The 230,686-nt window shown below is 55.6% G+C and carries 180 protein-coding genes, 8 tRNA genes, 1 other RNA gene and 4 pseudogenes; 93 read left to right on the top strand and 100 right to left on the bottom strand.

Annotated features, from left to right (window positions below; genetic code table 11):
- Nucleotides 1-236: 236 nt before the first annotated feature.
- Complete coding sequence (gene ychF, locus HMPREF0573_RS03895; RefSeq protein WP_013188959.1) at nt 237-1,322, top strand: redox-regulated ATPase YchF; 1,086 nt, start codon at nt 237-239, stop codon at nt 1,320-1,322.
- A gap of 43 nt (nt 1,323-1,365) precedes the next feature.
- Here ychF and hypD read toward each other — a convergent pair whose 3' ends face one another.
- A complete protein-coding gene (gene hypD / locus HMPREF0573_RS03890) occupies nt 1,366-2,514 on the bottom strand; it encodes a hydrogenase formation protein HypD (RefSeq protein ID WP_004007705.1) in 1,149 nt (382 codons plus the stop codon).
- Between the two features lie 65 nt (nt 2,515-2,579).
- Nucleotides 2,580-2,849 carry a HypC/HybG/HupF family hydrogenase formation chaperone gene (locus HMPREF0573_RS03885; RefSeq protein ID WP_004007706.1) on the bottom strand — a complete coding sequence of 90 codons (270 nt, stop codon included), beginning with the start codon at nt 2,847-2,849 and terminating at the stop codon, nt 2,580-2,582.
- A 172-nt stretch (nt 2,850-3,021) separates the two neighbouring features.
- Between HMPREF0573_RS03885 and hypE the strand changes: the two genes are divergently transcribed.
- A complete protein-coding gene (gene hypE, locus HMPREF0573_RS03880; protein WP_013188958.1) occupies nt 3,022-4,080 on the top strand; it encodes a hydrogenase expression/formation protein HypE in 1,059 nt (352 codons plus the stop codon).
- 68 nt (nt 4,081-4,148) lie between these two features.
- Here the strand turns inward: hypE and hypF are convergent, their stop codons facing one another.
- A complete protein-coding gene (gene hypF, locus HMPREF0573_RS03875) occupies nt 4,149-6,473 on the bottom strand; it encodes a carbamoyltransferase HypF (RefSeq protein ID WP_013188957.1) in 2,325 nt (774 codons plus the stop codon).
- Between the two features lie 95 nt (nt 6,474-6,568).
- On the opposite strand from hypF, the gene HMPREF0573_RS03870 reads away from it, so the two are divergent.
- The 6 genes from HMPREF0573_RS03870 (at nt 6,569) to HMPREF0573_RS03845 (ending at nt 12,769) form a co-directional block, all read left to right on the top strand.
- Nucleotides 6,569-6,919, top strand: a complete 351-nt coding sequence (locus HMPREF0573_RS03870) for a hydrogenase maturation nickel metallochaperone HypA (RefSeq protein ID WP_004007709.1) — start codon at nt 6,569-6,571, stop codon at nt 6,917-6,919.
- A gap of 1 nt (nt 6,920) precedes the next feature.
- Nucleotides 6,921-7,709 (top strand): hydrogenase nickel incorporation protein HypB, encoded by a 789-nt coding sequence (gene hypB, locus HMPREF0573_RS03865; protein ID WP_013188956.1) that lies wholly within the window; start codon nt 6,921-6,923, stop codon nt 7,707-7,709.
- A gap of 126 nt (nt 7,710-7,835) precedes the next feature.
- Entirely contained in the window at nt 7,836-9,047 is a 1,212-nt protein-coding gene (locus HMPREF0573_RS03860) for a hydrogenase small subunit (protein WP_004007711.1), read from the top strand.
- Nucleotides 9,047-10,789 (top strand): nickel-dependent hydrogenase large subunit, encoded by a 1,743-nt coding sequence (locus HMPREF0573_RS03855; protein WP_004007712.1) that lies wholly within the window; start codon nt 9,047-9,049, stop codon nt 10,787-10,789. The genes HMPREF0573_RS03860 and HMPREF0573_RS03855 overlap by 1 nt, the downstream gene beginning before the upstream one ends.
- Nucleotides 10,786-12,117 carry a Ni/Fe-hydrogenase, b-type cytochrome subunit gene (gene cybH, locus HMPREF0573_RS03850; RefSeq protein WP_013188955.1) on the top strand — a complete coding sequence of 444 codons (1,332 nt, stop codon included), beginning with the start codon at nt 10,786-10,788 and terminating at the stop codon, nt 12,115-12,117. The genes HMPREF0573_RS03855 and cybH overlap by 4 nt, the downstream gene beginning before the upstream one ends.
- 10 nt (nt 12,118-12,127) lie before the next feature.
- Entirely contained in the window at nt 12,128-12,769 is a 642-nt protein-coding gene (locus tag HMPREF0573_RS03845) for a hydrogenase maturation protease (protein ID WP_236589723.1), read from the top strand.
- A gap of 23 nt (nt 12,770-12,792) precedes the next feature.
- Here the strand turns inward: HMPREF0573_RS03845 and HMPREF0573_RS03840 are convergent, their stop codons facing one another.
- Nucleotides 12,793-13,179: a hydrogenase maturation nickel metallochaperone HypA/HybF gene (locus tag HMPREF0573_RS03840; RefSeq protein WP_013188953.1), complete on the bottom strand. Its 387-nt coding sequence runs from the start codon at nt 13,177-13,179 to the stop codon at nt 12,793-12,795.
- A 23-nt stretch (nt 13,180-13,202) separates the two neighbouring features.
- On the opposite strand from HMPREF0573_RS03840, the gene HMPREF0573_RS03835 reads away from it, so the two are divergent.
- The 4 genes from HMPREF0573_RS03835 (at nt 13,203) to HMPREF0573_RS03820 (ending at nt 15,658) form a co-directional block, all read left to right on the top strand.
- Nucleotides 13,203-14,456, top strand: coding sequence for a nickel-dependent hydrogenase large subunit (locus HMPREF0573_RS03835; protein WP_013188952.1), 1,254 nt, complete (start codon nt 13,203-13,205; stop codon nt 14,454-14,456).
- 68 nt (nt 14,457-14,524) lie between these two features.
- On the top strand, nt 14,525-14,752 hold the full coding sequence (locus tag HMPREF0573_RS03830) for a HypC/HybG/HupF family hydrogenase formation chaperone (RefSeq protein ID WP_004007717.1): 228 nt from the start codon (nt 14,525-14,527) through the stop codon (nt 14,750-14,752).
- 146 nt (nt 14,753-14,898) lie between these two features.
- Nucleotides 14,899-15,285, top strand: a complete 387-nt coding sequence (locus HMPREF0573_RS03825) for a hypothetical protein (RefSeq protein ID WP_004007718.1) — start codon at nt 14,899-14,901, stop codon at nt 15,283-15,285.
- Nucleotides 15,286-15,295: 10 nt separating this feature from the next.
- Entirely contained in the window at nt 15,296-15,658 is a 363-nt protein-coding gene (locus tag HMPREF0573_RS03820) for a hypothetical protein (protein WP_013188951.1), read from the top strand.
- A gap of 133 nt (nt 15,659-15,791) precedes the next feature.
- Here the strand turns inward: HMPREF0573_RS03820 and HMPREF0573_RS03815 are convergent, their stop codons facing one another.
- From HMPREF0573_RS03815 to HMPREF0573_RS03800, 4 genes are all read right to left on the bottom strand, one after another.
- Entirely contained in the window at nt 15,792-16,214 is a 423-nt protein-coding gene (locus HMPREF0573_RS03815) for an Hsp20/alpha crystallin family protein (RefSeq protein ID WP_004007720.1), read from the bottom strand.
- Nucleotides 16,215-16,442: 228 nt separating this feature from the next.
- A complete protein-coding gene (locus HMPREF0573_RS03810; protein ID WP_004007721.1) occupies nt 16,443-17,522 on the bottom strand; it encodes a uroporphyrinogen decarboxylase family protein in 1,080 nt (359 codons plus the stop codon).
- A 210-nt stretch (nt 17,523-17,732) separates the two neighbouring features.
- Nucleotides 17,733-20,921 (bottom strand): thrombospondin type 3 repeat-containing protein, encoded by a 3,189-nt coding sequence (locus tag HMPREF0573_RS03805; RefSeq protein ID WP_013188949.1) that lies wholly within the window; start codon nt 20,919-20,921, stop codon nt 17,733-17,735.
- A 364-nt stretch (nt 20,922-21,285) separates the two neighbouring features.
- Nucleotides 21,286-22,320 (bottom strand): DUF4428 domain-containing protein, encoded by a 1,035-nt coding sequence (locus tag HMPREF0573_RS03800; RefSeq protein ID WP_236589725.1) that lies wholly within the window; start codon nt 22,318-22,320, stop codon nt 21,286-21,288.
- Nucleotides 22,321-22,605: 285 nt separating this feature from the next.
- Between HMPREF0573_RS03800 and HMPREF0573_RS03795 the strand changes: the two genes are divergently transcribed.
- On the top strand, nt 22,606-23,853 hold the full coding sequence (locus HMPREF0573_RS03795; protein ID WP_013188947.1) for an SPFH domain-containing protein: 1,248 nt from the start codon (nt 22,606-22,608) through the stop codon (nt 23,851-23,853).
- Nucleotides 23,854-24,146: 293 nt separating this feature from the next.
- On the opposite strand, the gene HMPREF0573_RS03790 is transcribed toward HMPREF0573_RS03795, so the two are convergent.
- Nucleotides 24,147-24,695, bottom strand: a complete 549-nt coding sequence (locus HMPREF0573_RS03790) for a low molecular weight protein-tyrosine-phosphatase (RefSeq protein ID WP_081458838.1) — start codon at nt 24,693-24,695, stop codon at nt 24,147-24,149.
- 215 nt (nt 24,696-24,910) lie between these two features.
- On the opposite strand from HMPREF0573_RS03790, the gene HMPREF0573_RS03785 reads away from it, so the two are divergent.
- The 8 genes from HMPREF0573_RS03785 to HMPREF0573_RS03750 all read left to right on the top strand — a co-directional run bounded on the left by HMPREF0573_RS03785 (nt 24,911) and on the right by HMPREF0573_RS03750 (nt 32,974).
- A tRNA-Pro gene (locus tag HMPREF0573_RS03785) sits at nt 24,911-24,984 on the top strand.
- Nucleotides 24,985-25,236: 252 nt separating this feature from the next.
- A complete protein-coding gene (locus HMPREF0573_RS09775) occupies nt 25,237-25,389 on the top strand; it encodes a cytochrome BD ubiquinol oxidase (protein ID WP_236585799.1) in 153 nt (50 codons plus the stop codon).
- A 45-nt stretch (nt 25,390-25,434) separates the two neighbouring features.
- Nucleotides 25,435-26,127: an IS3 family transposase gene (locus HMPREF0573_RS09510; RefSeq protein WP_169311387.1), complete on the top strand. Its 693-nt coding sequence runs from the start codon at nt 25,435-25,437 to the stop codon at nt 26,125-26,127.
- 415 nt (nt 26,128-26,542) lie between these two features.
- Nucleotides 26,543-27,109, top strand: coding sequence for an MptD family putative ECF transporter S component (locus HMPREF0573_RS03770; protein ID WP_004007728.1), 567 nt, complete (start codon nt 26,543-26,545; stop codon nt 27,107-27,109).
- Nucleotides 27,109-27,918: an energy-coupling factor transporter transmembrane component T gene (locus HMPREF0573_RS03765; RefSeq protein ID WP_004007729.1), complete on the top strand. Its 810-nt coding sequence runs from the start codon at nt 27,109-27,111 to the stop codon at nt 27,916-27,918. The genes HMPREF0573_RS03770 and HMPREF0573_RS03765 overlap by 1 nt, the downstream gene beginning before the upstream one ends.
- Nucleotides 27,915-29,378 carry an ABC transporter ATP-binding protein gene (locus HMPREF0573_RS03760; RefSeq protein ID WP_013188944.1) on the top strand — a complete coding sequence of 488 codons (1,464 nt, stop codon included), beginning with the start codon at nt 27,915-27,917 and terminating at the stop codon, nt 29,376-29,378. The genes HMPREF0573_RS03765 and HMPREF0573_RS03760 overlap by 4 nt, the downstream gene beginning before the upstream one ends.
- A gap of 13 nt (nt 29,379-29,391) precedes the next feature.
- A complete protein-coding gene (locus HMPREF0573_RS03755) occupies nt 29,392-31,206 on the top strand; it encodes an ABC transporter ATP-binding protein (protein WP_041797939.1) in 1,815 nt (604 codons plus the stop codon).
- A 1-nt stretch (nt 31,207) separates the two neighbouring features.
- Entirely contained in the window at nt 31,208-32,974 is a 1,767-nt protein-coding gene (locus tag HMPREF0573_RS03750) for an ABC transporter ATP-binding protein (protein WP_236589727.1), read from the top strand.
- Between the two features lie 228 nt (nt 32,975-33,202).
- On the opposite strand, the pseudogene HMPREF0573_RS09720 reads toward HMPREF0573_RS03750, so the two are convergent.
- A pseudogene (locus tag HMPREF0573_RS09720) lies at nt 33,203-34,424 on the bottom strand (IS3 family transposase); the annotation flags it as partial.
- Between the two features lie 123 nt (nt 34,425-34,547).
- Nucleotides 34,548-35,822, bottom strand: a complete 1,275-nt coding sequence (locus HMPREF0573_RS03740) for an ATP-binding protein (RefSeq protein ID WP_013188939.1) — start codon at nt 35,820-35,822, stop codon at nt 34,548-34,550.
- 263 nt (nt 35,823-36,085) lie between these two features.
- Between HMPREF0573_RS03740 and HMPREF0573_RS03735 the strand changes: the two genes are divergently transcribed.
- Entirely contained in the window at nt 36,086-37,924 is a 1,839-nt protein-coding gene (locus tag HMPREF0573_RS03735; protein ID WP_013188938.1) for a cell wall-binding repeat-containing protein, read from the top strand.
- Between the two features lie 191 nt (nt 37,925-38,115).
- Here the strand turns inward: HMPREF0573_RS03735 and HMPREF0573_RS03730 are convergent, their stop codons facing one another.
- The 5 genes from HMPREF0573_RS03730 to HMPREF0573_RS03700 form a co-directional block, all read right to left on the bottom strand.
- Complete coding sequence (locus HMPREF0573_RS03730) at nt 38,116-38,772, bottom strand: DUF1643 domain-containing protein (protein WP_013188937.1); 657 nt, start codon at nt 38,770-38,772, stop codon at nt 38,116-38,118.
- Between the two features lie 156 nt (nt 38,773-38,928).
- Nucleotides 38,929-40,434 (bottom strand): HipA domain-containing protein, encoded by a 1,506-nt coding sequence (locus HMPREF0573_RS03725; protein ID WP_013188936.1) that lies wholly within the window; start codon nt 40,432-40,434, stop codon nt 38,929-38,931.
- A complete protein-coding gene (locus HMPREF0573_RS03720) occupies nt 40,431-40,688 on the bottom strand; it encodes a helix-turn-helix transcriptional regulator (protein ID WP_244855377.1) in 258 nt (85 codons plus the stop codon). The genes HMPREF0573_RS03725 and HMPREF0573_RS03720 overlap by 4 nt, the downstream gene beginning before the upstream one ends.
- A 606-nt stretch (nt 40,689-41,294) precedes the next feature.
- Nucleotides 41,295-42,533, bottom strand: coding sequence for a metallophosphoesterase (locus HMPREF0573_RS03705; RefSeq protein WP_013188935.1), 1,239 nt, complete (start codon nt 42,531-42,533; stop codon nt 41,295-41,297).
- Nucleotides 42,534-42,574: 41 nt separating this feature from the next.
- Nucleotides 42,575-44,911, bottom strand: coding sequence for a transglycosylase domain-containing protein (locus HMPREF0573_RS03700; RefSeq protein WP_013188934.1), 2,337 nt, complete (start codon nt 44,909-44,911; stop codon nt 42,575-42,577).
- 241 nt (nt 44,912-45,152) lie between these two features.
- On the opposite strand from HMPREF0573_RS03700, the gene HMPREF0573_RS03695 reads away from it, so the two are divergent.
- Both HMPREF0573_RS03695 and HMPREF0573_RS09715 read left to right on the top strand, forming a co-directional pair.
- Nucleotides 45,153-45,512: a WhiB family transcriptional regulator gene (locus HMPREF0573_RS03695; RefSeq protein WP_036324376.1), complete on the top strand. Its 360-nt coding sequence runs from the start codon at nt 45,153-45,155 to the stop codon at nt 45,510-45,512.
- A gap of 72 nt (nt 45,513-45,584) precedes the next feature.
- On the top strand, nt 45,585-45,743 hold the full coding sequence (locus tag HMPREF0573_RS09715; RefSeq protein ID WP_004007743.1) for a Sp36 family protein: 159 nt from the start codon (nt 45,585-45,587) through the stop codon (nt 45,741-45,743).
- Between the two features lie 34 nt (nt 45,744-45,777).
- Here the strand turns inward: HMPREF0573_RS09715 and HMPREF0573_RS03690 are convergent, their stop codons facing one another.
- The 3 genes from HMPREF0573_RS03690 to HMPREF0573_RS03680 all read right to left on the bottom strand — a co-directional run bounded on the left by HMPREF0573_RS03690 (nt 45,778) and on the right by HMPREF0573_RS03680 (nt 49,860).
- On the bottom strand, nt 45,778-46,701 hold the full coding sequence (locus HMPREF0573_RS03690) for a Crp/Fnr family transcriptional regulator (RefSeq protein ID WP_013188933.1): 924 nt from the start codon (nt 46,699-46,701) through the stop codon (nt 45,778-45,780).
- A 42-nt stretch (nt 46,702-46,743) separates the two neighbouring features.
- Nucleotides 46,744-47,943, bottom strand: coding sequence for a Yip1 family protein (locus tag HMPREF0573_RS03685; RefSeq protein WP_013188932.1), 1,200 nt, complete (start codon nt 47,941-47,943; stop codon nt 46,744-46,746).
- A 138-nt stretch (nt 47,944-48,081) separates the two neighbouring features.
- Complete coding sequence (locus HMPREF0573_RS03680; protein ID WP_013188931.1) at nt 48,082-49,860, bottom strand: hypothetical protein; 1,779 nt, start codon at nt 49,858-49,860, stop codon at nt 48,082-48,084.
- A 186-nt stretch (nt 49,861-50,046) separates the two neighbouring features.
- Here HMPREF0573_RS03680 and HMPREF0573_RS03675 point away from each other — a divergent pair, with 186 nt between their 5' ends.
- From HMPREF0573_RS03675 to HMPREF0573_RS03650, 6 genes are all read left to right on the top strand, one after another.
- A complete protein-coding gene (locus tag HMPREF0573_RS03675) occupies nt 50,047-51,216 on the top strand; it encodes a hypothetical protein (RefSeq protein WP_013188929.1) in 1,170 nt (389 codons plus the stop codon).
- Nucleotides 51,213-52,661 (top strand): TadA family conjugal transfer-associated ATPase, encoded by a 1,449-nt coding sequence (locus HMPREF0573_RS03670; RefSeq protein ID WP_013188928.1) that lies wholly within the window; start codon nt 51,213-51,215, stop codon nt 52,659-52,661. Before HMPREF0573_RS03675 ends, HMPREF0573_RS03670 begins: the two co-directional genes overlap by 4 nt.
- Complete coding sequence (locus HMPREF0573_RS03665) at nt 52,661-53,887, top strand: type II secretion system F family protein (RefSeq protein WP_004007750.1); 1,227 nt, start codon at nt 52,661-52,663, stop codon at nt 53,885-53,887. The genes HMPREF0573_RS03670 and HMPREF0573_RS03665 overlap by 1 nt, the downstream gene beginning before the upstream one ends.
- Nucleotides 53,888-54,000: 113 nt before the next feature.
- A complete protein-coding gene (locus HMPREF0573_RS03660; RefSeq protein WP_004007751.1) occupies nt 54,001-54,204 on the top strand; it encodes a DUF4244 domain-containing protein in 204 nt (67 codons plus the stop codon).
- 8 nt (nt 54,205-54,212) lie between these two features.
- On the top strand, nt 54,213-54,641 hold the full coding sequence (locus tag HMPREF0573_RS03655) for a TadE family protein (protein WP_236589728.1): 429 nt from the start codon (nt 54,213-54,215) through the stop codon (nt 54,639-54,641).
- Complete coding sequence (locus HMPREF0573_RS03650) at nt 54,625-55,014, top strand: Rv3654c family TadE-like protein (RefSeq protein ID WP_013188926.1); 390 nt, start codon at nt 54,625-54,627, stop codon at nt 55,012-55,014. Before HMPREF0573_RS03655 ends, HMPREF0573_RS03650 begins: the two co-directional genes overlap by 17 nt.
- A gap of 141 nt (nt 55,015-55,155) precedes the next feature.
- Here HMPREF0573_RS03650 and HMPREF0573_RS03645 read toward each other — a convergent pair whose 3' ends face one another.
- From HMPREF0573_RS03645 to HMPREF0573_RS03600, 10 genes are all read right to left on the bottom strand, one after another.
- Nucleotides 55,156-56,577, bottom strand: a complete 1,422-nt coding sequence (locus HMPREF0573_RS03645) for an MFS transporter (protein WP_041798133.1) — start codon at nt 56,575-56,577, stop codon at nt 55,156-55,158.
- A 122-nt stretch (nt 56,578-56,699) separates the two neighbouring features.
- Entirely contained in the window at nt 56,700-59,183 is a 2,484-nt protein-coding gene (locus tag HMPREF0573_RS03640; protein WP_013188924.1) for a heavy metal translocating P-type ATPase, read from the bottom strand.
- A gap of 65 nt (nt 59,184-59,248) precedes the next feature.
- Nucleotides 59,249-59,524 (bottom strand): heavy-metal-associated domain-containing protein, encoded by a 276-nt coding sequence (locus tag HMPREF0573_RS03635; RefSeq protein WP_236585797.1) that lies wholly within the window; start codon nt 59,522-59,524, stop codon nt 59,249-59,251.
- Between the two features lie 84 nt (nt 59,525-59,608).
- Nucleotides 59,609-61,066 (bottom strand): adenylosuccinate lyase, encoded by a 1,458-nt coding sequence (purB, locus tag HMPREF0573_RS03630; RefSeq protein ID WP_013188923.1) that lies wholly within the window; start codon nt 61,064-61,066, stop codon nt 59,609-59,611.
- A gap of 44 nt (nt 61,067-61,110) precedes the next feature.
- On the bottom strand, nt 61,111-62,520 hold the full coding sequence (gene hemL / locus HMPREF0573_RS03625; protein WP_013188922.1) for a glutamate-1-semialdehyde 2,1-aminomutase: 1,410 nt from the start codon (nt 62,518-62,520) through the stop codon (nt 61,111-61,113).
- An 87-nt stretch (nt 62,521-62,607) separates the two neighbouring features.
- On the bottom strand, nt 62,608-63,732 hold the full coding sequence (gene hemB / locus HMPREF0573_RS03620) for a porphobilinogen synthase (protein WP_004007759.1): 1,125 nt from the start codon (nt 63,730-63,732) through the stop codon (nt 62,608-62,610).
- A gap of 9 nt (nt 63,733-63,741) precedes the next feature.
- Nucleotides 63,742-64,500 (bottom strand): uroporphyrinogen-III synthase, encoded by a 759-nt coding sequence (locus tag HMPREF0573_RS03615; protein WP_004007760.1) that lies wholly within the window; start codon nt 64,498-64,500, stop codon nt 63,742-63,744.
- Between the two features lie 6 nt (nt 64,501-64,506).
- Nucleotides 64,507-65,628 (bottom strand): hydroxymethylbilane synthase, encoded by a 1,122-nt coding sequence (gene hemC / locus HMPREF0573_RS03610; RefSeq protein WP_004007761.1) that lies wholly within the window; start codon nt 65,626-65,628, stop codon nt 64,507-64,509.
- Nucleotides 65,629-65,834: 206 nt separating this feature from the next.
- Nucleotides 65,835-67,376: a protoporphyrinogen/coproporphyrinogen oxidase gene (locus HMPREF0573_RS03605; protein WP_013188921.1), complete on the bottom strand. Its 1,542-nt coding sequence runs from the start codon at nt 67,374-67,376 to the stop codon at nt 65,835-65,837.
- Nucleotides 67,377-67,424: 48 nt separating this feature from the next.
- On the bottom strand, nt 67,425-68,555 hold the full coding sequence (locus HMPREF0573_RS03600) for a uroporphyrinogen decarboxylase family protein (RefSeq protein WP_004007764.1): 1,131 nt from the start codon (nt 68,553-68,555) through the stop codon (nt 67,425-67,427).
- 74 nt (nt 68,556-68,629) lie between these two features.
- Between HMPREF0573_RS03600 and HMPREF0573_RS03595 the strand changes: the two genes are divergently transcribed.
- From HMPREF0573_RS03595 to hemQ, 3 genes are read left to right on the top strand one after another with little or no spacing between them, the layout of a single operon-like run.
- Nucleotides 68,630-69,916, top strand: a complete 1,287-nt coding sequence (locus tag HMPREF0573_RS03595; protein WP_004007765.1) for a glutamyl-tRNA reductase — start codon at nt 68,630-68,632, stop codon at nt 69,914-69,916.
- A gap of 5 nt (nt 69,917-69,921) precedes the next feature.
- The gene (locus tag HMPREF0573_RS03590) at nt 69,922-71,229 is read left to right on the top strand and encodes a ferrochelatase (protein ID WP_013188919.1); all 1,308 of its coding nucleotides are present in this window, start codon (nt 69,922-69,924) and stop codon (nt 71,227-71,229) included.
- 21 nt (nt 71,230-71,250) lie between these two features.
- A complete protein-coding gene (gene hemQ, locus HMPREF0573_RS03585; protein ID WP_004007767.1) occupies nt 71,251-72,066 on the top strand; it encodes a hydrogen peroxide-dependent heme synthase in 816 nt (271 codons plus the stop codon).
- Between the two features lie 74 nt (nt 72,067-72,140).
- Here the strand turns inward: hemQ and HMPREF0573_RS03580 are convergent, their stop codons facing one another.
- The 8 genes from HMPREF0573_RS03580 to HMPREF0573_RS03545 form a co-directional block, all read right to left on the bottom strand.
- Entirely contained in the window at nt 72,141-72,887 is a 747-nt protein-coding gene (locus HMPREF0573_RS03580) for a M48 family metallopeptidase (RefSeq protein ID WP_013188918.1), read from the bottom strand.
- Nucleotides 72,888-73,089: 202 nt separating this feature from the next.
- A complete protein-coding gene (locus HMPREF0573_RS03575; RefSeq protein ID WP_004007769.1) occupies nt 73,090-74,727 on the bottom strand; it encodes a cell wall-binding repeat-containing protein in 1,638 nt (545 codons plus the stop codon).
- 193 nt (nt 74,728-74,920) lie between these two features.
- A complete protein-coding gene (locus HMPREF0573_RS03570; RefSeq protein ID WP_013188917.1) occupies nt 74,921-76,777 on the bottom strand; it encodes a hypothetical protein in 1,857 nt (618 codons plus the stop codon).
- A complete protein-coding gene (locus HMPREF0573_RS03565; protein ID WP_236589730.1) occupies nt 76,774-76,986 on the bottom strand; it encodes a hypothetical protein in 213 nt (70 codons plus the stop codon). The genes HMPREF0573_RS03570 and HMPREF0573_RS03565 overlap by 4 nt, the downstream gene beginning before the upstream one ends.
- Before the next feature lie 226 nt (nt 76,987-77,212).
- Nucleotides 77,213-78,862, bottom strand: coding sequence for an NAD(P)-binding protein (locus HMPREF0573_RS03560; RefSeq protein WP_041797932.1), 1,650 nt, complete (start codon nt 78,860-78,862; stop codon nt 77,213-77,215).
- 41 nt (nt 78,863-78,903) lie between these two features.
- A complete protein-coding gene (locus HMPREF0573_RS03555) occupies nt 78,904-80,055 on the bottom strand; it encodes a thiamine pyrophosphate-dependent enzyme (protein WP_013188914.1) in 1,152 nt (383 codons plus the stop codon).
- Nucleotides 80,056-80,076: 21 nt separating this feature from the next.
- A complete protein-coding gene (locus HMPREF0573_RS03550) occupies nt 80,077-81,435 on the bottom strand; it encodes a transketolase C-terminal domain-containing protein (RefSeq protein WP_013188913.1) in 1,359 nt (452 codons plus the stop codon).
- Nucleotides 81,436-81,501: 66 nt separating this feature from the next.
- Nucleotides 81,502-82,068 carry a 2-oxoacid:acceptor oxidoreductase family protein gene (locus HMPREF0573_RS03545; RefSeq protein WP_004011387.1) on the bottom strand — a complete coding sequence of 189 codons (567 nt, stop codon included), beginning with the start codon at nt 82,066-82,068 and terminating at the stop codon, nt 81,502-81,504.
- A 209-nt stretch (nt 82,069-82,277) separates the two neighbouring features.
- Here HMPREF0573_RS03545 and HMPREF0573_RS03540 point away from each other — a divergent pair, with 209 nt between their 5' ends.
- Both HMPREF0573_RS03540 and HMPREF0573_RS03535 read left to right on the top strand, forming a co-directional pair.
- Nucleotides 82,278-83,558: a diaminopimelate dehydrogenase gene (locus HMPREF0573_RS03540; protein WP_236589732.1), complete on the top strand. Its 1,281-nt coding sequence runs from the start codon at nt 82,278-82,280 to the stop codon at nt 83,556-83,558.
- A gap of 48 nt (nt 83,559-83,606) precedes the next feature.
- On the top strand, nt 83,607-84,761 hold the full coding sequence (locus HMPREF0573_RS03535) for a DUF418 domain-containing protein (RefSeq protein WP_013188911.1): 1,155 nt from the start codon (nt 83,607-83,609) through the stop codon (nt 84,759-84,761).
- Nucleotides 84,762-84,818: 57 nt separating this feature from the next.
- Here HMPREF0573_RS03535 and HMPREF0573_RS03530 read toward each other — a convergent pair whose 3' ends face one another.
- A complete protein-coding gene (locus HMPREF0573_RS03530; RefSeq protein WP_004007778.1) occupies nt 84,819-86,522 on the bottom strand; it encodes an SLC13 family permease in 1,704 nt (567 codons plus the stop codon).
- Nucleotides 86,523-87,197: 675 nt separating this feature from the next.
- Between HMPREF0573_RS03530 and dnaB the strand changes: the two genes are divergently transcribed.
- Nucleotides 87,198-88,574: a replicative DNA helicase gene (gene dnaB, locus HMPREF0573_RS03525; protein ID WP_041797930.1), complete on the top strand. Its 1,377-nt coding sequence runs from the start codon at nt 87,198-87,200 to the stop codon at nt 88,572-88,574.
- Nucleotides 88,575-88,624: 50 nt separating this feature from the next.
- Here the strand turns inward: dnaB and rplI are convergent, their stop codons facing one another.
- From rplI to HMPREF0573_RS03495, 6 genes are all read right to left on the bottom strand, one after another.
- Nucleotides 88,625-89,089, bottom strand: a complete 465-nt coding sequence (gene rplI, locus HMPREF0573_RS03520) for a 50S ribosomal protein L9 (protein WP_004007782.1) — start codon at nt 89,087-89,089, stop codon at nt 88,625-88,627.
- Nucleotides 89,090-89,110: 21 nt separating this feature from the next.
- A complete protein-coding gene (gene rpsR, locus HMPREF0573_RS03515) occupies nt 89,111-89,356 on the bottom strand; it encodes a 30S ribosomal protein S18 (RefSeq protein WP_004007783.1) in 246 nt (81 codons plus the stop codon).
- A gap of 86 nt (nt 89,357-89,442) precedes the next feature.
- A complete protein-coding gene (locus HMPREF0573_RS03510) occupies nt 89,443-89,991 on the bottom strand; it encodes a single-stranded DNA-binding protein (protein WP_004007784.1) in 549 nt (182 codons plus the stop codon).
- 131 nt (nt 89,992-90,122) lie between these two features.
- Nucleotides 90,123-90,410, bottom strand: coding sequence for a 30S ribosomal protein S6 (rpsF, locus tag HMPREF0573_RS03505; RefSeq protein ID WP_004007785.1), 288 nt, complete (start codon nt 90,408-90,410; stop codon nt 90,123-90,125).
- Nucleotides 90,411-90,650: 240 nt separating this feature from the next.
- Complete coding sequence (locus tag HMPREF0573_RS03500; RefSeq protein WP_236589733.1) at nt 90,651-92,912, bottom strand: transglycosylase domain-containing protein; 2,262 nt, start codon at nt 92,910-92,912, stop codon at nt 90,651-90,653.
- A gap of 53 nt (nt 92,913-92,965) precedes the next feature.
- Nucleotides 92,966-94,495: a CCA tRNA nucleotidyltransferase gene (locus HMPREF0573_RS03495; protein WP_004008675.1), complete on the bottom strand. Its 1,530-nt coding sequence runs from the start codon at nt 94,493-94,495 to the stop codon at nt 92,966-92,968.
- 113 nt (nt 94,496-94,608) lie between these two features.
- Between HMPREF0573_RS03495 and HMPREF0573_RS03490 the strand changes: the two genes are divergently transcribed.
- The 7 genes from HMPREF0573_RS03490 to HMPREF0573_RS03460 all read left to right on the top strand — a co-directional run bounded on the left by HMPREF0573_RS03490 (nt 94,609) and on the right by HMPREF0573_RS03460 (nt 103,283).
- A complete protein-coding gene (locus HMPREF0573_RS03490; protein WP_013188908.1) occupies nt 94,609-95,121 on the top strand; it encodes an NUDIX hydrolase in 513 nt (170 codons plus the stop codon).
- Nucleotides 95,025-97,541, top strand: coding sequence for a DUF6049 family protein (locus HMPREF0573_RS03485; RefSeq protein WP_236589735.1), 2,517 nt, complete (start codon nt 95,025-95,027; stop codon nt 97,539-97,541). Before HMPREF0573_RS03490 ends, HMPREF0573_RS03485 begins: the two co-directional genes overlap by 97 nt.
- Nucleotides 97,534-99,261 (top strand): murein biosynthesis integral membrane protein MurJ, encoded by a 1,728-nt coding sequence (gene murJ / locus HMPREF0573_RS03480; protein WP_236585968.1) that lies wholly within the window; start codon nt 97,534-97,536, stop codon nt 99,259-99,261. The genes HMPREF0573_RS03485 and murJ overlap by 8 nt, the downstream gene beginning before the upstream one ends.
- Nucleotides 99,262-99,350: 89 nt before the next feature.
- Nucleotides 99,351-100,271 carry a hypothetical protein gene (locus tag HMPREF0573_RS03475; RefSeq protein ID WP_013188906.1) on the top strand — a complete coding sequence of 307 codons (921 nt, stop codon included), beginning with the start codon at nt 99,351-99,353 and terminating at the stop codon, nt 100,269-100,271.
- Nucleotides 100,272-100,409: 138 nt separating this feature from the next.
- Nucleotides 100,410-101,342, top strand: a complete 933-nt coding sequence (gene trxB / locus HMPREF0573_RS03470; RefSeq protein WP_004007792.1) for a thioredoxin-disulfide reductase — start codon at nt 100,410-100,412, stop codon at nt 101,340-101,342.
- 76 nt (nt 101,343-101,418) lie between these two features.
- Nucleotides 101,419-101,745 carry a thioredoxin gene (gene trxA, locus HMPREF0573_RS03465; RefSeq protein WP_004007793.1) on the top strand — a complete coding sequence of 109 codons (327 nt, stop codon included), beginning with the start codon at nt 101,419-101,421 and terminating at the stop codon, nt 101,743-101,745.
- A gap of 263 nt (nt 101,746-102,008) precedes the next feature.
- A complete protein-coding gene (locus HMPREF0573_RS03460; RefSeq protein WP_041797927.1) occupies nt 102,009-103,283 on the top strand; it encodes an aminotransferase-like domain-containing protein in 1,275 nt (424 codons plus the stop codon).
- A 211-nt stretch (nt 103,284-103,494) separates the two neighbouring features.
- Here the strand turns inward: HMPREF0573_RS03460 and HMPREF0573_RS03455 are convergent, their stop codons facing one another.
- From HMPREF0573_RS03455 to rpmH, 8 genes are all read right to left on the bottom strand, one after another.
- Entirely contained in the window at nt 103,495-104,517 is a 1,023-nt protein-coding gene (locus HMPREF0573_RS03455) for a ParB/RepB/Spo0J family partition protein (RefSeq protein ID WP_004007795.1), read from the bottom strand.
- Between the two features lie 3 nt (nt 104,518-104,520).
- Nucleotides 104,521-105,492 carry a ParA family protein gene (locus tag HMPREF0573_RS03450; protein WP_004007796.1) on the bottom strand — a complete coding sequence of 324 codons (972 nt, stop codon included), beginning with the start codon at nt 105,490-105,492 and terminating at the stop codon, nt 104,521-104,523.
- A gap of 269 nt (nt 105,493-105,761) precedes the next feature.
- Complete coding sequence (rsmG, locus tag HMPREF0573_RS03445) at nt 105,762-106,442, bottom strand: 16S rRNA (guanine(527)-N(7))-methyltransferase RsmG (protein ID WP_013188902.1); 681 nt, start codon at nt 106,440-106,442, stop codon at nt 105,762-105,764.
- Nucleotides 106,443-106,469: 27 nt separating this feature from the next.
- Complete coding sequence (locus HMPREF0573_RS03440) at nt 106,470-107,159, bottom strand: Jag family protein (RefSeq protein WP_004007798.1); 690 nt, start codon at nt 107,157-107,159, stop codon at nt 106,470-106,472.
- Between the two features lie 60 nt (nt 107,160-107,219).
- A complete protein-coding gene (yidC, locus tag HMPREF0573_RS03435; protein ID WP_004007799.1) occupies nt 107,220-108,545 on the bottom strand; it encodes a membrane protein insertase YidC in 1,326 nt (441 codons plus the stop codon).
- Nucleotides 108,536-108,955: a membrane protein insertion efficiency factor YidD gene (gene yidD, locus HMPREF0573_RS09375; protein WP_236585967.1), complete on the bottom strand. Its 420-nt coding sequence runs from the start codon at nt 108,953-108,955 to the stop codon at nt 108,536-108,538. The genes yidC and yidD overlap by 10 nt, the downstream gene beginning before the upstream one ends.
- A 25-nt stretch (nt 108,956-108,980) precedes the next feature.
- Nucleotides 108,981-109,364 carry a ribonuclease P protein component gene (gene rnpA, locus HMPREF0573_RS03425; protein ID WP_013188900.1) on the bottom strand — a complete coding sequence of 128 codons (384 nt, stop codon included), beginning with the start codon at nt 109,362-109,364 and terminating at the stop codon, nt 108,981-108,983.
- A gap of 11 nt (nt 109,365-109,375) precedes the next feature.
- Nucleotides 109,376-109,513, bottom strand: coding sequence for a 50S ribosomal protein L34 (gene rpmH / locus HMPREF0573_RS09485; RefSeq protein ID WP_004007802.1), 138 nt, complete (start codon nt 109,511-109,513; stop codon nt 109,376-109,378).
- 291 nt (nt 109,514-109,804) lie between these two features.
- Here rpmH and dnaA point away from each other — a divergent pair, with 291 nt between their 5' ends.
- The 8 genes from dnaA to HMPREF0573_RS03385 all read left to right on the top strand — a co-directional run bounded on the left by dnaA (nt 109,805) and on the right by HMPREF0573_RS03385 (nt 121,980).
- Nucleotides 109,805-111,256, top strand: a complete 1,452-nt coding sequence (dnaA, locus tag HMPREF0573_RS03420) for a chromosomal replication initiator protein DnaA (protein ID WP_004007803.1) — start codon at nt 109,805-109,807, stop codon at nt 111,254-111,256.
- A 731-nt stretch (nt 111,257-111,987) separates the two neighbouring features.
- Nucleotides 111,988-113,130, top strand: a complete 1,143-nt coding sequence (gene dnaN, locus HMPREF0573_RS03415; protein ID WP_004008658.1) for a DNA polymerase III subunit beta — start codon at nt 111,988-111,990, stop codon at nt 113,128-113,130.
- Nucleotides 113,131-113,176: 46 nt separating this feature from the next.
- Complete coding sequence (gene recF, locus HMPREF0573_RS03410) at nt 113,177-114,418, top strand: DNA replication/repair protein RecF (protein ID WP_013188898.1); 1,242 nt, start codon at nt 113,177-113,179, stop codon at nt 114,416-114,418.
- 39 nt (nt 114,419-114,457) lie between these two features.
- Nucleotides 114,458-115,123 (top strand): DciA family protein, encoded by a 666-nt coding sequence (locus HMPREF0573_RS03405; protein WP_236585966.1) that lies wholly within the window; start codon nt 114,458-114,460, stop codon nt 115,121-115,123.
- Between the two features lie 149 nt (nt 115,124-115,272).
- Nucleotides 115,273-117,333 carry a DNA topoisomerase (ATP-hydrolyzing) subunit B gene (gene gyrB, locus HMPREF0573_RS03400; protein WP_004007808.1) on the top strand — a complete coding sequence of 687 codons (2,061 nt, stop codon included), beginning with the start codon at nt 115,273-115,275 and terminating at the stop codon, nt 117,331-117,333.
- A gap of 57 nt (nt 117,334-117,390) precedes the next feature.
- Nucleotides 117,391-119,934 carry a DNA gyrase subunit A gene (gene gyrA / locus HMPREF0573_RS03395; RefSeq protein WP_004007809.1) on the top strand — a complete coding sequence of 848 codons (2,544 nt, stop codon included), beginning with the start codon at nt 117,391-117,393 and terminating at the stop codon, nt 119,932-119,934.
- A 133-nt stretch (nt 119,935-120,067) separates the two neighbouring features.
- Complete coding sequence (locus HMPREF0573_RS03390) at nt 120,068-120,841, top strand: DUF3566 domain-containing protein (RefSeq protein ID WP_013188897.1); 774 nt, start codon at nt 120,068-120,070, stop codon at nt 120,839-120,841.
- A gap of 59 nt (nt 120,842-120,900) precedes the next feature.
- Nucleotides 120,901-121,980, top strand: coding sequence for a glycosyltransferase family 2 protein (locus HMPREF0573_RS03385; RefSeq protein WP_004007811.1), 1,080 nt, complete (start codon nt 120,901-120,903; stop codon nt 121,978-121,980).
- On the opposite strand, the gene HMPREF0573_RS03380 is transcribed toward HMPREF0573_RS03385, so the two are convergent.
- Nucleotides 121,977-122,969 carry a DMT family transporter gene (locus tag HMPREF0573_RS03380; protein WP_013188896.1) on the bottom strand — a complete coding sequence of 331 codons (993 nt, stop codon included), beginning with the start codon at nt 122,967-122,969 and terminating at the stop codon, nt 121,977-121,979. The genes HMPREF0573_RS03385 and HMPREF0573_RS03380 overlap by 4 nt on opposite strands.
- A 176-nt stretch (nt 122,970-123,145) precedes the next feature.
- Nucleotides 123,146-124,366: a UDP-galactopyranose mutase gene (gene glf, locus HMPREF0573_RS03375; RefSeq protein ID WP_013188895.1), complete on the bottom strand. Its 1,221-nt coding sequence runs from the start codon at nt 124,364-124,366 to the stop codon at nt 123,146-123,148.
- Nucleotides 124,367-124,489: 123 nt separating this feature from the next.
- Here glf and HMPREF0573_RS03370 point away from each other — a divergent pair.
- From HMPREF0573_RS03370 to msrA, 8 genes and pseudogenes are all read left to right on the top strand, one after another.
- A pseudogene (locus HMPREF0573_RS03370) lies at nt 124,490-125,713 on the top strand (IS3 family transposase).
- A gap of 28 nt (nt 125,714-125,741) precedes the next feature.
- Nucleotides 125,742-126,430 (top strand): annotated as a pseudogene (locus HMPREF0573_RS10085) (IS1634 family transposase); the annotation flags it as partial.
- A gap of 441 nt (nt 126,431-126,871) precedes the next feature.
- Nucleotides 126,872-127,396 carry a PadR family transcriptional regulator gene (locus tag HMPREF0573_RS03360; RefSeq protein WP_013188891.1) on the top strand — a complete coding sequence of 175 codons (525 nt, stop codon included), beginning with the start codon at nt 126,872-126,874 and terminating at the stop codon, nt 127,394-127,396.
- Complete coding sequence (locus HMPREF0573_RS03355; protein ID WP_004007818.1) at nt 127,393-128,067, top strand: ABC transporter ATP-binding protein; 675 nt, start codon at nt 127,393-127,395, stop codon at nt 128,065-128,067. The genes HMPREF0573_RS03360 and HMPREF0573_RS03355 overlap by 4 nt, the downstream gene beginning before the upstream one ends.
- 2 nt (nt 128,068-128,069) lie before the next feature.
- Nucleotides 128,070-130,289 (top strand): FtsX-like permease family protein, encoded by a 2,220-nt coding sequence (locus tag HMPREF0573_RS03350; RefSeq protein WP_236589737.1) that lies wholly within the window; start codon nt 128,070-128,072, stop codon nt 130,287-130,289.
- 30 nt (nt 130,290-130,319) lie between these two features.
- Nucleotides 130,320-131,237, top strand: a complete 918-nt coding sequence (locus tag HMPREF0573_RS03345; RefSeq protein WP_004007820.1) for a D-alanyl-D-alanine carboxypeptidase family protein — start codon at nt 130,320-130,322, stop codon at nt 131,235-131,237.
- Nucleotides 131,238-131,439: 202 nt separating this feature from the next.
- Nucleotides 131,440-132,795 carry an ATP-binding protein gene (locus HMPREF0573_RS03340; protein ID WP_211577646.1) on the top strand — a complete coding sequence of 452 codons (1,356 nt, stop codon included), beginning with the start codon at nt 131,440-131,442 and terminating at the stop codon, nt 132,793-132,795.
- Nucleotides 132,796-133,471: 676 nt separating this feature from the next.
- Nucleotides 133,472-134,077 (top strand): peptide-methionine (S)-S-oxide reductase MsrA, encoded by a 606-nt coding sequence (msrA, locus tag HMPREF0573_RS03330; protein WP_013188887.1) that lies wholly within the window; start codon nt 133,472-133,474, stop codon nt 134,075-134,077.
- Nucleotides 134,078-134,290: 213 nt separating this feature from the next.
- Here msrA and HMPREF0573_RS10080 read toward each other — a convergent pair.
- Nucleotides 134,291-134,458: pseudogene (locus HMPREF0573_RS10080) on the bottom strand (IS1634 family transposase); the annotation flags it as partial.
- Nucleotides 134,459-134,578: 120 nt separating this feature from the next.
- Here HMPREF0573_RS10080 and HMPREF0573_RS03325 point away from each other — a divergent pair.
- Both HMPREF0573_RS03325 and HMPREF0573_RS03320 read left to right on the top strand, forming a co-directional pair.
- Nucleotides 134,579-134,833 (top strand): helix-turn-helix domain-containing protein, encoded by a 255-nt coding sequence (locus HMPREF0573_RS03325; RefSeq protein WP_004007824.1) that lies wholly within the window; start codon nt 134,579-134,581, stop codon nt 134,831-134,833.
- Nucleotides 134,826-136,112, top strand: a complete 1,287-nt coding sequence (locus tag HMPREF0573_RS03320; protein WP_081458852.1) for a type II toxin-antitoxin system HipA family toxin — start codon at nt 134,826-134,828, stop codon at nt 136,110-136,112. Before HMPREF0573_RS03325 ends, HMPREF0573_RS03320 begins: the two co-directional genes overlap by 8 nt.
- A 134-nt stretch (nt 136,113-136,246) precedes the next feature.
- On the opposite strand, the gene HMPREF0573_RS03315 is transcribed toward HMPREF0573_RS03320, so the two are convergent.
- From HMPREF0573_RS03315 to HMPREF0573_RS03300, 4 genes are all read right to left on the bottom strand, one after another.
- Nucleotides 136,247-137,299: an IS3 family transposase gene (locus tag HMPREF0573_RS03315; RefSeq protein ID WP_013188885.1), complete on the bottom strand. Its 1,053-nt coding sequence runs from the start codon at nt 137,297-137,299 to the stop codon at nt 136,247-136,249.
- 585 nt (nt 137,300-137,884) lie between these two features.
- A tRNA-Ala gene (locus HMPREF0573_RS03310) sits at nt 137,885-137,960 on the bottom strand.
- Between the two features lie 33 nt (nt 137,961-137,993).
- Nucleotides 137,994-138,070, bottom strand: a tRNA-Ile gene (locus HMPREF0573_RS03305).
- 294 nt (nt 138,071-138,364) lie between these two features.
- The gene (locus HMPREF0573_RS03300) at nt 138,365-138,550 is read right to left on the bottom strand and encodes a hypothetical protein (RefSeq protein ID WP_013188883.1); all 186 of its coding nucleotides are present in this window, start codon (nt 138,548-138,550) and stop codon (nt 138,365-138,367) included.
- A 719-nt stretch (nt 138,551-139,269) separates the two neighbouring features.
- Here HMPREF0573_RS03300 and HMPREF0573_RS03295 point away from each other — a divergent pair.
- Nucleotides 139,270-154,392 carry a VaFE repeat-containing surface-anchored protein gene (locus HMPREF0573_RS03295; protein WP_013188882.1) on the top strand — a complete coding sequence of 5,041 codons (15,123 nt, stop codon included), beginning with the start codon at nt 139,270-139,272 and terminating at the stop codon, nt 154,390-154,392.
- Between the two features lie 187 nt (nt 154,393-154,579).
- Here the strand turns inward: HMPREF0573_RS03295 and HMPREF0573_RS03290 are convergent, their stop codons facing one another.
- Both HMPREF0573_RS03290 and HMPREF0573_RS03285 read right to left on the bottom strand, forming a co-directional pair.
- Entirely contained in the window at nt 154,580-155,521 is a 942-nt protein-coding gene (locus HMPREF0573_RS03290; protein WP_004007834.1) for a rhomboid family intramembrane serine protease, read from the bottom strand.
- A 49-nt stretch (nt 155,522-155,570) separates the two neighbouring features.
- A complete protein-coding gene (locus HMPREF0573_RS03285) occupies nt 155,571-156,092 on the bottom strand; it encodes a peptidylprolyl isomerase (protein WP_004007835.1) in 522 nt (173 codons plus the stop codon).
- Nucleotides 156,093-156,280: 188 nt separating this feature from the next.
- On the opposite strand from HMPREF0573_RS03285, the gene HMPREF0573_RS03280 reads away from it, so the two are divergent.
- Nucleotides 156,281-156,709 (top strand): hypothetical protein, encoded by a 429-nt coding sequence (locus HMPREF0573_RS03280; protein ID WP_004007837.1) that lies wholly within the window; start codon nt 156,281-156,283, stop codon nt 156,707-156,709.
- A gap of 54 nt (nt 156,710-156,763) precedes the next feature.
- Here HMPREF0573_RS03280 and HMPREF0573_RS03275 read toward each other — a convergent pair whose 3' ends face one another.
- A complete protein-coding gene (locus HMPREF0573_RS03275) occupies nt 156,764-157,036 on the bottom strand; it encodes a cell division protein CrgA (protein ID WP_004007838.1) in 273 nt (90 codons plus the stop codon).
- 114 nt (nt 157,037-157,150) lie between these two features.
- Between HMPREF0573_RS03275 and HMPREF0573_RS03265 the strand changes: the two genes are divergently transcribed.
- The 10 genes from HMPREF0573_RS03265 (at nt 157,151) to HMPREF0573_RS03225 (ending at nt 167,016) form a co-directional block, all read left to right on the top strand.
- Nucleotides 157,151-158,623 carry a class E sortase gene (locus tag HMPREF0573_RS03265; protein WP_236589741.1) on the top strand — a complete coding sequence of 491 codons (1,473 nt, stop codon included), beginning with the start codon at nt 157,151-157,153 and terminating at the stop codon, nt 158,621-158,623.
- An 18-nt stretch (nt 158,624-158,641) separates the two neighbouring features.
- Nucleotides 158,642-158,797, top strand: a complete 156-nt coding sequence (locus HMPREF0573_RS09770; protein ID WP_004007840.1) for a hypothetical protein — start codon at nt 158,642-158,644, stop codon at nt 158,795-158,797.
- 53 nt (nt 158,798-158,850) lie between these two features.
- Entirely contained in the window at nt 158,851-159,876 is a 1,026-nt protein-coding gene (gene galE / locus HMPREF0573_RS03255; RefSeq protein WP_004007841.1) for a UDP-glucose 4-epimerase GalE, read from the top strand.
- Between the two features lie 189 nt (nt 159,877-160,065).
- Complete coding sequence (locus HMPREF0573_RS03250) at nt 160,066-160,878, top strand: hypothetical protein (protein ID WP_013188879.1); 813 nt, start codon at nt 160,066-160,068, stop codon at nt 160,876-160,878.
- 6 nt (nt 160,879-160,884) lie between these two features.
- Nucleotides 160,885-160,978: signal recognition particle sRNA small type (gene ffs, locus HMPREF0573_RS09465), an RNA gene on the top strand.
- A gap of 52 nt (nt 160,979-161,030) precedes the next feature.
- Nucleotides 161,031-163,400 (top strand): DNA polymerase III subunit gamma and tau, encoded by a 2,370-nt coding sequence (locus tag HMPREF0573_RS03245; RefSeq protein ID WP_013188878.1) that lies wholly within the window; start codon nt 161,031-161,033, stop codon nt 163,398-163,400.
- Nucleotides 163,400-164,002, top strand: coding sequence for a recombination mediator RecR (gene recR, locus HMPREF0573_RS03240; RefSeq protein WP_004007845.1), 603 nt, complete (start codon nt 163,400-163,402; stop codon nt 164,000-164,002). Before HMPREF0573_RS03245 ends, recR begins: the two co-directional genes overlap by 1 nt.
- A gap of 193 nt (nt 164,003-164,195) precedes the next feature.
- Entirely contained in the window at nt 164,196-165,530 is a 1,335-nt protein-coding gene (locus HMPREF0573_RS03235) for an aspartate kinase (protein ID WP_004007846.1), read from the top strand.
- Entirely contained in the window at nt 165,527-166,576 is a 1,050-nt protein-coding gene (locus tag HMPREF0573_RS03230) for an aspartate-semialdehyde dehydrogenase (RefSeq protein WP_004008640.1), read from the top strand. The genes HMPREF0573_RS03235 and HMPREF0573_RS03230 overlap by 4 nt, the downstream gene beginning before the upstream one ends.
- 80 nt (nt 166,577-166,656) lie before the next feature.
- Complete coding sequence (locus HMPREF0573_RS03225) at nt 166,657-167,016, top strand: thioredoxin domain-containing protein (RefSeq protein WP_004011432.1); 360 nt, start codon at nt 166,657-166,659, stop codon at nt 167,014-167,016.
- Between the two features lie 95 nt (nt 167,017-167,111).
- Here the strand turns inward: HMPREF0573_RS03225 and HMPREF0573_RS03220 are convergent, their stop codons facing one another.
- On the bottom strand, nt 167,112-168,428 hold the full coding sequence (locus HMPREF0573_RS03220) for a variant leucine-rich repeat-containing protein (protein ID WP_013188877.1): 1,317 nt from the start codon (nt 168,426-168,428) through the stop codon (nt 167,112-167,114).
- 399 nt (nt 168,429-168,827) lie between these two features.
- Here HMPREF0573_RS03220 and HMPREF0573_RS03215 point away from each other — a divergent pair, with 399 nt between their 5' ends.
- Nucleotides 168,828-169,841, top strand: a complete 1,014-nt coding sequence (locus HMPREF0573_RS03215) for a hypothetical protein (protein ID WP_013188876.1) — start codon at nt 168,828-168,830, stop codon at nt 169,839-169,841.
- 34 nt (nt 169,842-169,875) lie between these two features.
- Here HMPREF0573_RS03215 and pknB read toward each other — a convergent pair whose 3' ends face one another.
- The 14 genes from pknB to HMPREF0573_RS03145 form a co-directional block, all read right to left on the bottom strand.
- A complete protein-coding gene (pknB, locus tag HMPREF0573_RS03210) occupies nt 169,876-171,729 on the bottom strand; it encodes a Stk1 family PASTA domain-containing Ser/Thr kinase (RefSeq protein ID WP_004008636.1) in 1,854 nt (617 codons plus the stop codon).
- The gene (locus HMPREF0573_RS03205; protein WP_013188875.1) at nt 171,716-173,227 is read right to left on the bottom strand and encodes a serine/threonine protein kinase; all 1,512 of its coding nucleotides are present in this window, start codon (nt 173,225-173,227) and stop codon (nt 171,716-171,718) included. The genes pknB and HMPREF0573_RS03205 overlap by 14 nt, the downstream gene beginning before the upstream one ends.
- On the bottom strand, nt 173,224-174,684 hold the full coding sequence (locus HMPREF0573_RS03200) for a peptidoglycan D,D-transpeptidase FtsI family protein (RefSeq protein WP_004011436.1): 1,461 nt from the start codon (nt 174,682-174,684) through the stop codon (nt 173,224-173,226). The genes HMPREF0573_RS03205 and HMPREF0573_RS03200 overlap by 4 nt, the downstream gene beginning before the upstream one ends.
- Nucleotides 174,681-176,159 (bottom strand): FtsW/RodA/SpoVE family cell cycle protein, encoded by a 1,479-nt coding sequence (locus HMPREF0573_RS03195; RefSeq protein ID WP_013188874.1) that lies wholly within the window; start codon nt 176,157-176,159, stop codon nt 174,681-174,683. The genes HMPREF0573_RS03200 and HMPREF0573_RS03195 overlap by 4 nt, the downstream gene beginning before the upstream one ends.
- Nucleotides 176,159-177,487: a PP2C family protein-serine/threonine phosphatase gene (locus HMPREF0573_RS03190; RefSeq protein ID WP_004007855.1), complete on the bottom strand. Its 1,329-nt coding sequence runs from the start codon at nt 177,485-177,487 to the stop codon at nt 176,159-176,161. The genes HMPREF0573_RS03195 and HMPREF0573_RS03190 overlap by 1 nt, the downstream gene beginning before the upstream one ends.
- Nucleotides 177,487-177,951, bottom strand: a complete 465-nt coding sequence (locus HMPREF0573_RS03185; protein WP_004007856.1) for an FHA domain-containing protein FhaB/FipA — start codon at nt 177,949-177,951, stop codon at nt 177,487-177,489. The genes HMPREF0573_RS03190 and HMPREF0573_RS03185 overlap by 1 nt, the downstream gene beginning before the upstream one ends.
- A gap of 16 nt (nt 177,952-177,967) precedes the next feature.
- Nucleotides 177,968-178,822, bottom strand: a complete 855-nt coding sequence (locus tag HMPREF0573_RS03180) for an FhaA domain-containing protein (protein ID WP_041797920.1) — start codon at nt 178,820-178,822, stop codon at nt 177,968-177,970.
- Between the two features lie 102 nt (nt 178,823-178,924).
- Nucleotides 178,925-179,698 carry a methionine ABC transporter permease gene (locus HMPREF0573_RS03175; protein WP_004007858.1) on the bottom strand — a complete coding sequence of 258 codons (774 nt, stop codon included), beginning with the start codon at nt 179,696-179,698 and terminating at the stop codon, nt 178,925-178,927.
- The gene (locus tag HMPREF0573_RS03170; protein ID WP_004007859.1) at nt 179,699-180,748 is read right to left on the bottom strand and encodes a methionine ABC transporter ATP-binding protein; all 1,050 of its coding nucleotides are present in this window, start codon (nt 180,746-180,748) and stop codon (nt 179,699-179,701) included.
- 162 nt (nt 180,749-180,910) lie between these two features.
- Nucleotides 180,911-180,983: transfer RNA gene (locus tag HMPREF0573_RS03165), tRNA-Arg, on the bottom strand.
- A gap of 81 nt (nt 180,984-181,064) precedes the next feature.
- Entirely contained in the window at nt 181,065-181,664 is a 600-nt protein-coding gene (locus HMPREF0573_RS03160) for a sugar O-acetyltransferase (protein WP_004007860.1), read from the bottom strand.
- Nucleotides 181,665-181,779: 115 nt separating this feature from the next.
- On the bottom strand, nt 181,780-182,526 hold the full coding sequence (locus tag HMPREF0573_RS03155) for a sulfite exporter TauE/SafE family protein (RefSeq protein ID WP_004007861.1): 747 nt from the start codon (nt 182,524-182,526) through the stop codon (nt 181,780-181,782).
- 142 nt (nt 182,527-182,668) lie between these two features.
- The gene (locus HMPREF0573_RS03150; protein ID WP_004007862.1) at nt 182,669-184,090 is read right to left on the bottom strand and encodes a gluconokinase; all 1,422 of its coding nucleotides are present in this window, start codon (nt 184,088-184,090) and stop codon (nt 182,669-182,671) included.
- Between the two features lie 64 nt (nt 184,091-184,154).
- On the bottom strand, nt 184,155-185,129 hold the full coding sequence (locus HMPREF0573_RS03145) for a phosphoglycerate dehydrogenase (protein WP_004007863.1): 975 nt from the start codon (nt 185,127-185,129) through the stop codon (nt 184,155-184,157).
- Between the two features lie 293 nt (nt 185,130-185,422).
- Here HMPREF0573_RS03145 and HMPREF0573_RS03140 point away from each other — a divergent pair, with 293 nt between their 5' ends.
- From HMPREF0573_RS03140 to gndA, 4 genes are read left to right on the top strand one after another with little or no spacing between them, the layout of a single operon-like run.
- Nucleotides 185,423-186,829 (top strand): GntP family permease, encoded by a 1,407-nt coding sequence (locus HMPREF0573_RS03140; protein WP_004007864.1) that lies wholly within the window; start codon nt 185,423-185,425, stop codon nt 186,827-186,829.
- Between the two features lie 20 nt (nt 186,830-186,849).
- Entirely contained in the window at nt 186,850-187,617 is a 768-nt protein-coding gene (locus HMPREF0573_RS03135) for an SDR family oxidoreductase (protein ID WP_004007865.1), read from the top strand.
- Between the two features lie 30 nt (nt 187,618-187,647).
- Nucleotides 187,648-188,688, top strand: coding sequence for a zinc-binding dehydrogenase (locus HMPREF0573_RS03130; RefSeq protein WP_013188870.1), 1,041 nt, complete (start codon nt 187,648-187,650; stop codon nt 188,686-188,688).
- Nucleotides 188,689-188,694: 6 nt separating this feature from the next.
- Nucleotides 188,695-190,134 (top strand): NADP-dependent phosphogluconate dehydrogenase, encoded by a 1,440-nt coding sequence (gndA, locus tag HMPREF0573_RS03125; RefSeq protein ID WP_004007867.1) that lies wholly within the window; start codon nt 188,695-188,697, stop codon nt 190,132-190,134.
- A 64-nt stretch (nt 190,135-190,198) separates the two neighbouring features.
- Here gndA and eda read toward each other — a convergent pair whose 3' ends face one another.
- The gene (gene eda, locus HMPREF0573_RS03120; protein ID WP_013188869.1) at nt 190,199-190,825 is read right to left on the bottom strand and encodes a bifunctional 4-hydroxy-2-oxoglutarate aldolase/2-dehydro-3-deoxy-phosphogluconate aldolase; all 627 of its coding nucleotides are present in this window, start codon (nt 190,823-190,825) and stop codon (nt 190,199-190,201) included.
- 304 nt (nt 190,826-191,129) lie between these two features.
- Nucleotides 191,130-191,214: transfer RNA gene (locus HMPREF0573_RS03115), tRNA-Ser, on the bottom strand.
- Between the two features lie 94 nt (nt 191,215-191,308).
- On the opposite strand from HMPREF0573_RS03115, the gene HMPREF0573_RS03110 reads away from it, so the two are divergent.
- Both HMPREF0573_RS03110 and pyk read left to right on the top strand, forming a co-directional pair.
- Nucleotides 191,309-191,397, top strand: a tRNA-Ser gene (locus tag HMPREF0573_RS03110).
- Between the two features lie 144 nt (nt 191,398-191,541).
- Nucleotides 191,542-192,963, top strand: coding sequence for a pyruvate kinase (pyk, locus tag HMPREF0573_RS03105; RefSeq protein ID WP_004007869.1), 1,422 nt, complete (start codon nt 191,542-191,544; stop codon nt 192,961-192,963).
- Between the two features lie 121 nt (nt 192,964-193,084).
- Here pyk and HMPREF0573_RS03100 read toward each other — a convergent pair whose 3' ends face one another.
- From HMPREF0573_RS03100 to serS, 3 genes are all read right to left on the bottom strand, one after another.
- A complete protein-coding gene (locus HMPREF0573_RS03100; protein ID WP_236589745.1) occupies nt 193,085-194,413 on the bottom strand; it encodes an AGE family epimerase/isomerase in 1,329 nt (442 codons plus the stop codon).
- Between the two features lie 177 nt (nt 194,414-194,590).
- Complete coding sequence (locus HMPREF0573_RS03095) at nt 194,591-195,460, bottom strand: HAD hydrolase family protein (RefSeq protein ID WP_004007871.1); 870 nt, start codon at nt 195,458-195,460, stop codon at nt 194,591-194,593.
- Between the two features lie 46 nt (nt 195,461-195,506).
- Complete coding sequence (gene serS / locus HMPREF0573_RS03090; RefSeq protein WP_036325075.1) at nt 195,507-196,796, bottom strand: serine--tRNA ligase; 1,290 nt, start codon at nt 196,794-196,796, stop codon at nt 195,507-195,509.
- A 351-nt stretch (nt 196,797-197,147) separates the two neighbouring features.
- Here serS and HMPREF0573_RS03080 point away from each other — a divergent pair, with 351 nt between their 5' ends.
- Both HMPREF0573_RS03080 and HMPREF0573_RS03075 read left to right on the top strand, forming a co-directional pair.
- Nucleotides 197,148-197,735 (top strand): hypothetical protein, encoded by a 588-nt coding sequence (locus tag HMPREF0573_RS03080; protein ID WP_244855371.1) that lies wholly within the window; start codon nt 197,148-197,150, stop codon nt 197,733-197,735.
- Nucleotides 197,736-197,803: 68 nt separating this feature from the next.
- Nucleotides 197,804-199,870: a hypothetical protein gene (locus HMPREF0573_RS03075; protein ID WP_236589747.1), complete on the top strand. Its 2,067-nt coding sequence runs from the start codon at nt 197,804-197,806 to the stop codon at nt 199,868-199,870.
- A gap of 16 nt (nt 199,871-199,886) precedes the next feature.
- On the opposite strand, the gene HMPREF0573_RS03070 is transcribed toward HMPREF0573_RS03075, so the two are convergent.
- Entirely contained in the window at nt 199,887-200,696 is an 810-nt protein-coding gene (locus HMPREF0573_RS03070; protein WP_004007876.1) for a glycosyltransferase family 2 protein, read from the bottom strand.
- Nucleotides 200,697-200,824: 128 nt separating this feature from the next.
- Here HMPREF0573_RS03070 and pgm point away from each other — a divergent pair, with 128 nt between their 5' ends.
- Nucleotides 200,825-202,489 (top strand): phosphoglucomutase (alpha-D-glucose-1,6-bisphosphate-dependent), encoded by a 1,665-nt coding sequence (pgm, locus tag HMPREF0573_RS03065; RefSeq protein WP_013188866.1) that lies wholly within the window; start codon nt 200,825-200,827, stop codon nt 202,487-202,489.
- 21 nt (nt 202,490-202,510) lie between these two features.
- On the opposite strand, the gene HMPREF0573_RS03060 is transcribed toward pgm, so the two are convergent.
- The 5 genes from HMPREF0573_RS03060 to HMPREF0573_RS03040 form a co-directional block, all read right to left on the bottom strand.
- The gene (locus tag HMPREF0573_RS03060; RefSeq protein ID WP_236589749.1) at nt 202,511-203,242 is read right to left on the bottom strand and encodes an HNH endonuclease family protein; all 732 of its coding nucleotides are present in this window, start codon (nt 203,240-203,242) and stop codon (nt 202,511-202,513) included.
- Nucleotides 203,239-204,060, bottom strand: a complete 822-nt coding sequence (locus tag HMPREF0573_RS03055) for a trimeric intracellular cation channel family protein (protein ID WP_004007879.1) — start codon at nt 204,058-204,060, stop codon at nt 203,239-203,241. The genes HMPREF0573_RS03060 and HMPREF0573_RS03055 overlap by 4 nt, the downstream gene beginning before the upstream one ends.
- Before the next feature lie 173 nt (nt 204,061-204,233).
- Complete coding sequence (locus HMPREF0573_RS03050) at nt 204,234-205,487, bottom strand: VIT1/CCC1 transporter family protein (protein ID WP_013188864.1); 1,254 nt, start codon at nt 205,485-205,487, stop codon at nt 204,234-204,236.
- A 30-nt stretch (nt 205,488-205,517) separates the two neighbouring features.
- Nucleotides 205,518-205,901: a hypothetical protein gene (locus HMPREF0573_RS03045; RefSeq protein WP_013188863.1), complete on the bottom strand. Its 384-nt coding sequence runs from the start codon at nt 205,899-205,901 to the stop codon at nt 205,518-205,520.
- Between the two features lie 63 nt (nt 205,902-205,964).
- Nucleotides 205,965-206,930, bottom strand: a complete 966-nt coding sequence (locus HMPREF0573_RS03040; protein WP_236589750.1) for a hypothetical protein — start codon at nt 206,928-206,930, stop codon at nt 205,965-205,967.
- A gap of 101 nt (nt 206,931-207,031) precedes the next feature.
- Between HMPREF0573_RS03040 and hrpA the strand changes: the two genes are divergently transcribed.
- Complete coding sequence (gene hrpA, locus HMPREF0573_RS03035; protein WP_013188861.1) at nt 207,032-210,859, top strand: ATP-dependent RNA helicase HrpA; 3,828 nt, start codon at nt 207,032-207,034, stop codon at nt 210,857-210,859.
- An 83-nt stretch (nt 210,860-210,942) separates the two neighbouring features.
- On the opposite strand, the gene HMPREF0573_RS03030 is transcribed toward hrpA, so the two are convergent.
- Nucleotides 210,943-211,869, bottom strand: a complete 927-nt coding sequence (locus HMPREF0573_RS03030) for a hemagglutinin (RefSeq protein ID WP_236589752.1) — start codon at nt 211,867-211,869, stop codon at nt 210,943-210,945.
- 99 nt (nt 211,870-211,968) lie between these two features.
- Here HMPREF0573_RS03030 and HMPREF0573_RS03025 point away from each other — a divergent pair, with 99 nt between their 5' ends.
- Nucleotides 211,969-212,637: a nucleoside/nucleotide kinase family protein gene (locus HMPREF0573_RS03025; protein WP_013188859.1), complete on the top strand. Its 669-nt coding sequence runs from the start codon at nt 211,969-211,971 to the stop codon at nt 212,635-212,637.
- Between the two features lie 33 nt (nt 212,638-212,670).
- Here the strand turns inward: HMPREF0573_RS03025 and HMPREF0573_RS03020 are convergent, their stop codons facing one another.
- The 3 genes from HMPREF0573_RS03020 to nrdF all read right to left on the bottom strand — a co-directional run bounded on the left by HMPREF0573_RS03020 (nt 212,671) and on the right by nrdF (nt 216,537).
- Nucleotides 212,671-214,632 carry a cell wall-binding repeat-containing protein gene (locus HMPREF0573_RS03020; RefSeq protein WP_013188858.1) on the bottom strand — a complete coding sequence of 654 codons (1,962 nt, stop codon included), beginning with the start codon at nt 214,630-214,632 and terminating at the stop codon, nt 212,671-212,673.
- Nucleotides 214,629-215,378: a hypothetical protein gene (locus HMPREF0573_RS03015; RefSeq protein ID WP_013188857.1), complete on the bottom strand. Its 750-nt coding sequence runs from the start codon at nt 215,376-215,378 to the stop codon at nt 214,629-214,631. The genes HMPREF0573_RS03020 and HMPREF0573_RS03015 overlap by 4 nt, the downstream gene beginning before the upstream one ends.
- Nucleotides 215,379-215,568: 190 nt before the next feature.
- The gene (gene nrdF / locus HMPREF0573_RS03010; RefSeq protein WP_004007888.1) at nt 215,569-216,537 is read right to left on the bottom strand and encodes a class 1b ribonucleoside-diphosphate reductase subunit beta; all 969 of its coding nucleotides are present in this window, start codon (nt 216,535-216,537) and stop codon (nt 215,569-215,571) included.
- Between the two features lie 206 nt (nt 216,538-216,743).
- Here nrdF and HMPREF0573_RS03005 point away from each other — a divergent pair, with 206 nt between their 5' ends.
- Complete coding sequence (locus HMPREF0573_RS03005; protein ID WP_013188856.1) at nt 216,744-217,649, top strand: hypothetical protein; 906 nt, start codon at nt 216,744-216,746, stop codon at nt 217,647-217,649.
- A 94-nt stretch (nt 217,650-217,743) separates the two neighbouring features.
- Here the strand turns inward: HMPREF0573_RS03005 and nrdE are convergent, their stop codons facing one another.
- The 3 genes from nrdE to nrdH all read right to left on the bottom strand — a co-directional run bounded on the left by nrdE (nt 217,744) and on the right by nrdH (nt 220,708).
- Complete coding sequence (gene nrdE / locus HMPREF0573_RS03000; RefSeq protein ID WP_013188855.1) at nt 217,744-219,888, bottom strand: class 1b ribonucleoside-diphosphate reductase subunit alpha; 2,145 nt, start codon at nt 219,886-219,888, stop codon at nt 217,744-217,746.
- The gene (gene nrdI / locus HMPREF0573_RS02995; protein ID WP_004007891.1) at nt 219,885-220,331 is read right to left on the bottom strand and encodes a class Ib ribonucleoside-diphosphate reductase assembly flavoprotein NrdI; all 447 of its coding nucleotides are present in this window, start codon (nt 220,329-220,331) and stop codon (nt 219,885-219,887) included. The genes nrdE and nrdI overlap by 4 nt, the downstream gene beginning before the upstream one ends.
- Before the next feature lie 131 nt (nt 220,332-220,462).
- On the bottom strand, nt 220,463-220,708 hold the full coding sequence (gene nrdH / locus HMPREF0573_RS02990) for a glutaredoxin-like protein NrdH (RefSeq protein WP_004007892.1): 246 nt from the start codon (nt 220,706-220,708) through the stop codon (nt 220,463-220,465).
- A gap of 367 nt (nt 220,709-221,075) precedes the next feature.
- On the opposite strand from nrdH, the gene HMPREF0573_RS02985 reads away from it, so the two are divergent.
- The gene (locus tag HMPREF0573_RS02985) at nt 221,076-221,543 is read left to right on the top strand and encodes an S-ribosylhomocysteine lyase (RefSeq protein WP_004007893.1); all 468 of its coding nucleotides are present in this window, start codon (nt 221,076-221,078) and stop codon (nt 221,541-221,543) included.
- A 34-nt stretch (nt 221,544-221,577) separates the two neighbouring features.
- On the opposite strand, the gene mtnN is transcribed toward HMPREF0573_RS02985, so the two are convergent.
- Entirely contained in the window at nt 221,578-222,342 is a 765-nt protein-coding gene (mtnN, locus tag HMPREF0573_RS02980) for a 5'-methylthioadenosine/S-adenosylhomocysteine nucleosidase (protein ID WP_004007894.1), read from the bottom strand.
- A 303-nt stretch (nt 222,343-222,645) separates the two neighbouring features.
- Here mtnN and HMPREF0573_RS02975 point away from each other — a divergent pair.
- Nucleotides 222,646-222,733 (top strand) — tRNA-Ser (locus tag HMPREF0573_RS02975).
- A gap of 85 nt (nt 222,734-222,818) precedes the next feature.
- Here the strand turns inward: HMPREF0573_RS02975 and HMPREF0573_RS02970 are convergent.
- Nucleotides 222,819-223,361 (bottom strand): nucleoside deaminase, encoded by a 543-nt coding sequence (locus tag HMPREF0573_RS02970; protein ID WP_013188852.1) that lies wholly within the window; start codon nt 223,359-223,361, stop codon nt 222,819-222,821.
- A 67-nt stretch (nt 223,362-223,428) separates the two neighbouring features.
- Between HMPREF0573_RS02970 and upp the strand changes: the two genes are divergently transcribed.
- On the top strand, nt 223,429-224,064 hold the full coding sequence (gene upp / locus HMPREF0573_RS02965) for a uracil phosphoribosyltransferase (protein ID WP_004007896.1): 636 nt from the start codon (nt 223,429-223,431) through the stop codon (nt 224,062-224,064).
- A gap of 73 nt (nt 224,065-224,137) precedes the next feature.
- On the opposite strand, the gene HMPREF0573_RS02960 is transcribed toward upp, so the two are convergent.
- Nucleotides 224,138-224,968 carry a MetQ/NlpA family ABC transporter substrate-binding protein gene (locus HMPREF0573_RS02960; RefSeq protein WP_013188851.1) on the bottom strand — a complete coding sequence of 277 codons (831 nt, stop codon included), beginning with the start codon at nt 224,966-224,968 and terminating at the stop codon, nt 224,138-224,140.
- A 125-nt stretch (nt 224,969-225,093) separates the two neighbouring features.
- Nucleotides 225,094-225,177, bottom strand: a tRNA-Leu gene (locus HMPREF0573_RS02955).
- Nucleotides 225,178-225,509: 332 nt separating this feature from the next.
- On the opposite strand from HMPREF0573_RS02955, the gene HMPREF0573_RS02950 reads away from it, so the two are divergent.
- Nucleotides 225,510-226,982 carry a hypothetical protein gene (locus tag HMPREF0573_RS02950; protein WP_013188850.1) on the top strand — a complete coding sequence of 491 codons (1,473 nt, stop codon included), beginning with the start codon at nt 225,510-225,512 and terminating at the stop codon, nt 226,980-226,982.
- A gap of 64 nt (nt 226,983-227,046) precedes the next feature.
- Here the strand turns inward: HMPREF0573_RS02950 and HMPREF0573_RS02945 are convergent, their stop codons facing one another.
- Entirely contained in the window at nt 227,047-227,403 is a 357-nt protein-coding gene (locus tag HMPREF0573_RS02945; RefSeq protein WP_013188849.1) for a hypothetical protein, read from the bottom strand.
- Nucleotides 227,404-227,498: 95 nt separating this feature from the next.
- On the opposite strand from HMPREF0573_RS02945, the gene HMPREF0573_RS02940 reads away from it, so the two are divergent.
- The 3 genes from HMPREF0573_RS02940 (at nt 227,499) to HMPREF0573_RS02930 (ending at nt 230,488) form a co-directional block, all read left to right on the top strand.
- Complete coding sequence (locus HMPREF0573_RS02940) at nt 227,499-228,923, top strand: uracil-xanthine permease family protein (RefSeq protein WP_013188848.1); 1,425 nt, start codon at nt 227,499-227,501, stop codon at nt 228,921-228,923.
- A complete protein-coding gene (locus tag HMPREF0573_RS02935) occupies nt 228,910-229,515 on the top strand; it encodes a LytR C-terminal domain-containing protein (RefSeq protein ID WP_013188847.1) in 606 nt (201 codons plus the stop codon). Before HMPREF0573_RS02940 ends, HMPREF0573_RS02935 begins: the two co-directional genes overlap by 14 nt.
- 160 nt (nt 229,516-229,675) lie before the next feature.
- Nucleotides 229,676-230,488, top strand: coding sequence for a hypothetical protein (locus HMPREF0573_RS02930; RefSeq protein WP_004007902.1), 813 nt, complete (start codon nt 229,676-229,678; stop codon nt 230,486-230,488).
- The last annotated feature ends 198 nt before the right edge of the window (nt 230,489-230,686 follow it).

Below are 230,686 nucleotides of genomic sequence, written 5' to 3'. Positions count from 1 at the left end.
GGGGGTACTCCCCCTTCCGACTCTCGCGAGCGCCCCCGAGCGACCACCCCGCAGATGTGAGCCGAGACAGGCGAGCGGGACGCAAGGAAACGCCCCCGAGCGAACGCCCCACAGAACGAAAACACGCAATAAAACCTATTTAAGTGCCAAATATGGCACACCGAGCCAAATTAATAGGATTAACGCCCGGGTTTAACCGGTTTAGGACCGGTCGGAAAACCCACTAAGATTGAAGCATGGCTTTAACTATCGGTATCGCGGGACTCCCCAATGTCGGCAAATCCACTATTTTTAATGCCCTCACCAGGGCGAACGTCCTAGCAGCGAATTACCCGTTCGCCACTATTGATCCCAACGTCGGGGTGGTGCCGCTCCCCGACCCACGGTTGCAAGTCCTGTCTGACATGTTCCAGTCGGAAAAAATTGTGCCTGCCACCGTGTCTTTCGTGGACATCGCCGGTATCGTCAAGGGCGCTTCTCAGGGTGAAGGCTTGGGTAACAAGTTCCTGGCGAACATCCGCGAAGCAGACGCGATTTGCCAGGTCACTCGCGCTTTTACCGATCCTGACGTGGTTCACGTGGAGGGAAAAATTGACCCCGCCTCCGACATTGAAACCATTTCTACCGAGCTAATTCTGGCCGACTTGCAGACTCTCGAGAACACGATTCCTCGCCTGCGCAAAGAAGTCAGCGGCAAAAAAACCCCGAAAGAAGTGCTGGCGGAGGCGGAAAAATGTGAGGAATACCTCAACGCCGGCACGGTTCTCTCCAAGGAAATCGCAGTGGGAAACCTGGACCGAGATATCGTCAAGACTTTCCAACTGATGACCTCGAAGCCTTTCATTTACGTGTTCAACATGGACGCAGCCGGTCTGGCAGACAAAGCAAAACAGGCGGAACTCGCTGCCCTGGTTTCTCCTGCCGAAGCCATTTTCCTCGACGGCGCTTTCGAAGCGGAACTGGTAGAACTCGATGCCGAGGACGCACAAGAGATGCTGGCAGACGCCGGGATTAAGGAATCCGGTCTGGACAAATTGGCGCGCGTTGGCTTTAACACGCTGGGGCTGCAAACGTTCCTGACCGCTGGAGAAAAAGAATCCCGCGCTTGGACCATTCATCAGGGCGACACCGCCCCGCAGGCTGCCGGCGTGATTCACACCGACTTTGAACGTGGCTTCATCAAGGCTGATGTCATTTCATACGACGAGTTGGTGGAAATCGGCGACATTCATAAGGCTCGCGAATTGGGCAAAGTCCGCCAGGAGGGCAAGGACTACGTGATGCAAGACGGCGACGTGGTCGAGTTCAAGTTCAACGTCTAGCCCCGGCGCGAGCTTAGCACTCTCGAGCCTAGTCCCCGCTAGCTTAATCCTCGATAACGATGGCGTGGGCAGTCTCCCGGTCAATGCGACCGAAGTTATAGAACGCGGCACAGGCTCCTTCGGGGGAAACCATGCAGGTCCCGATGGGTTTTTCCGGCGAGCAGGCAGTGCCGAATACTTTGCATTCCCACGGTTTAATCCGTCCGGTCAACACGGAACCGCATTCACAAGCCGGTGGATCGGGAATCCGCTTGCCGGGAACATCAAATAACCGCTCGGCGTCCCAGGCGGCAAATTCCTCAGAAATCCCCATACCGGAATACGGCATCCACCCCAAGCCACGCCACTCGAACGTGTCGCGGGTCGCAAACACGCGATTCAGCAATCGCAATGCCGCGGGATTACCACCATCACGCACGACCCGTGAATACTGGTTTTCCACCCGGGCCTCGCCGCGCGCTATTGCCCCACTCGTGTACTGGTCGATGAGCATCGCCACGGCCTGCAATATATCCAGCGGCTCGAAACCGGTCACGACCACGGGTTTGTTGAATTCCTCGGGCAGGAATTTGAATGCGTCGGCTCCCACTACGGTACCGACGTGACCCGGTCCGATAAACCCGTCTATCCGCGTCTCATCGGCGCCCACAATGGCACGCAGGGGTGGCTCGATTTTGACGTGGTTAGAAAACACCGAAAAGTTCCGCACCTGCTGTTTCTGTGCTGCCACCAGGGTCACAGCGGTGGAAGGCGCGGTAGTTTCAAACCCGATAGCAAAGAAAACGACCTGTTTATCCGGGTTTTCTTTGGCAATCTTGAGGGAATCCAACGGGGAATACACGAACCGCACATCGCAACCGCGAGCGCGCGCCTGCAACAGCGACTCTTGTGAACCCGGAACCCGCATCATGTCCCCAAAAGTAGTCAAAATCACGTCCGGCTGATTCGCCAGCCACAGCGCATCATCCACCCGCCCCATCGGAATAACGCACACCGGGCAGCCAGGACCGTGAATAAACTGAACGTTCTCCGGCAGCAAATGCTCCAAACCGTGCCGGTAAATCGTGTGGGTGTGACCTCCGCAAATCTCCATAAACGCCAGTGGTCGTTCAAAATGGGCGGCCTCGGCATTGATGCGCTGCACCAGTTTCCGGGCAAACTCGGGGTCGCGAAATTCGTCAACGTACTTCATTTCGTGATTGCTCTTTCCTAGACAGATTCCTCGACAAACTTCCGCGCTAACGCCAGAAGGGTGCCCTAATCCGCTGAAGTGGTCTTAAACTGTTCCAGTTCGCTCTCGAACTGACCGAGTTTCTTAATTTGATCCAGGGTGGTGGCAGCTTCCGCAGCATCAATCTTGGACATGGCGAAACCAACATGCACCAGCACCCAATCGCCAATCTTGACGTCCTCATCCATCAGCAAATCTGTGGAAATCATTCGTTCCACCCCAGACAGGGACACTTTCGCCCGTCCGCTTTCTGCCTCGTCAAAAGCCACAATCTCGGCAGGCACTCCCAAACACATCGGCTGCTCCCTTCCCCTCTACCTTTCCAGGTTACTTACATTGTCCCACTCCGTCCAAAAGATGAAAAATACGTGTCGTTTGTGCAATTATCAATGTGTGGATCCAAAGAACCGCCTAAACACAGATGAAGTACAAGTGAACTCAAATATCGCGCGGGTACGCCGCCGCGGCATGAGACTAAAAGACGACTATGTGACGCTTTCCCACGGGGCAGGAGGTAAGGCGTCAGCCGCCCTGGTCGAACAGGTTTTCGTTTCTGGTTACGGCAACGAGGTGCTCGACGAAATGACCGATGCGGGGGTGCTTCCCTTGACGGAGCTGCTCGCAGGTCTGACCGGAGAGGACACCAGCTCGGTGGGCGGCAAACTCGCGATGTCCACCGATTCCTATGTGGTCAATCCGCTGGTTTTTCCCGGTGGCTCTATCGGCGAGCTGGCAGTGAATGGGACGGTCAATGACCTGGCGGTCAGCGGGGCTATCCCGAAAGTCATCAGCGCTGGTTTCATCCTGGAAGAAGGTCTGCCTATCGCGGATTTGCGCCGCGAAGTCCAAGCTATGCACGACGCAGCCGAGGCGGCAGGAGTGCAGATTATCACCGGTGACACCAAGGTCGTCCCGAAAGGCAGCGGTGACAAGCTGTTCATCAACACTGCCGGTGTCGGTATCGTGCCTGCGGGTCGGGAACTGGGTGCCAGCAAAGTGCAGCGCGGGGATCGCGTCATTGTGTCCGGCGCGATTGCTGACCACGGCATGTCGGTCATGATGGCGCGGGGTGACCTGGCAATTCAAGCCCCTATTGAATCTGACACTAGGGCGGTCAATCACCTGGTCGAAGCCCTGATTGGGGCGGTCCCGGAGACTCGCTGGATGCGTGACGCGACCCGCGGAGGCTTGGGAACGGTGTTGAATGAGCTGGCGATGGCAACCGGCTGGGGCATCGCCATTGAGGACGAAGCCGTGCCGGTACACGAGATGACTCGCGGAGCGTGCGACATGTTGGGGATTGACCCGATTTATGTCGCTAACGAGGGCATGTTTGTAGCGGTGGTTCCGGCTGACCAGGTGGATACAGCTGTGGCAGCGCTGCGGAAACTGCCCGGTGGTGGGGAAGCAGCAAATATCGGTCGGGTCGTGTCTAAACCGGAGTCTTCAGTGGTGATGGTGACTGCGTTCTCCGGCACCCGCATGATTGACATGTTGGTCGGCGACCCGCTGCCACGTATCTGTTGAGTAAAAACCCCGCGTAAATCCCCAGATATTCACCCAGAGTGTATTTATAGAGTGGAAATAGGGCATCCTCAGCACGCTCCGAGCACTGCTGCCCACACTTGTCCCAGGCTCAAGCCCCCATCGTTGGGCGGCACGTTCTGGTGGGTCAGCACCCGGCATCCGCCCTCTCCCAAGAAACTCACAAAGTGCCTGGTGAACATCCGGTTGAGGGCAACCCCGCCGGTCAACCCCACGGTTTTGGTGTCTGCCTGTTCCGCGACTTGGCAGGCCTGTTCTCCCAGCAGCTGCGCCAAACCCACATGGAACGCCCAAGCACGCTCGCCGACGGGTCGGTCAACCTCGCCCAATTTCTCCACAAGCTCCTGATAGCTGCCGACCTGTGGCAGACTTGCCTCCGGGTGGGCGTTTGCCCAGCTGGTAGCCACGTGTTCCAGTTCCATCGCGGCTTGGGCCTCATAGGTCACCTCAGTGCGAATCCCTAAAATCGCCGCGGCCGCATCAAACAGCCGTCCGCAACTGGTGGTCGCACTCACCCCGAAACCGCTAGCCAGCTGGCTTTTCACCAGTTCCAGTTCGGTCGATTTGCCTGGCTGCGACCCGATTTCAGCGCTGATTTTCTCTGTAATCCAGTCCATGCCCCAATCGTGGGCAATCCCCAATGCGACCCGCCAGGGATAGCGCACCGCGCGGTCGCCACCGACCAGGCTGAAAGTCGGCACGTGCGCACTGCGCTGCCACTGTGCTCCGCGAATATCCAAGACTTCCCCGCCCCAAATAGTGCCGTCTGTCCCGTAGCCGGTACCGTCCACCGACACCACCACTGCCGGATCGAGACAGGAATGCTCTGCCAGCAAGGAATAGGCGTGGGCGACGTGGTGCTGCACCTGTGTCAGTTCGATGTCGTGAGAGGCAGCAAAACGTTCCGCCCAGCTGACCGTGGAATAGTTTGGGTGCAGGTCACACACGACTTTTTCGGGGCGTTGCCGCTGGAAGTTCAGCAGTTGCGTCACTGCCCGGTCAAATGCTTCCTGACTGGCGAGCGTGCCCATATCCCCGATATGCCCCGAAATATGCGCCCAGCTCCCATGTGCCAGGCAGAACGTGTTTTTCAGTTCTCCACCCACTGCCAAAATCGGCACGGTGGCTGGCTGCGACAGCGCGACCGGTAGTGGCGCGTATCCCCGAGAACGCCGTGAAGGGATGGTGACCTGTGCGTTTGCTAGGAATACGGAGTCCTCCATGGGCAGGTGAATGTCGCGGTCATGGAACACAAACGCATCGACAATTCCCGCCAGCCGCTCGGCAGCGTCCTGGTTCGTGAAGCACAAGGGTTCACCTGCCAGGTTTCCCGAAGTCGCCACCAGCGCCATCTGGGCGCATTCGCCACTCAACAACTCCAGGTGCAGTGGTGCGTAAGGCAGCAAAATTCCCACGTCCCCCAGACCGGGTGCGACCGCGGGAGCCAGGTCATATTCCTGCCCGAACGGGGCAATCACAATGGGTCGGGCGGCAGTCTGCAACGTCCGCAGCTGGTCTGCGTCAAGCCGCGCCAGCCGGGCGGCGGTCACTGCATCCGCCACCATGACGGCAAACGGCTTGTCCCCCCGATCTTTGCGTTTCCGCAGTCGTGCGACTGCGGCTTCATTGCGGGCGTCACACATGAGGTGGAAACCGCCGATGCCCTTCACTGCCAGGATTTGTCCGGCTCGTAACCGCTGCCGGGCTTCGTCCAGAGCCGCAGCAATCAACGGCCGGCGGTCCCCTTCTGGGGGCCACAAGTCCGGTGCGTCTGCCGGGCTGACCCACAGCACTGGTCCGCAGTCGTAGCAGCTGACGGGCTGGGCATGATAGCGCCGGTTGGTCGGATTGGTGTATTCCTGGTGGCAAGCGGGACACATCGGAAACTTCACCATGGTGGTGGTGTCCCGGTCATAAGGGAGGTCCACCATGATGGTGGCTCGTGGTCCACAGTTCGTGCAGGTGGTGAAGGGGTAGCGGTAGCGTCGGTTCGTCGGGTCTGCCATCTCGGCTTGACAATCGGGACAGGTGGCAGTGTCTGGGGGAATCAGAGTGCGGGCGCCGGGGCGACGGCGGGAAGGCACAATGCGAAACTCAGTTTCACCCTTCTGTTCGGGCAGGTCTGTGGACGAGCTGTGCAGCACACTAGCCAGCGGAGGCAGGGTCGCCAGCATGGTTTCCATGAAGCCGTCCACCGCCTCACGCGCGCCTTGGGCTTCGATAAACACTGACTCGTCGTCGTTTCCGACAAAACCGGTGATGGGGTACTGGGCAGCCACTTTGGCAACGTGCGGACGGAAACCGACTCCCTGCACCACCCCCCGCAGTTCGTAAGCTCGGCGCATTTCTAACCTCCTGGCCACCATGTCACGCATTTCTAAGCCTAGTAGCTCTGACGCCCCGCGGCAGAAAACGGTAGGGTGGAATGCGCCGCGAGGAACCCATACTTAGTGATTAACGAGGAGACACGATGCACGAAGTCGCCCTGTCCCAACAGCTGGCTCGGGTGGTAGCGCGCGGGGCGGCGGGACGCGAAGTACTGTCTGTCCAGGTAGAGGTCGGGCATCTGCGTCAGGTCGTGCCCGAAGCACTGCGTTTTGCCTGGAGTGCGGTCCGGAAAAATACCCTCCAAGGTCCCGCCGAACTGCACATCACCGAGATTCCAGCAGTCATCGTTTGTCAGGAGTGCCACGCACAGACACAGCTGGGAGAGTATCTGGATTTCCGTTGCGGGCAGTGTTCTTCACGCGAGGTCGAGACAATCAGTGGAGAAGAGTTTAGAGTGGTATCGATAGATGTCACGCCAGAGAGGAATCATTAGTATGGGACGTTTTCATCGCCACGACGACGGCACAGTACACGAGCATGACCACGGGGATCACTCCCACCATCACGACCACGGCGACTACGTGGCAGATCCGGAAGTCATCGGGGATCACTCGGGATACGAAACCGAACGCGAACGCATCGAGATTCTGGAAGACATTTATGCGGAAAATGACCACTTAGCCCAGCACAATCGGGAATCCTTCGCCGCGCACGGGGTGAAGGTCGTGAATCTCATGAGTTCACCAGGGTCGGGCAAAACGACTTTGCTGGAGCGTACTTTGGCGCAGCTGCAGGGCAAACTGCGGGTCGGGATTATTGAAGGCGATATTGAGACCCCGTTGGATGCTGAGCGCTTAGGTGGCTACGGTGCCCAAATTTCCCTGTTGAATACCGGTCATGGTTTCGGTGGGGAATGCCACCTGGATGCCCCGATGGTGCATCATGCCCTGGACGACTTGGATCTCAGCCAGCTGGATCTGGTCATCATCGAAAACGTAGGCAACTTGGTGTGCCCAGCTGAATTTGATGTCGGCGAAACTGCCAAGGCTATGCTGTTCTCGATTACCGAGGGCGAGGACAAACCGTTGAAGTACCCGGTCATGTTCCGTTCGGTGAAAATCGTGGTGGTGAACAAGATGGATTTGGCTCCCTACCTGAACTTTGACATGGACAAGTTCCGTGGCTACCTGGAACAGGTCAATCCGGGTGTGCAAGTCGTCGAACTCTCTGCCCAAACCGGCGATGGCGTCGAGGCTTGGATTGACTGGCTGAAAGAACTTTGAATAAGTCATCTGAGCTTTGCGAAAAGGCATGGCACTTTTTGCCCGGTTTTTAGGCTCAACTGCGAAAACCCGGTAGAATGAGAGTATGGACGTTGTTGTCCAATTCGATACTACTGGGGGGCGCATATGACTTATGAGATTAAACCTTGGCGAGCGGGGACACTCGCAGAGAACCTTGCCAGTGCTGGCGTGAGCCGACGCGACTTCGTCAAGTTCTGTGCCGGTTTGGCAGCTATCTTTGCAGTAGGGACTCCCGAGCTGGCTCATGCCTCTGCAGCGCGGACTGCCGGTGAAGAACTGGCTGACAAGCTGGGAGCCATCACGAAGCCAAATGTGGTCTGGCTCCAGCTGCAGGAATGCACCGGATGCATGGAATCTACGCTCCGCTCCGGTGGTACCACAGTGGAAGAAGTCGTCCTGAATCTGCTGTCCGTCAACTACAACGAACTGGTGATGGCAGCCTCCGGGGAAGCCGCAGAAAAAGCCTTGGATGACACGAACGCCAAGGAACACATCCTGGTCGTCAACGGTTCTATTCCGCTCAAGGACGGTGGTATCTATTGCACCATCGGCGGTAAGACCACCGAACAGATACTGCGGGAATCCGCAGAGAACGCCACCATGATTCTGGCAGTCGGAGCTTGCGCGGTCTTTGGCTCAGTGCAGGCTGCCAAGCCCAATCCCACCGGTGCAGTTGGGGTGGATGAAATCATCAAGGACAAACCGGTCATCAACGTGTCCGGCTGTCCTCCGATTGGCGAGGTCATCACGGCATCCTTGGCGTACATCTTGACCCACGGTAAAGCTCCCGAACTCGACTCCGAGGGTCGTCCTCTCTTTGCCTACGGTCAGCGAATCCATGACTCGTGCCCGCGCCGCCCGCACTTTGACGCCGGTCAATACGTGCGCAGCTTCGACGATGCCGGAGCCCGCGAAGGCTGGTGTCTCTACGATGTGGGCTGTAAGGGACCTTCTACCTTTAGCCCCTGCCCCATTTTCCAGTGGAACCTCAAGGCAGGTTGGCCTATCGGCGCCGGTCACCCCTGTATCGGCTGTACGGAACGGGATTTCTTTGACCGTTTCACGCCTTTCTACGAGAAACTCCCTCAGGTTCCTGGTTTCGGAATCGAGATCACTGCCGAAAAGGTTGGTCTGGGTCTGACCGGTCTCGTCGCTGCCGGAGTGGCTGCTCACGCTGGCGTGACCGCCGCTCGTGCTGCCGCTGACCGCAAGGCCACCCGAAACTCTCCCATGGCAGCTTTTGGTGACACTGCTGCGGAACCCACCGACGCAGCGCCGACCGAGGAAACTACCGAACAGAACAGCGAGGATAAGTAATGGCAGAGAAAGTTGTTATTGACCCATTCACACGTATCGAGGGTCACCTGCGCATCGAGATGGAAACCGAAGGGAAGCAGATTAAGAAAGCCTGGAGCGTCAGCACACAGTTCCGCGGCATCGAAACCATCGTCCAAAACCGTGATCCTCGTGATGTGTGGGCATTCGTCCAGCGGATTTGCGGGGTGTGCACCTCGGTACACGCCATTGCTTCGATTTCTGCGGTAGAGGATGCGATTGGCTCCAACCCACCGGAAAATGCGCGGTTGATTCGCTCCTTGGTCCTCGGTTCCCAAGAAATCCAAGATCACGTGATTCACTTTTATCACCTGCACGCTCTGGACTTTGTCAACGTGGTGAACGCCGCCAAAGCGGACCCTCAAAAGACTCTGGAGTTCGCTCATTCCATCGGCTCGAAGTGGCGCGGCAACAACCTGAAGCGTTTCACGGAAGTTCGAGACACGGTTAAACAGATTCTCGAGTCCGGTCAGTTGTCGATTTTCACCGGTGGTTACTGGGATCACCCGGACTACCGGCTACCTCCCGAAGCCGATCTAATGTGCGTGGCGCACTACTTGGACGCTTTGGAGTTCCAGCGGTCCATGATTCGGATTTGCACGGTGTTTGGTGGCAAGAACCCCCACCCGAACTTCCTGGTCGGCGGCATGGCTTGTTCTATCGACCCGAACTCGTCAGAGTCCATCAACCAGGTACAGATGGATCAAATCAAGACCTGGATTGACGAAATCATCGAGTTTGTCAACGACTGCTACTATCCCGATGTTTTGGCAATAGCCGGGGTCTACAAAGATTACTTCGATATTGGCGCGACCCACCCGAACTACCTGGCAGTAGGTTTGGCAGGGTCTATTTTCTCCGGCGATCCCAACAAGTCCCGCATTTCCTCTGCGCACACGGCAATTAAGCCGGGGGTCATTCTGGGCGGAGATATAACCAAGGTTCATCCTTTCGACCCGCACAAGATTGAGGAATACATCAGCTCCGCCTGGTACGAGTATTCAGTCGGGGACGATAAGCCCCTGACCCCGGACAAGGGTGAAACCACCGTCAAGTACACCGGACCCCAACCGCCTTTTGAATGGCTGGGCGACAACGATAAGTACACCTGGTCGAAAGCGCCCCGCTATGACGGCAAACCGATGCAGGTCGGTCCGATAGCGCGGATGATATTGGCGTATGCGCAGGGCTACGAGCCGGTCAAACAGATACTTGACCAGGCTATGGCAACATTGGGGATCACTCCGGCACAGCTCAACTCCACGATGGGGCGGACTTTTGCCCGCGCCGCCGAAGCTACTGTTTCTGCCCAGCTAATGTTGGATGACTACAACCAGCTGGTCGACAACATCAAGGGCGGTCAGATTGACGTCTTTGATGCTAGCAAGTGGGAACCGTCCAGTTGGCCGGCAGAATGCCAAGGTTACGGGTTCGTCGAGGTTTCCCGCGGTAACTTGTCCCACTGGGTCTCCATCAAGAACAGCAAGGTCGAGCGGTACCAGGCGGTCGTACCGACCACGTGGCTGGCCGGGGGACGTGACGCCAACGGCGTGACCGGTCCTTATGAAGAATCCTTAATGGGTACCGGCACACACCCCCTGTTGAATCCGAAAGAGCCGCTGGAACCGATGCGCACCATTCACTCCTACGATCCATGCATGTCCTGCGGGGTTCACATCCTCGACCCAGACGGTAATCTGGTTGGCGAGGCGATGACCTCATGAAGACCAAAAAGACTCCCTCCCCGGACACCCCCAAAGACGGCGCGACCTCCAAAAAGACCTCGAAAAATCCGGCTACCGCCACAGCTGCGTCGGAAAACCATCTCGAGTTCTTTGCTGAGGGTGCTCACCGGAAGGACGGTATCGAGGTCGGTGGCGGTTTCAGCTGTTCTGACCTGTCGATGCGTCGCCTCTTGGCAATGGCTGCGGTGTCCCCTGAGGGCAGCACCGACCCGGTAGATGTCGCTCTCAAGGAATCTCTGCGCTATCGTTTCCGCCACGGCGCGCCGAACGTCGATATTCCTGAAAAGGATTTCGACCCCCCGCGTGATCGCCGCTATTCCCTGGCGCGTATCTCTGACATGAAACGTACCAAGACGGGCGAATCCAAACAGACCGTGATTGTGCGCGGAGATTTGGAATCCGTCATGAACGTGGCGCAGCCCAAACGCGCCCAGCGCACCCTGTTGCGCAAGAACGCCCAGATGGCAGGCTCGCGGGGCTACCGCTGCTTGGGGGTCGCCACCGCTACGGTGGATGAAAACGGTGAGCTAACTCCATTCCAGATGGAAGGTTTCGTCAATGTCCGCCCGGTCGGCACCGGTTTGCAGGATGGTGACCTGACCCCCACCACGGAAGACTGGGTGCGTTTGAGTGTTTGGTCTGCGAGCCTGCGTTTCCTGCACTGGCTGAACGTACTGCTGATTGTGCTGCTGTCCATCACCGGTTACTACATCATGGATCCGTTCTTTGGCGACACGTTCTTCCGTGGCGTCGAAATCGGCTACCTGATGGGGATTATGCGGTTCATTCACTTCACCGCGGCTTTCACCTGGATGGCGATAGGCGCAGTTCGCGTCTTTATTGCTTTCGTGTCCAAGGATCGCTACCTGCGCTGGGAAACATTCTGGCCGTTAAAGAAAAAGCAAGACTGGAAACACTTGTACGAAACTTTGGGGTTCTACCTGTTCCTGCGCAAAGAAGGTCCGCTGTACGTGGCACACAACCCGCTGCAGCAGCTGACTTACACGTCAATTTATGTGCTGGGGGCGTTCCAGATGGTGATTGGTCTGGCGCTTTACGCCCTGCCGCACCGCAATGAGAACCTGTTCTGGCAATTAATGGCTCTCCCGAATGACTGGTTTGGCATTCCGCAAATGCGGTTGATTCACGCCGCCATTATGTTCATATTCTGGGCGTTCGTGATTGCGCATATCTATCTGGCTTTCCGGGCAGACTCCCTGGAGCGTCACGGTGGTATCTCTGCCATGATTTCTGGTGGCGTGTGGATGCGCCGCACCTCAAAGCCGGTTGATGCCCCCGAGCTTTAGAAAGGTTTTGATGGCTCACGATGCGAACCCTGCCGGGAGGACGGCAGCGGATGCTCTTTCCGCTGGAGTCTTTGATTCACCAGACGGCTCCGGCAGTCTTGATGGACAGGTCCCGCTGCCGGATGTTTCTGCCGTAGACGCGACTTGCTGGGCAGGGGCGCGCTTTACCGTCCTGGCGGTGGGGAATCCAATCATGGGTGACGACGGTATCGGGCTGCAGATTTTAGCTGGCTTGCAGCAGCTCGTACCGAGCCGTCCCGCTTGGCAGGCTGCGCAAAAGGGCGGTGAGTTGGCTTTGTTGGAGGGTGGCACTGGTGGCATGGAGCTGGTGCCGGTGGTGCAGGAATCTGAGCATTTGTTGATTCTGGATTCGGTGACTTCGGGAAACGGACGCGCTCCCGGTCAAGCCCTGCACCTGAGTGGGGATCACGTCCCGCGCCTACTTTCCATGAAAATATCGCCTCACCAGGTCGGTTTGCTCGATATTTTGACTTCGGCTCGCTTGACCGGCAAGGAACCTCGTGTGCTTGAAGTCGTCGGGGTGGTCGCCGAAAACGTGAACTTGCACCTGGGTCTGACCCCGAGTGCTCAGAGTGGCATTCCCCGCGCGGTTGAACTCGCGGCGAAAGTCCTCGATTCCTGGCTCAGTTGAAATCCCAGCGCTGACTATGCGGACTAGGATTCCGCGGCGCTGCTCGGATCCTCCGGCTCGGTGTCCCACTGCACCCAGGCAATTTTGAACTCCCGCCCATGTGTCAGGTTCCCGGTGGGCATTCCGCATTCCGGGCAGGTGAGGGCAAAGAACTCATCAATGGGGACATCCCGCGCGCACCGCGGACAGTACACGCTGGCGGGAATCATGGTGACTTCCAGTTCGGCTTGGGCACAGATGCTGTCCTGTCGGGCGATAGGCCAGGAACCGTAGAGAGCCTCTGGAATTGCCTCCGACATGGTGCCCACATCGAGCGCAACTTTTTCAACTCGAGTAACCTGGGAATCAGCCTGTGCAGCCGCCTTTTCGACCGCTGCCACCACCGAAGTTAACAGCCCAAGTTCATGCATGAACCAATTGTCTCAGGAGAATCATGAAAATCAATCTTGATGAAATCATCGACCCGATGGAGGGACGCATCGTCGTCACTCACGATTCTTCCGGGCATCCTCACGCCCGTTTTGACCTGCAGGGCTTGCCCCGAGTGGACGGCATGTTGGTGGGCAAAACCGCGCTCGAAGCTTTGAAAATGACCGAGCATCTGTGCGGGATTTGCCCGGTAGCGCATCACTTGGCAGGAACCAGGGCGCTGGATGCGTTGAGCGGTCTGCCCCCACTTACGCCTGCCGCGCAGCTCACTCGTCGGCTGCTGCATTACGGTTCTATCGTCGAAGCTCACTCGCTGCGGTTTTTAATGCAGGACCGTGACGCCGGGGTGGCACTGAAACGGATTTCGAAAAAGATGCTGGTCGCAGCGGGCTCGCCAGGTCATTTTCCGGCGACGGCAGTACCCGGCGGGGTCAGCGTGTGGCCCGCTGCCCCGACCTTGTGCGACCTCTCGGCAGACCTCGCCACCGCACGGGACGCTGCCGCAGCCCTGTGCGATGCGGCTTTAGCGTCATCTCCCGAAGCGACTGGAGCCGGCGACTTTACCGGAGCGGACGTGGCGCTCATTGATGACAACGGCGCCCCCGACGTGTTCGGCACCAGGGTCAGGGTCGCACGGAACACCAGCGCAGTGGACGAGTTCGAGTTTTCCCAGTGGAATGACCGGATTACGGAGGAAATCCCCGGTTCGCCTGCCCCGCGGCCGTACTTGCGTGTTGAGGGTCCCGAGAACGGGCGCTACCGGGTCGGTCCGGTCGCCCAGCTCTCCGTCGGGACTTTATCCACCCCGCGGGCGGCGACGGCACAAGCGCGGTGGCTGGCTGGCGGTCGGGGGGCTGCCGGGGCGCGTGCCATCATCACTTTGCATGTTTTGGAACGAACCGAAGCCCTGACCCAGCAGCTGACTCAGCTCGTGGAGGGGGCTGACCGTGGCGAACTCGTGGATCCCGCAACCGTGCGGTTCACTGCCGGCAGTGGGACCGGGCTGGTGGACGGACCGCGGGGCATCCTTGCTCACACCTATACCCTCGGGGCTGACGGGACAATCGCGCAGGCACGCATCCTCACTCCCACTGCCCAAAACGAACCTTGGCTGGCACAACTGCTGACCCAGGCTAGTGCCCTGGACCAGGCACGACAGGCTGACGCTTGGGAACAATCCATTCGTGAAGCCGACCCCTGCCTGCCCATCAGTTCCGCTCCTGCCGGTCAGATGGGACTGAAAGTCGAAAACGTCTAAAATGGGGCTGGGGAGCGTCGCGGCGAGAGAATCCCGTCTCATGATTTCCCCGTGGAAAGGATGCCGTCATGTGCGTAGGAGTGCCCTGCAAGATTTTGTCGATTGCCCCCGGTGTCATGCCGATGGGACGTATCGATGTGGCTGGTCACGTGCAAGACGCCTGCATGGCGTACGTTCCCGAAGCACAGGTGGGCGATTACGTCTTGATTCAAAATGGATTCGCGATGAACCTGCTGACGCCCGAGGAAGCTCAGGATTCCCTGGACACGTGGCGGGAACTGGGTATGATTTCCTAGCATTTGCCCGCGGACGGGCGCTGGGTGCGGAATGTAGCGGGTTCGACGATTTTCACACCGCCGCACGAAACGGTCCCTTTTCTCAAGTAAGGCGCACCTGTGTAAAATAAATGCTAGGTTTTATCCCCCTAAAGTAAGGATTCATAATGGCATGTTTTCTGGTCCCCACCGCTGAAGCTGTAGTGGTGACGGCAGTAAAGAAGCACCTCGCCCACAAAGCACAAACTGGTGAAGCCTCGGAGAAGTCCGCACGCACCCTGGTCTTAGTTCGGAAACTGAACTGGCTGACCAACCTGCTGTGGGGCGGGGCTGTTCTGTTGATGTTTGAACACTTTTGGCATGGCGAAGTCGTGCCGTATTTCCCGTTCCTGACGGCAGCTGCCGACCCTGCTGACGCGCAGCAAATGCTCCTGGAAATGGGCACTGTCGGAGTCGGTATGGCAGTGCTGGTGACATTGGTTTGGGCAGTCGGGCTTGCGGTCATTCGCGCTACCGAACGTCGCTCTGTCACCGATACTAACCCGAAAGCGTAAGGAGCCGGACATGACCCTATTGATTACACTTTTTGCCGCCATCGTCTCGACCGCCTGGTGGTATTCTCACGCTCCGCAATCTAAGATGCGGGTGGACCTGCTGTGCTGGATGTACTGGGGTGCTTCCCTAATGTGGATTGTGGATTTGATTGCTGAATACATCGAAGAGGGCGTTGCGGTATTCAATCCCGAACCTTTGGATATGCTCAACGACACCTACCTGGGCCTGTTCGTGGTGGCTCTGGGGGGCATGATTTGGGCAGTTTACCTGATTGTGAAGGATCCGCGCGGCGTGCGTCCGCCGCTGGATGCCCCGATTACCACCGCTCCGGAAACCCCCGCGGAAGTCGCGGACTCAGTTTCTGTCGGCTAGGATTCGGTAGCGAAACTTTCCATAAATTCGACAGTCTCCCCGGTCAAACGTTTGACCGGGGAGAATTTTTTATCACCAGGGCGGAGCTGCCCGTTGCAACGGACGTGGCGTGGCTCTGCCCGCGCTGTTCCTGTTAGCTTTCGATGACTTTGTCGGCGTCGCCGCCCACGGCGACCTGAATCTTGCGCGGCTTGTTTTCTTCGGCGACCGGAATGGTCACGGTCAGGACTCCGCCTTCGTAGTTGGCAGCAATCCGATCGAGTGCCAAGCCGTATCCCAGGGTCAGCTGGCGCGCGAAGGTCCCGGCGGGACGTTCGCGGTTCAGCCAGTGCAGGTCCTCGCCTTCGGTGGGTTTGCGCTGGGCAGAGATGGTCAAGGTGCGATCCTCAACGTCAATGTCAATAGTCGCGGGGTCTACGCCGGGCAGGTCCACGCAGGCGACGAATTTGTCGCCCTGACGGTAGAGATCCAGGGGCATCGCCGGGGTTGCCGGGGAGTGCAGTGCCGTGTTGAACATGCGGTCGATTTCAGTGAATGGGTCTCGATAAGTAGCCATGATTTGTATCCTCCAGATAGTTTTTCCAGTTGTGTCGTTTTTCAGTTTTCGGCTGTGGTCCCGGCTTTCCCGGTTCCATTCAGTACAACAACCAGATTAGCACTCTTATTCCCAGAGTGCTAGTTAAACTTGATACGCATGGACTCAACTTTGTTTTTTTAGACACGTATTCCCTGATGAAAGACATAATTATGCTGCGGGAGAATCTGTCGGGAATGACGTGAAATGTTAAAACCGGTAGTCGTGGATGAAATCAACCAGCCGGCGAACCTCGTCGGGGTCAGAATCGGGATCCAGTCTGCCGGCGACATTAAAGACATGGGCGGGCGCACTCAATCCAGATTCCAGCACCTGACGCGCAGCTGCTTGGGCGTCTGAGCCACCGAGCAGGATGAGGTCCGGGTCGAGGTTCCCCTGCAAGACCATCCCCGGCACAATTTGTGCTGCTTCTGCCAGGGTTAATTCATCACCCACGCCCAGCACATTTACGTAAGGGGAAATCGAAGACAGCAAATGTTCAGCGCCCAGGCTGCAGGAAATCCGGATGATGCCCTCGTCGAACTCGTTATATATTTCGCGCGCATAGGACTCCGCTAGGCACGCATATTCTCCCTCAGTCAACGTCCGCACCCACGGATCGACCATCTGGATGACTTCCGCGCCGCCCCGCACTTGTGCCATCAAAAAGTGACGCACCAGACTCGAACACCAGCTCATCAGCCGTTCCCAGTTCCGGGGCTGCGACTGCATAAAGATGCGGGTCTGGAGGTTTTGCGGGACGCTGACGGAGCCTTCCACCAGCAGCGAGGACAGCACGAAAGGCGCTCCCGCGATGGCGATGAGGACTTTTTCGGGTGCTAGCTCACTGCGCTGCGCTCGGCTGAGCGTCTCGACTCGTGACCAATCTGGCTTAGGCAGAGTCATGATTCGATCCACATCCGCGGTGGAACGCAGTGGTCGCATGGGTTCACCGTGGGGGTCGATTTTGCGCACCAGGTCGTAACCCACCAACCTCAGGGGAAACAGCACGTCAGAGTTACACAGGGCGGCATCCACACCGAATTGCCGCACCGGATCTAGCGCGGTTTTCACCCCGACTTCTGGACGCAGACAATAGTCCATCTGTTCGCGGACGCTCAAATCCTGCCAATTATCAGGGTGTTGCAGCACGGACTGACCCAGGAACCAGACCGGGGTGGAATCGGGGCGCTTGCCCCGGTATGCCTGACGGATTGGGGAGTCTGTTCGTGTAGCCGGATGTGGCGATGTGTCTGTCGTGTTCACAAGGTGTTCCTGGTCACTTTCCACGGTCTTTCCCTCTCCTTTTGATTAAGTTTATAGCTTGCCACGCAAATTTCCACGCTGCTGATTCAGAATTGTTAGCCCCAAATACCGCCGCTACTGGCGAGGGCTATCCACGCAGCTAAAAACCATTAGCGGGAGCCTCATCTGAGGTTCCCGCTAATGGTTCTACAGGAGAGAGTCAGTCTCTCGTTTTATGCAGTTATGTTCAGCTGATTATTCCTGGTCAAGTTTGCGACTCCGCAGACTGAAACAAGCACCCATTCCCAACAGCAAAGCTGCTATAGCGAGGCTGAAGGGTACCGAGTTCACGCCCGTGTGAGCCAAGGCACTGGGCATCTTTGGCTGATAGGGAGCAGCCGGAACCAAGGATGGAGTCGCGGTCACTCCGGCTACCGGGGGCTGCGGAGCTTGCTTGCCACCGTTGGCGTTCGGGGCAGGCTGCGCATGTTCCTGGACTCCTGCCACCGGAGGCAGCTCCGGGCTGGGAGTGGTGCCACCGGGCGTCGTCCCACCTGGGGTGGTTCCGCCAGGGGTACCACCAGGCGTTTTCCCGCCGGGCGTGTTCCCTCCGGGAGTATTTCCGCCACCGTTATCACCCTTGGTGATGTTGACTTTACCGGTGCTGGGCTCGGAGGTCTTAGTTTTCTCCGGGTTCTGCGGGTCAGGATAGGTCACGGATACCTTGATTTCGCCGGTCTTTGGCTGGGTCGGGGTTCCCGAGATAACGCAAGCCGTGCCATCCTGGTTCAGCTTGATGGTCAAACCGGCGGCTAGCCCCTCGGCGTGGCACTCCAGTTTGGTGATTTTTCCGGAGTTATCAACCGGGATTTCCACCGGCGTAACCGGTTTGCCGGTTTCTCCGTTCACGTCCGGGACAGTACCGACGGTTGGAGCCACGGGGCAGCCATTGGCGTCAACCTTAGCGCCGTCGGGGGTGCCGGGGCAGTGGTCCTCACCCGCTCCGGGATGATTCGGGTCTTGCGGATCAGGCACACCGTCGCCGTCACCATCTGGTTTATCAGCAATAGCTACGCTACCGTGGCTGGTGGCAGTGCCACCCTGGTAGGTCACTTCAACCTTCAGACCGTCTTGGCTCAGAGCTTTGTCGGGAGTGGTGGCAGTGCTTACCATGCACGTCCCGTTTTCCCACTTGGCGGTCAAGCCCAGGGGCAAATCCGCCGAGGTGCAGTCCGTCACGATGCGGTCCGGGTCAACGATGGTGATTTGAACCGGGTTGATGGGCTTGCCCACGGTACCGCGCACAGTGAAGTCACTAACCGTAGGAATCGCACATCCGTCTGCGGTCACCTGACCCTGGTAATCCTTTGGGGTATTCGAGCACTTGTCTTTGCTATCCGGCACGCCATCGCCGTCCCCATCGCCATCGGTAGCGATGAAGTTCGCGGTAGTATCCACGCTGGTTCCATCACTGTAGGTGACGGTGACAGACACGGGGTTGCTGCCTTCTTTCGTGGGAGTGATGGTGATAGCACCGTTCTGGGCAGCTGTACCGTCCTCAGGTTTGAACAGAGTCGCGGAACCCTTGCGGTCCTTGCCTAGCCCGTTGTACGGCAGATGTTCCACCTCAGATGTGGTCGCGTCATCAAAAGTGGGGGGCTCGGACGTTGCTTTCTGTCCGACCTTAGCCTCGGTGTCACGGTAGTTCGGCTTGTAGCGCTGCGTCAAAGTGCAGCCGTCCTGGTCTACCGTAGTCCCGTCCGGGGTTTTCTCACATTTGTCTTTATCATCGGGCACACCGTCACCGTCAGCGTCCCTTGTCTCGGGAACCGCCGCGAATGCATCCATTGCCAGTGGGGTTTCGATACGAGTTCCATCAGCGGCAAAAGCGTAAAGCTTCGCAGTATAGGTGGTCTTACGCTCCAAGTTGGCGGGAACTGTCAAAGGACAGGATTTCAAATCACCCATAGCGTTGGGACGCTGCTTCTCGCAACTACCACCGGGTACGACCTCGCCCTCCGCGCTCCACTCGATTTGGTACGTCGTGGAGTTGTTCCATGCCTTCGGCAACCCGGTGGTGGTTGTACCGGCGGTGTCTCCACGCTTAGCCAAGTTATCTGTAGTGTTGTAGGGGTTTACGTCAAAATCTACGTATTCGGGGTAAAGCGCGAAATTTACATGATTGAGATAATTCACCATGTTAGTTACTGGCCAACCCGCGGTGGTCAAAGAACCTATATAACCTTTGAAGGCGTTGTTATAGAAAGGGCTAGTTTGGGCAATGCCCGGATGGTTTTCTATAGAGATAAACATCCAATCGTCATTAATGTGCTTGGAATTCGCGTTTCCCTTGAGCCACGAGCCTGTTTTCGCATCAGCCGCGAGAGTGCCGCATAATTTCTTGTCAACAAGACCGCATTTTTCCTCATCTGCAACATGGCTACCCCAAGTTCCCTTGAATTGCAGGGCATACTCACCATTCGCATCCGTTTTCGTGGTTACGGTTTCTGCAATCCAGTTATCCACGCCTTCTTTGGCAATCTGATCTTTAATCCACGCCTGCATTGAGGCTTCATCTTTTGGCGTCCAGATAGCGATGCCACCCGCCCGAGGGGTCTTACCGGCAATCGTTTTGTACCCAGTCATGATGCGCCGGATAGCGGAGTCCTTCAGATAGGAGCCAGTCACTGTTACGCCTGCAACAGGTTTGTCCTTATTGGAGTCGAAATTAGTTACGGTTCCCCAGTTCAGACCGCCAGGCAACTCAAAAAGGTTCCAGTACACACGTCCTGCAACAAAGCCAGCATTCTGTTTCGGACCATTGTCACTAGCTTCGGAAAGATGCATCAGAGTGGCATCCACCTTTTCCGAGTATGCGAAACGTAATCCCGTCACTCGATTGGAACCAATCAGGTTGGCTGCACCGCCCGCAGTGTCCATGACAATACCTTTTGGCCCTACTTGAGAATGGTTCCAGGACCACAAAAGTTGATACTTGCTAGTGTCAGGATTGACCGTCCAGACCCGCCATTTCTCACCTTCGGGCAAGTTTGGGTCGGCATCAAATTTGGCCACCTCACCGTTGTCTTTCACAAACTGCTTCATTGCAATCGCGAAAGAACCGTCAGCCCTTGAGGTTGTCGTATAAATCGGGGAGGTGGAGCCATCCTTTTCGGTCCACTGCGCATAAACACGAACACCAGACAAGGGAACGCCGTAGCCTTTTTCAGAATTAGGAGCCTGCCAGAGATCTCCACCCTGCTGTTGGAACACAGAACCCGAAATTGAATGGTGAGCGTTAACCGAGGTCGTGGTCTCAATCGCCCCTGCAATCGCTGGACCAGTGGCAAATGCGCCGGCAGTGCCGGCAACCAGCGTCGAGAAAACCAAAGAAGCTGCCCCGACGTAGGCGAGCGCGGCTTTCGTCAAATCTGTCTTACGCACGTTTTCTTGCCTTCCTACAGAAACATGAGCTCGGAACCTTTATTCCTGTCCCAATAATATCCCAGCTTTTGCCCAGAAAAAAGACAGGATTTAATAAGGTTTACCTTATCTACCATTTCCCCATGTAGACACAGTTTTAACCCGTGCTACTATAGCTATAGTTGTACTTACAAACCTGTAAGCAAGCTGATAATTTTCCCACTTTCCTGAAATTAGCATGAGAGTTTCCCAGCCCTTCCCGCCACTACGTGAAGTGAAGGGTCTGACCCGTGATTTGCCGAGGGCAAAACAACGGGGCCTCCTTGCGGAAGCCCCCGTTGAATGCAAAATCCTCACTCCAGAGGTTCGCTTTGCATCTGGGATTTCAATAAACTTTGGTGCCACAACTGCCGCAGAATTGCCCGTCTACCAGCGCATTACAGGCGGGACAATTTGTCGGGTGCGCGCCCTGAGCTGGTGCCCCGCCCATCTGGGCACCCATGCCCTGCTGGGGAACTGCCCCCATCGAGGGCTGCTGCATTGGCATCGCACCTGGCATACCGTACTGCATCCCCGGCTGCGCCATACCCTGCTGGGGCATACCCATACCCCCGACCATCATGCCGCCCGCCATAGGAGCCATACCCGGCTGACACATTATGCCCAGCTGGTCCATCGGAGCCCCCATGCCACCAGCACCGACGCGGAGCTGGGCGAGGGCCTGAATAGTCTGTTGAGCTTCCTGCAACTTTTGCATATCGTTACCCGCCCCAAAGAACGAGCCGCGCAACCGCACTTCGGGCCAGAACCGGTTGGTGGTGCCCACCACCATGGTGATGTCCGTCACTTCGGAAGGCATTCCCGCATCGTTGATTTGATTGCCGACGGAACGGAAGTACTGGACCATTCCCGAACCGTTGACGAACATATTGGCTGATTGAGAGTTCAGTTCGCCGCCCATCGTCCCCATCATTCCCATGCCGTTGCGGTGTGAACCATGGGAATCACAATCGTACTGATCGGGGATACCGTCGCCGTCCTCATCGTCCGCGATGGAATCGTAATGAATTTCCGCATAGAAATTCCCCAGTTCGTTAAAGGCAAACACTTGGGCGTTGCCCTGCTTGTAGTCGCGCCCAATCTTAAACCGGAACCAGCCGTGGGTGTCGTCAAGTTCCAGGCAACCCCCGGTCCCAATCAAGCGAGTGACTTGGAACTGGGCGACACGTTCTTTGTTTGCTTCGCGCAACGCCAGGTGTTCGTTCACGTCCGCGACGGTGCGTTGCTTCCACCCCGAGGACAGGTCAGACAATTTCTTCTTGCAATCCCCACACAGAAAGCCGTCTTGCAGCTTTTGCTTGGTGAGCATTCCGGCCTTTTGAAAACACAGCGCGCACTGTTTCGCATCAAATAAACCCATGATTTCCTCCTTGGTATTGACTCCAACTGCGGGATTTTCCACACCTATACTTACAGCGCCGCCACCCAAAACGAACACCCAAATGGGTGAAAGCCCGGACGCACCACCCTTTTGACCGCTCACGCCTTCCTGAGAAATGCCCGTTCGGCACAAAACCAGCTGGGTTTTCACCCTTTTGGGTGTTAAATCGTCTAGGTTTTTAGTGAAAGCTGGAGACTGCCAGCCGGGTAGCCCCGCACAGGCTACCCGAGTGGTCTTTGGCGCACACTGAAATGAGGAGGAAACATGGGCTTGATTCAGGCGGCAGCAGGAGCTATCGGCGGGACTTTGGCGGATCAGTGGCTGGATGCCATCGCCGCACAAGACATGGGGGAAGGTATCGTCTTTACCAAGGGTGCCCAGATGCGCCAGGGCGGGCGCGGATCAAACAAGCGCGGTTCGCAGGACATCATTTCTGACGGTTCTAAGCTGCTGGTTTATGACCGTCAAGCCTTGCTGATCACAGATTCGGGCAAGATTGTGGACTTTTCCACCGAACCGGGCGCGTACACGTTTAATTCCGGTTCGGCGCCGTCGCTGTTTTCCGGGAGCTTTGGTGACGCGCTGAAAGAGACTTGGAATCGTTTCAAGTTCGGTGGCACTCCTTCCGGGGCACAACAGGCGTTTTACGTCAATTTGCAAGAGGTTAAAGGTATTAAGTTCGGCACTCCTAACGCGGTGCAGTACTTTGACAATTTCTATAACGCCGAGCTGTTCCTGCGCGCGCACGGCACCTATTCCATTCGCATCGTCGACCCGCTGAAGTTTTATGCCGAGGCGATTCCGCGTGATGCCACGCACGTGCATATTGATGAGATTAAGGAACAGTACCAAAACGAGTTCCTGGAGGCGTTGCAGGTTTCCATCAACCAGATGAGCGTGGACGGAATCCGCATTTCCCAGGTCACCTCCAAGATGAGTGAGCTGTCGAAGTATATGCGCGACGCTTTGGATGCCGAGTGGCTGCAACAGCGCGGTATCGAGGTTCAGGCCGTTGGTATTGCTTCGATTTCTTACGATGAACAGTCGCGCCAGATGATTGATATGCGCAATCAGGGCGCGATGCTCCAAGATCCCACGATTCGCGAGGGATTTGTGCAAGGGTCCGTGGCGCGCGGTATCGAGAACGCCGGGTCGAATCCGGCGGGCGCGGGTATGGCGATGATGGGTGTCGGCATGGGAATGCAGGCTGGCGGCGGTTTCATGGGGGCTGCTGCGGCTTCAAACCAGGCGCAGATGCAGCAGCAAGCAGCGCAGCAGGCTCAGCAGACCGGGGCGCAGCAGGTCGGTGCGGCGGGTGGCGCCGGGGCGGCTGTCGCGGCGTGGGTTTGCGATTGCGGGGCGCAAAACACCGGCAATTTCTGTTCTAACTGCGGTAAACCCCAGCCGACGGCTCCGGCTGGAGGCGCTGGAGGCTTTTGCTCGAATTGCGGGGCAAAACTCCCCGACCCGAAACCAAAGTTTTGCGCAAATTGCGGAAACGCATTGAGCTGAGGGTGAAACCCTCAACCCAAGAGAGCGTTTCCGTAACAGTGTGAGACCGGCATAAAAGCAATGTCCAGTGGACATTGCGCCGGTCGAACTCCAAACAGAAAGACGCATTGAGCTGAGGGTGAAACCCTCAACCCAAGAGAGCGTTTCCGTAACAGTGTGAGACCGGCATAAAAGCAATGTCCAGTGGACATTGCGCCGGTCGAACTCCAAACAGAAAGACGCATTGAGCTGAGGGTGAAACCCTCAACTCAAAAGAGCGTTTCCGTAACAGTGTGAGACCGGCAAGCGGGACCCTACCGGGCTTGTGCCCCTCCGCCCTTGTGCCAGCGCAGCAGGCCCTCCGCACCAGCCTCCACAACCGCTAAAGTGCGATAAAACCCGTCCTGATCCCCATACCAGGGGTCGGGCACGTCCGCGTGACCTCCGGAAGAATACTGGTCGGAATACCCTGGCGAAGATTGCAGATAATCGTCGATGGAGCCGAAAGGCACGGTACCGTCGAACTCCCTCCACAGGTGCAGTATGTCGGCGCTGACCCCAGCGGAGGCCATCATGCGCTGGAGGATGCGGGCGTGACCTGTGGTCATTGCCAGCACAAGGTCGGCACTGCATAGTTCCGCGGTGGTGGCGCGGTGGGCAAAGTGGCTGGCGGGCAGGGTATATCCGGCTTCGCGGAGGACTTTTGCCGCGCGTCGATCCAGACCACGGCCGTGCTCTTCATCAGAGGTTCCCGCCGAAGATACGCGCAGGTCAACCCCTTCTCTGGCGGCGGTTTCGCGCAGGATGATTTCAGCCATCGGGGAGCGGCAGATGTTGCCGGTACAAACAACGAGGATATTCACGTGTCGATTGTATCGAAAGCCGCAAACGGGTCGATTGAGTGGCGATTAGTCTGAAGTTATGGGCGATTTGTGAGCGATTCTGCCTGATGGGAGATGCTTGTGCCAGCAGAGTGTAGTTCCGGGCGAGTCTCATGGTCCGGCGCACGAATTATTTAGCCCGGTCACAATTTCTGATATTTCGGTTCATCTGTATAATTGAGGGGTTGCAAAACGCACGGGGTGTGGCGCAGCTTGGTAGCGTGCTTCGTTCGGGACGAAGAGGCCGCGGGTTCAAATCCCGCCACCCCGACTCCGGTCAAGGTAAGCACCTTGACCGGTTTTGTTTTGCCCGCGAAGCGGGCTAGTTGCGTGGCACAGCCGCGTCGCAAGCTTGCTTGCATAAGCGAGGTGGACCGCGCAACGTAGCCGCGGACGCAGTCCGCGGCAAAACAAAACCGGAAGGTATTTGCCGCTTCGGCTAAGGGGTATGCAATCGCGTAGCGATTGCGAATACCCCGACTGTTTGTTTTCGCAGGTGGTAGCCTGTTTGATTTTGTGTTACATGGTTGTGTTTCGTTTTTCGCGTACCCCGTGCGTACCCCCGTTTACTGCGCTGATGCTGGTGACAGGGCTGGGGCTGGTGGTGTTTTGGATGACTTTGTTGAGTGTGGCTAGGGAGGTTTGGTCGGCTTTGGTTCCTAGCCAGTGGGTGTAGCGTGATGTGGTGGTGAGGTCGGCATGTCCGGCCCAGGCTCTGACGGTGGCGAGGTCTATTCCAGCGGCTAGCCAGATACATATGGCGGCGTGTCTGCGGTCGTGGATGGTGCGACCTTGGGCGGTGTTATACCAGTCGAGGGAGTCAACGAATGGGATTAGTGGGGTTCGTCGCGGTCGTAAACCGGTCACTACCCGCCCATCGCCTACTCCTGATACTCGCCCGGACTTGGTTCAACGCCGGTTCAGCTCCAACGCGCCGAACCGGCTGCGGGTTACGGACATCACCTATGTGCCTACCTTGTCCGGGTTCGTCTATACGGTCTTTGTGACTGATGTTTATAGCAGGAAAATCGTGGGTTGGGCTACCAGGTCGACCATGCAAACCGAGGAACTTCCGCTAGAAGCCCTTGAGCAAGCAATCATGAACGCTAAAGGTTCCGCTGGTCTTGTTCACCATTCCGATCATGGTTCGCAATACACGAGCATTAAATACAGTGAGAAACTCGCTGATTACGGAATCAAGTCTTCTACCGGAACCGTGGGCGATAGTTATGATAACGCCCTGGCCGAGACAGTCAACGGCTTGTACAAGACCGAGCTTATCTATTCGCAAACCTGGGAAACCCTGTCCGAGGTCGAGTTCGCCACCATGAACTGGGTCCACTGGTGGAACAATACCCGACTCCATGAATCCCTCGGCTACGCCACCCCCCGAGGAACTCATCACAAACTATAATCAACACCGGACCAGAGAACTGACCCCCGTATAAGAAACGGAACAAAACCCAGTACACTTCAGTTTAGCGGGATAAGTGTTTCGTGAGGTAACAGGCGAATAGCTGAGGATGGGTGGCGTGCCACTGGTGCCCTGCCGGTAGTTGCGCGCTCCGCGCTTGTAGATAAAGCTAGTAGCCAGGTTCTTAGCGAACGTGCTAGCGAAAACCTATGCCTAGGTTCGCCGCTGTTTATGGGCTAGTAAATCCGCTAATAGGCAAGCTCTTTGAGGCTAGCTAGTTCCTTAGCTATTCCCTTTCTCCGACCTATGTGTCGGCTAGATTACCCGGATACTACTTGACAAAATAGGGGACACCCACGTTACTCTATTATTAGGCGAGGCTTACCTAATTAATTATTTAGAAGGGGTATATCGCATGAAGACACGCGACTTTATCAACATTGGCGTTTTCACTGCAATTTATTTTGTGCTAGTTTTCGGCACCGGAATGCTAGGCATTATTAATCCAGCAATGATGTTTGTGGGCTATGCCTTAGGGCTTATCGCTAACGGCGCCGTAGTCATGCTATTTAAGTCGCGGGTGCCAAAGATTGGGGCCCTGGCACTAATGGGACTACTAGTCGGGATTTTAATGGCAATTACCGGGCACCCCTGGGTTACTGCCCTACTTACACCCTTGCTGGGACTAGCCGCAGATTTTCTCTTCGCTAAAAAATCAGCGGTTTTTCGGGTTCTAGGATACGCCGTCATGTCCGTGTGGTACGTGGTGCCCTGGTTCCCCGTATTTATTGATGCTCAGGGCTATTACAACTATATTGCCGACTCCATGGGAACCGCCTACGCAGATTCATTACGCTGGTTCTTATCGCCATGGATGATTGTGGCATGGGGGGCGGGAGTTTTCGTTCTCGGGCTCATCGGTGGAGTCTTTGGAAATTCTCTAATGGCTCGGCACTTCCGTAAAGCTGGCATCGCAAAGTAATGACTTTTCAATGCCAAACCAGCGACCTCGGATCAGCAGCAAGCTATCGCCAGGATCAAGTCACCAGCGCTGAAATTTTAGCAGCCAACCAGCGCCACTCCCGACCAGATCCGCGCACCGTTTTACTGGTTATATTTGTATTAAATGCTCTGGTAATGTCTCGGTTACCCATAGCGATAACTTTCTTGGTGGCAGGCATTGCACTTTTGGCTTTACTATCGACGCGCTGCTATTCATGGGTGCTAGGTTTCCTTGCCGTGGAAGGAACTTGGATTGCTTGTATCTATTTTTTCCCAAAAATCTGGCCAAATGCCTTCACCGCATTTTTAATGGTTTTAGGCTACTGGATGATAAAGCTCTGCACTGTTGGCGGTCTGGCAGGTTACGCGATTAAAGCTATCGTCCCCGGAGAACTCGTAGCCGGTCTTCGCAGCTTACGCATACCGGTAGCTATAACCGTTCCCCTGGTAGTGCTATTACGATTCATACCGACAGTATTCCGAGAATACCGTGCAGTAAGAGAAGCAATGTCCCTGCGGGGATTACAAATGGGATGGCGCGCCCTCTTCCATCCCCTCCATTTTCTAGAAATGGTTTTAGTTCCCTTACTGGCATCCTGCGCCCGAACCGCTGATGAAATGACCGCCGCCGGCATGGTACGCGGTTTAGGATCCACTATTTGCCCAAGCACTTTGAAACAGCTCCGATTCAACCGACTAGACGCCCTCTGGATACTGACGCTAATCGCCCTGATTGCTCTCATCCCCTACTCAGACCATCTAGCTATACTCTCTGGCGGATTCAAATGAGCACCTTAATCGACAATGTCTCCTTCGATTACCAGTTCAACCCGGACGAAGAAACCTCATCAGCTCACGTTAGCGCAGTCAACGATATCAACCTCGATTTCCCTACAGGATCCTGTACTCTAATCACCGGTCCTTCCGGAGCAGGCAAGTCGACCCTCTTAAAACTTCTGAACGGTTTAATACCTGAACTTTATAAGGGTAATCTCAGCGGACACACTACCCTTGCCGGTCTCGATACCGTGCAAACAGATATCCAAGAATTAGGGCGTACCGCCGGGACAGTTTTTCAAAATCCCCGCTCCCAATTTTTTACGGCAAATGTACTAGAAGAGTTAGCATTCGCGAGCGAAAATGCCGGAGATACCCCCCAAACAACCGCTAACCGGATTGCGGAAGCTGTAAACACCTGGGGCATTCAGCGACTGCTAGGCAAAGAGTTACGTAAGCTCTCCGGAGGTGAATTACAGCTGGTTGCTTGCGCGGCAGCAGTAGCCGGACCACAGCAAATCCTGCTTTTAGACGAGCCCACCTCTAACCTTTCCCCGGAAGCAATCTCCGCATTCAGCAAAGTCTTACAAAGATTAAAAAGCGCGGGCTGGACCCTGGTAGTAGCAGAACACCGCGTTTACCCTCTAAAAGGTCTCGCAGATCAAGTCGCGATCATGGGTAAAGGACGAATCCAGCATTTGTATACCGCGGACGAGTTTTTTAGTTTGTCTTCTAAACGGCGTAAAGAGTTAGGGCTGCGCACCCTAGAAAAACCGGAAATGTGCGTTAACACCCCTCCTGATCAACAGGCAGACGGTATCACCGCAAAAAATTTAAGGTTCAGTTACGGCAAACATCGCGTCCTCAATATTCCTTCTCTATATTTACCGAAGGGAAAAGTAGTTGCGCTAGTCGGCCCGAACGGAGCGGGCAAAACTACTCTCGCACGCACCCTCATCGGGCTAGCTCACCCGGAAGGAGGCAGCGTTATTAGTTTTAGCGGCAAATCCTGCCGGGCGGCAGACAGACAAAAACGCAGCGTGCTAGTAATGCAAGATGTAAACCGGCAACTATTTGCCGAAACAGTAGCGGCAGAGGTCGTACTAGGAAATGACAATCTTAGTAAAGAACAGGTGCAGACGCTTCTAGGCGATCTGGGATTGCAAGGATTATCTGAACGGCACCCAATGACTCTTTCCGGGGGACAAAAACAACGTCTCGTGATTGCCAATGCCCTGGCGAGCCAGGCAGAGCTTTACGTATTCGATGAACCCACCTCAGGGGTTGACTACCAGCACCTACTATCGATTAGTTCCCAGATTCGCTCACTAGCCGCAAAGGACAAAGCAATCCTGATCATCAGTCACGACTTGGAGTTCATCAATGAAGTTGCCGATTACCAACTATTGCTTCAGCCTCTCGATAGCGAAATAAACATGCAACTTACCGCGCCCGACCAAGAGAAACATTAAAAGAGGAAGCCAAGTGAGTGATCACCAAGTTAGCGAACCAAGAAAAGATACAGCGACAAATATCAAGCTGACCAGCAAACAAGGTAAAGCCGCATTACGAGAACTTTTAGCTCCCGTCCAATTAGCGCTGCGAGTTGGTCAAGTAATGGCGGTTATATCCGCTATTTTGCGAGTTTTTCCGTTCGTTGCTTTAGTGGGGATTGGCAACGAACTCCTAACTTCATTAGGTAATGGCGCATCGCCCAACCAAAGCGTCATCATGTTTTGGGTACAGGTGTTAATCGGAACATTTTGTGGAGGTCTATTCGCCTATTTTGTGGGCTTGCTGGTTACCCATATTGCAGATAATCGCCTATCGGCAAGTATTCAGCAAAAAATTATTCATTTTCTGGGGCAAGCTCCTTTAACTTGGTTTAGCGATAACACTTCCGGGCATGTGCGTAAAGTACTGCAAGACGATGTAAAGAATCTACATATGCTAGTAGCACACCGCCCCGTAGATTCGCTGGTTGCCACCCTAATGCCCATATTTTGCGCGGGCTATACCTTCACTATTGATTTAAGGCTCGGAGTTTTAGTAATTGTTACGGTGCCGATTTACATTATTGCCTACGCGGTGATGATGCGGGGAATGAGCGATAAGTCCTTAGAACTTGATGCCAAACTTGATCAGGTTTCCTCCGCGATGGTGGAGTTCGTAAAAGGCATCCAGGTGGTTAAGACTTTTGGAATCACCGGAAAAGCACACCGCAAATATGCCCACAGCGCCAATGAAGCCTGTGACTATATGGAGGAATGGAATCGGCCAATGGTGCACGCGGCTTCCCTGACCGCTGCCCTCACCTCTACCCCATTGATAGTTCTCTTATTTGGGATTGTCGGCCCCTGCTTCGTCTCCAAGCATTGGGTTAGTCCGGTAGAAGTAGTTGCCGGTTGTTTAATTGCCATCGCGCTACCCTCCTCAATTAACCTGGTAACACAGCTTGCTTGGAATTATCAGTTAGCCGGTGCCGCAGCCAAAAGGATTCTTGATCTTCGTAGGGTACAGCCCCTCTCCTGCCCCGATCGGTCACTGCATTTACCCCAAGACGCAAGCATGGAATTTAAAAACGTATCGCTCAGCTATGGCCATACCCTAGCTTTGGATAATATCTCCTTACGTTGCGCGCCCGGAACAGTAACCGCCCTCATGGGACCATCAGGGGCCGGAAAAACTACCTTGGCCAAATTGGCCGCTCGCTTCCTGGATCCCGATACGGGCACAGTACTAATCGGTGGTGTCAACCTTAAAGACCTGAGCAGAACTGACCTCTACCGTCACCTTGGGTTCGTCCTGCAAGATGCGCAGCTCTTGCGGGCTTCCATTCGCGACAATATTTCTATCGGGCGACACGATGCAGATGAAACCGAGATTATTAACGCTGCTCGCCAGGCACAGATTCATGACGAAATCATGGCACTACCTAAAGGATATGACACCGTCGTCGGGGAAGATCTGAAGCTATCGGGAGGGCAAGCTCAGCGGATTGCTATCGCCAGAACCTTACTATTGGATGCGCCGATACTCATATTGGATGAAGCAGCAGCCATGGTAGATCCGGAATGTGAAGCACAAATCCAAAAAGCTATTAACCATCTAATGGTCGGACGTACTGTTCTGGTTATTGACCACCGTCCCGATTCAGTCAAGAACGTCGATCAAATCGTCCTCCTTAATCAAGGAGAGCTGGTGGCCTGCGGTAATCACCAGAAGCTACAAAATATAGAACTCTACCGTCGCCTGTGGTCGGCATCCAATGTTGAGCTTACGGAAGGAGGACGAAACTGAAATGGATAATTCAACGGGAGCTATCGACATAATTCGAACAAATTTCCGCCTCAGCGCCAACTCTCAAAATCACAGCAGGAGTATCAGCTGGGCAGCTCGGATTATCAGCGGCATTGCGCAGGGGGTAGGCTTACTTGCGCTGATTCAGCTCGCAAATACCTGGGCTAGCAGACAGGAAGAAACCGCCAATAACGCTAACCCCTGGATCTTAACCCTGCTCGTCACGGCGATTATCGGAGCGATTAGTATCTACATACGAGATAGATTCTCCTACGAAGGCGCTTTTTCGGTGATGCGCTCTGTCCATCGCCGCGTCGGGGATCAGCTGGCAAAACTGCCCCTGGGATGGTTCTCCACCGACACTACCGGACGTTTGTCCCGTCTAGGGGCAGCTACTGTCAATGAGCTCGGAAACCTGAGTGCCCATTTGCTCACGGAACTATCCGCCGCCACCGTCACTTTGCTGACGCTGCTTGCTGGTTTGCTCTGGTGGTACCCCATCCTGGGCTCAATTTTTGCGTTATGCCTAATCTGTTACCTGATCCTGATGTGGGCATTAACCTACCTAGACAGTGCCGCCAACGCCTACGCGGCCCCGGCGGCTACTGAACTAGCTGATCGAATCGTAGAATTTTCTACCTGCCAAGCCATGCTCCGTGCATGTGACCAGACAATTTACCCCCAAATGGCCACGGCTTTAGCAGAAAATCGCCGCAGATGCACTCGCCGACTGTGGGTAGAATGCATCGGGAATTTCCTCGGCGGCATTGCCTCGCAAACAATTTGCGTGATAATGATTATTTCCAGTGTTCATCTTGCTTTTACTGGAAGCCTTGCTCCCCTGGCAGTGGTGGCAGTTATTGGGATAAGCCTGGAAATCACTCATTACCTTTCCACGATTTCTGATTGTCGAACAGGACTACTGGCGGTTGGTCCGACAATGGCGACTATCAACGAAGTATTGGATGCGCGCCCTCTGCCCGAGCCGGAGACCTCGCTATCTCAACCCGTACCTCACCAAGTTGAGCTTCGAGAGGTTGATTTTGCGTATGGGAAAGATAAACAGGTGCTCAATAAAGTCAGCTTCACCGTCGCTCCCCACACTATGACTGCACTGGTTGGTCCTTCGGGCGCAGGTAAGACCACTATTGCCCGCTTGATTTGTCGTTTTTGGGATGTAAACTCGGGTGCGGTACTTGTTGGAAATCGCGATGTTCGAGAATTAACTACTGAAGATTTAATGAGTCAGATTTCAATGGTTTTCCAAGATGTCTATCTTTTCGATGACACTTTGGAAGCCAATATCCGTATCGGTAACTCCAATGCGAGCAAAGAGGCTCTACTAAATGCGGCAGAACTAGCAGGTGTCAACGATATTGTCAGCCGACTTCCCGATGGTTGGAATACAAACGTAGGTGAAGGTGGCTGCGCATTATCAGGAGGGGAACGCCAACGGGTTTCGATTGCTCGCGCTATTTTAAAAAATGCTCCGATTGTGCTCTTCGATGAAGCTACCAGCGCTTTGGATGCCGAGAACGAAGCAAACCTGCTGCGCTCTTTCGAAGTATTACGCCGCCAATCCACCATGTTGGTAATCGCGCATAAACTCCACACGATTACTCAAGCTGACCAGATTGTGGTTCTAGACAATCAGGGACAAGTGGCTCAGATCGGTACCCACAATGAACTTGTAAGCTGCCAGGGGATTTACCGAGAATTTTGGGATGAGCGTCAAGCGGCCTCTGGATGGCAAATAGCTGCTGAGTAGTACGGAATCAGTTGGATTAAACACGAACCTTAAAACTTAAAGACGTAGTGGCTGGAGTATATTCACTAGAATTTACCAACGATATTATTCCTGCTGGGGTTTAGTACTATTTCTGCTGGAGTTTAGCGGGATAAGTGTTTCGTGAGGTAACAGGCGAATAGCTGAGGATGGGTAGCGTGCCGCTGGTGGTCTGTGAAGCGTACTGAATTTTGTTCCGCTTCTTATACGGGGGTCAGTTCTCTGACCCGGTGTTGATTTATAGTTTGTGATTAGTTCCTCGGGGGTGGAATAGTTCAGGGATTCGTGAAGGTGGGTATTGTTCCATCAGTGAACCCAGTTCATGGTGGTGAACTCGACCTCGGACAGGGTTTCCCAGGTTTGCGAATAGATAAGTTCGGTCTTATATAAACCATTTACGGTCTCTGCCAGGGCGTTATCGTAGGAGTCTCCCACGGTTGCGGTAGAAGGTTTTATACCGTAATCAGTGAGTTTGTTGTTATAGGCAATGGAGGTGTACTGGCTACCGTGATCGCAATGATGCACCAGGCCTGCAAGATTGTCTCTTGCTAGGGCTGTTGCCTGCTCGAGTGCTTGCAGGGACAGTACCTCGGTTTTCATTGATGACCGGGTAGCCCACCCCACAATCTTGCGTGAATACACATCGGTTACGAACGCTGTATAAACAAAACCAGAAAGAGTACGAACGTAGGTAATATCTGCTACCCACAACCTGTTAGGTCTATCTGTTCTAAACTGGCGATTAACTAGATTAGGGCGTGCATCAGGGACCTTAGAAGGACGGGTAGTAACTGGTCTACGTCCCCTACGCGCCCCGCAAATCCCGTCCAGACGCATCAACCTGCCAGTCTGTTCCCGCCCGATATCCCATCCAGTCCGGCGCATAGCACGCCAGATTTTACGAATCCCATAAACACGGTAATTCTGGTCGAAAATCTTCACGATTTCCTCGATTAACAAGGCATCTCTCAATTGCCTAGCGCTCACTTTTCGGGTCTTTGCCGCCCGGTAACCACGTGGCGTGAGGAAGCCCCCCAACCGTGTGCTCGTTCATAACCCGGCAAATACGCTCGACCGAGAAACAATCACGATACTGGTCAATAAACGCAATAATTTCATCCCGGGGTGGTCGAGTTCTTTGGCGAAAAAAGCCGATGCGAGCTTCAAACTCTCGTTCGTACGTTTAAGCTCCGCGTTTTCTTTACGCAACCGCCTTATCTCGGCAGACTCCTCCCGACTAACCCCCGGGTCTTTCTCCCCGGTCTATCTCGGCTTGAACAACCCAGCGACGCAATGATTCACGACTCACACCAAGTTTCAATCCGATATCACTGATAACCGCCCATCTCGAAACCCCAGAACCGTCTCGAAGCCAGTCAAACACCAACCCAACAGCACAATCCCTAAACTCCCGCGAATACTTCCAAGGCATAAAACAACCCTCACAAAAAACCTAGGAACAAAACCCGGGACGCTTCAAACCTTTTTGCCACCAAGCTGTGTTGAACGTGTAGACACGGTTAATATCTCGTACTTATATGCAGGTATCTTAGCGTTACCCCAGCAAGGCGAGGGGGACGATGGCAATGCCGTCGGGGCGGCGGAATGCGAACTGTCCGGTGGTGATTACGATGCGCTCGACCAGACGTTTTCCGAGTTGTTTACCCAGCCAGTGCAGGTGCTTCAGGTCGTTTTCACTCACGGTGGTGGCTAGTTTGACCTCGAATGCAATGACTTTCCCATCGTAGCGCTCCAAAATCAGGTCGATTTCGTGTTCCCCAGCGCGGGTGCGCAAGTGGTAGCACTTGGCTTCAACGGCTTGTCCGGCCGCACGCACAGTTAAAGTAGCCAGTGCCTCAAAGAGCTGCCCGAAGGTCTCCATACTGCCGGGTTTGCCGCTGAGCAGTGTTTCGGGTGTGGTTCCCGTCAGAGCAGCGGCGATACCGGGGTCGAACAATTGATGCTTGGGACTGAAGGTGAGTCGTTTCAGAGACGTGCCAGTTGGTGCCCAACCAGGTACCGGATCGAGAATCCACAATTGGGTCAGCAGTTCGCGAATATTCTGGGTGGTGCTTTTCGCGGGTTTATCGGGCTCTCCGGGACTGCTGGCATCCAAAATGGCAGAGTAGCTGGCGGTGGTTGAGGACGCAGCTGCGTAGGCACTCATCCAGGCTCTAAGACTTTGGGGTTTACGCATCAACACGCCTTGTTCAGGGATATCGTGGTCGATAATGCGCTGAATATAGCCATCTATCAAAATCCGTCGGGCGCGTGGGGAGGCGCGGAAAATCTGGGGCATCCCGGTCTCACAGATAGCCTTGGCATAATCCGGGAGTCCAAAATTGGTTTCCCCAGATATTTCCGCGTCACCTGAGAACAAGCGGCTAATGGACACGCTGGGGCTGGTGCTGGGACGCTCGGCCAGGCTCAAGGGGCGCAGTCGCAGCGAAGCGATACGTCCCGCTCCGCTATGTGTGTCCACCCCGGAAACGGGCGTGGCGCTGCCGGTTAGCAGGAACCTGTTGGGTGTCTGTTGATCCACGAGGCGGCGTACCGCGTCCCACACGGGTGGGTATTTCTGCCATTCATCTATGCAGGTTGTTGCGTATTTAGTGAGCTGGTTTACGATATCGGCGGCGATGAGTTGTCCCATCTCGGGATTATCCAAGGCCAGTACATGCTCCACCCACCGCTGTGCGGTTTCGGTTTTCCCTACGCCCTTGGCGCCGTCAATCGCAATCGCGGGCAGCTGCGTGAATAATTCCCGTAGTTCTTCGTCTAAATACCGGGGTATATAGTCTTCGGGAGCGCCAGGAATTTTCGTGAGCATATCGGCATTTTATCAGTCTATCGGTCGTTTTGCCGGAAACTTATCGGTCGTTTTGCCGGAAACTTATCGGTCGTTTTGCCGGAAACTTATCGGTCGTTTTGCCGAGCTGCCACCAAGTTCTTCGCCAAGACCGCGCTCCTGTTTTATTGCCGTAACGGCCTAAATCGCTGGTATACGTGAGAGAATAGACCTGATATCGAAGGTTTCCTTGTCGGCGTAGTTGAGGCACCTTTGCGTACAATCCAAGTAGAAGGCCCACGTTCATGAATCGTAAATTTGTCGCAGCATTATCCTGTCTGGCTTTAGCAGGTACGGGTGTGGGGATAGCGCAAGCCGCCCCGAAGACGGATAGTATCGGCGGTATTGACCGTTACGATACGGCGGTACAGATAGCGGCTCGTACTTTCACGGGTCACCAGGACACGGTTTATATCGCCCGTGGCGATTTGCCTGTAGATGCCCTGGTGGCGGGTCAGCTTACCGATGGTCCGGTCTTGTTGTCCCCTCTCGGTCAGGTAAACCCCCGCACCCTTCAAGCCCTGCAGGGGTATTCCCCTAAAGAAATCATTTTCCTGGGCAAAGCCTTCCCCGCTTCTACTATCAACACTTATAAGACTTCCGGCGCCCAGGCGTGGGTTATGGGTGGGAAAGACCGTCAGGAAACTTCGGCTTTGATAGCCGGACGTGCTTTCAATGGTAAGTCGTTGTATCACTTGTATGTGGCTGCCCCTGATGGGGTAGACGCGGTTGCTTCTGGCGCTTTGACTGATGCCCCTATTGTTTTGGCTTACCCTAATGGGCGTGTCCCTAGCGTGGCAGGACTTCCCGCTGACACGGCTCGGGTTTGTATCGGTGCAGCCTGTAACTATGTGTCTGCTAAGGAACGTGTGCAGGGTAAAGACCGTTTCGAGACGGCTGAACTGTTAGCGAAGCGGGCTTTCCCTAACGGTTTCACAAGGGCGTATGTGGGGCGTTCGGATAACTTTATTGACGCCGTGGTCGGCGGTACTTTGACTGATGCCCCGATTCTTTTAGTACACCCCTCTGGGCAGGGTAATGACCGTATCAACGCTTTGAACCTCGCCCACGTGACTTTCCTAGGCGGACCCGGAGCCTTACCCGATAACGTCCTTACCTTAAAACCACAACCCAAACCTACTAGCGGTCTCGGCTTACCTTGGGCAGGCAAAATCAACCCGCTCTTCGCAGGTACTGGAGCATTCGGACCGTTTGTGTTTTCTGAGTATGTTGAGGCTTATTCCTGGACACAAATCGCTGGTTTATACGGCTGGTCTGCTAATTTATCGGCGGAGGACGCAGTCGCTAAGTTACAGACCCAGGGTATTGTGGCGTCCCGTAGCGTTACTAATGAGAATTGGACGGTACAATCAGTAATCTTCGATAAGAACTGGCGGTTTACGCCTGATAAACTTTATTCTAAAGGTTACTGTAATGGTAAAGAAGTCTTTTCGAAAGGTCCGACTGATGTAGTTACTTGTCCGGACGGTTCAAAGTCAACGCTTTATCCTTATGGGAATATTTGGAAGCCTACTCAGGCTGAGTTAGAGAAAGCGCGTCACGATTATAATACTATTTTCCGTCCGATTGCTGAGAAAGCGGCTGAGAATAGGACAGAGGAACTGTTTGCTAAAGAGAATCCAGGTGTAGATTTTAATTCTAAGACACCTTCTGGTCTCGAAGAAGGTAAGTTACGTATGCGTCGTTGGTTGAACAATCTTACCCCTAAAGATTGGGATTCTCTTCCTGGGGAAACAAGGGAAGAGATGCGTAGGCGTATTCATGCAAAGGGAGGCCCCTCCTTTAATCTGGCAATGACTAATATGAGATTATCAGATTTGTCAGATGCTGACGCAGCTACACAATTTGGGATTAAGTTAGCAGAAATGTGGTATGGTTCCAGCGGGCATTGGAGGACTATAGTTGCTGAAATGAAGTATGGCGGCGGTGTTACCGTTGCATTGCAAGACTTTGACGCGGTGTTCCCTGAAAGAGGTTTAGATAATCTTACTCCTGATGAGGGTATCTATGGTATTTCTGCGAGTCAATCAGGATTTAAACCTTTATCTGAGTGGTCTAATTGATAAGTTAGTGTATTTGTTTTGATACTATCCGTGTTGCTGTTTACTACTAAAATTTCATACCGCATTACTCCCCTATCTCCCTATTCGGGTTGATAGGGGAGTTTTATTTGCTTTTTTACTTGTTTGTCCATCACGGTCAAACGAGTAAGGAGATAACTATGAGTTATTTGAGAAGTGCAGCGTCCGTTGCACTAGGTTTCTAGTATAAAACGCACATCATCTGCAAGGGTTTTACCTTCCCACTGTTTAATCCCACCGAAACCTGGATGAAGCGGATGTCCCTTTTTACTGAGAAACGCTTGTACATTCTGATTAGTAATTGTCTCATGCAGCCATTTCTTTACGAAGGGCAGAACGTCTTTCTTCCAAGGGAATCTGCTGCTTGGACAACCCCACATAAGATGCACTGTATGTGATTCTTTAACAATAAGTTTTATTACCTCCCGCGTAACCCAGTAGGAGTCTTGAATTTCCTTTTTCCCAGCCTCATCACTCCATGTTGGAAGTTTTTTGCTGCTTGTTTTACTTTTTTCGCTCTGCCCAATCAGCGGAATCAAGTTAATGATTGTCATCTGACAATAATTACCAATTTTAAAGTCGTCGTAATTCAAAATCCTTTCGGTAGTAGGGTCTCCGCCCTCTGTCCTGGGCGCGAAATTGGCCGCAGTGGATGGGTTCATCCCAATAAAGACCAAATTTTCGTTCCTCGCAGGCGTCGCAGAGCTGACGGGTGTTCGCAAGAACCACCGTTGACCTTCTTCCTCAGGATGTTGAGGAAATACCGAGTCACCCCTTAGCCAAGCTTCCTTAAATTCCTCAACCGTACGAGAATCACATTTCTGAACCATGCATAAATTCTACATAAAAGCAGGATTATTTTGGCGATTCCTCGACATATTCCGACCTCTCAGACCAACTCCCAACCCTGCAGTTTTCACCTGGCTACAACCCCTGAGCGAGACGACGTGTTCTTCCAGGCAGTAAACCCCTTCAGAAAGCAACCGCTAGCGAGCCCGACGCTTTCGCCAATGTCCGCTAACTGTCACCCCGTCATTGCGCACATATGCGTTAACCCAAACATCGCCAGAACTGCCTGACACCCCGCTTGCTATTCCGTCACTAGAAACAGACAAGCTACCTGTAGCGCTCGGCTGTCCCGGAAATACCCCACTTGTGGCAATCTGCGATGACCAGTTTTTCCCCTCTTGCGTAGTGGCTTTCCCAAGAGTGAAAGATCGTTTTCCACCAATCCACGATTTCGCGCCTAGCTGCCTGAGCTTATCGACCATACCTTTCACATTGGAACCGGAAACAATATCTCGATGAGCCCGCAGAGAATCCGACAAAGCATCCGGCAACGACTCCACTACCCTTCTGACCTCAACAATAACTCGATCAGGATTCAAGCCAGCAGTTCTCGCGAAACGCTCCCATCTGTAAGGCGAAACATCCTCAAAACGGTTAGCGCGACCTATCGGCATCGCCAGCCTGACTGTATCTAACGGGCGAAAGTCGAGATTACCTATATAGGGAATATAGGAGGTGACATCATATGCGGGGGCAAGTTCAACCCTGCCATCTGGATATTCGAGGAGGGAAAAATTTTTTCCATGCGCATCAGGAGCCACTATAGCCACGTTAAAAGCCAACTGGCGCACAAATTCGAGTGCCTGATCCTCACCCGCTACGGCTTTGATGAGTTTCGCTGATGTTGTGGCATCGGGTCCTTTTTCTTGCGAATACTTGTAGGAGGGATCTATCCGTAATACTTGGCATAAATCTTCTTGGTGTATCCTCCTGATGCCAGTCTCTGTGTTTTCACGGTCAAAACGTTCGATTACGCTGACGCGTACACCGCCTACAGTTTCGATAGTCTCTTTCGCCGCTCTGATACCGATGCGGTTCATGGTATCCAAGCAGATAGTTTCGTTGATGTCAGAATCCGGGAAACTGTTTTTGATTTCAGGCTTGAGGATATGACTGGAAGGGAATCTTCCGAAGGGCAGGGCCCATTTACCGTCTGGCAAGCGGTGAAGGGCGGTTTTCTTTTGTGCGCCAGCCAGCGAGAATTTGCCGGGAGTGTCCAGTTTTTTGCCGCTGCGAACAGCCCAGAACCCCACCCGATGGGCTACGGCTTCCATCAGCGCTTTGAGGTCTTGTTCATCTAGCGGTACGGCCTTGCCGTCCAGGTTCGGACTTTTCCCTTCCGGCAGGAGCTGTATCGCGCCGGGGAGGTCTTGTCCTACCGCCCCCAGCAGCGATAGCGGGTCTCGAGGGTTTACGCCGTAGTCTCGCCCCCATTCCTGACGGGTGTGTTCGTTTTCTGGAAGTAGTCCCTTTAGGTAAGGCAGAGCGTTTACATTTGTGTTGTCTTTTGTGATTCCCAAGGATACTGGTTGCCCGTACCAATCGGGATCGTATTCAAATTTGGCTTGGTTTTTGTCGCGGTAGAATCTGCCAATTTTTTTCCCGTTAAGGTAGGCGTCTAGCGTGTGGTACGTGGTGCTCATTTGGGATTTCCTTCAAGGATAGTGGGCAGCGGTACCCCTACGGCTTGCGCGGCTTTCAGAGCTGTGTCCAGTCGCACGTTGGGGTTGCCGGCTTCGAGTCTCTTGATAGCCATGCGGGATACCCCGGCTTTTTCGGCAAGGTTTTCTTGGGTGTAGTCGAATATAACGCGGCGCATTCGGATGAGCTGGCCGAATTTTTCTGGCGTGTCTACAGGCGTCTCAACAATCTCCATATCCATATCTGAATGATACATTCACGATACATTTTTGTGAAGAGTTTTGTGCCGCGTCAGGATTACACCACCCACCGGTTCATGTTTTCACATGTTCACGAGGTCTTGTTTGGGGTAGATGATGGCTTTTTCGATAAATTCTGGGGTGGTGTGAATCATGTCCCAGAAGTCTTGGATGAGCGGGGTGCGCGGGTTTGCTTGCGGGCTGCTGAAACTCAGGCAAGAACCGCAGCTTACACGGGAGGACCCGCACCCCACCTTCTGAACCCACGAAAAAATATATAAAGGAAATCAATACCAATGTTGTGTAAATCCTTGATTTTACGCGGTTCTATCTGACGAACGCCTCGTAAAAGATATAAAGACCTATAAAGAAACGGCAGACCGTGAGACGCGGCAAAATCCTTCTCAGCCTCCGGCGGGGTTGAACCCGCCGTTGCTGGTGGAACGCGAGCAAGTCTTGACGGATTTCGAGCCAGGCTTGTTCAAGAGGGTGGATATTCCGTAACGTTTGAGTGGGTGACATGGTAGAAAAACCAGGAACAGTTCTGAATACCTGTTGCCTGAAGTACTCCCCGGAAAACTGGCTCCACACGGCTTTATTGAACTAAAGCGAGTGTTTGCTTCCTAGGCAACGACCAGCTCGACGATGTATGCCACTGGGGGGCAAAACACGCGCCAGGGGGTGAATGGCGAGGTCCCCAGACCGGGGCTGACGCATACACTCATACTCGCCCGGTCCAATTCCCCAATGTTGCACTCGTGTCCAGGACGCGCTTCGGCTTGCCACTTGAACAGACCAGAGGCGAAATGAGGATCCAAATCACAGTTTGTCACCAGGGCATGACCGCCCGGCAGACAGACCTGCCCCCCGTGCGTATGTCCACAAAAGACCAGGTCAGTGCCGTCCGAAAGGAACCTATTGAGCACGCGCGCATAAGGGGCGTGGGACAGTCCCAGGCGAAGGCTGCGACCGGTCGCGCGTAAGTATTCATTGGAAAAGCCGACCCGCCCGGCACTTGTGGAACCGCCCTGGTGCGGTCCGCTAGTACCCGACCCCGCGACCTTCCCCGAAACGTCACCGCTTATGACCTCACCACTCACGACCTCGCCGTCTTGACCGCTCCGACCCGCGCCACCGCTCGAACCTGACGAACTCGAACCGTCGCCGTCAAAACCCACATAACGATCCCGATGCCCATGCGGGTCGTTAACCCCACTAAACTCCAGGCGCACCCCGCGCACATCCATACTGCCGTTCGCATTGTTGAGGTTCAGCCACCCGGAATCTGCCAATAACCGAGTCAGGTGATTGCCCTGACCGGGCTGACCAATCCGCTTGACGACGGCAGGACCCGCCCCGGAGGACTCACTGGTGCTCCACAAGTATTTCAAGGGATTGCCCACGCGGCTGGCAAAGAAATCATGATCACCAAACACGTAAGCACCCGGCACTCCCGAGTCGATGAAGGGTTGCAGCGCCGGGGTGACCAAATGTGCATCCCCGTAGCTCGATGACAGCATATCTCCGGTCAAAACAACCAGGTCAAAGTCTGTTCCCGCGCGTTTCGCCAGTACGCGTAACCAGCCGACTAAATCCTCGCGACCGCGATAAAAATGCGTATCCGACAGGTGCAACACCCGCAAGCCCGGAAACTCAGGCGTCCCCGCCACCCCGAAACGCGGCACTGGCACATTCGTCCCCGGCGCGGCAATGGACCGCAACGCCCTTCCGGGCACGGGAACCGTCAAATGGCGCAGCTGATAAGCGCGGGAGGCACGCGCGGCACTCCACGCCACTGCTCCTGCCGTCACCGCACCGACTTTCAGTGCAGTCCAGGCGCGTGTCCACGAGGAGGGATTCATCGGGTCTACCTTTACTTTCCTGCCGCGTTGGGGTTGGCTGTTTACTGTGCCGGGGCCGCAGGCTGGGCTGGTGCGGGGGGCTGTGCCGGAGCTGGCGGCTGTGCGGGAGCGGGAGGCGCCGGATTGTTAGCTCCCGGATTAGCGCCGGGGTTTGCCCCACCCTCACCGGAAGAGGTCCCCGGACTGCCGGCACCGTTGTAAGACGCCCCCGGATTGGCAGAATTCCCCGGTGTGGGTGACGGACTTTCCTCAGTCTTAGACCTGTAGCCTCCGCCCACAAACACGCCGGTAGAGCCCAGATTCACATTCGGTAGGGGCTGGACCGGGACGCCGTCCAAAGCGGCGGTCATAAACGTCCCCCAGGTCGGGGCAGCAATCGAGGAACCATAGAGGGAACCGTAGTAGCGTCCCCCGATAGTTTGATGTCCCACCGGGATATTCGCGTTGGCGTGCCCGACCCACACCGCGGCCGCCAGTTGGGGAACGAAGCCCACGAACCAGGTGTTTTCGTTGTGGTCGGTGGTGCCGGTCTTGCCCGCGGCCGGTCGGGGAATAGCAGCGGATCGCCCGCCCGCGTGCAGGACTCCCTCTAAGGTCACAGCCACTTTGTCGGCTACGTCGGGGGTCAGCACTTGGTGACAGTTTGCGTCGGGTACCTCGTAAGATTTCCCGGAGGAATCCGTGACGGAAGTAATGCCGATGGGGTTGCAGTAGACTCCGTGGGCGGCAAAAGTTGCGTAGGCGTCTGCCATCTGCAGCGGGGTAGCAGAGCCGGCACCGATAACGAAAGAGGGGTTTGGCTTGAAGGGCGAACCATCAGGTTCATTCACCCCCATCTTGGCGGCAGTTTTCGCGATGTCGCACAAGTCCAGTTTGGTCGCCATATTCGCGAACACGCCGTTGATGGAGTTGGCGGTGCCGTTAGCCACTGTCATGGCACCTTTCTTGGCGCCGCCGGTTTCGGAAAAGTTCCAGGTGTTGGCCAGTTCCGGGGCGCAGGAAATCTTCCAGTCTTTGGCGGGAATGCTGTAGCGTCCCCCGGCTTGGTCATAACCGCCGTACCCGTCGATATACCACTGGGTCAGGGTAAATACCTTGAATGTAGATCCGGTCATGAAGCCGGCGGAACCGCCGTGAGCGTAGTCGGCGTTATAGGAGTTTTCGGTCACCGCATTGTTGCCGGGGTCGACACCGTAGTTGGTGTTTTGGACCATGGCCTTGATTTTGCCGGTGCCCGGTTCCACGCTGGACAGAGCAATCTTTACGTCAGAAGGGTCACCCACCGGGATGCGTCCGGTAATTGTGTTGTAGGCGTCATCTTGAGTTTTCGGGTCAAGGGTGGTTTTGATGTTGAGTCCGCCGCGCAGCAGCAACCGTTGGCGTTCCGCATAGGTAGCGCCGAATTCGGGGGAAGAGAGGATTTCGCCAACCACCCAGGAACAGAAGTACGAGGCGTTGCCTGCCAGTCCGCACCCCTGTTGCTGGTTGGATATGTTCAATAGTTCCGCGACTGGGATGGATTTGGCTTTTTGGGCTTGTTTCGAGGTGATGTATCCGTCCCGCACCATCGCGTCCAGCACCATGGCCTGACGTTTGGTGGCGGATTCAGGGTGAGCTACCGGGTCGTGTCCGTTGGGGGACTGAGGAATTCCTGCCAGCAGGGCGGCTTCGGCAAGGCTGAGGTCTTTGGCGGGTTTAGAGAAGTAGTGTTGCGCAGCTGCTTCTACTCCGTACACCGAGGGTCCGAACTGGGCGATGTTCAGGTATCCTTCTAGGATTTCAGACTTGGTCATTTTTTGTTCCAGGCTCATTGCCAGTTTGGCTTCGCGGGCTTTGCGTTCCAGGGTGGCTTCGCTGGCGGCTTCAATCATGTCCGGGTCTCCCGCCACGCGTCCCTGTTCGATGAGCAGGTTTTTCACGTATTGCTGGGTGAGGGTCGACGCGCCTTGCAAGTCATTGCCTGCCAGGTTGGACAGGATAGCCCGGCTCATGCCTTCGATGTCGACGCCTTGATGTTCCAAGAAGCGCCGATCCTCGATGGCGATAACCCCTTGTTGCAGAGTTTTCGCGACTTCTGTCAGGGGGACCACTATCCGGTTTTCCGCGTAAAACTCAGCGATGGGGCTGCCGTCAGCTGCGGTGATGATGGATTTCATCGAGGGCTGGGAAGTAGTGAAATCAGCGGGTAGGTCGTCGAAGGTTTCGGCTCCCTTGGCGCTGACGATGGCAGCGGCACCGACCACGGGCAGAGCCAAGCCGGCAGTGAATACGCCCGCGACCGCGCTTGCCGCCACGAACGCGACCAAAAGGGCGAGGACTCGCGACTTACGGGTCTTGGGCAGTGCGGAAGTTGAACTTGCGGCGTCATTTTTCCCCATGGGTTAATCCTAAAGGTCGGGCGTGATTCTTTCTAAATTAAACCCGGCGATACCACCGAAAACCTTTCCTCTGGCGGTCCGGTGCCGTGACATTTCGTAAGCCCGATATGCAAATGGAAAAAATCAGTATGCCGCGCGTAAATCTTTCTCGATTTAATTATAAAATCCCGCCCTTGAAATTCCTTTGACCGGCAGCTAAGGTGTTAAGGGCAAGCTGGCTTTCGAGAAAGAAAGATTCATCATGTCAGTCAATGGAGACCAAACTTGGGCAGCGGAAGCGCTTTGCGCAGACTGCCCGCCGGATCAACTTTTTGTCCAAGGTGCAGCGCAACGCGAAGTCCGTTCTATGTGTTACGGATGCCCTGTCCGCATTGAATGTCTGGCAGATGCGCTGGATTCCCGCGCATCTTTCGGAGTTTGGGGCGGTTTGACCGAGCGGGAGCGTCGTGCCATGCTGCGTCGTTATCCCGAAGTGCGCTCCTGGGAGACTTGGCTGCGCGAAGCCGACGACGAACTGGCGGCGGAGCTGCGCACGAAGCACGCCCCGCACGTGTTGGCTCATGTGCGTGCGTCTCGCCGCGAAGTCGCGCTCTCTAAGTAGCGTCCATTAGGGATTATTCACAAGGGCGGGTTGCCGGTGTGGGCTCAACTCGCTCACGTTTAGGTGGGTTTTATGACAAAGTGGGAATACTTGACGGCACCGGTGATGGTGCATAACACAAAAGCGATTTTGGATCAGTTTGGCGCGGACGGCTGGGAACTGGTGACGATAGTGCCCGGGCCGAGTGGCGGAGATTCCCTGGTCGCTTACTTCAAACGACCTTTGGCTTAGCGTTTGACGGTTTCGGGCGCGCCCTTAGGGCGGTTTATGACGCCCGATACCGCAACCTTTCCTGATTCACGATGATAATTGACCGGCGCTTTTGAATAATCCAGCCGCGGGCAATGAAATCTGCCAGCACCTTGTTAGCAGTCTCCCGGCTGGCTCCTGCCATCTGACCTAACTCCAGTTGGGACAGTCCATGTGGCAGCCGTATCCCGTTGGTGGGAAGACCGGACTCTCGTGAGTTTTCACCATTTAATCCCGCGACTGCCGGCGGGGTTTGTCCTGACATTTGGTCGCTCGCGGCACTCTCTCCGGTCAACTGGGACTGACTGGTAGTCTCTGCCTCTAGCGGTTGACCGAATCTTTCCATTAGTTCCAACAGTGCTGCCGCGATACGTCCCGGCACGTCGACATCCCGCAGCGCCATAGTGCGTTGATAGAGCAGCTCCGTTTGCCGATTCAAGGCTCGCAGCACCTCGAGGTGCAGCGCCTGGTGTTTCTCCAGGTAATCCCGTGCATCCGTGACTAAAACCCAGTCCAGACGTACCGGTTCCAGGGTGGTGGCGCTAGAAAACCACATCCGGGCGGGGGTTTGCCCGGCGCTACGATGGGTACTGTCCAGACCCTCTGTTCCCGATTTTTCGGGGTGTTGGGCGACCGTGGAAGTTCGTTGACCGGGGTGGGATACCCCCTGTCCACCCCCCGCCGAGAGGTCGGTGAGGGCGTTAAGACCGATGGTGTCCGTCGGCCCCAGCACTTCCAGGAGGTGATCGCGCCCCATCGAAGTGGAGCGGGTGAGCTTAACTTTTCCCGTATGCAGGTGAAAAATTCGGTCTTGCAGGGTGTCCTCAGCAGCTAGGCGAAACCGCGCCTCTAAATCGGTCTGGTGTACCTTGGCACCCATTCCCGCCAGCACTTCTGCCCAGATTACGCCCAGGCTTGCCAAATCGCTGTTTCTCACCACCGCGGACGTTCCCTCATCTAAACCTTTGGTTACTGCTGGAAACTATGCATTTTCGGCACGTGCCAAGGCTTTGTCAGCGATTTGGTCCACCCTACCTTTGCGGCGTGCGGTATGTCCCACCACGCCGATCATAATCAGCAGGATGCCGATAATCAGGAATTGTCCCGAGGCCCCGGCAGATTCGATGAGGTAACTCAGCACCTTCAGCGCCATCAGCGGGCTGTCCTGCAGTCCGTGCAGAGTGGAGCCAATCGCGTTTTTCATCACTCCGGGAACCACTACGAAAGCGCCCCCCAGCACCGTGAGCACAATTCCGGATACAAACATCCCCAGCGAGGACAATCGCACCACACTGCCGACAAAAATGACCGCTGCCAAACCCAAAATCAGGAAGATGAGTCCCTCTAAAGAGTATTTGCCTGTCTCCCATGCAGAATGGTTGGAGCCGTAAAGCAACCCCCCGGCGTGGCGTAAAAATGCCCACGCCAAAGGAACGCCAATGATGCTGATCACCAGGGACCAGACATGTGCCCCAGCTCGGCTCAACTTCGCCGGCTTGATAGAGGCGCCTGCCAATATGGTGGACTCGTTGAGTTTTTTGTCTTCATTACCCAAAAGTTCCGGTTGACGCGGTTGCCATTTTGGGTCAGATTCCGCGGTCGTCATAGCGTCAGCAGCAGCCGCGTTCGTCAGGGGGGTTGGATTGGGTTCTGTTCCCAAGAGAGACTTCCGTCGCACTACCGTGGTTTCCACGTCATCGGCGGAGGGCACAGGGGTGGCAGCCTTGTCATTAGCGTCAACCACGTCAGCACCAGAATCAGTGGCATTTGCAATGGTTTCTTCGTTGAGGAAAGAGGACCAGGCTTGCGTCGAGGTGTCACTGACCGGATCGGGTTCCGGTTCCGGCTCCGGCACAGGTGCAGAAGCGAGCGCAGAGGTGTCGCTATTCGCTACTGAAGTCTGCGAGACAACCGCAGTTTCCTCACTATCAGGACTAATGGTGGTTGACTGATCCTGGGGCTGTTTGGGTGAGTCCGCCTCGGTGTCTACGGTTTCCGGGGTGGATTCTGTCTGCGCACCGGCAGCGGCATTAGCATCGGTATCGGAGTCTCCACCGGATTGCGCAAAAGCCTGCGCCCACACTTCGGCAGCATCAACTTCTCCGTCCAACGGCTTTGCGGCGTCCTGAGACGCATCACGCAGGTAGTCGGGCAGTTCTGCCGGCTGATTTTCTTCGGTCACGGGAGTCTCCCTTCGTCAGTCACCTCGGAACTCACGTTAGCGCACGAGAGTGACCAAGCCCACTAGGCGCGCGGAGAAAAACCGAAGACCGTAACGAAAACCCGTGCTCACCCCTGGTGAACACCCGAGAAAGACCGACTACGCACCAGCCTCAAGATCTGCCTTTTGATCACGCACACCCGATTGACGGCACCACCACAACGTTAAAGCACAGGCAATCAGTACAAAGCCGAAAGTCATCAGCGGTCCGCCCGAGACATGCATGGACGCCGTGAGGTAATCAGAAAGCATCCTGACCAGGCGTTCCGCCCATCCGGAAGTTGACGCTTCACCGAAAGCCAGAATCGCTCCAGGGATGACGCCGCAGGTCACCCCGGCAAACATCAAACCCGCAGCGGAACGAGAGCCGGAATAAACCGCTATGAACAGCAACAGGATACCCAGAATCGGCAGTCCGTAAGTCGCGACCGCCGGCAGCTTGGACAGGTGACCGCTCGCTCCGGTAATTACTGCCAACCGGTCGTGTAGCGGAATCAACGACAACATGCCCGCGACCGTGCAGACAACCGAAACCACAATCGCCCGCAAGTGATACTTCAGGCGTGAAGGCGGGGCGATAGGAGTACCTGGCTCCCGGTCATTGGTTTCGCCGAGCTGGTGCTCCAGCAAAGCGAAGTCCCGCCCCTCCAGATAGGCAATCTGGGCTGCCAAAGACGCCCCGACCATGACTATTGCCATAGTGGGGAACAATCCAGACGCCGTCAAGGTCGAGACTCCGTCCAAGAAATCCCACCACAGCGAATACTGCGAAGCTCCCGTCAAAGTGTCGTTATGAGAAGCCACCAAGCCCCGAATCGGGCTAGCCAAGACCGTCAGCAGCACGGGCCAGAGCGCAGAAATCGCCCAGGATAACGACGAGTAATATCCCGTGATTACGCCGGTTATGGAGAGCAGCGCGGTTCCCGCCAGGATTTCAAAAATTCCCAAGAAGATGGCGACCGCGCCTGCGCCATAACTGGCATCCATCACGGTTTTCGTACCCCAAATCAGGAAAATCATCGCGAGGGGTGCCACCAACAGACCGGTAAGAATTCCGATGAGATTGGCGCGCAGGGTGCTGGGCGGAGGATTGGGTACCCCGGTTTTCGCTAGGGTACGAGACTGATCGCGCAGGTGTGACAAACGTTTCCAAGCGCCGGGTCGCTTGGCAGGGGGCTCTGTCGGAGCCGGTTCGGGATTCAAGCCCTCAGGAGACTCAACTTGTTCGAATTCGTTTTGAGCGGCAGCGGCGGCGAGCTCAGTCCTCCAAGCGGCGGTTTCTGTCTCGTCAATTTCTTCGTCCGGCGCGGCAGGCGGGGCGCCAGCGCCAATCGGGGTAGACGGAACGGGCTGGGGCTGACCGGAACGAGCCGGTTGAGGTGTCGGGACAGCGGGCACAACAGGAGCAGCGGGTGCAGTAGGCACGGCAGGCGTAGCTGGCGCAGCAGGGACAGCAGGGGCGGTCATAGCCGGAGGAATAGTCGCTGCCGGAGGGACGGGGACGGCAGGAGCAGCAGGAACGGTCGGCGCCATCGGTGCCATCGGCGCACGAGGGACAGTCGGGATACCCCTATTTGCCGCCGCAAAAGGTTGATTAGGAACGTTTTGTGCTGGGTTGGGGACGGGCTGCCCTTGCGGAGAGACCAATCCGCGTCTCACCGCGGAACGAGACGGCAGCACCCGAGGATGAACGGTCTGGGGACCAGGGCGCCAGGCAGGAACGGGAGGATTGCCGGATATTTGACCAGGTTGCATGGGATTAACCGGGACCTGCGGGCGGGCAGGAGGAAAGAACGGCTGCTCCTGGCGGCGCTGCTGCGGACCGCCTCCCTGCGGAGGAACCGGATTCCGAGGAGGCTGCGGAAGGTTATCTGACACCGAGCCATTGTATAACGCGGGGGCTACGCTATACTAAACTTCCCCAAAAATGAGTCAAGTTTTACAGGTTTTCCCAGGTAGTGCCACGCTTTCCACAGTTTTCCACAGGGTGGGGATTTTGGGGTTTTCCACAGGTAAAAATTTTTCCGCTTTTTCTCTGCCAGCCGGCAGCGAAAACTTGGGGGCATGGTCAATACCTTCAAGACGGTGACGCTGCTGTGCGAACCGCACGAGAAAGCCTGGCGGGAGCAGCTCGAAATGCTCGCCACGCTCGCGGCTGCGGATTTGCGGGTCATGGCGCCGCGAGACTGGTCCGGAACGTGCGCCGGTCCGGTCTTTTGCTCTGCCCAAGCCGCCGCCGCCTTTCCGGGACGATTGGCGACGGGAACCTACCTGGTACGTCTGCAGGGAGAGACTAACGGCAGGGCGGAAATGGGACCGGCGCTGGTTTTGCCAGCTGATGAACGTGAAGTGTTGGGTCTCATGCTCCCACAGTCTGGCAGTGCTTTCACCGTCATGGTTCGCGGTTTGGTGCCGGGAGTACAGACGACGGTCATCGCCGGATTGCTCGCACATGCCCTCGCGGTAGTGGCACAGACCGAACCGAGAGACGAACGCCCTGGTGAACCCCGGCGCGACTGCGAACGTTCCCGAAACAGAGGACGCGAAGCCAGATTTGCAGGTGACCGCGACGGAACTAGCGGCAGCGGGGGGCTTAGTGCGTTACCTCCGGTTTGTTGGGTGGACTGCAGTGGCTCCTATCTGCCCTTGGACGCGTGGGTCGCGCCAGTCAGCGGGGCTGATTTGGATTGGCAGGCTTGGCAGACGACCGGGCAAATTCCGGGTTTTCGTGCCGCGGCGGGACTGCCCATATGGGAGAACGTGGCGTTGCTGGGCAGTTCGGGGTCCATAGTCCGTCCCCAGACTGTTGCCGGCGTACTGCGCGACTTGGCAGGGATTTTCCCGTGCCTGGTGCTGGATTTGGGTTCCGGAGCGGGGGTACCTGCGCTATCTGAGACAGGAACTTCGCGAGGAACCACACAGGCGGATGCCGTCGTGTGGGTCGCCGATTATTCCCGCGCGGCGCTGCTGGCGTGGGAAACGCTGTCCCCGGAGTTTCCTTGTCCCGCTCACCTCATCGTAGTTCCCGGCGGAGGCTTGCCCCCGCGTCAGGCCCGCCGGGCGCTGCGCGGAATTCATCCGGAAATCGATGTTTCGGACTGGTCCTATTCGGCGCGGATTTGGGACAGTTTCGGCTGTGACGGGCTCACTGCCCCGCTGCCCCGAAAAGTGACGCACTGCACGGAAACTCTCGCGGCAAGTCTGCTGCATTTGGAACTGAGGACACGACGATGAACATTGGGGAAATGCGACGCCTGGTCGCGACCGGTTTAGATCCGGCGCAAGCAATTTTACAGACGGCTCCCGCTGCCACCACCACCGGAGAGTTGGCACAGGGCGCCCGCGGGCTGCGTCAATCTTTAGAGGGGGTCGACGAGCCGCTCGGTTCCCTGCTGACCCGACCCGGAGTCACGGATTTGCTGGTCAACAGCCCTGAAGAAGCTTGGATAGATGCCGGAGCGGGTTTGGAAAAAGTGCCGGATTTTTCCATGGGGTCAGCCGTGGCGCTGCGCCGGGCAGCGGTGCGGATGGCTGCCGCGGCCGGGCAACGGCTCGACGACGCGACCCCGATTGTCGATGCGACCTTGCCTTCGGGAGTGCGTCTGCACGCCGTTTTGCCGCCACTGTCAGGGGATTCGGCAGTGATTTCGTTGCGGGTGCCCAGTCCGGTGGCGCTACCTTTAGAGACGGTGGTGGCATCTGGCATGGTTTCGTCATGGCTGGCTAAGGTGCTGCGCAGATTGGTGCAGGTGCGGGCGTCGGGATTAATTACCGGGGCTACCGGTACAGGGAAAACAACTCTGCTGGCGTGTTTGTTGGGGTTGGCAGCCCCGGATGAACGCCTCATTTGTATCGAGGAGGTTTCGGAGCTGCGCCCCGCGCATCCCCACGTGGTTCATTTGCAGGCACGGGGGGCTAACGTGCAGGGTGCTGGGGGAGTGTCTCTGTCCGATTTGGTAAAGGCTGCGATGCGGATGCGCCCGGATCGTTTGATTTTGGGTGAGGCTAGGGGTGCCGAAGTCCGGGAAATGCTCTCGGCGTTGAATACGGGTCATCGCGGCGGTTGGGCGACGGTTCACGCCAATTCGGCACTGGAGGTGCCGGCACGTTTGGAGGCTCTGGGGGCTTTAGCGGGCATGAACCGTGAGGCTTTGTGTGCCCAATCCCTGCCGGCTTTCGATGTCATTGTGCATCTGCGCCGGTTTCGTAATCAGGACGGTCGGGTGCGTCGCGCGGTGGTGCAGTTGGCACGGTTAGTCCGTGGTGCTGATGGGGCTTTGGCAGCAAAAGCGGTGTTGGATTTCGATCCCCAGACTGGGGCGGTACAACGGTTAGAGGGCTGGCGGGATTTTGCTGTCCAGTTTGAATTGCCCGAGCCGCCGCGAGACTCAACATCGACCGTTTCCGCTGCGGTAGGTTCCCCCGCCACCGTAACTGACACTCCCAGCCGCAGCACCGCCCTTGTGACCCCGAAACTGGGACATGCGGGCCCTGGGTCGCGTTCCGACTCGGAATTGTTGCATTCCTGCCCGGAACTGGCGGAAACCAGCCGAGTTGCCACCCTCACACCGCCACCAAAATGGCAAGTTCCCCAGTTGGAATGGAACCCCGTGGGGGAACGTAATCAGGTGCCGTCCGGGTCCGTCAACGTTTTGGCAGACATTCAGGGGGTGGGCTGATGGATTCGACACAGCTGGTCACCGTGGTGGTAGCGGTGGTGTTGCTCGCGGGGGCGGGACTGTTAGCGGGGATGGGGTCACGCAGCGGGCGTGAATCACAACCGCGCGACCTATCCTCTCGCGTCGAGGCAGGGGGTGTTCGCAGCGCGAAAAGTATGGAGAGAGTGCCACTTTGGCGTGCGGTGTTTTCCCGGCGGAGCAGGCGCCCGGCACCGCGGGGGCTGAGGGATTTAGACGTGGGGCTGTTGTGTGCGGAAATTGCCACTCGTTTGGAGGCGGGTGCCAGCATTGCAAACGCCTGGGACACCACCTTGCATCGTCTGGATGCACGTCTGGATTACGCGGCAATACAAGCATTTGTGGCTCATCCGCGGCCGGGACTGTGGGAACGGTTCAATCACTGGCGGGCGGGGCGAACGACGGAAACAAACCCGCTGGCGCGGGTACGTCATCCCGAAGCCGCCGCGCAAGCCTTGCGGGGTATGTTGATTGCCACCCAGGTAGCGACCCAGGTTGGAGCCCCCTTGGCAGAGATTTTGAACCGGGTTGCGGACGGGATTGCCGCCACGCTAGAGACCGCCGCGAAACGTCACACCGCCCAGGTCGGCCCTAAAGCTACCGCGCGCCTGCTGGGAGTGCTGCCTTTGGCGGCGCTGGGGATGGCGCAGTTTATCGGGGTGGATGTCATTGATATGGCTTTTCGAGGCGGTATTAATACCTGGGTTTTCGTCATTGGTTTGGGTCTGATGGTGGCAGGAAACCTGTGGTCCGCAGCGATGATTCGCCAGGCTACCGGCAGCTCCGTGACGGGTCTTGATCCGACTTTGGCGATGGACATTATTGCGGCCTGTCAGCAAAACGGAGTGTCTTTGACGTCCACTCTGGAAGCTGTGTCAGCGGCGAGTGAGGAGGCGGATTTGGCAGTGGTGGCGCGGATGCTGCTGTTGGGGGCGGATTGGGACGAGGCGTGGGCACAAGCGGATACCAAGTGGGTTGACTTAGCCAGCGTGTTGCAGCCGGCGTGGGAGGAGGGCGCCTCTCCGGTGCCGCTGCTGGTGCGCGGGGCTTCGCGGACTCGAACCGCGGAGATTCACCGGGCTGTCGACGCGGCGGAACGTTTAGGAGTGCGGCTGATGATTCCCCTGGGGGTGTGTTTGTTGCCGGCGTTTTTTGCACTGGGGATTGTGCCGGTGGTGGTGTCCACGATTGAGGACCTCATTTCATGAGGGAAATACAGACTTCCCTTTGTCAATGCACAAGGGGGGCGCCAGTTCGTCACCGTGACGGCTGGCGGTCACGCGGAAAGTCCGCGAGACAAATTGCAAAAAGGAGAAAGAAAATGAACAAGGTAAGCGCATTGCAAACGAAGGCACTGTCTTTTTGGGCTCGTCTGAAGGGCGAGGAGGACGGCATGGCGACCGCGGAATATGCCATCGGTACCCTGGCGGCGGCAGCTTTCGCGGGATTGTTGTTGATGATTATGAAAGGCGGCGAGTTGAAAGGCGCGCTGCAGTCCATCATCGAAGCGGCTTTGCAGGTCTGAACATGTTGATGAGTGTGGGGAAAGGTTGGCGTCAGCAGCTCAGCCGGCGCTTGGTGCGTCGCTGGCTGGCTCGGGGGCGGCGTCTCAGTTCGGAACACGGGATGGTTACTACCGAGCTGGCGTTAACCTTTCCCGCAGTCATCATGATTGTGGTGGCTTTGGCGTTGACCGGGGCAGCCGGTATGGCGGGAGTCCAGGTCAACGCTGCCGCACGAGCGGCTTGCCGGTCGGTGGCGATTGGGGAGGACAGCGCGGTGGCAGTGGCAGCCGGTAATCGGTTGCTGGGGGGTGCCGGGGGCGCGGCGGGTGCGGTGAGCGTCAGTACCACTGGCAAGGACGTGCAGTGTAGCGCCACCAAGAAGATGCCCGCGATGCTCGGATTGCTCGGTATGAGCGCCAAAGCGCAGGCGGTGATTCCTCGTGAAGATTCGTGGTGAAACAACCCGTCAGGGATATTTCCGGGAGGGGCTGCGTGAGGAGCGTGGCTCGGGAACCGTGATGGCCTTGGGGTTGATTCTGTTGGGGCTGGCTTTGACCTTGGGTTTAGCTCAGGTAGGGGTGGCAGCGGTAGGTTCGACCGCCGCTCACCAGGCTAGCGATTTGGCTGCCATTGCCGGGGCTACCGCGGTGTTGACCGGTGGGGACGGGTGTGTGACCGCCGGGGAATACGCCACCAAGAACGGCTCTCACCTGGAGTCTTGCTCGGTTTCCGGATGGATGGTGACCGTTCGGGTGGCGAAGCCGTTGAAAATCGGGCTGGTGGCGGAAACCCAGTCAACGTCCCGAGCCGGACCGGAATTCCTGGGCTAGGCGGTTGGGCGCGCGGTCCTGGCAGTGACTGCACTCCTGGCAAGGTCAACGATACTCGCGAGACTTGCAGATTACCGGTTCTGCCTGACATGCCAAAAGGCGTAATCCTGGCAGCTCCAGAAGTCCTCGCCGGGCGCGCGCTCAGCTCAGGCTTTGTCGGACCCGAGCGGCAGTGCCGTGCGCCCAGCCGGTCGTGACCACCACCGCGATGACGGCTACTGTGGCGCCCAGGAAGATGGTGATGTACCAAGCCGGGTGGGCAGCCTCGTGAATGGGCAGGCCGCGCGCCACTCCCAGGTTCATGAACGCGCCGAAACCCGCGATGCCCAGGGACATGCCGATTTGGCGGGCAGTGGACGTGGTAGCAGAAGCGACCCCGGCCTGGCGTTCCGGCATGGCTGCCAGTACTCGGTTCGTCACCGGCATGTTGGTAAATGCCAATACCACCCCAGCCAGAGTTGTCGCCACGAACAGCAACGCGACCGGACCGGTGCTGTTCAAGGGCAGCAGGCAGACGCCCAACAGCAGGGTGCCGATACCGGCTACCAGGAACGCGGCACGGTAGTGGCCCGTGGCAACGATACGTCCTGCCGCCACGGCAGCGATTGTGTTGGCAAGCGCTAGGGGCAGCATCATCAGCCCGGCGTGCATCGGGGTGAAACCCAGGTCTAGCTGCAGGTAGAGGGCAAACACGAACATGAAACCGCCGTGGGTAATAAAGACGAACTCCATGACGGCCAGGGACCCGACGAAAGGAACGGAACGGAAATAACGAAAATCTAGCATCGGCCAGGGTGTGTGAGTTTCTCGCCACACAAAGCCGAGGGAGGCTGCCAGGAATATCCCTGCCATAATCCACTCACGGAGACCAAAAATGCCTTCTCCGAAGCTGATGATGTCATAGGTCAGGGCACCCATGAGGATGGCGGTCAAAATTTGACCGGGAATGTCCAGGCGGCGCCCGGTTTCATCACGGGATTCGGGGACTTCGCGGATGATGCCCACCAGGGTCAATGCCAGCAGTGGGAGCGGCGCCCAAAACACGGCGCGCCAATCGACCCAGGTCACCAACGCTCCAGCCAGCACCGGCCCGGCAGCTAAACCGACTCCGAGCAGGGCATTCCAAAACCCGATGGCTTTCGCGCGTTCCACCGGGTCGCGAAACACCTCGTTGATGACCGCGAGGCTGATAACCGGCAGCATACAGGCTCCCAGCCCTTGCAAGCCGCGACCGACAATCAACACCAGCGGCATCCACGCTACGGCAGCCAACACGGTACCGACCGTGAAAGTCGCCATGCCCACAATCATGGTGCGGCGGCGTCCGAAACGGTCACCCAAAGCTCCGGTCACCATCAGCATGGCTGCCAAAGCGAGGGCATAAATGTTCAACGACCACTGCAGTTCCCCGGTGCTGGCGTGCAAATCTGCTCGAATCGCCGGTAGAGTCACGTTCATTGCGTTTAGATACAGCTGGGTACATACGACGGTCATAGAACACACCAACAGCACTCGTTGGCGCTGCGCCGGCGTCAAAGCGTCAGCATCATCCTCAGAAGCCACTTTTACCGTCCCTTCGCTGGCCTCCCTTAGTCTAGCGTTTTTACGCCCGGCACAAATCCGCGCGAAAGGTTTGGGTTGCCCGGTTTGCGCCGCAGTGTCCCCCGCCGAAAAAACCGGCGAAGTCACAGGTGGACGCGGTTTAGTCGCAGGGAGTTCAGCACCACCAGCACCGAGCTGGATGCCATGAAAGCCCCCGCCAGCCCCGGATTTAACATCCCCGCTGCCGCTAGGGGTATGGCCACAATGTTGTACCCAAAAGCCCAGGCGAGGTTCTGTTTGATGTTTCGCAGGGTAGCTCGAGACACGTTGATAGCCTGCGTGATTGCCTCCAGACTGGGGTTCACCAGGGTGATGTCCGCGGCACCGATAGCCGCATCGGTGCCGGTGGCCAGGGCAATCCCCAGGTCGGCGGCGGCTAGGGCGGCGGCATCGTTGACACCGTCCCCGACCATTGCCACGATTTTGCCAGCGTCCTGCAGCTCCCGAATTGTGGCAACCTTGCCTTCCGGGCTGACCCCTGCCACGACTGTTTCGATTCCAGCCTGGTTGGCAGCCCGGTGAGCCGGTTCGGGCTGGTCCCCGGTCAGCAGGACGGTTTCGATACCGGCAGCTTTCAGGCTGGCAACCGTGTGGGCAGCTTCGGGTTTGACCGGGTCACTGAAGGTAAACACGGCGAGGGCTCGCGCCTGCAGCAAGTCTCCCGCTACGGCGGCGACATTGTTTTCACTGAGCCGGTCCGGCTTGTCTGCAGTTCCCGCACTGTCCAGCAGACTGGCTCCGTACCCGGCCTTTTCGACCTGTGCAATCAAGGTTTCAGCCGGGACATCCGCGGTGAGGGTCACGGTGGCGATTTCTAAGGGGAGGTTCACGACAGCCGAAACTCCGTCCAGTTTGTTGAGCCGCTTTTCCACTCGCGCCACGCAAGACGCGCAGGTCATTCCCGTGACTTTCAAGGTCATTTCCCTACCGGCCCGCTCCGCCGCCAGCTGCCCGTTACCGGCCGGCTCGCTTGACAACACCGGACAGGCGTCCCCGGAAACTTGTGAAGACCAGTCCGCACCCGTAGCCAACACCGCGACGGTCCGCCCTTGTGACTGGGCGGATCCAATCGCCGCCCCCAAGTCCGGGGGAATGTCCGCACCCATCGCCGTGAGCCACTCCGGTTTCCCAATCGCATAGGCCACGCCGTCGACGAAACCTCCGGCGCCGCGTCCGATGAACGTGGCGAACCCGGTCAGGGCACCAGACCCGCCCCCGCCGTCTCTCGCTTTTGCCGCTGCGACCAGGGCTTTTCCAATCGGGTGGGGAGATCCTGTCTCTAGTGCAGCCGCCAACGCGAGAGCCTGAGTGTTCCCCAGCGACGCCATCCCCGCGGACCTCGGAGCGGACACCGTCACGTCCTCCAGGCTCATTTCCCCGGTGGTCAGCGTGCCGGTTTTATCCATGACCAGGGTGTTGATGCGCCGGGTTTCCTCCAGAATCTGGGGACCTTTCAGCAGGATACCCGCGCGAGACGCCCGGGTGGACCCGACCAACAAAGCCATCGGGGTCGCCAACCCCAACGCGCACGGACAGGCGATGACCAGTACTGATACCCCGGCGGTGAAAGCGGTAGGGAACGGGTGTCCGCGTCCCAGCCATAGCGCGAAAGTCAGGACAGCCAGGGCAATCACCACCGGGACGAACACTGTCGACACTCGGTCCGCTAGGCGAGAAACCGGGGATTTCTCAGCTTGAGCGCGGGTTACCAGCCGGGTGATTTGCGCCAGTTTCGTTTCCGCACCGACCTTGGTGGCCTCAACAACCAGCAGGCCTTGGACGTTGATGGTGGCGCCGGTCACACTATCGCCCACGGATTTTTCCACCGGGATGGGCTCGCCGGTCAGCATGGATTCGTCAACGGTGGAATGTCCTTCGAACACGATGCCGTCGGTGGCGATTTTTTCCCCGGCTGGTACCAAAAAGTAGTCCCCCGGCTGGAGCGCGGCGACGTCGATGGTTTCAGTTTCCCACGGGGTTGCCGGGTCACGAGGGTCGCCGGGACGGGTGACGCGCACGGCCTGTTTTGCCCCCAGGGACAGCAAAGCGCGCAGCGCAGAGGTCGCCGAGGACTTCGCCCGAGCCTCCAAATACCGTCCGGTCAGCAAAAATACGGTAATCATCACGGCGGTTTCAAAAAAGATTTCGCCCCCGGAGCCTGTTTCGTGCGCTGCCGCGAGCGGGTTCAGGCTCATGTTCATGGTCATACCGATACGGCCGGCGGGAGTAAGAATCAGCGCCCCCCAGGAGTACAGCGTTGCCACGCTCACCCCCAACGCGACCAGGGTGTCCATCGTGGTGGACCCCCCTCGTGCCGCTCGCAGAGCCCCCCGGTGAAACGGCGCGGCGGACCAGCCCACTACCGGCAGACTGCACACCCCCACGACCCACTGCCACGCCGGGAACTGCAGGACTTCCAGCATGGAAATCGCCATCACCGGTAGACAAAAAATCAGCGCCACTACCAGGCGACGTCCCAGGTCTTGCCGGCGCAGCCCGGCCGGGTCCAGCGCTGAATCCACCGCCGGGTCCGCGGAGGGACTAGCTGTCGTTTCGTTGTGTGTCATCAAATCACCGGGCCGACCTCGCACCGTCCTCACACCACCACTTGAGACAGCCGAAGGAACAAAAGCTAGCGGTTGATGGACACGACGCGGTAGTTGCCGGCGTCCTGCACGGTTTCGGTGAGGACCTGGTCGGAGGGCAGGCTTTCGCCGGTGACGGTAGCGACCCCGCGGCCCTCGTCACGCACCACCTCGACGCGTTCCACGCCCGCTAGGTCGCTGAGGTCGGCGGTGATGTGTTTGACGCACATGTCACAAGTCAGTCCGTCCAGGTTCATGGTGAGGGTTGCCATTGGGGGTTCCTTTCGTTGCTGTGTCGCGAGATTAGCCACTCGTAGGGTCACTGTCTATTCCAACCACCGGTTGCGCCGGATTATTCCCACCCGGCACGTGACCGGAATCGGTCCGGTGTAGCGTGGCGAACCGGTCTATTTGAGATAGTCGACCAGTTCGGCAGCCAAGCCGGTGTAGGTTGCGGGAGTCAGCGCCTGCAAACGTGCGGTTTGTTCCGGGGGAAGTCCCAAACCGGAAATAAACTCGCGCATCCGAGCCCCGTCAACCTTGTGCCCGCGGGTCAGCTCTTTCAAGCGCTCGTAAGGGTTATCCATACCGGGAATCCCGGCAATCCCAGCCACGCGCATAGTCTGTTGGACTGCCTCGCCCAGTACTTCCCAGTTGTCATCCAAATCGGCTGCCATCACGGCGGCATCAACCTTTAGCCCCGCCAGTCCGCGTCGCAGATTATCGATTGCCAGCAGGGAGTGACCAAACGCGGTGCCGATATTGCGCTGGGTGGTGGAATCGGTGAGGTCGCGCTGCATCCGGGTGGTGACCAGGGTCTGTTCCAGTACCTCGAACAGGCCGGAGGAAATCTCGAGGTTCGCTTCGGCGTTTTCGAACCGAATCGGGTTGATTTTATGCGGCATGGTTGAGGATCCGGTCGAACCTTGCGCTGCCAAATCTTGGGCAAAATACCGCAGGGAAATATAGGTCCAAATGTCGGTAGCGAGGTTGTGGGCGATGCGGTTAAAGTGCGTGACCGTCGCGTAAAGCTCCGCTTGATAGTCGTGGGACTCAATCTGGGTAGTCAACGGGTTCCAGGTCAGACCCAGACGATCCTCGACAAAACCGCGGGACAGCGCCGACCAATCCGCTCCGGGTACCGCCACCGTGTGCGCCGCAAAATCGCCGGTCGCGCCGTTGATTTTGCCCAAGTATTCCTGGGCTTCGACGCGTTTCAGCTGGCGATTCATACGCCAGGCAAACACGGCAAGTTCATGTCCCAAGGTGGTGGGGGTGGCGGGCTGCCCGTGGGTGTGGGCCAGCATCGGCACCTGAGCGTTTTCCTGGGCAAGGTCGGTGATTTGGGTTTGCAGGGCGCGAGCGGCGGGCAGCCACACCCGTCCCACTCCCTGCTTTAGCAAAATCGCGTAGGTCAGGTTGTTGATGTCCTCGGAAGTGCAGAAAATATGCACCATTTCTTTGAGCTTCGGCAGTGCCTGACCTTCCGCACCTCCCAACACCTCCGGAGCGACCTCAAGGGCGGACTTCAACAGGTATTCCACAGCTTTCACGTCATGCTTGGTTTTTGCTTCGGTTTCGCTCAGGGTGGTGATTTCATCCGCACCGAAAGTGCCCACCAGACCACGCAGATAGGATTTTTCTGCCATGCTCAACACCGGCGCACCGTCCAGTACTTCCTGGTCTGTGAGCCAAATGAGCCACTCAATCTCTACGAACAGGCGCGCCCGGTTCACCGCCGCTTCGGAAAACCAATCCACCAGCGGAGCCACGACCCCGCGGTATCTTCCATCCAGTGAACTGAGGGCAATCGCCGGGCTCAGCGCCCCCAAATCAACGTGTGCGGTAGGAAATTCAGTAACCATTTTTCTGCTTTCAATAGTTGTGAGAGGGGGGTTGGCGGTTAGGTTTAAGCCTGCGGTGGTTCGGCAGCAGCCGCGGCCTTCGCTGCCGCCGGAATCGCATCCAGAATCTGGTTCATGGCGGCATCATCACCGAAGTGGGCCGCGGACACAAACCAAGCTTCAAACACGGAGGGCGGCAACATGACACCTTGCCGGTGAAACTCCCAGAACATCGGGGCGAATCGCCAGGTTTCCTGGGCTTTCGCGCCGGCATAATCGGTGACGGGAGTCTCGGAAAAGAACACGGAGAACAGCGACCCAGCACGCCCAATGAAGTGGGGCACGCCCTCCCGGTTCAACGCCGCGTCCAGTGCGCCCGCAATCGTGTCTGCCACGGCATCGACCTTGCCATACACATTATTGTCGGCACCTCGTAAAGTGGCCAACCCGGCCGCGCAAGACAGCGGGTTGCCGCTCAAGGTTCCAGCCTGATAGACCGGACCGAGGGGCGCGAGCTGATTCATCAGTTCAGCCCGACCCCCAAGAGCCGCCAAGGGCATTCCTCCCCCAATGACCTTGCCGAAAGTCAGCAAATCCGGGGTCCAAAACTCACCAAAGGTCACGCCATTATTTTGGGCAGCGACCCCCACGGGGAATAACCCCGCCGGTCCGGACGTGGTACCTACCGGACTTTCCAGATATTCCCGCCCGGTGGACAGTCCCCACCAGCCCGACGGCGAAACCCTAAACCCGGTCAACACCTCGTCTTGAATCATCAATGCCCCGTGCTCGCGGCACAACCGGGAAATTTCAGGTAGGAATCCGGCTCGCGGTGCCACGACACCCATATTCGCGGCGGCACCTTCCACAATGACGGCAGCGATTTCGGAACCGCGCTGCGCAAACGCTTCTTGCACAGCTTTCACATTGTTGTAGGGCAACACCAAGGTCAGGGCAGAAATTCCTGCCGGCACGCCCGCGGAAGCAGGCAAGCCGCCGGTGGCGACTCCGGAACCGGCTTCGCTGAGCAGACAGTCAGAGTGTCCGTGATAGTTACCGGCGAACTTGATAATCAAATCCCGCCCGGTCACCCCGCGCGCCAAGCGGATAGCCGTCATGGTCGCCTCGGTCCCGGTCGAAACAAACCGGACCTTTTCTGCCAGCGGCACCCGTTTCCGGATAGCCTCTGCCAACAGGGTCTCCGACTCGGTGGGCGCCCCGAAACTGAGACCTGCCTCCGCCGCGGTCCGGACTGCGTCTACCACCCGTTCATCGGCGTGACCCAGCAGCATCGGACCCCACGAACAAATCAAATCAACAAACTCGTGACCTTCCGCATCCCACACGCGCGGACCCTTCGCGCGAGCCACGAAAGACGGCACCCCCCCGACCGAACCGTAAGCGCGCACGGGGGAATCAACCCCTCCGGGGATGACGGCTTGCGCCGCCGCAAACAAATCAGCATTCGTTGTCATTTCGCCCTCCTTTGGGTGATGAAAGGACCTTGTCACAAGTTCTTTCGAGTTACGTGTTCAGTTCACTAACCGTGGCGGGGGCTCGGGTTACGCCAAGCCTTGCGCCGCTTCAATCGCATAGTAAGTCAACACAATGTCCGCTCCGGCGCGAACGATTGAAGTCAAGGACTCGTCGATGACGCGAGAACGGTCAATCCAACCGTTAGCGGCCGCAGCTTCAATCATCGCGTATTCACCGGACACCTGGTAAGCAGCCACCGGCACCGGTGCCGCCGCAGCGACATCAGACAGCACGTCCAGGTAAAACGAGGCTGGCTTGACCATTACCATGTCGGCGCCTTCCTCAATGTCCAGCAGGGTTTCCCGCATTCCTTCGCGACGGTTGGCAGGGTCTTGCTGATAGGTGCGCCGGTCGCCTTTCAGGGCGCAACCGACCGCGTCCCGGAACGGTCCGAACAGGCCGGACGCATATTTGGCAGAGTAAGCCATAATCGCCACGTCACTGTACCCGGCTTGATCCAGAGCAGCACGAATCGCTGCAACCTGACCGTCCATCATGCCACTGGGTCCGACCGCGGCCGCTCCCGCCCGCGCTTGTGACACCGCCGTGGCGGCATAACAAGACACTGCCCAATCGTTGTCTACCGCGCCATCGGGTCGGAGTGGTCCGCAGTGTCCATGCGAGGTTGTCTCATCCAGACAGGTGTCCGCCATGACCACCAACTGATCCCCGACCTCTGCGGCGAGCGCAGCGATGCCCCGGTTTTGAATCCCGTCGGGGTCCCAAGCTGCCGAACCGATTTCGTCCTTGTCAGCGTCGGTGGGGACTCCGAACACAATCATGCCCCCGATGCCGGCATCCGCCGCTTCCCGACCCAGTTTCGCCAAAGATTCCGGCGTGTGCTGGTATTGACCAGGCATGGAAGGAATCTCTACCGGTTCAGTAATCCCGTCGCGCACAAAGACGGGCAATATCAGCTGTTCGGGGCTCCAGCGGGTTTCCGTCACCAGACGGCGCATCGCCACGGAGGTACGCAACCGGCGGGGACGCACGAAAGGGGTCAGACCGTGGGGCAGTTTCCGCGCGGGCACGACCTTTTCGTTCGCCCCGGCTTTCGTTTCAGCTTCACCAGTACCGGTGTGCCGTCCTCCGGTCGCGCTCGGAGTGGTCGGTCCTACGCCCAAGTTTGCGGCGTGCGGTAATCCTGTCATAGTTATCCCCTAATCTTGTGCGGCTTTCTTTTCTTGCTCTCTAACGGCGTCCTCATAAGCCCGAACGACCCCTTCGGTGTTCGTGGTTTCGCAGACTTCGGCGGCGGACCAGCCCAGTTCCCGCAGTACGGTTGCCGAAGATTTCCCAAAAGCGATGGGCTCGGGCCATTGTTTCACGCCGGCTTTCGTCAGCAGTTGGTGGGCAGCGTGCGCCACCGAACCGGCAGTAATCAGCACGTAGGTGTGCGCCCCCGGAGCCAAGGCGGTCTCCCATTCCAGTGGCAGATCGGGCAGGCACACGGATTCATAGAGTCGCAGTTTTTCTACGTTATATCCCTTGCGGTTCAGTCCTTGCCCCAAGGTCGGTGCCGCGCCGACCGCGCCGGGCAGCAGCACTGTTCCGGTTCCTGCCGGGAACACTTCGACCAAGGACTCGGCGCACGCCGGATCCGGTCCCACCAGGTCAACGTGACCGTCGAACTGGCGGATGGCTTCGGCAGTGGCACTACCTACGGCAGCAACCTGCACTTGGGCAAACAAATCTTCCAGGTCGTAGTGAGCGTCCAGGAATGTCGCCGTCGCCACGCTGGAGAGCACGACCCAGTCATATTCCCCGCTCTGCAGCCGTTGCATCGGATCAAACCAGTCCTCGCTGGGGGTGGGCACTTTCTCAGTTACAGGCGCACACACGACCGGCAGTCCGGCCTGTTCCAATCCCGTTGCCAACACGTCACCAGGGACTCTGGGCACCAACAGTTTAGGTTTCATCAAATGCTATTCTCCCCACAATTCCTTTTCATTGCATATCGTCTGATTTGCGTCTGTCTGAGTTGACGCGGATTTGGCGGCTTTGAGGTCTGCGATTGTTGCGGCTCCGGCCTCCAAGAGTTCTCCCGCCAAATCTACCCCGAGCTGCTCGGCAGCAGCCAGGGCAAAATCACGCTGCGCGGCTTCGGCTCCCAGCAACACGGTGGTTTCCCCATTGACTTCCAGGACTTCGCCCTGATTTCCGATGACTCGGGCAGTCAGTTCCAGGCGTCCCGAAGGTGCCTCGGTATGTTTGTCCCAAGTCACGACGCCTCGTACGCCCAAGGGTGCGGCGCAGCCCGCTTCGAGGTAGCGCAGCAGGGCGCGTTCCGCGCTGACTTCTAACCGGGTGGGTTCGTCATCCACAAACTTGAGGATTTGGGCGAAGTTTCGCCCCTCATCACTGTCCAACAGCTCGGAACGGGTTTCCAGGGCTAAGGCACCCTGTCCGCCGGCAGGAATCACCGTACCTTCCAGGGAATCCGTAATTGCGTCATCCATTCCCAAGCGACGCAGCCCGGCTCGCGCCAGCACCACCCCGTCCAGGTCTTCGGCAGCTTTCCCCGACGGCAGACCAGCCTGTTCAGCTACGGCAGCCAAACCTTTCACCCGCCCGACCCGCGTGGGGACGTTGCCGCGAATGTCTACCAATTCAATATCTGGACGTGCCACCGCAATCTGGCGAGCTCGGCGAGGCGAGCCGGTACCCAGACGCGAACCGGCGGGCAAATCTGCCAAGCTGAGACTGTCCCGCGCCACCAGCACGTCTCCCGGATCTTCACGAGTCGGGGTGGCAGCCACCACCAGACCGTCTACCGGCACGGTGGGCAGGTCTTTCAGAGAGTGGACCACCAGGTCGCAGTGACCCTCCAGCAGTGCCACCCGCAGGGCTGCGGCGAACACGCCAACGCCACCCAGGCTGGCTAGTGAAGCCCGATTGATGTCGCCCTCCGTGGTAAACGTCTGTACCTGAACGTGTAACCCGCGCTGCTCCAAGTCGGAGGCGACGGCGCGGGTTTGGGTCAAAGCCAGGGCGGAGGCACGGGTGCCAATCACGAGCGGACGCTCAGTGCTGCCAATCGTTTGCATAGGTTCTAGCTTAGGACAAAGCAGGGTTAAGTTGTAACCGAAGAGACAAACCAACCTCCCACTTTTCTAGCATTAAGGCTAGAATTTCTTGATGCCGATGCTGACTATCAAAAATCCCCAAGTGTATGAAAACGTTCGCGAGCTCGCGAATCGTTAAGGCATAACCATGACCGCCGTGGTCGACCGCCCCGCCCTTGTGAACCGTCCTATTGAAACTTCAATCCGCGTGCGACCACGGCGGTAATCCCGGTTCCAGCAAACAGCGCGCCTTCCAGATCCAAGCCCTCTACGCGTTCGGCGGCAGCGGCAATCTGGTTGAGCACCGCGCGTTCCTCGACGGTAGGGTGAGCCATAGCGTCGCCCCAAAAGATGCGGCGCGAATCCAGGACCTGATCCATGGTCAGTTCCACCCCCAGCATCCGCGACGCGTCTGCCAAAGCCCGCTCCACACTCACCTGATACACGAAGCCTTCCGGGTCGCCCTCCCGACCGTAGGAAATCCGCAGGATATGCGTGTGGGGAGCAGCTCCTGCCATCGTCTCGGGCCATTTCGCGGAATAGTTCGTAATGGCTTTGGCCTGCAGGACGTTCGGGTCCTCATCAGGTCCGCAGGGCGGGGGACCGACCAACATGCCTGACCCGCGCGGCGGATTGTCCAGCTGGGGCGCATTGACCGCCAGAGTCACATTCATCACGTGAGTGCCTTTATGCAGCTGAAATCCGGTGGTCAAATCGCCGATTTCTTCCAAAGCCGCCGCGTCAAACCGTACGGTGGCGTCCCGGTGTTCACGTTCGGCGTGATACTTCAGACGCAGCATCGAGGCCGCCGCCGAGTTCAGCACTTTCAACGCACTGTTGCCCGGCAGCGCCACCACGATTCGATCGGTCGCCAAACCGAAAGCGTTACCAATTTCTTCCGGGGGACCGCCCTGGAACTTGGTGTTGGAAATCGTGTGTTTGCACCACACGACCCAACGCGGGTTGTCCGCGCCGATACCGGTTTCAACGTGCATGACGCGCACGTGGTTATCGATGCGTCCCCCCGCCGCGATAATGCGTTTCACCAGCTCATCCACCAGTCTAAACATGCCGCCTGCGGGCATCATCACCACTACCGAGTTCGGTTTGCGGGTGGCAGCCACCGCCTTGGTCAACGACCCGGTGCGCGCCAGGGTGGCACGCAATCCTGGTGCCACTCGGTCGGGATCTAATCCGTAGGGGTGTGTTGAGTGAATGCCTCCCGCGAATGGGGTCACGAACGCATCCAGCACGTCTTTGCCCAGCCGGGCTTCGACCATTTCTCCAAAACTTTTCGCGTCTGCGCCGACTTCTGCGGGCAGCGTCAAATCCTGTCGAGCGCGTTCCAGGGCCTGTGGTCCGGCGATGTGAGTCAGCCCCTCCACGAACACCGGGTCGTCAAGGTCGGCGGGAATGCCCAGCGTGCCAAACGGAATCCGCACGGCATCATTGCGACCGTGATCCCATACCCAGGAGTCGCTGTGGGGGGCAACCGGGTGCAAGCCCAGTTCCTGACACAGCTCCGTGACTTCGGGGGTGCGGGTAGCGTAGGACTCGGCTCCGATGTCCACGGTGGCTCCCCCAAAGACTCCCGAGCAGACCAGACCGCCGGGGCGCCCGCGTTCCTCCAAGATGAGGGGGCGCAGCCCGCGTTTTGTCGCCGCGTATCCAGCAGCCAGCGCGCCGAGCCCGCCGCCGAGGATAATCATGTCGAAGCCTTCGTCAGTCATGGTGTTTTCCCTTCAAAAGCGTTATCTGGTGGGTTTGTTGGGAGTCTTTCAGTTTTCGGTCGAGGACGTTGCGGTAGGTCGCCACGTGTGAATCCGCGCAGTCAGTTCGGTCAGCACCCCAGGGTCAGTCTCGGGTCGCACCCCGTGTCCCAGGTTGAAAATGTGGGCAGGGGCAGCGAGTCCGGTCTGGAGGACTTTTTCGGCTTCGCGCCAGATTTGCTCCATGTGGTCAGTTGGTTTCGCGTCAGTTGGGGTGGAGTCTGTTTGTGCCGGCTGCTCCGCAGTGACCAGCAGGTCTGGGTCGAGGTTACCCTGCAGGACTTTTCCGGGCAGCCGCCGCGCGGCGGCGTCCAAGCCCAGGTCGGAGCCGATGGAAACGACCTCTGCGATTTCGCCCATTGCCTCGATGAGGTGGGCAGTGCCGACCCCAAAATGAATGTGGGTGGCTCCCGGCGCGCCTTGGAAAGCGAGTGACGAGTAGGGCAGCGCGAATTGGCGGTACTCTGATGCGGTCAGGGACCCCGCCCAGGAATCAAACAGTTGCACCGCTTCGGCACCACCGTTGATTTGGGCTTTCATGAACTGACCGGACAATTTGGCACACCAAGTCGCCAGTTTGTTCCAGGCGGCGGGTTCAGCTTCGACAAAAGCTCGGGTTTCCAGGCATTCTCTGCGTCGCGGACCGCCGGCTTCCAACAGGTATGACGCCAGGGTAAACGGCGCTCCAGCAAATCCCAACAGGACTTTTTCATAAGGCAGTTCCCGGCGGACGTGAGCGGCGGCTTGCTCGATTACCGACCAGTCCGTGACTTCCAGCTCGGTCAATTTTTCTACCTCGGCAACACTGGTCAGAGGCTGCCTCAATACCGGTCCGCGGTCGGGCACAATGTTAATGTCCGCGCCTGCCAGATACAGTGGCACCACGATATCGGAAAAGAACACGGCGGCATCAACGTGGTGGCGGCGCACTGGCTGGAGGGTAATCTCGGCAGCAATCTCCGGGATGGTGCAGCTTTCGAGCATGGTTTTGCCCTCGCGCAGGGCACGGTATTCCGGCAGGGATCGTCCGGCTTGGCGCATGAACCACACCGGGGTGGTCAGCGGTCTGATTCCGTTCAACGCGGCGCGAATGTTCGAACCAGAAAATAGCGGGTCAAGGCCCAGAGAAGATGCAGCCAAAATCCAATCCTAACTTAGGATGCCCTTAGTAACTGTTTTGCGGGGTTAATTCTATTTAAGGTATAAAAAGGTTGATGCCTTTTCAACTCTACACCGTCAATCACCTGACCCACAGTCTGTCTGAAGTGGCTCAGGCGGCGGCTCAAGCTGCAGAAAAGGAATCCGAATGGCTCGACACTCCAGGAGTGCATTCCCTAGTCCTGGTCTCGACCTGTAATCGCGTGGAAATTTATACTTCTGCCGATCCGGAAGTGCGTTTAGTCCCTGCCTCGGAACTGCCCTCCCAGACGCAACCGTTGCAAGTTCCGTCCCATAACCAGACACATGACGGTTCTCTCGCGTGGAATTTTATTGAAGGTCGAGCGGTTGCTGAACATCTGTATCGTGTTGCCGCGGGGTTGGACTCCATGGTGGTAGGAGAAGCCGAAGTCGCCGGTCAGGTGCGTCGTAGCTTTACGCGTGCTCAAGACTTGGGGGAAGTTCACGGGTTGATGGTGCGCATGTTTGAGGGGGCGCTCTCTACCGCGCGAAAGGTCGCCAGCAAGACAGAACTGACCGGGCTGGGGCGCTCGGTTGTTTCCGTGGGTCTGGATGTGGCAGAGGCGAGCGGTCGGCTCCCCAACTGGCGACAGGCACGAGTCTTACTGGTCGGCACCGGCGCTTATGCCGGGAGTACGGTCGCTCAGCTACGCGCCCGCGGAGTGCGCGACATCGCTAACATTTCGACTTCGGACCGGGTCATTGCCTTTGCCAAGAATCACGGCACCCGCGTGGTTCCGGCTGCTGATTTGGTACCGGCATTACAGCAGGCAGATTTGGTCGTGACTGCTCGCGGGATTGGTGCCCCCGTGTTGCGTCGTGAACAGGTCCGCGACAGCTTGGTTGCCCCAGACAGCACCTTAACCATTCTTGACCTGGCATTGCATCGCGACGTGGAAGAAAGCGTGCGGGACCTACCAGGTGTCATGTTGTGGAATTTGGAAGATATTCGCCACCGGGTTCCGGCTTTGGCAGTGTCCCAAGTGCGACGAGCGCATGAAATTATTGAAGAAGGTTTGAGCGAGTACGACGCGGCAGTGGCGGCACGTCACATGGATCCGGCTATTGTGCAGCTGCGCGCGATTTTCGAGCAGGCTGCTGCCGCCGAGATAGATCGACTTCCCGCTGGTGACATGATTTCTCGCGAAGCTGCCGAAGCGGCGATTCACCACGTCATTGCGAAACTGGCGCATACGCCTACCGTTTCTGCCCACATGGCTGCCGAAGCGGGCTTGGGAGCCGAGTGGGTGGGTGCCTTAGCTACCGTGTGGGGACTGACACCCGCGGTGCTTGAAGCTGCCCTGAATGCCGAAGTTAGGTAAATCGCATGAGTAATCTGGCGCCTTATGATGCGTTGCTCTTGGTCAGCTATGGAGGTCCGAACGGTCCCGAGGACGTTTTGCCGTTCTTACGCAATGCCACCGGTGGGGCAGGAATTCCAGATTCTCGCCTGGAACAGGTCGGTGGTCACTACCGTCTGTTTGGTGGCGTATCTCCCATTAACGCCCGCAATGCAGCACTGCTGTCCAGCCTGCATCAGCGCCTTGGTGATGAACTCATTTACGCGATAGGTAACCGCAACTGGCACCCGTATTTCAGCGAAAGTCTCATTGACTTGGTTGACCGTGGGGCGCGCCGAATTCTGACTTTATTTACCACCGCTTACACCTGCTATTCAGGATGCCGTCAATATCGGGAAAACCTGGCTCAGGCTCTCGCCGACCTGCGTACTGCCCGCCCCGAGATTGCCGACCAAGTCACCCTTGACCGGGTACGCCCTTTTGCAAACACCCCCGGATTCATCAGCGCTAACGCCCGTGCTATCGCCGCAGCGGCTCGCGACTTAAACCTTACTCCGGCTTCTACACAATCCCCTGAAGCACCATCAGAGCCGGTTCACTTGGTTTACGTAACACATTCGATTCCGCTCGACATGGCACGACATTCCGGACCCTGTCACGGCGCCCACGGCGCGACCGTCGATTCTTCGACCACCCAGAAACCCGCGCTGTTTGACGACCGTCTTGACACTCCCGTCAGCCGACCCAGCGTCCCCATGCGCCAGCGCCAGACAGACTTTTCCCCCGCAGCCCTCAATGCTTTGCCCTCGGTAACCCGTGAGCAAGACGCCCTCGGGCAGGGCTGGACCTACCTGGCACAACACCTCGCGGTAGCCCAAGCCGTGCACCGGCACCTGTCCGCACAAGGGCTGGACCTGCCGTGGTCGCTGGCGTTTTGTTCCCGTTCCGGCTCCCCGCACCAGGCTTGGTTGGAACCCGATATTAATGACCACCTGCGTGATTTGGCAGCCTCCGGAGTGCGTCGCGTCATCGTCGCGCCTTTCGGTTTCATCTCAGATCACATGGAAGTCGTATTTGACCTTGACACCGAGGCTGCGGCGACCGCCCAGGAACTTGGTCTGGATTATCGTCGGGCTGCCACCGCAGATTCTGACCCAGAGTTCCTCGATGAACTGGCTAACCTGGTTTACGAACGGGCAGCTTTTGCCCGCGGTGAACACCCCTCACAATCCGTGGAACCCGATACCTACCCGCCGCTGGCAGAAACTTGCGGACCAAATTGTTGCCAATATCCGCGCCCTGCCCACCCTCATCTTCATCACCCCAATCACTAAACCACTAGCAAAGGAGACATTATGGGACATCCCGAGTCTGTTCAAACTGCTCCGGAAATCACCGGCGACCCCCGCGACTACGCGGTAGATTATCGCGAAGTCAATGCCAGAGATAACTATTCTCTGCACATGGTGTTCCGTCGGACCCGACCCCTGCCGACCGACCCGCAGCGCCTCGAACGCATTATCCGCCGTTTGGAAGAAGCCGTGCAGGGCGTCGTGGTGCGCGGCTGGTATGACGTGTCCGGATTCCGTCCGGACGCCGACCTGATGATTTGGGCGCTCGCCGATAACGCGGAAGCTCTCCAAGATGCCTTCCGCAAAGTTGGAGCCATCGGAACCTGCCACGGCAGACCCGCCCTGTTTGAGCCGGTATGGTCGGCGATGAGTCGCCACGTGCCCGCTGAGTTCAATGAATCGCACCTGCCGGCTTGTTGGGGTGGCTTTGCCCCGCGCAAGTACGCTACGGTTTACCCCTTCGTCCGCTCTTGGGACTGGTACTACCTGCCCAAAGCACGCCGCAATGCCATCCTCAAGGAACACGGTATGAACGGTCGCGACTACAACGATGTGGCAGTCTCGACCCTGGCGGCTTTCGCTTTGGGAGATTGGGAATGGACCATCACCTTGGAGGCTGACCGCCTGGATCGCGTCATGGGCGTGCTGCGTCAGCAGCGCGAGGTGGAAGCCCGCCTGTTCGTGCGTGTCGATACCCCGTTCTTTACCGGGGTGCGCGTCGAGCCTCGCGAGTGGGTGGATTTGCAGCCCAAGCGTGACGACGCGGGCAGCCAGGGTCACCAGCCCGAAGAAACGTCCTGCGGCTGCGGACACAATTAACCCGCACCTTTTAATCACCTTTCGTCGAACCCCTGCGGGCTTGTCTCAAAAGTCCGCAGGGGTTTCGTTTCAGTTCAAGTAACGTTACGCCGGTTTAAAGCGCGGTGTAACTCGCGCTCCTCGGGCAGCTTGGCAGACAGCAAGGCGTGGAATTCCGGGCCGTGATTGGCGTGAAAATAATGCGTGAATTCGTGAGCTACCACATAGTCGAGGTATTTCGGGTCTTTCGCGCTGAGTTCCAAATTAAACGTCAAGGCTCGCGTGTGTGGATTGCACGATCCCCAGCGAGACTTCATCCGCCGAATTCGCACCTCGCCGGGGGCAATATCAAAAGCTGCCGACCATTTTGCCAAGAGTGGGGCGAGACGCATCTCCAAGGAAGACTTGCGCAATTTGTCCACGGCGCGCTGACGTTTTTCCAAGGGGGCTCCCACCGGCAGGCGCAGCACAATCGCCCCGTCTCGGACTTCCGCTACCGCACAAGCGCGGGGGTGGGGGTCCTCCACGACCTTGAGGGGGACGTCTTGACCCCACCAGGCGACAGTTTCACCATCGACCAGCTGTGGTTGTGCTGCTTGCCGGCGTGTAAATCTCTGTTGCTGCCAGGAAATCCAAGCGACCTGTTCGTCTACAAATTCCCGTGCCATTGCCAGCGACGCCCGCCAGGGAATCGAAAGGTGAAACTCGCCGTGCGCATCAATACGCAGTCGCAGGTTGCGCACATTTTTGCGGGTAAAGTACACCGGGATGCCGTCAACTCGATACACGCCCTCCGCGCGGACTCGGCGGGATACCCTCTTGCTTCCGGACTGAACAGACATCGCCTTATGCTACCTGACCAGCTCACATTCTGGGTTTAAATCGCTACGAAAATGTCTCCGCGCCCGCTACCCTCGAGAATGTCGCGACCGGTCAGACAGCCCCGCCGCACCTACCCTTGTGCAAACTAAAAATGGGTATCGGTGCCAGGCTGTACCTGACACCGAAACCCAGGGAGATGAATAGGGGATTTTCCTCAAAGAATCAGTATTGACCGAAGTTCTGTACCGTGTACACCCACTGGCGACCGGTAGCCGTGCCGATGCCGGTGCGGTTGAAACGCCGATCCATCAAGTTACGGTAGTGACCGGGGGATGCCACCCAAGCCTTCGTAGAGCCTGCCGCGTAAGCAGCCGGGTCAACATTGTAGTATCCGACCATGTTCTCGCCAGCGAACTTCCACCCTGCCGGGAACAGGTCCGCGTACTTCAAAGCGCCGTTAGAGTGAACAAACACATCCGTGCGGGCGACTTGCTGTGCCCAGGCACGAGCCGCATCATCCATCACCGGGTCACGAGTCAGGGACGGGATACCCGCACCGTTGCGCGTCGCGTTGATGGCGTTGAACACGGCATTTTCACGAGCCTGGTCAGCCGGGGAAGGCTGCATCGAGTACTTGGTGTAGACCTGAGATACCCCAGCAACCGGAGCGGCATCTACTTTCTGAGCCTGTGCCGGCTGAGCGTAACCGGCTGCCACATTCATGACGTTATCCGATACCGCGCTGCCATCACCGATAGCGGTTACGGTCGGGTTACCGAAAGCAGTCACCAGGTCACGAGTGTTGTCCTGGGCGTTACCGGGAACCAAAAGCACCGGTCCATCGCTCAGCGAGCCTGAAATCAGCGGGTAGACCAAATCCGAGCCAGAAGCCAAGTAGATGTGGCTAGCGTTAGAGAACACCGTGCGGTTGATAGCCTGAGCGGTCAGATAACGATTCTCTCCGGCGATACGGCTGGTCGCCGCTCCGCCAGCCACCTGGCTGAGACGTGAGCTGGGAACCACGCCTTCACCGCCCAAAGCTACGACCTGGGAGGCGCCCAGAGCCTTCACTGTCTCGGCGGCGGTGGCAATGTCGCCCGCATTACCGCTGACGGTAACAATCGGACCGTCACGCAGCACGCCTGCCACTGCGGCATCCGGGGAACCCTGACCGTTAGACCCCATTGCGTCAGCAACGTAAACCTTGGCACTGCCACCGGGATGACCGTACTTGGCAATCGTGGCCGCGGTAGCCACGCGGTTCGGTCCAGCCAGACGGGTCACGTCGGCGACCCCGGTGTAGGTGCTGAGCTGACCAGCTACATCGGCGCTAATCGCACCCTCGCCACCAAGAACCACAATCTTGGAGGGGTGTAAACGCTTAATTTCGTTAAAGACATCGACCGGGACATTACCTGCAGAGGGAACCAGCAAGATTGGACCGTTGGGCAGCACCGAAGCCGCCAACGCATCAACCGGATTATCATTGCGAGCTACATAAACTTCCGAAGCTCCGCCAGGGAATGCGGTCCGTGAAATTGCGATCGCGGTCGCGGTAGGACCACCGCCACCAACACGATTCGGTTTCGCAGGGGCAGGTGCGCCAGGAGCCAAGGGTTCCGCTACCGAGGAATCTTTCGCATCCGCGCTTGTGGTCTGTTGAGGCTGACCCAAGACGGGGGAGCGATTCAGATCCGGGCTGCCAACCAGCATAGCTACGGCGACCATAGCGACTAGCGCAGTGCCACCGACCAGGAAACGTCCAAAGCGCACGCGCCCATGTACCATCGGTCGCATTGCCGCGCTGACTTCGGAGCTTTCGTCCGTCTTTACATCCATGTTAGGGGTCTTCGGTTTCATAATCCTTATTCACCTGTCCCAGTTTGTTTTTGGTATCTGTCAGACACCATTTCTTACTCTCAATATTAGCGTTTTATCCCCTCGAAACGAAGGACGTTTCCCCTGAATATCAATGAGAAATGCCTGAATATCGCCAATTTGTTTCCTGTGGGACTTACTTTCGAAACCAGTTAACCTGCAATTCTTCCCCGATTTAATTTCGCGTCATCTCAAAACGTTGCGAATCCGCGAATACGATTTTGTGATTAAGATTCATGTCATTGTTACGACATTTCAGGAAATAATCACCTTGTGAATAGTGCGCGTTCAGGAAATCATCCGCCATTTGGGCATATACCGAATCCCGGTTGTGCGCCTCGGGAATGTTAAACAAGCTGCCCCGGTTGCCCCATACCGTGACATGGTTCGCCGCACCTGGATTCAGCCCCGCCTCCAGCTTCGGCACCAAGTCGTTACTGTTTTCAAACGAAATCATATGGATGTTTTCGGGCACCCGGTTCATTGCTCCCGCCACCGGTGATCCGGCGGTTATCACCGAACGCACGTTATAGTGGCTGGTAAATGACGGATCCGCCGCCAGGTTCGCCGCCACAATTCCCGCTTGGGAGTGCCCCACCAATTCCACCGGGGTCGTGGCGTCCACCTTCATGCTTTCCAGCGCTGCCTGCACCGCTCGCGCTGGACCGGTCTTCATTCCCGCCACCGCTTCCGTATTTGTCAACATGTCCTGGGGCATCCCCGACCCAGCATCCCAACTCTCGGTACCCCGCAGAATGACCCGCACTCCCTTCTGACCGGCGGCATTGCGCCATCGCTGAATCTCGAACGCCCCGCTGTCACCGTAGGGGTCAATAGTATTGGAATAGCGGAACACGTCGCCCGGATTTTTGGGGAATGTTCGGGTCGCCCCCGCTCGACTCCCGTCGATGGTCCACCCCAGCCCCGCGCCTCCGCCCTGTTTACGTGGGTTGTATAGTTGAGTCGCCAATAGTTTGCGTTCCAGGCGTTGCGCCCGGTTTACTCCGATGAGCTTGCCCGTTGGGGTTTTGGCAAAGTTTGCCCTTCGAGTGTCCCGAGTCTCCTGTTGACTGGCGGCGAACTTGGCATAGGCTCTCTGGTCATATGCGCGCAGCCACAGTGCGGGCAGCTGTTTCCCGAAAGGCACAGTTTTTCGTGGAACGACGCCGGTTTTTTCCAAGATGCCCCGGTAGGTAAAGAACTGTAAAGGTCCAAAAAGCACCATCCCTGCCACGGTGAGGGGATCGTCCCACCCGGAGGCATGAATCAGGTCTGGCGGAGTGACTTTATCAAACCAGCCGTCAAAAGCGGCGTTCAGTTCCGTAGAATCCTCAAAGCCGGGCGTGTGCAAGATGGCGGTATTACCGTTGCCGCTGACCGTCAGAGAGTTCGTCGCTCCGTATCGTTGGGCACCGAGCTTCGCCTGCATCAACGAGAGGAACACCGCTGCCAGCTCGGTATCGCTCATTTGCCCCGTGTGATAGACGTGACCGTCCACCGTGAAACTGGCAGGGAAATATTCCCGCAACGCTAATTGGTGCGCGACCAGGCGCATCGTAATCGTTTCAAAATCAAAGGATGCAAATAGATTCCTGAGGTCGTCTTCGGTCAGTTTATACACTCCCAGGACCCGTTCAAGCTGCTGGCGCAGCGACTCGATTTGCTGACTCACCGCCACGGTGCCACAGCGAGCCTGACACGCCACTGCTGCCGCGTTTTCAAAACGAACCCACGCTGACTCCAGAGCTGCCAGCTGGGAACTGTACAGGGCGGCGCCTTCCGGGGTCTCGCACAGTCTGACCAACCGGGCATGAACCGTGTAATAGCGGTGTGCCAGGCGGGACTGTTCAACGGAGATGCAGTGCGTCAACGCGTCCAGGACTTGCGCGCTATGCTGCAGGCTCGCCCTCAGTTGTTCCATCTGGTCCGTGTCTACGCACAAGCCGGGTCCGCCACCTACCAAAAAATCTTGCGGATGGCCCACCACCGGACTGCGGTCGTCCCCAATAGAAACATCGTCGAGCCAGCTCACAGCAGTGCCTCCAAACTCGCTTTGGCATCCTCTAGCTCATTGATGTAGTCACCCAAAATTTCTAGGTCCCGCAGCCGCTCTCGCCACCTCTCGTTATAGACCTGTGCCGCCACCCCCAGCCACGTGAGGTTTTCTGCCTTACAAAAATGGGCTACCGCCTGAGCGTGTTGCCGGCTGAACAGTCCCCAGTAACACATCTGCGCCATCATCTTCCCCCTTTGCGCACCGTCACCAGTGAGGCTCCGGCACCACCAACCTAACCGGAGGACATCCGCCACCACACTTGTGACCGTTTTAAAAGTGGATAACCGCTTCCCGCCACACTTGTGGAAAACTCCTCGCACCCGGACTTTTGCGCGGAAAAACGCCTAAAAACTCGCCGGCTCGGTCAAGTTTTTAGAAAACCTTGACCGAGCCGGAATCCGTAAACCGGGTTCAGATATTTTCGGGAACCATCGAAATCGCCCCGCACGGGCATTCTTCGGAGCAGATGCCACAGCCCTTGCAGTAGTCGTACTTGAACACGTACTGAGTGGGTCGAATCTTGGTGATAGCGTTATCCGGGCACACCCCGAAACAGTTGTCACATCCGAAACAGTTACCGCAGCTCATGCAGCGGCGCGCCTCAAAAACGGCGGATTCTTCGTCTAAACCCTGCACGACCTCGTCAAAAGTCGAGGCGCGACGCGGACCTTCAATCTTGTCGCGAATCTGGCGGGGAGCGTCCGCATAGTACCAGGTGTTCATACGTTTGATGGCGGCGTCAGGAGCTTTGTCCCGCGCCTGATATTCCTCGCCATGTAGGTAGGCGTCAATGCAGCGAGCAGCCTTTTTACCGTGACCGATCGCGATGGTGACGGTGCGATTGGAGGGCACCATATCGCCCCCGGCAAACACGCCTTTCATCCCCGTCATCATGCGGGAATCGACCTTTACCACGCCCTTTTCAACCTCGATGCCGGGAGCTTTCTCGACGATACCCAAATCAGTTTCCTGACCCAGCGCCATAATGACTGAATCGGCGCCCAGCTCCTCATACTCGCCGGTGCCGACCGGGAAGCCTTCCTCGTTCAACACCATTTTTTCAATCTTGATAGCCCCGCCGTCCACGTGCTTAATCGTGGAGAGCCACTTCATCATGACGCCTTCTTCCTCAGCCTCCATGATTTCCGAATCATGGGCAGGTGCGCGGTCGCGAGTCCGGCGATACACGATAATCGCCTCTTCGGCGCCCAAGCGTTTCGCGGTCCGGGCCGCATCCACCGCCGTGTTCCCGCCACCGTAAATGACGACGCGGCGTCCCAGCATCGGTTTCTCGTCGGTTTCCATATCTGCCAACATATCCACCGCGTCCATCACTTTTGCAGAATCCCCGGCGGGAATGTCAGCGTGACGACCCATCTGGGCACCAATAGCCAGGAACACGGCATCGAAATCACCCGCGACTTCAGCCACGTTCTCTACCTTTGAGTTGAACTCAAAAGTGACCCCCATGTCGGCGATACGCTTCACTTCCTGATCGAGGATGCCACGCGGCAGCCGGTAGGAAGGAATCCCAAACCGCATCATGCCCCCTGCCATCGGACCGGCGTCCCGCACCGTGACGGTGTGACCCATCCGGCGCAGATGGTAGGCAGCCGACAACCCGGAGGGACCCGCTCCCACCACCAGCACTTTCTTGCCACTTTCGGGAGCGAGCAGACCGACCGTCCACCCTTCCAGCAGGGCTTTGTCCCCTACGAAGCGTTCAATCGCGTTGATACCCACCGCTTCGTCCACCATGCCGCGGTTACAGGCAGTCTGACAAGGGTGGTAGCACACGCGTCCCATCACCGCCGGCAACGGGTTGTCAGCCATCATCTGTTCCCAGGCCTGACGATACCTGCCTTCTTCGGCATAAAACAGCCACTGTTGGCAGTTTTCCCCTGCCGGACAAGCCTTGTTGCACGGCGGTAGGTTACTCACATAGACGGGTCGCTCGGTGCGCCACGAACCGGTCTCGTTCTCAAGGGAAGAACCGACCTCGAGGGTAATCGCAAAAGGAATAGTTTCCTCTTTCTTCAGTTCAAGTTTGGCTGGTGTCATTTTCGTTTCCTCTAACTTTTTCAATAGCTTCCGGGCGCCCGTTAGTCGGTTTCGGGTTCGTTGCTGACGTCCATTACCTGCCGCCCGGGCAGTGCCGCAGCAAAACGTCCCGCCGGGTCATCGGGAGCACTCAAGATACGTTCCCGCACGTCCTCGTCCAGTGAATCCATCTCAATCAAGCCGTAACGTTTAATGTTTCGGTCGGCAATGGCTTGAATCCGCGCCAACACTTCGCGCGAATCCGGACCTTTGAAGACGTGAGCGAAACGACGCTGCGGCTTCAAGTAAGCCTCGACCGGGGCAGGACGACGAATCTTGGTGACGGAAGTAATCTCTCCGTTCTCCGCTTCATACACGGGGAACAGCCCGGTCTGAATCGCCAAACGAGCCAAAGTGACCGTCAAGTTTGAGTTTGAACCCCACCCCAGCGGACAGGGCACCAAAACATGCAGGTAGCGCGCTCCGCGGTAAGTCATCGCCTTTTGCACCTTGTATTCCAAGTCACGCAAATCCGCTACGGTCGCGGTGGCGACGTAAGGAATCTCGTGTGCCATCGCAATCCGCGGCATGTCTTTACCCTGGGTAAACACGTTGCCGGGATGTTCGCCGACCGGCTGAGTCGTCGCGGTGCGTGCCGCCGCCGGGGTTGCCCCGGAACGCTGCACCCCGGTGTTCATATAGGCTTCGTTGTCGTAACAGATAAACAGGACGTCGTCGTTACGTTCAAACATGCCGGATAAGCAAGCCATCCCAATATCGACGGTGCCACCGTCTCCGCCTTGGGCGACCACACGAATGTCGTCTTTGCCCATAGCTTTCAAACCCGCGGCCGCTCCGGCTGCCACCGCAGCGGCGTTGCCAAACAGGGAGTGCATCCAGGGAATCGTCCACGCGGTTTCCGGGTACGGGGTCGAAAACACTTCCAAGCAGCCGGTCGCGTTGATTGCCACCATTTTGCCTTTGGCGGCAGTCGTAGCGGTATCAATCGCGTAGCGAGCTCCCAACGCTTCACCACAGCCCTGACAGGCGCGGTGTCCGGAAGTCAAGGAGTTTTTCCGGTTCGGGTCGGATTGCAGGGAACGCCACTGCAGGTCTGCCAACCGGTTACCGACCGCGAAGGAGCCGACTTGATAGAACTTGACCTGTTCGCGAGCCGGAATTTCGGTCTGTGTAGATTGCGTGATTTCAGTCATTTTCTTCTCCTCTGTTCCGGCTTATTCGGCCTGGTCGGGCACTACCGGGACGGCGTCTTGCTTGATGGACGGGGAAGCCACGCGCGGGTTGCCGACCTTGTCCGCCTTGGGTTTCGGACCGGCTTCGGCAATTTTTGCGTTGGCGCGCAGCACCCGTTCGCGTTGCAGGTTGGTGGCAAAAGCGCCGGAGCGCCGGGTAGCGGCTTCTCGCTCCAGTTCTCCTTGCACCAGTTCCATGTCCAAGTCCATGAAGGTCAGAGGCTCGATGGTGTCTGCCACGGCCTGATCCAGCATGGCGTGCAGGGAATTCTTGGTGATGTTGCGCCCACCCAACCCAGCAATAACTTCGTAGCAGGTGAAAGGCAGTCCGCGCATCGCCGCGCGCAGCTCGGAAGAAACAATCCCGCCAATCCCCAGCTGGAAGGCTTTTTCGAGACACACCACGCGCTTCGCGCTTTGCAACACCTCACGGATGGCCGCGAAGGGGAAGGGCCGGAAGGACACGAGAGACATAATGCCAATCTTTTCGCCATTCTCACGCCGCTGATCAACCACGTCCTTGAGCGTGCCGACCACGGAGCCCAGCGCCACAATGATGGTTTCGGCGTCCTCGCAACGGTAGGTGTGCAGCAAACCGCCGGAATCTCGCCCAAAAATACTCTTAAACTCAGACTGTACCTGCGGAATGAGGTCCAAGGCCTGCAGCATCTTGTGGTGGGCGATATAGCGCACTTCGGTAAAGGCTTCGGGACCGACCATTGCCCCGATAGAGAGCGGATCGTCCGGGTCCAGTACTTGACGGGGTTCATAAGGGGGCAGGAACTGTTTGACCTGTTCCGATTCGGGCAGGTCGACCTGTTCGACCGCGTGGGTGAGGATAAACCCGTCCATGCACACCATCACCGGTACGCTGAGTTCCTCCGCGATGCGAAACGCCTGCACGTGCAGGTCCGCGGCCTCTTGGTTGTTTTCAGCAAACAGTTGCAGCCATCCGGAATCACGCTGGCTCATCGAGTCGCTGTGGTCATTCCAGATATTGATAGGCGCACCGATGGCTCGGTTCGCCACGGTCATTACGATGGGAAAGCCCAGACCGGCAGCGTTATACACGGCCTCGACCATATAGAGCAGACCTTGTGAAGCGGTAGCGGTATAGGAACGTGCCCCCACGGCTGAAGACCCGATACAGGCACTCATGGCAGCAAACTCGCTCTCGACGTTGACGTATTCACAATGTTCGAGTTGACCGGACTTCACCAGGGCGGACAGGGCTTCGACGATGTGGGTTTGGGGACTGATGGGGTAGGCAGCGACCACGTTGGGCTGGCAAGCCGCGACGGCTCGAGCAATCGCCTGGGAGCCTTCGATTTGTTTCAGCATTTCTTCTTCTTCCTTTTAGTGCCGAGTCCGGGGCGCGCCACACTGTCCCGGTGCCGCGGGGGCATTTCAGACCATGTTTGCTTTTACATATTCATAAGCGGTCGCGGCGGCTTCTACGTTGGAGTCACCGACTTTGCCTTTAAACTTGCCACGAATGGCGTCCTCGACCGATTCCAGTTTGATGATCCCGGTCAGCGCTGCCAGTCCGCCCAGCAAAACTGCGTTCGGCAGGGGACGTCCCAGCTTTTCCAGGGCGATTTCAGAGGCGGGCATGGACATAAAATGACCCTGCGGCAGCCTGGTCTCGAGCTCTGACACCCCCAGTTCGGCAGCGGTCTTTTGGGAATTTACCAGCGCGTATCCGTTATCTTTCAGTCCCGAAAACGGATCCATAATTGCCAGCAAGGTCGGGTCTTGTACGATGACAATGTCCGGATCCAAGATAGGTTCCCGAGAGCGAATTGCCTTATCTTCAATCCGGCAATAGCTCACGACGGGAGCGCCGGTCCGTTCCGACCCGAAAGACGGGAAGGCTTGGGCGTGGTGGCCGTCAGCAAAAGCCGCGTAAGCCATTAAATCGGAAGCGGTAACCACACCCTGACCACCGCGACCGTGTACTCGAATCTCAACCATGTTTCGAGCCTATGTTTCCCACCCGGTTTTGTCCTCTATCGCGGATAAAACCGGGGTTTTGCAATGAACAGTCCCCGTAAAAAATTGGGCTTGGGCAGTCTTTAAAAGCAGCATAGACTTGCAAAAAACGTGCCCGCGCTACGATTTCCCCTTTAGGTTAAGCGTAAATGAGCTAAACTTGTGGCACGCACGAGCCAATGGGGGCAACGATGACACAGCAAGAAGACACTCGTATTCGCGTCGGGGTGGTCGGATTCGGTAACTATGGCAAAGCGGCTGCCAAAGCCGTGGGCAAGTGTCGCGATATGGAACTGGTGGCGATTTTTTCCAAACGCGACCCGCAAAAACTGCAAAACTCTTACGCCAAGGTTTACCCCACTGATACGGTGGCACAGTTCGCTGACCGTATCGACGTGGTCATTATTTGTGACACCTTGGCGACCAAGCTGCAGGAAGAAACCCCCCAGCTCGCCCAATACTTCCACACTGTTGACGCCCACCCCTTGCGCGGCAATCCACCCTCGGCCGCGGAAGTCGACGCGAAACGTCAGCTGCGCATGGAGGAACTGGAGAACATGGCGAAAGATATCGCTGCACGCCAGGCAGCTCTTGATGCCGCCGCCGGCGTGGAGCAAACTGCCGTTCCGGAAGCAACTTCACAGGCAACGGCAGATGGGAATGCGGCTCCTGGCGGAGATGGTGCGGAAGACCTCGATGAAGGCATTCATGAAGTCTCCGGTATGATGCTGCCCGCATTTATCAAAGAGCCGGTTTTTCAGCCAGTTTACAAAGCATTCCCCGATTACTTCGCAGCGGTAGACCAAGCGGGACAATCCACCAAACACGTGTCTTTGTGCGCCGTCGGTTGGGAGCCGGGTCTGATGTCGATGTTCCGGGTTATCTCTGACTCGCTGTTCCCCAAGACGAAAACTTACACATTTTGGGGGCGCGGGATTTCGATGCAGTGGTCCAATGCGATTCGCGCTTTTGACGGCGTGTTAGACGCGGTGGCTTACCAGGTACCCAAAGAGGAACCCCTTACCGCAGTGCTCAACGGGGAACCCATCTATGATGATTCTCGCAAAGCCCTGCACTACATGGAGTGCTACGTGGTGGCTGACCCAGCCTATGACAAAGAGCAGCTGCGTGAGGAAATCATGGAAATGCCGGGCTGGTTTGCCGACTACGACACCCAGGTTACCTTCCTGAGCCGCGACGAAATGCGCGAGTTTCATTCCAGACTCATCCATGCTGGACTGATTTTGTCGCGCGCCTCGACCTCCCAGGGCGTTAATGAACAGATTAAGTTGGAAATCGACATGGACGATAATCCCGAGTTCACCGCCTACGTCATGGTGGCAGCGGCTCGGGCGGCTTACCGGGCCGGGCAAGCTGGCTGGTCAGGGGCACACACCATGATGGAAATTCCTCCCATCTGGATGCATCCTGACTCGCCAGAAAAGCTTCGTTTCCAGATTTCCGAGTCGTAGCCTAATCTGGGGGCTTCTCTGAGCTCTCCGGTCAGCTAAACTGCCTCTGTGACGGATTTTGCGCAGCGGCTGCTGGGGCGACCGACCCTGACCGGTCGAGTGGTCGGTTTGGATATGGCACGTGGTCTGGCGATTTTGGGCATGTTCACGGCGCACATGTGGGTTTCGGTGCAAGGTCCCGTCTCTGGCGTGATGGCCTTGTCTCATGGTCGTTCCGCCCCGCTGTTTGCGCTGCTCGCAGGGGTTTCGATGGGTATCATGCAGCAGCGTCTGTCACGCCGTTTTGCCGGTTCCCCCGCGTTATCGAGACGCTTTTACGGTGAAAAAATCCTGGTGCGCGCTGCTTTCTTAATCCTTCTCGCTACCCTGCTGAGCCTCATCAACACCCGTATCCTGCTGATTCTCGATAACTACGGGGTGTGGATGGTTTGCGCACTGTTCTGGGCAGGTCTGTCCGTTCCCATGCAGCTGGGAGTTATCGGTTTGTTGCTGGTCGTAGGCATCCCGTTGTGGCACTACCTGAACCTGCTGTTTTTACCGTCCGAAATTGGCGTGGTCCTGGGACTCAATGATTATCAGATGCCCACGTTCCTCATCTACGTCCTCACCGGGTTGATTCTGTGGCGTTTGGGTTGGGCGGGGGTGACCCTCCAGGCGCGTCGACTGCAGAAGTACGGTGCGGTCATCGGGTTGGGAACTGCTGGCGTAATTTTCGGGGTCGGCACCGCTGTTGATTCGCTGCGTTTGGGGAGGTTTTCGGGGGTACTTTTCGAGAACGACACCCTGTCTATCGCCAATCCCACTCCGGCACAGTTTTGGTATCAAACCCTGATCTATATCGCGCCACATACGGATTCGGTAGCGGAAACCGTGGCAAACACGGCTTGGTGCGTGGGGCTGACTTCCCTGTTGCTGCTGGCAGGACCCACTTTCAACGGATTCTTTTCCCCGTTGGCGGCGTTGGGCTCGATGGCGCTGACCATTTATACCCTCCACATTATCTGGCACGCCGTCACGTTTCGCCTGTTTGGCTATGCCGGACTCATCCCCTCCCTCATCATCATGATTGTCGTTTTCCTGCTGGTCGCGAGCCTGTGGCGGTTACGATTTGGCAAAGGTCCCCTAGAAGCCTTCCTGGCGCGCTTGAGCGATCCTCCTCACCGCGCCGATTGCGCCGCGGGAAAACCCACCAAAAACGATTAAAAACGTGTCGGTCGGCAGGAAACCCACCGACCGAACACGTTTGCGTTTAGAAACCGTTTACGGCAACACCAGACCAAAGATGGGGATAGCCAGGGCAAATACCGTGATGGTAATCAGCACCAAGCCCACCAGAGCGATGATGAAACCGCCCTTGATCATGTCGGTAATCTTGAGATACCCAGAACCGTAAGCAATAGCGTTTGGCGGGGTCGCTACGGGGAGCATGAACGCACAGGTCGCAGCCAGAGCTGCCGGGATTGTCAGAATCATGACGTTAGGACCTTGCAAGCCGATACCCATGGCGACGCCACCGATAATCGGCAGGAAGGCAGCAGCGGTGGCAGTGTTGGAAGTCAACTCGGTCAGCGCCAGCACCAGGGCAGCGACAGCCAGCACAATCAGCACGATTGGGGCTCCTGCCAGTCCCTTCACCTGTTCGCCAATGTAGTAAGACAGACCGGTGTGCTCAAACTGCTTGGACAGCGACAGACCGCCACCGAACAACAGCAGGATGTCCCACGGAATTGTCTTGGCTTCGTTCCAGGTCACCAGACGTTCCCCGTTGGGCTTACCGGGGATGATGAACAGCAACACCGCCACGCTCATCGCCACGATAGCGTCAAGCTTCTTGGGACCTTCAATGCCGGTAGCCTTCAAAATCAGCGGCACGAAAATCCAGCAGAACACTGCCAGGATGAACAGCAACATAACCAGCAATTCGCCGCCACGCAATTTCCCAAGCTTGGCGTATTCTTCGTTAATCAGTTCCTTACCGCCGGGGATTTCATCAACTTCCGGCTTGAACATGACGAAAGTCAAAATCCACCAGGCGAACAGCGTAAAGACAATGACCATCGGCAGCCCCATCAGGAACCACTTGCCGAAGTTAATGTCGTAGTGCAGGGTATCGCTCATGTACGCCTTCAAAAGGGTGTTCGGGGGGGTCCCGATGGGGGTCGCCAACGAGCCGATAGAGGCGGAGTAGGCGATAGCCAGCATCAAACCGACAGCAAAGTTGGAACGCTTGATACCTTTCTTTTCCGCCATGGCCGAAGCCACATCGTCGCCTTCGTTCAACAGACCGGACATCACACCACCGTGGATAGCGCCACCGTAGGCGGCTTCCACATCCAGTCCTTTGCTGGCGGCGGAGTTCTTGTCTCGAGCTGATTCAAACAGCTGCACTACAGACAGACCGATGGGTAGCATCATCACAGCGGTAGCGGTGTTGGACACCCACATCGAAATAAAGCCGGTAGCAATCATGAAGCCCAGCACCAGACGGCGTGGCTTCACCCCGACGACGCGGACGATACCCAGAGCCACGCGCCGGTCAAAGTGCCAGCGCTGCATGGCAATAGCCAGGATGAACCCGCCCATGAACAGGTAAATCGTGTCTGAAGCGTAGGATCCGGCAGTGCCGGCGTAGTCGTTGACTTCCAGCAGGGGGAATAACACCAGCGGAACCATTGCTGTCGCAGCCAGCGAGATAGCTTCGGTCATCCACCAGATAGCCATCATGACCGAAATCCCAGCGACCAGGTACACTGCACCGACATTCATTTCTTCTTCTTTGATAACGTCAGCGCCGACAGACTTGGTAATGACGTCTACCGCGTCACGCGGAATCAAAAAATAAACGATGGCACCCAGAATGATGCCACCGAAGAGCCCGATGATACGAACTTTTGAGATTTTCTTTTCGCCTTCGGATTGCTCCACATCGTGTCTATCAACCGGAAGGACTTCCTTTACACTCATACTTTTGCGTGCCTTTCGTGATTAATCAGCTCAGCTTTGAGCTGACTTGGCACATTGTATATGACAATTTGAGAAGCAAATCTCAAACCGGCAACCATTATCGGGATTTTTTTGGTAAACGTCCAGGTTATCCCCGTGTCAGTATGTGAGATTAGCTTTTTTCGCACCTTGATAGTTCACCAGTCCGGGCACGGATCGGTCTGTGTCCGCGGTTTTCCAGGGGTGTGGATAACCTGTGGATAAAATCTCGGACGTCGAGGGAATTTTCACCTTTGGTCTGCTTGCCAAAGCCGTCGCAAGTGTGCTAAAGGGACCCGCTGCAAGCATAAATACCCAGTTCAACGGCATTTTGTCCACTTAAACCTTATTTACGTAGTGAAAGGTTTTACCTCCGCAGCGCTGCCATCCTTAATTCACAGCGACTGTGGATAACCTGTGAGTTTCTAAACCGCGACATCTCACCTAACTTTGCCAGACAAGCCGCGGTAACCGCACCCTTCCAAAACCAATTCACCCTCTTACCCACGGCTTATCCACAGCTTTATGCCGGGTTATCCACTTATTTTCCACCAAAATGGTTTGCTTAGTGAACACCGAAAGCGTAGGTTTGAGACCTGATGTTTATTCTTTTCACCCCTTTTCGTCAGGGGTGAAGTGTCGGCGAAAGGAGGACCTGTGGAAGACACCGACGCACCTCCGCTTGACCGGATTCCCCCACATAACATCCTGGCAGAACAATGTGTACTCGGTGCCATGATTTTGTCCAAGAACGCTATTGCCGACACTTATAAGCTGCTGCTGCCCAGCGATTTCTACGACTCGCGTCACGAGATTATCTTTAACACCATCCTGGACCTCTACGCTGCGGGAGCGGCATCCGATCCGGTGACGGTTCCTGCTGAACTGGAGAAACGCGGACAGCTCTCTCGCATCGGCGGTTTAGATTACATTCATACCGTTGTCCACTCGGTGCCCACCGCCGCTAACGCTGCCTACTATGCCCAGATTGTGCGCGACCAGGCGACGTTACGCGGTCTGGTCGAAGCAGGCACCCGCATCACCCAACTCGGCTACGCCATCGACACCACGGATGCGGATGAACTCATCAATACGGCTCACGCTGAGCTGGACCGTGTCAGCGAAAAGCGCACTTCTGAGGACTATCGACTGCTATCCGAACTGCTGACGCCAGTCTTGGACGAAATCCAGCAAACCGATGATGACCCGCACACCGTGCACACGGGGTTTCTCGATTTTGACCGGGTTACGAACGGCTTGCACGCCGGTCAGTTGGTCATTGTGGCAGCCCGTCCGGCAATGGGTAAATCAACTTTCGCGCTGGATATTTTGCGTCACGTGACTCTCAGAGAGAAGCGTACCGCGGCGATTTTTTCACTGGAGATGTCCGCCGCGGACATCATTAAGAGGATGCTTTCCGCGGAAGCCAGCGTGCCACTGTCTCTGCTGTTTGCGGGAATGCCCAATGACGGTCAACAGAACCAAGCTAATTGGGACAATATCGCTTCGGCATATAACCGGATGAAGTCCGCGCCTTTCTTTATTGATGATTCCCCGAACCTGACCATGCCCGATATTCGTGCCAAATGCCGGCGTTTAAAGCATTCCCACGATTTGTCACTCATCGTCGTGGATTACATCCAGTTGATGAGTTCACACAAGCGTATTGAGTCGCGTCAACAGGAAGTTTCAGAGATTTCACGGTCCTTAAAGCTGTTGGCAAAAGAGCTGGAGGTGCCGGTCATTGGGGTCGCTCAGTTGAACCGTGGACCGGAGTCTCGTACTGATAAGAAACCGATGATGAGCGACCTGCGAGAATCGGGATCTTTGGAGCAGGATGCCGACATGGTGTTGCTGTTGCATCGCCCTGAGTATTACAACACCGATGATCGACCCGGTGAAGCTGACCTCAATATCGCCAAGCACCGTAATGGTCGTACCGAAATAATTAACCTGCAGTTCCAGGGCAAGTTTTCGCGTTTTGTCTCGGGCATTCGCGCCAATCAAGAAGAACCCCCGCCTCCGGACTATTAAAAAGCCAGGTGCCGGAAACCCACAGGTTTCCGGCACCGCTTGTTTAGGCTCTACTTCTCAGCCCGCACCGTGACCTCGAGCGGTGAGGTGAGTTCTTCGAACAGACGCACTGTCAGTTGGTAAGTACCGACCGACTTAATGGGCTGCTCGATGACAATCTTGCGCTTGTCGATTTCCGCGCCCTTTTGCTCTTTCACTGCCGCCGCAATCTGAGCGGTGGTGATAGCCCCAAACAGACGCCCGTTCGCGCCAGCCTTGGCGTCAATCAACACTGGATCTCCCTCGGCAAGTTTGGCTTGCACTGCCTGCGCGACTTCCATCGAAGCAATCTGCTTCTTTGCCAAGGCGGCCTTCATCCGGTCGATTTCTACCTGGGATCCCTTGGTCCAGGGCATCGCCAAACGACGAGGCAGCAGGTAGTTGCGTGCGTAACCGGGACGTACCTCAACCACGTCACCAGCGTTACCGAGCTTGGCAACTTCGTGTGTCAAAACAACTTTCGTATTCTGAGTCATGGCTAACTTCCTCCCTCAAAATCAGCGGCCGGAACCGGAGTAGGGCAGCAATGCCATCTCGCGGGCGTTCTTAACCGCTTTCGCAATCTGACGCTGTTCCTGCACGGACACACCAGTGACGCGACGGGCGCGAATCTTGCCGCGGTCCGAAATGAACTTGCGCAGCAAAGCGGTGTCTTTGTAATCAATGTTGCCAACCTTTTGAGCCTTTAACGGGTTGGTCTTTTTCTTAATGGGCTTGGTGTTATTGCGCATCTGCTTACCCATATTGATCTCCTTTTATATTGTGTTGAAAAACTTATCTATGCTGTGTCGGAATGCCAGGGTTGAAAACCTTAACACGGCAGACCGGTTTAGAACGGCGGATTCTCGCCAAAGCTGGAATCGGCGGGAGCACCATATCCAGGCGCGGGCGAACTCCAGGCATCCCCATCGGATCCTCCAGCGGGAGCTCCGTAAGTGGGCTGCGGACCAACTCCGCCAGGAGCACTGTTGTAGCCGCCGCCGTTCGGGTTGGCACCAAAGCCACCCTCACCGCGCTGAGTCCGGTTTACCGAAGCGGTAGCAAAACGCAAGGACGGACCAATCTCGTCAACCGTCAGTTCCACAGAGGTGCGACGAGAGCCGTCTTGGGCTTCCCAAGAGCGCTGCTGCAAACGACCCTGCGCAATGACGCGCGACCCCTTGTGCAGGGATTCCGCGACATTTTCTGCCAGTTCCCGCCAAGCGGTACACCGCAAGAACAGAGCTTCGCCGTCTTTCCAGCTGTTGGAGGCGCGGTCAAAGGAACGCGGAGTTGACGCAATCGTAAACGAAGCCAGCGCCGTGCCAGATTGACCCCAGCGCAGTTCCGGGTCAGCCGTTAAGTTGCCTATTACCGTGATAATCGTGTCGCCTGCCATTGTTTCTCCTTAGTTACAATCAATCCGGGGCGTGGTGCCAAAATCCGCTCTCTGTGTACCGCCGTTTCCGGCTCTACTCAACATATCAGGGACCCTGGAGACCAAAATTCGCCTCCGTTTGAGTGGAAAAATTAGGCATCCTTGCGCATCAGTTTGGTGCGCAGAATCGACTCGTTTAGACCCAGCTGACGGTCCAATTCCTTGGCGATTTCCGGGGTGGTTTCCATATCGACAACCACATAAATCCCGTCCGTCTTTTTCAAAATGGGGTAGGCGAGCTTGCGCTTGCCCCACACATCAAGTTTCTCAACTTTGCCCCCCAGGTCTTTTACCTGACCAAACAGGGCACTCATCGAGGGTTCGACAGTGCGTTCATCGACCTCGGGGTCGATAATCACCATCATTTCATATTTCCGCATGTAACTCTCCTTTGGTCTTAACGGCCCCGGTCTCTCCGGAGCAGGAGTTGCCGTCTTGGCGCGGTGCCAAAACAGCCTTACGATTCTAACGTTTTCCGCTCACTTTAGCCAATTCACAGGTCTATGAAGCGATAGCTTGCGACCTTGCCACCAATGGAATCGAGAAACATGTCGCCGCCCACCGCCAGAGGCGTCCACGTCCACAGACCGGCGCGACCTCGCTTGTGAATTCGTCACCAGTTAGGCAGCGGGACCGCCCGACTCGGTCGTGCCGCCTTCCCCACCCGGTGCGGGATTAGCAGGAGCCGGTGAATTGCCAGGGTTAGGAACATACCCGGAAGTGCCGGGAATGGTGGGACTAGGTTCGGCTCCACCCGAACCATTCCCACTACCAGCGGGTCTATTCCCCGACTCGTTGGGGGGCAGATTTCCCGGATTGCGCGGCTGTGCCGGAGCCGGCGGCAGAGACGGGTTTGGTGGTAAAGAGCCGACAGGACCGGGATTTGTTGCAGTTTCGCTCTCCGTAGGGCTGGGTTCCTCCGAACGGGTCACTTCCACTTTCTTAAGTTTCTGAGCTTTCGCAAACTGCTCGACTTCCAGACCTTTCACGGCCCCAGACATGTAATGTTTCCACAGCCATGCCGGCCAGGTGGAACCGGTAACTTCTCGAATACCGCCAAACGGAGTAATGGATTGTTCCTCCCCGTTAGGTCCGGACTGGTACATTCCGACAATCGTCACAGCCTGGGGGATGAATCCGGCAAAAACTGCGGATTTGTTATCGGTGGACGAACCGGTCTTACCGGCAGAAGGTCTGCCGATTTGGGCTTTCGCCGCGGTGCCTCCCGCCTGGAAAGGTCCCGTCAGGGCTTGGGTGGCAGTCAGGGCAATGTTGCGATCAATAACCTGGTCCGCCGAGAAAGACGGCATATAGACAATGTCTCCGGAAGTGTCCGTAACCTGGCGAATCATGTGGACCGTCTGGCGCTTCCCCTGGTTGGCGATAGTTCCGTACGCTTCGGCAATATTTGCCGCCGTGGGTGAGGCCGACCCCAGCACGTTCGTCAAGGAATTATCCAAACCCGGCGTGTTTTCGGGATAGCCCAAACGAATCGCGACTTCCTTGGTCAAGGACGGTCCAACTTTCGCGTTCAAAGCGACATAAGCCGTGTTGATAGATTTTGCGGTGGCTTGCGCCAAGGTGACGGTTCCATAAGAGGCTCCACCGAAGTTCCTGATAGGCACCCCTTGAATGGTCTGCGGGGAGTTTCCGGGATAGGTGTCATTCAAGGACCCGCCCTGTTCCAAAGCCGCAATCATGCCGAAGGGCTTAAACGTAGACCCGGCTTGGAAATGTTCCTGGGTGACGGCGTTAATTTGGACTTTCAGATAGTCCTTTCCGGGATATTCCGCGATAATTTCCCCGGTGCTCGGATCGGTAGAAATCATCGCGACATGCAGATTATCCGAATGACCCGACGGCAGCTGCGCCACCGTTTGCTCCATCAATTTGACCTTATCTTTGTCCAAGCTGGTGATGACTTTCAGGCCCATTGTGTCGATTTGTTCCTCGGTCAAACCTGCCAGATCTTTCAGCTCTTGACGTGCTTGGAACATGAAATAGCCGCTCAGTCCCCCAAAGTCCTGCACACTCGGGGTAGGTGGAATCGTGGTCGGGAACTGTGCTGCCGCCTGCTGTTCAGGAGTGATATACCCGTCGGCAGCCATATTCTTAATGACCCGTTTCCACCGTTTTTGTGCCAGCTCAGGGCTGACTGCCGGATCGTAGGCGGACGGCGCGGGGATGATTCCGGACAGCAGCGCTGCCTCTGAGTAATCAATGTCCTTGGCGTCCTTGCCGAAATAAGCCTTCGCAGCAGCTTGAATTCCGTAGGAGCCGCGGCCGAAATAAATCGTGTTCAGGTAATTGCCCAGGATTTCGTCTTTTTCCTGCTGGCGATTGATTTTCAACGCCATAATGGCTTCTCTGGCTTTCGCCCAGTACCGTTGCACCACGTTTCCCTGGTTCGTGTTTTCCGCCATGTAGTAGCGTTCCACGTACTGTTGACTCAACGTGGAGGCACCCTGTGTTGCCCCGCCGCGGGCGTTATTGAGGAAAGCCCGCGCGATACCCCGCAAATCGACCCCGGAGTTCGTCCAAAAGGTCCGGTCCTCTGAAGCCACGACGGCGTTGCCGATTTGTTTGGGTAGGTCTTTCGTGTCGATGATTTCCCGGTTTACCTCAGCAAACTTGCCGATTTCGGTGGCTCCATCAGAATAGTACACGGAGGTGACTTGGGCGCGGGCAAACTCGGCAGGTTTGGGCACTTCGGTAGTGGCGTAGACAATCAGGAAGGTTGCCAAGGCTCCCACCAGCATCAGGATAAAGAGGAACAGCAGGGTCAGAAAAAAGTTTCGTACATAGTGGTGTTTGCGCCGTATGGGTCGCACCTGTCGCACCATTTGCCCAGTTACTGTGCGTGGTCGTGCTGCCTTTGCCATATTCCCTGTCCTCGCCACAGTTTTCCCGGCTCACCTCTGGCGGTAAAGCGGTGTTACTGCGCTTTGTCCTGCTCTTTCGTACCATTGTGCCATTTTTCCCACCAGTCACGCAGAACCGCAGTGGCATTTTCCGGTCCCACCGGACCGTGTTCCATCCGGTATGCCAGCATGAATTTATAGGCTTTCCCGACTTCGGGACCGGCGGGAATCCCCAGGATTTCCATGATTTCATCCCCGTTGAGTTCGGGGCGTACCGCGTCTAATTCTTCCTGAGCTTTCAGCTCCTTAATCCGGGCTTCGAGGTCATCATAGGCGGCAGCTAACCGCTGGGCTTTTTTCACGTTGCGAGTCGTGCAGTCGGCACGAGTCAAGCGGTGCAGGCGTTCCAACAGGGGACCGGCATCGGTGACGTAGCGGCGCACGGCGGAATCGGTCCACACCTGTTCCCCATAGCCGTGGAACCGCTGATGCAACGCGACCAAGCGGGACACATCACGAATCGTCGCCTTGTCATATTTCAAGGCTTTCAGACGAGCACGTGTAATCCGCGCCCCAACCACGTCATGCTGGTGAAATGTCACGACCCCCCCGGCCTCGAAACGTCGGGTCGCGGGCTTGCCAATATCGTGCAAAATCGCCGCCAGGCGCAGCACCAAGTCTGGGGCGGGCACGGGTCCGTCCGGTCCGGTCTCTTGCGCGATAGCCTGGTCGAGCACGGTCAAGGAGTGTTCCCACACGTCCTTGTGACGTTTGTGTTCATCTTGCATATCGAGCAAATCCATCAGCTCGGGCAGGACTTGTTCGGCCAGGCGGGTATACACCATCAGTTCCAACCCCCGGCGCGGCGCTGAGGCAATCATCAGGCGGGACAGTTCTGCCTGGACCCGTTCGGGGGAAACAATGGTCAGCCGCTCGCGCATGGTTTCCATCGCCTGCATTGTTTCGTAATCCACGTCAAACTCGAGTTGGGCAGCAAACCGGGCGGCACGCATGATTCTCAGGGGGTCATCCGAGAATGATTCTTCCGGGTCGATAGGGGTGCGCAAGATACCTGCCGCCAAATCGTTAAGCCCCCCGGTGGGGTCCACCAGTTCCAGGGTGGGCAGGCGTAGCGCGATGGAATTAACCGTGAAATCACGGCGAAACAGGTCCCCCTCCAGGGTGTCACCGAACTTGACGGTGGGTTTGCGGGAATCCCGCTGGTAGTCGTCGCTGCGATAGGTCGTGATTTCAAAGACGTCATCGCCTTTGCGTGCTCCCAAAGTGCCGTAGTTGCGTCCCACGTCCCATACTGCGTCCGCCCAAGAACGCAGCACCGCTTCGGTTTCGTCGGGACGCGCCGAGGTGGTCAGGTCTAAGTCATGCGGGGTGATTCCCAGCAGGGCGTCACGTACCGGTCCTCCGACCAGCGCAATCTCATAGCCCGCGGCGGCAAACACCTCTCCGAGAGGCACCACTTTCGCTTTCAACGCCTGACGCACCGCGTCCTGCCGGCTTGCTGTCGTGCCGGACTGTTTCCCTGCCGCGGTCGTTTCCGGGGCAGTCGGATTCGGGGGTGCGCTGTTCGCGATGGTCTGAGTCATGACCCTCCTCTCGGGGTACGTTCCTTTCCAACTAACCGCTCATTACCGGGACTTTTTACCGTATTTTCAACCGGTTAGAAAAACCTCTGCACTATTTTATATAAAATCGTCGTATGTCAGCCGCATCGGAATTGCCGCAGCCCGTCCCCGCGGGCTTTTACCGGTCCCGTTCGGGGCGGCTGCTGCCGATTGTGGAAGAGGTCAGTGCGGGGGGGCTGGCTGTGAAACGTGTCGAGGGAAAGGTGTGCGCCGCGTTGATTTTGCGTCAAGGTCGCGCCGGTCGTCTGGAGTGGCTGCTGCCCAAGGGGCATGTGGAACCGGAAGAGACGATTCCTCAGGCCGCAGCTCGTGAGGTTGCGGAAGAGACAGGTATCAAGTGTCGCCCGGTGCGTTACCTTTCCTCGATGGATTATTGGTTTTCCGGTACTGACCGTCGGGTGCACAAGGTCGTTCACCATTTTTTGCTGGAGGCTACCGGTGGTCAGATAACGGCGGAACGCGATCCTGACCGCGAGGCTTGCAGCGCCCAATGGGTGCCGTTATCCCTCCTGGACAAACGCTTGGCATTCCCTGCCGAACGTCGCATCGGTGCGTTGGCTCGAAAAATGTTGGGGGTGCGCAGTTGAAGACGCGCCGCTCAATTCCGTTCATTTCCCGCGTCCTTATCGGATTAGCGGCGTTATCTTGCGTGTCGTTAGCTGGAGGTACCCCCCACCCCGCGCAAGCTCAAACCGAAAAACCGTCCCCCACCCCTTCTGCCAGCCCCTGTGCGTCCGCCACCAACTCACACTCCGCCAGCGCCTTTTGCGGACCAGGTTTTAACCGTCAGGGCGTTCGTCTGGAGATTACCGCGATGACTCCCATCGTGACGCCAGAGACTACCGAATTGACCGTCAGTGCCCTGTTGGAAGTCAATTCGAATTATCACCAGGCTGCACAGGGGACACTGCATCTAAACGTTTCCACCCAAACCCCCCTTACCCGTGAGGAGCTGAACCAGTGGATGGATGTCCAGGGCAATGACGCGCGTTTGCAGCGAAAAGTCCAAACAGTTGCGACCCTGCCTATCGATCACCTTACCGCGGGTAAACCTCAGCCGGTGACACTGCATGTACCCGTGACTGACCTGCCCCTGGGGCGTTCGGACCAGTGGGGACCCAGACCCTTGAGTCTGACTTTTGTCCCGGATGCGGCTGCGACGGAGAAAGTCCCGTCCAGTACCGATTTGGCATCTTTCAGCGCCCAGGACCGCGCGTTTTTATTGTGGGATTCCGGCGCCGCGTTTGAGCCCAGTGAACTGTTGACTTTTGTGCCGCTCACCACCACGCACGCTGATGTTGTGGCGGCGGACCGCGAGCTACCAAACCTCGGCAGTCGCCCGAACCAGCGGCTCATGGAAGTGTGCGCGCTGGCAAATGCCACCCCACTGACCCCCGTATTCGACCCCTTTTTGATTGCCACGGAGCTGAACGGGGTGGACGAGACCTCCCGTCTGCTGAATTTGAGCAAACCTAGCCCGTCTCCCAGTACCGAGCCGCGTCCCGCTGTGACGCCTTTGCGTGACCTGGTCGCCGCCGGTAACTGCGGCCAGCAGCCGCCTGCCTATCTGCCTCCGGGGGATTTCGGGGCGGCAAACACCAGCTGGTTGGCGCCGGCTGCGCAGGATTTGTTGCGCACCACCGCGGTTGACTTGGGTACCAAAGTCACCCAAAGAATCCCGGAATATCAAGGGAATCTGTTGTTGTGGCCGGATTTTTCGGTGCACTACTCGCCGTCCGGAGATGTCGCCCAAGAAGTCTCGACCTGGGGGAATCACCCGCTGCTGCTCTCCCCCGACTCGGGTTTTAAGGAGTTGGGGAAGTCTCCCGCTTATGACACGGATAGCCGCCAGCGTATTGAGTTTTCAGCACCCGGAAACACCACTTCGGCTGCAGGGTGGACTTTGGACGGGGATTTGTCCCGCCTGTTGAACGGTCAGCCGGCATTTGATGCCAGTCAGACTCCCTCGGATTATCGGCTTTCTGCCGTGGGGGCGCGGCAGTGGGCGCTCGCGTCCACGGCGGTGCTGACCCGGCAGCGTCCTTTTGCCCCCCGCGTCTTCGCGGCGGGTGCCGACCGGGATTACAGTGCCACACCGACGCAAAAGGCCGTGATGCAGGGTCTCGGCCAAGCTCGCTGGTTGAGTTTCCCAGCCTGGAACACGGTCCTGCCCCCCGTGAGTGAAGCTGCGGGGACGCAGACCCGAACGGTCACGGTACCGGCTCCCACACCGGCTGGACAGACAGATTCTAGTTCCTTTTCTACCGGCTCGAAAGCTGCTATTCCAGGAGGAAAACCATTGACGTGGTTCACCAACCCGACATTTGCGGCAGCGGATAATCTTCGTGTTGGTGCCGCCCTGAACGCTGCCATGTCTGAACCGGCACGATTTAACACCATGTTTTCGGCTCTCCAAATCTCCAGCGCCTGTGCCACCTGTACCGCCAGCATCCCGGATGGCACCATCTGGGCAGGAAAATCGGCAGCTCGGCAACAAACCCCCGCACCCCACTCGTCCCAGACCGAGGAACCGGCGCCCAACACTATTGACCCCGACATTTCCGCGGCAATTATTGATTTGATTAATTCGCAACCGGCCTCGGTCATCAATCTCATTGATAAGAGCGCCCAGCTGCCGATTTCTGTCTCTAATGGTTGGGACCAAGCCGTGAGTGTACGTCTGAAATTGACCCCTTCGGATACCCGTTTGCAATTCAATCCGGTGGAGACTCTCACCATAGCGCCTCACTCCATCGGTCAGTTCCGCATCCCGGTGAAAGCAGTCGGTTCGGGAGATGTGCAAGTCACCGTGCAACTGACCAACCCGGCAGGGCAGAGCATCGGCGCGGCGGAAACTATCCAGGTGCGAGTCCGGGCGGAATGGGAATCCACCGGAACCTACATCGTGGCTGGTTTACTGGCTGTCGTGTTGGTTTTCGGGATAGTTCGGCGTATCGTGAAAGGCCCCAAGAACCGTACCCCAAAACGGGAGACTAAACGTGAGTGAACACCCGATGAATGCGCCCGCTCCGGACTCCAACCCGAACCCGCCCGATTCCCCGCAACTACGTAAAGTAGCTGACGGGGTAGCAAACACGAAAACCGGTAAATCCAGCGTCATCATGGCAGCCGGCACCCTGGTATCCCGCGTGCTGGGCTTTGTACGACAATGGCTGCTGGTCGTAGCTATTGGCGGGTTCGGTATCGCCGATGCCTTTAACACCGCCAATATCTTGCCTAACACGCTGTATAACCTGCTGGCGGGCGGAATTTTGAACGCGATTCTGGTGCCCACCATCGTGCGCGCGCTGGCAAACAACAACGGTAAAGAAGGGGTTGACCGGGTAAACGCCCTGCTCACACTCGCTTCTATCGCCTTGTTGGGTTTGACGGTACTGTCAGTGGCGCTCGCGTGGCCCCTGGTGATGCTGTTTGCGGGGGGAATGCAGCCGAAATTGTTTGACCTGACCGTCATCTTTGCGCTGTGGTGTCTGCCCCAAATCTTCTTTTACGGCACGTATGCTCTGCTGGGACAAGTGCTGAACTCGCTGTCCAGCTTCGGTCCCTACATGTGGTCCCCGGTGGTGAATAACCTGGTGGGGATTGCCGGACTGGGGATGTTCATCAACTTTTACGGCACCGCCCCCAGCCACGACTTTGATGTGTCGAAGTGGGATGCGCCCCGGATTGCCCTTTTGGCAGGTTCCATGACGTTGGGGATTGCACTGCAAGCGATAATTCTGGTGTTTCCCCTGATGCATCTCGGGTTCCGGCTCCGCGCCAATTTTCACTGGCGGGGTTTAGGTTTCCGCCATACCGGTCGAGTCGCCGCCTGGGCTTTCGCGGGTCTGGTGGTTAATACGTTCATGAACCTGATTGTGGCGCGTATCGCTTCGGCAGCCAATGGTGCCGGACAGCTGGACGGGCAGTTCTATCCCGGTTTCGCTATCTACCAATACGCCAATACGCTGTATATGCTGCCCCAATCTCTGGTCACAATTTCCGTGACTACCGCGGTCTTTACCTCTATGGCACTGCACGCGACCCGGAACGACATCCCCGCTCTGGCTGGGGACTACCTACACGCCGCCCGATTGTCCAGTCTGTTCAACTTCCTTTTGGCAGGCATGTTGATTGTGGGAGCGCTGCCACTGGCTAATGTCACCGCCACCGCGCTGCCACCCCAGCAAGCTCAGGCTTTAGCAGCCATCCTCATCATCTTGAGCTTGGGGATTCCGGGGCAAGTCATTTTTTCCACCACCTCACGCGCCCTGTATTCTCTGGAGGACACGCGGACCCAATTTTTCCTGATGCTGCCTTTCCCCCTCCTGACTGCCCTCCTCGGTTTATTTTCGTACTTTCTGCTCAGCCCCTCTTTCTGGGTACCCGTGACGGCGGCGGCCGAACCGTTATCGTTGACCACGTCGGCACTCCTGGGTTTGGTGTTGTTGCATCGTAAAGGTTTCGCAAAAGCTGTGTTTGCCCAAGTTCTCGGTCACTATCTGCGTTTATTCGTGGCGGTGGTCGTGGCAGGAATTCCAGCGTGGATAGTGTTGACTTTCGTCATTCCATCTCCCGGAGCGGACTGGACTTACGGTGCCACTTTCATCTCCGGGGCATGGCGTTGCCTGGTTGTGGCGCTGGTCATGGTTCCCCTCTACATCGGGGCACTGTGGGCATTTCGGGTACGTGAAGTGCGCGGACTTGTCACCAAGCTGCACCGCTAACGCAGAGAACTTCGCTATATTTTGTCGCGGTTTTCCTTGACGGGCTAAAATACATAAATCAGCTGGATTTTGAGAAAAAAGGGGGCGGCGTGGATCACACCAAGTCAAACGGCACACCGGTGTTCCGTTCTGTTTCCACCGGCGTTCCTCCTGAACCCACTCCACTGTTTAACGATTCGTCAGAACCGGCGGAATCCACCGAAAACGTCATTGACGTCCCTGACGAAGATACCTTGACCGGTGAGGATGTTATCGACGAAGTGTCGGGACGTTCCTGGGATGCCGAGCGCAAGCGTCTGCGTAATGAATGGGTCAGCTGGAAAGCCGAAACCACCGAGGTATTGAACACCAGCCTCAGCGATGCACGCCAAGCTGCCACTGATTACACGCCAAAACATGAGGAAGTTCCCGCTGCCGAGTCAGCGTTGACATTAAAGATTACGGTGCTGGGTGTGGTGGTAGTCGCGGTTTTAGCACTGTTTGCCTGGTTCTGGCCCCATCCTTCGTCGGCGCGTGCCGATCATTCCTTAGATTTGACCCCCGTACCGGATTTGCAGGTGCTTCCAGAAGCCGAACCGACCCCGTTGCCCATCACCAGTGTGACTTCCATTTCGGGTCTACCCGATGGCTATGACCATCCCGAACTGGCTGGTATGGCAGCCGATGGGAAGCCAGAGACTTCATGGCGCACTGCAGCGTTACGCTCCGCCATGCTGGTCGGGGGACGCGGTTATGGGCTGGTGATTAATCTGGGAGATTCCCCGGTTCAGGTTAAAAAGGTCGTGGTGAGTTCTGCCTCTACGGGAGGAACTCTGGAGCTACGCCAAGGCAACGCCGACAATTTCCGCCAGGCTACCGTATTGGGTTCGCAGCCCCTGTCCTCTACCGTTACCTATCATCTGGCGCGACCCGTGGAGACGAACAGCCTGGTTTTGTGGTGTACCGAGATGCCAACCTCTGCCGGGGGAGAGTACCGGTTGAATATCTCCGAGATTCAGGTGATTGGCTAGATTTCGACTCCAGCTTTACCCAAGTCAGCGGGTTTTCAGCGCGACTTCCCACTGGTTTTCAGTGAATCAGGAACCATCGCTAAGGATTCACAGCTACAATAAAATGTATACGATTATTTTTTACCCTAGGGAGTCTTTTTGTACGACGTCATTATTATCGGTTCGGGTCCGGCAGGTTACACTGCCGGGATTTACGCAGGACGTTCAGCTTTGAAAACACTGCTGGTGGCAGGGTCCATGAATATCGGCGGGATGCTGATGAACACTACTTTGGTGGAAAATTACCCCGGCTTTAAAGACGGGATTCAAGGTCCCGACCTAATGCAGGAAATGCTGGACCAAACCGAGCGCTTCGGGGTAGAGATCATCTATGAAGATGCTCAAAAGCTAGATTTGCGCGGCGACATTAAGACAGTCGTCACCGATGAGGGTACTTACCAGGGTCGTACAGTCATCATCGCGACTGGTTCGGGTTACCGCACTTTGGATGTTCCCGGAGAGGAAGAGCATGCTGGTCACGGGGTGTCTTACTGTGCTACCTGTGACGGGTTCTTCTTCCGCGATCAACCCATCATGGTCGTGGGCGGTGGCGACTCCGCGATGGAAGAGGCAGTGTTCCTGACTCACTACGGTTCCTCAGTCACGGTGGTACACCGTCGTGATGAGCTGCGGGCCAGCGCGGCTATGCAAGCTAAGGCATTTAAAGAAGAAAAGATTTCCTTCGAGTTCGACACGGTAGTTGAGTCCATCAACGGGACGGACAAGGTCGAATCAGTCACCCTGAAAAATGCGAAAACTGGGGACACCAAGACCGTGCCGGTCGGAGGTATCTTCATTGCCGCTGGTCACTTGCCCCGCACCGAATTGGTACGTGACCAGTTAGAGTTGGATGCATTAGGCAACATTTGGGTGGATTCTCCTTCCACGCGCACCTCCATGCCGGGTGTGTTTGCTGCCGGCGATGTCACGGACGGGATTTACCGGCAAGCAGTGACCTCCGCAGCTTCTGGCTGTCGTGCTGCTATTGATGCGGATCGCTATATTAAGGACCACGATGCTCAGGTTAATTGAGCCAGTCGAGTCACACATTTTTGGCCTGTGGTAACTGCAGGTTCGATAGATTTCACCCAAGAGAAAGGTAAGTATTATGTCCGCAGCTATTGAAGTAACTGAAAGTAATTTCGCTGCCGAGGTGCTGGAATCCGACGTTCCGGTGCTGGTGGACTTCTGGGCGGTTTGGTGCGGTCCCTGCCGTCAGATGGCACCGATTGTGGATCAAATCGCTGCTGACTTCGGCGATCGTCTGAAAGTCGCCAAGTGCGACGTGGATAAGAATCCCTCCCTCCAGGCTCAGTATGGGGTTTCTGCCATTCCCACCTTTAATATTTTCAAGGGTGGCAAGGTCGTCCACCAGATTATCGGGGGTCGCCCTCGTTCTCAGTTCAAAGAGGAAATCGAAGCTGCCCTGGCCTGAGGTTCTTTGAGACACTCCGTTCATCGACCCTGTGGTTCCGCTTTTGCGTAACGTATAGCACGATTTTCTCCGTGTTTACGTTAGCACCCTTAGAATGGAAGAGCAGACTTTACTCCGCGGTCCTTCGCTGGGGTTTCCGGCTTTACTCCTTTCTCCCGGATTCAGCGAGGGACCGCTTTTGCGTCTCAGCGGTTTTGCTCCGAAATTTTGGCAGACTTTCGTGCCAGCGTAAACTTGCAGATATCTCACTCTAAGGAACGTTTATGACTTCAGCTTCTTCATTAAACCCAATTGATTGGTCATCTCGATTCTCAACCCGTGCCAACAACTTACAAATCAGCCAGACACGAGCTTTGTTTGCCGTCGCGTCTCGTCCCGAGGTCGTTTCTTTAGCTGGCGGGATGCCTAACTTGAAAGACCTACCTCTGCAACAGATTGCCCGTTCTTTCCAACAGATGTTTGCTCAGGATGGCGCCACCGCTATGCAGTACGGTGGCGGTCAGGGCTTGGAGACGCTGCGTGAACAAATCACCGACATCATGAGCTTGGAGGGTATTCATGCCTCCGCCGCTAACGTCACCATTACCGCCGGGTCTCAGCATGCCTTAGATCTGGTTACGCAACTTTTTGTGAATCCTGGCAACCCTATTTTGGTTGAAGCGCCCTCCTATGTCGGAGCGCTTTCGGTGTTCCATTCCTATCAATGCGACGTTCATCATGTCCTCATGGATCAGGAGGGTCTGATTCCTGAGGCTCTGGACGAAGCTGCCACACAGTTGGAGCGAGCCGGTCGCCCTGCCAAATTCCTCTATACAGTGCCCAACTTTCACAACCCTGGAGGCATGACCCTCAGCGAAAAGCGCCGTCCGCAAATTGTCGAGATTTGCCAACGTCACCACCTGTTGATTTTGGAAGATAACCCGTACGGTCTGCTGGGCTTTGACGGGCACCTTTACCCCGCGATGCAGCCCTTGAATCCCGATGGCGTTATCTATCTGGGTTCTTTCTCCAAGATGTTCGCTCCAGGTTTCCGTATTGGCTGGGCGCTGGCTCCAGACCAGATTACGCAAAAACTGGTCGTTGCCAATGAAACGGCTATCCTGACCCCCTCTATGGCAGCCGAAATGTCTATCTCTAAATACCTTCAAGATTTCGACTGGTACGGTCAAGTAGACAAATTCCGCGTCATGTATCGTGGTCGGGCTCGCGCCACCCTGGAAGCCCTTAAGAAATACCTCCCGGATTGCACCTGGACACACCCGGTTGGCGGCTTCTATACCTGGGTTCATTTCCCTGCCGGTATCAACACAAACGCTATGCTGACCCGCGCCGTGCAAAACTTGGTCGCTTATGTCTCTGGCACGGCATTTTATGCCGACGGGCGTGGCTCTGACTACCTGCGCATTGCTTACTGCTATCCCCCCGAGGAACAGATACGCGAAGGTATCCGTCGCTTGGCGCTCACTGTGGAACAGGAGAAAGCCCTGCTGGCTAATGGTGAAGTAGCCCACGGTGATACTGCCGCCAAATCCGCCTAGGTACACCTGAAGTCTCTGCCTCGGAAGTCAGAAATCTCCGGTTTGTTTTCCTATAAAAGGTCGAGTACGTTCGTTACCCGATTTTTCCCAGAACCGCTTATCCCCTACGCAGGGACTCGGGGTGAGCCTCGCAATCTACAGCAACAATGTTTCACGTGAAACAATTGAGTGCTAACTCTACTAACCCTTCCCAGCCAGGATATTCAGAGTTCTAGCCGCGTGCAATAATTTTGGCAATGCGCGCTAAATCATCGCTGTCGGCAAACTCTATAGTCACTTTACCTTTTGTCTTGCCCACCTGTAGGTTAACGCGCGTCTGCAGGGCATCTTCGAGCTGAGATTTCATCTCCATCATGTCGGGACTGAGCGGTGTAACCTGCCGTTTCTTCGGCTGAGCGGTCGGAGAATCGGTATTGTCACCTACCGCAACGATTTCCTCGGTAGCTCTTACCGATAAACCTTCTGCCACAATCCTCTGCGCCAATTGAGTCATCGCTTCAGGATCGTCTAAAGCCAACAGCGCACGAGCGTGACCGGCAGATAAAACTCCCGCGGCAACCTGGACCTGTACTGCGGCGGGTAGCTTTAGCAAACGTAAGGTATTGGCAATCTGAGGACGGGAACGCGAGAGACGCTTCGCCAGGGTTTCTTGGGTAACGCCGAGTTCCTCAATCATCTGTTGATAGGCTGCTGCTTCTTCCAACGGGTTGAGGTTAACGCGCTGTATGTTTTCCAACAGAGCGTTCACGCCCATTTCATCATCCGCAGTGTCACGAATGATAGCCGGAATCGTTGAGAGACCCGCGAGCTTTGCTGCCCGCAAACGCCGCTCCCCCATAACCAGCTCATAGAGAGGTTTCGGACCTGACTCGATTTGTCGCACGGTGACCGGCTGCAAGATGCCCACAGAGCGTATCGAGTTTGCCAGTTCTGCTAATGCGTCTTCATCAAAAATTTCACGTGGTTGCGACCGGTTAGCAGTAATGGAAGTAACAGGTAATTCTTGCACCGTCATACCAGGCACGGGCACCAGGTTAGGTTCCGTCGAATCCGCTGTCTTTGCAGTCTTGCGCTGCATCGCATCGGGACTCAACAAATCGTGAACCTTGTCGTTCCCTTTAGTCGGGTTAGTGCCTGGTTTGGGAGGTACCAAGACATCTACCCCGCGTGGCTCAACTGGTGCGCTCGGAATCAAAGCACCCAGACCACTACCTAAAGCCCGTTTTTTAGCCATGTATCAATTTTCCTTCGTTGCTAATTTCCCTAAAAGTTCTAAGGCTGCCATCTGATAAGCCAGCGAACCGGCAGAGTTCTTTTCGTAAGTTATAACTGTCTGTCCCCAAGATGGAGCCTCTGAAATCGCGACCTGGCGCGGGATATTTGTGGACAGAGTCTGTTCAGGATAGTGCGAGCGCACATCTGATTCCACCTGAGCTGCCAAATTAGTCCGCTTATCAAACATGGTAATCAGAAATGCCAGCACTTCAAGCTTCGGGTTTAGAGCATCTCGAATCTTATCTACCGTGTCAGTCAGCAGAGAAATCCCCTCCAAGGCGTAGTACTCAGCCTGGACCGGAATCACGACCCAGCGCGCGGCACAAAATGCGTTCACGGTCAACAGCCCTAGCGAAGGGGGACAATCAATCAGAATCAAACACCCTGACTTACCCTCTAAAAATGAATCTATAGCCTCATGCAAATAGAAACTGCGATCAGCCTGATCGGCGAGTTCCATCTCTACCCCTGCCAAATCTACGGTGGCAGGAACTACGAGCAAGCTTTCCTCTTGCGGGCAAGGCTGTGCAACTTCGGCAAGTGTAGATTCTCCGGTGTACACATCGTAGAGAGAGGGAGTGCCCACATGGTGATCTATGCCGAGCGCGGTAGAAGCGTTACCTTGTGGGTCAGTATCAATGACAAGCACCTCCACACCACGCTTAGCTAAACTCATAGCCATGTTAACCAGGGTTGTCGTCTTGCCAACACCGCCCTTTTGATTTGCCATGGCAACAATGTGGTTATGGCGCAGCGGGGGAGTTTCCTCAGAGGCGATAGTCTGGCGCAACTCTAGCGACTTGCGCAGTTCACGAGCAATAGGGGTTTCATTCTCGGAAGTGGGCACCCGGGGGCGCAGGGTCCGGTGAATGGAATCAGGACGCTCTATGTGATGGGGGACTACGACCTTGGGTCGTTCGTTTTCTGCCACCATTAACTCCCTTCTTTTCTTCCAGTTTACTTCATGGGGGATGGTGAAAAAATTCTAGTTTCTGAATTCTTTATCCACATCTTATCCACAGGATTTTCCGCTTGGTTGCGCCGGTTGACAATTCTTTTCACAGGCAAATCACTCCACCAGAATGCCTTTCGAAACGCGAAAGCAATATGTCAAGCACGCCAAATGTGAGACCTAATGACTGAGAGTTGTATCCGAACCTCGTTGGGAAACGTAGGGCAAAATGTTTCACGTGAAACATTTACCTATTTCTTCATCAACCGCACCACCCTGGTTGGTTCCCTGGTCAAAGGTGTGGAGATCGTGAGTACCTCAGGAAGGGAAACCTTTTGTTTGACGAATACATAGTTTCCTTTGGCTTTGGCAATTTCCGATTCGACTGAGGCACCTTTCAGGAATAACAGGGTACCCTGCTTTTTCACCAGAGGAGCGGTCCACCCCAGCAAAGTCGAAAGATTACCCACCGCTCGTGCGGTCAGGTAGGAAAAGGTCTGTTTGCCGCGAATGTCTTCGGCTCGAGCGTTACGAATCCGCACATTGTCTAAGCCCAGTTCCTCTATACAAAACTGCAACCACTCGCAACGACGTGCCATCGACTCAATCAGCGTCAGGCTCAAGTCGGGTCTGCCAATAGCCAAGACCAAACCGGGCAACCCCGCTCCTGAACCGACATCAGCAACCTGAACTCCCTCGGGAAGTAACTGACTGAGCACCCAGCAGTTTAAGATATGGCGACTCCAGATGCGTCCCGCTTCTCGCGGTCCCAGCAACCCCTGTTCCAGACCCTCGTGTGCGAGTAGGTCTGCGTAGTAACGCATTTGACCGGCACTGGTATCGAACACGTCGGCAAGACCATCAGGTTCGGGTTCAACCTGTACCTCTCCCAACGTGTCCTCCGCCGGGGTATCCTGCACTGAATCTGTCATGGAATATCTCTCGAACGACCTAAATCGTTAGGCTTCTTCGGAGGTTTCTGCGGTGGCATTATCCGCTTCATCAACAGCTGAGTCTGTCAGGTCAGCAGCCGTACCAGCGGGAGATTCCGCGGCGGAGTCAAAGTCGTCTTGGTCTTCGTCCTCGAAATCCTCGTCGTCACCTTCATCGAGAGAAATGACGACGTAACGATGAGGCGCCACACCTTCGGATTCAGAATACAATCCCATCTGGGCAGCCTTATCGTGGCACACTTTGCGTTCAAAAGGATTCATGGGATCGAGTTGTACCGGCTCGCCGGTTTCCTGCACCTGCGCGCCCAAACGTTCCACTAGCTCCTGCAGTTCAAGACGTCGATTAGTGCGGTAGCCCGCAATATCAAGCATCAATCGGGACCGTTCCCCGGTTTGAGACTGTACTGCCAGGCGCGTCAACTCCTGCAAAGCCTCCAGAACTTCACCATGCCGACCAATCAACCTCTTGAGACGTCGATCCGGTTCTTCATCTCCGGTCACAATCTCGACCAGAGCGCGCCCGTTCTCGACATCAATCTCAATGTCGCCGTCCAGGTCAACGATGTCCAGCAGTTCCTCTAAATAATCTGCTGCCAAGTCACCTTCATTTTCCAGGCGCTCCATTTTGGAGCCACGATTGGCAACGACTTCGGTGCCTTCTTCGATTATGTCCAACTCATCCATTGTTTCACTCATGTTTTTGCTCCCTCGTTTCCCAGGCAACTCACTGCGTCGCATTGCCTGAAAATTTCGTCTCTATCGGTTCCCTTGCTTCTTTTTTGATTTCTTTTGTTTAGCTTTGCGTTCTGCTGCGCGCCTTTCAGCTTGTTTAGTGGCACGTTGGCTGGCGGTCAAACCATCCTTACCCACTTCATCCGGATCAGGCTCCATATCAGCGCGTTCCTCAGCTTTGTCCTTATCAAACTGAGCGCGGTATTCCTCCCAGCCCTTTTGACCGGGCTGCATCCGTTGCTGTTTGCCCCCTTTACCCTGGGCATCCACGGAACCGAAATTAATTTCATCTAATCCCAGCTCCATCCGGCGTTTCTCGAGCTTCCGGATATGCGCCAACCGGGCTTCACGCATAGCGACCTGAACACCCTTTTGATTCAACCCCGCCTCATTAAGCTCAATCTGTTCCAACTGAGCAGAGAGTTGTTTCTCTTGGTCAGCACGGTATTTCTCAAACTTCTGTTCATGCGCATCAGCACGCCACCGCGCGGCAGCGGAACCGCGAGTGGGGTATGCCCGAATCATGAAGTACTGTTGCACCAAACTCCACGTATTAGAAGTCGCCCAGTAAATGAGCAGCCCGACCTGCACGACCGGACCGGTGAACAGATACACCAGGGGCATGAAATACATCATGGACTTCGTGGATTTCACCATCGGGTTATCCGAGTTCAGCTGTTCGTCACTCATGTTCTTCATGGAGAGGAACGCGGTCTGAACGAACATAGTGATAACCAGAAAAGCCACCATAATGCCAATGACAATCTTGGTCTGCAAGGTGGAAGTGGGACCGAACATAGTCTGACCCAAAGATTCACCAAAGAACGTGGAATCCCACAGGGCTTTGGCTTGCTGTTGACCCATTCCGCCGATGGAAACATGCTCGGGCATAGTCCCGTGCGCGACCGCCGACATGTAGTAAAGCAAACGATACAGAGCGAGAAGTACCGGCATCTGAACCAATAGGGGCAGGCACGAGGCGGACATGGAAGCGCCGTACTTCTTTTGCACGGCTTTCATTTCTTCCTGTTGGCGCATCATGGTCTGCTGATCACGTTTGCCCTTATATTTCTTGGTAATGGCAGTCAATTCGGGCTGCGCCAAGCTCATAGCCCGAGACGCTTTAATCTGTTTGATAAACAGTGGCACGATAATCAGGCGCACCACGATAGTCATCCCGACAATCGCCAACACCCAGCCAATTCCAGCGCCGGACTCTACACCGAGGAGGGTAATCATCTCGTGAACCCCACGCAGAACCCAACCCACCACCCACATAAAGGGGTACAAAATCTGATCGTAGAGGGACAGCTTGGCTTCCCCAGCAGCCGAAACCAGGCTCAGCAACATGACACCGTTCTTTCTTTCGTTTCCAAAGTTTCCCCACTCGCCTCTGCGGTCCACAGTGCGTTTTGACCAGGGGAAAGACCATAAGTTTGGGAGCTAACGCTGCCGGGGGCGGTCCACGGATTGGTCCAGGAACCTTTCACGGGAGGATAATCTACGCCACCATCAGAGTAGGGGTTGCACCGCAGCAACCGCCACAGAGTGAGCGCCGAGCCTTTCCAAAATCCGTGTACCTGCAAAGCTAAGTCAGCGTAATGGGAACAGCTGGGGTAATACTTACACACCGGTCCAAATGCTTTTGACAAGGTGTGCTGATAGATGTGAATAAACAAGCGCGACACAGTTGCCGGCAGGTTCCAGACCCACCGCCATAATGCCTTGCCCGCTAACACCGTATCTATCCTAACTTTCACCAGCCGTAATCTGAGACAAACCTGGCTAGCAGGACCGGGATGGACTTACAAAATCCCGATCACCGTGTTGTTTGTGCGCCATCTTTCGCAACAATATCTGAATTTGGTTTTCCAGCTGTGGATAATCTACTTCGGCAATGCCAGCTTTGGCATAAAACACATTTAAAGAACCTGCTGGAAACTCTGTGATACGGTCGCGCACCAAGTGACGCAACCGACGTTTAACGAGGTTGCGTCCTGTGGCGTGTTTCACAAACCGCTTGGCTACGACAAAACCGATTCGTGCCGGCTCACTCCCGTTACCGAGATATTGGTGAAACACCATGTTATGACAGTGAGCGTGACAACCCTCACGCATTGCCTGACGAAAGTCCTGGGCGCGGGTCAGCCGGTTTGCCTTAGCAAGCATCAGCTTGGGGACTAGACCGCCAGACGCTTGCGACCACGACGACGCCGAGCGCTGATAACCGCCCGACCACCACGAGTGGCCATACGATTACGGAAGCCGTGCTTGTGAGCGCGGCGACGATTATGGGGCTGATAAGTCCGCTTAGTCACTTTTTTCTCCTGAAAAATAATCCCGGGAAATCCCGAGCCGCAGTTAAGTCATAAGACGAAGCCCCAATTTAGCCCAATTATCAGCATCCTTGCAAATTAGCGAAAAAGTCGGAGTCATAGAATTTCCTGGAAAATAATTGGAAAACTCTAATGAAATTGCACCTCATCCCAGAGTTACACGGTTGTAACTTTGTCCACAGGTTGTGGAAAACTTTGTGGATTTCACTAAAGAGTGGCAAGATTTACTCAGTTTTATCTGCATAGACACAACAGCCAAGGAGAGTACTGACCGTGGACAATGCTGCCTGGGAAAGCGCGGCCAAAGCTGACCTTGGACCTACCGATTTTTGGGCGAAAGCGCTTGAAAATCTCAGTGTTTCAGGAAAAATCGGCAACTTCGACCTGGCGCTCATCCGCCAATCCAAAGGTTTGGGGGAATCCGGGGACGCAGCTGTTTTGGCAGTATCCAGCAATGACGTCAAGACCATGATTGAGTCGAAGTACTCCGACCTGTTTAAGACCACGTTCAGCGAAGTGTTGCACCGTCCCATCAACAACTTGATTGTGACCGTAGACGAAAACCTGGGCAATATGGCGCCCACACCTCAAACTTTTGAACCCGTAGCACCTCAACCAGCCCCACCTATCGCCCCCACCACCCCCGTCTGGGAGCCGGAACATCAACAGACCCTGCACATTGACTCGAACACGGGACTGAACCCGACCTACACTTTTGACTCTTTCGTCATCGGTTCTTCAAACTCATTTACCGCTGCCGCAGCAGAATCTGTGGTGGCGTCTCCTGCCAAAGCCTACAATCCACTGTTTATTTATGGTGGTCCAGGACTGGGCAAAACCCACCTGCTGCACGCCATCGGCAACTATGCCCTGGAGCTGTACCCCGACTCGAAGGTCAAGTACATTTCTTCTGAGGAGTTCACCAACGAGTTCATCAACGCCATCGCCTCACAGACTTTCGCTGAATTCCAGGCGCGGTACCGCGAAGTCGACTTCCTGCTCATCGACGATATTCAGTTCTTGGCAGGCAAAGAACAAACCCTAGAGGAGTTCTTCCACACCTTTAACACGTTGCACACCGCACAAAAACAGGTCGTTATCACCTCTGACGTGGCTCCCAAAGAGCTGAAGGGGTTTGAAGAGCGAGTTCGTTCGCGCCTGGAATGGGGTCTGATGGCAGACATTCAACCCCCCAGCCTAGAGACGCGAATTGCGATTCTGCGCCGAAAAGCCCAGGCCGGAAACATGCAAATGCCCGATGATGTGGCTGAATTCATTGCCTCAAACGTTGATTCCGACATTCGCGCTTTGGAAGGCGCATTGATTCGGGTCACGGCATATTGGTCACTGAACCACGTACCCGCCACCATTGAAACTGCGAAACTGGCAATTCGCGATTTGATGACCGGCAAGGGCGCCAAAGAAATCACTCCTGAAATGATTATTGATTGCACTGCCCAATACTTTTCGTTGACTTCCGAAGACTTGCTCTCCGCGAACCGATCCCGTACCGTGGTGGGACCGCGCCAAATCGCCATGTATCTGTGCCGTGAACTGACCGACTTGTCATTGCCTCAAGTCGGAGCTGCTTTCGGAGGTCGCGATCATACGACAGTCATGCACGCCAATAAAAAGGTCGCAGCATCCATGAAGGAAGACACCCAAACTTTCAAATCCGTTTCCGATATTTCCGACGCGGTGCGCCGCGCCACCCGCGAATCCTAGTTCCGCTGCTGCCTTTCCAACAGTTTTTTCCATCTCTTTTTCTTTCTGCCTCTGCCTCTATTGTTCTGTTCACAAGGTCGGTGCGGACAGTATTTCCCAAGGTCACGAGGTGCTTGGGGGAGGTTGCGGTGTACCGATTTGGGGGGTCGCGGGATTCCTGTCGTGTTTAATGCCACTTTCACTAAACAAAACGCCGGAAACCGGGAGGGGAGCGGGGGGAGGAACCCGTACGACGCTGGGGAGGGGGCCCTATCGCGGCGAGAGCGTAGCGGAGACGCGATGGGGGAGGGTGCTCCCTCGATGTCGCTAGGTTCCTCCCCCGCGACCCCGAACGGAACCGCGCAAAACTCCACTTGAGAACCCAAAATAGCGAATGTGGACAAAGCTGGGGATGAAGCCGGGTTTTTTCGGGAATTTGTTGTGGATGAAAATGTGGAAAGGATTTAATTCACAAGACGGCTGCGTTTTCCCGAAAGTTATCAACTGAACTACAGATTTGTGATTCTGAACTGCCACCTATCAAACTCGGGTTATACACAGAATTCACACTGGTAATGAAGGTAATTATTTTTTAAAAAATTTTGGCATTTTTCTTCCATCATCAAAGGCGCGGCGCTGCTGTGTATCCCAGTGTCTCTCCACTGCCGAAACAGCAAACTACGGGAGTACTCAAGTATGCGGTTTTGGGTTAGAGTTTGTATAACAACATTTCGCATTTGGGGAGGAATTTCATGGAACTCGTGTTGAGACGCGACACTTTGGCAGAAGCTGTGGCATGGAGTTCCCGGTCTATTTCACCACGTCCGGCAGTGGCAGTGCTTTCCGGTGTACGCATCGAAGCGGGAGAGGACGGAGTGGAGTTTTCCTCCTATGATTATGAGGTTTCGTCTCGTGTGACGGTCGCAGCTGAAGAAGTCACAGAGCCGGGGGTGGCAGTGGTAGATGGCAAGCTACTCAGCGAAACGGCACGAGCCTTGCCGTCTCGCGCTGACCTGGTGAAGTTTGCTACGGAAGATAACTACCTGCACATCACTTGTGGTTCTTTCAAACAAAAGCTCATCATGATGCATTCTGAGGAATACCCGCCGTTGCCGCAAATGCCGGAAAGTGCAGGGAAAGTCGATGCGGCAGCTTTTGCTCATTCAATTTCACAAGTCGCGGTGGCGGCTTCTCGTGATGAAACGTTGCCGCTGCTGACGGGGATTTCTCTGGAGGTTCGCCCGGACAAACTGTATCTTTTGGCAACTGACCGCTACCGGATGGCGTTGAAAGAGATGCCGTGGGCTGGTGGTCAGGGCGGGGATCAAGACCTGGTGGTGAAAGCCAAAAATTTGAGCGATGCAGCAAAGAACATTGCTACCGCCGGCGATGTCGAAGTCGCGGTGGGTTCTGCCAATAATCCCGCTTCCCTGATTGGTTTGGCAGCCAACGGACGGGTATTTACTTCCCAAATTAACGACGGAAACTATCCTGACGTGCGGCGTCTGTTCCCCGAACCGATTAATGTCACGGCGGTAGTAAAGGTCGATCAGTTTATTGAAACTGCCAAACGGGTGGCGATTGTCTCCTCTAATCTCTCTAATCAACAGATTTCTTTGCGTTTCACCTCCGGACAGTTGGAGTTCCTGGCGGGTAATGGCGCGGAAAACAGTGCGACTGACACGATTCCAGCGCTGTTGAACGGTCCGGACATCTCGGTATCTTTTAACTCACGGATGCTCCTGGAGGGACTGGGTGCTATCGACGAACCGTATGCGCGTCTGTCTTTCAAAGATGAGGCGAAACCAGTGGTCATCACGGGTCAAAAGGAAGAAACTGGTGAGGATAATCTGACTTTCCGCTACCTGATTATGCCTATCCGCACCAGCATTTAGAGTTTTATTCACAAGGGGTAGGTCACGAGAACTTTCAGGGGGGCGCGTGTTTGTTTCCGACCTGGCTCTGGACTGGTTTCGTTCCTACCGTCAGGTGATTTTGCATTTTCCGGCGGGAACAAACGTGTTTGTCGGAGCCAACGGGCAAGGCAAAACGAACCTGCTGGAGGCGCTAAACTACCTGGCGGTGTTGGCTTCGCACCGGATTGGTACGGATGCGGGTCTGATTTTTCGCGAAATTGGGGACACGGTCCGGTCGCCGGCAACCTTACGCGCGGGAGTAATTCGGGCGCGGGTTCATCCTGGTACAGATTTGACCGATCCGGATGCTAGCGGGGAACTGTTAGAGATTGAACTGTTGGCGGGCAGGGCTAATCGCGCCATGATTAATCGGCATAATGTGCGCCCGCGCTCTTTGCTGGGTCACCTGTCTACCGTGCTGTTTGCCCCTGAAGATTTGCAGTTGGTGCAAGGCGACCCGGCTACTCGCCGCACTTTTTTGGACCGTATCGCTATCCAGTTACGTCCGACCCTGGTTGGGGCGTTGGGTGAATACACAAAAATCGCGCGTCAACGTGGAGCTTACCTGAAAGACGTGGCGAAACGGCGTGCTCCGATAGATGAAATTCAGCTCTCTATCTGGGATGATGCCTTGGTCCCGGCAGCGGTAGAAGTCATGCGTGAAAGGGCGCGGGTAATCGACCAGTTGGCGCAGTTTTTACCCTCGGTGTATGCCCGAATTGCCGGGCACCCCGCCCCGGTGGGATTGACCTATGCGGATAGTGTCACGAAAACTTTGGAACTGTCCGCGGATGAGCAGCGCGAAATGTATGCAAACCCGGAGTTGCTGTCATCTGTGTTTCGCCAGGCTCTCGCGCAATGTCACGCGGATGAGGCCCGGCGCGGAGTTAATTTGGTCGGTCCCCACCGTGACGAGTTGGAGCTGCATTTAAATGGTTTACCGGTTAAGGGGTTTGCCTCCCACGGTGAGTCTTGGTCTTATGCTTTGAGCCTGCGTTTGGCAGAATTTTCCCTGTTGCGCGAAAACTTTGCGGACACCCCGGTGTTGCTGTTGGATGATGTATTTGCGGAGCTCGATGAACAGCGCCGTGCCGCCCTGCTGTGGGCTATTGACCAGGCTGACCAGGTGTTTATTACTTCTGCGACCGGAACTGAAATTCCTGAAGCGCTACACGCCGCGTTCTACCGCGTCACTTTGGACCCAGAAACCCGTGAAAGCAGCGTGGAGACTCTCGGTCAGGGAGCAGCACCGGATTTTTTGCAATAATGACTGGGCGGTTGTCGTCAGCGGGAGAGGGGGTCCATCTTGGCTAAAGGTATCGACTATTCTGGTCTGTATCCAACCATGCATTCCCCGCTGCCGCGTCGTGCGGTGAAACGTTACCGCGAGCTCATGTTCAGCTTGGGCTTTTACCCCCTCACTGGGAAGGTACGCGGATTTTCCACCGCTGAACACGCGGACAATTTGAGCGAACGGGAATGGTTGGATCGCGAAATCGCGAAACAGTATTACGCTGACCTGGCGAAAAGCCTTGGTTCGACTCCGGAGAGAATTGAGCAGTTAGCGACTCCGGGGCCGGCTACCGCCAATTTCACGGACGGGTCGCGTCCCTCCCGAAACGATCCACAGCGGGCGGGATTCCTGCTGGGGCATTTGGCGCAGCGTTTAGGGTGGGAGACTCCGCTGGAAATCGCCGATGTGAAAAAACATTGGGATGAATATGTCGGTGCCCAGGTCGCTGCCCATTCCACGGTAGAGAGCTTCGAAAAGGGCAAGCTCATCGTCCGGACGGATTCGACCGCTTGGGCTACTCAGCTGAAATTCTTACTGCCCGAGCTGCTCAAACAACTCACCAAGCGGCTGGGAGCGGGAGTGGTGCAGCAAATCATTATCCGCGGCCCTCAGGTGCCGTCTTGGAATCACGGCCCCCGCAGCGTTCCGGGGCGCGGACCGCGCGACACCTACGGCTAGAACCTTGGCACCGACCTTATGCCAAACTTTATCGACGGCTACACGCCACAGATAACCCTCACCTGCTTTGCCATGATTTTCACATTAAGCCTGTGAAATCCGTCTTTACGTGTCTCTAAAGGGCAATAGTCAAAAAATTCGATAGGATTATGGTGGCGAAAAAGCCGAAAAAAGGAGACACAAACGTGAGCGATTTTGAAAAGCCCGAAGAGCACTACGACGCTTCTGACATTAGGGTCCTCGAAGGTCTGGAAGCAGTGCGAGTCCGACCCGGTATGTACATCGGATCCACCGGAGAACGGGGCTTACACCACTTGGTTTATGAGGTGGTAGACAACTCGGTCGATGAATCTTTGGCGGGGTACTGTGACCATATTGAGGTGACTTTACAAGCCGACGGCGGGGTGCGGGTGGCAGATAACGGCCGCGGTATTCCGGTGGCGGAACACCCCAGTGAACACCGACCGACCGTGGAAGTCGTCATGACTATTCTGCACGCGGGCGGCAAGTTCGGTGGCTCCTCCTACGCGGTGTCCGGCGGCTTGCACGGGGTCGGTATTTCGGTGGTAAACGCCCTGTCCACCAAGATTTTGACCACCGTGAAACGAGACGGTTACGAGTGGCATATCGAGTTCGGCAATGGGGGCAAAGTCATCCAGCCGCTACGCCGGGGCGAACCCACCGAGGAAACCGGTACTGTCCAGGTGTTTTATCCGGACCCCGAGATTTTTGAAACTGTTGAGTTCGACTATGAAACCCTGCGGACCCGTTTCCAACAGATGGCTTTCCTGAACAAGGGATTGCGTATCACCCTCACCGATGAGCGCCCCAATGTGACAGCGGAAGGTGATTTTGTGACCGGGGACCAAGACGGAGACGCGGATTCTCCCAAGGTCGGACGTCGCTCGGTGTCTTACTGTTACGAAAACGGTCTGCACGATTACGTGCATTTCATCAACGACACCAAGAAATCCGAGGTCGTCCACGAAGAAATCATCGACTTCGAGGCTAGCTTGGAGGATGTTGAAAACGCCATGGCGCTGGAAATCGCCCTGCAGTGGACCAGCGCCTACTCAGAGTCTATCTATACTTACGCCAACACCATCAACACGACCGAGGGAGGCACCCACGAGGAAGGGTTCCGGGCTGCCTTGACTTCGTTGATGAACAAGGTTGGACGGGAAAAAGGCTTCATTAAGGACAAAGACGAAAACCTGTCCGGTGACGATTGCCGCGAAGGCTTGACGGCAGTGATTTCCGTGAAAATCCGCAATCCTCAGTTCGAGGGTCAGACGAAAACGAAACTGGGCAACACCGAGGCTCGCACTTTCGTGCAACAGACCGTGTATTCCCAGCTGGGGGACTGGTTTGATGCCCATCCGGCGGAATGCAAAGCGATTATTGCCAAAGCCCAATCTGCCCAGCAAGCGCGTAATGCGGCTCGAAAAGCACGGGATGCGACTCGGCGTAAGACCGCTCTGGATTCTTTCTCAATGCCCGGCAAGCTGCGGGATTGTTCCAGCCGAGACGCCTCTAATTGTGAAATTTTCCTGGTCGAGGGTGACTCCGCAGGCGGTTCGGCAGTGGCTGGGCGCGACCCGGCGCACCAGGCTATCCTGCCGTTGCGCGGCAAAATCCTAAACGTGGAAAAAGCTCGCCTGGACCGGGCTTTGGACAATAAAGAAATCCAGTCTCTGATCACTGCTTTCGGCACTGGGATTGGCGAGGATTTCGACCTGTCGAAACTGCGCTACTACAAGATTGTGCTGATGGCAGATGCGGACGTGGACGGGCAGCACATCACCACCCTGCTGCTGACCCTGCTGTTCCGCTATATGCGTCCACTCATCGAAAACGGTCACGTGTTCCTGGCAACCCCGCCGCTTTACCGCCTGAAGTGGTCCAACAAACCTCACCAGTTCGTCTATTCCGACAAGGAAAAAGACAAGATGGTCAGCTTGGGTCTGGATTCTGGGGCGCGAATGCCCAAGGAAGGCGGGATTCAACGCTACAAAGGTTTGGGCGAGATGAGCGCCCAGGAACTGTGGGAGACCACGATGGATCCCAGTGCGCGACTGCTGAAACAGGTCACGATGGATGAGGCTGCCTCCGCAGACGAAGTGTTTTCGCTGCTCATGGGCGAGGACGTGAGTTCGCGGCGCGCCTTTATCCAACGTAACGCCCAAGACGTGCGCTTCTTGGATATCTAAGCGAACACTACACAAGCCCCGGTGAGACTCTCACCAAGCTATTGAAAGACAAGGGAAATGGCTGATAACCAAGACAACAATGATTCCGAAGTGGAAGAAATCATTCATTCCGATGCCCCCGTGATTACCGAGGCGGAATCCACCCGCGTCATGCAGGTGGATTTGGAAAAAGAAATGAAAAAGTCCTACATGGACTACGCCATGAGCGTGATTGTGGGTCGCGCTCTGCCCGATGTCCGTGACGGGCTGAAACCGGTACACCGCCGCGTTATCTATACCATGTATGACGGTGGCTACCGTCCGAACGGCGGATATTCCAAGTGTATGCGCGTGGTGGGCGACGTTTTGGGTCACTTTCATCCCCACGGGGATTCTTCGGTCTATGATGCACTAGCCCGGTTGGTGCAGCCTTGGTCGATGCGTTACCCCTTGGTGGCTGGTCAGGGCAACTTTGGTTCCCCCGGTAACCTCGGACCAGCGGCGCCTCGGTACACGGAATGCAAGATGGCTACCCTCGCCATGGAAATGGTGCGTGACATCGACGAGGACACCGTCGATTTCATGGATAACTATGACGGGCGCTCCCAAGAGCCGACCGTGCTGCCCAGCCGAATCCCGAACTTGCTGATTAACGGCTCCGAGGGCATCGCGGTGGGCATGGCGACCCGGATTCCGCCCCATAACCTGCGGGAAGTTGCTGACGCGGCACAATGGTATCTGCAAAACCCAGAGGCTACGCGTGAAGAACTGCTCGCAGCTTGCCTGCAGCGCATTAAAGGTCCGGATTTCCCCACCGGCGCTACGATTTTGGGTCGGCGCGGGATTGAGGAAACTTACCGCACCGGTCGTGGTTCTATCACCCAACGCGCGGTGGTCAACGTGGAGGAACTCAATGGGCGCACCTGCCTGGTGGCGACCGAACTGCCCTACCAGGTTAACCCCGATAACCTGCAGGTTAAGATTGCGCAGCTGGTCAAAGATGGTCAGCTGCAAGGGATTGCAGATATCCGTGACGAAACGTCGGATCGCGCCGGAACCCGTATTGTGGTGGTGCTGAAACGCGACGCGGTGCCGAAAGTCGTACTGAATAACCTGTACAAACGCACCCAGTTGCAAGATTCCTTCCCTGCCAACATGTTGGCGCTGGTCGACGGGGTGCCCCGGACCCTCTCTATTGACGGATTTATCCACTATTGGATTGCCCACCAGGTCGATGTCATCAAACGCCGCACCGCTTTCCGGTTGGCGAAAGCCCAGGAACGGTTGCATATTTTGCAGGGTTACCTGGCGGCCTTGGATGCGCTAGATGAGGTTATCGCGTTGATTCGTCGTTCTCCGACCGCAGAAGATGCCAGGGTCGGGTTGATGGATTTCCTGAAGGTTGACGAGGTTCAGGCTGACGCGATTTTGGCTTTGCAGCTGCGCCGTTTGGCAGCTTTGGAACGCCAAAAGATTTTGGACGAACATGCCGAATTGGAAGCGAAAGTCGCTGACTTTAAAGACATTTTGGCTCGCCCCGAACGCCAGCGGAGCATCGTGTCCGAGGAACTTGGCGAAATTACCGACAAGTGGGGCGACGAACGCAAGACCACCATCGTGCCTTTTGATGGGGAAATGTCGATGGAGGATTTGATTCCCGAAGAAGACGTGGTGGTCACCATTACTCGCGGTGGTTACGCGAAACGCACGCGGGTCGACGCCTACCGTTCCCAGCATCGTGGCGGCAAAGGCATTAAAGGTGCGTCGCTGCGCGAGGAGGATCAGGTCGAGCACTTCTTTACCACGTCGTCGCATGACTGGCTGCTGTTCTTTACGAATTTCGGGCGAGTGTATCGCGCGAAAGCGTATGAGATTCCCGAGGGAGGACGTGACTCGAAAGGTCAGCATGTGGCGAACCTGCTGGCTTTCCAGCCCGACGAGCGTATCGCCCAAGTCCTGCAGGTTTCCTCGTTTGCAGACAAGGATTACCTGGTGTTGGCGACCCGTCTGGGCTTCGTGAAAAAGACCCGGTTGACCGACTATGACACGAACCGAACGGGTGGATTGATTGCTATCAAACTGCGCGAGGACAGTGCCGGAGAGGCGGATCAGCTGGTTTCGGCGTGCTTGGCAGACGCGACCGATGACTTGATTTTGGTGTCTCGCCACGGTCAATCCTTGCGGTTTAATGCTTGTGATGAGCAGCTGCGCCCGATGGGTCGGGCGACTTCCGGCGTGACGGGGATGCGGTTCCGGGCTGATGACGAACTGTTGACCATGGATGTGGTGCGCCCCGAAGCGGATCTGTTTGTGGTGACTGAGGGCGGATACGCGAAACGCACGGCACTGTCTGAATACCGGGTGCAGGGCCGCGGTGGTCTGGGGATTAAGGTCGCGAACCTGGTGGAGGCTCGTGGCGACCTGGTCGGCGCACTGGTCACTGAGGAAGACTCAGAAGTCCTGGTCATCATGGCAGGGGGCAAAATCGTGCGTTCTCGTGTTGATGAAGTCAGCCGGACCGGACGCAACACGCAGGGCGTGATTTTCTCTCGCGCTGATGAGGGCGACAAGGTCATTGCTATCACCCTCAACGTGGATAATGACCCGCAGCTGGAGGATTAAACGGCAGGATTTCGGAGACTTTGTGCGATATATTGCAAAAGTCCTCGAAAGCGCCACCGGGAAATCGAGCAGCATGAATTGAGCCACCGGTGGCTAGGCTTTAAAATCGAGGAAACATCTGAAGGGATGGAATATGCGGATAAATGGAACACCTGACGGGAATAATCCCGCCCCCAATCCCGATGCGCCCGAGGACGGCGAGGATCCCAGCGTATCCTGGGCGAGGTTGGGTCATGCCGACCCGTATTCAGGTGCTCTGCAAGCCAGGGATAACTCGGTGAAAAAGCCGGTTCCCCCGCCTCCGATGGAACCCAGCCCCGTTGCGGATGCACGCCCGGTGGCAGCGCCACCCGTGGCTGAGGTTCAACCCGATATGGTTCCGCCGGAACCGCCCGCCCCGGCGGCGCCCGCTCCTGTCAATACCTATGCTGATGAACGAGCGGCAGCCAAGGCTGCCAAGAAAGCCGAGCGGGAAGCGGCGCGGGAAGCGCGGCGCATGGAGGCAGCAAAGCGAATGCGGGAACGCGAAGAAGCTGCCGATTTGCCTGATGTGCGTCGCGTCAAGCTCATTTTGTCCAGGGTCAATCCGCTCTCGGCGATGAAGATTGGATTTCTGGTGGCGGTAGCGATGTCCATAGTCATGCTGGTTGCGGCTATCGTGCTGTGGTTGGTGTTGGATATGCTGCACGTGTTTTCCTCCATGCAAGGGTTCTTGCAGGCGCTGTCCGCTACAGCGTTGGTTAACCTGGTTGACGCATTGACGTTTAGTCGGACGATTGCTCTGGTCGCGATTTTTGGCGTGTTGCAGATTATCATTTTGACTGTGCTGAGCTGGCTGGCAGCCGTGATTTACAACCTGATTGCCCGCATGGTGGGCGGATTGCACGTGGTCATGACGGACGATTGAGCCCTATCCACATGCCGGCAACCGATGAAATAACTACGAAAATCTAGTGAGAGAACCTGATGGCAGAAACGAATAATACCGCGCAAACCGATGACCGTACTGATGACCTGGCAGATCGTGACATTACCCTGACTTTTGTCATTCCGTGCTACAACTCCGAAGATTACATGGATGCCTGCATTTCCTCCATGATTGGGGCAGGCGAGGACACCGAAATCATTATCGTCGATGATGGCTCCAAGGATCACACCGGGGCGAAAGCTGACAAGTGGGCGCAAGCTATGCCTGATAAAGTTCGGGTCATTCACCAGGAGAACGCCGGTCACGGCGGTGCGGTGATGGCAGGTCTGCAGGCTGCTCGGGGTCACTATTTTAAGGTGGTTGACTCCGACGACTGGTTGGATCGGGTGGGGTTGAACCTGCTGATGTCCAAGCTTCGTGCATTCCTAGCACACAAAGAACGGGTTGACCTGGTTGTCTGTAATTACGTTTACGAGCACGTGTTGACAGGTTCGCGTAAAGTCATCCGCTATAACCGCGCCCTGCCGCTAAACCGGATAATTACCTGGAATCAGGTCGGAAACTTCGGGGTGGGACAAAACATCCTGATGCACTCCACGGTCTATCGCACCCAGGTGTTGCGCGAATCCGGCATGGTGATGCCCAAGCACACGTTCTATGTAGACAACATTTTTGTCTACGTTCCCCTCCCTTATGTAAAGAAACTCTACTATTTACCGGTTGACCTGTATCACTACTTTATCGGTCGCGATGACCAATCCGTGAACGAGACGGTCATGCTGGGTCGTCTCGATCAACAGATGCGCGTGACCAAGGCGCTGGTTGATGCCTACACCCTGCCAGATGACGTTCCCAACCCGCGCTTGGCAAAGTACATGGAAGGTTTCTTGGCATTGATTATCACGGCTTCATCGGCATTTTCGCTGCTGCGCGGCGATAATGAAGCGATGCGGATGCGCGAAGATATGTGGAAACACATCTATGCTAAGAGCCCGCGTATGGCACGCAACTTAAAGCGCCACCCGTTAGTTCGGGGTTCCAGTGTGAACAAAGCACCGCTGAAATGGGCTGCGGTTAAGACCTACCGTCTGGCGCAGCACCTCTACCGGTTTAACTAACTTTGAGGCATGTCTGGCGTGCTGTGCTCGTCAGGAGTATTTGCTGACTCAGAACCCTGGTTTAGATGCATCCCGGAGACAATCGGGATGTCGGCGGTATGCTCCAAGATGATAGGCTGATGGGCTTTCAAGTGCGTCAGCCCGATGATGCCGGCAATAGCCACCAGTCCGCAGATGATAATCCCCAGGGTTACTTCACCGGTGAAGTTCTTGCCTTCTCCCAGCACCGCGATACCGAAACAGACCGCCACGATGGGAGAGGTAATTGTCATCGACGCGACGACCAGTTCGGCCTGACCGGTGGCGTAGCCCTGCTGCACCATCCACCCGGCAGTCATGGAGCCGATGACCAAAACGAACAGGACTGCCCAAAACATCGGGTTATCTATCCAGTTATGCTGGCGCACAAAAATGATGAGGGTGCGCACCAGGGACGCTTCTAGACCATAAAACATAGCCCCACCGCTGCCCCAAAAAAACGAGCGCCACACGCGCGGTCCTTTTGCGCCCAACGTCCCGAAAGTACCTGCCAGAATGTAAATCGTGATGGCACCAATAAAGACCTTTATGGTGGTCAAAGGCTGATCCGGCGCGGAATAGTAAGACACTAGGAAAGTAAACATCCCGGTCGCCAGCACAGTCATCGCTACTAAAACACCCTCACGTTTGCGGATGCGTTGGCGAGTGACTCGCGCCTGCAAAATCATGGACCACGGAAAAGCCAACAGTCCCACGGGCTGCACCACCGTGACGGGAGCAAAGAACAGCGCCGTAATCTGACACCCCAGAGACACTCCCATCAGGGCTAATCCTTGCCACCAGCGCCGGTTTTTCAGGCTCGAGATGAGCTGGGCAGATTTCAGGCGACGCCGACTCTGGTTGTGTTTGACTTCACGGCGAATGGCGCTGTTTTGATAGCGGGCAGCCAGGGCGAAACAGAACGACCCAATCACCTGCAGGGTGATGGCGAGGGGGAGGTTATGTTCCAAAGCTGTCCTCTCGATAGAGGCTGACCTGCTGGTGCAGGTTAGCCGGGGTCGGGGTGCGCATATTTCGCTAGGTTCCCGAGCTGGTTGGCTGGTGCTGTTACCGGTGGCTCGAGTTTGCCTGAGTTAATGGTAACGAAATATCTGAATTTTCACCGGTTAAAGCAACACCTTCCCGGTTACTCGTCCTGCCCTGGTATAAAGGAAATAGTGGGGCGTTCCCCGCGCAAATGCGGCAATACCACCGCTTCGGCACGCGACAGGGCAGACCCAATAGCCATGTGCATATCTAGGTATTTGTAGGTGCCTAAACGTCCTCCGAACAGCACGTTTGGTTCGGCAGCTGCCAGTTCGCGGTACTTCAACAGGCGGTGGCGGTCGGTTTCCTTATTGATGGGGTAGTAGGGTTCGTCGCCACGCTGAGCAAAGCGGGAATATTCCCGGGCGATGACGGTTTGGTCCGTGGGGTAGCGGGCGGCACGTTCGGGGTGGAAGTGGCGGAATTCGTGAATGCGCGTGTAGGGCACAGCGGGGTCGCCATAATTCATCACCGGGCAGCCCTGGAAGTCCCCGGTCGGTTTCACTTCCAGTTCCAGGTCAATGGTCCGCCATCCCAGCTCGCCCTCGCTATAGGCAAAGTATTCGTCAATTGGTCCGGTGTAAACGACGGGAATGCGTCCCACGTTAGCGGATTTTGCCCAGGGGTTTTCGGGGCGTTCGTCGAAAAAGTCCACGTCCAGGTGAACCGTGATGTTTTCGTGGGTTGCCATGTTCGTCAGCCAGGCAGCGTAGCCGTCAACCGGTAAACCCTCGTAAGTGTCGTTGAAATAACGGTTGTCGTAGTTGTAGCGAACGGGCAGGCGGGAGACTATCGAGGCGGGCAGCTCGGTCGGGTCGGTCTGCCATTGTTTCGCGGTATACCCCTCGAAAAAGGCTTCGAATAGGGGCTTTCCGACCAGGGAGATGCCTTTGGTGCGGAAGTTTTCGTTGGCGTCCTCGCCTTGGATTTCTTGGGCTTGCTGGGCGATGAGTTCGCGCGCCTGGTCGGGGGTGTAGGCGGCATGGAAGAATTGGTTGATGGTGCCGAGGTTCACGGGCATGGGGAAAACCTCGCCATGGATCGTCGTGTAAACCTTGTGGATATAAGGTGTGAACGTGGTAAAGCGGTTGACGTAGTCCCACACGCGCTGGTTGGAAGTGTGGAACAGGTGAGCGCCGTACTTGTGAACTTCGATGCCGGTCTGGGGCTCGGGCTCGGACCAGGCATTGCCACCCAAGTGTGCCCGTCGGTCAATCATGACAACCTTATATCCAGCTTCTGCGGCTTCGCGGGCGATGGTGAGACCAAATAAACCGGTACCAACCACCAACAGGTCCGGCGTTTCAGGGGTTTTTGTCATGCCTTGAATCTATCAAAAAACCCCCGCAGCCTGGAACCCCTGCGTTGTGTCGTCGACGTAGCTCATCATGAGATGCCGAAGCGTCCCGGGTTTTGTTCCTAGGTTTTTTGTGAGGGTTGTTTTATGCCTTGGAAGTATTCGCGGGAGTTTAGGGATTGTGCTGTTGGGTTGGTGTTTGACCGGCTTCGGGATGATCCTGGTTCGAGAGCAGCGATTATTAGTGATACCGGGTTAAAGCTTGGTGTGAGTCGTGAATCATTGCGTCGCTGGGTTGTTCAAGCCGAGATAGACCGGGGAGAAAGACCCGGGGGTTAGTCGGGAGGAGTCTGCCGAGATAAGGCGGTTGCGTAAAGAAAACGCGGAGCTTAAACGTACTAACGAGAGTTTGAAGCTCGCATCGGCTTTTTTCGCCAAAGAACTCGACCACCCCGGGATGAAATGATTGCGTTTATTGACCAGTATCGTGATTGTTTCTCGGTCGAGCGTATTTGCCGGGTTATGAGAGAACACACGGTTGGGGGCTTTATCACTTCGCGTGGTTACCGGGCTGCAAAGACCCGAAAAGTGAGCGCTAGGCAATTGAGAGATGCCTTGTTAATCGAGGAAATCGTGAAGATTTTCGACCAGAATTACCATGTTTATGGGATTCGTAAAATCTGGCGTGCTATGCGCCGGGCGGGGTTTGCTATCGGACGGGAACAGACTGGCAGATTGATGCGTCTGGACGGGATTTGCGGGGCGCGTAGGGAACGCAGACCAGTTACTACCCGTCCTTCACCCCGCCCGGATACACGCCCGGATTTGGTTAACCGCGATTTCACTGCAGATAGACCAAACCGGCTGTGGGTCGCGGATATCACTTATGTCAGAACTGTGTCGGGTTTCGTGTACACAGCTTTTGTTACAGACGTGTATTCACGCAAGATTGTGGGCTGGGCTACCAGGTCAACTATGACCATTGAGGCGTTGCCGTTAGAGGCCTTAGAACAGGCGATAGGATGCGCTAAAGACAATCTGGCAGGACTAATCCATCACGCTGACCATGGTTCTCAATACGTAAGCATTAAATACAGTCAACGACTAACAGATGCAGGGATTAGATCATCGACCGGAACTATTGGGGATTCTTACGATAACGCGCTAGCCGAGACCGTCAACGGGCTATACAAAACCGAGTTGATTTACTCCCAGACCTGGCGCTCATGCACCGAAGTCGAATGGGCGACCCTGAACTGGGTGTACCGGTGGAATCACCAACGTCTCCACGAATCGCTAGATTATTCCACTCCCGAGGAAGTGATAACCCAATATAATCAAACCCATGCTAAACAACTAGCACCCGTATAAGAAACGGAACAAAACCCAGGACGCTTCAGAATCCCATTTCCACTGGAATGGTGACTTGCTCGCCGATGGCCAGATTATCGACACCGTGACTCCTAGGCACGCCAACATGAAAGTCAACAGCAAACTCACTAAAGCCGAGCCGGTGTGGAATCCCGCGATGGGCAAGTCTTGGCGAGTCTTGTGGTGGTACTCCGCTAAACGCGTTAAAAGAGACGCTATCACTCTGGAGGCGCAGCGCCGCCGCGCCCTAGACGCGATAGACGGGGTGAAACCCGCGCGTAAACCCCGGTTCATCAAAACCACCCGCAGTGGCTGTAGTTTCGATTCTAAGGCTTTTGAGCGCGCCCAGCGGCTAGAAGGCTTGAAAGGCTATGTCACTAACCTCCCCGCCACGCTCATGCCCGCTGGTGAAGTCATCGCCTCCTACCACGATGTGGCATGTAGAGCAATCCTTGACGCATATCCAAAACCGATTTACGTGCCCGCCCGATATTCCACCGGCAACGCGACGCTATCGACGCGCATCTGACTGTGGTCATGGCCGCCCTAGCTGTTTCCCGGTATTTGCACCAAAAGACCGGAATCACAGCGAAAAAATTCGTCCGAATCCTACGACCTATCCAGGAGTAAACCATCCTCTACCAAGGCCACGAAATCCAATCCAGCGACCCCATCACCCCACAAGCCCAAAAAATCCTAGACAAGCTGGGCCACTAAAGTTACATGATTCAGGTCCAGAGGCTCAAATCGACGCTGTCAGAAGATGCAGCCGAGCAAGCTCTGAATCCCTACTTTAGCTTGATAACAAGGGAAAACAGGCATATTTTCTCAGTCTCCACAGCCCTCACCTTTGTATTAATACCAGCAATCCCGTAACTACGCATAGGCAATATAGCACAGTCCGCCCTTTGTGGCGGGCTGTTTTTGTTGGTATTGCAACTGCCATTGACAATAGAGCTATCCCATATTTATCCCATACCTGGGAGGAAGAAATGTCGCTAAGACGGCGTAGCCGCTAGAAAATGGCTATGGCTGGCTGGTTTAGGCGAAGCGCCCGCGAACCTGGCTGGCGCCTCATGAAACCGCCTGTTGTAACCGATGCCGTAAAGCTATACACTTGGTGAATAGTTGCGGCTAGTCACTGAGTGTATAGGAGGCGTGGTGGAAACGAAATACGGTTTGTTGGGACTGTTGACGCGCGAGCCGAACTACGGCTATGAACTGAAAAAACTATACGACAACTATTTTGCTGGCGATAAGCCAATCCTGGCGGGACAGGTGTATTCCACCTTGGCGCGTTTGGCGCGGGATGCCAAGGTGATGGAAGTCGCCGACAGCGGAGCCCCAGCCGGACCCGCACGCACCCGCTATGCCGTCACTGCGGGTGGCGAAAAAGAACTGGTGGAATGGTTGCGCACGCCGCTGATTCCTTCCCCCACCCTGCAATCCGAGTTGTATCTCAAGACGGTGCTGGCCCTGTTAATCAATGGGGATGCGGCTCTGTATCTGAAAGCCCAGCGCCAAGCCCATCAGCAGCGGATGCGCGAGCTTACGGCTCGTAAACAGCATGCCAGTCTGGCCGAGAAACTTCTGTTAGACCAGGCGATTTTTCACATTGACGCGGATTTGCGTTGGATTTCCTTGACGACCTCGCGTCTGGATGCGCTAAAGGAGCAACTGTGAACCCGCCGACAACCCCGATACTTTGCGCCCGTGAGCTAAAGAAAACCTACGGGCTTACCCCGGCACTGCGTGGCGTGTCCCTGGACGTAACGCGCGGTGAAATCTTGGCAATTATGGGGCCTTCGGGCTCCGGCAAGTCCACCTTGTTACACGCCTTGGCGGGAATCGAACTGCCAGATTCGGGCTCGGTGTCCTACAATGACCGTGAGCTCACCAGCTTGAGCGATGCGCAGCGCACGGTGTTGCGCCGCACGGATTTCGGTTTCGTATTCCAGTTTTCCCAACTGGTTCCCGAGCTGACAGCGGTGGATAACATCGCAGTGCCACTGCTTTTGAACGGGGTCGCGAAGAAAACCGCGTATGCCCAGGCTCACGAATGGTTGGCGACTGTAGGCCTGGAAGATCACGCGGATTCACTTCCCGGCGAGCTTTCTGGCGGGCAAGCCCAGCGAATCGCTATCGCCCGCGCCTTGGCACCGCGCCCCGCAGTGCTGTTCGCCGATGAACCCACCGGATCCTTGGATTCCCTGAATTCTGAGACGGTGATGACCTTGCTGGTGGATTTGGTGCGCGTGCGGGGGTTGACAGTGGTACTGGTGACTCATGAACCTACCGTTGCAGCCTATGCCGACCGTGAAATAATCGTGCGTGACGGCTTGGTGGAGGTATAGCCGTGTACCTCGCCTGGATGCTCACTTGCCGTTCGTTGCGTCAGTCCAAGAGTCGCTTGGCTTTGGTCAGTGCGGCAGTGGGATTTTGTGTGTGCCTGATACTGGTGTTCGCCGCGTTTTGGGGTGCTTTTGGCTCCACGACTGCAACGCGTTGGCAGGGAGCAATCGACAACGCGGACAAATCCCAAGCGACTAATGATGCCAAAGCTGGTGCCACAGATGCAGTGTTGATTAGCCTGGTTGACAACCCCTTCTTCGTTGTGGACGGTAAACAAATCCACGCGGCCTATGTGGACACTTCAGCAACCCAGCACGCGCCCGATTTGTTCGGGGTAAAGTGGCCTCAACCGGGGGAATACCTGATGTCGCTGGGCGTGCAAAGCCTGGTGGCCACGCACCCGGAAGCGGAGATTACCACCCGCTTCGGGCACGTCAACAAAGGATTGCTACCGTATCAGTTGACCAGTGGCCCGGATGACTTGCTGGTGTTTATCGGCAAGAATCTCGCTGGGGATAAAACCGCCGTGCACGTGGCAGACTTTGACACCCCGCAGCCGCCGGCCGGAAACAGCGCAGTGAACCAGGCCGTCTTGTCGATTGGCCTGGTGGTATTGCTGTTCCCGGTTTTGCTGCTGATTGCAATTTCTGCCGCCCTGGGCAGCGTCCAGCGGGAACAGCGCTATGCGGCTTTGCGCCTGGTGGGTGCTACGCGCCACCAGATTCTCCAGATTCTTGTGGCCGAAGCCCTGTTGGGGGCGGTACTGGGCTTTCTGCTTGGCTTGGGCGTGTTTAGCGCAATCCGGCCGTGGCTGGGAGCTGTTTCGCTGGCTGGCAGGCGCCTGTGGCTGTCTGACTTGACGGTCGCGCCTTGGCAGTGTGCGCTGGTTTTTGTGGCGACTATCATCATCACGGTTCTGGCTACTTCGCAGGGGATGCGCGGGGTAGTCGCCACGCCCCTGGGGGTGGTGCGCCACCAGCGTGTAACCAGAAAAATCGTGACCCGAAAAACCGGTGTGGTGCGCATCCTGGTGATGGCGGTGGCTATCGGCCTGGCTATCTATCTGGTGGTCAGCGTGAAACCGAACCGGGGGACACGCCTTGACGCCTATTGGCTGCTGGCTGATGTGGTTTTAATGATGATTGCTCTGATTTTGGTAAGTCCGCTGGTAATCCAGCTGTTGGCTTGGGTGGTTGCAAAACATTGCCGGCGGGCGCCGGAACTGATTAGTACGCGCTATGTGGCAGCCCATTCCCGCCAGATTTCACGTTCGGTTTCCGGCGTGATTCTGGCCTTGTTCGCGGGCACGTTCTTCCTGACCGCCACCTCCCAAACCGGAAAGGTCTTGGATGCCATCGCTCACGAACACACCCCGCTGAAACAAGGCGCGGTAGCCATATCCGAGATTCCAGACCAATCCGCAGCCGTCCACCTGGCCGCGCAACTGCAAGCCCAATCCTACGTGGCTCAAGCCCAAGCCGTGCCTTTCGTAGGGGGAACCTGGAGTCTGGTGCCGTGTACGACTGCGAGCGCCTACGTTGCTACGCCTTGCAAATCCGGGTTACTGGGCGTCAACTTATGGGCACGTGCCGGCGAGGCCTCTCGGCTCATCCCCGCGAAAAACCGCGCGGATTTTGACACGTTGGTGAAACGCTACTACGTGCCCGAAACCAGGCATGATGCCTACACTGTGCTGGTCAGCCTACGCGACTCACGTGCCCTGGAACGCCTGCGTACCCTACTGGCCACCACGGACTTTATGCCGGAATTCTCCATGCCACTCATGAACGTGGCGACAGAAGTGAACGTCACCACGGACGTGGGGCTCATCAGTCTTATGACAACACTGGTGTGGATCGGCATGGGGCTGACGCTGCTGATTGCGGTGATTTCGATGCTGGTTTCCACCTATGCGGGACTGCTGGAGCGGCATCGCTCCCTGTTGACACTGCGGCTTTGCGGGATGAAAGTAAGCCAACTAGCCCGCATGATGCTGGTGGAGGCCATCGCGCCGCTGGGAGCAATCGCGCTGCTTTCTGCCAGTCTGGGTTTCGGCCTGGGATGGATGATGATGCACATCTTTTCGGTCAGGCTCGAAGCGAGCTTCACTCCCGCTATTTTCCTGGCGCTGTTGGTGGCGCTGATTCTGGCTGGTTTGGCCATGCTCCTGTTGGTGCCAGCCCTGCGTCGCAGCAGCGAACCGGTCAACAATCGCAGTGAATAGAACTTGAATAGAACAAAAGAAGGTGTTTTGATGAAGGGCAGACGCAAAAAGATGACCGCAGTGTTCGCGGTGGTTGTGATTGCCATTTTTGCCTGGGTGGTCGCTACGCCAGCGGGGCGGGGCGTAATCCGGGTCTGGATATACCCCAAACCGACAACCGTGGGGATTGACGGTACGCCTTATACTGGGAAAGGCTATGTTGTTATCGACGAGGCCTCGCAGCAGCGAATCGCGGCGGCCGGGGAAAACACTGAAATCACGCCGGCCAGCCTGGCAAAGCTGTTTGTGGCGGAATATGCCCTGGCTGTCGCCGACCCGAACGATGAAGTGTCCGTCAGCCGCGAAGCCCTGACGAAAGCGAAACCGGGATCCTCGCTCGCCGGGATTGTTCCCGGAACCTACCGGCTACAAGATCTGCTAGCTGCGATGTTGGTACCTTCCGGCAATGACGCGGCTTATGCCGTGGCGGAGTTTTGCGGCGGGAAAACGCATCCGGGAACCGCCGGGACAGACCAGCGGATTGACCTGTTTATGACTGATTTGGCTGAATACCTGAAAAAACAGGGCTGGTCGCATACCCGGATTAATGACCCCAGTGGCTATGACCCCAGGGCGGTGAGTACGCCAAGTGAGATCGCGGCAGTAAGCGAAAAACTCCTTTCACGCCAGTGGATTCGCGACATCGTCAAGTCGCAGCGCTATGCAATCGCCCCGCTATCAGGCCAGCACCTCATGATGGTGAACACCAACCAAATGCTCAACCCGGAAAGCATCTATTACATCCCGGAAGTCGCCGGCCTCAAAACCGGGTCTTTGGGGAAAATCCACAATCTTGCCATCCTGTATGCCAAGAGTGGCCACGATTACCTGATTGTCAGCCTGGGATCCACCAGCAAGGCCAGCCGCTATGACGATCTGAACAATTTGATTAGCAAAATCGGCCAGTAACTCTGTCCTTCATTCGGATCCATGGTTTGCTGGCAGAAATGAGTGAAAAAACTGTGTTTTGCGAGGAATTTTCCGCGCAAACCCAAAGAATCTGGCGTTTCCCGCCACGGTGCCGACACCGGAGTCAGGCTGAAATCTGAAAAGTGTCGGTATTGCCAGGTTTGAAATCCTGAAAAGTGTAAAATAATGCCGTATTGAAATCTTGAAAAGTGTTAGGTGGGTGGTGTGTGTGCTGGTCAGGCGGGTTTTAGCGGCTTTTCATGAGTGGCTAGCGGATGATGGCGGCAAAGCCCTGCTGGTGACTGGTTCCCGTCAGGTGGGAAAGTCTTTCCTGATAAACACCTTTGCGCGGGATAATTTCTCGCGAGTGGTGGCTTTTGACCTGCTGGAACAGCCCGATGCGCGAGATTCTTTCAACCAAGCCACTAATGCCGCAGACTTAATGTTGCGTGTCTCGCTGGCTAGTGATGTGGAACTGGTGCCGGGGCAGACAGTGGTGATTTTTGATGAAGTCCAGGAATGTCCCGCTGTGGTCAGTTTTATTAAATTCCTGGTGCAAAAATATGACTATCGCTTTATTCTTTCCGGGTCGCTGTTGGGGACACGTTTGCGCGCTATTCCCTCTTTGCCTATTGGTTATGTGACAGAGCTTAAGATGTATCCCCTGGATTTTCAGGAGTTCTGCCAGGCGTGCGGTGTGTCCGCTGAATTCTTTGATGTTTTGCAACAGTGTCTGGATGACTTGCGCCCGGTTCCGGATTTTATCTACGACCGCTTCATTGATTTGTGGCATCGTTATCTGCTGGTGGGGGGAATGCCCGACGCGGTGGCGCATTTTGTGGAAACTGGGGACATGGATGTGGTGCGCCGGATTCAAGGAAATATTCGCCAACTTTACGCCCAGGACATTGTGAAATATGCGCCTGATGAGCTGCGCCTAATCCTGGCCGATATTTTCCAGTTGATTCCCGCCCAGTTGAGCCGGCAAAACCGTCGATTCCAAATCAGTGACTTGCGGGATGTGAAGCGCTTTACCCAGGTTGACCAGCATTTTCTGTGGTTGGAAGCGGCGGGGGTGGCTTTGCCGACCTACAATGTTTCCGCCCCGATTTTCCCACTGCTGGCGGGGGTGAAACGCAACCTGTTTAAACTGTATAGCTCTGATGTGGGACTGTTGAACTCTGCGTTCCCGAAAACCATGCTGTCTGGCATTCTTCAACCGAACACGGCGATTAATCTGGGTGGAATTTACGAAAACGCGGTGGCTCAGGAGCTGCACAGCAAGGGCTATGCGTTGCGCTACTTCAGTTCCAAGAAAATCGGGGAACTCGATTTTCTGCTAGAGGATGCCTCCGGTCAGATTACCGCCTTGGAAGTGAAATCCGGGGTCTCGTATCGGACTCATGCCGCCTTGGACAAGGCGCTGGCGGAACCGAAGTATACGATTGACCGCGCTTTTGTCTTGGCGGAAACCGGCCGGGGGGCGCGCCCAAACATAGAAACCCAAGGCCAGGTGACCTATCTGCCGATATTCTTCGCGGCGCTACTGGGTTCATGAGGTGCCAGCCGGGGTGTGTCCTTCCTTTCTGGAAGTTTTTCTTTACACCCACAGCCCTAAAGGAAGTCGCACTCCCAAATTGAACACAGGGTCTATCAAATGAAAGTAAAATTTTTCCCCAAGACTCTCATCATGGACACATAAGCACCTTATTGAGAAACCTTGATAACGAGATAGGCCCCTGACCTGCTGCGGCGCGCGGGCGTAGCCCGCACATCGACGCAGTTGCAGCGTGAAGGCGTTAAGAAACGGCCACGATTGGCCGTTTTAGCCGTAACTCCCTTGAATAGCGAGGTCGCTGTAGCAAAGCCCTTATATGTCCATCGAGGTAAACACGGACACATTTAGCGGTTTTCCCCAGTCTACAAACTCCCAAAAAACGCCCTGAACTGCGCAAACCGAAAACTTACCAGTCGAAAAGTGTCCGCCATTGACACGAAACGCCCGGAATCCCGGCAAGCACCTCATGAACCCCGGCGATTTCTCGCTGACCCCAGCGAGGGTACCTGGCAGAAGTGAGCGAAAAAACTGCGTTATGCGGGGATTTTTCCTCGTAAACCCAAAATATTCACCGTTTTCTGCCAGGGTGTCTGCTGCGGTGTCGGCCACGGTGTCGGACTCTGCGCCGACCGCATATCTCGTGACGGACTCGGAGGTGTGTGGCAAACTGTAACACATGATGGTACCTCATGAAACGAAGCAAGAAACCACTCACCCCGTCCTCCACACCTCGATAACCGGACCGTGGCCGGAACCGCACGAAGTAATCTATTTCGCGATGGGCTGCTTCTGGGGCGTGGAGCGGATTTTTTGGTCCCAGCCGGGGGTAATCAACACGGCTGTGGGCTACATGGCGGGACAGCAGCCCACGCCCAGTTACGAGGAAGTCTGCACCGGGATCACCGGGCATGCGGAAACCGTGCGGGTCGTATTCGACCCCACCGCGACCACCGCCGGGGAACTGTTGAAAGTGTTTTGGGAAAATCACGACCCGACCCAGGGTGACCGGCAGGGTAACGACCGGGGCAGTCAGTACCGTTCGCTGGTTATCTGTACCACGCCGGAACAGCGTGAACTGGCTGAAGTGTCGCGACGCAATTTCGGGGCGACCTTGGCCGGCGCGGGGCGCGGGGCGATTACCACCGAGATCCTGGATGCCGATGCGGTCGGGCAGTTCTGGCTGACCGAGGACTACCACCAGGCGTACCTGTTCCACCACCCGCACGGATATTGCAACCATGGTTTCAAGGGATTCGTCTGCGAGGTGCCGGTGCGGTTGTAGTTGTTGGTGCGTGGAGCATCGGTCGGTATGGTTGGTTTCATGAGGTGCCAGCCGGAGTGTGGGATTGTCCGCGAGTTGTAGACCAGTTCAAGAACTTTTAGATGATTTTCTACACGTTTTCGAGTTTTTGCTAGCTAATCTTTTTGCGTAGCCGAGCTCCTCTGCTGGTATTGGTCACATTCAGTTTGTATCTATCACCTGAGTTGCACAAGTTTAGTGACCCAGTTTGTTTAGGATTTTCTGGGTTTGGGGGTTGATCTTGGATTGGGCTGTGATTTGTTGGCCTCCGGGCAGGCTTATGGTGACTTCACGTAAAGGCCGTAGCATCCGGACGAGTTTTTTGGTTGTTACCCCGGTTTTTTGATACAGATAGCGGGATATTGGTGACGTATCCTTTCAGCCCTTGGATTCGAGCTAAATCCCTGCTACCTGCTGATGTAAAACCGGAGGTTCCTGGGTGGTTTATTGCGTCTTTGTGTATCGATAACGTATCATGAAGATATGAAGTCGGTTATTACTCGAGTGGTTGCTAGTGATACGGCAAAATTCGCGCAGCTAGTAAGATTTCACCGTCAGGCTTTCGGGTTAACCCAGCAGCGGTTGGCGGATATGGCGGGGGTGACTCGTCCAGCTATCACGCGGCTAGAATCCGGGGCGCCCTCGGTGCGTTTAGATACAGCTTTGAAAGTACTTGATGCGCTCGGGGTGGAAGATCTTACCTATTACACGAGCGAAGATGCGGATAGCGATGCTTAGGAAACTAGACGCATACCTGTTTGGGCATAGGGTGGGCAGGTTTAAATCTCATGCCGACCGCACTATAGCGTTCACCTACGATGAATCCTGGGATGGGCAGGATATTTCCCTGGGTTTGCCTCGTCAACACCCGGAATATGACGCTAGGCCATTTCTGGAAGGCTTGCTTCCTGAGAACAATATGACCAGGGCTATCTGGGAGAGGGAATATCGTATCCCCGGTGGGAATGTTCTCGGAATGCTGGCGGTTATGGGTAAAGACGCGCCTGGGGCTATCCAGTTCACACCTCCAGGCCGTCCGCTTGCACAGAATCTGCCTGACCGGGCTGTGCCACTATCCGGGCGCCAACTAGAAGATTTAATGCGCAATGTGTCATGCGAGGAGGGTGTGTGGGGTGCCTCAGCGGGACAGGATGAGGATGCCCCCGGTAAGTTTTCTCTTGCCGGTCAGCAGCGCAAGACCGCGTTGTATCGTGCTCCTGATGGGCGGTGGTGTCTGCCGCAGGGGTGTTTTCCTTCCACGCATATTATTAAACCTCAGATTTCCAGTGATTTTGCCTATTCTGATGTGAATGAGGCGGTGTGTCTGTCGGCGATGCGTAGGCTTGGTGTCAAGGCTAGCGTGGAGACGATTGAGATGGTGGGTGGGGTGCGGGCTAGTGTTATCGAACGCTACGACCGTGCGGTTACTTCTGATGGTGGGGTAGAACGGTTTCACCAGGAGGATTTTTGCCAGATTCTGCGCTGTATGCCCGCATATAAATATGAGCAAAATGGGGGGCCAACTGCTGTTGCTATTGCCCGGACCATACGTAAATATGCGAGTGTGCAAGACATGTTGGAGTTTGTAAAACAGCTGGCTTTCAACATTGCGGTGGCGGGCACTGATGCTCATGGTAAAAACTTTTCGATGCTCGAAACTGTAAAGGGGTGTTCGCTTGCTCCCGCTTATGATGTGGCCTCGTACCTGTACAAGGTTGACCCCGAGAGGAGCGAGCGTTTGTCCTCGTCGATGCAGATAGGCGGAGAATATCGTTTCGTGGCTATCCGGGAGCCACAGTGGGTGGATTTCGCGTCTGACGCCGGGCTGGATGCGGATACAGTGTTAGGGATTGTGTCGTATGTAGATCAGAATGCAGCGGATGCGGTTTCTGAGGCTCTAAAGGAATTCGGACAGTTCGCGGCGGGGACACCGGTAGCCGATTTGGCGAGCCGAGTTAACGCGTTTCGCGTGAGTCGCGCGACAGCGAGGCAAAAACCCTTTCGCGCCCAAAATTAAGCGGGCACTCACGCTGTCCAGTGTTAACATCGACGCGCCCACTCCAGCTACCCGGCGGCTCGTAATTTCGGGTCGCGGCGCAGGTAATCCGGGTTAAAGGACAAATGGGGGTGCGGATTGTTTTTTGGACAGTTTTAGACTACCGGCTGGTAGTGGTTTCTGTATTGTTTTATGGTTATTCCGCCGAGGGTGAGTTTGATGCGGTGGTTGTTGTAGAAGTGAATGTAGCGTGTAATGGCTGTTTCAAGCTCGTTGGCACTTGTCCATTTGTATCCGTAATACATTTCGTTTTTCATTCGCCCGAAGAGGTCTTCACATGCAGCATTATCGGGTGAGCATCCTTTTTTAGACATTGATTGGGTGATGTGGTGACATCGTAAAAACGCTGCGAAATCTCCGCCCCGGTAGTGTGATCCGCGATCAGAGTGAATTATCAACAAATTATCGCTAATGGGTTCTTCAAGAGCCATGTTCATTGAAGCCATTACTATCTCATTACTGGGATGGCGCCCGGTAGCCCACCCGACTACTTTGCCGTCAAAACAGTCGATAATAGCCGAAAGATACAGTTTCGATTCCGCCGTGATGAACTCGGTTATATCTGTAAGCCATAGCTTGCCAGGGGCATTGGCGTGAAAGTTACGCTTTACAAGATTTTCAGGAGCAGGCGCTATCTCACCGTTATAGCTAGAGTAACGCCGTTTCCGACGCGGATAACGCACAAGGATTTTATCTTCGCTAATAATCTTGCGCACCACTTTCTCGCTGACTCGTATTCCACGAGCACGCAATACACACCAGTTACGACGATACCCATAGGTGTAGAAAGACTCAGCAGAAATAGCGGCAATATCTTTACGTAACTGACAATACTTATCCCGGCGAACCATTGCGTGAAGCTGGTAGTAAAAACTCGAGGACGACAACCCCACAACATCAAGGAGCATTCCCAACGGATATGTACCTCTAAGAGCGTCCACTACCTGCGCTTTGTGACGATTCGTCAAAGCTCCGGGCAGGACGCTGACGTCTTTTTTTATTAACTCCAGTTCCTGATCCATCACCGCCTTTTCCACGATTAGCTTGGCTGCTAAGCGTTTCAACTCTTGCGGATCATCAGGCAAAGACGCCTCTAGTGACTTAACGGTAGGTAACTTAGCTGCTTGCCCTCGTTCCTTCCTACTCATTAATCCCCACTCTCCTTCCTGCCGGTATCGCTCCACCCAACTGTATACACTAATCGGGCTACGCAAACCCAGCTACGAAGCGATTTGCCTAGGACGCGCACCCTTGCTAAACATCTCAACCGCGCTAAGCTTTGTCTTAAAAGGATAATGAGTAAGTCTTTGAGCCCGCTTAGGCTTAGAAACCGGCTTTCCCGCCTCCCGAATCCATTTATGCAACGTCCAACGCCCAGGATAACCCAGCAACAAAATCGTTTTAGTTACCGACCCCGTACGCCTATACACCTTCAACGCCTCACGACGCTGCTCCCGAGAATACGAAACATTCATAAAACACTCTCCAACAATCCGTCCGCACCCCCATTTGTCCTTTACCCCAACCTTTTAGCGTCAGCGAGACCTTTTAGTGCCTCAGGCCAAGTGTGCGCCCGACCGCTAGGAATAGCGTTAAGTGCGCCGCGTTAGCGGTTCCTGTATAGGCAAGCAAGTGAGTGAGCGGAATCTAGAAACTTGCACTGGCAAGCGAATACCCCGCGCCCAGTAGTATAAAAATAGGACGCTCACTTTGTATCGAAATGAGCGTCCTAATGGTGGAGCTAGGGGGACTCGAACCCCCGACCCTCTGCTTGCAAAGCAGATGCGCTACCAGCTGCGCTATAGCCCCGTTTTGTATGAAAAAACCCCGAAATTTCGGGGCTGGTGGGCCTAGCTGGGCTCGAACCAGCGACCTCAGTCTTATCAGGACTGCGCTCTAACCAACTGAGCTATAGGCCCTTTGGGCACCAAAAGATACTACCTGAACCGGTTATCGTGCGCAAATTCGCGGGGTCACGAGGGTGGCAAGTATCCACTGGCGTGAGCAACGGCGTGATTGAAAGGACTCTCTATAGCGGCGTTTGCTTTGCGGGTCAACACAATCTGCAAGCTCCCAACTTGGTTACAGACGAGCCGACAGCGCCAAAATGCCGTTTAAACCCATGAAATGCCCTTTAACCCTGAAATACAAAAGCGGAGTAAAAGAATAGACCCACCGCATTGCGGCGGGTCAAGAGGCTTTCGCGTACCGTGTTAGTCGGCGCTGACCTCAACCAGAACCTGTTCGTAGCTACCGTAAGAAATCTCTACGGGCTGCACTTGCGTACTTCCGTTCAGGTTGGCTTCTCGGTCGGCAGCCTGCGCAGGCAACAGGGTGCTCAAAGCCACCAGCATGGCGAGCGCTACCGCGGTCATCACGCCTTTCTTTTGCATCTGCATGGTTCCTCCCAGTTTTTATAGTTCACGGGTTCTCATCACGGAAAATTCCACCGTCGACCCTCGTTACACTGATAACTATACCTCATCTTCAGGAAATCACAAGTTCTTTTTATAAGTTCTTTCACCAAGTATTTTCGCGGGTTTTCGGAGTTCTGGTTCATATCTCGCGTCTTGTGCGATTTCTAATCTAAAACTGTAACGGTCTGAGACTGAAGAAACCCTGGAAATGTCAGCTTTCGTTTCGCGTACTGCTAGGGCAGGCGTTATGTGTGCGACTGCGCAGGTGTTTTGACCAGGGAGTAACCACGCGTCGGTCGTTTGACGCGGTATAGAGGGCAAAAGGGTGGGGATCGGCACTCGCTCCCAGGTTCAGGTGCCTTTTTTAAGGTTTCTTTCAGGTTTGTGAAAATTACTGGGCAGATTTGCAGAAAACCGCGCTTTTTACTGTTTATTTGCCGTTTTTCTACCTGCGCTGGAGGTGACAAACTCAGCTTGACATTCTTAAAAGGGGCTGAAAACTATCGTCAATTTTCGCGAAATTTGCGCCGTTAAGCTGAGTTTTCCTAAAGCAAAACGGGGGTTTACCGAACGACTTTGGAGCAATAGTGAGATTGTCAGCACAATCCTGGAAGTACTCTTGGAGATAGCTGGGAAAGCTGGTACTCTTAATTACTGTATATAAGCAGGTGTAGTGTCCCCAAAAGGGCTCAGACCGAAAAATGGCTAATTATATGGAGGTATTTAGCATGAGTGCTATAGCCAAGGACCCGCGGCAAAACCAGCCGGGAAAGCCCACCTTAGTGAGCTTTAAGCAAAAAGGTAAAAAGGGTCGGAACTGGACCGCGGGGGTGATAGCTTCTGCTATTGCCGTGGCGTGGGCAGTCGGCGGTTTGGTCATGCCCTCCCTGGCGGCTACACCGACCGCCCAGGCTTCGGTAAAGCCCACGGTGAACGTTTCGCCCGATGCTAACTTTAATATGGGCACGAACGGTAACGTACGCTACCGGTTGGCATATACCGGACAGCTCTTCTCGACCAAAGACCCGCAGGAAGCGGCGGCGCATTATGGTGATACCGCCCAGGTCGGGGATTTCACAGCTCACTACCTGCCTAAAGAATGTATTACGAAAGCCAATCGCTTTGATACTATGGGCGATATGAAGGGCACCCCACGGTGGGATGGTTACGATGCTTTGGAACAGGTAGCTCCTGACCGTGGCAAAATTGCTCAGAAGCCACTAGGTCAGAACGCCCCGATGGGTTTTGGCGCGTGGGTCATCTTCCCCGGAAGCTCCTCCGCCACGTTGCCGTTTAACCCCTCCGGCTCTGCCAGCCGCGCGGCTACCTCCGACCGTTCCGCTGCTGAGCCTGAGGAAGAGGACGCAGATACTCTCACCTTGAGCTTAGAGCCTATCGAAGGCGAAGCTACGGAAACGGGTGCGACTCAGGCACGTATCTTTGGTAAGACTGCAGACCCTTCCGGGGACTCGGGTACCTCCACCGAGCCCAGCGGTGCTGGCAACGCTCCGCAGCTGCCTGCCAACCCGGAGGAACCCTCCTCAGCTCCGGAACTGTCTCCCGAATCTCCTGCCCCGGCAGCTGTGGGCGAGGATCGCGCGGCGAACCCCACCCCCACCAAGACGATTTTGTCTGGCGCGGTCCCATTTGGCTACAAGTTTGAGCCGACGATGAAAGAAATCAAGCTCAAGTTTGATCCCAGCGTCGATAAAGACACCGCCATTGCCAACTTCAACAAGCAGGTTGATGAAGCCCAAGCTGATGTGATGAATCAGCTGGAACAGTTTATGAATGGTAAGCCTTTCGATGCTCGCACCAAGAAAGCTATGGTAGATAACCTCAATCTGCAGTTTGATAACCTGCGTAAACAAGGGTTGGCATGGTTTGAGGAACAGTACAGCAAGCATCCCAGTGCCTCTAAGTTCCCCGGTATTAAAGCTTGTGAAGATAACGGACCTATCGTTCCCGTAGGTTCATTTATCTTGGTTAAGAACTGGACTGCCGCCACAAAAGGTGAACCCAATGTCTGGCAATGGGCGCGGAAGCATCGGAATGAAGGTCAGGCATATCATGCTGCGATCGATTTCCTGGCTTTGTACCCCAGTGACACCAAGAATTCTTTTAAGGTAGATGGACAGGCAAGCTTCTGTGTGGAGCCTTTCTATGGTTACCAAATTGGCAACCACAAGGTTTACACTGACCCATCTAAGTCCACGATTTACTGGGCGAAAGATAACCCGGAAAAGGCAGAAACCGTTAAGGCCCTGGCGTGGCATTACGCCAAGTACAATAGGGGCGCGAACTGGGGTCATTATCAAAACGCCATCTGGATGGTGATTTTCGGCATTACCGATAATGGGCGTGCTTGGAACCTTGACCAGATGTCATGGGGCGATACGGGAGTCACCGATGTGAAAGACCTCATCCAGCAAGCCCTCACTGCATACCAACATCGCCAGGATGGAAACGTGGTTAAGGCTCTGGAGACCATGCACCTCGATCAGGTGTCTCTGCAGCCGGCAAATGATGGTAGCTCGCTGTTGACTGTCCAGTTGAACGATTACAATCCGAACTCAACCGAGGGTCGGATAATTGGTGACCAGGTGTACCTCACGGTGCAGGGTGCTACCTATGCTGATGGTAAGCCCATCCCCAATAATCGGATTAGCTTGCTGGAAGCATTAAACGGTGTAACCCTAAAGATTGCTAACCAAAACGCGTTTAAGATTTCCTTCGCGGGTTCGGTTAAGAACGTTGAGGATCCTTACTTTATTGATAATCCAAATGGACCTACGCAAGCTCAGGTCGTGGTGTTAAGGAAGGATCTCGACCTGTCCGGTTCGCTGGAAGTGAAGTGGACCTACATTCCGCAGCCGAAGCCTGCCATTTCCACCACCGCAAAGGTGAACGGAGCCGAGTCCGTGCCCGGTGGCGCGGAAACAGCGACGTTCTCTCGTGCTGACGAAGTCATCACCCTGACCGATGATGTGAAGTATGAAAACATTCCTGCTGACACGGGTATGAATCGTAAATACCTGATTGGTAGCCTCACGAAGGTCAGCGAGGGAATCGCTAAAAAGGTGCTCACCCAGGTTGCTGATGCCGACATTAGCGATCAGGGCACTGTGACCGGGCTGTTCCCCTATGAGGTGAAAGCCTCCGAGGTTAAGAAGGGCGATAGGTTCTATTATGAGGAAATCCTCGTCACTTCTGACCCGAAGTATGCCGGTGGGGAAACAGCTTTCACAAAGGGTTACGGTAATCTCAACGTCATTGCCAAGCACACTGGCGAAAACCCTGATCAGACTGTACTCATCGCAAAGAACAAAGCCGAACTGACGCTGTCAAAGGAAGCAATCGGTGCAGCCGATAAGGCTGACGGCAATGTGACCTTCCGCGTCAGCTGTGACGACGGTACTGCCGCGACCCTCTACGCCCCGGCTCGAGGCGGCGTGGCTAACACAAACCCCGCTTGGGCAGGATACCAAGCCAGCTCGATTGAAGTGACCCCCGGCGCTATCTGCACCGTGGAGGAAACCTACTCTCCAGCTCCGGTCGATTTGGCAACTGCCCCGCGCTGGGTCGGTGGCAATGCTGAGATGGTCTCTGACCCCACGCCGGTCAACGTGAACGGCAAGACTATTGGTTCGAAAGCCAAGTTTAAGATGGGCGACGCTGGTGACATCAACCTGGCGGTGACCAACACCTATCGGGAACCCACCGGTGGCTTTAAAGTCTTTAAGTACGTCAACAGTGATGGCAAGTTCGACGCCTACACGGCAGCGAACGCTAACGGTGGCAAGTTCAACTTCTATTACCGTTGTGACAAGGGAATTGCCGGAAGTTTCGCGCTTCCCGAGGATCCTTCGACTGACGCGGATGGCGATCCGTGGAGCTATGAAGTAAAGGATTTGCCGATTGGCGCCCGGTGCAGCGTGACCGAAATGAAGCCGACGGCTCCCAGTGGCTATGACGTTACGATTTCCGCTGCGGACGCTTTGGTTAAACCCGTTCAGTCCAACACGGTGTCGCTCCGTCCGATTCGTGCCGACTTTGCCAACCAGGTGTCGTTCATGAACCAGTACCTGCCCGCTGATGCGTCCTTCAGTCTGCGAAAGATTGCCCGGTTTACCGATGGTCAGCTCATCAACGATAACTTTGCGTTGCATTACTCATGCTCGGATAGGTCTGGCAAGACAGTATCCGGTGACGTGACGGTGGCAGGTAACGGAGAAGCAGTCTCGGTCAAGGGTGTTAAAGCCGGTATGACCTGTACCATCACCGAGCCGCGGAAACCCGCTATCGCAAAAGCCAATTTCAAGGATTTGTCCTTTGACCTGAGCGGTACGCAATACAATGTCAGCAACTCTGAACGCCTGGAATTTGATGTTCCGCGCAACCCGAACGCCGTCGTGCTGGTGACAGCTACGAACGTTTATGAACAGAAGGCTGGTTCGTTCACGTTGCAAAAGACCGTCAAGGCGGGCGAGTCGAACCCCCTCAAGGGTACGGCGTTCACCTTCCGCATCAGCTGCGGTGAGGAAGATCCATTTACCGTCAGCCTGAAGGCAGGTCAGACCTGGACCTCGAAGTCCTACCCGGTGGGCACCGAATGTTTGATTCACGAGTATGACCCGTCCACCCAGGCGGCTACCAGCACGGTTTCCTACCAAGGCGCCATGCCGATGGGTACGACTGACGCCGTGCTGACCGTCAAAGAAGGTAAGGCCGCAGTAAAGGTTGAGGCCGTAAACACGGTAAAGGCAAACTACGGTAAGTTCGCCCTCACCAAGAAGGTAGAAGGCGACGCCAAGGCTGCCGCAACCACCTTCGCTTTTGATTACAAGTGTAATGACGCGGCTCACACCAACGGCACCCTGGAAGTCCGGGGTGGACAGACCAAGACGGTTGGCGACAACATTTTGGTCGGCACCACCTGCTACATCAAGGAAAAGCCGGTGCAGATTGACGGCGTCACCGTCACCCCCTCCTGGGTGACGAACCTGCCCAACGGCACCGGGGCGTACGCTAGCTACAAGCAGTTCACCATCCCGCAGCCCCAAAATGGCAAGGCACAGGTGCTGCAGCTGGAAGCCAAGAACACCTTGGAATACGACAAGGCGAGCTTCACCATTAAAAAGGTCATCCAGGGCGGAGCAGTCTTTACCCCCGATGCCACCTTTAAGTTCACCTACAGCTGTAAAGCCCCGGACGGAAAGACCTACACCCAGGCGACTCCGTTTGGCTCTCAAGCCAAGGCTAAATTCATTGAAGTAGCCGCCGGTCAAGAATCAGCAGCTATCGTGGTGCCCCAGGGCTCCAAGTGTTCTGTGTCAGAGCCTCAGGCGCAACTGTACGTCACCAACCAAAAGCTGGTGAACAACCCGAACGCGAACCCGTTGAAGTACGTGTCCACTTCGTTCGTTCCGGAGGGCAAGGGTCTGACTTCCGGTGAACAGACCGTGACTGACAGCCAGACTTTCCAGTTTGCTGCCACCAACGTCTACACCGAAAAGATGACCGGCTTTAAGTTCTACAAGGCTGCCGTCACGGGTAACAACGCTGGCAACCACACCGAACAGTTCTATTTCAACTACTCCTGCCAGACTCCGGCGGGAGAGGTTAAGAACGGCGTCGGCTACGACTTGGGCGCCGGCAGCGACCCGGTCACGGTAGAGAATCTGCCCGTCGGCACCAAGTGTGTCGTGTGGGAGAAACCTGCGGTTGCACAGGCTAACGAAAAGGTCACGACCAAGTGGACCGTGGGCACTGCTGAACCCGTGGAAGGCAAGGACGTAAAGCCTTTCGACAACAATGCCCGTACCCAGGCTAACGGTGTTGCGTTCACTGTAGATCAGGAAAACCAAGCACTGATGGTCGGCGCTACCAACGACTTCACGGTGCCCGACACCAAGCTGGTGGTCAGCAAGACCATCGTGGCTGGAGAAAACACCACCGTAGGTAATAAGTCGGTCAAGCTCTCGGCTACCTGTAAGTACCCGACTGATAACGCCGAACACGTCATCATGGATGGCAAGACCTTTAAGAACGGTGATAGCGCCGAGTTCACCACCGATGTGAATGGTGTGAAGATTCCGGTCGGGGCGACCTGTACCATCTCCGAATCTGAACCCAGTGCAAAGGTGGCTGGACACCTCTGGACTGTGCAGATGAAGGAAGGCAAGCGCGTCCTGTCCGACAAGGCGACCGCTACCGTCACTTTGAATGCCGAAAAGGGTCGGACCGTAGAAGTAATCAACACTTACGAGCGCGAGCTGGGCAAGTTTAAGATTATGAAGTCGGTCAGCGCTGCCAAGAACATCACGGTGAAGGAGTCTTACAGCTTCAGCTACACCTGTGCAGACCCGCAGGACGCCACCCAAAAGGTAGCCGGCAAGGTGACCGGAGTCACCGATAAGGGCTACAAGATTGTTGATGGCATTCCGTTGGGCTACAAGTGCCACATCACCGAAGACCAGGCTGGTGCCAAGACCGAGGAAGGCTCGACCCTCTCGGCTACCCTGTCCGCGAATGACTTCGTGGTCGAAAAGGATAACGTGGTCGACGTCTCCGTGACCAACACCTACTCCAAGGCAAACGGCAAGTTCAGTGTGAAAAAGGCGATCGCTAAGGATTCCACCGCCGCGATTGCTGACGGCACCTACAACTTCGAATACTGGTGTGTCACCCCGGACGGATCCGAGGTCGGGACGGCTGCTGCTCCTAACAAGTTCAGCATCAAAGCAGGTCAGACCTGGACTTCCGGCAATATCGCCACCGGTTCCAAGTGTGCTATCCGCGAGGTCACCCCGAGCGGTACCACCACCGGCGTAGCTGCTGAAGTGTCCTGGTCGCTGCAAGAATCTACGACCATGCAGGGCGTAGAACCGACCCCCTACCAGGCGGTGGGTGCTGAAAACAACTTTGTGTTCGGGGCAGAAGGTTCTACCGCCGGCAAGTTCACCATCGGCAAGAACGGTACCACTACCGGTCTGACCGCTACGAACAAGCTGTCCTATGAGGAAGTCAAGCTGAAGCTGCAAAAGATTGCGGAAGCCACCTCGGCACACGGCAGGACCGACTACTCGCAGACTAACTTCGAGAATATGAAGCAGTACGGCGCGTACTACCGTTACATGAACCGCGACTACGTGAATATGCACGTCACCTGCAAGAATGGTGCAAAGACTGTCGTTGATAAGACTGTCCAGGTGAATGTAAACGGCGATGCCCTCGACTTTGGCATGGTGCCTTACAACTCGAAGTGTACGGTCGCTGAGCTTGATGACGAGAGCTTTAACGACTGGAATGCTATGCAGTACGGTGGCTGGCGCCACAAGGCTGTGATTACAGCTACTGATGCCAGTGGTAAGGCCCTGGCGAGCGAGGTTAACTACGCCTTTGACATGATGTCTTCCGACGGAGAACAGGCTGCCATCACGTTTGACGTAACGTCTGAAGCTGATGTCTCCGTGTTGATGCGTAACCGGTGGGATTGCTTCGCCAGCATTGAATCCGTCCTGGACGCACCTGACCACGAAGCAGTAGCCGACGGTAAGCGCGTTCTGAAGAACGGCATTAAGGTGATTAATGTCGACTCCGAAACCGGTCGGATTAAACTGACCGATACCGTGACTCTGAAGAATGTCACCGCGAACCGGACCTATACCGTTGTGGAACGCTTGTACTCCACCAGCAAGGCAGGGGACAGGAACCGCTTCGATCAGGGTTACCTCACCTGGGAGAGCGAAAATGGCGAAACCTGGGATTACTACGCTGAGGAAGTCACGGTACCCGGAGGTGCGAATGACTTCACCACGGATATTTCCTTCACCATTCCGGTTGAATTACTGAAGAAGCATCCTGAAGGTATTGCCGCCGGCATCATGGTGTTCAACGGTGGTAACCCGATGAACAAGAGCCAGGCATGTGCACGTTGTTTGGCGTACGGTTCCGAGCTGAAGCTACCCGCCGGTCAATCCATTGTTCCGCAGTGGGCACCGACGATGAGCACAGTTGCCTACGACCGGACCACCGACTCGCGAGTCTTGTCTACGAACGAAAAGGAAGTTCCGACACAGAAACTGACTGATAATCTCACCTACACTAAGGTTCCTGCAGGGGATTACTACCTGTACGGTCGCCTGGTGCAGACGGATGACACCAGCAAGTCTGTAGTGGACAATGTCAAGAAGATTACCGTTCCCGCGGGACAGAATTTCTTTGGAAAGAATCGTGTCGACAACGAGTTCAACCTGCAGACTTCACAGCTCACTCCCGGTGCCGAATATGTGATGTTCGAGTACATGCTGCCGGCTAATGTGGATGTGAACAGTCTCGCGGGCAAGACTCCGGCTGAGTTGCAGGATATGTCTAAGGCAGTAAACCTGCCCTTCCACGCGGAGGTAAAGGATATCTGCCAGAAGCTGTACACACCGAAGTTAAAGACCAACGCGGCAATCGACAAGCCCGTGACACCAGCGGCGACCGGTACCGTGAAGGTCAAGGATAAGGTCGACTACTTCAACCTCGTGGCAGGAAAGCAGTACACCTTGACCGGTACCTTGCATGTCAAGGCTGCTGATGGAAGTGACGCTGGTGTGCTCAACGATCCAGGTGCGACCAAGACCGAGACGTTCACTGTTCCCGGTAAAGCCGGCACCCTGGTAAGTGGCAGCCACACGCTGACCTTCACCGTCAAGGTAGCCTCCCTAAAGACCCAAACAGTTGTGGCCTTTGAGGAAGTCAAGGATCGCGGAGTGGTCGTCGCGACCCACGCCGAGATTACCGATGAGGACCAGACGGTTTACAACCCGTCCATCGGCACGACTGCGAGCGTTAAGGACGGTGTCTCCGATGCTGCCGATACGCGCGCCGCGACTGTGGACATGACAAAGGCGGAGCTGGTAAAGGATTCCAAGACCAAGAAGGAACTCTCCGGCGTTGTAGTGACCGATAAGGTTGCCTACAACTCCATCGCTCCGGGCGAGTACGTCATGTACGGTCAACTCATGACGGTTGGCGCCAATGGCAAGCTGCTTTCGCAGACCCCGGTCCAGACCGCGTTCCAGACGTTGAGCATCGCCAAGGGTGCATCCGCCAGTGGCACGATGGAACTCACCTTCCCCGGTGTGAAGGTCGTGAGTGGCGAGTCTTATGTAGTGTTCGAGAAACTCTACAAGACCTCCGACTTCGACCAGGCAGCAGGGAAGCCGAGCAACCCCAAGGCTACGGTGGCTGAGCACGCCGATCCGAAGGATAGCGCGCAGACCGTTTACGTCCCCGGTGTCACCACTGACGCCAAGGACGGCGATGGCGACAAGTACGTCGACCCGACTCAACCCATCAAGATTGTTGATACCGTCACCGGTTCTGGCTTGATTCCGGGCAAGGAATACACCATCGACGGTGAGTTGATGATGGCTGGTCAGAACGGCGAGCCGGTACACACCGGTGTGTTCAACAATGGCGGAGACGTCAAGGTTGTTGCCGACGCGAACGGTAAGTTCCAAAAGGACCTTACCTTTGAGATGAGCGTGGAAAAGGCTAAGGAGCTGGGTCTGTGGGTTGACGAAAACGGTCAGCCTACCCCGACTGGCAAGGACCTGGTGGTCTTTGAAAACCTGAAGCAGGGCGGCAAGCCCGTGGCTATCCACCACGACATCACCGATGAGGCGCAGACGGTTCACTCCGGCTCAATGGGTACTTCCGCGAAGGACTCCGACGGGAACCAGACCATGATTCCTGGTCAGGAGAATGCGGTCATCACCGATACCGTGAAGTTCACTGGTAAGTTCGAGCCGAAGCACAACTACACCCTGGTGGGCGAACTGCACTACGTCACCACCAACCCGGACGGCTCCAAGACCGACGCCGGCAAGGTGCCGGGTGTAACCGTGCAGCCGGTACAGGTGACCTCTGACGCGAAGGGCATCATTGGCAAGCAGACTATGAAGTTCACGGTTGCTGCTAAGAGCATCGTCGAAGGCAAGGACCTGGTGGTCTTTGAAACCCTGCACGATGGCACCGCCACCGGCAAGGTTGTGGTCAAGCACGCCAACCCGAACGATCCGGCACAGACCATCAACGTGGTAAAGAACTCCATTACCACCACCGCTTATGACGGCGGTAAGGACGGTAAGGGCGCGGATCCGAAGGATAAGAACCTCGACAATTCGCACGCCAAGGTCGCGATTTACGACTTGGTCGATTACGAAGGTCTGCAGGTCGGTAAGGAATACACCGTGACCGGTACCCTGCACTACCAGGCCGACGCCACTCTGGCAGATGGCACTCAGGTTCACACCGGGGATCCGATTGACGCCAAGTACGTCACGGTTACGCCCGCGAAGTTCACCGCCAAGACTCCGTCCTCAAAGGATCAGGGCGCAGTAAAGGCAATCGTGAAGTTCGAGGTGGATAAGGCTGCTTTGGCTACCGCTCCGGTGGTTGTGTTCGAAGACCTCCAAGATGGCACGGTAACCGTTGCTACCCACCATGACATCAACGATGACTCGCAGGTCGTTTACAACCCGTCTCTCGCCACTGTGGCGACTGTGAACGATGGCAAGCTGGTTCAACTCAAGAAGGACCAAAAGGCCGTTACGGTTGACGACGAGGTGACGATTACGAACGCCGCACCGGGCACCTACACGCTGAAAGGCGAGCTGATGTCCGCCGACGGTAAGACCGTCATCTCCACCAGCGAAGTCAAGAACGTCAAAGTCACGAAGGGCGAAGCTACTGTCCAAAAGGTGACTTTCCAGGTTCCGGCTAACCAGGTAAAGGCGGGCGCGAAGTTCGTTGTCTTTGAGGAACTGGTCGACGCTAAGGGCGTGGTGGTTGCAGACCACAAGGATTTGGCATCTGAAGCGCAGACCGTACGAGTTGGCTCTCTGGAGACTACCGCTACCGATAAGGCAGACGGCGATCACGTCGCAGATAACACCAAGACCGTCACCATCGTTGACAAGGTTGACTACTCTGGTTTGAATCTGGACGCCAAGTACGCCGACGGTACCCCCCAGGCCTACCTGCTCTCCGGTCAGCTGATGGATAAGCAAACCAAGCAGGCCGTGCCGGGGCTGGCTCCGGTCGAACGGGTCATTGGTCCGGCAGGCTCGGTCTACCGTGCTGAAGGTCAGCCCGACCGCCCGGTCGAGAAGGTTATTACCTCCGGTACTGGCTTTGAACTTCTCGAGTTCGAGGTTCCGGCTAACTTGATTCTGGGCAAGCCGGTCGTGGTCTTTGAGACTGTGTACCAAGAGGGCAAGGAATACCTGATTCACCACGACATCAACGATGACTCGCAGACTGTCTGGTCTCCGAAGCTTGCCACCAAGGCTAGCGTCGAGAATGAACGCGGTCTGGTGATTGCCGACGCCAAGTCGACGGTCAAGGACACCGTGACCTTCACCGGTATGAAGGTTGGGGAAACCTACGTAGTCGCTGGTGAACTGTGGAACAAGACTCAAAACAAGTCGACCGGTATCAAGGTAACCTCTAAGCCGTTCAAGGCTGACAAGGCTAGCTGGACCGCGACAGACTTCATGACCTTCGAGGTTCCGGCCGGTACTGTGGCAGAGAATGACGAGCTAGTCGTGTTTGAGACTCTGTACCGCGGTGACAAGGTAACCAATAACCCGGCGTCTACTCACAAAGACCCGAATGACCCGGCACAGACGGTTGGTTCTGGCGTGAAGCCCGCCATTAAGACGGTGCTGAGTACGGACGGTAACCGTGTGGCTGGTGCGGACATCCCGACCATCCCGGTCGACACGACCCAGCTGGTTGATACGGTCAGCTACGTTGGTTTGACTCCGGGTATCAAGTACACCTTGAACGCGACCCTGATGGAAATCGGTCTGGACGGCAAGGTCAGCGATACCGGTATCACCGGCACCGCCACCTTCACCCCGACTGCTGCCAACGGCACGCAAAAGGTCGGTTACAACTCGTTCGACAAGGGTATCTTGAAGCCTGGATACAAGTACGTGGCTTACGAGACCCTGATTCGCAACGATAAGCCGAACGAACCTCCGTTGAAGCACGAGGATCCGAAGGATTCCGACCAGACGGTAAAGACCGACTATCATCCGAGTGTGGTGACCGACCTGACTCAGGACGGCTCCCAGGTCATCGCGACCGATGCGGCTCTGGATCTGCAGGATAAGGTGCAGATGAAGGGTCTCGTCAAGGGTGAGAAGTACGTGCTGGTTTCCCGCCTGGTGTACAACGCGGGTCAGCCTAACGAAACGGTCGTAACTGACGGACTGGAGAAATTCACCGCTGACAGCGTGAACATGACCAAGGTCATCAAGTTCAACGTGACGACCGACCAGTTGAAGGCTCCGATGGCAGCCGCTAAGGCTGCTGGCAGCGAACTGAAGCTGGTGGCTTACGAATACCTGACCCGAGCCTCCCTTGTGACCGGTGACGATGCCACCATCAAGGCCAGCGTTACCGACGCTAGCAAGTGGGACGCTACGCACGCTCAGGCTAACGATACGCGCCAGACCGTAACTGTCGTGGACGTGCCTCGGATTGGCACCAAGCTGCAATACGCTCAAGGTCAAAAGGTCGTTTGGGAAGGCGATAACGTCAAGCTGACGGACTTCGTTGAGTACTACAACCTGCTGCCTGCGACCGAGTACACCCTCAACGGTAAGCTCATGGGTATCGCCACTGACGGTAAGGTCAGCGACACCGGAGTGGTGGGAACTGCTAAGTTCACCACGCCGAAGGCTACCAATGGTGCTACCCGCGTGAGCGGAACTATTGCGGACAAGACTGCCGCGAAGGTCGAGTTCACCGTACCGTTGAGCGTCCTGAAGGCTAACGACAAGTTGGTTGCTTACGAAGCGTTGCTGCTGAAGGGTCAGCCCGTGGCGGATCACGAGGATCCGAACGATGAAAACCAGACTGTAAAGGTCAAGCATCCTGGCGTGGGCACCATCGCTCATGTTGGTGACGACACGAACCTGGAGGTTTGGGAAGGCGTCAACCAGGAAGGCAAGAAGGCTCCCGAGACCTACACGGTCCACGACGTAATCCGTATGGTGAATGTCGAGGAGGGCAAGACTTACGCTCTGGGCGGTCAGGTCTATAGCAAGAATGCCTACGATGCGAACGCGCAGACTCCTGCCTTGGCGGCAAACGCCAAGACCGTAAAGGTCACTGCGGATATGGCTAAACCGGCAACTGACGCCGAAAAGGCTCAGTACGGCGCGGATGTCAAGGTTTACGAAACCAGCATGGACATCCCGGTCAAGGCTGCTGATATTAAGACGCATGGCGACAAGCTGGTCGTATTCGAGCAGCTGTGGGCGGAAGGCACGTACGAGAGCGCTGACGGCGGCAAGGTGACCCCGAAGGGTAACCACAAGCCGGTGGCTGCGCACAACGAGATTACTGCCGATTCCCAGTCCATCAACGTGAACCGTCCTGAGTTCGGGTCCTTGACCCTGACCAAGGCTGTCACCGGTTGGGATGAGAACACCGCGAATGTCGAACGCGCCAAGGCGACCTACGTGTTCACTGTCAAGTGCGCCCAAAAGGGTTCGGTTGACACGATTACCTTGCACGAAGGTGGATCGCACACCATCGACGGTATCCCCGTTGGTGACAAGTGCACCATCACCGAGGATGTCCAACATGCTGAGCTGCAAGCCGGCTTGAAGGACACCGTGAAGTTCACCGAGACCAACGGCGTCACCGTTGAGTCCGTCAAGAACGGCGAGGGTACCGTGATGGTCGGTGGCACCTCTAACGGTACCGACCGTGTGCCGAACGTGACTGTGGTGGCGGACAACAAGTTCACCAACGAAGTCACCATCGGCACCAACACCACCGGTCAATTCGGCAAGAAGTCCAGCAACGGCGGTAAGATTACCGACCTGGTGAAGTACCAGAACCTGCAGGCAGGCAAGTACCTGTTGCACACCTACTTTGTTGAATACGACAAGGCGGGTCAGGCTCACAAGATTGACTACGTCCCCTCTGAGGTACGCGAAGTCACCGTTGAAGGCGGCTACGTACCGGGTGGTCACAGTGGTACTTGGAGCGTCGATATGACGGTTCCGACCGAGCTGACGCAGGCACACAAGACGGTTGTCGTCTGGGAAGACCTGTACAAGCTGCCGCAGAATGTGGACACCTTCACCACGGAGCTGTCTAAGCTGCCGACCGGTCGGACTGGTGCGGGCTTGATTGCCTCCCACCATGAGGACAATCTCGGTGCGGGCGCAGGTACGCAGTGGCTCGAGGTATCCACTCACTTCGGTGGATTCCAGGTCAACAAGGTGGTCAAGCCGGCTCCAGATTTGCCTGCGGACGTAATCAGTAAGATTCCGACAACTTGGAACTTTACTTACGTGGCTAAACTGCCTGATGGCAAGAAGGCAAAGGAAGGCACCGCCCTGGAGGGTAACTTTAACCTGACGGTGGACCCGAAGGATCCGAGTAAGGCGGTCAGCCAGAAGTTCGACGGCTTCCCGATGGGCACGGAGATAACCATTACGGAAACCGATGCCAAGGCGCAGATTCCGACCCAAGCCAAGTTGAAGGTTTCGTGGAAGTCTGAAGGCTGGACTGATGCTGCTGAAGGTCCCACCAAGACCTTCACCATTACCCCGGCTGCCACCGTGAGCGTCACCGCTCTCAACGAGTTCAGCTTGGTCAAGCCGACCTTGGCGACTGTGGCTCGCACCGCGGACGATGGCAAGATGCTCAAGCCGAGTGAGGATACGGCTGTGGTCGATACCGTCACCTACACCAACCTGGTGCAGGGTCGCGACTACTGGCTCAAGACCGAACTGGTCTACGTCGACGGCACGCCTGACCCGAACGACAACCAACCGGTGCTGGGTGCTGACGGCAACCCGCTGGTGAAGTGGACGAAGGTCACCGCGGAAGGCGATAACAGCGAGTGGGTCGTTGACAAGGACAACCCGATGGTGGTTCCCGCCAACGCTAACCCGAATGCTGACGTGGTATTCTTCGAATCCCTCTACGAGATGACGAAGGATGGCGGACAGCCCAAGGTCGGGGACAAGCCGATTGTGGAACACCGCGACAACGCTGATCCGAAACAGATCATCACGCGTCGTCCGGCTCTGTCTCTTCAGACCACGGCGGAGCTCTCCGGGGTCAAGTCAATCACCGCTGGTGAAGGTGCGACCGTGAACGATAAGGTGACCTACAGTGGCTTGAAGGCTGGTGCTGAATACACTTTGGTCGGTACCTTGGTCAAGAAGTCCGATGGCTCCATCGTTGGTTCGCCGGTGACCGCGGCTGGCTTGAAGGCTGAGGCTGACGGCTCCGGCAGCTGGAAGATGTCGATTCCGCTGACCGCGAAGGATACGGCAGGTTTGACCGATGGTGAGAAACTGGTGGTCTTTGAAAAGGCTTACGCTGGTAAGCTGCCTGAGGCTGGTACGGCTCCGGCTGGCACCTACACCCCGATTCTGGCTCACGAAGACCTTCAGGATGCTTCGCAGACCGTGAACGTGGTGAAGCCGACTCCGCCGCCGCCGTACACGCCTCCGGTCGAGTCTAAGACCACGACTCCTCCGCCTCCTCCGGTGAAGTCTGAGACGACGAAACCGCCGTCGACTCCGTCGAGTACTCCTCCGGATACTCCGCCTAGCATCCCGGTGGCTCCGGCTACCACCGTGCCGCCGATGCATCCGAAGGTACCGCCGACATTGGCTCGGACCGGTGCGCAGGCAGCAATCTTTGGTGGCTTGTCCATCCTGATGATTGCCGCGGGTGCGGGGCTTGGCTTGCTGGCAGCACGGCGCAAGCGCGAGTCTGAAGTGAAGTAGGCGACATAAGCCCTAGGCTGTAATACTGAAACGGCGAGGTCTCACGACCTCGCCGTTTCAGTTTGGGTGCGGCTTGAATCAGCGCTATACCTGCTGGAGTTGTAGATAAAGGGTGGAAATAGCGCCGTAGCTGCCAATAATGGCAGCTACGGCGCTATTTCCACCGTATAAATTGGTTTCCGGGGGATTATTTTAAGAAACTGTAGATAGCCTCGTAGTTGAAGTGGTAGAAAGTCCAGTTGCTGGCTACCAGCACCACAAAAACTCCGCCATAAACCGCGAAGTCACGTAACCGTGTGCGCGTGCTGGTGACTCGGCGCAGGATGGGTGTGGGAGCGGCAGCGGGAGTATCCGACCCGTCTGGTACCTCGGCATCTGAGTGATTCGATACCTCGGTAGCATCGGTGTTTTCAGGCTCATTTGCCGTACCTGGCGTATCTGGAGCGTGGAGAGCATCTGAGGTGTCCGAGACACCGGAATCAGGACGTTTCGAAAACTCTGGCGCATTGGCAATAAAACCGTAGACATCCCCGCCCTCGACCGGAATCGTTACATAGGTCGCGTGACGCAGTACCCAGCCCGTGTAGGCTCCCAGCACCAGACCCACCAGTAAACCCCCTAGATGCGCCACCCACGCCACGTTAGGAACCAAGAAACCGATGACAAAGTTAAGCCCGATTAAAGTCCCCATTTCCGTCCAAGGCAGGCGTAGCACCTTTTGAATGGCCAGGACCATACCAAAGAAGCCAAACACCGCCCCAGATGCGCCCACCGTCGGGGTAATCCAGGCGTGGGGGTCGATAAATACAGTCAAGCACTGTGCCATGAGCGCCCCGAAGGCACTGATAGCAAAGGCAAGCGCCAGTTTCATGTGACCTATCACGGGCTCTAGTGCCCTACCGACTACCAGCAAAGCCCAGGTGTTAAACGCCAGGTGGAATGGAGTGGGTACGGAGTGCAGGAACGCAGCGGTGATGAATCGCCACGGTTCAAACAAACCCAGGAGTGGCATAAACGCGAAATGCTGGATGACTCCGGGTATAAACAGTTCGGCGACCCAGACGATGATTAAGGCAATACAAAGCCCCCAAGTCACGTAGGGCTTAGGGGCTCTTGCGGTGTGTTTCATGACTTAACAGTACCTGTAAAACCACCGACGGGTGAGGGACTGAGAGGCTTTACTCCGTAATGTCGATGGACTCAATCATGATGTCGTCCACGGGACGATCCGCGCGATCCGTTTGGGTGGCGGCAATCTGATCCACGACTGCACGAGACGCATCATCCAGGACGCGACCAAAAATCGTGTGCTTGCCGTTCAGCCAAGTGGTCGGCGCGACCGTAATGAAGAATTGGGAACCGTTGGTGCCCTGACCGCCGCGGGTGCCGGCGTTCGCCATCGCCAACAGGTAAGGTTCGGTGAAGCCCAAAGCCGGGTCGATTTCGTCGTCAAAAACGTAGCCGGGACCGCCGGTGCCGGTTCCGATGGGATCTCCGCCCTGAATCATGAAACCAGAGATGACCCGGTGAAACACTGTGCCGTTATAAAGCGGCTCAGTGGAAGTTTCCCCGGTAATCGGGTGGGTCCATTGACGCGCACCGGTAGCCAGGTCGGTGAAGTTCTTAACCGTGACCGGTGCGGATTCGGGATAAAGTTCCAGGCTGATATCGCCTGCAGAAGTGTGAATCGTTGCTTGCATGGTTCCATCTTTTCATGCGTACGGCGCGCGCGCAAAGCAATTTGAGGCAAACCTGGCACTATCAGTGCCACCACAAACTGAGGTGAACCGGAAAAAGAACCGGCTTATTTCCTGCAAAAATTCAAAATAAGGGGCAAAATAGAACCAACCGTGTCCATTCGGCTCGGTGTGAGTGAAAGAAGGATCCAATGCTGGATAACTTGTCGAAATGCATCGATATGGAATGCATGAAGCGAGCCGGGGGAGACATGGCACTGAATGCTGCTGAGGTTGCTGGCAAGGCTCGTGGAGCCGTCGGGGACTTCGGTACTAAGGTGAAGACGGACCTCCTGCCGCGAGCGCAAGCCGTAAACGAGGCAGTGTCGAGGGCGGTTGCCGGCGACGGCACTATTGCCGAAAAAGTTTCCAAAGCGAGTGAAGGAGTTAAGTCAGCTATGAACCCTAAAAAGAAGTGCCCGATTCGTCATCCCTGGTTGGCGACCATTCTGTTGACCGGAGCCGCCGCGGTGGTCGGGTTTATTTTGTACAGTCGCACCCGTCCGGTCGAGGACCCTTGGGCGGAGGAATCCTGGGAAGACATTGACGATGACGACCTGGTGGTCGTTACCGATAAGTAAAACCTTGGTTTTTGAAAACCGGTCGGGGAAACACCCGACCGGTTAATTTTTGTCTCACTTCCACCACATCAGCATGATGAAACCGACCATAATCACGCCGAATCCCACCGCGATGTTCCAGTTGCCCAGTCCTAACAGGTTGATCCCCGCGGTTTGCGCCAGGATGTAGTGCAGCACAATCCATAGCAGACCCAGACCCATGATAATCATGGCAGTTGGGGCGTACCATCGGGGGGAGCGTTTCATATCCTCAGTCCACGAGGGACGCAACTCGCTGTCAGACTTAACCACTTTCGAGGCGCGCTTGCGCTTTTTGGATTCGGGCACAACAACTCCTTGTGACAAAAGAATGCTTAACAGGTTAATGATAACTGTAAGCTAAATCCTTTGGAAATTGGTAAAATTTTGAAGTTAGTTTAACCGCGTGTCAAGGGGGTTGGAATGAGTGAACAGCGTCCCGTACCACAGCAGTTCCCGTCGCGCCGGCAGCGTCGCGCGCAGCAGGAATCGCCGGTCGCACCCCGGTCGACCCCTGCGGCATCGCGGCAGTCTCGGGGGACGCAGCCAAAACCGCCACAAGGTCCCGTAGCGTCGACCCCTGTGCCAGGTCCTTGGGCAGCGCAGCCCCCGGTGGCGTCCCCGTCTGTGGTACCGCCCCAGGTTGTTTCACAAGTGCCCACAAGTGGGGTTTCACCTGTTGGTAGCCAATCTCACGCCGAGACTTCCGGGACGGCTCGTCCCGCATCGTCTCACCCCACTCGTCCGGTACCTCCCGGTGCAGCGGGGCACACTGCCATGAATCCACCGGTTCCCGGTATGGCAAAGCCCGCGGTGCCTGGTGCGGTGAACCTGCCCGTTTCTGGGGCGACAACCCCAGCGGTTGCTGGTGGGGCAACCCCCCCGTCTCTTGCTTCAGCCCCTTCCCGACCTCCTGCTGGTCCGACACGACCGGCGACGTCCTCACTCACCCCTGGTGAGCCCCCGGCACAGCCCCTAACTTCCCCGCAGCTTCTGACTCGCCCTTCTGAAAGACCGACCGCCCCGATTGAGGACGAGGCGATAGCCCCGACAAAACGCCGGCGCACCCCCGTATCGGTCCTGGTCATGAGCGGGATTGGGCAAACCATGCTGACGGTGGGCGTGGTCCTGGGGCTGTTCGTCGTGTGGCAACTGTATGTAACGACTTGGCAGGTGCAAGGTGCGACCGCGGTGGCGGTGGAATCTTTCCAAAACTCTACCGCTCACGATGCCACCGCCACGACAGAAGAACAGCGCACCGACCCGCCCCCCGACGTAACCATGCCGGCAGTGGGTCAGACTTTTGCTACCCTGCACGTGCCCCGCTGGGACTCGATGGTCATCCCCATCATGCAAGGCACGAACGAAGCGGTGTTGGATACGGGCTATGCCGGGCATTACACCGAAACGCAAGGTCCGGGTGAGCTAGGTAACTTCGCTCTGGCTGCCCACCGGCGCTCGTATGGTAATTCATTCCGTCGTGTCCACGAGCTGCAGACGGGCGACCCGCTGGTGGTCGAGACTTCCCAAGCCTGGCTGGTTTATCAGGTCACGTCAACTGAGATAGTCCTGCCGTCTCAGGGAGATGTGATTTACCCTGTACCGCATAAATCGAAAGAAACCGTCCCTCATGAACGGCTCATGACCCTGACCACCTGCCACCCGGAATACGGCAATACGCAGCGGTTCATCGTGTATTCCAAGTTTTCCTACTGGGTACCACGCACGCAAGGGCGACCATTAGCCCTCAAAGGTTTGGATGCCATGAAACAGGCAGGTCAGGGCGTTGCCCCGGAGGGTTCACAAGATGGGACTGAGGCTCCGGCGAGCGACCCGAACGCGATTGCCCCATCCGGTGATGCCAGCTCCGCGCCCGGTGCTGGCTTGGTCGGGTAGTACAGAGAGGAAACCAGGATGTACAAATGGTTGTTTGCCGTGATGCCCGGTCCGAAGTGGCTGCGCTGTATCGAGATGGCGATTCTGCTGCTGGCAGTGGTGGCAGCGTTGTTCCAGTGGGGATTCCCCTGGGCAGTCGAGACTTTTAACCTGAACCCAAACACCGTGAACTAGCGTCGTAGTCCCGGTGCGTAAACCATGACAACTTGTGAGGGAAGGAAACAGAAATGACTGACAAGACAATTTTGGTGGCAGGTGGAGCCGGATACATCGGCACGCACACGCTGATTTGCCTCTATGAGGCGGGATACCGCGCCGTCTGTGTAGACAATCTGTATAACTCCAGCGCGGAAGCTATGACGCGCGTCTCGGAAATCGTGGGCGAGACCATCCCGTTCTATCAGCAAGACGTGCGTGACCTTGACGCTCTACAGCGGGTTTTTGAGGTTCACCAGATTGACGCTGTGATTAATTTTGCGGGGCTTAAGGCCGTGGGGGAATCGGTAGCCAAGCCGGTGGAATACTACGACAATAACCTCAACGCGACCCTCTCTCTGGTGCGCGCCATGCGGGACCACGACTGTCACCTGATGATTTTTTCCTCCTCCGCAACTGTGTACGGAGCCGACGGGGTGTCCCCACTGAAAGAAACCATGCCGACCGGCACTGCCACCAACCCTTACGGCTGGTCCAAGCTGATGAACGAAATCATACTGCGCGACGTGTGTTCCGCCGACCCCGAGTTTTCTGCCGTGCTGCTGCGCTACTTTAACCCCATTGGGGCACATCCCTCCGGGCGGATTGGCGAGGATCCCAAAGGCATACCGAACAATGTCATGCCCTATATCACCCAGGTCGCTGTCGGTAAGCTCGAAAAACTGCACGTGTTCGGTGACGACTACAACACTCCGGACGGAACCGGGGTGCGCGACTACATTCACGTCATGGACCTGGGTCGCGGGCATGTGGCTGCCATCGATTACGGGCTGAAACATCGGGGGGCGAAAGCGATTAATCTGGGGACTTCCCAGGGTTATTCTGTGTTGGAATTGCTGCACGCGATGGAGCGAGCCTGCGGTAAACGAATCCCTTACGTTATTGACGGACGCCGCCCGGGAGACATTGACACGGTTTACGCCGACGCGAGTTTGGCGCGGGAACTGCTGGGCTGGGAAGCCCGCTTGAGCCTGGACGACATGTGCCGGGATTCGTGGAACTGGCAGTCACAAAATCCGAACGGTTATGCCGGTTGAGTCCGGAGTTGACGATAAACGTCTGCTGGAATCGAAGTCAGCGCCCTGCGCCCCGTGCAAAAGGCTTACTATAGCTCGTAAATCTGGGGTGTAGTTACAGACTTTGCGCCCGCTTGTGGTTTAGACTTGAAATTTAGAGAATCCCGAGGATAAACCGGGGAATCGTGAGTGGCTGATGAGGAGCGAACCATGAGTGTGGCGGGCGAAAACCCCTTGGGCAGGTCTAACGGTGAGGACGGCACGACAGTCTTTACCATCGGACCGACCTGGCGGGCGGTGGGCTTTGAAATGACCACTGAACAGCGAGCCGATGAAATTCTGGCTCAGGCGGCTGACCAGTGCACCCCGGTAGCCGGAGATATGGAAAACGGGACTTTCCAGTACGTAGACCGTTCTGGTGCGGTTGCCGTGTTTGACGTGGTTGCGGAAAAAATCGCGGATATTCACCAGGATTTCAATGCTAGCGGCGCGGTTGACGCACGATGGGTCGAGATGGCAGACCGTTTCGCTTTAGTTGACATAGTTGACGCACAAGATGGGGTGGAGCGTTCCGTGGGCAAGGCTTGCGTGGCGATGCGGGACGGGTTGGGGCATGAGCCCGGACGCGCCGGTGCTGGCAAACTGGGGATTTCCGCCCTGGCACAGCGAGTCGAACTGTATGAAAATGTGTCAAGTTACGCGGTGAGCCAGACCGCAAAAATTTTTGGCGCCGCGTTGGACGGTCCGCAACGAGCCCCGGAGGACACCCTGCCGACCTTTATCTCGACGGGAGCGGTGTCTGTCCTCCAACAGCAGGGTGCGCACGCTGGAGCGGTACTGTCGGGAAAAATTACCGCCGCCGAGATGCATTCCAACACCCTGACGGGACAAAATTTCTGGGTTTTAGAAGTTACGACAGGTTTCCCCGTGAGCGTGTGCGTGGCGGAAAGTGATATTCCCGGACGTCCTCGCCCCGGAATGATTGTGGCAGGAGAATTCCTAATTCTGGCTGCGGGCAAGTAGAATAGTTTCGTTCCCCGCGTGACGACATAGTCTGAACCTCCCCAGGGTCGGAAGACAGCAAGGATAAGGGCTCCCTGTCGGGTGCGCGGGGAACTTTTAATTCCTGAGGAACTCAAAATTTTTCACCACCGGGGCTCGGGTAGAGTAGAGACATGATGACTGCCCTGTACCGCCGCTACCGTCCCGACACTTTTGAAGACGTAATCGGTCAAGAACACGTAACTAAGGCGCTACAGGCAGCTTTAGCGAATGGGCGGGTCAACCATGCTTACTTGTTCTCCGGACCGCGGGGCTGCGGCAAAACGACCAGCGCCCGGATTTTAGCCCGCTGCTTAAACTGCGCCCAGGGTCCGACCGCTACCCCGTGCGGGACTTGCGATTCCTGTCGGGATTTGGCGACGGGCGGGTCGGGTTCCCTCGATGTCATCGAGATTGACGCCGCTTCACACGGCGGGGTGGATGACACGCGGGAACTGCGCGATCGGGCGGCTTATGCCCCGGCACGTGACCGGTTTAAGATTTTCATCATTGATGAGGCACACAATGTGTCCAAGGAAGGCTTCAACGCTCTGTTAAAGCTGGTAGAGGAGCCACCGGATCACATTAAATTCATTTTTGCCACCACGAATCCCGAAAAAGTCATTTCCACAATCCGGTCTCGCACCCATCACTATCCATTCCGGCTGGTTGCTCCGGAGGTATTGCGGGACTATATGGCGGGTTTGTGCCGTTCCGAGGGGGTCACTGCCGAAGACGGAGTGCTGGGGCTGGTGGTGCGAGCCGGCGGCGGATCCGTACGAGATTCTTTGTCCATCCTTGATCAGCTCATTGCTGGGGAAGCGGAACCGAAGCTGCACTATGACCGGGCGGTGTCCCTGCTGGGCTACACCGATTCCGGGCTGTTGGGTGGAATGGTGGACGCTTTGGTGTCCGGTTCCGGGGTTGATGCCTACACAGTGGTGGACCGAATGATTCAGACTGGGCACGAACCCAGGCGTTTCGTGGAGGACCTGCTGCAATATCTGCGCGACCTGGTGGTGATGAAGTTGGCAGGGGCGGGTGCCGGGGCAGTGTTGGGGGATTTGCCCGAGTCCGAGCTAGCGGCGATGCGTCCCCAGGTCGCGGCGCTTACCCCACGTGCTCTGACGCGCTGCGCCGAACTTGTGGATAACGGGCTTACTGAGATGGTGGGGGCTGCTTCACCGCGTCTAGCTTTGGAACTGTTGGTGGCAAAACTACTGTTGGCGACCTCAGATGGTTCAGCGTCTACCACTGCCGGGGGCACGGCATCGACCGCGCCGGTGGCAGGGAAGGGTACCGAGTCGAGCGTTCCGGACAGCGAGCCGGTTCTTCCCTCGGCGGCGCCCGTGCACGCTCCGACCCCCCCACAGGGGATTCCCACTAGCGACGTTGCGGGCTCGGCTGGTTCTGTCGCGCGTCCAGACCGTTCTGTGCCCCAACCAGCGCCAGCTTCCACAACACAGCACGAGGCGGGACCGGTTTCGCAAGCAGCGCAAACTAAGTCACCCCGTGAGGAAAAGTGGGAGTTTAAGCCGACCCCGTGGGACATTCCCGGTGAAAAGGCGAATCGGACGGAAAGCTCAACTCCGAGCGTTGAGTCGGTCCAAAAGCCTGTCCCGCGTGATACCCAGACAAAACCGCCCACCCCGGCTTCTGCCCCCGCTGGTGTCCCCGCCGTCCCTGCCCAGACTTCCGCACCTGTTCATGCCGCTGCCCTTGCCCAGAGTGAGCGACCCGCCCAGCCCGGCACAGGCAGAGACGGAGACTATGAAAAAATCCGCTCCAACTGGGGCAAAATCATGGCTCGTTTGAAACAAAATCACGCCGCGACCGGGAACCTGTTGGAAACTCACGGTCAGTTGCAGGGAATGCGCGGGTCGACAGTAGAAATCGCTTTCCCGAACCCTGGATTGGTACGGGCGTTTGGGGAACGCCACACTTCTGCCCTAGCTGCGGTCATTCAGGGATTTACTGGACTTCATGTAGAAGTGCGCGGTGTCGTGGCTGGTTTCGGGGCGCCCGCTGCTGCGCCGGTAGCTCCATCAGAGCCGCATGCAGCTCCACCGGAACCGCCCGCCCCATCAGATGATTTCCCCCTGCCACCTGACCCGGCAGATTTCGAGCCAGAAATGTCGCCGGACTGGCACGAACCTCCTGCCCAGCCGCAGTCTCGACCTGCTGAACCCACGACTGCGCCCACAGCTCCACCGGAACCGCCCGCCTCTGCCGTACTAGAGGAGCCGGCTCCTGCTGCGCCAGAGACTCTTGCCCCGGTTCTGTCGGAACCGCCTGCCCCGGTTGTTCCCGCAGAGGAACCCACACCTGTAGCTGCGCCGTCCGCCCCGGACTCACCCGAATCTAGTGAACCGCGTCAACAGGATGACCCGCAGGATTCCAAGGAAATGAAACCAGGTATCCAGACTGCGCAAGCCATGTTGGGCGGTACCATCATCAATCCGAAGCTGGCGCCGGGTTCCTCGTCTGCAAAGGCAGGTTGGTAATGAACCAAATTTTCACAGAGGCTCTGCAAGACCTCATTGATGCGTTGGGGAAAATGCCGGGTGTGGGACCAAAATCTGCCCAACGCATCGCATTTTGGGTCCTCAGTGCCGATGAAGCCGACATCAAGAGACTGACCGAGGCGCTGACCAGCGTTAAGGAAAAGGTTCACTTTTGCGAGGTTTGCGGCAATATTACGGAACATCCGGTATGCGCGATTTGCCAGGATTCACGTCGGGATCAGTCCCTCATCTGTGTGGTCGAACAAGCTACTGACATTGTTTCCTTGGAGCGTACCCGGATGTATCGCGGTCTGTATCACGTTTTGGGTGGTGCCCTGGATCCCATCAATGGAATCGGACCTGATCAACTGCGAATCGCCGGCTTGATGACGCGTCTGCAGGACTCTGCTATTAAGGAAGTCATCATCGCCACTGACCCAAATACGGAAGGCGAAGCGACCGCGGCTTACCTGGCACGAATGCTCGCTACCATCGGAATCCCGGCTTCGCGCCTGGCTTCTGGGTTACCGGTGGGTGGCGACCTGGAATATGCCGATGAAGTGACGCTGGGACGCGCCCTGGAAGGTCGGCGCCGTTTGTAAAGTGCTCAGCGCATCCCGAACTGTTGGCGAAACTTCTTTGCCAGATTGATTTCCTAAACCGTTCGTGGGAAGGACTCTGATTTGTGGCTGGTCAGCGATTTCACCAGTTTCAAGCAAATCGCTATAATCTAACAGTTAGCAGTAAAGGTGCCGCGGCCCTCAACTGCCGCGCGTCGGCTTAAGAGAGGTGTTCATGGCCCTGGTTGTGCAGAAGTACGGTGGCTCCTCCGTATCGGATGCGGAGGCCATGCGGCGTGTTGCCAAGCGTATTGTTGCCACCAAACGGGCAGGTCACAAGGTTGTGGTAGTAGTTTCCGCAATGGGAGACACCACCGATGACCTGCTGGATTTGGCTGCATCCATCACTGATAAAGCTCCCCAGCGGGAGATGGATATGCTGCTGTCCGCCGGGGAACGAATTTCCATGTCTCTCTTAGCGATGGCGGTGAATGAACTCGGTGAAACTGCCATCTCCTATACAGGTCAGCAAGCCGGCGTGCAAACCGACAATCACTATGGCAAGGCTCATATCGTCTCGATGGTGCCGGAACGGGTAGCTCGCTCTATTCAAGATGGCTACATTGCGATTGTGGCAGGCTTCCAAGGTGTAAACGAACGTAAAGACGTGACCACTCTGGGTCGTGGCGGTTCAGACACGACAGCAGTGGCGTTAGCCGCGTCCCTTCATGCTGACGTGTGTGAAATCTATACCGATGTGGATGGTATGTTCACGGCGGATCCGCGTCTCGTCCCCAAGGCGAAGCAAATTGCAGCAACGACTTTTGAAGAAACCCTGGAAATGGCTGCCCACGGCGCTAAAATCCTGCATCTTCGGGCTGTTGAATTTGCGCGACGTTATCACGTGCCTCTCCATGTGCGTTCGTCCTTTTCGGACAAATCAGGCACCTGGATCTCCGATGGACCGGCTCATCCCGAGCTAAAAGGCTTGGTGCCTGACAGTGCTTTGACATTTGATCCAGAAGCCCAGCTCATGAAGGAGACCCCAGTGGAAGAACCGCTCATTTCCGGCCTCGCTCACGATCGCAGCGAGGACAAGATCACTTTGGTGGGAGTGCCCGACGAACCGGGTCGAGCCGCTCACATTTTTGAGATTATTGCGCAAGCTGGCGCCAACATCGACATGATTGTGCAAAACGTGTCGACGGTGCAGCCAGGCGCTACTGACTTAACAATCACATTGCCCCATGCCGATGCTGCGGACACAGTAAAGGCGTTAGAGGGCGCTAAAGAGGAAGGAGGTTTCTTAAAGGTCGTCCACACCGGCAACGTGGGAAAGTTGTCGCTCGTGGGCGCCGGAATGCGAACCAATCCGGGTGTTTCTGCAAAACTTTTTGGAACTCTTTCCAAAGCGGGAATCAACATTGACATGATTTCCACTTCGGAAATCCGCTTGAGCGTCTTGGTTAGTGAAGACCAGCTGGACGAAGCCGTGCGCGCGGTTCACACTGCGTTCGGTCTGGATGCGGAACAAGTTGAAGCCGTAGTCTATGGAGGTACGGGACGATGAGTAAGAATGATCTTTGTGTAGCCGTAGTCGGTGCGACCGGTCAGGTCGGTCGGGTCATGCGGACCTTGCTCAGCGAGAGGAAGTTTCCTGCCACCCGTTTCCGTTTCTTTTCCTCAGCCCGTTCGGCAGGTACCGTGGTTGACTTCGAAGGACAGCGGGTAGTGGTGGAGGACACCGCGACTGCGGATTTCTCCGGGGTGGACCTCGCTATCTTTAGCGCTGGTGCCGCTGCTTCGCGAGAATTCGCCCCGAAATTTGTGCAGGCTGGAGCTGTCGTAGTTGACAATTCTAGCGCCTGGCGCAAAGACCTCGAATGCCCCCTAGTCGTCAGTGAGGTCAACCCTCAAGACTTGAAAAATCGCCCGAAAGGTATCATCGCTAACCCGAACTGCACCACGATGGCAGCTATGCCTCCGCTGAAAGTGCTACACGACATAGCAGGGTTAACCCGGTTGACAATTTCTAGCTATCAGGCAGTGTCGGGATCGGGGCTGAAAGGCGTACGTGAACTGGAACACATGGTCGAAGCCGTAGGGGATGTTTCCAACCTGGATAAACTCGTCCTCAACGGCAGGGCGATAGCCTGGCCCACTCCAGAAACCTACGTGGCTCCCATCGGGTTCAACGTGGTGCCTATGGCTGGCAAGTACGCTGATGACGGTAGTCTCGAGACCGATGAGGAGCAAAAGCTGCGCAACGAGTCGCGCCGCATCCTGGGGATACCGGACCTGCGAGTCTCGGGCACCTGCGTGCGTGTCCCCGTTTTGACCTCCCATACCCTCACTATCCATGCTGAATTCGCGCAGCCGATTACGGTTGCACAGGCTAAGCAGGCTTTAGACGGCGCTCCTGGTGTAATGCTACAAGATGTGCCGACCCCGCTGGACGCGGCTGGTATCGACCCGTCGCTGGTTGGTCGCATCCGTCAAGACCAGGCGGTGCCTGATAATCGCGGTCTGATTATGGTGGTTTGTGGAGATAACCTTCGCAAGGGCGCCGCTCTCAATGCGGTGCAGCTGGCGGAACTGGTCGCTGCCGACCTCTAAACAACCTAATTTACTTGGTTTAATCGGCCTGGAGCCATCCCTCTCTGTGTTAGACTCGTTGCGGAAAGGAGCACTGACTCATGGCAGTAAATATTGTCACTCAAGAAAACATGGCTCAGGCTATGAGTGAGAATGACATTGTGGTGCTCGAATTCTGGGCTCCGTGGTGCAGTCCGTGTCGCCTTTTTACCCCAGTTTTTGAACAGGCTTCTCTGCGTAACCAGGACGTTTACTTCGGTACCGTCAACACTGAGGAACAAAAACCGCTGGTCAGCGCAGCGGGCATTGTTTCCATTCCGACTCTGATGATTTTCCGTCAGTCTATTCTGGTGTTTCGGGAGGCGGGTCTGCTCCAAGGCACTCAGTTGGATGAACTGCTTCACCAAGTCCGGAATCTGGATATGGCACAGGTTGCAGCTGGGCAAGGAGTCGCGCAATAACCTCGGTTTCGCACCCGCACATTTCCCTCGTATTGGCGCGGGCAGCGCAGACTTATGACATAGCGCTAAATCATGCCCGAAATCTCCGTAAGGACTTACTTATCCCACTGTGAAGGGACGTATTTGCCCTTTCCGAAGCGTGCTGCCATATCGCTGCCCACCACGATACCGTCGCCCGCGGAAGTGTTCCAGCACACCACCCGGTTACCGGTCTTGCTGGCTTGGCAGGCAAAAGTGCCGTTGGTCACAGACTCATTGGCGCCTAAAGTTCCTTCCGTAGCGGTATCTATAGGTTCGATACACGAAAACTCGTGTCCACGGCTATGGGAGGCGTAAAGCACGTCGCTGTATCCCGTATTCGGGGCTTGCGTCGAACAGTAGTAAGGGTCTGTAGAGTTGGCGAAACACTGCACTTGCGACCCGCCAAAAATACAGCGAACATTGCCGTCAGCGGTGGTAAAACTGTTGAGTTTCTTGGCATTAGCTGGGGCAGCCAGCGGATTGGTGGGAGTGGGCGAAGGCGTGGGGGAGGCACTAGCACTGGCATGGGCGCTGTCATCTGGCACCACCCGCCGGATGGTTTCGCCAGGCTTGGCGCCGGGGACTTCAATAGTCTTGGTCGGACCGGTGTACCCTTCCGGCAAGCCGTTCTGTGTCAACTCTTGGGGAGTGGCTGTCACGCTAGGAGTGGGTTCAGCCGCTTGCGCACTACTCATCGAGATGGGCTTGTGAGCATTGTTGGTGAATCCCCAGACCACCAGCACGATGACGACCAGCCAGATTAATAATCCGAGGATCATAAATAGCCAAAAATGGTTGAACCGACCGCTGGTAGTTTTATCAGAGTTCGAGAGCCGATTACAGAGTTTTGTGGTTGTGGAATACTTCGCAGCCGCGGGAGATGACAAATCCGGGATAAAGTTCGCTGTGACAGCCTGGTTCGCCTGATTAACTCGGTTCATGGCAGCCATTTCAGCTGCTGCCGCAGCGGCTGCAGACGATTCATTTCGATGTAACTCGAGTTCGCCTGGAGAAAGCTCAGGTTCTTCAGAAGCGGGGAAATCTGGGGTTTGGAGGGGCTGCGGTTCCTCAGAGGGTGGCAGTGCGGCGGGCTGAGAATCCGGAGTTTCGGGCGAGACTGGTGATTCTGATGCCTCTGCAATTGAGGAAATACACGCTGCCGCGTAGTTTTCCAGTTCACCTCGTTGCTCAAGCTCAGCACGTTTCGCTAAAGCATCGTCGACTTGCGTATCCTGCAGTTCTGCCAGCCAATCCAACAGGTCGGGATAGGTCGAGGGATTCAAAGCTAGCAAGGGGCATAACTCGGGAGATTCTTGGGCGATAGTCTGCAAACGAGCGAGCGGAGTATCGGGGTTGATAGCTTCGAGTTGTTCCTGAGTTAAATCTTCCATGGGCACCGATTCTGACTTCGAAAACGCAAATTACCTCACATCATATCTATACGCATAGCATTTTCCAAGGTAACATTAAGGTTTGTCCATGCAAACTGTGTAATTGCTGTACATGAGGTTGACAAACTGCGGGAAAGCTACATTAATCTACTAGGATGCGATGCCCTCCCGTGCACAATTACAACGAGCATTACGTATATATATGCAGTATTCATCATCCTGCGGAATAATTCATAGACCGTCGGTTCCGACCGCTTCAGACCGTACCAATCTGGGGACCTGCTGACGCAATGAGAGAGGATGAGACCGGCACTACGTCACGATTTCGAGTCTCTAATATCCCTCCCCGCACTTCCGGGTTAGACTAGGGGCAGTTCGTTTTGGCGCGAGAGGTGAGTGATGGTGGGTAATACGCAAAGACCCGTTCCGTGGCAGGGACCTAATCCCAACCAGGCACGTCCCCATCCTCAGAATCCTCCCGCGAGACAAATCGACCACAAAGCTCGTCGTCGCTGGACCATCGCGATTATTGTGGCAGCCGTCATTTTGGTGGCGCTTGTCATCGGTTTGGTCATGATGTGGATGATGGGAGGCGGTTCCCAAGGTGCACGTTCGGCTTGCACGAAGGCGAGTCAAGATTTAACTAAACAGTACACTTCGCTGCAACAGGTAGTGTCCGATGCGGAAAACACCTTGGCTACGGTAGACTCCACGCAGGTCAAAGACCCCAAGATGCTCGACGACATGCAGGCGAAAGTTCAACTGGCCAGTAAAGAAATCAAGCCTCTGAAATGCTCCGGCGAGGACGTCGCCAAAAAAACCTCCACCATGATGGCTCAGACTGACGCGTTGAAAAAGCTGCAAACTGAGCTGGAGGCGGTGCTGCGCAAAGTTCAGGGAACGGAGAATCTCAGCAGCCTGAAAGTGGCGCAAAAAGCCTTGGAAGATAAGATTTCCCAGGCAGAAAAGCTGGCGCAGACCGCTGCGGATCTAGAAGCCAATACCGAGCCCAGAGCGTCCCTGGCGGCACAAATTGAGGACGCGAAACGCCTTTTGGACCAGGTTAACTCCCTGTCCACCGTGCCAGATGACAAAGTCAATAGTCTCAACGAATCAATGCGGGCCTCTGCGGATCGGCTGGATGAGGACATCACCGCGGTCACAAAAGCTATAGATGACAAACGCTTGGAACAGGCGCAGAAAGAATCCGAAGAACAAATGCTCCTTCAACGGCAGCAGATGGAACAGGAACGGCGCGCCCAGCAAAGCAGTGCGACCTGCGAGGTCGGACAGACGACCGTTGATGCCGATGGAAACAAATTCTTGTGCCGCAACGTCTTGGACCCCACTACCGGAAGAGGTCAAGCCACCTGGGTCTTAGAACCCACGGAACAACCGCAGCCCGGCAACTAAACCGAGACCGGAAATGTCCGGTCAGCACAACTCATTACGTGGCGGGTGTTTCCGGAGCGCGGGAAGGTTCCGCAGGAGTGCTGGGAGTATCAGTCGGAGCTTCGGGCTTGGGCGTGGGTTCCTTCGGAGCAATCGCTACCACCGCGGTCATGGACGTATCCAACCCGACCAACTGACCGGCCTTGTCCAAAGACAATACGGTACCCGGCTCAACTGTAGAATCTTCCTTTTCGGTAATCGTCAAACGCACCCGGTTTGCGTCCGCAAACTTTTGCAGAGCATCCTTGGTACCCCCCACGAGGTCTTGGGGAATCCGGAAGTTACCGGAGGCCACTTCCAGGTCAACCGAGTCACCTTGCTTAACCGCTTCGCCCTCGGCAGGGTTGGATTTAATGACTTTGTCTTTATCTACCGTGCCGGAATCAACGGTCGTAATGTTGCCAATCTCCAAGCCTTCGGCCTCCAAAGCCTTCCGCGCCTGTTCCTGAGTCAGCCCTGCTAGAGAGGGCACACTTGCATCACCAGGACCGGTAGACAGCGAGACAAACACCTTGGAACCTTTAGCAACTTTCGTCCCCACTGCCGGATCGGATTTAACAAAAATACCTTCTGGAATATCCTCGGAACTGACCCCGCGCCCCAACCGGAACACCAGTCCCGCATCGGTAATCGCAGCAGAGGCTTCTTCCTGATTCATGCCGTCCAACGAGGGAATCTCAACCATTTCGTCGGTGGGCTTGTCTTGGTTGAAAACCAGCCAATATCCGAGACCTAGAGCTGCCAAAATCGCCAGCAGCACGATGACAATAATCAGTGCTTTCTTGCGGGACTTAGCGCGTTTATCCTGGGTCGGGTCGGTGGCGTCCAAAGTTTGGGTGGGCTGGTTTTGTCCCGCAGGAGCCATGGCGCTGGTCCGAGGGGCACCATAGCCCGCATAGCCCTGATTTACGGGCGGCAAGACAGTGGTCGCGCCGGTGGCATCACCTGCCAACGGAGCCGTCCAAGTTGCGGTAGCGGGAGCCGCCACATTTCCGCCGTGCAGAGAAGCCTGCAGGTCAGCACGCATATGAGCCGCGTCGGGATAACGATCTTCACGATTTTTTGCCAACGCTTTCATCACCACGCGGTCCAGAGACTCTGGAATGTCCGGGGCAATCGAGGAGGGCAGCGGCGGCAGCTGGGAAACATGCTGGAACGCAACCGCCACAGCTGAATCACCTTTAAACGGGGGCTGACCAGTCAGCAGCTCAAACAGCAAACACCCCGCGGAATACAGGTCGGAACGGGCATCAACCTGCTCGCCACGAGCCTGTTCGGGAGAAAGATATTGAGCGGTTCCCACCACCGCATCGGTTTGCGTCATGGTGGCTTGGGAGTCGGACAAGGCACGAGCAATCCCAAAGTCCATCACCTTAATCTTTCCGGTCGTGGTAATCATCACGTTGCCGGGCTTAATATCGCGGTGCACCAGGTTTTGATGGTGAGCATATTCCAGCGCGTCCAAGACCCCGGACACGATTTCGACCGCTTCTTCCAACGGAACCGGATTCCCGTCCGTCAGCAGCTCTCGCACCGTGTGACCTTCCACGTACTCCATGACGATGTAGGGCACTTTAATCTCTACGCCATCCGAAGCGGTGATAGTTTCTTCACCCGTGTCATAGACAGCCACGATAGAAGGATGGTTCAGGTTCGCCGCCGACTGGGCTTCGCGACGGAAACGTGCCTGAAAGACAGGGTCGCGCGCCAAATCTTGACGCAAAATCTTAATCGCTACAATCCGGTTCAGGCGCGTGTCATTGCCGATATGGACCTCCGCCATACCGCCGCGTCCGATGAGCTGGTTAATTACGTAGCGCCCGCCGATAATCCGGTCAGACTGACTCAAGGTTTTCCTCCTCCACTGGCGAGCTGGCTGGGGCTCCGACCGCAGTCACGGTCAAACCCGATTCAAGGTTACCGGTTGAGGCCCCGGTACGCAGGGTAGTTGCCAGCCCAAAAATCAACGCTATCAACACCACCGCGGTGATGACTAATGCAACAATAAGTTTTTGTTTCGATCCCGTCTGCGGTTGGGGCAGTGGTTTGGCTTCCAGGTAACGCATCATTTCCTCGTGACGTTCGGGAGGAATCACCTGAGAACCCACCGGAATGGCTGCCGGTTGTCCCGGTTTTACGCGATGAAAAGCGGGTCGCAAGGGCGGTGCGGACGTCTCCGGGGCAGGCGAGTTGGATGGAGCCTGGCGCGGGGCTGCCGCGGGGGTCGCATGGGGTTTATTTGGGACCGCACGAGGGGACTGCGGTGCCTGGTCTGTTAGCTTCGGATCGACCGGTGCCATAGTTGATTTTGCGGGCGTTATGGCGGCAGGGGACACCACCGGTTTACGCGCGGAGACTGACGCCACAGATTCCGCAGGGTGGACCGATTCGGCGGGTCTGTCCGTGGGCTGAGAGTCTGACGAGGTATCTTCCGGGGTGTTGTCGACCGGCGCCACGGGCATCTGGGCGGTCGGGGGAGCATCTGCCAGGTTGCGTGAAAAACTCATGCGCGGGGTAAACGACAGCGGCACCGTGCCGTGCCAGAGCGCCTGAATCGACTCAGCCAGCTGTTTCGCCGATTGGGGGCGCAGCCGTGGGTCTTTCTCTAACATCTGGTAAATCAACGCTGCCACTTGGGAGTTTACAGAATCCGGAAGGGGAGGAACCGGGTCTTTCACGTGTGACATCGCGATGTCGACCTGAGTGGGACCAGTGAACGGGCGTTTTCCAGCCAAGGCTTCGTAGGCAATGACCCCCAGCGCATAAATATCGCCCGAGGCAGTCGCGGTTTCCCCCATCGCCTGTTCGGGAGGCAGGTACTGGGCGGTACCCATCACCATCCCGGCCGCGGTCAGGGCCTCAGCACGCGGTGCCAACGAAATTCCGAAGTCCGTCAGTTTCGCTACTCCCTTGTCAGAAACCAAGATATTTGAAGGCTTCACATCGCGGTGGATGACGTGTCCCTCGTGAGAAGCCTGCAGACCGTGAGAAATTTGGATGAGGATGGGGGCGAGCTGTTCCCAAGACAGAATTTGACCGCCTGCCAAAATATCTGACAGGGGACGACCCTCCACCAGCTCCATCACAATCCAGCCCTGACCGTCAGTTTCTCCCCAATCAAAAACGGCGGCAAGGTTGGGGTGATGCAATCGGGCAGCATTGGTGGCTTCGGCGCGTAAACGTGCCAGGAAAGTTTCCTGTCCGATGAGTTCCTCCTTTAACACCTTGACCGCAACGACGTTTTGGCTGCGCTTGTCCCAACCGCGCCAAATCACCCCCATTCCGCCGGTTGCCAGGATGGACACCAGGCGATAACGGTCGTTGAGCACCGTATTTGCCCCAATCATTGGCTCACTCCTGCCTGCAAAATACTGCGCGCCAGCGGTGCTGCTACGGTTCCACCGGTACCGCGCACGCCCTGCGGGTCCTCCACCACAACCGCTACGGCGATGCGCGGGTCTTGTGCCGGGGCAAACCCCACAAACCAATGATCCAGACCACGCCCTACTCCCGTTTCGGCAGTTCCGGTCTTACCCGCCACGTCAAGTCCGGGAATGCTGGCAGCTTTGCCGGTTCCGGATTGCACCACGTCAACCATCATCTGGCGGATGCTGGCGGCAATTTCCGGTGACATTGCCCGACTGAATTCCTGTGGAGTGTACTGCTTGAGGACCTGGAAATCGGAGGACATTTCCTGATTAATTAGGTAGGGCGTCATGATTTTTCCGTCATTGGCGACCGCGCTCGCCACCATTGCCATCTGCAGGGGAGTCACCCGCACGGACTGCTGACCAATCGCGGCGTTCGCCAGGAAAGATGGCGCGTCCGGGGGCGGAAATTGGGAAGCTACCCCGGTCAGAGGCACGTTCGGGACGGTGCCGAAACCAAAGGCTTTGGCTTGTGCCTGCAAGGGCTGTCCGCCCAACTGCATTCCCAATGCCGCAAACGGGGTGTTACAGGACATCGCAAAGGCTTTTCGGAAGGGTACTTTCCCATTTCCGCAAGACTCACCGGCATAGTTGGTGAGCTTGACGTTGGTACCCGGTAAATCCAGCGTATCGGGAGCGTCCACCACCGTGTCCGCATCTACTGCGCCATGAGACATCAGAGCAGCGGCAGTCACAATCTTGAATGTCGAACCCGGAGGATAAAGTTCGCTAATCGCGCGATTTAACAGGGGTTTTTGGGGGTCGGCGAGCAAGGCGTTATACGTATTTTGCAGCGCGGTGCCGTCAGTACCGCTCAAAGCATTGGGATCAAAAGCGGGGGAAGATGCCATTCCCAGGATTTCTCCCGTTTTTGGGTTCAACGCCACTGCGGCACCGGTCTTTCCGGATAGCGCCGTTACCATCGCGTCTTGGACCGCGGGTTTGAGGGTTAGGGAGACATTTCCAGCCTGTGGCTGAGCACCGGTAAACAGGTCTTGTAAGCGTTGCATCCATTGGGAATCCGCTTTGCCTGACAAAACCGGTTCAGTGACCTTTTCCAAATCCGTCATTTGACCACGAATTGCTGCTGGGAAATATCCGGTAATGTGGGCATATTTTGCACCCTGGGGATAATTTCGGGTGTAGGTCACGTCCGGCGGAGAACCGACGGGCAGCGACTGAGCCAGTACCAGGGCGCCGTCGCCGGTCACGATTTTGCCCCGCTCCTGGTTCCAGTAGGCGTCGGTAACCCGACGGTTCAGGGGGTCTGCGTTCAAGGTCGGAGCGAAGATGAACTGCTGGTACGTTAATGCCCCCATCAAAGCCACAATCATGACAATCAAAGCAACCGCTAAACGGCGAATCTGTGCGTTCATTGGGGCATCACCACCCTTTCAGTGGCGGCGTAATCAAGGGGTTCCCCGGCATCGCCGGCTGATCCCCCGGACGTCAACCTAAAACCATTAGCTCCATTGGAAGGAACTGGTCGACGTGCCGAATCAGAAATGCGCAGCAGCAGAGCCACCGCTAACCAGTTGGCGACACAAGAAACGCCTCCTGCAGCGAGGAACGGGGCGGTCAGACCGGTGGAGGGAATCAGTCGGGTCACGCCTCCTGCCACGATAAACAGCTGTGCTCCAATGCCGAAAGCTAGAGCGGTGGCCAGCAGTTTCCCAAAACCGTCACGTACCCCCATTGCAGCGCGCAATCCGCGCAGCACCAGGATCAGGTACAGCAACATCACTGCCAACATGCCGGTCAGTCCGATTTCTTCAGCGATAGAGGACACAATGAAATCCGAATTCGCCAAGGGAGTTTGACCAGGTCTACCCAAACCCCAACCGGTCCCGGTCAAACCTCCGTAAGCCATGCCGAACAGGGCGTTGACCAGCTGCCACGAACCGCCAATCCGGTCCGGGCTGGCGACATTCGGGTCCAGGGCGTGTAGCCAGTTTGTCACCCGTTCTTGCACGTGAGTAAAGGACAGGTAAGCCATGACTGCCATCGGTATCATCAACACGACACCAAAAATGATCCAGGAGGGTCTATCCGTAGCGACATAAAGTACGGCGACAAAGATGGCGAACAGCAGCAGCGCGACCCCCAGGTCCTTTTGCAGCACCAAGAGACCCATTACCGCTGCCCACACCACCAGAATCGGCAAGAGGTCACGCCATCGAGGCAGTTGCAGGAACCCGACCTTTTTTCCGGCAATAGCCAGGGAATCCCGACGATATTCCAGATAGCCGGCAAAGAAAATTGCCAGCAAAATCTTGGCAAATTCGTTGGGTTGAAGCGTGAGTCCCAAAATTCGTAGGGAAATATCGGCACCGTTGACGGTTTGACCCAGTCCCGGAATCTTGGTGGAAAGCATCAGTAAAACAGCGACAATCAACGCCGGCCAGGCGAATTTTCGCAGGCTGCGATGATCCCTGAAAGCCAGCAGGGTCAGAATGACCACCACGAGGGAACCAATCATGAAAACGACCTGGCGTTCATTGTTGACCTGGGTCAGCATGGCGTTGCGGATCGCGTTGGAACCGGTGGTGTCAGCGCGGTGCTGATAGTACAGGTCCAGGCGGGAAATCATTGCCAGACCAATTCCGTTTATGGCTAAAGCTACCGGCATGATGACCGGGTCAGCGTAGGGCGCCAAAAATCGTATCGCCACGTGCGCTACGATTCCTCCCCCAGCGATAGCGGCGCAATACCAGTACCACACCTGGGGAGCTTCCGGGTGGGAGACCATGATTGAGAGGTAGCCTCCGACTCCAATCGCGATTGCCAGGATGAGCAACACCAGCTCAGAGCGACGTCCGGATCTGGCAGGATACTGCACAATGGTAGCCATTACTGGTTACCTCCAGCAGTATTTCCGTCATCATCCGTTGACGTGGTTGCCTCTGTTGGTGGTGTTGTCGGGTTCGGGTTCACAAGTTTCCGTGTGGGCTTTTTCGCTCCCTTAATCATGCCGGTGTCTCGCCAAGACGCGATTAGCGCACGGGCTTCCTCACGACTACGCAGGGAAATGCTCTTTTCCAGGCGCTGCTGGATGACCGGTGCCAAATCGGAATTGCGTACTCCCAGACCTTCGACAGGGTGATACAAATCCCACGTGCCGATGGACTGATTAATCCCCCTAAACAGGGTAACTTCGCCGTGATTCACACCGAGAAAGTATTGTGTTTGAGTCCAGCCATAGGAAAACCAAGCACCGAACCCCAAACCTGCCAGAATCACCAGCGTCAAAAATATGCCGATGAACCAGCCCCGCCGGGTCATCTTGCGGGGATCTTTCGGGGTGCGAGTGGCAAATTCGTCCTGCTCCAAAGGCTTCCCCCGGCGTAGCATCGCGGCTTTCTCAGCGGGAGTGGCTTCACTGATACTGGCTCCGGCAGGGCGAATTGAGGCTGCTCCGACGATTTGCGGAGCGGTGGCAGTCAGTTCCTCATCAGAATCCACCACGTCGGCAATCACGCAGGTCACATTGTCAGGAGCGCCACTTTTGAGTGCCAAACCGACCAGTTCTTCGCAGCAGCTTTCAGGCGTTTCTCCTTCCGCGAGAACGGTAGAGATAGTTTCTGCGGAAACGACCCCGCTCAGCCCGTCTGAACACAGCAACCAGCGATCCCCCACCACTGCTGCACGCACGGACTCGTCCAGAGTCACGTCACCTTCTGAATCCCCCAAAACTCGCAACAAAACGGAACGTTTCGGGTGGTGTGCCGCCTCCTCCGGCGTCAGCTCGCCCGATTCCACCAGGTACTGTACAAAAGAATGATCTTTCGTCACCTGGGTCAACTCGCCATCCCGCAACAGATAGGCTCGAGAGTCACCCACGTGAACCATTGCCATCTTGTTGCCCGAACGTAAAATCGCCACACAAGTGGTGCCCAGTCCCTGTAACTCCTCGTGACTGCCAGACAGTTCCACCAAATCTCGGTGAGCTTCTCCAATGGCATCACGCAGCAAATTCAACAAGTCATCAGCAGCGTGGGAATCCGCATCCAGCGGTGCCAAATGCGCCACTGCCACCGAGGAAGCAATGTCACCCCCAGCGGGACCACCCATTCCGTCAGCCAGCACCAACAGATGCGGTCCGGCATAACCGGAATCCTGATTGTTTTTCCGAACCAAACCGACGTGTGAACGAGCCGCATACCGCAATTGGATTGACATCAGCGCAGCTCCACTATGGTTTGTCCGAAGCGAACCGGAGTGTGTGCGCTGAGCGGGGTGGGAGAAGTAATCCGTACTCCTCCCACGACAGTTCCGTTGGTGGAGCCCAAATCCTCTACAAACCACTGACCGTCTTGCGGATAAATCCGGGCGTGTTGAGCCGAAGCGTAGTCATCATCCAGCACCAAAGTCGAAGTGGGGGCGCGTCCCACGATGACCGGTCTATCGGTGAGCTGCAAGGAAGACCCGGTCAGAGGACCTTCGGTGACCAAAAGCGTCGAGACAGCGGCATCACGTTTCCTTGGTTTACGACCTTTTGCAGGCTTCGAGGATTTGGCTTGGTCGCGGCGCGTGACCACCGTACCGTAGATGTCACGACTCAAAACCAGGATAGAACCGCCCACCAAGAGCCACAGTAAAGCCAAGTATCCCAGGCGCAGTAAAGAAAAACTCAGTTCATTCAACGGCTCGCCCCTAGTCTCACGATTCTCGCGGTGAGGCGGCTTGTCGCCAGAAAATCATTTTGACCCGACCTGCCGTCACTACGTTGCGATCCAAGAGAGTTGCCTCGTTGACGCGGTTGCCCTCTACAAAAGTTCCATTCGTGGAGCCCAAATCGCGTAGCACGTAGTTAGTGCCGACCTGGACGATTTCAAAATGTTGATGGGACACTCCAGAATCGTTCAATGTGATGTCCACATTGTGTCCCCGTCCCACCACAGTACGTTCTCCCACCAGCAGGTAGGTTTGTCCCCCTACTACTTCCAACAACGGCTTTTGCTCATGCCTCGCCAAAAGTTCGGATTCCGCAGGATTGGTTGTGTCACTGAGGTGTGCTGGGGCAGCAGGAGCAGCGGATTCCAGTGGTTTCCACGCCAATTCCTCTCTGGCGGGCGCTTGCGTTGGTGCGGGGCGCGGCTCGAGATTGGCAGAGGAGGGTGGTACTGCTGACTGAGCTGGCGTTCCTGGTTCCATGCTGGAGACTGGACGTGCCCCGGAGACGGAACGAGCCCTGACTTCCAAGCGACGCTGTTCCGGATTCAGCGGGGTAAATTCGACATACACCGAACCGGTCAAAGAGTAATTCTGCTCAGTGGCGTAAGCGTTGGCGTCGCGCACAAATTCTTGCAACAAGGCTTCTTTACCCCACTGTTCAAAGGCGGCATCAGTTTCTGGGGTGAGGGAAATCTCAAAATAATTAGGTGCCACTGTGCGTTCGCGAGACATCGGGGTAGCGCCTCGATCCATGGCTTGGCGGATGGCCTGAGTCACGTCTATAGGTTTGTCCGTACCGGAACGTTGCAGTTTGGATTTCACGCGGTCAAAGAACTCCAAAACCCCCTCCTTCCTCAGGGACGCCAACAGTTAAGACAGTCTGGGGCAATTCTAATGGCAGAACCAGTGTAATTCGTTATTGAACCATCGGACCAGGAATTTTTAGCGGTGATCCACGACCCTGGTAAAGAAGTCTCCAATGGCCTGCAAAACAATGACGATAACGCCGATAACGATGAGCGAAACCAGCAGAGTATCGGCTTGGTAACGCGAGTAGCCATAATTAATTGCCAGAGAGCCCAAGCCTCCCCCACCAAAAGCCCCGGTAATCGCGGAATAGCCGATGATGGTGATGACCAGCACGGTCGTGGATTGAATCAAGGCGGGAAGTGCTTCGCGGACCTGTACGCCCCACATGATTTGGCGGCGGCTGGCACCCATCATTTGGGCGGCTTCAATCTTGCCGGCATCCACACCCATGATGTTGGATTCAACCAGACGAGCAAAGAAAGGCGTGGCGCCGACAATTAGCGGGACACAGGCAGGTTGCCAGCCGATTGTGGTTCCTACCACCAGGCGCGTAAACGGGAGAATGAACACTGCCAAAATTAAGAACGGGAGGGAGCGTCCCAGGTTCACGATGAATCCCAAAATCCGATTCACTGTGGCATTGGGGGTCAAACCGGTTTTCGCTGTGGAAACCAGAAACAGCCCCACTGGCAGACCAAATAGCACTGTAAACAGAGACGATACGACGGTCATTGCCAGGGTCTCCAGGGTGGCAGGAAGCATCTCTCGCGTGATTGCGGGGTTGTCAAACCAAGTTGGATCTCCAGGTCCAGCGGGAACAATAGATTGTGCTGATGCCGCGACAAAGTTCACCTGGTTTACTAAATCAGCGTTGTAGGGCAGCAGGGTGGGCAGGAGTTCCAGCATTTAGATTTCCTCCTCCGAGTTCAAAGCATCTCCCGGTCTGACGTTCGCATACACACCCTTGGCTCGCATCGCTGCAATCAGACCATTCATGTTTTCCGCCGAAACCGCTAAAGCTAGCCGTCCGACCTGGGTATTTCCTACAGTTTCAAACGTTCCGGCGGCAATATCCGCCCCTGCAGCAGCAACCATAGACATCACTGCAGACCCGGTAGGCTTGCCCGGATTGGAGTTGAAGGCAATGTCCACCAGCGTCGCCGGTTTACCGTTCAGCACCGGCTTGCTCTTAACTTGCGGTCGGGGAACCAAGTCAAGCGCTAAACGGCTTTCTGGCTCGGTCAAGATGTCCTCAACTGTGCCGGTTTGGATAATCTTGCCATGTTCCAGCAGAGTGACGGAATCACAAATTTCGCGCACCACCGCCATCTCGTGCGTAATAATCACCACGGTGACCCCCAAACTTTCGGAAAGGTCACGAATCAGATGCAGGACCTGACTGGTGGTTTCTTGATCTAGCGCCGAAGTTGGTTCATCACATAACAGAACCTGAGGACTGGTGGCCAGACCACGAGCAATGCCGACCCGTTGCTTTTGACCTCCGGAAAGCTGGGAGGGATAGGACGAGGCGCGTTCCTCCAGACCTACCAAGCGCAGTAGCTCCATGACTTTTTCCTTGCGCTTGCCGTGGGGTACACCAGACAGATAGAGAGGATAGGCGACATTTCCCGCTGCCGTGCGTGAATCCAGCAGGTTCGCAGCCTGGAACACCATCCCAATCTTGCGTCGTGCTTGACGCAATTCCGCCTCGCTCAAGGCGGTCATTTCTTGACCTTCAAGAGTGATGGAACCTGTGGTGGGTTTCTCCAACGCAGTCAAGCAACGAATTAAGGTGGATTTGCCGGCACCGGATTGTCCGACGATGCCGTGAATGGAACCTTTGCCTATGGTCAAGTCAATGTTGTCCAGGGCATGAACGGTTCCGTCCGCAGCGGACTTCACATTATAAATTTTACTAACCCCGCTCAGGGTAATCATCGGCTCGCTTGTTTTCATCGCCTTATACCTTATCGGATTTTGTGGTAGTCCCCGCAATAGCGTCCGTCTAGGGCTGATGGATGGCAAGTGAGCCTGTCAGCCCGAGGTCTCCGGCACTAATCGAGGGCGTTAAATGAGTCTTCCCCGGTCCGCTGGATCGCAGCGGATTCCGGGGAACAGCGCGCCCGAAGGGACTCGAACCCCCAACCTTCTGATCCGTAGTCAGATGCTCTATCCATTGAGCTACGAGCGCTTCGGTCATTAAGTTTAGCCCCAACCTACGCGATTCCCCAAATCGGCATTCTCCGGGCAAAAAATGTAGAGAAATCTGGCTTTATTCAAAGCGATTCCAAGAAGTCAGTTTGTCGGCATCGGTGATTTCCCGCAATACTCGGCAGGGGTTACCGAGGGCTACGCAGTTATCGAGGATATCTTTAACGACGATACTGCCCGAACCGATGACCACGTTGCTGCCAATGCTCACCCCTGGCAGAACCTGTACAGCGGCTCCAATCCACACGTTGTCACCCACGGTAATGCTGTGGCCGTACTCCAAACCTTGGTTACGCCTCTCGTAGTCAATCGGGTGACCAGCTGTGTGAAACCCGCAGTTCGGAGCAATGAAAACATTGTCGCCGAAGGTAATTCGGGCACAATCCAACATCACCGTGTTGTGGTTGGCGTAAAAGTTTTCCCCGATTTCTATGTTGTAGCCGTAGTCACACCAAAACGGGGCGGTTATGGTGAAATGTTGCCCGGTTTTGCCCAAGAGTTCCCGCATCAGCAGGTGTTGGGCGTCGTGGCCAGAAGGTCGAATTTGGTTGTATTCCAGGCACAAGTCTTTGGCATAATCCCTTTCACGGCAAAGGGTGGGGTCTCGGTCTGCTTTGTAGAGCATCTGATTCAGCATTTTTTCTTTTTCAGTTAAATTCACCAGAACTCCTTTGTGCTGGGCGGATAGATTGACAGGCTGTCGTGGTGAACGATTCTGTGCCTACAGTGTAGAGCACCCGCAGAACCGAGAACGAGACCACACCGGTCTTGTGACATTAGGGCAGACCGGGAAAGCACACGCTGATGATGACCCGCAGAGCCCCAAATGTTGCCAGCGCCAATGCTAAGTTACGAGCCCACTGGGGTTTGACGAATTTTTTCAGCCACCGCGCAACGACGGTGCCGACCAGGATAGCCCCCAAGATAGCGGCAATCGTGGGTGCGGGCAGGGAAGTGAGCACGGCGTTTTGCCCACCAAACCAGACTTTGCTGGTGACCACAATGACGTTGAAACACAGGAACAGTGGCTGCAAAGTAGCCGCAAATTCTCGCTGTGTCCACCGGGTAGTTTGCGAGTAAGCAGCCATAACCGGTCCAGATTGAGCTACCAGGGCACTCATCATGCCCCCCAGAAAACCAAAAATCAGAGACCCCGAAAATACCGGTATTGCCCGAAAACGAGGCGCAAAAATGGAAAAGAACACCATGGCCAGCATGATGATTCCCACAAAAATTGAGAAAGTCCGATCCGGTACGAACCGCAGTGTGACGACGGTAGCGAACAGCGCCGGCAGAGCGCTGAACATCAACAGGCGAAAACGATACCAGTTAATATCCCGAAAACCGGTCACGAACAGCAGCAACGTAACTAAGCCACCGCAAATATTTCCCCACAAGATTCCATAGTGAGCACCCGCTGCCACCACCAAAACCGGGACGGCAATCATGCCAAAACCCATCCCAGCCAAGCCTTGTACGCAGGTACCCAGTAAAACTACCGCAGTCAGGAGGACCAATTCCATTACTTCACTATATCCCCTGTCACCGGACCTCCATCAGGGCCCTTGATTACAGCTGTGGGAATCCGAGTGGACGGGTACACGATACGATACAAGGTCGGGAACATATCAAAAGTTAGAAATCTGTGCGAACCAGCTGGAGGCGTTACCGATTGGCGTTATCGCGGTAAGCCTCCAGATAGCGTTGATATTTCTGATCCATGATTTCCGCATATTCTTCCTGTGGGACGATTTCCTCACCCACCGGAGGCTCGTAATCCTCCAAAGAGAGGGTGTTATCCAGCAGGTACGCCCCCCATAAGGCGGCTCCCATCATGGAGTTTTGTTTCACTAGGCAGGGAGTCAGGGTGTGTCCAAACACGTTAGCTGCCAACTGGGACCAGATGTTGGTGTGGAGGATTCCCCCCGAGATGAGGATGCGCTCAGGTTCTCCGTTCAGTTTGGTTATGGCGTCGTAACACTGTTTAAGGTTAAACAACACCCCTTCCAACACGGCTTGGTAAGTCTGCTTGAAATCGTGTTTCGAGGTCATACCCACGAAACCGCCCTTGCGTTTATCTCCCCAGCCGGGATTACGTTCTCCAAAAATGAAGGGGAGAAAGATTGGTGTATCGGCAGCGTAATCCATTCCCGCTTCGAGTTCATCGTAAGTGGTAGGGCGCAGCGATAAACCTTTAAACCAATCCACCGTGTTGCAGGCACCCGCTGTTGCGGCCCCGGAAATCCAACTCTTGGGTCCGATGTAGCACCAGGTAGACATATCCGGGTGGAATTGTGGTTGCGGAGACGTGACTCGCAAAGCTCCGGACGTCCCCACTGACAGCGTCATTTGCCCTTCACGCAAGGCGCCCGAACCAAGCTGATTTAGAGACCCATCGGACATGGCGGGAACCACAGGAATTCCTGCCGGCAAACCCAAACTGGCGGCAGCTTGGGCAGAAAGTGGCGCGTGATAGTCGTTATCGACAATTTCCGGAAGCTGCGAAGGCTCGAGATTAATCACCGCTAACAGCTTCGGATCATATTCTCCCGTGGTGATATTAACCAGTCCGGAACCGGACGCCATACAGCGAGACACTTTGATGTTCCCGGTCAAGCGGTAGAAGTTATAGGTGGCTTGACCCATGGTGATGTAGGTAGAAATGTTGTATCCCTCTTCCTTAAGGAAAGCAAGCTTAAAGAAGGGATAGATGGCGTTGGGATAGCCCCCGGTGAGATTATAATAATCCCTGGTCAGCTGGGGTTTGCGGCGGAAAGCCTCAGCCTGATCAGAAGCCTTGGTGTTTGACCACTGCATGATGGGGGTCACCGGATCCAAATTGGAGTTGAACAATCCTACGGAATGCCATACCCCAGAAAGCACGATGATGTCGATGTCGGTCCTCCCGCGCAAGAGTTTTTTGGCTACCGCTAGGCTCGCTTCGTAAACCACCATGGGATCATGCTGGGTCAAATCGTTACCCATGGGCGGATAGAAAGAATTTTCGACAGTGAAATCTTTCTTTTCCGTGTCATAAATCATCGCTTTGGCTGAACTGGTCGATGATTCAATCACTAAAACATTCATCGCGCACTCCTAAAGGTCACGGCTGATTTCAGTATATCGGCAGTCGTTAGCGCGGTGTTCAGATTCAGGAAACCGCCTCAGCAGCCAGATTAGTTACCGATTCTCCTGCTAAAGCCCGCAAGAGATTGTCTACTGCGCCCCTCGCCATGCGGATTCGACTTTGCACCGTTTGCGCGCCACTGTGCGGAGTCGCGATGACATTCGAAAAGCGGAATAGCTCATGTTCAGGTGAGGGCGGTTCCTGCTCGTAGGCGTCCAAAGCAAGACCGGCGAGCTGACCGGCTTCCAGGGCCACGACGGCGGCGGACTCATCGATAATCCCCCCTCGTGAAGTATTAATCAAAAATGTGCCGGGAGACATGAGACGAAACATCGAGTCATCAAATAAATGCTCGGTCGCAGGCGTGAGAGGCAGGTGCAGCGAAATGAAATTGCTCTCACGCACCAGTTCAGCCAGCTCCACGCCTTGCACCGTCGGGTCGGTGTCAGGGTCGAAAAACGGGTCATAAACCAGCACTTTCATTTCCAGACCCGTGACCAGACGGCGCAGAGCCCGCCCGATGGAGCCGTATCCCACGATTCCCAAAGTAGCTTGAGATAACTCTGTGCCTACCACCCGCAACCATTGTCCCCGCCGTGTTGTTTCGTTCAACTGGGAGACGTGGCGTGCCAGGGTAAACATGCTGGACAACGCCATCTCGGCGACCGCGGTGGAATTGGCGCCTGGAGTGTTGGTTACGATGACTCCGTTGTCGCCCGCAGTGCGCAAATCGACCCGATCAACCCCCACGCCATACCGAGAAATCACTCGCAAGTCAGGGAGCTGATTTAAGACCGGCGTTGAAAAATCGTCCAAACCTGCCAAAACTCCCACGCAATCTCGCGCGGCTTTGACCAGCTGATCCGCGTCAAGTGGCTTGCCTGACTGGTTATAGGTGACTTCGTAGCCACTTTCTTCCAAGAGTTTGCGGGCAAACTTCAGTTCGGCAGAGGCAAAAGAGGTGGGGGTTACTAATAATTTTTGCAGGTTGTTCTTCATGGTGTTCTCCGTGTCGAGTCAGTAGCCCCAGTCCGTCGGGCATCTTAAAACATCCTAGTTCCATATTGTTTATTGCGGGTCTGTCCGCAGGATCTCTGTGAGTGCACGCGGTGGAAAGTCGCATTATCTGCACCTGGGCAGTTATTCCGACCCAAAGCATCACGCTTTACAGTAGACTTTTGGTACATATCCGCTGCTAGTCACCTACCAACAGAGCCTTTCGTGAGGATTATGGGGTGGTCCGGCGGTCAATAACAAGTGAGAGTTTGCTCTATGTTCAAAGGAGAGTTTAGATGCAACCATTTGAGATAGAAGGTTGGACCCAAACCATGGGGACATTACCGTTGCTCGGCATAGCGGTAGCTGCAATAGCCCTGATTTTGGTCCTGGTCATTGTATTCAGGCTTCATGCTTTTCTGACCTTGGTATTGGTCAGTTTCCTCACGGCTATCGCTACCGGTCTGCCCCTGGATTCAGTCGTGGGGGCGATGAAAGATGGCTTTGGAGGCACTCTTGCCTCAGTTGCGTTGCTGGTTGGCTTAGGTGCCATGCTCGGCAAGATGGTTGAGCAATCCGGAGGCGCAAAGGTACTGGCAGATGCCATGATAAATATCTTTGGTGAGAAACGTGCCCCTCTAGCTTTGGGCGTGGCGTCCCTGATTCTGGGCTTTCCTATCTTCTTTGATGCGGGCTTGATTGTGATGCTGCCGATTGTGTTCGCAGTTGCGAAACGCCTGAAGGGTTCGATTATTCTCTACGCGATTCCTACGGCTGCCGCTTTCTCAGTGATGCACGTATTCCTGCCGCCGCACCCCGGTCCTGTTGCCGCAGCCGAGTATTTCCATGCCAACATGGGTTTGGTGATGCTGCAAGGTTTCATCATCGTTATTCCGACTTTTATTCTCTCTGGTTATCTGTGGGCTAAATTCATCGCTCCGCGAGTCCAGGTTGAGGCTTCGCATGTGTTCGGGAACGTCTCGGATGATGAGCTTCCCGATAATCCCCCTTCGGTGGGCACAATCATCGCGTTGCTGCTGCTCCCGGTGCTGTTGATTTTCATGAACACCGGGTTCTCGACCCTGACTAAAGTGGGGATTGTCAGCGGTGACGCTGACTGGGTGAAGTTCCTCATCACTCTGGGCGATACCCCCATTGCGTTGCTGATTTCGACTCTGGTTTCGATTGCGGTTCTCGGTGGCAAAATCACTAAAGACAAAACCGTCCTCGAAAAGGTGGTTGATTCCGCGCTGGGACCGATTTGTTCGGTGGTGCTCATTACCGGCGCTGGTGGCATGTTCGGCGGGGTTCTGCGGGCTTCGGGAATCGGCGACGCACTGGCTAAATCTATGGATGATTTGGGTATTCCGCTCTTGCTGGCTGCGTACCTAATTGCGGTGGCTCTGCGTCTGGCACAAGGGTCTGCCACGGTAGCGCTGGTGACGGCGGCTTCACTGTTGGCGCCGGCGGTTGAACAGGCAGTATCCGCTGGTCAGCTTTCGCCGTGGGGTGTGGTCTGTATCACTATGGCTGCCTCCGCTGGTTCGGTGTTTGCTTCACACGTCAACGATTCTGGTTTCTGGCTGGTTGGTCGATTAACGGGCATGGATGTAAAGACCACTCTGAAGGTGTGGACCGTGCAACAGCTTCTCGAATCAGTTATCGGTTTCGCTATCGCGGCGTTGCTCTTCATATTTGCCTAGAAAGCGGAGTCAGGAAAATCATGTGTAATTGGTTCGATATTTCTGGTCGAGCCGCCCTGGTCACCGGGTCCAACCGGGGACTAGGGCTGGCTCTGGCCACTGGATTAGCAAAAGCTGGGGCGCGGGTCACTTTGCAGGGTCGGGATGCCACGAAAGTTTCCCAAGCAGCCCAGCAGTTATCTGAGTCACTGGGAGTTCCGGTCGGGCACCTGGTTTTTGATGTCACTGATGCCCAGGAGGCCGAGCAGGTCCTCAATGACTTTATGGACAGTGAGGGCACACCAGACATTCTGGTCAACAACGCTGGCATCCAGCGTCGTCACCCCATCACCGAGTTCCCTACTGAAGAATGGGACGCGGTCATCAGCACGAACCTTTCTTCTGTGTTTTATGTGACCAAACCCGTAGCGCAACGCATGGTGGAGCGAGGTAGTGGCAAGGTCATCATGGTCGGTTCCGTGCAGTCACGGCTGGCGCGACAGACCATTGCCCCATACTGCGCCTCTAAAGGCGGTGTCGCGATGTTTGCCCAAGGGCTTGCTGCGGATTTATCGCGCTACAACATTCAAGTCAATACGCTCTCTCCCGGATACTTCGCTACCGAGATGAACACGGACTTGTGGCAAGACCCGCAGTTCGATGCTTGGCTGAAAGCCCGTACTCCAGCTGGGCGTTGGGGAAAGTTCGACGAGCTAATGGGGACGCTCATATATCTGTCCTCGGAGGCGTCGAATTTTGTTACCGGACAAAATATTTTAGTCGATGGAGGAATGACCAGCGTGGTCTAGACCGGTCGAATGTCACAGGGAGGTAATCGGATGACTGAAATGAAACAAGTGCGTATCAACGCCAAGGAAGAAATGGAATCTTGTGGCGCACCTCGCCCGAAACCCGGTGAGGGTCAGGTCCTCGTGAGGGTAGCATGGGCGGGTATCTGTGGCTCGGATTTGCACTACTTTTTCGATGGACAAGTCGGCGCCTTTAAACTGCGTGAACCGTTGGTGCCGGGTCATGAAATTGTAGGCATCGTCGCCGAAGATCCGTCTGGGACCTATGCGCCAGGAACGCCGGTTACCCCTCATCCGGCCACCTTTGGTCAGCCCCAAGCTGCCTACAGTGATTCACCGCATCTGTGGCCTGGGGGAGCCTATCTCGGTTCGGCATCCACTTGGCCACACACCCAGGGAGGTATGAGCGAGTACATCTTGTTACGGCTGGACCAAATCCATGCTTTGCCGCCGAATTTGCCGCTCAAGCGCGGGGTGCTTACCGAGCCTTTGTGTGTCGGTTTACATGCCCTGCACCGGCTCCAGGCAGCTACCGGTTGGCAGGATTTGAAGGGTCGAAACGTGGCAGTGATTGGAGCGGGTCCGATTGGGCTGCTGGCTGCTGGTGCGGCAAAGAGCCTCGGGGCGACAGTTAGCTGTATTGACGTGCAGGACGCACCTTTGCGGCGAGCTCAAGCTCTGGGAGTTGACCAGGTATATAACTCGACTGTGACTGAACCCGAGGCGGGAACTTTCGACGCGGTTCTGGAATGCGCGGGCGTGTTCCCTGCCATTTCCCAAGCCTTCCAGATTTGCCGTCCTCGTGGCACGGTGGTGCAGGTGGGAATGGTTCCCGCGATAGATGGACCGGTGAATTTGGCACCGTTGACCTCCAAAGAAATCACATACTTGGGGACTTTCCGTTTCCTGGACGAAATCGATCAGGCTTTAGAAATCCTGGCTAATTCTCCGCAATTGGAATCCGTCATTACGCACGAGTTCAACGCCGACGAAGCTGAACGGGCATTCCACACTGCCAAAGACAGTGCTGCGTCCGGCAAGGTGATCGTCAACTTGTGGTTCGAGGAGTGAACACGAATGACAGGGAAGGCAGATGTGGCAGTAATCGGAACCGGTGTGATGGGTCGTTCTCTGGCGCGTAACTTCGCGCGTCACGGACACACCGTCGCCCTGTTTGACGTTGCTCCCGGACGGGCTGCTCAGGTAGCGCAAGAGCACAGTGCGGAAGGAAACTTTATCCCCGCCCAAGACCCGGCGGAGTTGGCCCAGTCGATGTCAACCCCACGGGTAGCAATTTTGCTGGTGCCAGCGGGAGAACCAACTGACCAGGCTATCGACATGCTCTGCGAAGTTTTTTCCGCTGGAGACATCATCGTGGACATGGGCAACTCTTTCTATGTTGACACCGAACGTCGGGAAAAGTTGGTTACGCAGCGAGACTTGCATTTTGTCGGCTGCGGAATTTCCGGTGGGGAATCCGGGGCTCTCAACGGGCCTGCCATCATGCCTGGTGGTGCCCAAAAGGCTTACGAGAGGCTCGGACCCCTGTTGGAATCTATTTCGGCTCAGTATCAGGGCGAGCCCTGCTGCACCTGGGTAGGTCCCGGCGGGGCGGGACACTATGTGAAAATGGTCCATAACGGGATTGAATATGCCGATATGGAGCTGCTCAGTGAGGCTTACCAGCTGTTGCGCTACCGAAACGGAATGAGCCCCAAGGAAATCAGCGAGGTGTTTTCTCGATGGAATGAGGGACCGCTGCATTCCTATCTGTTGGAAATATCTGCCGATATTTTGCAGCATACTGATGCAAAAACTCACCAGCCTTGCATCGACATTATTTGTGATGAGGCAGGTCAAAAGGGAACTGGCTCGTGGACAGTGCAAAACGCGTTGACGCTTGGGGCTGGCTCGACCATTATTGCGGCAGCTACTTTTGCTCGGGCAGTATCCTCGCAAAGGGTTCATCGTGACTTGGCGCGTGGGGTCTTAGGAGAGTGGGTTCCTGACACGGCACCTGGTGGGTCAGACTTACTGGATAATCTGGAAAAAGCCGTCTATGGAGCGAAAATCGTGGCGTACTCCCAAGGGCTATCTCAAATCAGGACCGCCTGTAAGGAATACGGTTGGACGGTCGACCTGGCTAAATTGGCGAGTATTTGGCGCGCCGGCTGCATTATCCAGGCGCAGCTCCTGCAAGACATTATGGAAACGTATCAGGATGGTGATTTTGACACCCCGCTGTTGCTGAAGCCAGCCATCAGCGCCGTGATTAAGGATGCTCTGCCTGCGTGGCGCGCTGTAGTCAGCGACTCCATCAAGGCAGGGATAGCCTTGCCTGCTCTCAGCGCTGGCTTGGCATACTTAGATTCCTTGCGTTGCCCATCTCTGCCGACGGCTCTGGTACAGGCTCAAAGGGACTTTTTCGGGGCCCATACCTATCGTCGGCGAGATTGCGAGGGAAGTTTCCATACCAGATGGGAGAACCCGCAACGTCCGGAGATAGCGCTTTCCTAATAGTAACGAGAAGTTAACGTGGTTCACCTATTTGGGGAATGTAATATGCAGTTCGGGGTGGTTTTCAGCGAGTTGCCGCAATCTCTAGGGTCGCAGCAGCCCGAGCGGTAATCTCGCTGAAATCACCCTGAGCAATGAGCTGTCTAGTGGCAATCCAAGAACCTCCGCAGGCTGCCACCTGTGGGTGAGCCAGATACTGTGCCAGATTTTCTATTGAGATACCACCGGTCGGGACAAACTGCATCTGCGGGAATGGGCCTGAAAGGGCAGAAATTACCGGCAGTCCACCGGAGGCTTCTGCGGGAAAAAACTTAACGTATCGCAAACCTGAGTTGAGGGCTTTCATCAGCCAAGAAGCATCGGTAGCGCCCGGCAAAACAGGCACTTTGTTAGCCTGGCAGTAATCCACAATGTCCTGATTGTAACCAGGCATGACCAAGTATTTGGCACCGGAGTCTACGGCAGTTCGAGCTTGATCCAGATTTGTGACGGTGCCCGCACCCACCAAAATATCGCTGTGCTGGGACATTTGCGCGATAGCTGAAGCTGCTGCAGTGGTACGGAAAGTTACTTCAGCTGTGGTGATACCTCCTGCCAGCAAAGCATCCGCTAAGGCGCCAGCGTCTTTTGCGTCATCCAGGACAACCACCGGAATGACCGGATTTCTCTTGATAACCGCATCTATATCCATCGTGATTCCTCCTGAGTCTCTTGAGCAGTTGCCAGCTGATTAATTGTTCTGACGAACGTAAATGTCAATAAGTGTTGGAACACTGCCCGCGTAAAAACCATCACTACGCATTTTAAGATTTTATGACCTGAAAAATGACCCTAATCATGCCAGAATACACAGGGCGAGGGTGTTGTTTTGTGGTGTTTCGCCTGAAACGACCAAGTGTGGTCGGTTCTTAACGGCTTCACTGTTTGTCGCGGCGACTCATGCAAGCGTTGCTTGCTGCCGCCCGCGCCGGTGAACCGGGGGTTCGAATCACTCGCGGAGGGCGAGGGATTCGAACCCCCGGTGAGTTTCCCCACAACGGTTTTCAAGACCGTCACATTCGGCCGCTCTGTCAGCCCTCCATGTGCGTTAAACGTGGTATTGATTCTATCAGGTGTGAGCTAAAGCGCCGACTTTTGGAAAATTCGATGAAATTTCGCTAGAGTTAAAACCCTTGGAGACGTGGCTGAGCGGCCGAAAGCGGCACCCTGCTAAGGTGTTAGGGGCTTTGCCCCTCGCAGGTTCAAATCCTGTCGTCTCCGCCAATCCCGCGTCACCTGGGGTGACGCGGGTCTTTTCATACTACTTGACGGTCTCAGTTCTTTTTCTTGGGGCGTCTGCCTCCTCAGTTCAATTGCAGATCGATAATTCCTTTCAGTTTTGCCGGAGATTCGAGATAGTCTTGGACTATGCGTCGTACCAAAATAGTCTGCACCCTCGGTCCAGCCACCAATTCGGAGGATCAGATTCGTTCCTTGATGCGAGCCGGAATGAATGTGGTGCGTATCAATCGTTCCCACGGCACTCAAGCTGAGGCGGCTGCGCAAATTAACTTAGTGCGCCGAGTTGAGAAAGAATTTGAATATCCTGTGGCTGTCCTGGTTGACTTACAGGGACCCAAAATTCGCCTGGGAACGTTCGTGAATGGTGTAGAAAATCTCCTTCCGGGTCAGGATTTCACCATTACCACCCGTGACGTCCCAGGGAATGCCAACATCGTCTCCACGACTTTCCAGGGGCTACCCGGTGACTGCCATCCCGGTGACGTGCTCTTGATTGACGACGGTAACGTGCAAGTTAGGGTCACTCGCGTTGAAGGCGAGGACGTAGTGACAAAAGTTGAGGTACCGGGAAAAGTATCGGACCATAAAGGGTTGAACCTGCCAGGTGTGGCCGTCTCCGTACCGGCTCTTTCCGAAAAAGACGAAGACGACTTACGCTGGGCGCTGACCCAGGACGTTGACTATATTGCTTTGTCATTTGTGCGTAGGGCAGATGACCTGGATGACGTACACCGAATTATGGATGAAGTCGGGCAGCGTATTCCGGTTATCGCCAAAATTGAAAAACCCCAGGCTGTAGATAATCTACCGGGGATTATTCATGCCTTTGATGCCATTATGGTGGCTCGTGGCGACCTCGGGGTGGAAATGCCACTGGAGGAACTTCCCACCGTTCAAAAGAGAGCGATTGAATTGTGCCGTGCGGAGGCTAAACCGGTAATAGTGGCGACTCAAGTGCTGGAATCTATGATTCATAATGCCCGTCCCACCAGGGCAGAAGCCTCAGACTGTGCCAATGCGGTGTGGGATGGGGCTAGCGCGGTCATGCTCTCAGGCGAGACAGCGGTGGGCTGCCATCCCATTCAATCCGTGGAAACGATGGCAAAAATTATCGAATCCGCCGAAGAGCTAGGTATGCGCCACTTCGCGAAACTTAAGGACGGCGACCTCGATTGGGAATCCATCATCGCGCGACATTCAGTATTGATTGCGAAGTCAACAAATTCTAAGTTCGTGGCGGCTTTCACAAATTCCGGAGCTACAGCTCACCGGCTAGCTCGGTTACGCTCCACGATACCTTTGTACGTGTTCTGCTACCACGAACGAGTCCGTCGTCGCTTAGCACTGGAATGGGGAATTCAAACCTATCCAATTAAGATGGCGCAGCGACTCTATCCGATGATTCATGATGCAGAAGATATTTTGCTCGAACGCGGTATAGCCGAACGAGATCAGGTTGCCGTGTTTGTCGGAGGTCTCCCCCCGGGGCAAGAAGGGAATACCAATTCTATCCGCTTGCACCGGGTCGGTTCCTACAAAGATGTTTGATTCCATTAATTGACGTGGTTGATGTAACTAACCCGCCGAAACGCAGCGAGATGCACAGCTTTTGCTGACCGGAACTGGTTAAAGCAACCGTGTGGCAGCTGGGGCGTAACGCTTACAATGGCTATTCCCACAGAGCCTTGTGGTGTTCGGCGCTAAGCGGATGATCTAAATTACCTTGGGCAATGGCGGCAGCCGCGGAAGGGGCATTCGGCAAACGCGGGGTCAACAGCACACTCACTGAATGATAGATATCGGGGGCTCCGGGCCATACGGTGTCATCTGGGAGGTTATTGGCATTGAGCTCCCCGACCCAGTAGCCGTCAGCATGAATGACGTATCCCTCCAAATAGTCCCACCAACGGTAGTAAAGCTCAAAGTAAGGCTCCAGTTCTTCCGCAGTGGCGCCCTGTTCACGTAACGCAAAAGCTAGGGATACTACAGCCTGGAGAGCTTCCGTAAGTACCCAAGTAAAGCGTTGACGCATCAAAGGTTTACCGTGATAGTCCACGGTAAAGGAAATTCCACTGTGACCGTCCTTGCACCATGAATCGGCAGCTGTCCGGTCAAAAATCTCTCGTGCTACTTGCAAATAATCTTGCGGTGGTTCGAGACCGTTCTTTTGTAAAGCGGCAGCTACCTGGACAATTCTTCGTGACCAGCCAAAATTGTGCCCGACATTGATTCCATAGGGTCGGCGCGGGTCGGCAGGGGTGCCGACATTGTAGTTTCGATCCAGATTCCAATCTCCATCGAAGTGCTCTGGAACGCGCCAATTATTGTTTCGCGCTTGCTCCATGGCAAAAGAAACAATCCGTGCAGCTCGTTCAATCCACTTTTTGTCTTGGGTGGCATTGGCTACGGAGAGGAATGCTGACACGGCGTGCAAGTTTGAGCTCATGCCGTGATAGTTCTCCATCTCAGAAAAGTCCCGCTTAAAGGTTTCGTTTACGCGACCGACTTCTTCGTTCCAAAAGTACTTCTCTTCGACTGTGATAGCTTGCTTCAACAGCTCTTTAGCACTGCTGACATGGGTTAACGAGGCGGCAGCGGCAGCTTCTAAAAGGTAGGACATAGCTCGCGCGCTTTTCCGATTCCCTTCTGTACCCGCAGGAATACCGGGCGCATTTGTTAACTTTTGGTGTTCTTGAATCGGTTCAATCAACGAAAACCAGCCGTCATAATCAGGGTCTTTGAATGCGTTGCTGATGGATTGAATTCCGTGTTCGCATCTACGCAGAGAACCGGGGATTCCCAATAGCGACGCGATGGCGTAAATGTAGGTGGATCGAGCTGTTAAATCCAGCTCCACAGGTTTCGTATCATCCACGCTGCCGTCACTACGAATGTACCCAAAACCGCCGTGAATGTAAGCATGTTGACCGTATTCCAGCACTGTTTGCATGTGATTTCCAAGCCAACGAACATGTTCCGTGGAATCGAATCTTGGCATTGCTAACCCTCCTCACGAGCCTTAGATACAAAATTTTACCCGTTGCTTTGCAAGTTTTTCGGATTTTGGTTGAATCTGCAACAGTTTCAATGAAGTGTGAGGCGATAGCTCATCCCCGGCTCGAGCGACTCACAATCAATGCGTGTTTGATGGGTTACCGGAGGGACAGTAAGGGTTTTATAGTCCCATTACTTGCGCGAGAGCTTCCAGAACTGCGCCCGCACCTTCTTTAGTGTCCGGCAGGGTAGTGGCGGCAGCGGCGGATTTCACTTCGGATCGGGCATTTCCCATGGCTACTCCGTAACCAGCAGTCTGCAGCAGGGGAATGTCGTTACCTCCGTCTCCGATGGCAATAGTGTGACCCAAGTCAACCCCTAAATTCTCGCATACAGTGGTAAGGCCACGACCTTTTGAGGTTCCCGGAGGATTGATGTCCAGCCAGGAACGCCACCCAATCGCGTGTTCCACCCCGGTAAAATCAATTCGCTTCATGGTCTGATGAAATTCCTCGTTGTGTAACCGGGGCTCACGAATCACCACTCGGGAGACTGGAGTCGCCAAAAGTGTATCGAGGTCTTGCACTTCCAGGGTTTCGCGCAGTTCTCCGGGCGGGAAACGCTTGGATACGCGAAAACCGAGAGGACTATCTTCCACGCCAATGCAGGCGTCGGGAAGAATCTGCAGCACCCGAGATACGATTGACCGAGGGTCGAAAGTGTATTGGTTGGTCAGAGTGTAACCGTCAGTTCGCGTATAGTGACCGACCAAGGAGCCATTAGCGCTGGCAATCCAAGCGCTTTCCAGTTCCAGCTCCTCCACCACTGGCAGGGTAGCGGGAACGGAACGTCCCGTGGTGATGCAGATATGAACTCCACCAAGTCGGAGCCGATCGGCGTATTCCTTCACTTTTGGATAGATTTGCTGTTCAGGGGTGACAATTGTGCCGTCAATATCCAGAGAGACTAACACCTCGCGGGGGTTATCGGGCAAGCCCATCAACCCCATCGCGATGGCGTGACGTGTAACCTGCTCGGCATACTCGCCCAAAAAAACCTCCGAAATTGGGTTAATTCCTGATAAAAAGCTAAATCACCTATTTACCTGGTTTACTGATAGGCTCCAATACTTCCAATCCACCGAGGTAGGGGCGCAATCCAGCCGGAACCCGCACGGAACCATCGGCTTGTTGATGGTTTTCTAAGATAGCCACAATCCAGCGTGTGGTTCCTAACGTCCCGTTCAAAGTGGCGCAGACCTGCGGTTTGCCTTCCGTGTCACGGTAACGAATCTGGAGGCGGCGAGCTTGGAAAGTCGTGCAGTTAGAGGTGGAAGTAACTTCCATAAATCGATTCTGGGTGGGCAGCCAAGCTTCGCAGTCAAACTTTTGCGCCGCACTGGAACCGAGATCCCCAGCCGCGGTATTGATAATCCGATAGGGCAGCTCCACCTTAGCGAGCATTTCGCGCTCCATGTTGAGCAGCTTTTGATGTTCCTCAACAGCGTCCTCCGGTTTGCAATACGAGAACATCTCGACCTTGTGGAACTGGTGGACGCGAATAATCCCGCGAGTATCTTTACCGTAGGAACCAGCCTCGCGCCTGAAACAAGCTGACCAGCCGGTGTAGCGTTTGGGACCGGCAGAAAGGTCGATAATCTCATTGGTGTGATAACCCGCTAGGGCGACCTCAGAAGTGCCGGTCAAATAAAGGTTATCGGCGGGAAGATAGTAAATTTCGTCCGAGTGTTCGCCCAGGAACCCCGTCCCACTCATCGTTTCTGGGGACACCATGCACGGTGTAATCATCGGGGTGAACCCGTGTGCAATCGCAGTGTCCAAGGCGGCGTTGAGAATAGCCAGCTCCAGGCGGGCACCCACGCCTTTCAAGTAATAAAAACGTGCTCCCGAGACTTTTGCCCCCCGGTCAGTGTCGATGGCATCCAAGCCGATGCCCAAATCCAAGTGATCTTGTGGAGTGAAACCCTCCGCGGTGAAATCGCGAATGGGTGCGCCTTCTTGGCTCAGCACTTCATAATCGTCTTCGCCGCCGGAAGGCACCCCGTCCAAAATCAGGTTTTCCAATACCATCGCGGCTTTCTTGGCTTCTTCTGCGGCTTGATTAGAGGCTTCTTCCAGAGCTTTGACGTTTTCGCTCAGCTTTTTTGCTTGTTCCAGCAGAGCGGGGCGTTCCTCTTTCGAAGCACTGCCAATCTGCTTGGAGAAAGCTTTTTGCTCGGCGCGCGCGGTTTCAAAAGCGGTTAGCGCCGCCCGACGTCGTTCATCAGCGGCTAGGGCCTGGTCTACAGTCGCGGGGTCGTTGCCTCGAGCTAACTGAGAGGCTCGCATCGGTTCCGGATTGTCTTTCATGGCACGCAAATCAATCATGTTTAAAGCATAACCGTTTTGCGCCGCATCTTTAGGTAACATCGCTTCTCTGGTGAACTCACACAGCGTGACGGGAGATAACCTCTTTCATTTGGGCTGCCGTAGCGAAATCCAGAATTCACCTTAGCGGCGAAGATTTAAAGAGACTTCGTGAGGAAAGATTTCTGGGTTGCTTGCGCGCTGAATGCCCCGAACTGTCTTCGGTCGTGACTCGTAAAGGACGTCGCGCTTTTGTCCTGGGTAGTGATGTTTCGGGAAAAATTAGGGAAATTGAGTTGATAGATGTGGTGCTGACGGGCTGTTGTCTGCAAATAATCATCGTGAAACAGGGCAATTTCGACAAAAATCGGTATGATTTTAACCATGCAGACAAAAGCCAAGCCCCCTAGTGCGCCTTCGCTCCCGATGCCGGGTCGTACAGGTAACGGTGCGCGTAAACCGATTAAGCGTTCGTATAAACCGCTTCCCACTACGCGTTACCTAGTCGCTGGCTTGACCGCGATTATTGTCAGCATGGGCTTGATTGCCGGGGCGATGAGCTCGACCAACACTTTTGACACCAGACCTTGGGATCCATCTCAAGAAATGCACTGGGATCCGTTCGAGCATCACATGATTGCTGGTTTGGATGTGGGCTCGCTCAGTGAGGCGGGGCGTCGTACTTCGGAGGCGATTAAACCAAAGAAGGGCGCAACTCCTACAGAAACAAAGACACAGACGGAGCCGGAGAAAACTCCTGAGGCGGGTGCGTCAGAGTCGCCGGCGCAACCAGAGAATCCTTCTTCCACTGTGGTACAGACTTTTGCGGTTCCGGGAGCACCTCAGGAACCGACCGCGTCTGAAGCCCCTGCAGGACCCCCGCCACCCGTGGCAATGGGTCCCACTTCTAAGGACTCTCCAGTTGACCGGGTTCACGAGGTTGCGGTCCCAAAAGCATAACTACCGGTGCGTCTTCATCTGTCCCCAGTCTGGGGGGTGGCTTCGGTCCGGTTGGCATGGCTCCCCAAGTGAGTCGCGCACCTCTGTTAGTGTTGTTGGGCGCACAATGGCGATGGGATGACAATTCCCTGGCAGACTCCGAGTTACGTCAGCTCCTGGAAAGCTCTACGCGTGCGAATTCAGTGGTGCGTACCAAAGCAAATACCACTAATCCGACTGCCGGATTTCGTGCTTTGGCTACGGGAAACCGCATGGGTACGAGTGCAGACGGATGGAGCTTGGGCGAGGCAGTGCTAGACTCCGGCGCGAACTTGCGTCTATTTGGCGACGGAGCTGCGGCTGGAATGGGGTTTATTCATCCCGGTTCGTCCGGAACTAAGCTTCCCGATTCTCTGATATTTTCGCCTGCCGCAAGTTATCGCGGTGCAAGCCCGGAAGTATTTGCTGATTTACTCAGTCAGGTCATGTCTCCCAGCACGGTAGTTGTGGTCGACATGAGGGTGTTTCCCCGTCATCTCCAGGCTCAAGTACTCCGTGCCGCCTGGCAGCGCGGTGACGATTTGGGCTGGAACACTATCATCGCCTCAATAGCAGATGATAAACCAGCAACAAATAAAGAATCTGATGTTTACCTAATTGACAATTCTGCGCCCCAAAAAACTATTGTCCCGCGAGGAAATCCCAGACTGCAGGTGTTCGCGGCTCGCGGTCCGCAGTTCGGGGACGGGGGTGCGGTTTCTGCTTCTACCCACCGGTCGGGATGGGTGCAAACTGCTGACTTAACTGCCACTATCTTGGATTATGTTGGTGCCGAAAAACCCATGTGGGTGCAAGGCTCCACTATCAGTACTGGGAATGCGGTCACCGTGAAGTTTCTCGCATCAGCAGCGCGACGAGCCGCAATGATTCGCAGCATCCAGATTTGGTTCCTTCCAAGTTTGGGAGTGGCAGTGGCGTTGCTGCTTATCGCCGCGGTTTGGACGTTGAATCGTCGCACTCATCCCCGGCTGGGCGAGAATTGGGCACAGCCCCGGATGTTACTGGGATTTTGGCGAATGACCGCAACCTTTGCCGCGCTTATCCCGGCAATGGCGTATTTGATGAATTTGGTGCCGTGGTGGGAACTCGGACCGGATGACACAGACGTAGCTGCCACCAGCTACCTGTGGCTAGGATGTCTGCTCCCGGTATTCCTGAGTGCCTTAGTAGTAATCGTCTGGAGTGCGCTGGGCTTAAATTCACTCCTCGGACCTCTCTTTATAATAAGCGTATCATCGCTGATAGTAGGGATACTTGACCCCTTAATTGGTTCCCCTATGGTGCTGGATTCTATTATGGGGCTGCAATCGACGGTCGGGGGGCGCTTCTTTGGCATTGATAATGTCATGTTCGCGGTCCTCGCCACCGGTGCGCTCACCTTGGCTACGGTCGTCTATGGGCTGGGAGAGGAACGCAAACAAACTAATATCTCGCAAAAGTCCTTAATATTAGTGTTGTCGCTCATGGCGAGTGCAATTGTTTTCTTAGATGCAGCACCGGGTTTAGGGGCAGATTTTGGGGGCACGCTGGCTCTGATTCCCGGTTTCGCCATCCTGTTCTTAAAATTCGACCGGAAACCTATCACAGTCCTGTCATCTGCGCTGATAGCCTTATCAACAATTTGTGTGGCAGCTATATTTGCTTATTTCGATTGGTTGCGTCCCGTTGCGGAACGGACCCATTTAGGTAACTTTATTGATACGCTCACTCAAGGTCGGGTGCTGCCGGTACTCCTCAACAAATCCACCATGGTGTGGAATGCGGGCTGGCCGGTATGGCTTATTATCTGCGTCATCCTGGCTATTTTGCTGGCTATGGGGATTATTTTGGCTCCGCTGTTCGCCAATATGCGCAATCCTTACCGCCGTGATTATGGCTGGTTATGGGGAAGTGTTGGTGCTAAACTCCATCCCGAAGGAATCACTTGGAATCACGCCGAAAGAGCCTTATTTATCGCATGGCTTACCACTATGGTGGTGGGAATGCTGCTTAATGATTCCGGAATTCTGCTGGGGCTGGCGGGAGCCGCCGTCATGTTCCCGGCGATTTTGGCTCAGGGATGTCACAAGTTTCTGATTGATCAACCTCAGCAATAACCGCTCAGTCCAAAGCTTATTTCAGGCAGTAAACCTCACCCGGCTGCTGTTTATTCGCCGCGGACAGGCGGAGCCGTAAGGGAGCTCGAACGTGGCGCACGAAGCGTGCCGCGGAGGCGAGAAACACGTCGCGGAATTGACTTAAACGGTGACGGTATCCTGCCATATCGTTGCCGGTTGCGCGATGTGTTAGGTCGCAGGGAACTTCTTGCACCGAGTAGCCCTTAACCAAAAGGTCGATGGTCATGCCAGTTTCCACCCCCCACTTATGAGCTAAGGGTAGGCAATCGAAAAAGGCTTCTGCGTTTAGGCAACGTTGTCCGGACAGTGGTTGGAGTGGCTCCCATCCCGTCGCCCAGCGAATAGCTCGACGCGATAAACCAGTCACAAAACCGTGACCGCCGGCACCGGCTTGGCGGGGCAGGGCAGCTATGGCGCAATCCGTACGCCCCTGCATCACGGCTTCGACCAGAGGAAAAGTCTGGGCGGCAGAATCTCCCAAGTCCGCGTCCAGGAACAGAATGAGTCGTCTCGGTCCATCCTCAGGGTCACGCATAGCCACGACCTTTGCGCCGGTTTCCATAGCGCTAGCCTTACCGCGGTTGACAGAATGGCGTACCACGACAGCACCGGCGCTGCGAGCAGCTTCACCCGTGTTGTCGGTAGACCCGTCATCAATTACGACAAATAAATCCGCTCGTGGTAGTGCCTTGGAGGCGCGAATTGTAGCGCCAATCGAATCGCCTTCGTCCTTGGCGGGGATAACCACCGCGACTTTCTGGTCCGGATGGGGAACGGCTGCGGCGGAGTTCTCGCTGTTTTCCATGTCAGTTTCAGGCACGTGTGCAATTTTAAGTCCTAATTTAGCCAAATGCGAGCTTTTAACACCCGAAGTTTATGGATTTTGCCAGCTAAATTCCCCTCTCAGTACGAAAATAATGAAACAATAAGGCTATGCATGCACGAGCTGGAAAACTTGCCAAACCGGAAGATCTCATCAATGTTGATGAAGTTATTGGTGCTTACTATGACCTGGAACCCGATGTAAACGAGCCTGCGCAGGCGGTCTCATTCGGAACTTCGGGTCATCGCGGATCATCTCTGGACCGGGCTTTTAACGAGGCTCATATCGTCGCTACCACGGCTGCGATTGTTGAATACCGTCAATCGCAAGGTTATGACGGTCCTCTGTTTATCGGTCGCGATACGCACGCACTGTCCGAGCCGGCATGGCGTACCGCTCTGGAAGTGCTCGCGGGTATGGAAGTGCGCACGCTCACGGATGCGCGCGATTCATTCACTCCTACGCCCTCCGTGTCTCACGCTATTCTCAAGGCTAATGGGGCGGGTACTCCGGGAGGAGTGCGGCTTACGGGTGCTGGTTTGGCTGACGGCATCGTCGTTACCCCCTCGCACAATCCACCTCGTGATGGTGGCTTTAAATACAATCCGCCCAGCGGGGGACCTGCCGATTCAGACGCGACTTCCTGGATTGCTAATCATGCCAACGAGATTTTGCGCCAAGGGTGGCGTTCCGTACCGAGGAACCCGCATCCTGAACAATCGGATTTCATCGGAAAAACAGATTTTCTGCCGTCGTACGTTGACTCATTAATTGACGTGGTTGACGTGGAGGCAATTCGGTCCGCCGGAATTCGTATCGGGGCTGATCCCCTGGGTGGCGCTTCGGTAGACTACTGGGCTGCCATTGCTGAACGCTACGGATTGAACCTGACGGTAGTGAACGAAAAGGTCGATCCGCGCTGGTCATTCATGACTTTGGACTGGGACGGCAAGATTCGGATGGATTGCTCTTCGCCTTATGCGATGGCTTCACTGCGCCGGGTGATGGAGGGCGGCTCGGCTCCTTACGATATTGCGACTGGAAATGACGCCGATTCTGACCGTCATGGCATCGTCACTGCCGACGGTCTGATGAATCCGAATCACTATTTAGCGGTGGCAATTGAGTATCTGTTTACGCACCGTCCCCACTGGGCGCAAGGCTGTGCCGTGGGTAAAACTCTGGTGTCCTCGGCATTAATCGACCGAGTAGTTGCCGATATGGGACGCAAACTTGTCGAGGTTCCCGTCGGTTTCAAGCATTTTGTGCCGGGATTGTTGAATGGAACCATTGGTTTCGGCGGTGAAGAATCCGCCGGTGCATCTTTCCTACGCAAAGACGGTACGGTGTGGACCACGGATAAGGACGGTCTGATTGCCGCTCTGTTGGCATCCGAAATTCTTGCAGTCACCGGTAAGACTCCTAGCGTTCTGCACCAAGAACAGGTTGCTCGGTTTGGTGCCTCTGCCTATGAGCGGGTTGACGCTCCCGCCACCAAGGCGGAAAAAGCTAAACTCGCGGCGTTGGCGCCGGAAGACGTTGCGGCTTCGACCTTGGGCGGGGAACCGATTGTAGACCGTTTGGTAAAAGCTCCGGGCAACCACGCATCTATCGGCGGGCTGAAAGTCACCACCGAGAACGCCTGGTTTGCCGCTCGTCCCTCCGGCACCGAAGATATTTATAAGATTTATGCCGAATCCTTTAAGGGTCCCGAGCATCTGCAGACTATTCAGGAAGAAGCAAAACAGGTAGTCGCCCAAGCTCTGGCGAAGTAAGCCGTATTTCGGTGCGATTACCTAACATTTCGCGAGGGCAGAGAGTAGCGCGGCTTTTTCCGGGGCGGTAACCGTCAGGTTCCATCGGTACTTGATGTCGATTTGCTGGCGGGCATAGGCGCAACGAAAGTTACGGTTTGATGGCATCCAGGCATCAGCCGAGGCGTCGGATTTCTGTTGGTTCGCCGGTCCGTCTGCAGCTAGAAGTACGCTCGGATCGTTCGCGTAAGCCTCCCGCTGTGCTTTCGTCCAAGCCCAAGCCCCGGACTTCCACGCATTGCCCAACGCTACCACGTGGTCAATCTGAACTTTACGTCCCGGTGGCGTCTCAAATTGCATAGTTTTGCCGGTGTAGGGATCGTGTAAGGTTCCTCCGGTGAGTCGGCAAGGCTTGGCGCTATTGCCAAAACGCGGGGATTGAAAATCGCGAGCCAAAATGTCCGCTCTGGTATCACAACCGTTGCCGTCGGGATCCATCCATCCAGCTCCGAATAAATCTCGCTGATACCCATCGGGACCTGCGTCTTTACGAACCTTCAGGGCACACAGTTCATGCAGAGAACCGCCAATAGTAGCGCCGCTGGTGGAACTGGAGGGGCAGCGTAACCCCGGCGTGGGAAAATTTGCCAGATTCGGACCTGCTCCAGGCCAGAGTGCCCACCAAACCAGTGCCGCGCAGCCAATCAAGACAACGTCGCCTACACTAGCTCGGCGTATCGGCTTTAATGACTCGAAATTAGAGAAAGCGCTCACTTCTCAAGTGTGGTGCCGGAGTCACCGTTATCGCTATCCTTTTCGGTTTCACCTGTGGAAAACTTGTTTTTCCACAACTTCTTTGTCTTAGCATCTGGATATTCCCCACGGGCAAGTTGGCGGGCTCGTTGCGCTGCTTTCCACTGCTGGTGCGTCATGGAAATTGTCCACTCGTGAGTTTCAGGAAGCACCCAGCGCCGCCAGGAAGCCAAAACCGTGAGGATGGAACCAACCAAAATCGCTGCCACCAAGCCGGTCATGGGGTAGCCAAGTTTATAGAAAGCGGCATCTGCGCTCGCAGCGAGGATTGCCGGAATGGCATAAAGGCTGCTCCCTCCAAAAACCATCGGCACATTGCCTGCGGCGATGTCACGTATCATCCCTCCGCCGATGGCGGTGATGACGCCCATCAGGATGGATGGAATCACATCGAATCCCAAGCTCAGTGCTTTTTGAGTGCCGGTGCCAGCCCAAATCCCCAGCACCAAGCCATCAAACAAAAGGAGGGTCCGACGTGACCACTTGCCATCAAATTTCCACAACCCTGCCACTAACGCTCCAGCCAAAGCCATAGTCAGATAAAATTTGTCGGTCAGGGCGACCGGAGGGGCATTATTCAGCATGAGGTCGCGGACGATGCCACCACCCAGCGCGGAAACAACCGCCAATACTCCGAATCCAACCAGGTCAAAATGCTTTTGACGAGCTAGTCTGCCTCCGAGGATGCCATTGAGTAAAACGCCGGTAATGTCTAGAGCTCGAAACATGTCGGGCAAGAGACTACTGAAGGAAATTTGCGCTAATACAGTATTAGTCATGGGAAACAGAACAACGCTGCAGGGAAATACGGCACTTAGCATCCCAGCATTTTACCCGAGACGCGACGAAAGTTTTTCTAATAACCGCCAACATTACGAATCTAGGCTGCTGAGTTACGAAAAACGTGTTTCTTAATCTGATATCGGTTCGATAAACCGGGAGTCGACCGAACTTACAAAGACAATGCGCCGCCCGCGGCGAGACCTAAGAGATAAGTGACGACGGCGGCGCCTATACCGATAGCAGCTTGTCGCAAGGCTCGCAAAAACGGCGGTTTGCCGGACAGAATACCGATGGTCCCGCCAATCATCAACAGAATGAGTCCAACCAGGATGACCGCGGCGCAAATAGCGGGAATTCCGCTGAATCCCAGGAGAAAAGGAATCAGAGGCACGAACGCTCCGAGAGTGAAAGCCAGGAAAGAGGACACGGCTGCCTGAGAACCGGAGCCAATGGCTTCCAGCTCGCTAGTGGGAGCATTATCAAAGGCTAATGCGAAAGCATTGTCAGCTATCTCTGTGGGGCTATCGGTTGACGTTTTTGACGCACAAGGGGTGGTCGTGTCGTTTCCTGCCGAAGTTTTTTGGTCCGGGGATTCGCCTCCTTGGCCAAGGTCCTCTGGGTGGTCGGGAGAAACTGCTTTAGCTTGCGTGCGTGACTGCAGCTGTGCGTCAATGGTTTCCAACGCTAAAACCGCGTGTATGGCAGCGTCTTCGGGATTTTCACCACGAGCCATGAACAGAAGTTTTAGCTCATTAGCAGCACGATCCAACATGGGCAGACGTTGTTTCACATCTGGGTTGGGTAGTGAAGATTCCAATAACTCGCGTTGAGATGTGATGGAAATGAATTCACCCGCACCCATTGACAGAGCTCCTGCCACCAATCCCGTCAGTCCCGTGACCAAGACTATTGATACCGGTACGCCCGTACCCGCAATACCTGCCACGAGAGCGAGATTGGAAACTAACCCATCGTTGATTCCGAAAACCATAGCGCGAGCTCGCCCGGAAAAACGGGCTCGGGAGCGGGCTGCTAAAGCGCGCACCACCTCGGAATGTAGATGCTCGTCCGCTGCCATTTGCGGGGTGGCGTCCGCATCGACATCGTAAGTGCCACGTTCTTCGGAACGCTGCATCATCGCCAAGACGAAAATCGATCCGATTTTGATTGCCAGCTCTTGCAACAGCCTAATGTACCAAGGACTGTGTGGGGCAGGCTCAGCGTAGGGACCGAGATGTGCCAGCCAGTAATTCTCATGACGCTTTTCGGCATCTGCCAGCTCTAACAGAATCTCGCGATTCATACCGTAGCGTTTTTTAGCGATGGCACGGTAGATTTTAGCTTCGTCACGTTCCTCGGCGAGATAGCGCCGCCAGCGCTTAATTTGTTCCGGCGTGGGGTCGGGGAGGCTGTGTGCGTTCATGTACTGTGTTAGTCTCTCCACCGGGTCGGACTAGGCAACGATTTTTCCATCAATAATGACGTGACCATCTTTATCTCGGGTAACACCGTCTCTATCAGTTGATGTAGTTGACGGGTGAGGAGAGCGACTCGCGGTTCCCTCAGCATTGGCAAACCCTGCCCAAGAGGCGTTTCCTCCCGCATTTAGCTGGCTTTTAAGGTTTTCTGCCAACTTGTCGACGAGTTTAGCTCCCTGCGTGCGCAAGATGTCGTTTAATTTTTCTGCGGCTATCTTGCGGGCGTCCGTGACACTTTCGGAATTAGCAATTTTGGCTGCAAAGCCTTTCACGTTGCTGAATTGCTTTTCATTCATCCGCAATGCCAGTGCGGCTCCAGCCCCCAAACCAGCCAGAAACAGCCACTTGCCTTCAGACATTGCACATACCTCCGAAAAACTTCGCGCAACAATTCTACTGTTTGCCAACCCTTCGCGCCAAAGCTAGATCGGAAGGGAAGTGGCTTTTCCGGCACGAGACAGTACATCAGCTACGAAAGCAGAAGCCACTGTGGTCTTGCCCTGGGTCAGAGCGCTAGCCAAATCAAGAGCTTCCAAAATCTTAGCCTGAGCTCCTGCCAGGCGAGTTTTGGCGATAAAATCTAAGTCCTCGCGCAGTGGCAGCGTGAGGGATTCCAAACCGAAATCCCCTGCGATTCCCACGACAACTTCTGATTGGCTGGGTAATTTAGCCCGCATCAACACCAGGGTTTCCAGGGCGGCTTCCAAATTGGTTCGCTCGCTGCTTTTGGCGTCAATAATTTTGCCGACTACGCGCTGAGCTGCCAGATATTTCAGCTGTTCACGCCGTGGCTGGGTGCCATTGAGAAGGTCTAGCGAGACGGTTTCGAAAGCGCTGATAATCCCGTGATTTTGGGAATGCAGGGTTCCGGGCAAAACACTTAATCCCGGATGCAGACCAGCGTCAGCGGCGTGTTGGGCAACCTGGATTAGTTGCGGATTCAGGTTTTCTCCCCGCACCTCAATTTCGATGCCGTACCAGCCATTATCCGCCAAGCGTGACAGCAGTGTGGCACAAGTTTGGGGATTCTCCAGAACTTCCGGGGCGCTCACTTCGGCGCGCAAAGCCCTGCTCAGCTGGAGAGAAGCATCGTCCAAACAAAAAAACTCAGACCATGAATCTGGGTCAGTAACGGGAATCCTCACCCCGATTTCGCCGCGTTGAGCAGGCACTCCGAGCTGCAGTTCCAAGCGTAGGGCAGTGGCAAAAGCGGAGCTAACATACACGGTGTCGCCCAAGGTTTGACTTAAAAGTTTGGCATTTTGCCACGGCAGAATAGGCACCTGAACCGGGAGGAATTGGGAAAAATCCGAGGCGGGAACGAGTGGCGCGCGCAAGCTGGCGGCATCGGATGGTTCCGGGGGGTGGTTCGGCGTCGAGTTATTCACGCCTCTATTCTCTCGCATTCAAGGGCTGTTGCGGGGTAACCCGGAAAGGTTGCCTGCTGTTAGGTGAAGTTTGTGTCGTCCTTGCCTAAAATGAGTGAGTTATGTCCCTAGAGTTGTCCTATCCTTCCGATTTGCCCCTTAGTGAGGCTCGACCGCGGATTCTGGCTGCACTGCGTCAGCACCAAGTCGTCGTTATCAGCGGGGCCACCGGGAGCGGTAAGACCACACAATTGCCGAAAATGTGCCTGGAGGTCGGCAGGGGCACGCGGGGTATGATTGGGCACACTCAGCCTCGCCGTCTGGCAGCCCGGACTGTAGCTTCGCGAATTGCCTCTGAATTGGGTCAATCACTAGGCTCCACGGTCGGCTACCAGGTGCGGTTTCGCCAAACCTTGGGTCCCGAGACGCAAATTAAACTGATGACTGACGGGATTTTACTGGCAGAAATCAGCCACGATCCGCTGCTGAAACAATACGACGCACTGATTATTGACGAAGCTCACGAAAGGTCTTTGAACATTGACTTTATCCTGGGCTATTTGCAGCGCCTAGTAGTGAAACGCCCTGATCTGTTGGTGATTATTACTTCTGCCACCATTGATTCCGAACGCTTCGCCACGGCTTTTGGTCCGGATACCCCCATTATTGAAGTTGCGGGTCGAACGTATCCGGTAGAAGTCAGGTACCGTCCATTGGTTGACATAGATGACGGTGAATCGGGTGCGGGTGACGACTCTGAGGAGACTTCCGTGATAACGGAACCCGGGGAGATTGACCAAGTTACCGGCATCTTGCGCGCTGTGGATGAACTTTGCCGGGAAGGTCCGGGCGATATTTTGGTGTTTTTAGCGGGAGAGCGTGATATTCGCGACACTGCCCAAGCCCTGCAGGGACATCTGGGGCGCCGTTACGTGGCTCCCGGTCAGCGGACCTCAGTTCCGGGAGCGGTAGAAGTATTACCGCTCTATTCTCGGCTCAGCGAGACGGAGCAAAAGCGCGTTTTTGCCCCGCATCCATATCGGCGGATCGTTCTCGCCACGAATGTGGCTGAAACCTCTTTAACCGTTCCGGGCATAATTTACGTGGTTGACCCTGGTGTGGCGCGAATTTCTCGATATTCAAACAAGACTCGCGTGCAGCGTCTGCCTATTGAACCCATTTCGCAAGCCTCTGCCAATCAACGGAAAGGGCGCTGCGGGCGAGTGGCTCCGGGGGTGTGCATACGCCTGTATTCCGAGGCGGATTTCTTGTCTCGTCCCGCTTACACCGAGCCTGAAATTCAGCGAACTTCCCTGTCCTCAGTGATTCTGCAGATGGCAGCCCTAGGATTGGGTGAAGTTGCGGATTTTCCTTTCCTGGATCCGCCCTCGCCCCGCTCCATTACGGATGGTGTGACGGAACTCAGCCAGCTGGGAGCGTTGGATACCCGCCAGAAGCCCGCTCGACTCACCCGTCTGGGGCGTAAACTTTCCCGATTCCCACTCGACCCGCGCTTGGCTCGCATCCTTGTCGAAGCGGATCATCTCGGAGTCATCGACCTCGCGGTCGTGGTTGTGGCGGCGCTGGCGATGCAAGACGTGCGGGAGCGACCCACCGAGCGCAAAACTGAGGCTGACCTCGCTCACGCTCGTTTTGAAGACGAGCGTTCGGATTTCTTAGGTTATCTGAAACTCTGGAGTTACCTGCAAGACCGCATCGAGATGCTGTCTGCCAGCGCATTCCGCCGGTTGTGCAGCCGGGAGTTCTTTCATTTTCTCCGGGTACGCGAGTGGATTGACCTGGTGGCGGAACTTCGTGGAATGTGCCGTGAAGTTGGGATAAAAACTCAAGAAATCACAGAAATAAACCTTGACCAGGTTGACGTTGAGAGACTCCATCAAGCCATTTTGAGTGGAATGCTCACCCAAATTGGATTCTGGTCAGAGACGAAACGGGAATATCGTGGGGCACACGGAACCCGATTCGTGGTCTGGCCGGGTTCGGGGTTGAGTCGCAAGCACTACGACTGGGTTATGGCTGCTGAGTTGGTGGAAACATCGCGACTGTTTGCCCGGACAGTGGCAAAAGTTGAACCCGAGTGGATTGAACGGGCGGGACGCCACCTGTTGACACGGACATATTTTGATTCGTACTGGTCCACACGTTTTGGATGCGCCATGATTCACGAGCGCGTCAGCCTGTTTGGGATGGTTCTCAGTGCGGATCGTTCCCTCCCGTTAGCGTCTTTGCGCGATACTGTGGTGGAAGGGACGCCGGCCCGGACTCTGGCGCGGGAATTGTTTATTCGTCATGGAATTGTGCGCGGGGAATGGCGTTCTGTCTATCCATTTAGGCAGGAAAATCAACGCCGATTAGAGATGGCTGCCGAAGCGCGACGGCGACGCCAAATTCCTGGCGAAGTCGATCCTTATTCCTTGGAAAAATGGCTGGAGACGCGCATTGACCCCGCCGTTACCTCCGGAGCTACTTTCGAGGCGTGGTGGAAAGATCAGCGCCTTAAGCACCCCGATTGGTTGGAATACCCTTGGGATTTATTGGTCCCAGATAACGGCGAAAATGCCGAACAATTCCCCGATTTTTGGCAAGCCGGTGAGCACCTGTTGCCACTGGCATACACGTTTTCGGGCAAACGCGGACCGACCCCAGAAGTGGCTAATCGCCGCAACGCGTCCGGTTCAAAAGGGAAAAAATCACATAAAACTACTGAACGCGAGATTGACACGGTTGACCTTCCAGAGGGAGTCACCATCATCATTGACGAGGCAATCTTAGAGTCTGTAAATTCCCAAGGCTTCGATTGGCCGATTCCCGGATCCCTGCGAGATTACCTTTTGGCCTGCGTCAAAGCCCTGCCTAAAGCTGTGCGGAAGTACGTGGTGCCTGCGGCAAACTTTGTGGATGAAATCTTGCCTAGCTTTGAGCAGTTTGTAAACGAGCCACCTCAGGAGCGACCCATCTTTGACGAAATCTTTGCCCAGGGCGTAACCGCGTTCCGCCACGTCGATCTAACCGAAACGGACTTGGTCGCCATGCATGCAGCCATGGAAGAAAGCCAGCGAAACCATTTCGCGATTGTGGGTCGCGGTGGAAAAGTTCTGGCATTGGGGGATGATTTTCAAGCTCTCCGTGACCGTTTAATTGTGAAAACCACGCAAGAACAAAGCAAAGTCTGGGCGCAACAGGAAGCCGAAAAAGCCAAAGTTGAGCGACCCAGAGATTTTGCCCAGCAGCTCAGTCAAGCGCTGTGCCTCACGGAGACGCGAGTGTCGACTCGGTGGCGAGGGGCAGAAGCGGCGGCGTTAGCAGCGTCTCCCTACCCCTCCACTTCTGCCTTGATTGCTGCGGCGCAAAGCGCGGCGGGTCGAGCTCTGGTGGAAGAATACCTGGCGGAAGGGCATTCTCTCACCGACGATACCGACCTAGCCAAGCTGCGAGAATGGGCTATTGACCGCTACGAGGACCAGGTTTATCGAATTCTGCAAGCAGTTGTGTCCGCGATGCAAGCACAAGGTGAACTTGAACAGCAGTTAAGAAATGCTACGGGTCCCTCACTAACTGCCACAAAAGCAGATATTGTAAACCATGTAAACCAATTGGTTGGCGGTGACTTCCTGGCGAGGACCCCTGCCAAATGGCTGCCCCAGCTGGCGCGTTATCTGCGCGCGGATACTTTGCGATTAGACAAAGCTCGACGTAACTCCGCAGGTGACACCCAGTTAGCAGCGCGTTTTGCAGAAGTCACCACGGCCTTTGACGCGGCGGCGACGGCAGTGAAGGCGCGACCCTTTAACGCGGAGACGCATCGCCGTTTACAGGAACTGCGTTGGCTGCTGGAGGAGTACCGGGTCCAGACTTTTGCGCAGCAACTGGGCACCATTGAAAAAGTCTCCGCTAAACGTATAAATAAGCAAATCTTGGCTCTTAAATAAGCAAATCATCCCACCCTGCCCCAGATTAAAAAGAGTGCATCATTAATTCCATAAATGCTTACTACCTGCACCAAGAGGCTTATCTAACGACGTGAATCCCCGAACCATCCTTTGAATAGGCTGTAAAAATTAGCGTTTCCGTAACTGGAACATTCTCCAGGGTTTCCGCTCAGCAAATCAGCATCTGGCTGATACGGCGTGTAGTTGTACAACGCCGCAGTAGCCTGATTAGCCAAAACCACCGGAGCTGAGCCACAGCTCGCTTGCGGGGAGTAAGGAATATCATTGGTTATCCCGGTGTGGAAAGGAAATTGCGCGGGGTTTTGCCGATACCGCTGAAACTGCGCCGCAGCGTAATAAACCTGAGTTCCAAAACCGAAATATTGCGGGTCGCAATCCGCGCCATCGGGGCAAGCAAATCCTGTTGCTACCTCGTAGCTGCGCGGGGACAATCTTTCGTCAGACGCGGTCAGCAGCCCTTGTTCCTTTTGTAACAACACCAGCAGTACTTGGGGATTGATTTTGCATGATTGGGCGGTTTTATAAATGATTGCTCCCGCTGATTCCCCAGGTGCTCCTTGATAGCCTTCGCAGCGTGGGGAAGCGGGAATGTCCATAGTGTCCTCGGTGTAGTCCGCTAGGCAGGGAGCGGAAAGACTCACGCACCCGGCGTTCTGGTTGCGGATAAAGTTCTCTATGTCCGCTTGGGTCATGGATTGATAATCATAGAAAACGGTGTCGGAGATGATGTTTCCGGGGTCAAAGCCAGACAGATTCAGCGCAGGAGCTACCGGTCCAGTCGCCGTTGGGGTAGTCGGTTGCGCCGTATTGGCAAAGAAATGAATTCCTGCTGCCGTCAGGGCGCCGCCCAAACCGAGCGCAATCAGGGCTATTCCCAAGATTGCTAACAGAGCGCGAAAGGCTCCACCTTTGCGTGGTTTTACCGGTACATAAGTGCTTGTGGGCGGGTAACTCCTCGGGGAGTGACGCGAGGGCATTCTTGCGGACACCTCATCATCGTAACCTACCTGCCGGGATGGAGCGCGGGGAGGGGCTGTTAGACTGAGAGCTAGCGAATTCATTTCGATTGAAGCGAACCGAGGATACACATGGTCCAGACTTTCTCCGGCACCCTAGATGAATTGCTCAGCGATTTGGCTACGGAACTAAAAGATTTGTCTGATAACGGACGTGTCTTGCGGATGGTGGGCTTCACCGGCGCTCCTGGAGTCGGAAAGTCTGAAGCCGTTACCAGATTGACGCAGCTGCTGAACGGATACGTCAGGGGTACGCAACCCCTGCTAGCAGGCATTATTCCGATGGATGGATTCCACAAGTCAAACGAAGTCTTGCAAGCAGAGGGTCTCAGTGAATATAAGGGGCGTCCGGATACCTTTGATGTGGTGGGCTACCTGATGGCTTTGGATCGGGCTCACGATGCCAAAACAGTCGTGTACGCGCCCGGATATGACCGTCAACTAGGTCAGGCTGTCGCGGCGCGTTACAAGGTAGAGCGAGAAGGTGTGGTGCTTACGGAAGGTAACTACTTGGCGCTGCAAGACGGAGCATGGTCCTTGGTCCGGGAGGCAATTGACCTGCTGATTTATTTGGATGTGCCGCCGGAAGTGACACAGACCCGCTTGGTTGCTCGGCATACGCAGCACGGCAGAACGCCGGAACAGGCGCTCGCGTGGGTACAGCGAGTTGACGAACCAAACCGGCTGTTGGTTCAGAGCTCGAAATCGCGGGCAGACCGCGTCTGGAACCTGTCCGAATGAGTGAACCAGGTTAACTAACTACAGCATGATTGGTTAGTGCAAACCTGACTTAGTAGCAGCTACCACAGCGTCAACCGTATCGGGGTGCACCGCTCCCAAACCGCCCAGAGCGATAATCGTGTTGGGATGCAAGCTGCCCAGATAGTTCGCTACCGGAGCGGGAGCTTGGTTAGTACGGGAGGGCACGAGCAAAACTGGACCATCTCGCAAAGCCCCAGCCACCAAAGCATCGGCGAAATTATCGCCGCGAGCAATGTAAGCCACGTAATCACTCGAAATCGGTGAACCGGCCTTGTCCTGCCGTGCTATCGCGGGATAGGCGTAAGCCGCGATAGTCGCAGCGGTGCCGTAGCGATCTGCCCCAGCCAGACGAGAGACGCTAGCTCCCGATTCTGCTGCGATGGTAGTCAAAGCCTCCTGGGGGAGGGCGCCGAGTCCACCCAAGCCAACCACTTCGGAAATATGCAGGTCAGAAACTTCAGAAGCGACGTACTTCCACGTTTCGGGGTCGCTTGGGTTGACCATCAACACCGGTCCATCGCTCAGAGTACCGCCCACGACTGCATCGGGAGAACCGGTACCGTCACTGCCCACACCATCGGCAATATAAATCCGCTTGGCACCTTGTGGGAATGCTTGGTGAGAGATTGCGATAGCCGTGGCGTAGCGGTCTGGACCGTAAATCCGCGAAGTCTCACGTCCCTGTGCCGCAGCTGCCAGCACTTCGTCAGGAATCGCTCCGGGCCCGCCTAAAGCCACTACCGTTTTGGCTTGCAGACGGTTGATTTCTGCGGTGAGGGCAGCCGGGAGCGGACGGTCAACCGGAACCAGCAGTACTGGTCCATCAGTCAAAATCCCGCCTGCTAGGGCATCAATAGGCTTATCGGAACGAGCCAGATAAACCCGATCAGAACCACCGGCAAAAGCCCGCGCAGAGATTCCCACGGCGGTCTCCGTGCGGTCAGCTCCCGAAATCCGCAGCGACGGAATCGCGCTGGCAGAACCAGTGGAACCGAACCAAGAGGTAAAGAAACGGTAGAAATTGCGGTTTCCGTAGCTGGAACACTTGTCGCCCAGACCACCCCCAGCCGCTAGAGCCGCTGCATTCGGCGTGTACGGAGTGTAGTTGTACAGCCCTGCCGTAGCCTGGTTTTCAATGAAAACTGGGGTAGTTCCGCACTTGTAAGAGCCATCTGAGTTCCGTGACGGGTGATACAGCAGATTATTGACTCGCCCGGCACGATGACGGAACTTTTCCGGGTGATGCTGGTAGTAGTGAAAACGGTGCGCCGCTCGATAAAGCTGGTTAAAGAACCCGTAGTACTGGGTGTTGCACGGAGCAGTGTCCGGACAACCGTACCCCATGGCCTTCTGATAGTTAGACAGTTTCAAAGACTTTCCGGAACGAGTCAACAAGCCCTGTTCTTTTTGCAAGGTGACGAGAAGAACCTGCGGATTGACTTGGCAAGCCTGGGAAACCTTCCAGATAATCTGGGCGGCGCTTTCCCCTACAGCTCCTTGATAAGCTGCCCGGCAATAGGCGTCCGCGGGACGATCCGGGGTACTTTCCACATAGTCTTTCAAACAAACAACGGTGACAGGTTGAGGTCCACCATTAGGACCGGGAACGGTATCAACGCCTGGCACGCAGGCACGTCCTTGTGTGTTCAAGAACTGCTGAATCGCGTTGGGGTCCATGGTGTTGGGGTTGTAAAAAACTTCATCGGAAATAATCATTCCGGGGTTAAACCCTACGACCGCGGAGGTGGGCTCGGATTCCACCGTGGGGGTGGTGTCCGAGTCTTGTCCGTATGCCGGGCTCAAACCGGAACCGGCGAAAACCAGACCTGCCAGCGCGGAAACTGCTAAGCACGTACCACCCAAAAGACGAAACAGGTGTCGTTCGCCGTGAAGTTTTTTCACTTTTGCCTCCCAGTGGAATCGAAAAAACAGACTCGCGACAACTAGGATACCTTTTCGCGCGGAAAACCTCACGAAAAGGTCTTAGATTTGACCATTCGGTCCGCTAGCTCCATGACATGATTCCAGGTGCCACGTAATTGACGCTGCGCCGCGGCGGAAGGCCAGATTCGTCCAGCGCGACGTTCTCGCGCTACCCATTGACAGTAATAAGCCACGGTAGCGCCCTTACCAGTGTCATGGCAGTGCGTTAAAAATTCGGCACCAGCACGCAGGTAAGTCTCATCGGTGAACTTTAGTGAGCCCCGCGAACGACCTCGTTTAGAGGTCATTAGTCCCATGTTGCGCAGTGCCTCGTTCCACGAGCCGCCACACCGCTTGGTGATGGTTTGGCAGGTCGGGGGCCAGCGCACCATGCCCTGCGAAGAATACACCCCCCGGCTGGTGATGTCCTGGGTACGCAGACGTTCATAGACCGCAGCGGGGATGGTGGTTTCCTGGTGATCGCGGGCACGCTTCTTTGCCAGCACGATACGTGGCCAGACCTCGTCAAGAGAAGGAAAAATATAGCTTTCCTTTTCCGCGCCGAGTTCTTTGTCTGTCACCTGTTGGGTCTTAACGACTTCGCATTCATCAGCCAACACCTGAGCCAGCTCAGTCTTCATTCGAGAATCAATCTTTAACTTGGCTGCCCAGTATTCAATCATATCGGCTGGGAACCGTTTCAGCTCACGGTCGATTTCGTCCTGATAACGCAGAGAAAGCACATACCACAGACCGGCTTCCACGGCCTCTTGGGACAAGATAATTTGGCGAGACAAGAATTACACCTCAATTGTATTGGAATTAGCCACTGTATTCTAGCAAATTTGAACGCTAGTCACAGGATAACATTCACAAAGTAAATGCACACCACTTCCGCAACGGCACGGGAATGGCTAATTACTAACAAGAATACTCTCAACCGTGATATTTCGTGGAGTTACTGTTAGTTTCATTCTCGAAGAAAACTTAGAACTCCCAGTCCTCGTCCTCGGTTTCCTCAGCGGTACCAATCGCGTAGGACGATCCGGAACCGGAGAAGAAGTCGTGGTTTTCGTCGGCCGCGGGCGATAAAGCTGCCAAAATCGCGGGATTGACGTTGACTTGGTCCGCGGTGAACAGGGCTTCGTAACCCAAGTTCATTAAAGCCTTATTGGCGTTGTACTTGAGGAACTTCTTGACGTCCTCCGTCAGACCTAGCGGATCGTAGAGGGTCTCGGTGTACAGTTCTTCGTTGTCATACAGGTCCATCAGCAGGGAGAAGGTGTAGTCCTTCATCTCTTGGCGACGGGACTCGGATGACTCGCGCATCGCGAGCTGATACTTGTAACCGATGTAGTAGCCGTGAACTGCCTCGTCGCGGATGATGAGGCGGATGAGGTCAGCGGTGTTGGTCAGTTTCGCGTGAGCAGACCAGTACATTGGGGCATAAAAACCACTGTAGAACAGGAAAGATTCCAGCATGGTCGAGGCAACTTTGCGTTTTTCCGAATCATTGCCGTGGTAATAATCCAGCACGATATGTGCCTTTTTTTGGAGGTACTCGTTTTCCTCAGACCAACGGAAAGACTCTTTGATTTCCTCGGTGGACAGCAAGGTTGAGAAAACTGAAGAGTAGGACTTGGCGTGCACCGATTCCATGAACGCAATATTGGTGTAAACAGCTTCTTCGTGGGGAGTCCGAGAATCCGGAATTAGCGACACCGCGCCGACCGTGCCTTGGATGGTGTCCAGCAGGGTCAGACCGGTGAACACGCGGTTCGTCATGTTCTTTTCGTCTTCGTTCAAGGTCTTCCATGAGGGAATATCGTTAGATAGCGGAATCTTTTCTGGGAGCCAGAAATTGCCGGTCAGGCGATCCCACACCTCCAAATCTTTATCATCTTCGATGTCATTCCAGTTGATGGCTTGAACGGTTTTGGGAATCCCAATGACCACGAGTTTCTCCTTGAATTAAGTAGTATTTTAGGTTTGCGCAAAGCGTGAAATATCGCGCGAAACTGACTTTCCCAGTCTATCCTGTGGAACCGAGGTTTCAATTTCAGATACAAAAAACCGGGGGGCGACTAGGGTAGAAACAGCAGTAGACTAACTCAACGTTGAGGATGCACAGACAGACTAAAAATGTTTGAAGGCAAGAAATAGTGGAAGACTCAGATTTGATTCGCTTGGCTACCCAGCTGCCGGTGTCGCAGCTGGGAGATCAGTTGCTGCATCTGCAGCCCGGATCCAGGCTGGGTTTATATCTGCTGGAGCTTTCTAACCAGTCGATTACCCCCGCGATGGTGGCGACCGCGGAACAAGCGTTAAACCGACCGCTAGCCTGGATTTTGTCCCAGTTGCGGAAAAGTTGCGCGGGTTTGGATATGCAGGATTTTGTGGAATTGGTGCAGCATCCCGGTCCGGATTTGTTGGACTTTGTGCTGCCCGGAGATGCCTCCCTCCCAGATCGTTCCGATGGTGCTGATTTGGCAGCAGGTGAGTATATTTCTTCCGCGGTTTCTCCACAATCGCCCCGTCGCGAACAGGACAATCTGGTACAGATTAAAGCCGCCCGACCTCATCCTTCGCTGGACGCGAACCATCTCCCCGATGAATTTGTGGATGCCCTGTCGAGCTCTTTGCAAGCCTATTTCCTCATGGCAGTGAAGTCGAAACTCATCAACTTAGTTGGTTCCCAAGTCATGCTTTCACTGATGGGTATCCGTCAGCTGCGGTCGCCGCAGCCTATCTTGCCGATGGTGGCTTTCGCTTTGAGTGACAGTGACGAAGATGAATTTTTCCTTCGTCTCATAATTGGGGCTCTAGCTCAGGCTTTCGCCAGTTGCGACTGGGCGGAGTCGACTGACCCGCGAATGGTGGCAGTCGACCTGTTGCACGAGATGGGACAGGATGCGACTCCGGAGGCGGTGGGTGAGGCTGTGGAGGTATTCAATAATTTCCTGTTTTCAGCAGGCTGTTTGAACTCCCGTGGCGAGGTCGACCTGCGGGCGCACACTCCGATAGTGCTGTTGCAATACCTGGTTTCAGAGGCTCTCCAACCCAAGTAAGATACGCAGATTACCCATTGTTAGAAAGGACTCCCCGGTTGACGCGGTTCACGCCTCAACCGGGGAGTCCCCGTATATAAGCAGTCAGAAAGACTTAGAGCATACAGCTGACGCAGCCCTGCACTTCGGTGCCTTCCAAGGCAGCTTGGCGCAGGCGGATGTAGTATAGCGACTTGATACCTTTGCGCCAGGCGTAAATCTGGGCTTTGTTTACGTCACGAGTTGTAATCGTGTCCGGGAAGAACAGGGTCAAGCTCAGTCCCTGATCCACGTGTTTCGTGGCTTCCGCATAGGTATCAATAATCTTTTCGTACCCGATTTCGTAAGCATCCTGATAGTAGTCAAGGTTGTCGTTGGTCATGTAGGGAGCGGGATAGTACACTCGACCAATCTTGCCCTCTTTGCGAATCTCAATCTTGGACGCGATGGGGTGAATCGATGACGTTGAGTTGTTGATATAAGAAATCGATCCGGTGGGCGGAATCGCCTGCAAATTTTGGTTATACAGACCGTCGCGTTTGATGTCTGCGGCTAAAGCCCGCCAATCTTCCGGGGTCGGCAGGTGGATTGAGGACTTTTCGAACAGCTCGCGAACTTTAGCGGTTCGTGGCGTCCAGTCCCCCTGAAGGTACTTTTCAAAGTATTCGCCACTGGCATATTGGGAACGTTCGAAACCTTCAAAAGTGACGCCACGCTCTACTGCCAAGGCGTGAGACGCCTTGAGGGCATAGAACGCCGTAGCGTAAAAGTACATGTTTGTGAAGTCCAGACCTTCATCTGAACCATAAAAAATCTGGTTCTTTGCCAGGCAACCGTGCAGGTTCATTGCTCCCAAACCGATTGCGTGTGACATCGAGTTACCGCGCTGAATAGTCGGCACGCATCCCACGTTCGTCAAGTCCGACACCGCGGTCAAAGCGCGAATCGCAACGTTGATAGATTTTGCAAAATCCGGAGATTCCAAGGCCTTGGCGATGTTCATGGAACCCAAGTTGCAAGAAATATCCTTGCCGACCTTTGCATAAGACAGGTCCTCATTTAGCACGGAAGGCTCGGACACTTGGAGGATCTCGGAGCACAGGTTCGACATGATGATGCGCCCATCAATCGGGTTTGCCCGGTTTACGGTGTCCTCGAACACGATGTAGGGGTAGCCAGACTCGAACTGGATTTCTGCCAGAGTTTGGAAAAACTTGCGGGCGTCAATCTTTTTCTTGCGGATGTTGGGGTTATCAACCATCTCTCGGTACTTTTCCGTGACGGAAATATCGCTGAAAGGCACCCCGTAAACCCGCTCTACATCGTAGGGACTAAACAGGTACATCGGTTCCTTGTTGCGTGCTAGCTCAAAGGTGATGTCGGGAACCATCACGCCCAGGGACAGAGTCTTGATGCGGATTTTTTCGTCCGCATTCTCGCGTTTGGTGTCCAGGAAAGACATGATGTCAGGGTGGAAAGCGCTGATGTAGACCGCTCCGGCGCCTTGGCGTGCCCCCAGTTGGTTTGCGTAAGAAAATGAATCTTCCAGCAGCTTCATCACCGGAACCACACCGGAGGACTGGTTTTGAATCTTTTTGATTGGCGCGCCCGCCTCGCGCAGATTCGTTAGCAGCAAAGCGACGCCGCCCCCGCGCTTGGACAGCTGCAGCGCAGAGTTTATTCCCCTAGCGATGGACTCCATATTGTCTTCCAGGCGCACCAGGAAGCACGAAACCATTTCTCCGCGGGCTTTCTTTCCCGCATTGAGAAAAGTGGGAGTGGCGGGCTGGTAGCGTCCCGCAATGATTTCCTCCATGATGTCTACTGCCAGCTGTTCGTCCCCACGTGCCAGGTACAACGCCACCATACACACGCGATCCTCGAAGCGCTCCAGGTAACGTTTGCCATCGAAAGTCTTTAGCGTGTACGAGGTGTAGTACTTGAACGCCCCCAGGAAAGTCGGGAACCGGAACTTGTGACTGTAGGCCTTTTCATACAGGGACTTGATGAATTTGAAGCTGTATTGTTTGAGGGTGTCTTCCTCGTAGTAGCCCTCCTCAACCAGGTAGTCGAGCTTTTCTCGCAAATCATGGAAGAACACCGTGTTCTTGTTTACGTGTTGCAAGAAGTACTGACGAGCCGCTTCTCGGTCTGCGTCGAACTGGATTTTCCCGTCCTCGCCATAAAGGTTCAGTTTGGCATTTAGCGAGTGGTAATCGTGTTCGGCGTCGAGGAATTCGTCCTCCTGAGTGTCGGTCATGACTCCGGTGACGCCGGGGAGTCCAAATCCGCTTGCTGAGAGTGTAGGTTCGCCCAAAATTCTTCCAATCCTTTTCTGACTGCAGTTACATCTTCCGGGGTTCCCAACAGTTCAAACTTGTACAGGAAGGGAACCTTGAGTTTATTAGAAAGCACTTTGCCGGCGATGCAGTAAGCTTCGCCGAAATTGGTATTTCCGCTGGAAATTACGCCGCGGCACAAGTTGCGGTTGTGTTCAATGTTCAAAAACTTGATGACCTGTTTGGGAACCGCTTTGCTGATATCTCCTCCGCCATAAGAAGGCACCATGAGCACGTATTCCTCGTCAACCAGTAAAGGTTCAGTTCCGGGGCGTATCGGGATACGCAACGCTGGAACGCCGACACGTTCTACGAATCGTTTGGTGTTTTCAGTTGCAGAGGAAAAATAAACCAATAACCCCACGGTCTTGCCTTACTTCGATGCGTTTCTTTTAGTGGATTCACAAGGTGCGCCGGTCGCGCTGTGGGGGTGGCGGAGTGGCACGTCCCCACTCCACGCTGGGGGAGCGCAACGAGCGAACCGAGATGCCGTGATTAGATAGCAGCGGCGAGGGCGGTAACGGCGAGAGCTTTGATTTTATCGGGACGGAACCCTGACCAAGCATCATCTCCGGCAAAAACAACGGGAGCCTGCTGGAATCCCAAGCTCTTGATGTGATCGAGAGCATTGACATCCTCGGTCAGGTCTACGGTTTCGTAGTCCAGACCCTGCTTGTCCAAAGCGCGCTTCGTTGCGTTGCACTGAACACAGTTAGGCTTCGTGTAAAGAGTGATACTCATCTTAAGGCTTCCTCCGCATATCTCCCAGTGTGTAATCCTCCCAGCGGTATCTTCGTGGACCGCAAAAGGGAAAACTACAACGTTGTTATTCTATCAGCACCGAAAAGTCCTGTCGAGTTCAAAACACTACACCTTGGGGGCGGGCGTGTCTACTACCACTACATGTAGTGGTAGGTTTTTCTTTAGTGCATCCTGTGGACAAGTCTGATTTCAGCTGTGGACGAGATTGTGTATAGCTGTGTTAGCCCACGTAGTAAGGCTAAGTTACACGGCTGTAGTTATCCACAATCTGTGCAAAAGCGATCTGTTGAAAAATGATAGTCACGGCGTGTCGCCATACTTTCGGGGAAGCTATAGAATTTTGGCTATGGAAATCGAGAAAACCAATGTGGAATCTTTTCAGCTTGATCACACTAAGGTAAAGGCTCCGTTTGTGCGGGTAGCGCACCAGGAGACTTTGCCCGGTGGGGATGAGTTCATCAAGTACGATGTGCGGTTTTGCCAACCCAACGTGGAGCATCTAGACATGCCGGTGGTGCATTCTTTGGAGCACAGCATGGCAGAACATATGCGCGACCATACGGACAAACTGCTGGATTTCTCTCCGATGGGCTGCCAAACAGGCTTTTATGCGATGACCCTAGGTATTCAGCCGGAAGAATTTATGTCGATATTACAGGCAACTCTGGTTGACATAGTTAACATGAATGAGGTTCCGGCAGCAAATGAAGTGCAATGTGGCTGGGGGAAAAGCCACAGCCTGGCAGGAGCACAAGCCGCAGCGCAAAAGATGCTGGACCACAGAGAAGAATGGGGTCGCATCTATTCGCACTAAATTTGAAATTCGGTAACGTCTCAAGAACGATGCGTTACATAACTTCCTCCGGTTCGCGCAGCCCTAACAGGCACAGCGCTACCAGGAAACTTAGGCGGGCGACATCTCCCGCTCGGGAGTAGTTCTCTGCCGCCGCTTCAGGTCCGCACAAATCACTGATGCCACGGATCGCGAGGAAGGGGACCTCAACTCCGTAAGCGACCTGCGCCAGAGCTGCTGACTCCATATCGACTGTAATCGCCTCGGGATAACTTTCTCGCAGCTGTAAAGCAGTCTCGGTGCCCACAAACTGATCGGCAGAAAGAAATTCCCCGCTGCGGGTGCGCGACCCTGCTAGTCGTGTGGGCAGAGCATGAAAACGACCTAACAGGTCTCCGTCAGCTAAATAACGTTCGGGCATTCCCGGAATCTGACCCAAGGCGTAACCAAACTCGCGCGCGTCGGCGGTAGAAAACAGACAAGATGAGGCTGCGACTACGTCCCGGACTTGTGAATTCGCATCCAAACCGCCAGCTGAACCGCAGCTAAAAATGTAGCGCGGGGAAACATATGCTAGGGCAGCCGCCAGTGAACTGGCAGCGTTGACCAGACCAATTCCGGTGGTCAACAAGGCAACCGTGGCATCCTCAATCTGGAGCAGTTGCAAGCTACCTTTCGCTCCCAGACGCACCAGATTTCCCCCGCCTTTAGCCAAATCCCACAGTGGAGCTGCTTCGTCCTCCATCGCGGCGGTGATGATAGCCAAAACCGGAATGCGAGCGGGGGGCAGGGGAAGATTTAGGTCGCGGTCGACTGACATATCGAGCCTTTCGTGTGGCTGGTGGAAAAATCAGGAAATTCCAAGAATCCCGAATCAAAATTGTAGAGCATATTTTGGGGCACCCTGCAGATTTCGCGTTTCCCCAACCTGCTCCGATGGTTTACCGAGGGTGTTGGGGAGCGGTGAAGAACTCCAAAAATTGCAGTGTTTGCAACTCTATCGGCAGGTTAAACCTGTCAGTCTGCACGTTGGCAGCGCCCCGGATGAGCGTCCGGGAAACGCGGGAAGATTTCGCCCGCAACTTCATGATAAAATCATGGCTCGTGCTGAAAAGCGCGACTTGGTAGAGTGTCCGAGCGGCCGAAGGTGCAGCACTCGAAATGCTGTGTGGGGCAACCCACCGTGGGTTCAAATCCCACCTCTACCGCCATTTTGCTGGGGTAACATTTCGCGGTGCCCGGTCACAAATTAAGTTTCTGTGGAGACAAAGTTTCGTTCTGGCGTTGCATCCAGGTTTACCTGCGCTCTCCAAAAAACGCTTTCAACAGCGCCTTTATCCGAGGCTCGTCCACTCCGCCTTTAACTTCAACCTGGTGGTTGAGTCGGCTATCGCGCACTACATCGCGGATAGACCCGCAGGCGCCAGCTTTCGGGTCCCAAGCTCCGAAAATAAGCCGTGAGATGCGGGCGTTCACGATGGCTCCGGCACACATCGTGCAAGGCTCCAGCGTCGCGACCAAGGTGCAACCCTTGAGATTCCAACGCTCCAGCCGACCCGCAGCTTCTCGTAAAGCCACGATTTCCGCGTGAGCGCTGGGATCGTACGGTGGATTTTCGCGCTGGTTCAGCCCCAATCCCGCTACTATCCCTTCCGGGGTTAACACCACGGCGCCGACCGGAATGTCCCCAGCCCGACCTGCCTTCTGGGCTAATCCATATGCAGTGTCCAAGGCACGCACCTCTGCGGAGGACAAACCATAAGCCGCGCCCCCGCCTTGTGAATTCACCAAAAAATCATCGGAACGGTTGGGAACAGGGGAAATATTGGAGAAAACCATAAAGTAACTCTAACCGACCCGAGTGAACTTGACGCGAGACGGGGTCCTTTCGCGGTAAGTTAACACCATGCACTTATATGTTGCGGATCATCCGCTGATTAACCATAAATTGACCCTGTTACGCGACAAGAACACCCCGTCGCCGATGTTTCGTCAGCTCGTGGATGAGCTGACGACTTTGCTGGCCTACGAATCAACCCACAATGTTCGGGTGGAAACGATAGATGTAGAAACCCCTCTGACCAAAACGCAAGGTCAGATTTTGGCAGACCCTCGTCCCATCGTGATTCCGATTTTGCGTGCCGGCTTGGGGATGCTGGAAGGCATGACTCGTTTGCTGCCAACCGCGGAAGTCGGATTTTTAGGAATGAAACGCGATGAGGAAACCCTCGCAATTGAAACCTACGCCAACCGGTTGCCCAGTGATTTATCTGGGCGGCAGTGCTTTATCGTCGATCCGATGTTGGCGACGGGCGGAACCTTGGTGGCAGCTATCAACTACGTGTTGGAACGTGGTGCTCGCGATGTCACCTGCACGTGTATCCTTGCTGCTCCCGAGGGAATTAAGGTCGTGACCGACGCGGTGGGGGACCGGGCGGACGTGTCAGTTGTTGTGGCTGGGGTAGATGACCATCTGAACGATGATGCCTATATCGTGCCGGGTCTAGGCGATGCCGGAGATCGTCTCTACGGGCTGGTTTGAACCAAATTTATTAATAAAAAATTGCTGGCGACCAAGGAAATACTTGGTCGCCAGCAATTTTAGCTAGCTATTCTCAGAACGCCGGGATGACCGAGCGATCCTTCCAGGTGTCCTCAATGTACTTTTTCGTCACATCTGAATGCAGCAGCTCGTCAAGCTTCTTAATGGCCTCGAGCTTCTTCTTTTCGTCAGCGCGCCACACTAGGACGTTTACTGCCGGGTTGTCTTTCGGATCCTCCAAGACCAATGCGTCAGCAGGGTTCAAGCCCCCACCTTGCGCGAAGTTGCCGTTGATGACGGCAATATCCACGTCAGGCAGCAGGGACGGTTCAGAAGCACCATCAACTTCGGTGAACTGGAAACCGTGAGGGTTAGCGTCCGGCTTAGCCTTGACATTCACGACCGAGAGGTCCTTGATGCCCTTTAACTGCAGCAGATTGTTGTCCTCTAGCAGTTTGAGCTGACGTGCCTGGTTCGACGGGTCATTGATGATGGCAATCTTGGCGCCATCTTTGAGTTCGTCGAGACTCTTAATCTTGCTGGAAAAAATGCCCATCGGCTCCAAGTGGATGCCCTTGCCGGCAGTGAACTTATAGCCACGAGACGCCGATTGCTCCTCGAGGTAGGGTACCGTCTGGTAGTAGTTGGCATCGATGTCGCCAGATTTCAAAGCCTCGTTGGGCTGGATGTAATCAGAAAATTCCTGAACTTTAATGGTGATTCCAGCCTTCTTCGCAGCGCCGGAGTCCTGCAGATACTGCAGAATTTTAGCGTGCGGAGTGGGAGAAGCGCCCACGGTCAAAACGTTTGCGTCAGAGGTGCCGCCTCCGCCACAAGCAGTTAACGAAATAGCTAGAGCACTCGCGCCTAAAACTGCGACGGCACGAGCCATAAATTTGTTCATGATGCCCCCTTCCTCGAGCTCAAGTTAATAATGAAAGGATAGTAAAGATTTGGGAATTAAGAAAAAGCCCGGCGAAACCGATTGTAAAACCGGATGCTGGGCAAGACCGGGAAATCCCGTAAACGTGCGCGAAAGGGGAGTTGAACCCCTACCCCATCACTGGGACACGGACCTGAACCGTGCGCGTCTACCAATTCCGCCACTCGCGCGTGTGCGGTCGTTTACAAAAACAACGCCATAAAAAGATACCTAAACTATGTCAGTTCGGCAAATTTTAGGATTTATCTGCAGGAGTTGGCGTGATGGAGACTGGTATCGTCTGAAAATTTCTTGAGGGGAAGGTGTTGAAAATCCTCCATGAATCGAGAGTTATCTGGTTAAGTTGAGTTGCTTGGAGGGCAAACTCGACCCTGTAATCTGGCAGTTGATTGAGAAATGCGGGGAAAGTTTAATTCTTCTTTACAGAATCATGCGCCCGTATCTGTTTCAACCTTGTACAATGGTTCCTAGTTATTTGTATTTCTAGGAGGATTGCGGGTTTATGACTGGCGTAAACGTGCCCGGCAGCGGTCAGGGAGGCAGACCTGCGCCTAAACCTGCAAATGCCAACCCAAACTTGGTTTCTTTGGGAGATACTCCCTCCGGAGCGGTTCCGCTTGATTCCGTAGCGGTACCCCTGGACTCGCAAGCAATCCCTCCCCAGGGCTACGCCGGCGCTCCCAATAACGGCAATTTAGTTTCCTTAGGTGAAGGAATGGGCGGTGCGGTACCCCTGAATGGTGCCGGCGACTTCTACAGCAATCAGACGGTGCCGCTCAACGGAGAACCTAGCGGTATGGACGGCGTGATGGGAATGCCGCCAGCCACACCGATGGGTATGCCAGCGCACGATCCGAACAGTCAGCCTCTGGATCCGAACGCTTACGCTGGTTATGGTTACGGGAATTCCAACATGGTTCAGCCGCCTTATTCTGGCGGTCAGATGCCCGTCTCTGACGGCTCTGGGTATCCGGATTATTCAGGATACCCAGTACAAAACCCACCGAATGCTCCGGGTCAGTTCGGAGCTTTTCCCATGCAACCAACGGGATACCCCCCGATGGGAGCGCCCGCTCCTCAATATGAACCCGAACCTATGGATCCGCGCTTGGTGGCGCAGCGCGCTGAGGAACAGCATCCTGATTTGCAGGATATTCGTACCCGTGTGCCCTTTAACATGCCGACTTTAGGATCCGACCAATCCGCGGTGGTCGGACGGGCTTCCCGGCGTAAAAAGCGCGATTCCGGTCAAAAGGAAAACAAGTCCGAAGGCGTGCTGGGGAATCTGACTCTGCCTGGCGATCCAAATGCGGGTCTGTCCCTAAAGGAACTGTTGGGTCAACCGGTGTCAAATATGGCGGCGGCGACGATTCTGAGCCCGAAGGAAATCGAAGATTCTGACGGTCTGCAAATGCGAGCCGTAGGTCTGGCCGTGGGTGCGGTACCCGAAGTGGATGCCCGCTATGAGATTCCTTACATCGCGCGTGAACACCCGTCGTATTACACCGGGTATGAAATCAGCTTGATTATGGAGTCTATCCGCGACCCTGAACATGCCCGCCAAGTGCTGGCTCGTATCGTCGCGATTCCGAGATGGATTCGCTGGGTAATTTCCCTGTTTGGTGGCGTCTGCGGGGCGGCCGTATCCGCTTTGAACGCTTTCCTTTCCTTGCTTGCCTTTACCGTCTTGATGTCGATTGTGCTGCTTTTCACCTATTCTTTTGCCAGTCGTATCGGTTCCGGACGTTTCTATGATCCGACCGGATACAAGGTGATTTGGCTAGGGTCATTTATGCCTATCGGTTTGCTGTCCGCCATTATCGTGGCGCGCTCGATGGTGGGACAGCCCTGGCTGGCTTTTATTGCCTTTGTTATCACAACGATTTGCGGTATCGTCTGGACGACTTGGATTCAAAGCTTCCAGGTGCGCCGTCTGCTATCCTCTGAAATTCCAGACGAGCCAGCTGACGAGTAATTTAGTCGATTCGTCGACTAGCGACCACCCTGAACCGAGGTTGGGACGCCGCGGTTAATCGAGACTAAAACGGGACCACAGTCACCGTAACTTTAGTGATTACCCAAGCTAGGAACCACACTGTACCCCAGCCTATAGACAGGAACGACAGACCGAATGCGGCACGCAGCAGTCCGTCTCCAGGTTGGTGCTCCGACGAGAGCGTACGCACTCGCAGCAATCCACCAGCTAGGACCGCCACGATGAGGGCAGCAATTGAAAGAAACACCGGCACCAGGAAACTGATAAGGGAAACGACGAACAATGTAATGACGACACCAGGAATTTTTTGGGCGGAGTCAGTGTAACCAGGTTGGGAAAAAACCTCTTGCGGGTTGACCTTTTCCAGGTCGGGGAAATCCGAAACATAGGCGTCGCTCACCCGTTTAGCCTAGCGCAACAGGCGTTTTTTTGCGCGACGGGGGGCGTATTAGGATGGGAGGGACAAATTCGGGAGTCTGCAAGGAAGGACGAAACATGTCAGAAACGAAAACCAGTAATTTCAAGTGGAAATTGCATGGGGACGGCAAGCGTATCTCTACCGGTGAGGTAGTTCAGCCCAACGAGCGTCTGACATGGCCACGCACGATAGGTATCGGAGCCCAGCACATTGTCGCAATGTTCGGGGCGACTTTCCTGGTGCCGCTGCTGACCGGTTTCTCTCCCGCAACCACACTGTTCTTTACGGGTTTGGGAACCATCCTGTTTATTCTCATCACGTCCGGACGCTTACCTTCGTATTTGGGTTCGTCCTTTGCATTGATTGCTCCGATTGGTGCGGTGACCGGTTACGTTTCGGGTGGTGGCGCTCCCATTGACTCGGACAAGATGGCTCTGGCTCAAGGTGGAGTGATTTCTGCCGGTGCGCTGCTGCTGCTGGTTGGGGTGCTGGTTCATTTTGCTGGTGCAGCCTGGATTGACCGCATCATGCCACCGATTGTGACCGGGGCAATTGTGTCTTTGATTGGTTTCAACCTGGCCCCTTCGGCGTGGAACAACGTCAAGCAGGCTCCCGTGACTGCTACCGTGACCATCTTGTCCGTCCTGTTGATTACCGTGCTGTTCAAGGGCATTATCGGACGTTTGTCGATTCTGATCGGGGTGCTTATCGGCTATGCGACCGCGGTGATTCGCCACGAAGTAAACTTTGAAGCCATCAGCAAAGCTGACTGGGTAGGTTTCCCGTCATTCCACGCCCCGACCTTTAGCCCCGCCCTGCTGGGTTTGTTCCTTCCGGTAGTGTTGGTCCTCATTGCTGAAAACGTGGGGCATGTAAAGTCCGTGTCCGCTATGACTGGTCAGAATCTCGACGATTTGACCGGTCGGGCTTTGATTGCGGACGGTCTGTCCACCATGATTGCCGGTAGCGGTGGCGGTTCTGGTACCACTACCTACGCGGAGAACATTGGGGTTATGGCAGCGACTCGGGTCTATTCCACCGTGGCATATATCGTTGCCGCTATCGGGGCTTTGGCTTTGTCGATGCTGCCCAAGTTTGGTGAAATTATCGCCACCATTCCGCCAGGGGTTCTGGGTGGAGCCGCCACGATTCTGTACGGCATGATTGGGATGCTGGGAGTGCGTATCTGGGTCCAGAATCAGGTAGATTTCGCTGACCCGGTAAATCTGAATACCGCCGCGGTGGCGATGGTGATGGCTATCGCGAACTACACTCTGGTAGTCGGTGACGTGAAGTTCGAAGGTATCGCGATGGGTTCTTTCGGAGCCATCGTCATGTACCACGTCATGCGGGCGATTTCTAACCTGCGTGGCACGAAGCTTGAGCAAGCCTCCCCGGCTTCTGCACCAGCTGGTACAGAACTGCATTCAGAGGCTTATTCTAAGCGCCATGCGGATCAAGAAATCCGGGCTGCCCAAGGAAGAAGCGATGCCCAGAATTGAAGCAAAGGACCTGATAGGTCAGGGTGATTCCAAGGAGATACGCATCAAGCGGCGGCGCCGCACCCTGGCTCGCCAAACCGTGATTTTTGGCTGGATTGTTCTAGCCATGGCAGCGGTTCTAGTGGTTTCTTTGCCTTTTGCGATGGGTCTGGTTTCTCTGCCTTTTGGTAATTCCTTCGTTTTGTCCGAGGAAGCCAAGGCGAAAGCCCCGCCATGCACCCCGAAAGGAAAGCCGGTTTCACTCAAAGGCGTGACAGTAAACATATTCAACGGATCTTCCCAAAACGGTCTGGCTACGCAAACAGCGCAGCGGCTGAAAGAATTCGGGGTTAAGGTCAACGTAGTTGGTAACTCGCCAGATTCCTATGCTGGGGCGGCTCGGATTAACACCAGCAAGAAAAATATTGCGAAAGCATTCTCTTTGGCGCGGGCTCTGCCAGAAGCTGATGTCAGGATTGATTTGAATCGTGGCGCAGAGATTAACATCCTGCTGGGAGAACAGTTCCAAGGGGCGCTCGCTATGGATAATCTTAGCGACGGCGACTTGGGACCCTATCCGCAAGCACCGAAAAATTGTCAGGAACTTGACTAAAATTCCCGTGGATAACGCAGTACGCCTTGGAGAATCTGGGAAATCCACGCGATAGATAATCAATTAAGATTGGAGTGGCATGTTTTTAGCTATGCTTGAGACTAGATTTGTCACCAATCGATACGAAGAATACAGGTAAGACCAGTGAAAGGGGAACGGCGTGGGGTTGTTTTCTAAGAGCAGACCCGATACCAACGGTCCGGTTCGTCCCTATCTTAAAAGTTTTGCTGGCTGGGAAGCGCCCTCGACATTCGCCACCGTTGAGGATTCCCTCGAACTGCAAGACGATTTTGCGGCACTGTTTGCCGAATATAACGTGGACGATATTCACGGCGCGGAGTTTGACGACTGGGCTTATCTGGTGCGAGACAGAAACAACTCCGATGATTACGCGGCGGTTTGTGTGTGGGTGAAAGGTCACTTTGTGGGCTATTTGGATCACGCTACCGCCGGTAAATACGTGGTGGAGCTAAATGGTTTGGACTCCCAGGAACTCAATCTGGTGGTGCCTTGCCACCTGTGGGCGCAGCGCACTAAATCACGGTTAGCAAATCGTGTCACCTTGAGCTTGCCGCCCGTAGGTGGTGTGGGGCCGGTAAATCAGTTCCCGAAAAAAGCCTTCACCATCTTGCCTCCGGGGGAAGAAATTCCTTTGGAAGACTACGATGACCACATCGCTCCGCTGCACCCGTATATTTCCACGGGCAAGACGGTACCCGTAGCTCTGTGGATGCAAGAGGATAAAACCGGTCTGGGAGCTTATCTCGACAAGAAAACATATATCGGGCGAGTTCCAGACCGTGCTGCCGAGCTGATTGCGCCCCTGGTACGGATTGCGGTGGCGCATAAACTTATCCCGATTGCTCGCGGGATGCTGACTGGCTCAAACATTCGTAACGACCTAACTATTGTCACGGGGGATACTCGTACGGTGGGTTCTCACTGGAATCCGACCCATGACGGTGGCAAATAAGCCATGAACATTTCGCTGAGAGTCTAACCCTATATTTTAGAAATACTGGGGTTGACCGGATGCTGTGTTTCTATCTCAAGTACAACCATATTAGACCCGAAACAAACCGGTAATGGAGATACCTTAGAACTATCAGCGGGGATTTGAGAGCAGAGTTGTTCACAAAGTTTGACACTGTGAATTGTGTGTAAAAACGTC

Origin of the sequence: Mobiluncus curtisii ATCC 43063 (genome assembly GCF_000196535.1) — a bacterium.
Classification (GTDB): domain Bacteria; phylum Actinomycetota; class Actinomycetes; order Actinomycetales; family Actinomycetaceae; genus Mobiluncus; species Mobiluncus curtisii.
The sequence above is the reverse complement of the archived record's forward strand: the minus strand, read 5'-3'. Positions and strand labels throughout refer to the sequence as shown.

Coding starts and splice junctions, on each gene's coding strand:
- HMPREF0573_RS03200 (WP_004011436.1), bottom strand. CDS start 174,684: ATGAACGCACAGATTCGCCGTTTAGCGGTTGCTTTGATTGTCATGATT.
- HMPREF0573_RS03565 (WP_236589730.1), bottom strand. CDS start 76,986: ATGATGGCGCAGATGTGTTACTGGGGACTGTTCAGCCGGCAACACGCT.
- cybH (WP_013188955.1), top strand. CDS start 10,786: ATGAAGACCAAAAAGACTCCCTCCCCGGACACCCCCAAAGACGGCGCG.
- HMPREF0573_RS02960 (WP_013188851.1), bottom strand. CDS start 224,968: ATGAACAAATTTATGGCTCGTGCCGTCGCAGTTTTAGGCGCGAGTGCT.
- HMPREF0573_RS03170 (WP_004007859.1), bottom strand. CDS start 180,748: ATGAAAACAAGCGAGCCGATGATTACCCTGAGCGGGGTTAGTAAAATT.
- trxA (WP_004007793.1), top strand. CDS start 101,419: ATGTCCGCAGCTATTGAAGTAACTGAAAGTAATTTCGCTGCCGAGGTG.
- HMPREF0573_RS03295 (WP_013188882.1), top strand. CDS start 139,270: ATGGCTAATTATATGGAGGTATTTAGCATGAGTGCTATAGCCAAGGAC.
- HMPREF0573_RS09775 (WP_236585799.1), top strand. CDS start 25,237: ATGGTTGTGTTTCGTTTTTCGCGTACCCCGTGCGTACCCCCGTTTACT.
- HMPREF0573_RS03670 (WP_013188928.1), top strand. CDS start 51,213: ATGAACATTGGGGAAATGCGACGCCTGGTCGCGACCGGTTTAGATCCG.
- HMPREF0573_RS03845 (WP_236589723.1), top strand. CDS start 12,128: ATGGCTCACGATGCGAACCCTGCCGGGAGGACGGCAGCGGATGCTCTT.
- HMPREF0573_RS03220 (WP_013188877.1), bottom strand. CDS start 168,428: ATGGAAGATTTAACTCAGGAACAACTCGAAGCTATCAACCCCGATACT.
- HMPREF0573_RS03045 (WP_013188863.1), bottom strand. CDS start 205,901: ATGTCTGAAGGCAAGTGGCTGTTTCTGGCTGGTTTGGGGGCTGGAGCC.
- HMPREF0573_RS03730 (WP_013188937.1), bottom strand. CDS start 38,772: ATGGTTCAGAAATGTGATTCTCGTACGGTTGAGGAATTTAAGGAAGCT.
- HMPREF0573_RS03725 (WP_013188936.1), bottom strand. CDS start 40,434: ATGAGCACCACGTACCACACGCTAGACGCCTACCTTAACGGGAAAAAA.
- upp (WP_004007896.1), top strand. CDS start 223,429: ATGCACTTATATGTTGCGGATCATCCGCTGATTAACCATAAATTGACC.
- HMPREF0573_RS03450 (WP_004007796.1), bottom strand. CDS start 105,492: ATGGTGGCAGAAAACGAACGACCCAAGGTCGTAGTCCCCCATCACATA.
- HMPREF0573_RS03860 (WP_004007711.1), top strand. CDS start 7,836: ATGACTTATGAGATTAAACCTTGGCGAGCGGGGACACTCGCAGAGAAC.
- HMPREF0573_RS03870 (WP_004007709.1), top strand. CDS start 6,569: ATGCACGAAGTCGCCCTGTCCCAACAGCTGGCTCGGGTGGTAGCGCGC.
- serS (WP_036325075.1), bottom strand. CDS start 196,796: ATGATTGATTTGCGTGCCATGAAAGACAATCCGGAACCGATGCGAGCC.
- HMPREF0573_RS03640 (WP_013188924.1), bottom strand. CDS start 59,183: ATGACACACAACGAAACGACAGCTAGTCCCTCCGCGGACCCGGCGGTG.
- HMPREF0573_RS03510 (WP_004007784.1), bottom strand. CDS start 89,991: ATGGCAGGCGACACGATTATCACGGTAATAGGCAACTTAACGGCTGAC.
- HMPREF0573_RS03070 (WP_004007876.1), bottom strand. CDS start 200,696: ATGGAAAACAGCGAGAACTCCGCCGCAGCCGTTCCCCATCCGGACCAG.
- hypB (WP_013188956.1), top strand. CDS start 6,921: ATGGGACGTTTTCATCGCCACGACGACGGCACAGTACACGAGCATGAC.
- HMPREF0573_RS03290 (WP_004007834.1), bottom strand. CDS start 155,521: ATGAAACACACCGCAAGAGCCCCTAAGCCCTACGTGACTTGGGGGCTT.
- hemL (WP_013188922.1), bottom strand. CDS start 62,520: ATGACAACGAATGCTGATTTGTTTGCGGCGGCGCAAGCCGTCATCCCC.
- hemC (WP_004007761.1), bottom strand. CDS start 65,628: ATGCAAACGATTGGCAGCACTGAGCGTCCGCTCGTGATTGGCACCCGT.
- mtnN (WP_004007894.1), bottom strand. CDS start 222,342: ATGTCAGTCGACCGCGACCTAAATCTTCCCCTGCCCCCCGCTCGCATT.
- rnpA (WP_013188900.1), bottom strand. CDS start 109,364: ATGCTTGCTAAGGCAAACCGGCTGACCCGCGCCCAGGACTTTCGTCAG.
- HMPREF0573_RS03500 (WP_236589733.1), bottom strand. CDS start 92,912: ATGGCAAAGGCAGCACGACCACGCACAGTAACTGGGCAAATGGTGCGA.
- HMPREF0573_RS03175 (WP_004007858.1), bottom strand. CDS start 179,698: ATGCTGGAACTCCTGCCCACCCTGCTGCCCTACAACGCTGATTTAGTA.
- HMPREF0573_RS03390 (WP_013188897.1), top strand. CDS start 120,068: ATGCGGATAAATGGAACACCTGACGGGAATAATCCCGCCCCCAATCCC.
- HMPREF0573_RS03590 (WP_013188919.1), top strand. CDS start 69,922: ATGAGTAATCTGGCGCCTTATGATGCGTTGCTCTTGGTCAGCTATGGA.
- HMPREF0573_RS03885 (WP_004007706.1), bottom strand. CDS start 2,849: ATGTGTTTGGGAGTGCCTGCCGAGATTGTGGCTTTTGACGAGGCAGAA.
- HMPREF0573_RS03675 (WP_013188929.1), top strand. CDS start 50,047: ATGGTCAATACCTTCAAGACGGTGACGCTGCTGTGCGAACCGCACGAG.
- HMPREF0573_RS03315 (WP_013188885.1), bottom strand. CDS start 137,299: ATGAGTAGGAAGGAACGAGGGCAAGCAGCTAAGTTACCTACCGTTAAG.
- HMPREF0573_RS03560 (WP_041797932.1), bottom strand. CDS start 78,862: ATGACACCAGCCAAACTTGAACTGAAGAAAGAGGAAACTATTCCTTTT.
- HMPREF0573_RS03700 (WP_013188934.1), bottom strand. CDS start 44,911: ATGGGGAAAAATGACGCCGCAAGTTCAACTTCCGCACTGCCCAAGACC.
- hrpA (WP_013188861.1), top strand. CDS start 207,032: ATGTCCCTAGAGTTGTCCTATCCTTCCGATTTGCCCCTTAGTGAGGCT.
- HMPREF0573_RS03265 (WP_236589741.1), top strand. CDS start 157,151: ATGAGTGAACAGCGTCCCGTACCACAGCAGTTCCCGTCGCGCCGGCAG.
- HMPREF0573_RS09770 (WP_004007840.1), top strand. CDS start 158,642: ATGTACAAATGGTTGTTTGCCGTGATGCCCGGTCCGAAGTGGCTGCGC.
- rpsR (WP_004007783.1), bottom strand. CDS start 89,356: ATGGGTAAGCAGATGCGCAATAACACCAAGCCCATTAAGAAAAAGACC.
- HMPREF0573_RS02970 (WP_013188852.1), bottom strand. CDS start 223,361: ATGGTTTTCTCCAATATTTCCCCTGTTCCCAACCGTTCCGATGATTTT.
- HMPREF0573_RS03490 (WP_013188908.1), top strand. CDS start 94,609: ATGTCAGCCGCATCGGAATTGCCGCAGCCCGTCCCCGCGGGCTTTTAC.
- HMPREF0573_RS03135 (WP_004007865.1), top strand. CDS start 186,850: ATGTGTAATTGGTTCGATATTTCTGGTCGAGCCGCCCTGGTCACCGGG.
- HMPREF0573_RS03750 (WP_236589727.1), top strand. CDS start 31,208: ATGGATAATTCAACGGGAGCTATCGACATAATTCGAACAAATTTCCGC.
- HMPREF0573_RS03250 (WP_013188879.1), top strand. CDS start 160,066: ATGAGTGTGGCGGGCGAAAACCCCTTGGGCAGGTCTAACGGTGAGGAC.
- purB (WP_013188923.1), bottom strand. CDS start 61,066: ATGGTTACTGAATTTCCTACCGCACACGTTGATTTGGGGGCGCTGAGC.
- dnaN (WP_004008658.1), top strand. CDS start 111,988: ATGGAACTCGTGTTGAGACGCGACACTTTGGCAGAAGCTGTGGCATGG.
- HMPREF0573_RS03655 (WP_236589728.1), top strand. CDS start 54,213: ATGAGTGTGGGGAAAGGTTGGCGTCAGCAGCTCAGCCGGCGCTTGGTG.
- HMPREF0573_RS03555 (WP_013188914.1), bottom strand. CDS start 80,055: ATGACTGAAATCACGCAATCTACACAGACCGAAATTCCGGCTCGCGAA.
- HMPREF0573_RS03665 (WP_004007750.1), top strand. CDS start 52,661: ATGGATTCGACACAGCTGGTCACCGTGGTGGTAGCGGTGGTGTTGCTC.
- HMPREF0573_RS03740 (WP_013188939.1), bottom strand. CDS start 35,822: ATGCTCACGAAAATTCCTGGCGCTCCCGAAGACTATATACCCCGGTAT.
- HMPREF0573_RS03150 (WP_004007862.1), bottom strand. CDS start 184,090: ATGAATGTTTTAGTGATTGAATCATCGACCAGTTCAGCCAAAGCGATG.
- HMPREF0573_RS03440 (WP_004007798.1), bottom strand. CDS start 107,159: ATGAGTGAAACAATGGATGAGTTGGACATAATCGAAGAAGGCACCGAA.
- HMPREF0573_RS03300 (WP_013188883.1), bottom strand. CDS start 138,550: ATGCAGATGCAAAAGAAAGGCGTGATGACCGCGGTAGCGCTCGCCATG.
- hypD (WP_004007705.1), bottom strand. CDS start 2,514: ATGAAGTACGTTGACGAATTTCGCGACCCCGAGTTTGCCCGGAAACTG.
- HMPREF0573_RS03245 (WP_013188878.1), top strand. CDS start 161,031: ATGATGACTGCCCTGTACCGCCGCTACCGTCCCGACACTTTTGAAGAC.
- HMPREF0573_RS03235 (WP_004007846.1), top strand. CDS start 164,196: ATGGCCCTGGTTGTGCAGAAGTACGGTGGCTCCTCCGTATCGGATGCG.
- HMPREF0573_RS03605 (WP_013188921.1), bottom strand. CDS start 67,376: ATGACTGACGAAGGCTTCGACATGATTATCCTCGGCGGCGGGCTCGGC.
- HMPREF0573_RS03205 (WP_013188875.1), bottom strand. CDS start 173,227: ATGATTGGGGCAAATACGGTGCTCAACGACCGTTATCGCCTGGTGTCC.
- HMPREF0573_RS02935 (WP_013188847.1), top strand. CDS start 228,910: ATGCCCAGAATTGAAGCAAAGGACCTGATAGGTCAGGGTGATTCCAAG.
- HMPREF0573_RS03140 (WP_004007864.1), top strand. CDS start 185,423: ATGCAACCATTTGAGATAGAAGGTTGGACCCAAACCATGGGGACATTA.
- HMPREF0573_RS03550 (WP_013188913.1), bottom strand. CDS start 81,435: ATGCTGAAACAAATCGAAGGCTCCCAGGCGATTGCTCGAGCCGTCGCG.
- HMPREF0573_RS03830 (WP_004007717.1), top strand. CDS start 14,525: ATGTGCGTAGGAGTGCCCTGCAAGATTTTGTCGATTGCCCCCGGTGTC.
- HMPREF0573_RS03575 (WP_004007769.1), bottom strand. CDS start 74,727: ATGAAACCGAAGACCCCTAACATGGATGTAAAGACGGACGAAAGCTCC.
- HMPREF0573_RS03145 (WP_004007863.1), bottom strand. CDS start 185,129: ATGAAGAACAACCTGCAAAAATTATTAGTAACCCCCACCTCTTTTGCC.
- rpsF (WP_004007785.1), bottom strand. CDS start 90,410: ATGCGGAAATATGAAATGATGGTGATTATCGACCCCGAGGTCGATGAA.
- HMPREF0573_RS09715 (WP_004007743.1), top strand. CDS start 45,585: ATGACAAAGTGGGAATACTTGACGGCACCGGTGATGGTGCATAACACA.
- HMPREF0573_RS02985 (WP_004007893.1), top strand. CDS start 221,076: ATGGAAATCGAGAAAACCAATGTGGAATCTTTTCAGCTTGATCACACT.
- HMPREF0573_RS03695 (WP_036324376.1), top strand. CDS start 45,153: ATGTCAGTCAATGGAGACCAAACTTGGGCAGCGGAAGCGCTTTGCGCA.
- HMPREF0573_RS03660 (WP_004007751.1), top strand. CDS start 54,001: ATGAACAAGGTAAGCGCATTGCAAACGAAGGCACTGTCTTTTTGGGCT.
- hypF (WP_013188957.1), bottom strand. CDS start 6,473: ATGCGTGACATGGTGGCCAGGAGGTTAGAAATGCGCCGAGCTTACGAA.
- glf (WP_013188895.1), bottom strand. CDS start 124,366: ATGACAAAAACCCCTGAAACGCCGGACCTGTTGGTGGTTGGTACCGGT.
- gyrB (WP_004007808.1), top strand. CDS start 115,273: ATGGTGGCGAAAAAGCCGAAAAAAGGAGACACAAACGTGAGCGATTTT.
- pgm (WP_013188866.1), top strand. CDS start 200,825: ATGCATGCACGAGCTGGAAAACTTGCCAAACCGGAAGATCTCATCAAT.
- HMPREF0573_RS03055 (WP_004007879.1), bottom strand. CDS start 204,060: ATGACTAATACTGTATTAGCGCAAATTTCCTTCAGTAGTCTCTTGCCC.
- HMPREF0573_RS03615 (WP_004007760.1), bottom strand. CDS start 64,500: ATGAAACCTAAACTGTTGGTGCCCAGAGTCCCTGGTGACGTGTTGGCA.
- yidC (WP_004007799.1), bottom strand. CDS start 108,545: ATGTTGCTGAGCCTGGTTTCGGCTGCTGGGGAAGCCAAGCTGTCCCTC.
- HMPREF0573_RS03530 (WP_004007778.1), bottom strand. CDS start 86,522: ATGAGTGTAAAGGAAGTCCTTCCGGTTGATAGACACGATGTGGAGCAA.
- HMPREF0573_RS03455 (WP_004007795.1), bottom strand. CDS start 104,517: ATGGCTAAAAAACGGGCTTTAGGTAGTGGTCTGGGTGCTTTGATTCCG.
- HMPREF0573_RS03595 (WP_004007765.1), top strand. CDS start 68,630: ATGCCTTTTCAACTCTACACCGTCAATCACCTGACCCACAGTCTGTCT.
- hypE (WP_013188958.1), top strand. CDS start 3,022: ATGAGACTAAAAGACGACTATGTGACGCTTTCCCACGGGGCAGGAGGT.
- HMPREF0573_RS03800 (WP_236589725.1), bottom strand. CDS start 22,320: ATGGGTTTATTTGATGCGAAACAGTGCGCGCTGTGTTTTCAAAAGGCC.
- HMPREF0573_RS03485 (WP_236589735.1), top strand. CDS start 95,025: ATGGGTGCCGTTATCCCTCCTGGACAAACGCTTGGCATTCCCTGCCGA.
- HMPREF0573_RS03720 (WP_244855377.1), bottom strand. CDS start 40,688: ATGTATCATTCAGATATGGATATGGAGATTGTTGAGACGCCTGTAGAC.
- HMPREF0573_RS03460 (WP_041797927.1), top strand. CDS start 102,009: ATGACTTCAGCTTCTTCATTAAACCCAATTGATTGGTCATCTCGATTC.
- nrdH (WP_004007892.1), bottom strand. CDS start 220,708: ATGAGTATCACTCTTTACACGAAGCCTAACTGTGTTCAGTGCAACGCA.
- HMPREF0573_RS03825 (WP_004007718.1), top strand. CDS start 14,899: ATGGCATGTTTTCTGGTCCCCACCGCTGAAGCTGTAGTGGTGACGGCA.
- HMPREF0573_RS03770 (WP_004007728.1), top strand. CDS start 26,543: ATGAAGACACGCGACTTTATCAACATTGGCGTTTTCACTGCAATTTAT.
- HMPREF0573_RS03225 (WP_004011432.1), top strand. CDS start 166,657: ATGGCAGTAAATATTGTCACTCAAGAAAACATGGCTCAGGCTATGAGT.
- msrA (WP_013188887.1), top strand. CDS start 133,472: ATGATGGTACCTCATGAAACGAAGCAAGAAACCACTCACCCCGTCCTC.
- HMPREF0573_RS03840 (WP_013188953.1), bottom strand. CDS start 13,179: ATGCATGAACTTGGGCTGTTAACTTCGGTGGTGGCAGCGGTCGAAAAG.
- HMPREF0573_RS03495 (WP_004008675.1), bottom strand. CDS start 94,495: ATGACTCAGACCATCGCGAACAGCGCACCCCCGAATCCGACTGCCCCG.
- ychF (WP_013188959.1), top strand. CDS start 237: ATGGCTTTAACTATCGGTATCGCGGGACTCCCCAATGTCGGCAAATCC.
- HMPREF0573_RS03835 (WP_013188952.1), top strand. CDS start 13,203: ATGAAAATCAATCTTGATGAAATCATCGACCCGATGGAGGGACGCATC.
- HMPREF0573_RS03080 (WP_244855371.1), top strand. CDS start 197,148: ATGATTTTAACCATGCAGACAAAAGCCAAGCCCCCTAGTGCGCCTTCG.
- eda (WP_013188869.1), bottom strand. CDS start 190,825: ATGGATATAGATGCGGTTATCAAGAGAAATCCGGTCATTCCGGTGGTT.
- HMPREF0573_RS03735 (WP_013188938.1), top strand. CDS start 36,086: ATGAATCGTAAATTTGTCGCAGCATTATCCTGTCTGGCTTTAGCAGGT.
- HMPREF0573_RS03815 (WP_004007720.1), bottom strand. CDS start 16,214: ATGGCTACTTATCGAGACCCATTCACTGAAATCGACCGCATGTTCAAC.
- gyrA (WP_004007809.1), top strand. CDS start 117,391: ATGGCTGATAACCAAGACAACAATGATTCCGAAGTGGAAGAAATCATT.
- HMPREF0573_RS03025 (WP_013188859.1), top strand. CDS start 211,969: ATGGTCCAGACTTTCTCCGGCACCCTAGATGAATTGCTCAGCGATTTG.
- recR (WP_004007845.1), top strand. CDS start 163,400: ATGAACCAAATTTTCACAGAGGCTCTGCAAGACCTCATTGATGCGTTG.
- HMPREF0573_RS03345 (WP_004007820.1), top strand. CDS start 130,320: ATGAAGGGCAGACGCAAAAAGATGACCGCAGTGTTCGCGGTGGTTGTG.
- HMPREF0573_RS03195 (WP_013188874.1), bottom strand. CDS start 176,159: ATGGCTACCATTGTGCAGTATCCTGCCAGATCCGGACGTCGCTCTGAG.
- HMPREF0573_RS03540 (WP_236589732.1), top strand. CDS start 82,278: ATGACACAGCAAGAAGACACTCGTATTCGCGTCGGGGTGGTCGGATTC.
- HMPREF0573_RS03190 (WP_004007855.1), bottom strand. CDS start 177,487: ATGTCAATCCAATTGCGGTATGCGGCTCGTTCACACGTCGGTTTGGTT.
- HMPREF0573_RS03230 (WP_004008640.1), top strand. CDS start 165,527: ATGAGTAAGAATGATCTTTGTGTAGCCGTAGTCGGTGCGACCGGTCAG.
- HMPREF0573_RS03325 (WP_004007824.1), top strand. CDS start 134,579: ATGAAGTCGGTTATTACTCGAGTGGTTGCTAGTGATACGGCAAAATTC.
- hemB (WP_004007759.1), bottom strand. CDS start 63,732: ATGACAGGATTACCGCACGCCGCAAACTTGGGCGTAGGACCGACCACT.
- HMPREF0573_RS03320 (WP_081458852.1), top strand. CDS start 134,826: ATGCTTAGGAAACTAGACGCATACCTGTTTGGGCATAGGGTGGGCAGG.
- HMPREF0573_RS03795 (WP_013188947.1), top strand. CDS start 22,606: ATGGGCTTGATTCAGGCGGCAGCAGGAGCTATCGGCGGGACTTTGGCG.
- HMPREF0573_RS03215 (WP_013188876.1), top strand. CDS start 168,828: ATGGTGGGTAATACGCAAAGACCCGTTCCGTGGCAGGGACCTAATCCC.
- gndA (WP_004007867.1), top strand. CDS start 188,695: ATGACAGGGAAGGCAGATGTGGCAGTAATCGGAACCGGTGTGATGGGT.
- hemQ (WP_004007767.1), top strand. CDS start 71,251: ATGGGACATCCCGAGTCTGTTCAAACTGCTCCGGAAATCACCGGCGAC.
- HMPREF0573_RS03130 (WP_013188870.1), top strand. CDS start 187,648: ATGACTGAAATGAAACAAGTGCGTATCAACGCCAAGGAAGAAATGGAA.
- HMPREF0573_RS03705 (WP_013188935.1), bottom strand. CDS start 42,533: ATGAATCCCTCCTCGTGGACACGCGCCTGGACTGCACTGAAAGTCGGT.
- HMPREF0573_RS03545 (WP_004011387.1), bottom strand. CDS start 82,068: ATGGTTGAGATTCGAGTACACGGTCGCGGTGGTCAGGGTGTGGTTACC.
- rsmG (WP_013188902.1), bottom strand. CDS start 106,442: ATGACAGATTCAGTGCAGGATACCCCGGCGGAGGACACGTTGGGAGAG.
- HMPREF0573_RS03765 (WP_004007729.1), top strand. CDS start 27,109: ATGACTTTTCAATGCCAAACCAGCGACCTCGGATCAGCAGCAAGCTAT.
- HMPREF0573_RS03385 (WP_004007811.1), top strand. CDS start 120,901: ATGGCAGAAACGAATAATACCGCGCAAACCGATGACCGTACTGATGAC.
- rplI (WP_004007782.1), bottom strand. CDS start 89,089: ATGACTCAGAATACGAAAGTTGTTTTGACACACGAAGTTGCCAAGCTC.
- HMPREF0573_RS03155 (WP_004007861.1), bottom strand. CDS start 182,526: ATGGAATTGGTCCTCCTGACTGCGGTAGTTTTACTGGGTACCTGCGTA.
- pyk (WP_004007869.1), top strand. CDS start 191,542: ATGCGTCGTACCAAAATAGTCTGCACCCTCGGTCCAGCCACCAATTCG.
- HMPREF0573_RS02940 (WP_013188848.1), top strand. CDS start 227,499: ATGTCAGAAACGAAAACCAGTAATTTCAAGTGGAAATTGCATGGGGAC.
- HMPREF0573_RS03580 (WP_013188918.1), bottom strand. CDS start 72,887: ATGTCTGTTCAGTCCGGAAGCAAGAGGGTATCCCGCCGAGTCCGCGCG.
- nrdE (WP_013188855.1), bottom strand. CDS start 219,888: ATGACCGACACTCAGGAGGACGAATTCCTCGACGCCGAACACGATTAC.
- HMPREF0573_RS03100 (WP_236589745.1), bottom strand. CDS start 194,413: ATGCCAAGATTCGATTCCACGGAACATGTTCGTTGGCTTGGAAATCAC.
- HMPREF0573_RS03855 (WP_004007712.1), top strand. CDS start 9,047: ATGGCAGAGAAAGTTGTTATTGACCCATTCACACGTATCGAGGGTCAC.
- HMPREF0573_RS03285 (WP_004007835.1), bottom strand. CDS start 156,092: ATGCAAGCAACGATTCACACTTCTGCAGGCGATATCAGCCTGGAACTT.
- HMPREF0573_RS03050 (WP_013188864.1), bottom strand. CDS start 205,487: ATGAACGCACACAGCCTCCCCGACCCCACGCCGGAACAAATTAAGCGC.
- HMPREF0573_RS02950 (WP_013188850.1), top strand. CDS start 225,510: ATGACTGGCGTAAACGTGCCCGGCAGCGGTCAGGGAGGCAGACCTGCG.
- galE (WP_004007841.1), top strand. CDS start 158,851: ATGACTGACAAGACAATTTTGGTGGCAGGTGGAGCCGGATACATCGGC.
- HMPREF0573_RS03280 (WP_004007837.1), top strand. CDS start 156,281: ATGCTGGATAACTTGTCGAAATGCATCGATATGGAATGCATGAAGCGA.
- HMPREF0573_RS03760 (WP_013188944.1), top strand. CDS start 27,915: ATGAGCACCTTAATCGACAATGTCTCCTTCGATTACCAGTTCAACCCG.
- HMPREF0573_RS03820 (WP_013188951.1), top strand. CDS start 15,296: ATGACCCTATTGATTACACTTTTTGCCGCCATCGTCTCGACCGCCTGG.